General features: G+C 50.4%; 206 protein-coding genes, 4 tRNA genes, 1 other RNA gene, 6 pseudogenes and 1 riboswitch (1 of these 218 cut by a window edge). Of the genes and pseudogenes, 135 read left to right on the forward strand and 82 right to left on the reverse strand.

Going from position 1 to position 230,686, the window contains the following annotated elements; translation table 11 throughout:
• Window positions 1–23 precede the first annotated feature (23 nt).
• Window positions 24–1,001 (forward strand): glutathione S-transferase family protein, encoded by a 978-nt coding sequence (locus tag FCN78_RS04300; RefSeq protein ID WP_077456677.1) that lies wholly within the window; start codon window positions 24–26, stop codon window positions 999–1,001.
• Between the two features lie 56 nt (window positions 1,002–1,057).
• Here the strand turns inward: FCN78_RS04300 and FCN78_RS04305 are convergent.
• The 3 genes from FCN78_RS04305 to FCN78_RS04315 form a co-directional block, all read right to left on the reverse strand.
• Window positions 1,058–1,142 (reverse strand) — tRNA-Tyr (locus FCN78_RS04305).
• Between the two features lie 19 nt (window positions 1,143–1,161).
• A tRNA-Tyr gene (locus FCN78_RS04310) sits at window positions 1,162–1,246 on the reverse strand.
• 22 nt (window positions 1,247–1,268) lie between these two features.
• Window positions 1,269–1,353 (reverse strand) — tRNA-Tyr (locus FCN78_RS04315).
• A gap of 285 nt (window positions 1,354–1,638) precedes the next feature.
• Between FCN78_RS04315 and FCN78_RS04320 the strand changes: the two genes are divergently transcribed.
• Together FCN78_RS04320 and FCN78_RS04325 are read left to right on the forward strand one after the other, a co-directional pair.
• Window positions 1,639–2,760 carry an efflux RND transporter periplasmic adaptor subunit gene (locus FCN78_RS04320; RefSeq protein WP_077658839.1) on the forward strand — a complete coding sequence of 374 codons (1,122 nt, stop codon included), beginning with the start codon at window positions 1,639–1,641 and terminating at the stop codon, window positions 2,758–2,760.
• On the forward strand, window positions 2,760–5,909 hold the full coding sequence (locus tag FCN78_RS04325) for a multidrug efflux RND transporter permease subunit (RefSeq protein ID WP_077658840.1): 3,150 nt from the start codon (window positions 2,760–2,762) through the stop codon (window positions 5,907–5,909). The genes FCN78_RS04320 and FCN78_RS04325 overlap by 1 nt, the downstream gene beginning before the upstream one ends.
• Window positions 5,910–5,991: 82 nt before the next feature.
• Here the strand turns inward: FCN78_RS04325 and queC are convergent, their stop codons facing one another.
• Both queC and FCN78_RS04335 read right to left on the reverse strand, forming a co-directional pair.
• The gene (queC, locus tag FCN78_RS04330) at window positions 5,992–6,687 is read right to left on the reverse strand and encodes a 7-cyano-7-deazaguanine synthase QueC (RefSeq protein WP_077456673.1); all 696 of its coding nucleotides are present in this window, start codon (window positions 6,685–6,687) and stop codon (window positions 5,992–5,994) included.
• Between the two features lie 282 nt (window positions 6,688–6,969).
• On the reverse strand, window positions 6,970–7,404 hold the full coding sequence (locus FCN78_RS04335) for an acyl-CoA thioesterase (protein WP_235607542.1): 435 nt from the start codon (window positions 7,402–7,404) through the stop codon (window positions 6,970–6,972).
• Between the two features lie 243 nt (window positions 7,405–7,647).
• Here FCN78_RS04335 and dbpA point away from each other — a divergent pair, with 243 nt between their 5' ends.
• The 3 genes from dbpA to FCN78_RS04350 all read left to right on the forward strand — a co-directional run bounded on the left by dbpA (window position 7,648) and on the right by FCN78_RS04350 (window position 10,095).
• A complete protein-coding gene (gene dbpA / locus FCN78_RS04340; protein ID WP_077658886.1) occupies window positions 7,648–9,030 on the forward strand; it encodes an ATP-dependent RNA helicase DbpA in 1,383 nt (460 codons plus the stop codon).
• 39 nt (window positions 9,031–9,069) lie between these two features.
• Window positions 9,070–9,486: a nuclear transport factor 2 family protein gene (locus tag FCN78_RS04345; RefSeq protein ID WP_069361352.1), complete on the forward strand. Its 417-nt coding sequence runs from the start codon at window positions 9,070–9,072 to the stop codon at window positions 9,484–9,486.
• 111 nt (window positions 9,487–9,597) lie between these two features.
• Window positions 9,598–10,095 carry a DUF1003 domain-containing protein gene (locus FCN78_RS04350; protein WP_069361353.1) on the forward strand — a complete coding sequence of 166 codons (498 nt, stop codon included), beginning with the start codon at window positions 9,598–9,600 and terminating at the stop codon, window positions 10,093–10,095.
• 43 nt (window positions 10,096–10,138) lie between these two features.
• Here the strand turns inward: FCN78_RS04350 and FCN78_RS04355 are convergent, their stop codons facing one another.
• Entirely contained in the window at window positions 10,139–11,200 is a 1,062-nt protein-coding gene (locus tag FCN78_RS04355; protein ID WP_198935324.1) for a PLP-dependent cysteine synthase family protein, read from the reverse strand.
• A gap of 133 nt (window positions 11,201–11,333) precedes the next feature.
• Between FCN78_RS04355 and FCN78_RS04360 the strand changes: the two genes are divergently transcribed.
• From FCN78_RS04360 to FCN78_RS04370, 3 genes are read left to right on the forward strand one after another with little or no spacing between them, the layout of a single operon-like run.
• Entirely contained in the window at window positions 11,334–11,801 is a 468-nt protein-coding gene (locus FCN78_RS04360; RefSeq protein WP_046073854.1) for an Lrp/AsnC family transcriptional regulator, read from the forward strand.
• Between the two features lie 42 nt (window positions 11,802–11,843).
• Window positions 11,844–13,604, forward strand: a complete 1,761-nt coding sequence (locus tag FCN78_RS04365; protein WP_077456653.1) for an ABC transporter transmembrane domain-containing protein — start codon at window positions 11,844–11,846, stop codon at window positions 13,602–13,604.
• Window positions 13,597–15,357 (forward strand): ABC transporter transmembrane domain-containing protein, encoded by a 1,761-nt coding sequence (locus FCN78_RS04370; RefSeq protein ID WP_077658841.1) that lies wholly within the window; start codon window positions 13,597–13,599, stop codon window positions 15,355–15,357. Before FCN78_RS04365 ends, FCN78_RS04370 begins: the two co-directional genes overlap by 8 nt.
• 79 nt (window positions 15,358–15,436) lie before the next feature.
• Here FCN78_RS04370 and tesB read toward each other — a convergent pair whose 3' ends face one another.
• Window positions 15,437–16,300, reverse strand: coding sequence for an acyl-CoA thioesterase II (gene tesB, locus FCN78_RS04375; protein WP_077658887.1), 864 nt, complete (start codon window positions 16,298–16,300; stop codon window positions 15,437–15,439).
• 99 nt (window positions 16,301–16,399) lie between these two features.
• On the opposite strand from tesB, the gene FCN78_RS04380 reads away from it, so the two are divergent.
• The 6 genes from FCN78_RS04380 to FCN78_RS04405 all read left to right on the forward strand — a co-directional run bounded on the left by FCN78_RS04380 (window position 16,400) and on the right by FCN78_RS04405 (window position 20,902).
• On the forward strand, window positions 16,400–16,819 hold the full coding sequence (locus FCN78_RS04380) for a YbaY family lipoprotein (RefSeq protein WP_069361358.1): 420 nt from the start codon (window positions 16,400–16,402) through the stop codon (window positions 16,817–16,819).
• A 39-nt stretch (window positions 16,820–16,858) separates the two neighbouring features.
• A complete protein-coding gene (locus tag FCN78_RS04385) occupies window positions 16,859–17,590 on the forward strand; it encodes a VP0952 family biofilm-associated protein (RefSeq protein ID WP_077658842.1) in 732 nt (243 codons plus the stop codon).
• Between the two features lie 122 nt (window positions 17,591–17,712).
• Window positions 17,713–17,809: signal recognition particle sRNA small type (ffs, locus tag FCN78_RS04390), an RNA gene on the forward strand.
• A gap of 197 nt (window positions 17,810–18,006) precedes the next feature.
• Entirely contained in the window at window positions 18,007–19,401 is a 1,395-nt protein-coding gene (locus FCN78_RS04395) for an ATP-binding protein (protein WP_158012078.1), read from the forward strand.
• Entirely contained in the window at window positions 19,398–20,042 is a 645-nt protein-coding gene (locus tag FCN78_RS04400; protein WP_069361360.1) for a response regulator transcription factor, read from the forward strand. The genes FCN78_RS04395 and FCN78_RS04400 overlap by 4 nt, the downstream gene beginning before the upstream one ends.
• Window positions 20,043–20,077: 35 nt before the next feature.
• Window positions 20,078–20,902: a DUF2861 family protein gene (locus tag FCN78_RS04405; protein ID WP_077599306.1), complete on the forward strand. Its 825-nt coding sequence runs from the start codon at window positions 20,078–20,080 to the stop codon at window positions 20,900–20,902.
• A 56-nt stretch (window positions 20,903–20,958) separates the two neighbouring features.
• Here the strand turns inward: FCN78_RS04405 and FCN78_RS04410 are convergent, their stop codons facing one another.
• The 4 genes and pseudogenes from FCN78_RS04410 to FCN78_RS16130 form a co-directional block, all read right to left on the reverse strand.
• Entirely contained in the window at window positions 20,959–21,435 is a 477-nt protein-coding gene (locus tag FCN78_RS04410; protein ID WP_077486604.1) for a Dps family protein, read from the reverse strand.
• Window positions 21,436–21,591: 156 nt separating this feature from the next.
• A complete protein-coding gene (locus FCN78_RS04415; protein ID WP_077658844.1) occupies window positions 21,592–22,983 on the reverse strand; it encodes an HD-GYP domain-containing protein in 1,392 nt (463 codons plus the stop codon).
• 54 nt (window positions 22,984–23,037) lie between these two features.
• Entirely contained in the window at window positions 23,038–23,571 is a 534-nt protein-coding gene (locus FCN78_RS16125; protein WP_255377317.1) for a methyl-accepting chemotaxis protein, read from the reverse strand.
• Window positions 23,566–24,333, reverse strand: a pseudogene (locus FCN78_RS16130) (PAS domain-containing protein); the annotation flags it as partial. The pseudogene FCN78_RS16130 and the gene FCN78_RS16125, both read right to left, overlap by 6 nt.
• Before the next feature lie 422 nt (window positions 24,334–24,755).
• On the opposite strand from FCN78_RS16130, the gene FCN78_RS04425 reads away from it, so the two are divergent.
• The 9 genes from FCN78_RS04425 to choV all read left to right on the forward strand — a co-directional run bounded on the left by FCN78_RS04425 (window position 24,756) and on the right by choV (window position 35,274).
• Complete coding sequence (locus FCN78_RS04425; protein WP_046073610.1) at window positions 24,756–25,319, forward strand: GbsR/MarR family transcriptional regulator; 564 nt, start codon at window positions 24,756–24,758, stop codon at window positions 25,317–25,319.
• 18 nt (window positions 25,320–25,337) lie between these two features.
• Window positions 25,338–26,681 (forward strand): cytochrome ubiquinol oxidase subunit I, encoded by a 1,344-nt coding sequence (locus tag FCN78_RS04430; protein WP_077658846.1) that lies wholly within the window; start codon window positions 25,338–25,340, stop codon window positions 26,679–26,681.
• Window positions 26,678–27,676: a cytochrome d ubiquinol oxidase subunit II gene (gene cydB / locus FCN78_RS04435; RefSeq protein ID WP_069361366.1), complete on the forward strand. Its 999-nt coding sequence runs from the start codon at window positions 26,678–26,680 to the stop codon at window positions 27,674–27,676. Before FCN78_RS04430 ends, cydB begins: the two co-directional genes overlap by 4 nt.
• 646 nt (window positions 27,677–28,322) lie before the next feature.
• A complete protein-coding gene (gene betI, locus FCN78_RS04440) occupies window positions 28,323–28,925 on the forward strand; it encodes a transcriptional regulator BetI (protein ID WP_069361367.1) in 603 nt (200 codons plus the stop codon).
• A 54-nt stretch (window positions 28,926–28,979) separates the two neighbouring features.
• Complete coding sequence (betB, locus tag FCN78_RS04445) at window positions 28,980–30,440, forward strand: betaine-aldehyde dehydrogenase (RefSeq protein ID WP_077658847.1); 1,461 nt, start codon at window positions 28,980–28,982, stop codon at window positions 30,438–30,440.
• Window positions 30,441–30,460: 20 nt separating this feature from the next.
• Entirely contained in the window at window positions 30,461–32,185 is a 1,725-nt protein-coding gene (gene betA / locus FCN78_RS04450) for a choline dehydrogenase (RefSeq protein ID WP_069361369.1), read from the forward strand.
• 19 nt (window positions 32,186–32,204) lie between these two features.
• The gene (locus FCN78_RS04455) at window positions 32,205–33,164 is read left to right on the forward strand and encodes a choline ABC transporter substrate-binding protein (protein WP_077456639.1); all 960 of its coding nucleotides are present in this window, start codon (window positions 32,205–32,207) and stop codon (window positions 33,162–33,164) included.
• Between the two features lie 54 nt (window positions 33,165–33,218).
• Complete coding sequence (gene choW / locus FCN78_RS04460) at window positions 33,219–34,061, forward strand: choline ABC transporter permease subunit (protein ID WP_069361371.1); 843 nt, start codon at window positions 33,219–33,221, stop codon at window positions 34,059–34,061.
• A 10-nt stretch (window positions 34,062–34,071) separates the two neighbouring features.
• Window positions 34,072–35,274: a choline ABC transporter ATP-binding protein gene (gene choV / locus FCN78_RS04465; protein WP_077599308.1), complete on the forward strand. Its 1,203-nt coding sequence runs from the start codon at window positions 34,072–34,074 to the stop codon at window positions 35,272–35,274.
• Between the two features lie 143 nt (window positions 35,275–35,417).
• On the opposite strand, the gene FCN78_RS04470 is transcribed toward choV, so the two are convergent.
• Window positions 35,418–35,912, reverse strand: a complete 495-nt coding sequence (locus tag FCN78_RS04470) for a fasciclin domain-containing protein (RefSeq protein ID WP_069361373.1) — start codon at window positions 35,910–35,912, stop codon at window positions 35,418–35,420.
• Window positions 35,913–36,326: 414 nt separating this feature from the next.
• On the opposite strand from FCN78_RS04470, the gene FCN78_RS04475 reads away from it, so the two are divergent.
• The gene (locus tag FCN78_RS04475; protein ID WP_069361374.1) at window positions 36,327–36,632 is read left to right on the forward strand and encodes a hypothetical protein; all 306 of its coding nucleotides are present in this window, start codon (window positions 36,327–36,329) and stop codon (window positions 36,630–36,632) included.
• Window positions 36,633–36,720: 88 nt separating this feature from the next.
• On the opposite strand, the gene yjjG is transcribed toward FCN78_RS04475, so the two are convergent.
• Both yjjG and FCN78_RS04485 read right to left on the reverse strand, forming a co-directional pair.
• Entirely contained in the window at window positions 36,721–37,398 is a 678-nt protein-coding gene (gene yjjG, locus FCN78_RS04480) for a pyrimidine 5'-nucleotidase (protein ID WP_069361375.1), read from the reverse strand.
• A 130-nt stretch (window positions 37,399–37,528) separates the two neighbouring features.
• Window positions 37,529–38,752 (reverse strand): NupC/NupG family nucleoside CNT transporter, encoded by a 1,224-nt coding sequence (locus FCN78_RS04485; RefSeq protein WP_069361376.1) that lies wholly within the window; start codon window positions 38,750–38,752, stop codon window positions 37,529–37,531.
• 547 nt (window positions 38,753–39,299) lie between these two features.
• Here FCN78_RS04485 and FCN78_RS04490 point away from each other — a divergent pair.
• The 5 genes from FCN78_RS04490 to FCN78_RS04510 all read left to right on the forward strand — a co-directional run bounded on the left by FCN78_RS04490 (window position 39,300) and on the right by FCN78_RS04510 (window position 45,994).
• The gene (locus FCN78_RS04490; RefSeq protein WP_198534552.1) at window positions 39,300–40,913 is read left to right on the forward strand and encodes a BCCT family transporter; all 1,614 of its coding nucleotides are present in this window, start codon (window positions 39,300–39,302) and stop codon (window positions 40,911–40,913) included.
• A gap of 345 nt (window positions 40,914–41,258) precedes the next feature.
• Window positions 41,259–42,875: a BCCT family transporter gene (locus FCN78_RS04495; protein ID WP_235607549.1), complete on the forward strand. Its 1,617-nt coding sequence runs from the start codon at window positions 41,259–41,261 to the stop codon at window positions 42,873–42,875.
• Between the two features lie 161 nt (window positions 42,876–43,036).
• Window positions 43,037–44,914: a DUF294 nucleotidyltransferase-like domain-containing protein gene (locus FCN78_RS04500; protein ID WP_069361379.1), complete on the forward strand. Its 1,878-nt coding sequence runs from the start codon at window positions 43,037–43,039 to the stop codon at window positions 44,912–44,914.
• Window positions 44,915–44,923: 9 nt separating this feature from the next.
• The gene (locus FCN78_RS04505; RefSeq protein WP_069361380.1) at window positions 44,924–45,655 is read left to right on the forward strand and encodes a 3'-5' exonuclease; all 732 of its coding nucleotides are present in this window, start codon (window positions 44,924–44,926) and stop codon (window positions 45,653–45,655) included.
• 135 nt (window positions 45,656–45,790) lie between these two features.
• On the forward strand, window positions 45,791–45,994 hold the full coding sequence (locus tag FCN78_RS04510; RefSeq protein ID WP_069361381.1) for a hypothetical protein: 204 nt from the start codon (window positions 45,791–45,793) through the stop codon (window positions 45,992–45,994).
• A 96-nt stretch (window positions 45,995–46,090) separates the two neighbouring features.
• Here FCN78_RS04510 and FCN78_RS04515 read toward each other — a convergent pair whose 3' ends face one another.
• From FCN78_RS04515 to dinG, 6 genes are all read right to left on the reverse strand, one after another.
• Window positions 46,091–47,521, reverse strand: a complete 1,431-nt coding sequence (locus FCN78_RS04515; RefSeq protein ID WP_069361494.1) for an alanine/glycine:cation symporter family protein — start codon at window positions 47,519–47,521, stop codon at window positions 46,091–46,093.
• A 581-nt stretch (window positions 47,522–48,102) separates the two neighbouring features.
• Window positions 48,103–48,285: a DUF2496 domain-containing protein gene (locus tag FCN78_RS04520; protein ID WP_069361382.1), complete on the reverse strand. Its 183-nt coding sequence runs from the start codon at window positions 48,283–48,285 to the stop codon at window positions 48,103–48,105.
• Window positions 48,282–49,208 carry a histone deacetylase family protein gene (locus FCN78_RS04525; protein WP_069361383.1) on the reverse strand — a complete coding sequence of 309 codons (927 nt, stop codon included), beginning with the start codon at window positions 49,206–49,208 and terminating at the stop codon, window positions 48,282–48,284. Before FCN78_RS04525 ends, FCN78_RS04520 begins: the two co-directional genes overlap by 4 nt.
• Before the next feature lie 14 nt (window positions 49,209–49,222).
• Window positions 49,223–49,774 carry a primosomal replication protein gene (locus tag FCN78_RS04530; RefSeq protein WP_235607543.1) on the reverse strand — a complete coding sequence of 184 codons (552 nt, stop codon included), beginning with the start codon at window positions 49,772–49,774 and terminating at the stop codon, window positions 49,223–49,225.
• Between the two features lie 24 nt (window positions 49,775–49,798).
• Window positions 49,799–50,572, reverse strand: coding sequence for a sulfite exporter TauE/SafE family protein (locus FCN78_RS04535; RefSeq protein ID WP_077456629.1), 774 nt, complete (start codon window positions 50,570–50,572; stop codon window positions 49,799–49,801).
• Window positions 50,573–50,586: 14 nt separating this feature from the next.
• Window positions 50,587–52,659 (reverse strand): ATP-dependent DNA helicase DinG, encoded by a 2,073-nt coding sequence (dinG, locus tag FCN78_RS04540; protein WP_069361496.1) that lies wholly within the window; start codon window positions 52,657–52,659, stop codon window positions 50,587–50,589.
• A gap of 538 nt (window positions 52,660–53,197) precedes the next feature.
• On the opposite strand from dinG, the gene FCN78_RS04545 reads away from it, so the two are divergent.
• Both FCN78_RS04545 and FCN78_RS04550 read left to right on the forward strand, forming a co-directional pair.
• Window positions 53,198–54,181 carry a porin gene (locus tag FCN78_RS04545; protein WP_069361385.1) on the forward strand — a complete coding sequence of 328 codons (984 nt, stop codon included), beginning with the start codon at window positions 53,198–53,200 and terminating at the stop codon, window positions 54,179–54,181.
• An 88-nt stretch (window positions 54,182–54,269) separates the two neighbouring features.
• Window positions 54,270–54,917, forward strand: a complete 648-nt coding sequence (locus tag FCN78_RS04550; RefSeq protein WP_069361386.1) for a YccT family protein — start codon at window positions 54,270–54,272, stop codon at window positions 54,915–54,917.
• Between the two features lie 133 nt (window positions 54,918–55,050).
• On the opposite strand, the gene FCN78_RS04555 is transcribed toward FCN78_RS04550, so the two are convergent.
• Entirely contained in the window at window positions 55,051–55,434 is a 384-nt protein-coding gene (locus FCN78_RS04555; RefSeq protein WP_069361387.1) for a hypothetical protein, read from the reverse strand.
• Between the two features lie 423 nt (window positions 55,435–55,857).
• On the opposite strand from FCN78_RS04555, the gene FCN78_RS04565 reads away from it, so the two are divergent.
• From FCN78_RS04565 to FCN78_RS04605, 9 genes are all read left to right on the forward strand, one after another.
• Window positions 55,858–56,265: a YbaN family protein gene (locus tag FCN78_RS04565; protein WP_069361388.1), complete on the forward strand. Its 408-nt coding sequence runs from the start codon at window positions 55,858–55,860 to the stop codon at window positions 56,263–56,265.
• 37 nt (window positions 56,266–56,302) lie between these two features.
• Window positions 56,303–56,848, forward strand: a complete 546-nt coding sequence (apt, locus tag FCN78_RS04570) for an adenine phosphoribosyltransferase (RefSeq protein ID WP_069361497.1) — start codon at window positions 56,303–56,305, stop codon at window positions 56,846–56,848.
• Between the two features lie 57 nt (window positions 56,849–56,905).
• The gene (gene dnaX / locus FCN78_RS04575; protein ID WP_077658848.1) at window positions 56,906–59,068 is read left to right on the forward strand and encodes a DNA polymerase III subunit gamma/tau; all 2,163 of its coding nucleotides are present in this window, start codon (window positions 56,906–56,908) and stop codon (window positions 59,066–59,068) included.
• Window positions 59,069–59,092: 24 nt separating this feature from the next.
• On the forward strand, window positions 59,093–59,422 hold the full coding sequence (locus FCN78_RS04580; protein WP_021022483.1) for a YbaB/EbfC family nucleoid-associated protein: 330 nt from the start codon (window positions 59,093–59,095) through the stop codon (window positions 59,420–59,422).
• A gap of 3 nt (window positions 59,423–59,425) precedes the next feature.
• Window positions 59,426–60,034, forward strand: coding sequence for a recombination mediator RecR (gene recR, locus FCN78_RS04585; protein WP_069361390.1), 609 nt, complete (start codon window positions 59,426–59,428; stop codon window positions 60,032–60,034).
• A 357-nt stretch (window positions 60,035–60,391) separates the two neighbouring features.
• Window positions 60,392–62,287: a molecular chaperone HtpG gene (htpG, locus tag FCN78_RS04590; protein WP_069361391.1), complete on the forward strand. Its 1,896-nt coding sequence runs from the start codon at window positions 60,392–60,394 to the stop codon at window positions 62,285–62,287.
• A 157-nt stretch (window positions 62,288–62,444) separates the two neighbouring features.
• On the forward strand, window positions 62,445–63,089 hold the full coding sequence (gene adk / locus FCN78_RS04595; protein ID WP_069361392.1) for an adenylate kinase: 645 nt from the start codon (window positions 62,445–62,447) through the stop codon (window positions 63,087–63,089).
• 210 nt (window positions 63,090–63,299) lie between these two features.
• Window positions 63,300–64,274: a ferrochelatase gene (gene hemH, locus FCN78_RS04600; protein ID WP_077456614.1), complete on the forward strand. Its 975-nt coding sequence runs from the start codon at window positions 63,300–63,302 to the stop codon at window positions 64,272–64,274.
• 89 nt (window positions 64,275–64,363) lie between these two features.
• Window positions 64,364–65,665 carry an inosine/guanosine kinase gene (locus FCN78_RS04605; RefSeq protein WP_069361394.1) on the forward strand — a complete coding sequence of 434 codons (1,302 nt, stop codon included), beginning with the start codon at window positions 64,364–64,366 and terminating at the stop codon, window positions 65,663–65,665.
• 74 nt (window positions 65,666–65,739) lie between these two features.
• Here the strand turns inward: FCN78_RS04605 and asnB are convergent, their stop codons facing one another.
• The 5 genes from asnB to nagB all read right to left on the reverse strand — a co-directional run bounded on the left by asnB (window position 65,740) and on the right by nagB (window position 72,821).
• Window positions 65,740–67,407 carry an asparagine synthase B gene (gene asnB / locus FCN78_RS04610; protein WP_069361395.1) on the reverse strand — a complete coding sequence of 556 codons (1,668 nt, stop codon included), beginning with the start codon at window positions 67,405–67,407 and terminating at the stop codon, window positions 65,740–65,742.
• 269 nt (window positions 67,408–67,676) lie between these two features.
• Window positions 67,677–69,257: a cation:proton antiporter family protein gene (locus tag FCN78_RS04615; RefSeq protein ID WP_077658849.1), complete on the reverse strand. Its 1,581-nt coding sequence runs from the start codon at window positions 69,255–69,257 to the stop codon at window positions 67,677–67,679.
• 393 nt (window positions 69,258–69,650) lie between these two features.
• Entirely contained in the window at window positions 69,651–70,865 is a 1,215-nt protein-coding gene (gene nagC / locus FCN78_RS04620; RefSeq protein WP_069361397.1) for a DNA-binding transcriptional regulator NagC, read from the reverse strand.
• Between the two features lie 7 nt (window positions 70,866–70,872).
• Window positions 70,873–72,009 carry an N-acetylglucosamine-6-phosphate deacetylase gene (gene nagA, locus FCN78_RS04625; RefSeq protein ID WP_077599322.1) on the reverse strand — a complete coding sequence of 379 codons (1,137 nt, stop codon included), beginning with the start codon at window positions 72,007–72,009 and terminating at the stop codon, window positions 70,873–70,875.
• Window positions 72,010–72,020: 11 nt separating this feature from the next.
• The gene (gene nagB, locus FCN78_RS04630; protein WP_069361399.1) at window positions 72,021–72,821 is read right to left on the reverse strand and encodes a glucosamine-6-phosphate deaminase; all 801 of its coding nucleotides are present in this window, start codon (window positions 72,819–72,821) and stop codon (window positions 72,021–72,023) included.
• Window positions 72,822–73,137: 316 nt separating this feature from the next.
• Between nagB and nagE the strand changes: the two genes are divergently transcribed.
• Both nagE and glnS read left to right on the forward strand, forming a co-directional pair.
• Window positions 73,138–74,646 (forward strand): N-acetylglucosamine-specific PTS transporter subunit IIBC, encoded by a 1,509-nt coding sequence (gene nagE, locus FCN78_RS04635; protein WP_069361498.1) that lies wholly within the window; start codon window positions 73,138–73,140, stop codon window positions 74,644–74,646.
• A 213-nt stretch (window positions 74,647–74,859) separates the two neighbouring features.
• Complete coding sequence (gene glnS, locus FCN78_RS04640) at window positions 74,860–76,527, forward strand: glutamine--tRNA ligase (RefSeq protein ID WP_069361400.1); 1,668 nt, start codon at window positions 74,860–74,862, stop codon at window positions 76,525–76,527.
• Between the two features lie 53 nt (window positions 76,528–76,580).
• On the opposite strand, the gene fcrX is transcribed toward glnS, so the two are convergent.
• On the reverse strand, window positions 76,581–77,027 hold the full coding sequence (fcrX, locus tag FCN78_RS04645; RefSeq protein WP_069361401.1) for a ferric iron uptake transcriptional regulator FcrX: 447 nt from the start codon (window positions 77,025–77,027) through the stop codon (window positions 76,581–76,583).
• A gap of 184 nt (window positions 77,028–77,211) precedes the next feature.
• On the opposite strand from fcrX, the gene FCN78_RS04650 reads away from it, so the two are divergent.
• Window positions 77,212–77,712, forward strand: a complete 501-nt coding sequence (locus tag FCN78_RS04650; RefSeq protein WP_077658850.1) for a DUF4442 domain-containing protein — start codon at window positions 77,212–77,214, stop codon at window positions 77,710–77,712.
• A 70-nt stretch (window positions 77,713–77,782) separates the two neighbouring features.
• On the opposite strand, the gene fldA is transcribed toward FCN78_RS04650, so the two are convergent.
• The 3 genes from fldA to FCN78_RS04665 all read right to left on the reverse strand — a co-directional run bounded on the left by fldA (window position 77,783) and on the right by FCN78_RS04665 (window position 79,477).
• The gene (gene fldA / locus FCN78_RS04655; RefSeq protein ID WP_046073566.1) at window positions 77,783–78,310 is read right to left on the reverse strand and encodes a flavodoxin FldA; all 528 of its coding nucleotides are present in this window, start codon (window positions 78,308–78,310) and stop codon (window positions 77,783–77,785) included.
• A 111-nt stretch (window positions 78,311–78,421) separates the two neighbouring features.
• Window positions 78,422–78,643, reverse strand: a complete 222-nt coding sequence (locus FCN78_RS04660) for a DUF2788 domain-containing protein (protein ID WP_021022467.1) — start codon at window positions 78,641–78,643, stop codon at window positions 78,422–78,424.
• A gap of 60 nt (window positions 78,644–78,703) precedes the next feature.
• Window positions 78,704–79,477, reverse strand: coding sequence for an alpha/beta fold hydrolase (locus tag FCN78_RS04665; RefSeq protein ID WP_077658851.1), 774 nt, complete (start codon window positions 79,475–79,477; stop codon window positions 78,704–78,706).
• 99 nt (window positions 79,478–79,576) lie between these two features.
• Between FCN78_RS04665 and seqA the strand changes: the two genes are divergently transcribed.
• Both seqA and pgm read left to right on the forward strand, forming a co-directional pair.
• Complete coding sequence (gene seqA / locus FCN78_RS04670; protein WP_077456598.1) at window positions 79,577–80,122, forward strand: replication initiation negative regulator SeqA; 546 nt, start codon at window positions 79,577–79,579, stop codon at window positions 80,120–80,122.
• Between the two features lie 28 nt (window positions 80,123–80,150).
• Entirely contained in the window at window positions 80,151–81,797 is a 1,647-nt protein-coding gene (gene pgm, locus FCN78_RS04675) for a phosphoglucomutase (alpha-D-glucose-1,6-bisphosphate-dependent) (RefSeq protein WP_077653093.1), read from the forward strand.
• Window positions 81,798–81,860: 63 nt separating this feature from the next.
• On the opposite strand, the gene FCN78_RS04680 is transcribed toward pgm, so the two are convergent.
• On the reverse strand, window positions 81,861–82,667 hold the full coding sequence (locus FCN78_RS04680) for a DUF1853 family protein (RefSeq protein WP_077658852.1): 807 nt from the start codon (window positions 82,665–82,667) through the stop codon (window positions 81,861–81,863).
• 140 nt (window positions 82,668–82,807) lie between these two features.
• Between FCN78_RS04680 and FCN78_RS04685 the strand changes: the two genes are divergently transcribed.
• Together FCN78_RS04685 and FCN78_RS04690 are read left to right on the forward strand one after the other, a co-directional pair.
• Window positions 82,808–83,011 (forward strand): DUF2517 family protein, encoded by a 204-nt coding sequence (locus FCN78_RS04685; protein WP_106407164.1) that lies wholly within the window; start codon window positions 82,808–82,810, stop codon window positions 83,009–83,011.
• 141 nt (window positions 83,012–83,152) lie between these two features.
• Window positions 83,153–83,911: a Nif3-like dinuclear metal center hexameric protein gene (locus FCN78_RS04690; RefSeq protein ID WP_069361407.1), complete on the forward strand. Its 759-nt coding sequence runs from the start codon at window positions 83,153–83,155 to the stop codon at window positions 83,909–83,911.
• A gap of 112 nt (window positions 83,912–84,023) precedes the next feature.
• Here the strand turns inward: FCN78_RS04690 and FCN78_RS04695 are convergent, their stop codons facing one another.
• A complete protein-coding gene (locus FCN78_RS04695) occupies window positions 84,024–85,313 on the reverse strand; it encodes a citrate synthase (protein ID WP_069361408.1) in 1,290 nt (429 codons plus the stop codon).
• A 399-nt stretch (window positions 85,314–85,712) separates the two neighbouring features.
• Between FCN78_RS04695 and sdhC the strand changes: the two genes are divergently transcribed.
• The 8 genes from sdhC to sucD all read left to right on the forward strand — a co-directional run bounded on the left by sdhC (window position 85,713) and on the right by sucD (window position 95,251).
• Window positions 85,713–86,105, forward strand: a complete 393-nt coding sequence (sdhC, locus tag FCN78_RS04700; RefSeq protein ID WP_069361409.1) for a succinate dehydrogenase cytochrome b556 subunit — start codon at window positions 85,713–85,715, stop codon at window positions 86,103–86,105.
• Window positions 86,099–86,449 carry a succinate dehydrogenase, hydrophobic membrane anchor protein gene (sdhD, locus tag FCN78_RS04705; protein WP_069361410.1) on the forward strand — a complete coding sequence of 117 codons (351 nt, stop codon included), beginning with the start codon at window positions 86,099–86,101 and terminating at the stop codon, window positions 86,447–86,449. The genes sdhC and sdhD overlap by 7 nt, the downstream gene beginning before the upstream one ends.
• Window positions 86,450–88,216, forward strand: coding sequence for a succinate dehydrogenase flavoprotein subunit (sdhA, locus tag FCN78_RS04710; RefSeq protein WP_069361411.1), 1,767 nt, complete (start codon window positions 86,450–86,452; stop codon window positions 88,214–88,216).
• A gap of 14 nt (window positions 88,217–88,230) precedes the next feature.
• Window positions 88,231–88,941: a succinate dehydrogenase iron-sulfur subunit gene (locus FCN78_RS04715; RefSeq protein WP_046073555.1), complete on the forward strand. Its 711-nt coding sequence runs from the start codon at window positions 88,231–88,233 to the stop codon at window positions 88,939–88,941.
• 115 nt (window positions 88,942–89,056) lie between these two features.
• On the forward strand, window positions 89,057–91,867 hold the full coding sequence (gene sucA / locus FCN78_RS04720; protein ID WP_077459477.1) for a 2-oxoglutarate dehydrogenase E1 component: 2,811 nt from the start codon (window positions 89,057–89,059) through the stop codon (window positions 91,865–91,867).
• 28 nt (window positions 91,868–91,895) lie between these two features.
• Window positions 91,896–93,104 carry a 2-oxoglutarate dehydrogenase complex dihydrolipoyllysine-residue succinyltransferase gene (gene odhB / locus FCN78_RS04725; RefSeq protein WP_077459478.1) on the forward strand — a complete coding sequence of 403 codons (1,209 nt, stop codon included), beginning with the start codon at window positions 91,896–91,898 and terminating at the stop codon, window positions 93,102–93,104.
• Between the two features lie 105 nt (window positions 93,105–93,209).
• Entirely contained in the window at window positions 93,210–94,376 is a 1,167-nt protein-coding gene (gene sucC / locus FCN78_RS04730; protein ID WP_069361414.1) for an ADP-forming succinate--CoA ligase subunit beta, read from the forward strand.
• A 2-nt stretch (window positions 94,377–94,378) separates the two neighbouring features.
• Window positions 94,379–95,251 carry a succinate--CoA ligase subunit alpha gene (sucD, locus tag FCN78_RS04735; protein ID WP_046073551.1) on the forward strand — a complete coding sequence of 291 codons (873 nt, stop codon included), beginning with the start codon at window positions 94,379–94,381 and terminating at the stop codon, window positions 95,249–95,251.
• A 70-nt stretch (window positions 95,252–95,321) separates the two neighbouring features.
• Here the strand turns inward: sucD and znuB are convergent, their stop codons facing one another.
• Together znuB and znuC are read right to left on the reverse strand one after the other, a co-directional pair.
• Entirely contained in the window at window positions 95,322–96,113 is a 792-nt protein-coding gene (gene znuB, locus FCN78_RS04740; RefSeq protein WP_077520186.1) for a zinc ABC transporter permease subunit ZnuB, read from the reverse strand.
• Complete coding sequence (gene znuC / locus FCN78_RS04745; protein ID WP_069361416.1) at window positions 96,106–96,870, reverse strand: zinc ABC transporter ATP-binding protein ZnuC; 765 nt, start codon at window positions 96,868–96,870, stop codon at window positions 96,106–96,108. The genes znuB and znuC overlap by 8 nt, the downstream gene beginning before the upstream one ends.
• 80 nt (window positions 96,871–96,950) lie before the next feature.
• Here znuC and znuA point away from each other — a divergent pair, with 80 nt between their 5' ends.
• From znuA to FCN78_RS04760, 3 genes are all read left to right on the forward strand, one after another.
• The gene (gene znuA, locus FCN78_RS04750) at window positions 96,951–97,844 is read left to right on the forward strand and encodes a zinc ABC transporter substrate-binding protein ZnuA (RefSeq protein ID WP_077658853.1); all 894 of its coding nucleotides are present in this window, start codon (window positions 96,951–96,953) and stop codon (window positions 97,842–97,844) included.
• On the forward strand, window positions 97,828–99,162 hold the full coding sequence (mepM, locus tag FCN78_RS04755) for a murein DD-endopeptidase MepM (RefSeq protein WP_069361418.1): 1,335 nt from the start codon (window positions 97,828–97,830) through the stop codon (window positions 99,160–99,162). The genes znuA and mepM overlap by 17 nt, the downstream gene beginning before the upstream one ends.
• Window positions 99,163–99,296: 134 nt before the next feature.
• The gene (locus FCN78_RS04760) at window positions 99,297–101,993 is read left to right on the forward strand and encodes an AraC family transcriptional regulator (protein ID WP_158014677.1); all 2,697 of its coding nucleotides are present in this window, start codon (window positions 99,297–99,299) and stop codon (window positions 101,991–101,993) included.
• A gap of 301 nt (window positions 101,994–102,294) precedes the next feature.
• On the opposite strand, the gene FCN78_RS04765 is transcribed toward FCN78_RS04760, so the two are convergent.
• Complete coding sequence (locus FCN78_RS04765; RefSeq protein WP_077658855.1) at window positions 102,295–102,723, reverse strand: HIT domain-containing protein; 429 nt, start codon at window positions 102,721–102,723, stop codon at window positions 102,295–102,297.
• Between the two features lie 165 nt (window positions 102,724–102,888).
• Between FCN78_RS04765 and FCN78_RS04770 the strand changes: the two genes are divergently transcribed.
• Window positions 102,889–103,494, forward strand: a complete 606-nt coding sequence (locus tag FCN78_RS04770; protein ID WP_077658856.1) for a DUF924 family protein — start codon at window positions 102,889–102,891, stop codon at window positions 103,492–103,494.
• Window positions 103,495–103,567: 73 nt separating this feature from the next.
• Here FCN78_RS04770 and argS read toward each other — a convergent pair whose 3' ends face one another.
• Together argS and purU are read right to left on the reverse strand one after the other, a co-directional pair.
• Complete coding sequence (argS, locus tag FCN78_RS04775; RefSeq protein ID WP_077658857.1) at window positions 103,568–105,298, reverse strand: arginine--tRNA ligase; 1,731 nt, start codon at window positions 105,296–105,298, stop codon at window positions 103,568–103,570.
• 447 nt (window positions 105,299–105,745) lie between these two features.
• Window positions 105,746–106,579 (reverse strand): formyltetrahydrofolate deformylase, encoded by an 834-nt coding sequence (gene purU, locus FCN78_RS04780; RefSeq protein WP_069361423.1) that lies wholly within the window; start codon window positions 106,577–106,579, stop codon window positions 105,746–105,748.
• Between the two features lie 159 nt (window positions 106,580–106,738).
• On the opposite strand from purU, the gene FCN78_RS04785 reads away from it, so the two are divergent.
• The 7 genes from FCN78_RS04785 to rnd all read left to right on the forward strand — a co-directional run bounded on the left by FCN78_RS04785 (window position 106,739) and on the right by rnd (window position 114,345).
• Entirely contained in the window at window positions 106,739–108,703 is a 1,965-nt protein-coding gene (locus tag FCN78_RS04785) for a DNA repair helicase YoaA (protein ID WP_077658858.1), read from the forward strand.
• Window positions 108,704–109,399 (forward strand): tRNA (adenosine(37)-N6)-threonylcarbamoyltransferase complex dimerization subunit type 1 TsaB, encoded by a 696-nt coding sequence (tsaB, locus tag FCN78_RS04790; RefSeq protein WP_077658859.1) that lies wholly within the window; start codon window positions 108,704–108,706, stop codon window positions 109,397–109,399.
• Between the two features lie 32 nt (window positions 109,400–109,431).
• Window positions 109,432–109,734, forward strand: coding sequence for a hypothetical protein (locus tag FCN78_RS04795; protein ID WP_077520180.1), 303 nt, complete (start codon window positions 109,432–109,434; stop codon window positions 109,732–109,734).
• A gap of 22 nt (window positions 109,735–109,756) precedes the next feature.
• On the forward strand, window positions 109,757–110,302 hold the full coding sequence (locus FCN78_RS04800) for a Slp family lipoprotein (protein WP_077520179.1): 546 nt from the start codon (window positions 109,757–109,759) through the stop codon (window positions 110,300–110,302).
• Between the two features lie 18 nt (window positions 110,303–110,320).
• On the forward strand, window positions 110,321–111,295 hold the full coding sequence (locus FCN78_RS04805; protein ID WP_235607544.1) for an alpha/beta fold hydrolase: 975 nt from the start codon (window positions 110,321–110,323) through the stop codon (window positions 111,293–111,295).
• A 121-nt stretch (window positions 111,296–111,416) separates the two neighbouring features.
• A complete protein-coding gene (gene fadD, locus FCN78_RS04810; protein WP_069361428.1) occupies window positions 111,417–113,108 on the forward strand; it encodes a long-chain-fatty-acid--CoA ligase FadD in 1,692 nt (563 codons plus the stop codon).
• Between the two features lie 85 nt (window positions 113,109–113,193).
• Window positions 113,194–114,345 (forward strand): ribonuclease D, encoded by a 1,152-nt coding sequence (rnd, locus tag FCN78_RS04815; RefSeq protein WP_077658889.1) that lies wholly within the window; start codon window positions 113,194–113,196, stop codon window positions 114,343–114,345.
• 56 nt (window positions 114,346–114,401) lie between these two features.
• Here rnd and minE read toward each other — a convergent pair whose 3' ends face one another.
• Genes minE through minC form a run of 3 tightly spaced genes read right to left on the reverse strand, consistent with a single transcriptional unit; the run spans window position 114,402 to window position 116,165 of the window.
• Complete coding sequence (gene minE, locus FCN78_RS04820; RefSeq protein WP_046073536.1) at window positions 114,402–114,671, reverse strand: cell division topological specificity factor MinE; 270 nt, start codon at window positions 114,669–114,671, stop codon at window positions 114,402–114,404.
• A 1-nt stretch (window position 114,672) separates the two neighbouring features.
• Entirely contained in the window at window positions 114,673–115,485 is an 813-nt protein-coding gene (gene minD / locus FCN78_RS04825; protein ID WP_069361429.1) for a septum site-determining protein MinD, read from the reverse strand.
• A 17-nt stretch (window positions 115,486–115,502) separates the two neighbouring features.
• Entirely contained in the window at window positions 115,503–116,165 is a 663-nt protein-coding gene (minC, locus tag FCN78_RS04830; protein ID WP_069361430.1) for a septum site-determining protein MinC, read from the reverse strand.
• A gap of 269 nt (window positions 116,166–116,434) precedes the next feature.
• Between minC and FCN78_RS04835 the strand changes: the two genes are divergently transcribed.
• Window positions 116,435–116,710 carry a YcgL domain-containing protein gene (locus FCN78_RS04835; protein WP_069361431.1) on the forward strand — a complete coding sequence of 92 codons (276 nt, stop codon included), beginning with the start codon at window positions 116,435–116,437 and terminating at the stop codon, window positions 116,708–116,710.
• 12 nt (window positions 116,711–116,722) lie between these two features.
• The gene (locus FCN78_RS04840; protein WP_077599333.1) at window positions 116,723–117,694 is read left to right on the forward strand and encodes a lytic murein transglycosylase; all 972 of its coding nucleotides are present in this window, start codon (window positions 116,723–116,725) and stop codon (window positions 117,692–117,694) included.
• A 51-nt stretch (window positions 117,695–117,745) separates the two neighbouring features.
• Here FCN78_RS04840 and FCN78_RS04845 read toward each other — a convergent pair whose 3' ends face one another.
• On the reverse strand, window positions 117,746–118,171 hold the full coding sequence (locus FCN78_RS04845; RefSeq protein WP_069361433.1) for an H-NS family histone-like protein: 426 nt from the start codon (window positions 118,169–118,171) through the stop codon (window positions 117,746–117,748).
• 271 nt (window positions 118,172–118,442) lie between these two features.
• Window positions 118,443–118,624: riboswitch (Lysine riboswitch) on the forward strand.
• 88 nt (window positions 118,625–118,712) lie between these two features.
• Here FCN78_RS04845 and FCN78_RS04850 point away from each other — a divergent pair.
• Both FCN78_RS04850 and FCN78_RS04855 read left to right on the forward strand, forming a co-directional pair.
• Window positions 118,713–120,296, forward strand: coding sequence for a Na+/H+ antiporter NhaC family protein (locus FCN78_RS04850; RefSeq protein WP_077658860.1), 1,584 nt, complete (start codon window positions 118,713–118,715; stop codon window positions 120,294–120,296).
• A gap of 110 nt (window positions 120,297–120,406) precedes the next feature.
• Window positions 120,407–120,988, forward strand: a complete 582-nt coding sequence (locus FCN78_RS04855) for a thymidine kinase (protein ID WP_046073529.1) — start codon at window positions 120,407–120,409, stop codon at window positions 120,986–120,988.
• Between the two features lie 77 nt (window positions 120,989–121,065).
• On the opposite strand, the gene cspD is transcribed toward FCN78_RS04855, so the two are convergent.
• Window positions 121,066–121,287, reverse strand: coding sequence for a cold shock domain-containing protein CspD (gene cspD / locus FCN78_RS04860; protein ID WP_046073528.1), 222 nt, complete (start codon window positions 121,285–121,287; stop codon window positions 121,066–121,068).
• Between the two features lie 808 nt (window positions 121,288–122,095).
• On the opposite strand from cspD, the gene clpS reads away from it, so the two are divergent.
• Together clpS and clpA are read left to right on the forward strand one after the other, a co-directional pair.
• The gene (gene clpS, locus FCN78_RS04865) at window positions 122,096–122,416 is read left to right on the forward strand and encodes an ATP-dependent Clp protease adapter ClpS (protein ID WP_069361435.1); all 321 of its coding nucleotides are present in this window, start codon (window positions 122,096–122,098) and stop codon (window positions 122,414–122,416) included.
• Window positions 122,417–122,461: 45 nt separating this feature from the next.
• Window positions 122,462–124,717 (forward strand): ATP-dependent Clp protease ATP-binding subunit ClpA, encoded by a 2,256-nt coding sequence (clpA, locus tag FCN78_RS04870; RefSeq protein ID WP_069361436.1) that lies wholly within the window; start codon window positions 122,462–122,464, stop codon window positions 124,715–124,717.
• A 61-nt stretch (window positions 124,718–124,778) separates the two neighbouring features.
• Here the strand turns inward: clpA and infA are convergent, their stop codons facing one another.
• The 7 genes from infA to ald all read right to left on the reverse strand — a co-directional run bounded on the left by infA (window position 124,779) and on the right by ald (window position 132,341).
• On the reverse strand, window positions 124,779–124,997 hold the full coding sequence (gene infA, locus FCN78_RS04875) for a translation initiation factor IF-1 (protein WP_021022425.1): 219 nt from the start codon (window positions 124,995–124,997) through the stop codon (window positions 124,779–124,781).
• 129 nt (window positions 124,998–125,126) lie between these two features.
• Complete coding sequence (locus FCN78_RS04880; protein ID WP_106407166.1) at window positions 125,127–125,852, reverse strand: arginyltransferase; 726 nt, start codon at window positions 125,850–125,852, stop codon at window positions 125,127–125,129.
• Entirely contained in the window at window positions 125,852–126,562 is a 711-nt protein-coding gene (gene aat, locus FCN78_RS04885) for a leucyl/phenylalanyl-tRNA--protein transferase (protein ID WP_077658861.1), read from the reverse strand. Before aat ends, FCN78_RS04880 begins: the two co-directional genes overlap by 1 nt.
• 14 nt (window positions 126,563–126,576) lie before the next feature.
• On the reverse strand, window positions 126,577–128,295 hold the full coding sequence (gene cydC, locus FCN78_RS04890; protein ID WP_077658862.1) for a heme ABC transporter ATP-binding protein/permease CydC: 1,719 nt from the start codon (window positions 128,293–128,295) through the stop codon (window positions 126,577–126,579).
• On the reverse strand, window positions 128,288–130,057 hold the full coding sequence (gene cydD, locus FCN78_RS04895; protein ID WP_077649044.1) for a heme ABC transporter permease/ATP-binding protein CydD: 1,770 nt from the start codon (window positions 130,055–130,057) through the stop codon (window positions 128,288–128,290). The genes cydC and cydD overlap by 8 nt, the downstream gene beginning before the upstream one ends.
• A gap of 77 nt (window positions 130,058–130,134) precedes the next feature.
• Window positions 130,135–131,097: a thioredoxin-disulfide reductase gene (gene trxB, locus FCN78_RS04900; protein WP_077599338.1), complete on the reverse strand. Its 963-nt coding sequence runs from the start codon at window positions 131,095–131,097 to the stop codon at window positions 130,135–130,137.
• Between the two features lie 119 nt (window positions 131,098–131,216).
• Complete coding sequence (gene ald, locus FCN78_RS04905) at window positions 131,217–132,341, reverse strand: alanine dehydrogenase (protein ID WP_069361442.1); 1,125 nt, start codon at window positions 132,339–132,341, stop codon at window positions 131,217–131,219.
• A gap of 166 nt (window positions 132,342–132,507) precedes the next feature.
• Between ald and lrp the strand changes: the two genes are divergently transcribed.
• From lrp to serS, 5 genes are all read left to right on the forward strand, one after another.
• Window positions 132,508–133,002, forward strand: coding sequence for a leucine-responsive transcriptional regulator Lrp (gene lrp, locus FCN78_RS04910; protein WP_046073519.1), 495 nt, complete (start codon window positions 132,508–132,510; stop codon window positions 133,000–133,002).
• 234 nt (window positions 133,003–133,236) lie between these two features.
• Entirely contained in the window at window positions 133,237–136,005 is a 2,769-nt protein-coding gene (locus tag FCN78_RS04915) for a DNA translocase FtsK (protein ID WP_077599370.1), read from the forward strand.
• Window positions 136,006–136,051: 46 nt separating this feature from the next.
• A complete protein-coding gene (gene lolA / locus FCN78_RS04920) occupies window positions 136,052–136,651 on the forward strand; it encodes an outer membrane lipoprotein periplasmic chaperone LolA (protein WP_077658891.1) in 600 nt (199 codons plus the stop codon).
• Window positions 136,652–136,662: 11 nt separating this feature from the next.
• A complete protein-coding gene (locus FCN78_RS04925; RefSeq protein WP_369801937.1) occupies window positions 136,663–137,985 on the forward strand; it encodes a replication-associated recombination protein A in 1,323 nt (440 codons plus the stop codon).
• Between the two features lie 73 nt (window positions 137,986–138,058).
• Window positions 138,059–139,345 (forward strand): serine--tRNA ligase, encoded by a 1,287-nt coding sequence (gene serS / locus FCN78_RS04930; protein WP_069361444.1) that lies wholly within the window; start codon window positions 138,059–138,061, stop codon window positions 139,343–139,345.
• A 60-nt stretch (window positions 139,346–139,405) separates the two neighbouring features.
• Here serS and FCN78_RS04935 read toward each other — a convergent pair whose 3' ends face one another.
• On the reverse strand, window positions 139,406–140,185 hold the full coding sequence (locus FCN78_RS04935) for a hypothetical protein (RefSeq protein WP_069361445.1): 780 nt from the start codon (window positions 140,183–140,185) through the stop codon (window positions 139,406–139,408).
• A gap of 242 nt (window positions 140,186–140,427) precedes the next feature.
• Complete coding sequence (metG, locus tag FCN78_RS04940) at window positions 140,428–142,464, reverse strand: methionine--tRNA ligase (protein WP_069361446.1); 2,037 nt, start codon at window positions 142,462–142,464, stop codon at window positions 140,428–140,430.
• A gap of 157 nt (window positions 142,465–142,621) precedes the next feature.
• Between metG and apbC the strand changes: the two genes are divergently transcribed.
• The 5 genes from apbC (at window position 142,622) to FCN78_RS04965 (ending at window position 148,621) form a co-directional block, all read left to right on the forward strand.
• Complete coding sequence (gene apbC, locus FCN78_RS04945; RefSeq protein ID WP_077658863.1) at window positions 142,622–143,740, forward strand: iron-sulfur cluster carrier protein ApbC; 1,119 nt, start codon at window positions 142,622–142,624, stop codon at window positions 143,738–143,740.
• A gap of 141 nt (window positions 143,741–143,881) precedes the next feature.
• A complete protein-coding gene (gene udk, locus FCN78_RS04950; protein ID WP_069361447.1) occupies window positions 143,882–144,526 on the forward strand; it encodes a uridine kinase in 645 nt (214 codons plus the stop codon).
• Window positions 144,527–144,643: 117 nt separating this feature from the next.
• Window positions 144,644–145,231 carry a dCTP deaminase gene (gene dcd / locus FCN78_RS04955; protein ID WP_077658864.1) on the forward strand — a complete coding sequence of 196 codons (588 nt, stop codon included), beginning with the start codon at window positions 144,644–144,646 and terminating at the stop codon, window positions 145,229–145,231.
• A gap of 122 nt (window positions 145,232–145,353) precedes the next feature.
• Complete coding sequence (locus FCN78_RS04960) at window positions 145,354–147,489, forward strand: AsmA family protein (protein WP_077658865.1); 2,136 nt, start codon at window positions 145,354–145,356, stop codon at window positions 147,487–147,489.
• 52 nt (window positions 147,490–147,541) lie between these two features.
• A complete protein-coding gene (locus FCN78_RS04965) occupies window positions 147,542–148,621 on the forward strand; it encodes a metal-dependent hydrolase (RefSeq protein WP_077658866.1) in 1,080 nt (359 codons plus the stop codon).
• A 47-nt stretch (window positions 148,622–148,668) separates the two neighbouring features.
• On the opposite strand, the gene cobO is transcribed toward FCN78_RS04965, so the two are convergent.
• Window positions 148,669–149,259, reverse strand: coding sequence for a cob(I)yrinic acid a,c-diamide adenosyltransferase (gene cobO / locus FCN78_RS04970; RefSeq protein WP_069361449.1), 591 nt, complete (start codon window positions 149,257–149,259; stop codon window positions 148,669–148,671).
• A 107-nt stretch (window positions 149,260–149,366) separates the two neighbouring features.
• On the opposite strand from cobO, the gene FCN78_RS04975 reads away from it, so the two are divergent.
• From FCN78_RS04975 to FCN78_RS04985, 3 genes are all read left to right on the forward strand, one after another.
• Window positions 149,367–150,113: a dienelactone hydrolase family protein gene (locus FCN78_RS04975; RefSeq protein ID WP_235607545.1), complete on the forward strand. Its 747-nt coding sequence runs from the start codon at window positions 149,367–149,369 to the stop codon at window positions 150,111–150,113.
• A gap of 19 nt (window positions 150,114–150,132) precedes the next feature.
• Window positions 150,133–150,435: a Dabb family protein gene (locus tag FCN78_RS04980; RefSeq protein ID WP_069361451.1), complete on the forward strand. Its 303-nt coding sequence runs from the start codon at window positions 150,133–150,135 to the stop codon at window positions 150,433–150,435.
• Window positions 150,436–150,539: 104 nt separating this feature from the next.
• Window positions 150,540–151,055, forward strand: coding sequence for a low molecular weight protein-tyrosine-phosphatase (locus FCN78_RS04985; protein WP_077658867.1), 516 nt, complete (start codon window positions 150,540–150,542; stop codon window positions 151,053–151,055).
• A gap of 74 nt (window positions 151,056–151,129) precedes the next feature.
• Here the strand turns inward: FCN78_RS04985 and FCN78_RS04990 are convergent, their stop codons facing one another.
• The gene (locus FCN78_RS04990) at window positions 151,130–151,888 is read right to left on the reverse strand and encodes a DNA repair protein (RefSeq protein ID WP_069361453.1); all 759 of its coding nucleotides are present in this window, start codon (window positions 151,886–151,888) and stop codon (window positions 151,130–151,132) included.
• Between the two features lie 367 nt (window positions 151,889–152,255).
• Between FCN78_RS04990 and cysB the strand changes: the two genes are divergently transcribed.
• From cysB to FCN78_RS05005, 3 genes are all read left to right on the forward strand, one after another.
• Complete coding sequence (cysB, locus tag FCN78_RS04995) at window positions 152,256–153,233, forward strand: HTH-type transcriptional regulator CysB (RefSeq protein WP_077658868.1); 978 nt, start codon at window positions 152,256–152,258, stop codon at window positions 153,231–153,233.
• Between the two features lie 73 nt (window positions 153,234–153,306).
• On the forward strand, window positions 153,307–154,533 hold the full coding sequence (locus tag FCN78_RS05000) for a methyltransferase (RefSeq protein ID WP_077658869.1): 1,227 nt from the start codon (window positions 153,307–153,309) through the stop codon (window positions 154,531–154,533).
• 112 nt (window positions 154,534–154,645) lie between these two features.
• Window positions 154,646–155,371: a sulfite exporter TauE/SafE family protein gene (locus FCN78_RS05005; protein WP_100297945.1), complete on the forward strand. Its 726-nt coding sequence runs from the start codon at window positions 154,646–154,648 to the stop codon at window positions 155,369–155,371.
• A gap of 68 nt (window positions 155,372–155,439) precedes the next feature.
• Here the strand turns inward: FCN78_RS05005 and tyrP are convergent, their stop codons facing one another.
• The gene (tyrP, locus tag FCN78_RS05010) at window positions 155,440–156,612 is read right to left on the reverse strand and encodes a tyrosine transporter TyrP (RefSeq protein WP_069361457.1); all 1,173 of its coding nucleotides are present in this window, start codon (window positions 156,610–156,612) and stop codon (window positions 155,440–155,442) included.
• 226 nt (window positions 156,613–156,838) lie between these two features.
• Between tyrP and FCN78_RS05015 the strand changes: the two genes are divergently transcribed.
• Window positions 156,839–158,092: a CinA family nicotinamide mononucleotide deamidase-related protein gene (locus FCN78_RS05015; RefSeq protein ID WP_235607546.1), complete on the forward strand. Its 1,254-nt coding sequence runs from the start codon at window positions 156,839–156,841 to the stop codon at window positions 158,090–158,092.
• Between the two features lie 36 nt (window positions 158,093–158,128).
• Here FCN78_RS05015 and yfaE read toward each other — a convergent pair whose 3' ends face one another.
• The 5 genes from yfaE to ubiG all read right to left on the reverse strand — a co-directional run bounded on the left by yfaE (window position 158,129) and on the right by ubiG (window position 163,678).
• On the reverse strand, window positions 158,129–158,419 hold the full coding sequence (gene yfaE, locus FCN78_RS05020) for a class I ribonucleotide reductase maintenance protein YfaE (protein ID WP_069361458.1): 291 nt from the start codon (window positions 158,417–158,419) through the stop codon (window positions 158,129–158,131).
• Window positions 158,416–159,549 (reverse strand): class Ia ribonucleoside-diphosphate reductase subunit beta, encoded by a 1,134-nt coding sequence (gene nrdB / locus FCN78_RS05025; protein ID WP_077458044.1) that lies wholly within the window; start codon window positions 159,547–159,549, stop codon window positions 158,416–158,418. The genes yfaE and nrdB overlap by 4 nt, the downstream gene beginning before the upstream one ends.
• A gap of 52 nt (window positions 159,550–159,601) precedes the next feature.
• Entirely contained in the window at window positions 159,602–161,890 is a 2,289-nt protein-coding gene (gene nrdA / locus FCN78_RS05030; RefSeq protein WP_069361460.1) for a class 1a ribonucleoside-diphosphate reductase subunit alpha, read from the reverse strand.
• Window positions 161,891–162,286: 396 nt separating this feature from the next.
• On the reverse strand, window positions 162,287–162,943 hold the full coding sequence (gph, locus tag FCN78_RS05035) for a phosphoglycolate phosphatase (RefSeq protein WP_077608784.1): 657 nt from the start codon (window positions 162,941–162,943) through the stop codon (window positions 162,287–162,289).
• 24 nt (window positions 162,944–162,967) lie between these two features.
• A complete protein-coding gene (gene ubiG, locus FCN78_RS05040) occupies window positions 162,968–163,678 on the reverse strand; it encodes a bifunctional 2-polyprenyl-6-hydroxyphenol methylase/3-demethylubiquinol 3-O-methyltransferase UbiG (protein WP_077658870.1) in 711 nt (236 codons plus the stop codon).
• Between the two features lie 626 nt (window positions 163,679–164,304).
• On the opposite strand from ubiG, the gene gyrA reads away from it, so the two are divergent.
• The 9 genes from gyrA to pyrF all read left to right on the forward strand — a co-directional run bounded on the left by gyrA (window position 164,305) and on the right by pyrF (window position 175,359).
• Window positions 164,305–166,980, forward strand: coding sequence for a DNA topoisomerase (ATP-hydrolyzing) subunit A (gyrA, locus tag FCN78_RS05045; protein ID WP_077658871.1), 2,676 nt, complete (start codon window positions 164,305–164,307; stop codon window positions 166,978–166,980).
• A 215-nt stretch (window positions 166,981–167,195) separates the two neighbouring features.
• On the forward strand, window positions 167,196–168,278 hold the full coding sequence (gene serC / locus FCN78_RS05050) for a 3-phosphoserine/phosphohydroxythreonine transaminase (protein ID WP_069361464.1): 1,083 nt from the start codon (window positions 167,196–167,198) through the stop codon (window positions 168,276–168,278).
• A gap of 245 nt (window positions 168,279–168,523) precedes the next feature.
• Window positions 168,524–169,810, forward strand: a complete 1,287-nt coding sequence (gene aroA, locus FCN78_RS05055; protein ID WP_069361465.1) for a 3-phosphoshikimate 1-carboxyvinyltransferase — start codon at window positions 168,524–168,526, stop codon at window positions 169,808–169,810.
• A gap of 200 nt (window positions 169,811–170,010) precedes the next feature.
• Window positions 170,011–170,694, forward strand: coding sequence for a (d)CMP kinase (gene cmk, locus FCN78_RS05060; RefSeq protein WP_069361466.1), 684 nt, complete (start codon window positions 170,011–170,013; stop codon window positions 170,692–170,694).
• Between the two features lie 102 nt (window positions 170,695–170,796).
• Window positions 170,797–172,467 (forward strand): 30S ribosomal protein S1, encoded by a 1,671-nt coding sequence (rpsA, locus tag FCN78_RS05065; protein WP_069361506.1) that lies wholly within the window; start codon window positions 170,797–170,799, stop codon window positions 172,465–172,467.
• Between the two features lie 72 nt (window positions 172,468–172,539).
• Window positions 172,540–172,824, forward strand: coding sequence for an integration host factor subunit beta (ihfB, locus tag FCN78_RS05070; protein ID WP_046073494.1), 285 nt, complete (start codon window positions 172,540–172,542; stop codon window positions 172,822–172,824).
• 288 nt (window positions 172,825–173,112) lie between these two features.
• A complete protein-coding gene (locus FCN78_RS05075; RefSeq protein WP_069361468.1) occupies window positions 173,113–173,400 on the forward strand; it encodes a LapA family protein in 288 nt (95 codons plus the stop codon).
• Window positions 173,401–173,403: 3 nt separating this feature from the next.
• The gene (gene lapB / locus FCN78_RS05080) at window positions 173,404–174,573 is read left to right on the forward strand and encodes a lipopolysaccharide assembly protein LapB (protein ID WP_069361469.1); all 1,170 of its coding nucleotides are present in this window, start codon (window positions 173,404–173,406) and stop codon (window positions 174,571–174,573) included.
• Window positions 174,574–174,660: 87 nt separating this feature from the next.
• Window positions 174,661–175,359: an orotidine-5'-phosphate decarboxylase gene (gene pyrF, locus FCN78_RS05085; RefSeq protein WP_077658872.1), complete on the forward strand. Its 699-nt coding sequence runs from the start codon at window positions 174,661–174,663 to the stop codon at window positions 175,357–175,359.
• A 63-nt stretch (window positions 175,360–175,422) separates the two neighbouring features.
• On the opposite strand, the gene FCN78_RS05090 is transcribed toward pyrF, so the two are convergent.
• From FCN78_RS05090 to pspF, 6 genes are all read right to left on the reverse strand, one after another.
• A complete protein-coding gene (locus FCN78_RS05090; RefSeq protein WP_077458058.1) occupies window positions 175,423–176,238 on the reverse strand; it encodes a peptide ABC transporter ATP-binding protein in 816 nt (271 codons plus the stop codon).
• A complete protein-coding gene (locus FCN78_RS05095; RefSeq protein ID WP_069361472.1) occupies window positions 176,222–177,229 on the reverse strand; it encodes a peptide ABC transporter ATP-binding protein in 1,008 nt (335 codons plus the stop codon). The genes FCN78_RS05090 and FCN78_RS05095 overlap by 17 nt, the downstream gene beginning before the upstream one ends.
• Entirely contained in the window at window positions 177,229–178,116 is an 888-nt protein-coding gene (gene sapC / locus FCN78_RS05100; protein WP_077658873.1) for a putrescine export ABC transporter permease SapC, read from the reverse strand. The genes FCN78_RS05095 and sapC overlap by 1 nt, the downstream gene beginning before the upstream one ends.
• Window positions 178,103–179,065, reverse strand: a complete 963-nt coding sequence (locus tag FCN78_RS05105; RefSeq protein ID WP_069361474.1) for an ABC transporter permease — start codon at window positions 179,063–179,065, stop codon at window positions 178,103–178,105. The genes sapC and FCN78_RS05105 overlap by 14 nt, the downstream gene beginning before the upstream one ends.
• 3 nt (window positions 179,066–179,068) lie before the next feature.
• Window positions 179,069–180,688: an ABC transporter substrate-binding protein SapA gene (sapA, locus tag FCN78_RS05110; RefSeq protein WP_077458060.1), complete on the reverse strand. Its 1,620-nt coding sequence runs from the start codon at window positions 180,686–180,688 to the stop codon at window positions 179,069–179,071.
• A 124-nt stretch (window positions 180,689–180,812) separates the two neighbouring features.
• Window positions 180,813–181,835: a phage shock protein operon transcriptional activator gene (gene pspF / locus FCN78_RS05115; RefSeq protein ID WP_077658874.1), complete on the reverse strand. Its 1,023-nt coding sequence runs from the start codon at window positions 181,833–181,835 to the stop codon at window positions 180,813–180,815.
• A gap of 209 nt (window positions 181,836–182,044) precedes the next feature.
• On the opposite strand from pspF, the gene pspA reads away from it, so the two are divergent.
• The 7 genes from pspA to FCN78_RS05150 all read left to right on the forward strand — a co-directional run bounded on the left by pspA (window position 182,045) and on the right by FCN78_RS05150 (window position 188,290).
• Window positions 182,045–182,713, forward strand: a complete 669-nt coding sequence (gene pspA / locus FCN78_RS05120; protein WP_077458064.1) for a phage shock protein PspA — start codon at window positions 182,045–182,047, stop codon at window positions 182,711–182,713.
• A gap of 21 nt (window positions 182,714–182,734) precedes the next feature.
• On the forward strand, window positions 182,735–182,965 hold the full coding sequence (gene pspB, locus FCN78_RS05125; RefSeq protein WP_046073483.1) for an envelope stress response membrane protein PspB: 231 nt from the start codon (window positions 182,735–182,737) through the stop codon (window positions 182,963–182,965).
• Window positions 182,962–183,351: an envelope stress response membrane protein PspC gene (pspC, locus tag FCN78_RS05130; RefSeq protein ID WP_077458066.1), complete on the forward strand. Its 390-nt coding sequence runs from the start codon at window positions 182,962–182,964 to the stop codon at window positions 183,349–183,351. Before pspB ends, pspC begins: the two co-directional genes overlap by 4 nt.
• 50 nt (window positions 183,352–183,401) lie before the next feature.
• Window positions 183,402–184,793, forward strand: a complete 1,392-nt coding sequence (locus tag FCN78_RS05135; protein WP_077485656.1) for a YcjX family GTP-binding protein — start codon at window positions 183,402–183,404, stop codon at window positions 184,791–184,793.
• A gap of 11 nt (window positions 184,794–184,804) precedes the next feature.
• Entirely contained in the window at window positions 184,805–185,824 is a 1,020-nt protein-coding gene (locus tag FCN78_RS05140; RefSeq protein WP_077658875.1) for a YcjF family protein, read from the forward strand.
• 320 nt (window positions 185,825–186,144) lie between these two features.
• Entirely contained in the window at window positions 186,145–187,686 is a 1,542-nt protein-coding gene (tyrR, locus tag FCN78_RS05145) for a transcriptional regulator TyrR (protein ID WP_137317898.1), read from the forward strand.
• Window positions 187,667–188,290, forward strand: a complete 624-nt coding sequence (locus tag FCN78_RS05150; protein ID WP_235607547.1) for a GNAT family N-acetyltransferase — start codon at window positions 187,667–187,669, stop codon at window positions 188,288–188,290. The genes tyrR and FCN78_RS05150 overlap by 20 nt, the downstream gene beginning before the upstream one ends.
• Window positions 188,291–188,393: 103 nt before the next feature.
• Here FCN78_RS05150 and pyk read toward each other — a convergent pair whose 3' ends face one another.
• Window positions 188,394–189,839, reverse strand: a complete 1,446-nt coding sequence (pyk, locus tag FCN78_RS05155; RefSeq protein ID WP_077485662.1) for a pyruvate kinase — start codon at window positions 189,837–189,839, stop codon at window positions 188,394–188,396.
• A gap of 158 nt (window positions 189,840–189,997) precedes the next feature.
• On the reverse strand, window positions 189,998–190,852 hold the full coding sequence (locus FCN78_RS05160) for a MurR/RpiR family transcriptional regulator (RefSeq protein ID WP_046073477.1): 855 nt from the start codon (window positions 190,850–190,852) through the stop codon (window positions 189,998–190,000).
• 330 nt (window positions 190,853–191,182) lie between these two features.
• Here FCN78_RS05160 and FCN78_RS05165 point away from each other — a divergent pair, with 330 nt between their 5' ends.
• The 5 genes from FCN78_RS05165 (at window position 191,183) to FCN78_RS05185 (ending at window position 197,509) form a co-directional block, all read left to right on the forward strand.
• A complete protein-coding gene (locus FCN78_RS05165; RefSeq protein WP_077658876.1) occupies window positions 191,183–192,037 on the forward strand; it encodes an NAD(P)H-binding protein in 855 nt (284 codons plus the stop codon).
• Window positions 192,038–192,710: 673 nt separating this feature from the next.
• Window positions 192,711–193,397, forward strand: a complete 687-nt coding sequence (psrA, locus tag FCN78_RS05170) for a TetR family transcriptional repressor PsrA (protein WP_077658878.1) — start codon at window positions 192,711–192,713, stop codon at window positions 193,395–193,397.
• A gap of 166 nt (window positions 193,398–193,563) precedes the next feature.
• Entirely contained in the window at window positions 193,564–195,864 is a 2,301-nt protein-coding gene (locus FCN78_RS05175; protein ID WP_077658879.1) for an acyl-CoA dehydrogenase, read from the forward strand.
• 212 nt (window positions 195,865–196,076) lie between these two features.
• Window positions 196,077–197,279, forward strand: a complete 1,203-nt coding sequence (fabV, locus tag FCN78_RS05180; protein ID WP_077658880.1) for an enoyl-ACP reductase FabV — start codon at window positions 196,077–196,079, stop codon at window positions 197,277–197,279.
• A 139-nt stretch (window positions 197,280–197,418) separates the two neighbouring features.
• Window positions 197,419–197,509 (forward strand) — tRNA-Ser (locus FCN78_RS05185).
• Window positions 197,510–197,701: 192 nt separating this feature from the next.
• Here FCN78_RS05185 and FCN78_RS05190 read toward each other — a convergent pair.
• Window positions 197,702–198,661: an integron integrase gene (locus FCN78_RS05190; protein WP_077658881.1), complete on the reverse strand. Its 960-nt coding sequence runs from the start codon at window positions 198,659–198,661 to the stop codon at window positions 197,702–197,704.
• A gap of 333 nt (window positions 198,662–198,994) precedes the next feature.
• Here FCN78_RS05190 and FCN78_RS05195 point away from each other — a divergent pair, with 333 nt between their 5' ends.
• The 3 genes from FCN78_RS05195 (at window position 198,995) to FCN78_RS15985 (ending at window position 200,629) form a co-directional block, all read left to right on the forward strand.
• Complete coding sequence (locus tag FCN78_RS05195) at window positions 198,995–199,363, forward strand: VOC family protein (RefSeq protein ID WP_069362635.1); 369 nt, start codon at window positions 198,995–198,997, stop codon at window positions 199,361–199,363.
• A gap of 156 nt (window positions 199,364–199,519) precedes the next feature.
• Window positions 199,520–200,278 (forward strand): restriction endonuclease, encoded by a 759-nt coding sequence (locus FCN78_RS05200; RefSeq protein ID WP_077659821.1) that lies wholly within the window; start codon window positions 199,520–199,522, stop codon window positions 200,276–200,278.
• 111 nt (window positions 200,279–200,389) lie between these two features.
• Complete coding sequence (locus FCN78_RS15985) at window positions 200,390–200,629, forward strand: hypothetical protein (protein ID WP_077651674.1); 240 nt, start codon at window positions 200,390–200,392, stop codon at window positions 200,627–200,629.
• A gap of 406 nt (window positions 200,630–201,035) precedes the next feature.
• Here the strand turns inward: FCN78_RS15985 and FCN78_RS05210 are convergent, their stop codons facing one another.
• Window positions 201,036–202,058, reverse strand: coding sequence for an IS110 family RNA-guided transposase (locus tag FCN78_RS05210; RefSeq protein WP_077674137.1), 1,023 nt, complete (start codon window positions 202,056–202,058; stop codon window positions 201,036–201,038).
• 114 nt (window positions 202,059–202,172) lie between these two features.
• Between FCN78_RS05210 and FCN78_RS05215 the strand changes: the two genes are divergently transcribed.
• From FCN78_RS05215 to FCN78_RS16135, 4 genes are all read left to right on the forward strand, one after another.
• On the forward strand, window positions 202,173–202,451 hold the full coding sequence (locus FCN78_RS05215) for a type II toxin-antitoxin system RelE/ParE family toxin (RefSeq protein WP_077522407.1): 279 nt from the start codon (window positions 202,173–202,175) through the stop codon (window positions 202,449–202,451).
• Between the two features lie 15 nt (window positions 202,452–202,466).
• Entirely contained in the window at window positions 202,467–202,751 is a 285-nt protein-coding gene (locus FCN78_RS05220) for a HigA family addiction module antitoxin (RefSeq protein ID WP_235607587.1), read from the forward strand.
• Window positions 202,752–202,847: 96 nt separating this feature from the next.
• Window positions 202,848–203,144 (forward strand): hypothetical protein, encoded by a 297-nt coding sequence (locus FCN78_RS05225; RefSeq protein ID WP_077659480.1) that lies wholly within the window; start codon window positions 202,848–202,850, stop codon window positions 203,142–203,144.
• 219 nt (window positions 203,145–203,363) lie between these two features.
• A complete protein-coding gene (locus tag FCN78_RS16135; protein WP_235607585.1) occupies window positions 203,364–203,636 on the forward strand; it encodes a BrnA antitoxin family protein in 273 nt (90 codons plus the stop codon).
• A gap of 106 nt (window positions 203,637–203,742) precedes the next feature.
• On the opposite strand, the pseudogene FCN78_RS05240 reads toward FCN78_RS16135, so the two are convergent.
• Window positions 203,743–203,946 (reverse strand): annotated as a pseudogene (locus FCN78_RS05240) (type II toxin-antitoxin system RelE/ParE family toxin); the annotation flags it as partial.
• A 233-nt stretch (window positions 203,947–204,179) separates the two neighbouring features.
• Between FCN78_RS05240 and FCN78_RS05245 the strand changes: the two are divergent.
• The 9 genes and pseudogenes from FCN78_RS05245 to FCN78_RS15990 form a co-directional block, all read left to right on the forward strand.
• Entirely contained in the window at window positions 204,180–205,049 is an 870-nt protein-coding gene (locus FCN78_RS05245) for a PhzF family phenazine biosynthesis protein (RefSeq protein ID WP_077522413.1), read from the forward strand.
• 134 nt (window positions 205,050–205,183) lie between these two features.
• Window positions 205,184–205,660, forward strand: a complete 477-nt coding sequence (locus FCN78_RS05250) for a GNAT family N-acetyltransferase (RefSeq protein ID WP_077659481.1) — start codon at window positions 205,184–205,186, stop codon at window positions 205,658–205,660.
• Window positions 205,661–205,751: 91 nt separating this feature from the next.
• A complete protein-coding gene (locus FCN78_RS05255) occupies window positions 205,752–206,165 on the forward strand; it encodes a hypothetical protein (protein WP_077659482.1) in 414 nt (137 codons plus the stop codon).
• A gap of 44 nt (window positions 206,166–206,209) precedes the next feature.
• A complete protein-coding gene (locus FCN78_RS05260) occupies window positions 206,210–206,896 on the forward strand; it encodes a GNAT family N-acetyltransferase (protein WP_077522418.1) in 687 nt (228 codons plus the stop codon).
• A gap of 152 nt (window positions 206,897–207,048) precedes the next feature.
• Window positions 207,049–207,387, forward strand: a complete 339-nt coding sequence (locus tag FCN78_RS05265; protein WP_077522556.1) for a hypothetical protein — start codon at window positions 207,049–207,051, stop codon at window positions 207,385–207,387.
• Between the two features lie 12 nt (window positions 207,388–207,399).
• Window positions 207,400–207,897, forward strand: coding sequence for an ASCH domain-containing protein (locus FCN78_RS05270; RefSeq protein WP_077522420.1), 498 nt, complete (start codon window positions 207,400–207,402; stop codon window positions 207,895–207,897).
• Window positions 207,894–208,289, forward strand: coding sequence for a GFA family protein (locus FCN78_RS05275; protein ID WP_069362625.1), 396 nt, complete (start codon window positions 207,894–207,896; stop codon window positions 208,287–208,289). Before FCN78_RS05270 ends, FCN78_RS05275 begins: the two co-directional genes overlap by 4 nt.
• 31 nt (window positions 208,290–208,320) lie before the next feature.
• A complete protein-coding gene (locus FCN78_RS05280; RefSeq protein ID WP_077659483.1) occupies window positions 208,321–209,061 on the forward strand; it encodes an SDR family NAD(P)-dependent oxidoreductase in 741 nt (246 codons plus the stop codon).
• Between the two features lie 46 nt (window positions 209,062–209,107).
• A pseudogene (locus FCN78_RS15990) lies at window positions 209,108–209,221 on the forward strand (Txe/YoeB family addiction module toxin); the annotation flags it as partial.
• Window positions 209,222–209,295: 74 nt separating this feature from the next.
• Here the strand turns inward: FCN78_RS15990 and FCN78_RS05290 are convergent.
• On the reverse strand, window positions 209,296–210,060 hold the full coding sequence (locus tag FCN78_RS05290) for a phytanoyl-CoA dioxygenase family protein (RefSeq protein ID WP_077659485.1): 765 nt from the start codon (window positions 210,058–210,060) through the stop codon (window positions 209,296–209,298).
• Between the two features lie 121 nt (window positions 210,061–210,181).
• Complete coding sequence (locus FCN78_RS05295; RefSeq protein ID WP_077659486.1) at window positions 210,182–211,657, reverse strand: sensor domain-containing diguanylate cyclase; 1,476 nt, start codon at window positions 211,655–211,657, stop codon at window positions 210,182–210,184.
• Between the two features lie 509 nt (window positions 211,658–212,166).
• Between FCN78_RS05295 and FCN78_RS05300 the strand changes: the two genes are divergently transcribed.
• From FCN78_RS05300 to FCN78_RS05315, 4 genes and pseudogenes are all read left to right on the forward strand, one after another.
• Window positions 212,167–213,957, forward strand: coding sequence for a sensor domain-containing diguanylate cyclase (locus FCN78_RS05300; protein ID WP_077659487.1), 1,791 nt, complete (start codon window positions 212,167–212,169; stop codon window positions 213,955–213,957).
• Between the two features lie 355 nt (window positions 213,958–214,312).
• Window positions 214,313–215,399 (forward strand): annotated as a pseudogene (locus tag FCN78_RS05305) (ISAs1 family transposase).
• A gap of 185 nt (window positions 215,400–215,584) precedes the next feature.
• A pseudogene (locus FCN78_RS05310) lies at window positions 215,585–215,830 on the forward strand (transposase); the annotation flags it as partial.
• A gap of 177 nt (window positions 215,831–216,007) precedes the next feature.
• A complete protein-coding gene (locus FCN78_RS05315; RefSeq protein ID WP_077458923.1) occupies window positions 216,008–216,403 on the forward strand; it encodes a DUF6232 family protein in 396 nt (131 codons plus the stop codon).
• A 79-nt stretch (window positions 216,404–216,482) separates the two neighbouring features.
• Here the strand turns inward: FCN78_RS05315 and yciA are convergent, their stop codons facing one another.
• The 3 genes from yciA to FCN78_RS05330 all read right to left on the reverse strand — a co-directional run bounded on the left by yciA (window position 216,483) and on the right by FCN78_RS05330 (window position 219,002).
• Window positions 216,483–216,881 (reverse strand): acyl-CoA thioester hydrolase YciA, encoded by a 399-nt coding sequence (gene yciA / locus FCN78_RS05320; RefSeq protein WP_077458922.1) that lies wholly within the window; start codon window positions 216,879–216,881, stop codon window positions 216,483–216,485.
• 92 nt (window positions 216,882–216,973) lie between these two features.
• Window positions 216,974–217,516, reverse strand: a complete 543-nt coding sequence (locus tag FCN78_RS05325) for a septation protein A (protein ID WP_077458921.1) — start codon at window positions 217,514–217,516, stop codon at window positions 216,974–216,976.
• A gap of 142 nt (window positions 217,517–217,658) precedes the next feature.
• The gene (locus FCN78_RS05330; RefSeq protein ID WP_069362619.1) at window positions 217,659–219,002 is read right to left on the reverse strand and encodes a sodium-dependent transporter; all 1,344 of its coding nucleotides are present in this window, start codon (window positions 219,000–219,002) and stop codon (window positions 217,659–217,661) included.
• A 517-nt stretch (window positions 219,003–219,519) separates the two neighbouring features.
• Between FCN78_RS05330 and cls the strand changes: the two genes are divergently transcribed.
• From cls to FCN78_RS05350, 4 genes are all read left to right on the forward strand, one after another.
• The gene (gene cls, locus FCN78_RS05335; protein ID WP_077659489.1) at window positions 219,520–220,980 is read left to right on the forward strand and encodes a cardiolipin synthase; all 1,461 of its coding nucleotides are present in this window, start codon (window positions 219,520–219,522) and stop codon (window positions 220,978–220,980) included.
• Between the two features lie 216 nt (window positions 220,981–221,196).
• A complete protein-coding gene (locus tag FCN78_RS05340; protein ID WP_069362617.1) occupies window positions 221,197–221,502 on the forward strand; it encodes a hypothetical protein in 306 nt (101 codons plus the stop codon).
• A gap of 363 nt (window positions 221,503–221,865) precedes the next feature.
• Window positions 221,866–222,402, forward strand: a complete 537-nt coding sequence (locus FCN78_RS05345) for a putative pterin-binding protein (RefSeq protein ID WP_077659490.1) — start codon at window positions 221,866–221,868, stop codon at window positions 222,400–222,402.
• Between the two features lie 10 nt (window positions 222,403–222,412).
• The gene (locus FCN78_RS05350) at window positions 222,413–223,669 is read left to right on the forward strand and encodes a diguanylate cyclase domain-containing protein (protein ID WP_077659491.1); all 1,257 of its coding nucleotides are present in this window, start codon (window positions 222,413–222,415) and stop codon (window positions 223,667–223,669) included.
• 76 nt (window positions 223,670–223,745) lie between these two features.
• On the opposite strand, the gene trpA is transcribed toward FCN78_RS05350, so the two are convergent.
• The 7 genes and pseudogenes from trpA to aroF form a co-directional block, all read right to left on the reverse strand.
• Window positions 223,746–224,564, reverse strand: a complete 819-nt coding sequence (trpA, locus tag FCN78_RS05355) for a tryptophan synthase subunit alpha (RefSeq protein WP_077659492.1) — start codon at window positions 224,562–224,564, stop codon at window positions 223,746–223,748.
• Complete coding sequence (gene trpB / locus FCN78_RS05360) at window positions 224,564–225,754, reverse strand: tryptophan synthase subunit beta (RefSeq protein ID WP_077485733.1); 1,191 nt, start codon at window positions 225,752–225,754, stop codon at window positions 224,564–224,566. Before trpB ends, trpA begins: the two co-directional genes overlap by 1 nt.
• 94 nt (window positions 225,755–225,848) lie before the next feature.
• Window positions 225,849–227,237, reverse strand: a complete 1,389-nt coding sequence (gene trpCF, locus FCN78_RS05365; RefSeq protein WP_077659493.1) for a bifunctional indole-3-glycerol-phosphate synthase TrpC/phosphoribosylanthranilate isomerase TrpF — start codon at window positions 227,235–227,237, stop codon at window positions 225,849–225,851.
• Window positions 227,234–228,174, reverse strand: a pseudogene (gene trpD, locus FCN78_RS05370) (anthranilate phosphoribosyltransferase). The gene trpCF and the pseudogene trpD overlap by 4 nt, the downstream one beginning before the upstream one ends.
• A 161-nt stretch (window positions 228,175–228,335) precedes the next feature.
• On the reverse strand, window positions 228,336–228,950 hold the full coding sequence (locus FCN78_RS05375) for an aminodeoxychorismate/anthranilate synthase component II (protein WP_077659495.1): 615 nt from the start codon (window positions 228,948–228,950) through the stop codon (window positions 228,336–228,338).
• Entirely contained in the window at window positions 228,947–230,551 is a 1,605-nt protein-coding gene (locus FCN78_RS05380; protein WP_077659496.1) for an anthranilate synthase component 1, read from the reverse strand. Before FCN78_RS05380 ends, FCN78_RS05375 begins: the two co-directional genes overlap by 4 nt.
• A protein-coding gene (aroF, locus tag FCN78_RS05385; RefSeq protein ID WP_077458909.1) for a 3-deoxy-7-phosphoheptulonate synthase crosses the window boundary here: on the reverse strand, window positions 230,548–230,686 show its end. It continues 875 nt past the right edge of the window; 139 of the gene's 1,014 nt are visible here — the last part of the coding sequence; its start codon lies off the right edge, out of view; it ends in the stop codon at window positions 230,548–230,550. The genes FCN78_RS05380 and aroF overlap by 4 nt, the downstream gene beginning before the upstream one ends.

Raw genomic sequence — 230,686 nt, forward strand, 5'->3', positions numbered from 1 at the left:
ATAGCGTAGAGAAAGGAGGACGTATGGGAAAACTGATAGACGGTATTTGGCATGATGTGTGGTATGACACCAAGTCTTCGGGAGGGCGATTTGTCCGTGAAGACGCGGGTTTTCGTCATTGGGTGACCGCCGATGGCCAAGCTGGACCCAGTGGCGATGCGGGCTTTAACGCTGAATCAGGCCGCTATCATCTGTATGTGTCTCTTGCTTGTCCGTGGGCGCATCGGACCCTGATTATGCGTCATTTAAAAGGGCTTGAGCCTCATATTGATGTCACTGTGGTGGCGCCTGAAATGTTAGAGCATGGCTGGACGTTTTCTGAGCCCGAGCCATTGTATGGGTTCCATTATGCTCATCAGCTCTATACCCACGCGAAGCCGGATTACACGGGGCGAGTCACCGTGCCGATTTTATGGGATAAGCAAACTCAGACCATTGTCAGTAATGAATCAGCCGATATCATTCGGATGTTTAATTCGGCGTTTAATGATATTACGGGTAATCATGACGATTATTACCCAGAAAACCTGCGTGCAGCGGTTGATCAGTGGAATGAATTTGTTTACCCCAACGTGAACAACGGCGTGTATAAATGTGGCTTTGCCACCGAACAAGCGGCTTATGAAGACGCCTTTGATCAGCTATTCAGTGCATTGACGGTATTGGACGACCATCTGAGTCGCAACCGCTATCTGGCCGGCAATCAGATCACAGAAGCAGACTGGCGGCTGTTCACAACGTTAATTCGCTTTGATCCTGTCTACGTAGGCCATTTCAAATGTAACAAGCAACGTATTGCCGATTACTGCAACTTGTTCTGTTATATGAAAGAGTTGTTTCAGGTGCCAGGCGTGGCCGAGACGGTCGATATGCATCATATCAAAACCCATTACTATTACAGTCACGGCAACATTAATCCGACACGCATTGTGCCTAAAGGGCCAGAGCAAGATTTGTGGTCGCCGCATGGGCGTGCATCAGTCAGCTCTCGTGGCAAGTGATTGAGCCGTTGACAAAAAACAACGAAAAAGGGCCAGCAGATGCTGGCCCTTAAAGATGGTGGTGGAGGAAGGATTCGAACCTTCGAAGGCTGAGCCGTCAGATTTACAGTCTGATCCCTTTGACCGCTCGGGAACTCCACCGGAGTCTTACTTTGTAAAGTGGTGGTGGAGGAAGGATTCGAACCTTCGAAGGCTGAGCCGTCAGATTTACAGTCTGATCCCTTTGACCGCTCGGGAACTCCACCACGGAGTCTTGCTTTGTAAAGTTGGTGGTGGAGGAAGGATTCGAACCTTCGAAGGCTGAGCCGTCAGATTTACAGTCTGATCCCTTTGACCGCTCGGGAACTCCACCACGCGATTGGGGCGAATCTTACCAAACCGATTGGAGCTGTAAAGGGTTTTCTTAACCTCAGGTTGCGGTTGGTGCTTTTTTCAACGTCTTGCGTCCAAAATCAGCAGTAAGCGTTGTTTTTATCGCTTTTTGAAACCTGCCTTCGTTTACATAGTCTGAGTGCTATGTGGCAAAATCTCGAATTTGGATGTAATAACGAGAAAAAACAACGTCTTTACAATTCTTTAAGGACAAAAAAAAGTAGATCAGTACACTGGTGCTATTCAAATAATAAGGTGTGATGTAATGAAAAAAGGGATGCTACTGGGCGCCGTGATGTTGGCCGGCGTTGCCTTCTGGCAGTGGGGAGGTATACAGCCCTCGAACGAGGAAGCCTCTGCGCCACCACCGGGTGCGCGATCTGTGGATGTGATGACTGCACAAGTGGAGACCAAATCGATTGCGCCGTCGCTGTCGTTGGTGGGTAACGTTAAAGCCCACCAACAGATTAATATCGAATCGGAAGTGTCGGCGCGCATTGAAACGGTGCACGTAAAACCGGGAGAAACGGTTGAAAAAGGGGCGCCTTTGGTGACATTTAATCGTGGCAAAGCCCAAGCAGCGGTACTGGAAGCGTCAGCTTATCTCAATGATGAGCAGCGCAAGCTAAAAGAGTACACCAAGCTGGCGCAGCGTGGTGCCTTAACGCAAACCGAGTTGGATGCACAGCAAGCCAGTGTCAATATCGCCAAGGCGCGTTTGCAATCGGCGCAATCTGATTTAGATGATCACCGTTTAATCGCGCCCTTTTCGGGTCGCATTGGTTTGTTTGATTTAAGTGTCGGTCAGCGCGTGGATGTGGGTGAAACCCTCTTTAGCCTCGATAATCTGTCGCGAATGAATTTGGATATTCAAGTCCCAGAGCAGTATTTCAGCCGCTTATATCCTGATATGCCCGTGGCAGTGACCTCTCAAGCTTGGCCGGACAAAACGTTTGACGGTGAGATTCAGGTCGTGGACTCGCGCATCAACCAAGACGCGTTATCTGTCGGTGTTCGCGTTGCGCTGGATAACCCGGAACGCCAATTACAGCCTGGTATGCTGATGGAGGCGAAACTGACCTTGCCTGAGCAGCAAGCGGTTATTGTCCCGGTGCAAGCCCTGCAATATTCCGGTACACGTCGCTATGTATTCCGTATTGATGACGAAGGCATTGCTCATCGCACTGAAATTACCCTCGGTGCGCGCATTGATAACCAAGTGGTGGTGAGTCAAGGGCTCGAATCGGGTCAAAACATCGTCGTACAAGGCCTGGTAAATATGCGCGATGGCGCACAAGTGTCGGTATTGAATGCGGAAGCGCCCAAAAACCAAGCTGATGACCAAAGCCGTGTCAGTGAGTCCGCGTCAGAGACGGAGGCAAGCTAATGTGGTTGTCTGATGTCTCGGTAAAACGGCCAGTGATGGCGATTGTGTTGAGTTTGCTGTTATGTGTTTTCGGGGCGGTTTCTTTCTCGACCTTATCAGTGCGTGAGATGCCGGATATTGATAGCCCAGTGGTGAGTATCTACACCGGCTATTCCGGCGCCTCGGCCAGTATTATGGAAAGCCAGGTTACACAGTTGATTGAAGATGAGCTGTCCGGGATAAGCGGCATTGATGAAATTACGTCAGTCAGTCGCAACGGCTCATCACGGATCACGGTAGAATTTAACCTCGATCATCCGCTGACCGAAGGCGTGAGTGACGTGCGCGATGCCGTGGCACGCGCACAAGGCGGACTACCTGATGATGCCAATGATCCGATTGTGTACAAAGACAACGGCACTGGTGAAGCGGCGGTATATATCAACTTGGCCTCGTCAGAAATGGATCGTAACCAGCTCACCGAATACGCCCAACGCACCTTGGAAGACAGATTTAGTCTGATCTCTGGGGTGAGTTCGGTCGATCTATACGGTGCGCTGTATAAAGTGATGTATGTCAAGCTGGATCCCACCCAAATGGCGGGGCACGGTGTCACTACCCAAGATATTCTCGATGCATTGCGTAGTGAGAATCTAGAGAGTCCCGGTGGACAGATTCGTAACGACGTGATGACCATGCCGGTGCGTAGCGACCGGTTATATCGTGATGCAGAAGACTTTAAACAACTGGTGGTGCGCACCACGGCCGATGGCACGGCGATTTACTTGTCGGATGTCGCGGAGGTGGCAATTGGCTCACGCAATGAAGATGCCACCTATAAAAACAACGGCATCAATAATTTAAGTTTGGCGCTGATCCCACAATCCGATGCCAATCCGCTTGATATTTCCGACCGCGCTCACAAGCTTGTCGATGAAATGCAGGCCTTCCTGCCCGAAGGCACGCGTCTGTGGGTCGATTACGATACTACGGTGTTTATTGAACGCTCGATTGAAGAGGTGTATAGCACCCTCTTTATCACAGGGGCGTTGGTGGTATTAGTGCTGTATATCTTTATCGGCCAAGCGCGCGCCACCTTGATCCCAGCCGTAACTGTGCCGGTGTCCTTGATATCTGCCTTTATTGTTGCTTCGGCGATGGGCTTTTCCATCAACCTGCTGACCTTAATGGCGTTGATCTTAGCGATTGGCCTGGTGGTGGATGATGCCATTGTGGTGGTCGAAAATATCTTCCACCACTTACAACAAGGCGATCCACCCTTGGTGGCCGCTTACCGTGGCGCACGGGAGGTGGGCTTTGCGGTGATCGCCACCACCGCGGTGTTGGTGATGGTGTTCCTCCCCATTACCTACATGGATGGCATGATTGGTAAGTTGTTCACCGAGTTTGCCGTGATGCTCGCCGTCACCGTGCTCTGTTCGTCCTTAATAGCGTTGACCCTCACGCCGGTGCTCGGCAGTAAATTGCTGCGCTTAAATGTAACATCCAGTCCTGTGAACCGTGCTATCACTCGTGGGTTTGATGTGCTTGAAGGCTACTACCGCCGTGCGTTGGGGCATGTACTGCGCTGGCGTTGGTTGGCACCTGTAGTGATCTTGCTCTGTATTGGCGGCAGTGGCGTGTTGATGCAGCACTTACCATCGCAATTAGTGCCACAAGAAGATCGTGGGGTGTTGCTGGCGTTTGTCCGTGGTGCGGAAGGCACCGCCTATAACCGCATGGTGGGCAACATTGAGCAAATTGAGCAGCGCTTGATGCCCTTAGTTGAAGCGGGCACTTTGAGTTCGGTGAGCTTGCAGACGCCAGCGTTTGGCGGTCGAGCGGGAGATCAAACGGGCTTTGTGATCATGCTATTGCCGGACTGGGATGAGCGCGATCGCTCCGCTCAAGATATCTTGGCGGAAGTCCGTCAGGTGTTAAATGGTGTGCCAGATGTGCAAGTGTTCCCGTTTGCGCCTGGCTTTGGTGGGGGGAGTTCAGAGCCCGTGCAGTTTGTACTCAGCGGCCCGGATTATCCTGAACTTCATCGCTGGGCAGAAAAATTGGGCGAAATGGGTCGCGAGGCGGGCATGATTGACAGCCCGGATTACGACTACAACCAAAACACCCCTGAGCTGGTGGTCAAGGTGGACCGTCGTCGCGCCTCTGAACTTGGGATTTCGGTGCGGGATGTTTCCGATACGTTAGAAGTGATGCTTGGTGGGCGAGCCCAGACTAGCTATGTGGATCGCGGTGAAGAGTACGATGTGTATGTGCGCGGCGATGAAAAGGCCTTTAGCAGTAAAGGCGATCTCAGTCGTATTTATATGCGCAGTCGTAGCGGTAAGTTGGTTTCGCTCGATGCGGTAACCACGGTGGAGGAAACAGCGTCCGCGCAGCGTTTAAGCCATACCAACAAGCAAAAATCGATCACCTTATCGGCGCATTTAGGCGAGGGAGTGACGCTGGGCCAAGCACTGGATTATCTGGATAGGGTCGCGGCTGAGAATCTACCGGCCGATATCTCGGTGGGCTATTCAGGGGAGTCGAAAGATTTTCGTGACAACCAAACCAGTGTGCTGGTGGTATTTGGTTTAGCGCTCTTGGTGTCGTACTTGGTGTTAGCGGCGCAATTTGAAAGCTTTATCAACCCCTTGGTGGTGATGTTGACGGTGCCCATGGGGATGCTGGGCGGCTTTTTAGGCCTGTGGTTGACCAACCAAGGGATCAATATTTACAGCCAAATTGGTCTGATTATGCTGATTGGGATGGTAACGAAAAACGGTATCTTGATCGTGGAGTTTGCCAACCAATTGCGTGACCGCGGCATTGCATTTGAAAAAGCGATTATCGATGCGTCAGTCCGTCGTTTGCGGCCGATTCTGATGACGGCGTTTACCACCTTGGCAGGGATGATACCACTGATCCTCTCCACCGGCGCGGGAGCGGAAAGTCGTATCGCGGTTGGGACAGTGATCTTCACCGGTATGGCCTTTGCGACCTTTGTTACCTTGCTGGTGATCCCAGCGATGTATCGTCTGCTCTCCATTCATACTCACTCGCCTGAGTATGTGGCGCAGCAATTGGATAAAGCGCTCGCGGTAGAAACTGTGCATCGGGCCAGTCATGGTGAGTTTGATACCCATCCGCATGATGAGCCGCACAAATAACGATGTGTTGACCCTCGACACAAAAACCGCCTCATTGCGAGGCGGTTTTTTATTGCTTGTCGCTGCCAGTGGATGCGCGCTGTTACGCGTTTTCGGCTTGTTTGCGTTGCAGTGCGGCTTGTACGTCCGTTTGATTGGCGAGGTAATCATCTAAGCCACGCTGACGCAAGTGGCAGGCTGGACACTCACCACAGCCAGTGCCTTTAATCCCGTTATAACAGGTTAGGGTGTGGTCGCGCACAAAATCGAGAGCGTGATACTGATCGGCCAGTGCCCAGGTCTCGGCTTTATTCAGCCACATCAGCGGCGTCACTAAGGCGAGTTGTCTGTCCATGCCGCGCTCAAGAGCTTGCTGCATTGATTGAATAAAATCGTTACGACAATCAGGGTAGCCCGAAAAGTCGGTTTCGCAGACACCGGTGATCACCGCCTCAGCGCCAATTTGATAGGCGTAGATACCCGCTAAAGTCAAAAACAAGATATTACGTCCCGGCACAAAGGAATTGGGCAGGCCGTTTTCGTTCAGCGCGTTGGAAACAGGAATATTGTCGCGTGTGAGCGAGCTAATCGCCAATTCATTGAGCAAACCAACATCCAATACCTTGTGCGCACTAACTTTGCGGTTTGCAGCAATCTCACGGGCAACATCAATTTCTTGTTTGTGGCGCTGGTTATAGTCGAAAGTGAGGCAGTGCACTTCGTCGTACTCTGCCTGCGCTTGAATCAAACAGGTGGTTGAATCCTGTCCTCCGCTAAATACCACAACGGCTTTTTTCATCGGTTTGTCCTTTGGCGGTGCTACTCACCCAGTGTTACACAGAGCACGGATGGTACCCCTGTGTGGTATCGACAGCAAGCCAGATGCGATGATCTGAGTGTTGCGTTATCACAAACAAAACCCCCTGTTCCTGTGAGCGTCAAGTGCTACAGTAACGGTATTTAGATGTCACGATTGATCGAGCGATGAAAGTAGAACGAGTAACTGATGCCAAGAAACAAATGTCCAAATGGCTCAGCGGCTGACTGCGCGTCAGGTAACGCGCAGTGTTCGTCTTTATGTTTACTGTTTCGCGACAAAGGCTTTTAACCCTTCGAGCGTCTCGACTGGGATAGGGCAGCTTTTACCGGTTTTAAAATCGCAATAGACAATCAAGGCCTCGCCCTCGGCCACACAGCGCTCTTGATTGTGACTGTAGATTTCATACTTCATCGCATAGCGCTTTTCTTGAATATCCTCGACCCAAGCGACGGTGGTGATGGTATCTGGATACACCAAAGGGGCGCGATAATCGCAGCGGGTTGAGGCGACCACGGGACCAACATTCAGCCGTTTGGCGAGATCGAACACTTCCAATTTTTCAAGCATCACCACACGCACATCTTCAAAATAGCGAAAGTACACGGTGTTATTGATGTGTTGCATGGCATCCATGTCGTTCCAGACAATCGCCTGCGTATGAGAGAGCGGGTAGTTTTCTACTGGGATATTAGCCACAAGACAATCCTCCTTAATTGTGTGCCTTGATTGCACACCAAGCCCAATGACAAGACAAGCTGCGCAGGTATAAATACGGAGCTTTGTCTAACAATGACGTAACAAAATACATAAGTCGACAAAGTGGTTATCAGGGTGTGTGGCGCTAATCGGTTAATGTGGCAGCAATCAGACTCTGGTATGATACGTCCCCTTTGGCCGTGCTTGGGCGCGGCATGATTTACTTTTGCTGTGGATACGACTTTGACTGATACCGCTTTTTCCTCGCTTGCGTTACCCGCTGATTTACTCGATAACTTAGCAACCTTGGGTTATACGCACATGACACCGATTCAGGCGCAGAGCTTACCGTCTGTGCTCAATGGCAAAGATATTATTGCCCAAGCAAAAACCGGCTCGGGGAAAACGGCGGCGTTTAGTCTGGGCGTGTTAGCCAAACTGAACGTGAAACGCTTTCGCGTGCAATCTTTGGTGCTGTGTCCAACCCGTGAGCTAGCCGAGCAAGTGGCGGTTGAGATGCGTAAGTTGGCGCGTGGTCGTCATAATGTCAAAGTGCTGACGCTGTGTGGCGGGGTATCGATTGGTCCACAAATTGGCTCACTGGAGCATGGTGCACACATTATTGTCGGCACTCCGGGGCGTGTGGATGATCATTTATGCAAGGGCACCTTGCGTCTCGATGACGTTGAGACTTTGGTGTTGGATGAAGCCGACCAGATGCTGGATATGGGCTTCCAAGAGACCTTGGATGCCATCATTGCGCGAGTTCCCGCTCATCGTCAAACCTTGTTATTTAGCGCTACCTTCCCGCGCTCGATCAATGCGATTGCTCAGCGAGTGCTGAGCCACCCTGTCTCCGTTAAAGTGGATGAGGTGCAAACGCAAAGTACAATCTCGCAGCACGTCTATAAAGTCGATGACAATAAGCAGCGTTATCAAGCGTTAAAGCTACTTTTATTGCACTTTCAGCCGCAAAGCTGCGTGGTGTTCTGTACGACCAAAGCCCAAACACAACAAGTTTGCGATAACCTAGAAGATGATGGTTTTAGCGCTGTTGCCTTGCATGGTGATATTGAACAGCGTGGCCGTGAGCGCACCTTAGTAAAATTTGCCAACAAAAGTGCGTCCGTGCTGGTAGCCACTGATGTGGCCGCGCGAGGCTTAGATATTGATGACATGGATATGGTGATCAACTATCAGCTCGCCCACGATCCGCAAACTCACGTGCACCGCGTCGGCCGTACCGGTCGCGCTGGCAAAAAAGGAGTAGCGTGTTCGCTATATAACGATGCCGAGCACTATAAGCTGGCGATGATTGGCGATCAGTATGACCGCGATTTTCTCCCTGAAGCCCTGCCGTCGCAACATTTGCTCGACACCGTGCCCTATCAGCCTGAGATGGCAACCTTGATGATTGACTCAGGTAAAAAACAAAAAGTACGCGCGGGTGATATTTTGGGCGCGCTGACCGGTCAAGCGGGCATTGACGGTAAGCAGGTGGGTAAAATCAATGTGCTCGATAATGTGGCGTTTATTGCTGTGTCCCAATCTTGCGTTAAAGCTGCATTGCGTAAGCTCAATGATGGAAAAGTGAAAGGCCGCACCATCCGCGCCCGCCGGATTTAGTTTGTAAGAACGCATCAAAGACATAACCAAGGAATAAGCATGACGAACAAGGATGTTGTTCTCGCGTTTTGGGAAGCCATGCAACGAAATGACTTCTCAAAAGCGAGTGAGTACTTCAGTGATGACTATCAATGCTTCTGGCCTCAGTCAGGAGAATTGATCGTTGGGCGCGATGACTTTGTCGCACTAAACACGGCCTATCCTGCAAATGGTCTTTGGACATTCTCCGTTTACTCTTGTATCGCTGAAGGCGATAGGGTGGTGACAGATGTTGGAGTGACTGATGGTGTCGTAAACGATCGAGTCATTACTTTTCATACACTGAAGGCTGGCCGTATCACGTATCAACAAGAGTTTTGGCCTGACGACATGCCAGCACCTGAATGGCGATCCAATTGGGTGAGGCGTGTTGGCAATGGTCTGAATCTTTCTAAGCACGGATCGCAATCGCGATAAGAAGGGCATCACTTGCGGAGTCCCTACGTTAGTCTACTCTATTTCAATTGCTTAATGATTAGAGCTGCATAGTACCTTGTTAGTAATGTGCACGTTGACATGGAGTCACAGATGAAAAAATATTTTGAGAACTTAGCCAAAGCTTTGCTCGGCCAGCCATTTGGTAGCCTTAGTTCGGGAGAACAAAAAGTTATTGAAAGCATTGCCAATAACACGGCAGTGTCTGAGAACGTCAACAAGTCCTTCCACGAAAGTTTGACCACTGGGCAAATGGTGGCGGACAAAATTGCCTCATTTGGTGGCTCTTGGTCATTTATCGGGCTTTTCTTCGCATTCATCATTGGCTGGATTGTCGTGAATACGGTTTGGTTAGTGGGAGACGCGTCATTCGATCCCTATCCCTTTATTTTGCTGAACCTTGGGTTATCCAGTCTGGCGGCTTTCCAAGCGCCGATCATCATGATGTCGCAAAACCGCCAAGCGGCAAAAGACAGGATGGAGCAAAAAGCTACCTACGAAATCAATCTAAAACTCGAGCTTGAACTAATGCGCCTGCACGACAAATTTGATGCCTTGCAGGCCGATGTCCGTCGAGGCGAGCGAGAATAATTCACTCGCCTTTTCGTGAAACCCAGTTAGAGACGATGGCGCGTTACCCCAACACCGTCTGCAAATCATGGGTCGCTTGGTCGAGATCCCCAATGTGCTCGCGTACCCAATCAGGGTTGTAATAGGTGTCTAGGTAGCGCTCGCCGCTGTCACACAGCAAGGTGACAATAGAGCCTTTCTCGCCTTTAGCGCGCATTTCATTGGCCAGCATCAAGACGCCGTACAGGTTGGTACCGGTGGACGCGCCGGCTTTGCGGCCAAGCTGGCTTTCTAGCCAGTGAATGGTGGCGATACTGTGAGTGTCCGGCACTGTGGTCATTCTATCAATCACGCCGGGAATAAAGCTGGGCTCGACACGTGGCCGTCCAATCCCTTCAATGCGGCTGCTTTTATCGGTGGTCAGTGCGCTGTCGCCGGTGAGGTAGTAATCGTGAAACACCGAGTGCTCAGCATCGGCCACCATCAGCTGAGTCGGTTGGCAGCGATAACGAATGTAGCGGCCAATGGTCGCTGAGGTGCCACCGGTGCCCGGGCTCATCACAATCCAGCGAGGGATAGGGAAGCGCTCGTACTGCATTTGATCAAATATGCGGTTGGCGATGTTGTTATTGCTACGCCAGTCCGTCGCGCGCTCGGCATAGGTAAACTGGTCCATGTAATGGCCATTGAGCTCCTTAGCAAGGCGACGAGACTCGGCATAGATCTGATCTGACCGCTCGACAAAGTGCGCTTCACCGCCATAAAAACGGATTTGCTCAATCTTCTTACACGCGGTGTTTTTGGGCACCACGGCAATAAAACGTAAGCCAAGCAGACGGGCAAAATACGCTTCAGAAATGGCGGTGCTGCCCGATGAGCTTTCAATGATGGTAGTGTGCTCATCAATCCAGCCATTACATAAGCCGTACAAAAACAAAGAACGCGCCAAGCGGTGCTTCAAACTACCGGTTGGATGGGTGCTCTCGTCTTTCAGATAGATATCAATGTCCGTAAAGCTAGGGAGATCGAGCTTAATTAAATGGGTATCTGCAGAGCGTTTAAAGTCGGCTTCAATCAGGCGAATCGCGTTACCGACCCAAGTATGGCAAGGCTGTGGGGTTGTCATCATGCGTCTCCGAATGCGTCATTAGCACCAGTTTACGCAAAGCATGGGATAAAAACCTTGCTATTTTTGCTCTATAATGCCTGCATAAGAGAAAAACAAACTCCAAAGTAATGCTTAATGGAAATATTTTTTTATGACTATCACTTTAGATGAGATAGATCGCACTTTACTCGCGGCGCTGCAGGAAGATGCCAACTGGTCTGTGGCTGCGTTGGCCGAACGGGTGAATTTAACCACCACCCCCTGTTGGAAGCGACTGAAACGGCTGGAATCACAAGGGGTGATCCGCGGGCGGGTGGCGTTGCTTGACCCCGAAACCGTTGGCCTCGCATTTACCGCTTTCGTTCACATTAAAACCAATGATCACAGTGAGCAGTGGTACAAAACCTTTACGGAAGTGGTGACCGAGTTCCCTGAGGTGATGGAATTCTACCGCATGGCAGGCGAGTATGATTACATGATGAAGGTGCAGGTGGCTGATATGACTCGATTTGATCATTTTTATAAAAAGCTGGTCAATTCTGTGCCAAGTCTGAATAATGTGACATCAACATTCGCCATGGAAGCGCTTAAGTACACCACCGCCTTACCGATCCGATAGGTCGTTGTGATGATAAAAAGGCGGGGATAAAAAGGAGACCTCATGAAGGTGTTTTGGCAGTTAGGCTGGTTTTTTAAACGTGAATGGCGTCGTTATCTCGGCGCCATGATTATTTTAGTATTTGTCTCTGTCTTCGAGCTGATCCCGCCGATGGCCGTGGGCCATGTGGTTGATGGCGTGGTCGCGGGCGAGATTTCCACTGAGCTACTAATGTGGCTACTGGCAGGCATGCTGGCCATTTGGGTAGTGGTATATCTGCTACGCATTGTGTGGCGAGTATGGCTATTTGGTGCCGCGGCTGAGCTGGGTACTGTGCTGCGCAACCGGCTTTATGATCATTTTACCCGCCAATCCCCGCATTTTTTCCGTCGCTATCCGAGTGGCGATATCATGGCGCGTTCCACCAATGATGTGAAAGCAGTGGTAATGACGGCCGGTGAAGGGGTCCTGACTGCCGGGGATTCCATTATCACAGGCGTTGCTGTGCTCATTGTGATGGTAAGCCAAATTAGCTGGCAGCTTACACTCTTAGCCCTGTTACCGATGCCGGTGATGGCGGTGCTGGTCAATCGCTTTGGCCGTCGTTTGCACCATACCTTTACCGAATCGCAAGCGGCGTTTTCTGAGCTGTCAGAGGTGAGTCAGTCCTCACTGTCAGCAGTGCGTATGGTGCGCGCATTCGGCTTAGAGCAGCACCAGATGAATCAGTTTAATCAAGTTGCCGATCGTACTGGGGAGAAAAACCTCGCGGTGGCGCGGGTTGATGCGCTGTTTTCGCCGGTGATCCAAGGCACCATTGGTGCTTCGTTTTTCCTGACCGTGTCTGGCGGCGGCTACATGGTCGCTACTGGTGAGATTTCGCTTGGGGATCTTACCGCATTTACCTTGTATCAAGGCTTGATGATTTGGCCGATGCTCGCGGTGGCGTGGCTGTTTAATATCATTGAGCGTGGGCGTGCGGCTTGGACGCGGATTGATGCGTTGCTGCAAGAGCAGCCAGACATTGTTGGTGGTGACACGCCGCTGCCAGACACCATGCAGCCGTTGACGCTGGCGATTGAGCAGTTTAAGTGGCAACCGGATGACAGTTTTGCGCTTAAAGATATCCATGTGACGCTTCCGCCCGGGGCCATGCTGGGGATTGCCGGCCCAGTCGGCAGTGGTAAATCCACCTTGTTGCAATTGCTGCTTCATCTGACCCAGCTTGAAAAGGGCGATATTCGCTATGGTGATGTGTCGATAGCGGAGGCTGACTTGTCGTCATGGCGACAACGTTTCGCGGTGGTGACGCAAACACCATTTTTGTTTTCTCGATCGATTGCGGAAAACATCGCTCTTGGTCGTCCGGATGCAACTCAAGCGGAAATCGAACAGGCGGCGACACTTGCCTGCATTGATGAAGACATCCGTCAGCTGCCGCACGGGTATCAAACCGCGGTGGGTGAAAAAGGGATCACCTTATCTGGTGGTCAAAAGCAGCGTATTTCGATTGCTCGCGCTTTATTGGTGGAAGCGGAGTGTTTGATTTTGGATGATGCCTTGTCGGCGGTTGATGGTGACACCGAGCATCGCATTTTGCAGAACCTGCAACAGCATCAGCACACCCGTACCACGATTGTGATAGCCCACCGCTTATCGGCACTGGAAAACGCCGATGAAATTGTGGTGCTCAGTCATGGGCAAATCCGAGAGCGTGGCCAGCATCGCCAATTGATTCAACAGCCAGGATGGTATCAAGAAATGCACCAATATCAGCAGCTGGAAGCGGCATTGGAAGCCGATGAGGAGCCGCGCCATGACTAAGCGAGAGATCTTACTTCGATTGCTAAGCTACATGCGCCGCGACAGGCGTCAATTTGTGATTGCCACGATTTTCTTGCTGGTGGCGGCGGTGGCAGAGGTAACGGGTCCTTATTTGGTGCAAATCTTTCTCGATAACTATGTCGCCAAAGACCATTATCCGGCGATGATCATGTGGGCACTGGCGGTGGGTTATATCGTATCGACCATTGTCTCCGCCGGCTTTCAGTATCAGTACGAGCTGCGTTTTAACACCATGGCGGTGGCCATCATTCAACGCATTCGCAAAGCGGTGTTCGCCAATGTGATTAAACAGCCTTTGTCAGCCTTTGACTATGTGCCGATGGGGCGGATTGTATCGCGTTTGACCAATGACACCGAGTCGTTGAAAGAGCTGTATGTGTCGGTGCTTTCAACCTTTTTACGCAACATCGCGCTGATTGGGGTGATGCTGGTGGCAATGCTGATGCTCAGTGTGCAACTGACAATGGTGGTGCTGGTGCTACTGCCGTGTGTGGTGCTGGTGATGGCGCGCTATCAAAAACGCTCAGCGCCTGCGTATCGTCGAGCGCGAGACCGGCTAGCAGACATCAACGGGGTGATGAACGAATCTGTGCTTGGCATGAATTTGATCCAGCTAATGCAGCAAGAGCGGGCGTTCTCCTCGCGATTCAGTGATATGACCGCGGATCACTTGGATGCCATGGTCACCATTCAGCGCCTTAACGGGATCTATCTCCGCCCTTTAATTGATTTATTGGCGGGGGCCGCCTTGCTGTCTTTGGTGGCTATCTTCGGTTTTAGCGGCACGGCAGTGATTGGGGTGGGGGTGCTGTACGCCTTTTTAAGCTATTTGGGGCGGATCACCGAGCCATTGATTGAAATGATGCAGCAACTGTCACTGCTTCAGCAGGCAATTTCGGCCGGTGAGCGGCTTTTCGAAATGATGGATACGCCGCCTGAGCAATATGGTCATGACACCACGCCGATCCCTGATGGGGCCATTGCACTGCAGAATGTGTCGTTTTCCTATGATGGTGAAACACCGGTGTTGTCAGACGTCAATGTAGACGTCCCTGCCGGCGGCTTTCTGGCGTTGGTCGGGCACACGGGCAGCGGCAAATCAACCTTGGCGTCGTTACTGATGGGGTTTTATCGCGCAGGCGAGGGGACGCTGACGCTGGGCGGGTTACCGATCGAAAGCTTGAGTCATCAAAGCTTGCGTGACGGCGTTGCCATGGTGCAACAAGACCCACACATGTTGACGGGGAGTTTGCGAGAAAACATCGCGCTGGGACAGACGCTGGACGATGAAAAAATTTGGCATGCACTCGAGCAAGTGGCGTTGGCAGATTACGTGAAAGGATTGCCAGCGGGGCTGGATACCTTACTTGGTGAGGGCGGAATGACCTTTTCTGCCGGTCAGCGCCAGCTGTTAGCTCTGGCGCGGGTGTTGGTGCGTCAGCCTAAAATTCTGATCCTTGATGAAGCCACCGCCAATATTGATTCCGGCACCGAAGAGCTTGTGCAACAAGCGCTGAACAGGTTACGCCAACAGATGACAGTGGTGGTGATTGCGCACCGCTTATCGACCATTGCCGAGGCCGATAACATCCTCGTCTTGCATCGTGGACGCGTGATTGAGCAAGGGCGTCATCAAAGCCTGCTGCGTCAGCAAGGCCGCTACTGGCAGATGTATCAACTCCAGCAAGCCAGCGCGCATTTAGCTGCATTAGAGGAAGAGGCGCAGGTGTAGCGGCTCAGTCATGAGTGAAGCAATCAAAAAGGGGCGCAATGCCCCTATTTTGTGTCGCTCACGCTCGAGACGTTGATGGTTAGGAGAGTTTACGCATCAAGCCTTCTTGGGTGGCTGAGGCGATAAGATCGCCTTGCTGATTGAAAAGTTCGCCGCGTACAAAGCCACGCGCGCCACTGGCGGAGGGGCTTTCAATCGCAAACAACAGCCATTCATCCATTCTAAACGGGCGGTGGAACCACATGGAGTGATCAATAGTGGCCACTTTCATGCCCGGCGTAAGCAGCGTCACTGCATGAGGCTGCAAGGCCGTGACCAAAAAGCCCCAATCGGCAGCATAGCCGAGTAAATACTGATGGACATGAAAATCGTCCCCCACTTCGCCATTGGCGCGAATCCACAGATATTGCTTAGCGGGCGCGGTGTGGGGCTTGAGTGGGTTGATCACCGTGGCTGGTCGCACTTCGATCGGCTTGTCGCCCCCAAACGCTTTTACCACATTTGGCGGTAGCTTGTGGGCAATATCATTGACAAGCGATTGCTCAGAGCGCAAGGTCTCGGGCGCTGGCACGTCTGCTGGCATGGTGTTTTGATGCTCAAAGCTTTCTTCCTCCTCTTGATAAGAGGCAGTGAGATAGAAAATCGGTTTTCCGTACTGGACGGCTTTTATTCGCCGGGTACTGAAACTTTTTCCGTCTCTAAGTATCTCAACATCGTAGATGATCGGCTGCTCAGGGTCGCCTGGGCGTAGAAAATAACTGTGGAATGAATGCAAAAAGCGATCGGGCTCTACGGAGGTTTTCGCGGCAGACAACGCTTGTCCAATCACTTGCCCGCCATACACTTGGGGCAGTCCAAGGTTTTCACTCTGGCCGCGGTAAAGGCCGGTGTCTAATCGCTCAAGCTGCAGCAGTTGTAAGAGTTCTTTTAGTGGTTGGCTCATAAGTCCTTGATTCATGCTATGCTTCCATTGTTATTGTTCAAGCTATCATAACCTTAGTGTTTTTGCCGCATTTGAACGTGCTTCAGTGAGGATTCTTTAATGAAGAAACTAACGTTTCTATTGTTCGCCTTATTCACTGCTTTGGTGTTTACTGCTTGTTCTGGAAATAGCCAACCTAATGATTTAGCGACTGTTTCTGGCAGTTTGGTGTATCGCGAACGTCTTGCGTTGCCGGAAAATGCCAGTGTGACGGTGCGGCTGGTAGAAATCAAAAATATGGATGCCCCAGGCAAAGTAATCAGTCGCCAGTCTTTTGTGACAGAAGGGCAGCAAACGCCTTTGCATTTTTCCCTCAACTACGATCCAGGCCAAATCACGGCGACGCACGATTATGTGATCACCGCCCAGATCGATGTGAGTGATCGGCCTCTATTTATTACCAATACGGTCAATAAAGTGATCACGGATACGAATCACACCTATGATCCAACGCTAACACTGGTGCGCGCGGGGCATTGATCGCTACACTGGTAAGAGATACCCGCACAAGGAGTGTGCATGCGAATCTCACTGTTCCTCTGGCCAGCGTTGGTGCTATCGGTTATCGCTGTTGCGGGGATAAGTGCCACGTCTTCTCTTAATAGTCTAGCGATTGCCGCGTCTGCTTTATTCTTTTTCTATCCAGATAAAGTCGCGAGTTGGTGCCTAGCGCTAGCGATGGCGATTTTTGCCTTTACCTTGCCACATCTACCTGCGCTGTTAGCCGCGAGCACGCTATTGCTTTTACCGGCTTTGTCTCTCTGGTTCAATCCCGACCGACACCCACACGTCAAGCTATTACTCGGTGCGGTGATGGTAGCCATGTTTGCGGGGATGATGGCTTTGCAATCTGAAGCGAAATTGGGTGGCTCACCGACTACGCTCGCGCTGCAAACGCTAGCACTCATGGGGTTATGGCTAGCGATCAGATATTGGCCAGGTTACCAGCCGCCTCATCGCGGGGCCTGGTTGTTACTGCCTGTATTAGTGGCGGTGAGTGGCTGGCCTGCTGCGTTATGGAGTGCGACAACGGTGATGGTCATTTGGTTGTTACAGTGGGTGGGGTTCACACCGCAATTTGCTCGTTCTCGTCACCTTGCCTTGCATCTTATCCCGAGTATGCCGTTTTTGGTGATTACGTGGCTTACTCCTGGACAACTCACGCTGTCGCTATTGGTCGCGTGGGCCACCATGCTTGCAGCGATTTGGGTTGGTGAGTATTTGCTATTGGAAGAGCCGGACGATCAGTAGGAAAATTGCCTAGAAGATAAACAGTTAACGAATGAGGCCATCAATCCTCCTTGCATTGCATCCAGCCTTGCCACATAATGCCCCGCAGTTAAGCAAGCTTAACGACATATCGATGGAGGCCTCCTTGGTTCTCCCGCAACACTATCTTGTGTACTGGGTCAGGTCCGGAAGGAAGCAGCCCGCGCTTGGGACGTGTGTGCCGGGATGTAGCTGGGGAGGTCTCCGCCCTTTCTGCCTCTCGTAAAACGTTCTCACTTCCTCCATTGACTCTCTATCTTTATTGACTGTGTGACACAGCCACTTTCTAACCAGCTACAATGTTGACACTCGGGTGACACAGCTTTTAATTGCTTAACTATGATCTCATCATTAGCACTTGTTGCGTCAGTGTGAGGATCCAAAAGGGTGGCAAAGTGGTGTTTCGAGCGTTAGCAGCGTTACTGTTGGCTTTACTCAGCAGCCAAACGGCGGCCAGTGAGCTGCACACGCAACTGAAAGGGTTTTATGATAAGGCCTGGCAAACGGGCACCTTGATGGTTGCACAACCCGCATTAAATGCCTATCCACAGGCTTTATTGGTCAGTCAGTCGCAGTACCCTGATTTCGAGGAGGTTGATTGGCAGGACTTAAACGCGCTACACCAAGTGGTGCAAACGTGCCAGCCGACTCCCAGTATCGTGTCCCCCCTTTTGTTAGCCGCCCAGCGTTTTGAGTTGGCTTTGTGTCGTGATGAGCCTTTACCCATTGAGTGGTTTGAGCAAAACCCGCTACTCCATCCTGCCGGTGGAAGTTATGCGGAGCGCTATGTATCAGCGCGTGGTATCACCACGCCGTCACCCGAACTGGTACAACGTTTTACGTTAGCCAACGAAGAGCACCCTTTACATGCTGCACTGAACGCTCTCAGCCAGGCAGGCCGAGATGCGTTACTCAGTGGTTACCGCGCGTATTTGGATGGCGGACGTCTGTGGCTTAACGGCGAAGAAGGGTGGAAGGCGCTATCTCATGAACAATGGGCGCCAATTGCTGAGCAATATCGTTTGAGTTTATCGACCAATACGACGGGTTGTGATTACCGTTATGGCAATATTTGTAATCAACTCCACCCGGCGTACCGTGGCGTGATGATTGCGGTGTTGGTAGCGGTTTTTTGTGCGCTGATATTGGGTTTAGCGCGTAGCCTGTACGATCGATACCAGCAGCGCCGTGAGCGCCAATTTATTCTCCAGTTGCTGACGCACGAGTTAAGAACACCGATTGCTAGTCTCGGCATGACGGTGGAAATGTTGCGCAGCCAGTTCGATTCGCTTGAACCCAGCACGCAAGATGTGCTGTGGCGATTACTGGCGGATCATCAACGCTTAAGTCAGCTGACAGAGACCAGTAAGGGCTATTTAAGTACCGATAAACGCGAACAATTTAAATTACAAACGGCGTCATTATCGGAGTGGCTGGATAATATTTGCGATTGTTTAGAGGTTGATTACACCCTCGAGCAAGATAAAACACTGACGTTGCCTTTCTACTGGTTATCTATCTGCTTGAAAAACCTGATTCAAAATGCCCATCATCATGGCGGTGATCAAATTTGGCTTCGTGTATGCGTGGATAAGCGTGTACGTGTTTGTGTGTATGATAACGGAGTTTTTCCATCCTGGTGGCAAAGGCTGTGGCGGCGATATAAGTCGTCATCGTCAGAAAGAAATATGGGGATTGGATTGTTTTTAGTGGCGCGTTTAATGCGTCAAATGGGGGGTAAGCTAGTGATCAAACGCCATCCAACCTGCTGTATCCTGGAGTTGCCGCAATGAACCACCTATTGTTGATTGAAGATGACACCTTATTAGGGGAAGGCTTACGCCAGTTTCTGGTACAGCAAGGCTTTGAATGCACCTGGCTGACTGAGAGTCATAAGGTGGCTAAGCATTGGTTTCATGCTGATTTGGTGATTTTAGACCGCCAGCTCGCCGATGGCGATAGTTTGGCGCATTTGCCCCATTGGCTGTCTTTAAAAGCAGTGCCAGTGATCGTATTGACAGCTAAAATTGAGGTTGAGCAACGGGTTGAAGGCTTAATGGCCGGCGCCAAAGATTATGTGGTTAAACCTTTTTCACATCAGGAGCTTTTGGCGCGCATCTATGCCCAATTAAGGCCGTTAGGAGAAAGCCAACTCGTATACGGGCAGATCAAGGTTGAACCTGGCTCCCGTCATGTGTATTGGCAAGACCAGGATGTGACCCTCAAGCCTAAAGAGTTTGATTTATTGTTATTACTGTTACAAAACCAAGGGCGGGTTTTTCATCGCGAAGAGTTGCTCAATAAAATATGGGGATATCAGGCGTTTCCTACCACGCGCACGGTCGACAATCATGTATTGCGGCTACGACAAAAATTGCCCGGTTTAGCGATAGAAACGCACCGTGGTGTCGGGTATCGATTGGTGGTGCTGTGAACCGGTGTGGCTATCTCTTACTCGTGGCAGTGTGCATGGTTTGTAGCTTCAGCGTCCGCGCTGAGCAAGCTTGGCTGCCAAAAACACCGATGCAGGAAACCTATCAGGCACTCCTCGCAGATAGGCCCAAGGTGGCGTGGCAAGAGCTTATTTTTGCGCTATCGCAGCAGCAAATACCGACTGAGCGTTGGGCGAAGATAAAGTACGCGATCATCAATCAAACCGATTGTGGCCAACAGTTAACCGAGCCCAACGGTAAGGGGATCCCTCAAGGGCTTACTATTTCTTTTGTACGTCGGGCGGGCGCGTCGAGTCTTGGCTATGAAATCAAGCTCTCTGCCGAGCAGGTCGAGCGTGATACCTTGCTAACCCTCACTGATCCTACTGGGCAAACGGTGCTCAATGAGATCTTGAACGCGAAAAGTGGGTATCAAGAAATAGAATCAGGCCAGCTATTTACCCAGATTACACCGGGGATCTATGAGTTAAGAATGGGCGGCCAGCACTATAGCTTGGTGGTATATGGTTTGCCTCGTCGACCTTGGGTCAAACTGATTGGTCACCCTGAACAACAGCTCGCGGTCGATGTGCCCGATACGCCTATAAGTTGTTCACCCGCCGCAGCACACTGGCTGTGGCTTGATGATGCCTATCGCTGGATCGAACAAACGCCGATTTATTTGTCCGGCCGCGCAGATAACTCCTACGCGCCAACCAAGATAAAATTGCCCACCTCATCACTTGTTAATGCTGAGCATTTAAGCGTCACTGTCAGCCATTTTGAGTATCAAGGTGCCATTAAAGTCAACTATGTTGAGCGATTAGCGTTGCCGCTGCCGCGATCAGAGAATAAGAAATGAACCATAAAAAAAGCCCGCATTCACGCGGACTTTTGCTGAATCTTATTGATTGATGATTAGTTGAGGTAAGCGTTTAGCATCCACATCAGTTTTTCTTGTTCGCGGATGTAGTCGCTCATCAGTGCAGATGTCCCTTCGTCACCCGCATCACCGGCAAGGTTCATGATATCGCGTTGTAGGCCAATCAGAACACTAAAGCCTTCGACTAATGCACGGACACCAGCTTGACCATTTGCTTCGGGTGCATGCTCTTTAATTTCACTGACCTTCAGGTACTCGCTGAAGCGATGCTCGGCGGTGCCACCGATGGTGAGAATGCGCTCAGCGACTTCATCAATCTTGGTTTGAAGATCGGTATAAATCTCTTCAAATTTGGTATGCAACTCGAAAAAGTCGTTGCCTTTGATGTTCCAGTGAAAACCACGCACATTGGTGTATAGCACTTGGTAGTTCGCCAATAGCGTATCCAAACGCGCGCCTAGATCTTCGGCTTTGCTGCTGTCTAGTCCAATCAATGCTGCTTGCTTACTCATTTAATGCCTCCTTAGTGGCAAATCAATGTGTTCGACCCTTCGCTTTATCGCGAGTGCCAAGCACTGGAAACGGTTCGTTCCAAACAATGTGGATAGAGTAACTACCCGATATAAAAAAAGAAAATGGAGTTAACCTATATACGCGATAGGTGTGACCTATGATGTGATCGAGGTATCGTCATGAATAATAAAATGCTCCGGCAGGCGCTCGAGGCCAGCCATTAGCGCTTGTAAACATTGCGCGTCGATGGCTGTGCCTGTCTCTTCTTTCATGATAGAGAGGGCTTTGTTCATCGGAATCGGGCCACGATAGGGGCGCTCGGCAGTGATGGCATCGAAAATATCAGCGGTGGTAATAATGCGAGTGAGCAAAGAGATCTCATCGCTTTTGATCCCCTCAGGGTACCCAGTACCATCGAGCTTTTCGTGATGGGCGCTGGCGAACTTGGCAAGGTGATCGAATTGGTGGATTTTCGATAAGATGGTTTTACTCAGTGCGGCATGGCGTTTAACATGCTCCCATTCCTCGTCATCCAATTTTCCCGGTTTATCAAGCACATCATTGCTTACGCCGAGCTTGCCAATATCGTGCAGTAACGCGCCACGCTTTAGCCATTTTTTTTCCTGTTCACTGATGCCAAGCTCATCAGCAATTAAGCTGGCGTAAACGGCCACGCGCTCGCTGTGACCGGAGGTGAAAGGGCTTTTGGCATCAACAATGCGCCCGAAAGCCGCTGCAATGTCATCCAAGTAGTCATCATCGACCCAAATACTTGTGTCAGCCGGCGTCATCGACAGCACGTCTTTTTTTAACGCGGGGCTGTCCAGTTGCTGCCAAAACTGCGGCTCGCGCGCTATCTGTAAAAAGGTATCGACCAGCGTTGGATCAAACCAGGTGCCGCGACGGTTTTTTAGCTCGCGGAGTGCGGCGTCGACACCGGACTCGGTTCGGAATACATCAATCACTTGCGTCATCAATGCAATCCGTGAAAACAAGGGGATCTGGTCGGCCTTTAACTGGTCGGGACGTCCACCGCCATCATAGTGTTCATCCAATGCATAAATGGCTTCAGCCACGCGCTCGTTAAACCGAAGATCTCGCGCCACATCGGCACCGCGGGTGCAGCGGGTTTCAATCAGCTCTTGCGCATACATATCTCCGTTGCGGATGATATCGAGTGTGGTCGAGAGCTTTTGCATGAAGCCTTGCTTTACCCCAGTGTTTTTTAAGACGAAGTTGAGTACGCTGGACAAGCTACCGTCCACTACTTTGTAGCTTTGTTTAAACGCTAAATCATTGGTGAGGTAAAGCTCACAGATCCGTGCCGCATTGCTGCTGCAGCCCGCATCCTTTAGCAGCAGGGTATAGAAAAGATCATGACGTTGTTGCTCGTCGAGCGCTAAGGCGTCAGCGAGTTTCATTCCTAACCACGTGCAGCGCATACAATGTTCGGGAGGTTGCCCCTCCGTCATATCCAACGCGGTACTTAACGCCAGAATAAGCTCCGATAATTGCAACTGTGTCGCGCTGCAGGCTTGGGTGTGCATCTTGTTTTCTTATCCTTTGTGCTCATGGTTACCGGGTGATGATAAGATCGACGGTTATTGTGTCAGCCGGCGAACGGTAGCGGACACTTCTTCCGCGCCGGCATGAATGTCACTCATCACGGTGTCGGCAGCGGTGACTTTTTCTTGTCCTATGGTCGATTGCTCGGTCACTCTTTCCATTGCCTCACTCACGCCTTTGATCAGTTGTTGGTTTTCATCGACAACATCGGCAATTTCGGTGGTCGAGTGACTAGTGCGTTGCGACAGGCCGCGTACTTCATCGGCGACCACGGCAAAGCCTCGCCCTTGGTCGCCCGCGCGTGCGGCTTCTATTGCCGCATTTAGCGCTAGAAGGTTCGTTTGCTCTGCGATTTGCTTAATGGTGGTGACGATGTTTTCGATACTTTGTGCGTGCTCACTCAATTGTGCGACTTGATTGGTGGCCTCGACGGCTTGATCGTTCACACTCTGCGACAGCTTTACGGCCTCTTGTAACAAGGCACTGCCGTTTTCACTGTGGCGGAGTGTTTGTTCGGAAGAGGCTTGCGCGAGTTCTGCCGCCTGATTGACTGCCTGGTTTTGTTTCACCGTATCGGTGATGGCAGTAGCGAACTTGATTACCCGATGAACGTTTCCCTTCGCATCAAAAACGGGATTATAGGTGGCTTCTAACCAGACTTCGTTACCATATTTATCGCGGCGCAAATATTGCCCAGAAGTGAATTGTCCGCGTGCTAAATTCGCCCAAAAATCAGGGTTCTCATCGTAAAAGTCCTGATCACAGAACATACGGTGATGTTGGCCTTTGATCTCGTGGTCTTGATAGCCCACTGCAGCGAGAAAGTTATCGTTGGCACGAATTATGGTGCCATCGGGCTCGAATTCAATCACCGCCAATGAGCGGTTAATCGCTGCTAATATGGCCTCTTGTCGGCGGGCGTCTTGATACTGTTGCGTCACATCAGCCGCTAATTTGCGAATGCTGACGACTTTGCCGTTGGCATCTTTAATGGGGACATAGGTCGCTTCCATCCAAATCTCGGCGCCGGATTGATGTCGCCGACGAAACACCCCTTTTTGTGCCTTTCCTTGCGCGAGTGACTGCCAAAACTGCTGGTAACTTGGGGCTTGACTGGTCTCGTCAAAGCACACCGCACGGTGATGTTGGCCGATGACTTGATCGGCGGTGTAGCCGATAATATTGAGCAACTTGTCATTCACATCGGTAATGATGCCATCAGGTGTAAAGGTGATGGTGGCAATATGTGCTTTGATAGCATCGAGCTCTGCTTGGAGCGCGGCTTTTTCTGCTCGGCAGGTGTCCAGCTCTCGCTGCGCTTTTTTGAACATGACAGCAAACTTCCTTTTGTTTAGGTGTTTATGTTAGCGGCGAATCTTGTTTCATCGTTATAAGGAGGCGCACCGTGATAAGTGTAGGCGATAATGACACTCCTAATGTGATCTTGTCCCTAAATACATTGTGGTTGCCAGTATAAAAAGCCATTTGTGTTGAGAAACTCGATGATTATAAAACTCTCAATTGTGTATCTGTTTGTGTGTTTGCCCTTTCTTTTCCGTCCGTGGGTACGTAACCTGTGTGACTTCGATCATGTTTAATTATAGCTTAATGTAACGTATTCATAACCTCTCTTCACCTTTGCTTACAACTTTGCTTTTCTATTTTCAATAATTTCTGAAATTTCCAAATTTTCATTGATCCTCCACAAAGAAACTCCGTATTATCCCACAGAAGCACTGTGAGGGAGATCAAGATGGAGCTGTCACAAGAACTACGTAATGTGGTGATGCACTTTGGTGAAATGGGAAGTCGTTGGGGCTTTAATCGTTCGGTGGGCGAAATGTTGGCACTGATTGTGTTGAGCGAGCATCCACTGAGCGCAGACGACATTGTGTCGGCGCTCAACATTTCTCGTGGCAATGTCAGTATGGCAACCAAAGAGCTGCAAGGCTGGCACTTGATCCGTTCGCAGCGCACCCCCGGGGATAGAAAGGACTACTTTGTGCCCAATGGCACTATCTGGGAGTTGGCGCAGCAAGTTCTCGCCGAAAGGAAGAAGCGGGAAGTTGACCCTACTTTATCCATGCTGCGCTCACACTTTATGCGGAGTGAAGACGACGCAGAGAGTCACTCGGTTAAGCAGTTGCACGAAATCCACGATCTCCTAGAGCTGTTTAACCACTGGTTTGACGATGTGCAGCAAATGAAACCTGAACATCTAAAAAACTTGATGAAGCTGGGTAGCAGTGTCGGCAAGCTTCTTGAGCTATCCGGCAAGCTGTTTCACAGCAAGTCCAACGAAGAATCGGGTAGTTAACCTCCTGAGGGTAATGTCATGTTAGATACATTAATGTTGTCGCGGATCCAATTTGCGGCCAACATCAGCTTTCACATCTTGTTTCCCACCATCACAATCGCGCTTGGGTGGATGCTGGTGTTTTTCAAGTTCCGGCACAACCGTACCGGTGAGCAAATCTGGTTGGATACCTATTACTTCTGGGTAAAAGTGTTCGCGCTCACCTTTGCGCTAGGGGTGGTGTCTGGGATCACCATGAGTTTCCAGTTCGGCACCAATTGGCCTGGCTTTATGGAAAAGGTCGGTAATATTGCCGGGCCTCTGTTGGGCTATGAGGTGATGACCGCCTTTTTTATGGAGGCGACCTTCCTTGGCATTATGCTGTTTGGTAAAAATCGTGTGCCCAATTGGGTACATACGCTAGCGACGTTGCTGGTGGCGATTGGTACCACCATTTCGGCGTTCTGGATTTTGGTGCTGAACAGCTGGATGCATACACCCACTGGTTTTGAAATTATCGATGGTGTGGTGCACCCAACCAGTTGGTTCGAGGTGATTTTTAATCCGTCGATGCCGTATCGTTTAAGCCATATGTTGCTAGCGTCTGGCCTCACGGCGTCTTTCTTAATTGCCGGTATTTCTGCCTACCAAAAGCTAAAATCGCCTAAGTCAGGTGTGTCAGATAAACCATTAAAAGTGGGGATCACGGCTGCTGCCATCCTTATTCCGTTGCAAATTTTTGTCGGTGATATGCACGGCCTCAATACCCTTGAGCATCAGCCACAGAAAATTGCGGCCATGGAAGGGGTCTGGGAAACCGAGCAAGGTGCGCCTTTGCTGCTGTTTGCGGTACCCAATGAAGAAACCCGTTCCAACGACTTTGAAGTTGGGATCCCGAATCTAGCGAGCTTGATTTTGACCCACCAACTCGACGGCGAGATTAAAGGGTTGGAAAGCTTTGACTATCATCCGCCGGTCAAGCCGCTGTTCTTTGGTTTCCGAGTCATGGTTGGCGTCGGTGTGTTGATGTTGGCGGTTAGCTGGTTCACCGCGTATCGCGTGTGGCGTAACCAGCCGATGCCCAAATGGCACTTAATCGGCTTGGTGGCGATGACCTTCTCAGGCTGGGTCGCTACGCTTTCTGGCTGGTATGTGACGGAGATTGGTCGTCAGCCTTGGCTGGTACAGGGGGTGCTTAAAACCGCCGATGCCGTCACGCGAGTCGCCAGCTCGAACGTGGGGATTAGCTTAACCATTTACCTGACGCTCTACGCGGTGCTAATGGTGGCGTATATCCGCACCCTGTTCTTTTTGGCGAAAAAACGCCTGCCTGAATACCAATCAGACAATCACGCTCAGCCTGAGAAAGAGGTATCCGCATGAGTATAACGCCGTATTTACCTGAAATTTATCTATTGCTATTTGGTTTTTCGGTCTTTATGTATGCCGTGCTTGACGGCTATGACCTCGGCGTCGGTATGCTGTTACCGCGCTGCAATCAGGCACAGCGTGACCGTATGATTGCGTCGATTGGCCCTTTTTGGGATGCCAACGAAACCTGGCTGGTGTTGGCGGTAGGCTTGCTGTTGATTGCCTTCCCCGCGGCACATAGCATGATTTTGACCGAGTTGTATTTGCCCACTTCCGTGATGTTGGCGGGGCTTATCTTGCGTGGTGTCTCATTTGATTTTCGTGCCAAGGTGAGGCCAGAGCGTAAAGACCTCTGGGACCGCTGCTTTAAAGCGGGCTCGTTTATTGCGTCGATGACGCAAGGCTACATGATTGGTCGTTACGTGTTGGCCTTTGATGAGAGCACAGGATCATATTTGTTTGCGCTATTAAGCGGCCTTTGTGTGACCGCGGCGTACATCTATATTGGCGGTACCTGGCTGGTAATGAAAACCGAGGGCGATTTACAAAAACGGGCGGCGAAATGGTCACGTCGTGGCGGCTGGCTGGCGGCATTGGGGGTGTTAGCCATCAGTGTCGTTAACCCTTTAGTCAGTGAGACAGTGGCGGAGCGTTGGTTTGGCTTCCCGGAAATTTTATTACTCGCGCCCGTTCCATTGGTTTGCCTTGCCATCATGCTGCTTGTTGATCGCTACCTACGCCACGTACCGGTCGAAAACGATGTGGGATACCAGTTCCCGTTCATTGGTGCGATTTTCCTATTCGCATTGAGTTTCTTTGGTCTCGCGTATAGCTTTTTCCCCGATATCATTCCCGGGGTAATGACAGCGAAAGAAGCGGCCAGCGCGCCGGGGACCTTGTTGATTGTGGGCTATGGTGCCATGTTTGTCTTGCCGATGATCTTTTTGTATACCCTGTTTGTGTATCGTGTCTTCTCTGGGAAAGCGACTGAGCTAAACTACGAGTAACCGACCCTAAATAGCAAACGAGGCGCTCAGGCTTTTTGACAGGCCTGAGCGCTTTTTTATTCCTTCCTGATTGCACGTCTAAAATGCGCTTTATTAAGCGGTGCTAAGATTGCCCGTTATCGTTTTATCCATCACTCTGTGCGGCTACAAACATTGTCACCCTAAACATTTACCGAGTTAACCATTACATCTCGTTTGTTTGTGGTGCGTTTGGTTTGGGCTTCTTCTTTTGGTCATCGACTATGGCCATTGTCTTTTTTTGTCTAATGTCGCTAATTTGCAGCCATTTGGCGCAAATGTACGTTTTTAAGCGAACATTGTTCGCGATGTGGCTTGATCAATGACCGGCTGTGGTCGAGGTAATGAGTTACTTTTCTTCTTTATACCCCTTATTAAAGCCAACACTTACTGTCGGCGAAGGCGAATTTTTGCGCAAATTGCTCACAAATAGTGCTATCAGTACAAAGTATTAGGTGTGTAATCAGTCAGGGTAAAATTGACCTAAATCATTGTTTTGTCTTTATCTTGCTGTTTTTGGGTGGGGGTGAGTGTAGCAAATTGGTTAAAAATAATGTTTGAGATCTAAAGATTAGCGTGTAAGATTATCTTTAACTAATCGTTCAATTAAAAACGAATGGGAGACGAAATGCCTAAGGTAGGGATGCCGGAAGTAAGAAAACCGCAGCTTGTTAAAGCCACCATGACGGTGATTGGTCGAGTGGGGCTGCATGCGGCAAGTATTTCTCTGATTAGTAAGGAAGCCGGCGTATCGACAGGCATTATCAACCACTATTTCGGTGGTAAGCATGGCTTGCTGGAAGAGACGATGCGCGTGGTATTGCGTGAGCTTTCAGCGACTGTGATCGACGCATTGAGAGAAATTCCGCGTCATCACCACCAGGCGCGTATTAACGCGATTATCAATGCCAACTTTGAAGGTTTTCAGGCCAAATCTGATGTGGTTAAAACCTGGTTGGCGTTCTGGTCTTATGCCATGCATGACAATGAGTTACACCGTTTACAACGTGTGAACGAGAAGCGCTTGCTGTCGCATTTGCGCATTGAACTTCGCGCACTATTGCCAGAAGAGCAGGCGGCGATGGTGGCTCAGGGGATTGCAGCATTGATTGATGGTATCTGGTTGCGTGGTGCATTGAACCCTAAAGGTATTGATGCCAACAACGCGCGAACCATCATCAATGACTACTTGGATAAGCAACTGACCTTTTATGGTCGTCCTCAGGGCTAAGCCTCGGTAGCACCTTACATGCACACTCGAACAGAAAAGAATTCAGGATTAATCATGAATGCGAAAACGCTTTTTATTAATGGTCAGCTTACTTCCGCAACAAGCGGCGAACAGTTTGCAACGGTAAACCCAGCAACGGGCGAGACACTGGCGCAAATCGATCAAGCCTCGGCAGATGATGTGCAAGCGGCGGTTGATGCGGCTAAGCAAGGTTTTGCGGTCTGGTCACGCATGACAGCTATGGAGCGTAGCCGTATTTTGCTTAAAGCGGTTGCGTTGTTACGTGAGCGTAATGATGAGCTAGCCAAATTGGAAGTACTGGATACCGGCAAACCGATACAAGAAGCGGTAGAAGTTGACGTGGTGACGGGTGCGGATGCGATTGAATATTTCGCTAACTTGGTACCATCAATGCAGGGTGAGCAGCAGCCGCTTTCTGACAACCAATTTTTCTACACCCGTCGTGAGCCACTTGGCGTATGTGCAGGCATTGGTGCATGGAACTATCCGATTCAAATTGCCATGTGGAAGTCAGCACCTGCCTTGGCCGCCGGTAATGCCATGGTTTTCAAACCGTCTGAAGAAACGCCGCTGACCGCCCTGAAACTGGCAGAGATCTTTGCTGAAGCGGGTATGCCTGCCGGCGTATTTAATGTGGTTCAAGGTGATTATCGTGTGGGTCAAATGCTGACGGCACATCCTGAGATTGCCAAAGTCTCTTTCACCGGTGAAGTGGGCACGGGCAAAACCGTGATGGGCGATGCCGCGAAGACCCTGAAATCAGTCACTATGGAGCTAGGCGGTAAATCGCCATGTATCGTGTTTGATGATGCCGATCTGGATAACGCGGTATCCGCAACCATGGTCGCGAACTTCTATACCCAAGGCGAAGTGTGTACACACGGCACCCGTGTATTTGTTCACGACAGCATTTACGACGCCTTTGTTGAGCAACTGAAAGCGCGTACAGAAAAGCTCGTTATCGGTGACCCAACCGATATGAACACCCAGGTCGGTGCGCTGATCTCGACCGAACACCTTAATAAAGTGATGACGGCGATTGAAACGGCAAAAGCAAGCGGTGCAACCTTGCTGACCGGTGGTTACCGCGTCACTGAGAACGGCCTCGATAAAGGTAACTTTGTGGCCCCCACCATTTTCACTGACTGTGACGACAGCATGGCGCATGTTCGTGACGAGATCTTTGGTCCTGTGATGTCGGTGCTGCGTTTCTCTGACGAGGAAGAAGTAGTAGCACGTGCTAACAACACGCACTACGGCCTAGCGGCTGGTGTCTTCACCCAAAACCTATCGCGTGCGCATCGCATTATTCATCAACTCGAAGCGGGTATTTGTTGGGTCAATACTTGGGGCGACTCACCCGCCGAGATGCCTGTCGGTGGTTATAAGCACTCAGGGGTAGGGCGTGAAAACGGTGTCGAAACCCTCACGCATTATACCCAAACCAAGAGTGTGTTAATCGAGCTTGGCGACTTCGCCAGCCCTTACGCCTAATTTCTAACGGAGCGACCAATATGTCACAACGCTACGATTATATTATCGTCGGCGCGGGTTCGGCCGGCTGCGCATTGGCTGATCGGCTGACCGAGTCAGGCCAACATCAAGTGTTATTGCTGGAAGCCGGCGGTACCGATAAGAGCATTTTTATTCAGATGCCAACGGCGCTATCGATTCCGATGAATACCAAGCGCTACGCTTGGCAGTTTGAATCCTTGCCTGAGCCAGGCCTTGATGGCCGCCAACTGCATTGCCCGCGTGGCAAGGTGCTGGGTGGAAGCTCATCGATTAATGGCATGGTGTATGTCCGTGGTCACGCATGTGACTTTGAAGAGTGGGTTGAGCACGGTGCTAATGGCTGGGATTACGCAAGTTGTTTGCCGTACTTTAAGCGCGCGGAAACCTGGTCTGGCGGAGCCGATACCTATCGTGGCGGTCATGGCCCGGTGGGCACATGTAACGGTAACGACATGAAATTAAACCCGCTCTATCAAGCCTTTATTGATGCGGGTGTCGAAGCGGGCTACCCAGAAACCAAAGATTATAACGGTTATCAGCAAGAGGGCTTTGGCCCTATGCATATGACCGTCGATAAAGGCGTGCGTGCGTCTACGTCAAACGCTTATCTGCGCCGCGCACTGAAGCGTAGCAACCTGACCTTGAAAAAAGGCGTGGTCACACGCCGCATCCTGTTGGAAGGCAAGCGCGCGGTGGGCGTGGAATTTGAAAAAGGCGGCAACATCGAGCATGTGATGGCCGACAAAGAAGTCATTTCCAGTGCGGGTTCAGTGGGCTCCCCACAGCTACTACAGCTATCAGGGATTGGTTCGCGAGATGTGCTCGAGAAAGCCGGCGTAGACGTCAAGCATGAGCTGCCGGGTGTAGGCGAAAACCTGCAAGATCACCTCGAAGTCTACTTTCAGTTCCACTGTCAGCAGCCTATTACGCTTAACAGCAAGTTAGGTCTTATCAGCAAAGGCAAGATTGGTACCGAGTGGATTTTGACGCGTAAAGGCTTGGGGGCGACCAACCACTTTGAGTCATGTGCCTTTATTCGTTCTCGCGAAGGGTTGAAGTGGCCGAACGTCCAGTATCACTTCTTGCCAGCTGCAATGCGTTATGACGGCAAAGCCGCGTTTGCTGGCCATGGTTTCCAGGTGCACGTCGGCCCGAACAAACCAGAGAGCCGCGGCCATGTAAGGATCAAATCCGCTGATCCGCACGATAAGCCGTCAATCTTATTTAACTACATTACCACCGAGCAAGATCGCCAAGACTGGCGTGACACCATTCGTTTGACCCGTGAAATCATGGCGCAAAACGCGATGGATGCATTCCGCGGCGATGAAATTCAGCCAGGCAATGATGTTCAGTCTGATGAAGCGATTGACCGTTGGGTGAAAGATAACGTGGAAAGCGCGTATCACCCCTCGTGTACTTGCAAGATGGGTGCCGATGATGACGCACTGGCCGTGCTTGATGAGCAGTGCCGTGTACGCGGAATTCAAGGGCTGCGTGTGGTGGACTCGTCTGTCTTCCCAACCATCCCTAACGGCAACCTGAATGCCCCAACCATCATGGTAGCGGAGCGCGCCGCTGACATGATCCTTGAAAAGCCACTCTTGCCTGCCGAGCAGGTGCCAGTATGGATTGCGGCTGAGTGGCAGCACAAGCAACGCAATCAAAACGCGCAGAGTGATGATGCCACCGTCGGTGAGCACACACTAGAAACTAATCAGTAAGCATTACAAGGAAACTAAGATGTCAATGAATAAACGTAAAACCAGCAAAACTCTGATGACCGCAGTGGGTTTGAGCTCAATGGTCGCCTTTAGCGCCGCGGCTAATCAGTGTGAGACAGTCCGTTTTTCGGATATCGGTTGGACAGACGTGACCTCAACGACTGCCATCACTACTGAAGTGCTGAAAGGCATGGGTTACGAGACACAAACCGATCTATTGTCTTTGCCGGTAACCTTCTCATCACTTGCGTCGGGCGACATCGACGTATTCCTCGGTAACTGGATGCCTACGCAAACAGGCGATATCAAAAAGTATCTTGACGATGGCTCGATCGACAGCGTTCGCGCCAACTTAACAGGTGCCAAATATACGCTCGCCGTGCCTAAGTATGTTTACGATGCAGGTGTTACTAGCGTCGCAGATATCGCGAAATACGCTGACAAGTTCGACTCACGCATTTATGGCATTGAGCCAGGTAACGACGGTAACCGCCAGATTCAAAAAATGATCGATACCGATGATTTCAATCTGGGTGATTTCCGTCTCATCGAATCCAGTGAAGCGGGCATGGTGTCTCAGGTGTCTCGTGCCGTGCGTCGTGACAAGTGGGTTGCCTTCCTAGGCTGGGCCCCGCACCCAATGAACAGCAACTTTGATATGAAATACCTATCGGGTGCGGACGAGTACTTTGGTCCGAACTATGGCGGTGCCACGGTTCATACCAACGTACGTAGCGGCTATGTCGAGCAGTGCTCCAACGTCGGTCAAATGCTCGAACAACTTGAGTTCAGCCTCAAGATGGAAAACGAAATGATGGGCAAAATCCTCAATGACGGTGAAAAGCCTCAGGCTGCAGCACGCGAATGGTTGCGTAACAACCCAAGTGTGTTGAACAAGTGGCTGAATGGCGTGACTACCGTTGATGGTGAGAACGCGGTTGAAGCAGTCACTGAATATCTAAACAAGACTGAAGCGTAAATAAAAAAGTGTAGAAGGAGAGGGCGGTGTTAACGCCGCCCCTAAGGTTTTATTGTGAATATTATTACAGATAACAAGATCCCACTCGGTCAATGGATGGAAAATGGCGTTGACTGGCTAACCATGAACGCCGCCGGCTTTTTTGATGCGATCTCAATTGGCTTAGATACGACCATCACACTATTAGTCGACATTTTTAAATGGATGCCAGCAGCAGGGCCGATCCTCATGACAGCCGCCTTAGCATGGTACCTGCAGCGTCGAATCTCCATCGTGATCTTTGTTGTGAGTGCGCTCTTGTTGATCCTCAACCTGGGCTACTGGCAAGAGATGCTGGAAACCTTTGTTCTGGTATTTGCCGCGACAACGATTTCCGTATTAATTGGCATACCGCTTGGGATAATGGCCGCGCATCGGCCCTTGGTGTACACCATTATGCGGCCCTTATTGGACTTGATGCAGACGGTGCCACCATTTGTGTATTTGATCCCAACCTTGGTGTTGTTCGGTTTGGGCATTGTCCCAGGTCTTATTTCTACCATCATTTTTGCCATCGCGGCGCCGATTCGTTTGACGTATCTTGGCATCACCCGCGTACCGGAAGAGTTGGTAGAGGCGGGACGCGCCTTTGGTGCTAACCGTATGAAATTATTGTTTAAAGTGGAGTTGCCTGCGGCGCTACCTAGCATTATGACCGGTGTCACCCAGTGTATTATGTTGTCACTATCGATGGTGGTTATCGCGGCGTTGGTCGGTGCTGACGGCTTAGGTAAACCAGTGGTTCGTGCACTGAATACCGTTAACATTTCTCAAGGTTTTGAAGCGGGTCTGGCGATTGTATTGGTAGCCATCATTCTTGACCGCCTGTGTAAAGCACCAAATCAAGGCAACGAATAAGGGGGAAACCATGGACGCAATCGCAATTAAAAATTTAGACGTGGTGTTTGGCGACAATGTTAAGCCAGCACTGGACCTGCTTGATAACGGATTAAGCCGCTCAGAGATTATCGAGAAAACCGGTCAAGTCGTGGGCGTGGACAATGTTTCACTCAATGTGAAAGAAGGTGAAATCTGCGTCTTGATGGGCCTATCGGGCTCAGGTAAATCGAGTCTACTGCGCGCGGTGAATGGATTGAACCCCATCAGCCGCGGTAGCCTTGAACTCCGTGATGACAACAGAATGGTCGACATGGCAACGGTTGATTCGCAAACCCTTCGCCACCTTCGCACTAACCGTGCGTCTATGGTGTTCCAAAAGTTTGCGCTTATGCCTTGGCTGACAGTGGTTGATAACGTCGCCTTTGGCCTGGAAATGAAAGGTATCAGCAAGAAAGAACGTCGTAGACAAGCGCTGGAAAAACTAGAAATGGTCGGGTTGGACGATTGGGCTTATCAATACCCGCATGAGCTGTCGGGTGGTATGCAGCAGCGCGTTGGCTTGGCTCGTGCGTTCGCGATGGACAGTGATATTCTGCTGATGGATGAACCTTTCTCGGCATTGGATCCACTGATCCGTGCGCAGCTGCAAGACGAGTTGCTAGAGCTGCAGAAAAAGCTCAATAAAACGATTTTGTTTGTGAGCCATGACTTGGACGAGGCACTAAAAATTGGTAACAACATTGCCATTATGGAATCGGGCCAGCTTATTCAACATGGTAAGCCTGAAGACATTGTGCTGCGTCCCGAGACCGATTACGTGCGTGACTTTGTGGCTCATACCAATCCACTAAATGTGTTGAAAGGGCGGTCGATGATGAAGTCTGTTGACGACTTACCACATGTCGACAGCCGTTGGAAAGTGTGTGAGCAGCGTGATATTTGGGTTACCGCAGAGCAGGGTGGTCGCTTGTCAGCTGCGGCTGGCTCACAACCCTTGCGTGTCGTTGAATGGCAAAAAGACGTTCAAGATCTGTCACAAGTTGGAGACGACACCATAGTGGTTGCCTCGCCTGACATTGAAATGCGTGATGCGATTGAAATTCGCTACCACACTGTTAAACCGGTGTTACTCATCGAAGAAGGAAAACTGGTTGGCACCTTATCTGACCATGACTTCTACCACGCGCTGTTGGGTAAGTTTCAACAAAAGTGCACGGATAAAGCGGCGTAAAATCCGCTGCATGCGTCGTCACTAGACGGATGAATAAAACAGCCTACTCGCGGAGTAGGCTGTTTTTTTACGTCCTTATCTATCCTTGCTGTCTCGCCCATATTGCTTCACAAGCGCCCTTTGAACGCGAGACGAATAAGGTGCTAGGGCATTATCACGGTATCAATCACATGGATAACGCCGTTAGTGGTCATGATATCGGGCTTGATGACGGTGGCGTTATCGACTTTTACATCCCCGTACGATGTTTTAATCATCACGTCGCTGCCTTGCACTGTGGTCGCGGAAGACATTCCCATTACTTGCTCAGCCGTTACTTTTCCTGGAACGACATGGTAGGTCAGGATATCGGTGAGCTTGCCTTTGTTTTCCGGCTTGAGTAACGATTCTACCGTGCCGTCAGGTAACTTGTTAAAGGCTGCGTTAGTGGGGGCAAAGACGGTAAATGGGCCTTCTCCTTTCAAAGTATCAACCAGATCCGCTGCCTTTACGGCTGCCACCAAGGTTGAAAAGTCGTCATTTTTCATCGCCGTATCAACAATGTCATGCTCGCCTTTATGGTGGGCAGCAACGGCGCTTCCCATTCCAACCAGCAATGTCGCAGTGATAGCTAATGTCGAGATCGTGCGTGTTAACATCATTGTTCTCCCTTTTGCGTTCGTTTCCCCACCCAATAAGTTGCCTTATTGCAACCCTTGGTGACGACTTGGGAAGGATCACTTTGTTGCAAGGGTGAAAACGAGGATGGGAGTGAAGTCGATCACTGGACAGAAAAATATTCCCCATCTTCCCCTTTTCTACGCCGAATAACTGCCGCCGTCTTGTGAAATTTTTCGAACGAGTTATTCATATTATTGTGATTGTCGTCACGGTATTTCAGGCGTAATCTCACTCTCGTTCCAAGGCAATAACGCAACGGCGATATTGAACCGTGCTAGCACCTTGATGACTCTCTGAAACCAGGTTTTAGAAATGGAGACATTGAGGTGACAAATCGCCGGCACAATTTGCGTTTAATAGCCGTCAACCCATTACGAAAGAGGAAACAAACCATGAAAAAATTGGCTGCAATCTTTGCCCTAGCGTTCGCTTCAACGTCTGTGATGGCGGGTGGTCTGAACCTCAATGTAGACCCTGCAGAAGGGGGCGCTTGGGTAACGGTCACTGAACAAGGTCAAGCGGTAAAAGGCGCTAAAGTCGCCAGCGAATCGGGTCTGGATGCGAAGGTAACGGATGAGTCTGGTCGTGTATTTATCCATGCCCAAAACCAAAACAGCCGCTCAATCAACTTTGTCGCTAGCACCGACCAAGGTGAGCGCGCAGAGCAAGCTGCATTCATCAAAGGTGACCACAGCTAAGCGACGCGCGATGGCGTTTAGGCCGCTATGGACAATGGCGGCGCTGATAAAAGAGAGCATGATTGCTCTCTTTTTTTTGGATCCATGTTTAGGTCGGCAGTAGCCAGTTCTTTAATTGATGCAAGGAGCTAACTTGGTGTGTCGGCGCAATATCTTCAGGCACGGGCGTGTTATCAGCGTTTAGCCAGCATGTATCAATGCCCGCTTGCATCCCGCCAAGGACGTCGGAATGTGGGTTATCACCCACCATCAATATTTTTTCTTTCGGCGGGCGGCCCATTTTTTCAAACGCATGTTCAAAAATACGTGGATCAGGCTTAGCGATACCGACCTGTTCGGAAATAACCAACGTAGAAATCGCATCCTTCAACCCTGTTTTTTCTAAACGAATATCTTGCAAAGCCGTAAATCCGTTAGTAATGATGCCAATATGGGCATGTGGGGAAATGGCGTCGATCAGTTCCCGTGCCCCTGGCAATGGTTCACAGATGTCTGCCATGGCATCTAAAAAGCCTTGGTTTAAGGTGGAAGGGGCGACGTTTAAGTGCTTTCCCCAGTAAGTAAAGCGTTCGGTCTGTAGAGTCTGGGCGTCAATTTCGCCATTTTGATACTGTATCCACAGTGGTTTATTGCGTGCGGAGTACTCGGCAAACGCCTGATGATCAAAATCGACATCATAATGTGAGAATAGACGTTGTAGGCCAGAGAAGGCATCAAAGTGAAACAAGGTCTCGTCGGCATCGAATAAAACCCATGGGTATCGCATGTTATTACATCTCTTTACGTAAAGTTAACTAAGTGTAACAGAGTGCCAATGCGGTTTTCGAGTCTATTTTTTTACTCACCGTCCATGGTGAGAAACAGTGTGCGTGGTCGCGAGCGAATACGCTGTGTCGTTACAGGGAAAGATAGAGGCCAGCGAGCGTCGCACTCATCAGGTTGGCTAGCGTCGCCGCGAGAATGGCTCGCATACCGAGTTTAGCAATGTCGCCACGGCGTTCGGGTACGATACCGCCTAGGCCTCCCATCAACATGGCAATGGACGTCAAGTTGGCAAAACCACACAGTGCAAATGTCACGATAGCTTGACTGTGAGCGGATAACTGGCCTTTTAGGTTCATAAAATCAGCAAACGCAACAAACTCGTTCACGGCGATTTTTTTACCAATCAAGGTGCCTGCGGTCATGGCTTCTTGCCAAGGGATACCAATTAACCAAGCGACGGGCGCGAACAGGTAACCAAATAACCACTCAAGGCTTAGCTGAGGCACGTGTACCATCGGACCAAGCTTACCTAAGCCACCATTGATAAGCGCAATCATGCTGATCACAGCCAATAAGCTGGCACCCACCGCCATGGCGATTTGTAAGCCACTTAATGCGCCTTGCGTGCCGGCATCAATCAGGTTGACTGGCTTATCCTGTGCGTCCTCTACTGATTGATGTTGCGCTTGGCTCATCGGCGTTTCGGTTTGTGGCACCATGATTTTGGCCATCATGAGTCCTGCCGGTGCCGACATAAACGCCGCTGCAATGAGGTACTTCATTTCCACACCGAGCCCGGCATAGCCGACCATAGTGCCGCCAGCCACTGAGGCGAGCCCGCCCACCATGACAGCAAAAAGCTCTGAGCGTGTCATGGCAGCAAGAAAAGGACGAACGACCAGCGGCGCTTCAACAGAGCCAACAAAAATATTGGCGGTAGCAGACATAGATTCTGTACGCGATGTGCCGAGTACACGTCGTAGTAGTCCACCAATCAGGCGAATGATCCATGTCATGACGCCAATGTGGTACAGCACGGCGATCAGGGCAGAGAAAAAAACGATGGTGGGTAATACATTAAAGGCAAATATAAAACCGAGTTTGAATGTAGCGAGATCGCCAAAGAGGAATTCTGCACCAATGTCACCAAAGCTGATGATCGCAGAGACGGTTTCAGATGCATTGGCTAAAATACGCTGGCCCAGGGGAACCGAGATGATAAAGCCAGCAAAGACGATTTGTATTAGGAATGCACCGCCAACGGTGCGCCAGTTAATCGCGGCGCGATTTTCAGAAAAAACCATCGCGACAAGAAAGAGGACGCTAATCCCCAAAAGGCCAATGCCAAACTGCATGATGTTGCTCCGCAAACGTTAAACTTAGGATGGAAAACGATTGCGGCGGTATTGTACGTGGTTTTACAGATGTGACAAGAGTCACTTTGTTTGAGTTATGTTTGCATTTTGTTGCAATGAAGGGGGATGTGATATGAGAAAGCGCGATGACCAAGCGTGAAGACTGTCATGCTCGCGATATTTGCTTCGCAATGGTGGAAAATACGACTATGATTTTAAAAGGGTCTTAGGGATTCTCAAGCCTATTAACTAAATTGTTTATTGTTCTGAAATAAAGAGTTCAAATAACTGGGAAGGCCAGTAAAATCGGGACATGGAGGGAAGTTAGAATTAGGTGGTTGGTCAGAAAGTAAACATTTGGTTAGGGGCCTAATTAAATTTTTTCTCAGATGTGGTAATGTAGCGGATTGTGTGGTGAAAGCTGGTCTTTTATTGCTGATAAAGATGGCTTGAACGGCAATAAATAATGGGCGCACCACCAACACTCACAGGCTTCCGAATAAACGGACTAAGGAGTTAACTCGTGAGCGATAAAAGCCATGAAGATATGATGACACCAGACGGGAAGGTTAACCCGATCGATACTGACTATCAGGTCGGTCAGGATAACGTGGCACTGAAACTCGGCCCGTTTGGTTTTGATATTCACAACCGAGTATTTATGGTCTCAGGGCTGGCTATTTTGGCCTTCATTTTTGTCACCCTGGCCTTTCAAAACCAAATTGGTCCTGTTTTTGGGGATCTACGTGGATGGCTAACTTCAAACCTAGACTGGTTCTTCCTTTCAGCAGGAAACATTTTTGTCATTGCCTGTCTAGTTCTGATTGCGTCTCCACTGGGTAAAGTGAGGCTCGGTGGTACCGAAGCGAAGCCTGACTACGGCTACGGCGGCTGGTTTGCGATGCTTTTCGCTGCTGGTATGGGTATTGGTCTGATGTTCTACGGGGTATCAGAGCCATTGACGCATTTCCAAACGGCGCTAGGTGGGACATCCGTGGGGGCTGATGGCCTTCGCACTGACTGGGCGCCTTTAGGGGCTGCTGCCGGCGATACAGAGGCGGCGCGCCGCTTAGGTATGTCTGCCACCATTTTCCACTGGGGCTTGCACCCATGGGCGATTTACGCAGTATTGGCGTTAGGCCTGGCACTGTTTGCGTATAACAAAGGCTTGCCTTTGACCATGCGTTCTGTGTTCTACCCACTGTTCGGTGAGCGTGTTTGGGGCTGGACGGGCCACGTGATTGACATTTTGGCAATCATCGCGACCTTGTTTGGTCTTGCGACATCGCTCGGCTTAGGGGCCTCACAGGCATCGGCGGGTCTTCACTATCTGTTTGATACACCGCTAGGTGATACCACAGAAGTGTTATTGGTAATGGGTATCACAGGGGCAGCGATTCTTTCGGTTGTTGCTGGTGTTGATAAAGGGGTCAAGCGCCTGTCTGAAATCAACATGATACTTGCGCTATTACTGCTGATCTTCGTGATTGCCGTAGGTCCAACCATCGCTATCCTGACAGGCTTCTTTGGTAACTTGGGCGCGTATCTGCAAAACTTGCCTGCGCTGTCAATGCCATTTGGCCGTGAAGATGCCAACTTTACCCAAGGCTGGACATCCTTCTATTGGGCGTGGTGGATTTCTTGGTCCCCATTCGTCGGTATGTTTATTGCGCGCGTATCGCGTGGCCGTACCGTGCGTGAATTCATCACTTGTGTGTTGATTATCCCATCAGCTGCATGTGTGTTGTGGATGACGGCCTTTGGCGGCACCGCAATTGGTCAGTTCGTCAATGAAGGCTATACAGCCGTCGTAGATGCAGAGCTGTCACTGAAACTGTTTGCGATGCTAGATGATCTGCCACTGGCAGCGATCACATCCTTTATCGGCATTATCCTGGTCATGGTGTTCTTTATCACCTCGTCTGACTCAGGGTCATTGGTTATCGACACCATTTCTGCCGGTGGTAAAGTGAACGTGCCTGTACCACAACGTGTGTTCTGGGCATCTTTCGAGGGCTTGGTCGCCGTTGCGCTGATCCTTGGTGGGGGCTTGGTCGCCCTACAAGCAATGGCGGTCTCGACAGGCTTCCCATTCACCATTGTGTTGCTGATTGCTACCGTGTCTCTGTTTAAAGGTTTGGCCTCAGAGCCGCGTGCTTAATTAGCAAAACATCGGTAATCATCGTCGATGACGAAAGAGGCAGCGCACTACGCGCTGCCTCTTTTTTTATTCCCCTCTTTCTTATCAGACCTTTTCTGCCGCTAATGTCTATTCCCCTGATATGAAGAGTCGTGAAGTGGTTAATCCTTGACCAAGCTCGCCAAGCCTTTATTCACCTCTTTAGCTTGTGTGATATTCTTGCTGACTTTTCTGTCATTGTGTCTTTTTGTGGGCTGACGTATACCTCGATATCGAGTGTCACCCAGACAGCGTTCAGCAACAATGGCAGGTTGCCGAGTAGACGGAGTAAGGAGTTTACGTGTGAGCGATAAAAGCCATGAAGATATGATGACGCCAGACGGTCAGGTGAATCCGATCGATACTGACTACCAAGTGGGTCAGGATAACGTCGCTCTAAAAGTGGGCCCGTTTGGTTTTGATATTCATAACCGTGTATTTATGGTCTCAGGGCTGGCGATCATGGCCTTCGTCTTTGTGACCTTGGCCTTTCAAGACAAAATGGGGCCGATTTTTGGTGATTTACGTGCTTGGTTAACGGCAAATCTCGATTGGTTTTTCCTCTCGACAGGTAATGTTTTCGTCATTGCTTGCTTAGTATTGATTGTCTCGCCGTTAGGTAAAGTGAGGCTGGGTGGCACAGAAGCCAAGCCGGATTTTGGCTATGGTGGCTGGTTCGCGATGCTTTTCGCCGCGGGTATGGGCATTGGTCTCATGTTCTATGGTGTGTCAGAGCCGCTGACACATTTTCAAACCGCGCTCGATGGCACATCGACAAATGCCAATGGTGTTCGGACTGACTGGGCACCGTTAGGCGGTGCCGCGGGGGATACAGACGCGGCTCGTCGCTTAGGGATGTCAGCGACTATTTTTCACTGGGGACTGCATCCTTGGGCGATCTACGCGGTGCTGGCGCTTGGCCTTGCCCTGTTTGCGTATAACAAAGGGTTGCCGCTGACTATCCGCTCGGTATTCTATCCCTTGTTCGGTGAACGCGTTTGGGGCTGGACGGGGCATGTGATTGATGTGCTCGCGATTGTTGCGACCTTGTTTGGCCTCGCGACCTCTTTAGGTATCGGCGCGTCACAGGCTTCGGGTGGATTGCATTATTTGTTTGATACGCCATTAGGGGCAACGACTGAAGTCATCTTGGTAGTGTTGATCACCGCAATGGCGATTTTCTCAGTGGTCGCCGGCGTCGACAAAGGGGTAAAGCGCCTATCCGAGCTTAACCTTATCCTGGCGTTCTTATTGCTGCTGTTTGTGATTGCGGTTGGCCCAACGCTCGCGATTCTGACCGGCTTCTTTGGCAATCTTGGTGCTTATTTAGAAAACTTGCCAGCATTGGCGATGCCATTTGGTCGTGACGATGCCAACTTTACTCAAGGTTGGACATCCTTCTATTGGGCATGGTGGATCTCTTGGTCACCATTTGTCGGGATGTTTATCGCGCGGGTGTCGCGTGGCCGAACCGTGCGTGAATTCATTACCTGTGTGTTGTTGATCCCATCCGCGGCGAGTGTACTTTGGATGACGTCATTTGGGGGGACGGCAATTGACCAGTTTGTTAACGAAGGGTACACCGCCGTTGTCGATGCCGAGCTTTCTTTAACGCTGTTTGCAATGCTTGAAGGCCTGCCGCTCGCGACGATTACCTCGTTCATTGGTATTATTCTGGTCATTGTCTTCTTCGTCACGTCATCCGACTCAGGCTCTTTGGTACTTGATACGATTTCGGCGGGCGGAAAAATGGATGTACCGGTCTCACAACGGGTATTCTGGGCATCATTCGAGGGCTTGGTTGCGGTGGCGCTGATCCTTGGTGGGGGCTTGGTCGCCCTACAAGCGATGGCCGTCTCAACAGGCTTCCCATTCGCGGTGGTGCTGCTGGTTGCGACTGTCTCTTTGTTTAAAGGCTTGGCTTCGGAGCCACGCGCAAAATAAAGAGGTGTGCTAACTGTTTGATTGTTAGCTAAGATAGGAAAGGCAGGCCGTCGGGGCTGCCTTTTTTATTATCCGGCGAGCGCTTGAGCTGTGCCGCTCGCGAAAGAACGGACGCCCCGATCTGGGCGTCCTTCAATAAAATGCAGGTTTAGGTGAGCATTATGGAAGCTGAACAGATTGAAATCGCGACATTTCTTGCGCAGTACGCGCCGTTTGACGCGATGCCGGAAGAGGTGGTGGCTGAGGTGGCAACCAGCATTGAAATCAGTTACTACCGCGCAGGTACCGATATTTTTGCTTACGGCGATGAAATTCACGATTTGGCCATTTTGCGTAGTGGTGCCGTTGAGCTATTTCGCCGTAATGGCACCTTATACAACCGTATTTCAGAAGGCGATATCTTTGGTCAAATGGGCCTTTTGATGAATAACCGTGTCCGGATGCCTGCCAAAGCGATCGAAGATACGCTGATCTATTTCATCCCTGAAGCGATGTTTAACCGTTTGTTTGACGACTTTGAGCATTTCGCTGACTTCGTTGAGGTAGAAGACCGAACTCGGTTACGCCAAGCGGTATCGAGTCATAATGAAGCCAACGACTTGACCACCTCCAAGGTCAAAAAACTGATTATTCGCGATCCGGTAATGATTTCAAGTACCGACTCGGTTCAGCATGCCGCTCAGGTGATGTCCCAAGAGACAGTCTCCTCTATTCTGGTGATGGGCGATGAGCCTGACCCTGACACGGGGTTCAAGCCTGTATTAGGGATCATTACTGATCGTGACCTACGTAATCGGGTGTTAGCGGAAGGCTTGCCTTATGAGACGCCAGTGCAAGAAATTATGTCACCACAGCTGATCACGCTTGACCACAATGCGTATATCTTTGAGGCAATGCTGACCATCTTGCGCTCAAACCTCCATCATGTGCCCGTGCTCCAACACGGTAAGCCGATTGGTGTGGTTGCCCTGTCTGATATTGCGCGCTATGAGTCGCAAAACAGCTTGTTTTTGGTGGCGAGTATTTTCCGCCAGCAATCTGTGGATGATTTGGTGATCCTGTCTCAACAGGTGAAAGATTGCTTTGTCCGTATGGTCAACGAAGACGCGAATTCACACATGATAGGCTCTGCGCTGTCGGTGATTGGCCGTAGTTTCAAGCAACGTTTGCTTGAGCTTGCCGAGGAAGAGCTCGGTGAGCCTCCCGTACCGTATTGCTTTTTAGCCATGGGCTCGATGGCGCGCGACGAGCAACTGATTGTTACCGACCAAGATAACGCCATTATTTTGGACGATAGTTATGAGCACAGTGAGCACAATGCCTATTTTGAAGCCTTGTCTAAACGTGTCTCTGATGGTCTTAATGCCTGCGGGTATACGTATTGCACTGGCAATATTATGGCGACCAACCCTGAATGGCGAAAAACGCTGAAAGAGTGGGAGCAATGCTTTGCTGATTGGATTGATAATCCCAGTCCGCGCTCGCTGCTTGACAGCAATATCTTTTTTGACCTTGATGGCGTGCATGGCCGCACTAACTGGGCAGAGCAACTTAAAGCCTTTATTGGTCGTCGGGCTCGTCGCAACAACCGCTTCTTGGCGGCGATGGCACGCAATGCGCTCAATCGCACACCGCCACTGGGCTTTTTCAAAGACTTTGTGATGGAGCAAGACGGGCGTCATAACAATTCCATTAACTTGAAGCGTCGCGGTACTGCGCCCTTGGCCGATCTGATTCGGGTGCATTCATTGGCGATCGACTCACGCTCGCAAAACTCTTTTGAGCGCTTGGACGATATTATCGAGTCTGGGATCTTGCCGAAAGGTCGCGGGCCAGACTTACGTGATGCCATGGAGTTTATTTCTATGGTACGTATCCGACATCAAGCACTGGATATTGAGGCTGGGCGTGAGCCGGACAACAACATCGAGCCAGAGAACCTATCTGACTTTGAACGTCGAAACTTAAAAGATGCATTTCAGATCTTAAGCAACGCGCAGAAGTTCTTGAAATTCCGTTATCAGCCGAATCGGTCTTAAGGGGAGGGTATGCTTCATTTCGATTTGAGAAAAAAAGAGGATGCCGACCACGTTGACTGGCGTGCCATGTTGGAAACCAAACGTGAAACGGTTCAGCACGAGACCTTGCAAGCGTTTTATCAGCAAGGCTGGGTATCGCCTGATACCTCTGTCTCTCAGGTGTCTTTTGTAGCGTTAGACTTTGAAACCACAGGACTTGATAGCCAGCAAGATGCCATCGTCAGTATTGGCTTGGTGCCCTTTACCCTGAATCGTATTCGTTGTCAGCATGCGCAACATTGGATTGTTAACCCTAATCGGCCGTTGGCAGAGTCGTCGATTGTGATTCATGGCATCACCCACTCGGATATCGTGAATGCCCCTGACTTTTCGCATGTGATTGAGCCCTTACTGAGTGCGTTGGCCGGCTCCGTCGTCGTCGTTCACTACCGCCGTATTGAGCGGGAGTTTCTCGACCGCGCGTTCAAACAGCGTTTGGGGGAGGGGATTATTTTCCCAATGGTCGATACCATGGAGTTAGAAGCGCGCAAACACAGAAGTGGTAAACGCAGTTTCATGGATTGGATTGCACGCCGCCCGCCTGAGTCGATTCGTTTAGCCGACAGTCGTCATCGTTATCACTTGCCCTTTTATCAAAGCCACCATGCGCTGACGGATGCAATGGCTACCGCTGAATTGCTGCAAGCGCAAATTGCTCATGACTTTTCACCGGACACGCCCATCAGTGAACTATGGCGCTAACCATGGGAACGGTCCTCGCGACTAAAGTAGAGGCTCTCGTGGCGAGACAATGAACCCTTCGCTGATGGTTTTCGTAGTGGCTCTCACGGCGTATAATCAACGTGCTACAAGTCAGTGACGAAAGTGAGAGGAAAAATGACATTGATCCATGCGGTTGAAGGGTTGGCGTTCGGTCTCGGTGTGCTATTGCTGTCATCGTCCATTGGCTTTGCGTATTGGGGGATCACCTTAAAGCCAGAAGAGGCAGAGGACATGACGGCGCGTAAGATTGAATTAGGTTTTTATGCGGGCGCGTGTTTTGTCTTCACCCTGCTGATTGGTTATTGGTTGAGTGTGTAACGCCGCAGCGTCTATGGGTGAGAATCTCGATTTCATTCAGTGAGTAACAAAAAACCACCGATGACTCGGTGGTTTTTTCGTATACCCCGCAAGGAATTACCAAACGTCTTTATCGATTTGTTTATCCAATTTCGGGAACTTAGTGCGATCAAAGGTGGGTTTTTTGCCCGCACGGCGCTGATCTTCGTAGTCTTTCATCAGCGCAAACGCAACACCCGATAAGAGCGCGATAGCCACCAAGTTGATCACCGCCATCATGCCCATCGACAAGTCCGCAAAGCTCCAAATCAGTGGTAGATCCATCACCGCGCCGATTAATACCATCGCGAGCACGGCGATACGGTAGAGTAAAATGGCTTTCCGGCACTTGAATATATACTCGATGTTTGACTCACCATAAGAATAGTTGGCAATGATCGAGGTAAAGGCAAACAGCAGAATCGCAATGGCAATAAAGGCCGCGCCCCAGTCACCCACTTGGCTAACTAATGCTTCTTGGGTAAGCGCAATACCCGTAAGGCCGCTATTTGGCTCAAGCATACCGGAGATCAAGATGATCGATGCCGTCGCGGTACAGATAACGATGGTGTCGACAAAAACCCCCAGCATCTGCACATAGCCTTGCGCCGCTGGGTGATTGGGTTTAGTGGTTGCGGTAGCGGCCGCATTCGGTGCCGAACCCATACCTGCTTCGTTGGAGAACAAACCACGCTTGATACCGTGCATCATCGCTTGCGCGATCGCATAACCCATTGCACCACCAGCCGCTTGTTCAAGCCCGAGCGCGCTCTTAACAATGGTTGAGATTACCGCAGGCAGTTGTTCGATATTCATACCGACCACGATAAGCGCGACCAGCAAATACGCCAGTGCCATGAACGGCACGATCAGCTCGGCCACACGCGCAACCGAACGCATACCGCCAAAAATCACAGGCGCGGTCACTAAGGCAAGGCCGATGCCAACCGCTAAGGCATCAAAGCCAAACGCGGTATTCATTGCTGCGGCAATCGAGTTGGACTGGACACCGTTAAACGCCAAACCAAAGGCGATAATCAGACAGATAGCAAACGCAATGCCTAACCAGCGCTGACCTAAGCCTTTTTCGATATAGTAAGCAGGGCCACCGCGAAAGGTCTTGTCGTTGTGATTCACTTTGTACGCTTGCGCCAAAGTAGATTCGACAAAGCTAGTTGCCATACCGACCAATGCCGTCAGCCACATCCAGAATATCGCACCAGGGCCACCCAGATAGAGCGCCACGGCCACACCGGCCATGTTTCCGGTACCGACGCGCGCCGCCAAACTGGTACTAAAGGCTTGGAAAGAAGAGATACCACCTGACGCGCCATCGCGGCTGTTGGCCATCAGTTTGAACATGTGGCCAAAGTTACGGAATTGAATAAAGCCAGATCGCACGGTGAAGTACAAACCTAAGCCAATCAAAAGATAAATGAGTACGCTGCCCCAAAGGAGGCCGTTACCTGTATCGACTATGGACACAAATAGATTTTTAAGTTGTTCCATCATTAAACTCTGTTTTGTCTGTTGGGAGACGCCTTGCTCTTTCGCGACGAGAACTTATTGTTCATGGTGAGAGAGCGAGGGTCGACAACCACTGTCCATGTGAGATCTCTGCCGTCCATGCAGGTGAGCAACGAAACGCGCAGTAGCACCAAAATGTCTGGCTGCTATGACGCGTGATGTTGGATCTGCAACAGCATTTTGAATCCATGCTCGGCTGTTGCCAGAGTGCACCGTTAACCGCGATATTGATGTCTTAGCACAGCAATACACTAGGTGGAGCACGCCGGATAATACCGACATTTATGAGACAAAACACTAGATGTTTGTTGATCTGTTGGTTTTTTGAGCGGTGCTAGGTGTCAATAACAGTCCTAAAAATTGTAATCAAAATGTAATGGAATTGACGCTAATTACTTGATGTTAAAGCAGTCATCTCAACGCCTTCGCATATTATCCGGTATTTTTTGACTCAATATTGGTTGCATGCGCGCTGAACGAAATGTGATCAATGCCTCATATTTTCTCTGCGCGCTCTTACTGATTCCCCAGCTACACTGCTCGAACGGATAGATAAAGATGACTTATTCACTGGATGACGCAGCTTTTTTAGTCAGCAAATCATGCTTAACCATATCGATCGCGGAGAGCGCTGTGTCGGTATCAATCGCATGGCTTTCAAGCAAGTAAATAAGATCGACCGCGAGCTTGACGTCGTCGGGCGCCTCTTCGAGTGCTGTTGACGAGGAAGAATGTGAGTCGGTCATGATGCCTCCAGGCTGGCGGAAAAGTCGGGAAAGTGAGTGATAGCGGCTTGGATGAGTTGTTCGTGCAGTGGGATCAGCTGCTCATGGGTGTCATGATAACCTCCTCCAATGACAGCAGCGACCGGTATCTGGTGGGCGGCACACCGTGATAACACGCCTGCATCGCGTTGAAAAATCCCCTCAGTGGTAAGCGACAAATACCCCAACGCATCGTCTGTATGCACGTCGACCCCCGCATCATAGATCACCATGTCGGGGCGATGCTGAGCTAGTGCAAGGTCGAGTAAAGGTAAAAAGGCATCAAGGTAGTCGCTATCCTGGGTGCCAATCGGGAGGGGTAAATCAAGCGTTGATGCTGGTTTCCGCGAGGGAAAATTTTTCTCACAGTGGACGGAAAAGGTCACAATATCTGGATGTGAGGAGGCCAGTGCGGCCGTGCCGTCACCGTGGTGAACATCGCAATCGACGATCATCACCGTTTCTATACCTGGCTGTGTGAGAGCATGACGCGCGGCAATCATTAGATCGTTAAATAAGCAAAAGCCACTGCCAAAATCATAGTGGGCGTGATGATAGCCGCCAGTAAGGTGAATCGCCAGACCCGTGCGCAATGCCTGATCTACCGTTAAGGTGGTGCCGCCCAGAGAGGTTAAACTGCGCTTTATGAGCGACTCACTCCAAGGAAACCCAATACGACGCATTTTTACCAAAGGCAAGCTGCCTTCGAGTAATTGGCTTACATAGGCGGGGTCATGGACCGCATCAATGATCTCTCTTTGCGCGGTGGTGGGCTGACAAAACGCAACCGGTAATGCAAGTGCTTGCAAGCGCTCAAAGAGCAGACGGTACTTTTGCAGAGGATAACGGTGACCCTCGGGAAGCGGGAAATCAGAGTAAATGGGATGGTATATCAGTGGTAGCACATTCGCTCCTTACGTTATCGCTTTTCCCGGTAAGTAATGGTGGTTTCAATACGCTCTCGGGCTTTGGTGCATCGTGCTAGACGCTGCTCGAGCGCGAGAACCTGTTTTTGGTATTGTTGTCGCACAGCCGGACTGGAAGCCATCTCAACACTGGCGTTGGCATCACGGAGTTTGTCGGCGAGACGCCTTTCCCAGTCTTGGTGTTTGGCCAAGTCTTGATAAAGTTCACCGATTGACTGTCGCCGTGGCCCACGCCGCGCTTGTTCTTGCTTACGTAAAGGTTGGGTGGCAAGCTCACGTTGCAGTGCAGTGATTTGCGCCAACAAGGTTTCGCAAATATGGGTCGCGCGCGCATCCGTTAGCACGCCTTGTTGATGGTCGCGGCGCATCACCGCCAATAAGCCTTGCGCTTCATTAACACAAGGCGTTAACAGCTTGCCTTTGCAGTGAAAAAGTGGCGTGGCAAATAAAGGGGCTTTGGCTTCGCCGCGACGCCGATCGACCTCTGCCGCTTGAACAGCGAGTTGGTCTAAATGTTGAGCCATGGCATCGATTTGCGCTTTCATGGTGTTGTTCTCTTTTATTGAGGGCTAAAACCACGCATCAACGGCAAGTTTGCCCGCTAGAATAACCACCGCAGTGATAAAAATGGGGCGAATAAAACGGCTACCAAAGCGGATAGCCGAATGTGCGCCAATAAAGGCACCCAGCATAAGACACGCGCCCATGGTTAAGCCCAGTGCCCAGCTCACATGGCCTAATAGTGCGAACGCCACCAGTGAGGTGAAGTTGCTGGTAAAGTTCATCGCTTTTGCCAACCCAGAGGATAGCAATATATTCATCCGATAGAGCGACATGGTGGAAACCGTCCAAAACGCGCCGGTTCCCGGGCCGGCTACCCCGTCGTAAAAGCCAAGTGATAAACCTTGACTCCATTGTTTTATTGGCAACTTCGGGCAACGTGCGGGTAACTGGTTGTTATCACCCTTTGGGTGTGGGTGCCAAATGGTATACACCGCGGCCACCAATACCACGATTGGTATGGCTTTTTCGAGCCACTCGGTGCTTAACACGTCCACCAGCAGGGTGCCGGCCGTGGCGCCAATTAAAGTGCCCCAAAAAGCATGTTGCCAAAACGAGGGAGAAAATAGGCGCTTTTTATAATAAGTGAAGGCAGCGGTGCTTGAGGCAAAGGTCGCGGCCAGCTTATTGGTGCCTAACGCAACATGCGGCGGCAGGCCTAGCGATAACAGGGCAGGCACCGTGAGCATACCGCCGCCGCCAGCCACCGCATCAATAAATCCAGCGACAAACGCAGTCAGCCCCAGAATAACTAAAGTAGAGAGGTCAATCAGTTCCAGCATGTTAACTCATCAGTTTAAGATTCGATCACGCGCTTAAAGGGCGGCAGCGAGTCGAGTAAAGATTGGCCATATCTGCGGGTGATAATGCGCCGGTCAAGGAGCACTACTTTACCAGAGTCCTCTTCTTTGCGCAGTAGTCGCCCCACGGATTGCACCAGCTTTTTACTGGCTTCTGGCACGGCAATTTGTAAAAACGGATTGCCACCACAGCGCTCGATATATTCAGCGTGTGCTTCTTCAACCGGCGACGTCGGCACGGCAAAGGGGATTTTAGTAATAATAAGGTTGGTCAATAAGTTACCCGGTAAATCTAAACCTTCGGAAAAGCTGCCGGTGCCAAAAATGATGCTGGTTTTATCATTATTAACGGCTTGTTGATGCGCTTTGAGTAACGCGGTACGCGACTGGTTTCCTTGGCAAAGCAGCTGCCAGCCCCGTTGCTTACAGGTACGTTCAATCGCTTGTGTCACTTGCTTCATCTGCCAATAGGAGGCAAAGAGCACCAAAGAGGCACGTTCGCCTTCTAGGTGCTCAAGTATTTTATCGTTTAATGCCTCTGTAAAGGCACTGGCTTGCGGCTCACAAGGCATCGTCGGGATCACCAAGCGCGCTTTATTGGCGTAATCAAAGGGTGAGGGTAAGGCTAAATAACGCGAGCCGTCGGTTTCGCTCAAACCAACCTGACGGCAGAAATAGCTAAACCGATTTAGAGCACGCAAAGTAGCGGAAAAAAGGCCCACTCCAGCGGCGCGAGACCAGAGCATTTGATCTAGGCGCCAACCGACTTCTAAGGGAGAGACATGCACCCAAAGATCGCCTTCGCGCTCGCGACACGCTTGCACCCAACGTGCCAAGGGGGCGCCTTTCTCCGAATTAGGTTGAGCCATCAAGGTCCACACCTTTTCTAGGTTTTCTAACCGTTGCAGGAAAAACGCGGTTTCCGCGAGCGCCGGATCGGCGAGTTTTGCCGAAATGTCATTTTCTTTCAGACGCTCATTGATCAAATCATGAATTTTTCCCAATGCTTGATGGGCTTTTTTGCTCGCCGTTTTAAGCTGCTCACTGGGTGCAATCAGGGCTTCGGGCAGTTCACCGTCGGCAAAGCGATAACAACCGTCGTCGTTGAGCGACAGTTGGCTGAGCATGTTTTTTGCTTCGCGCAACCCTGGGATCAGGGTTTGAATCGCGTCTAGCAAGCTGTCCACAAACCGATGTGCACGCTTGATATCCGCGGTGTTCCCCAACTTAGTCGTCGCTTGATTGAGCTTTTCCAGCCAGCTGACCACACCCAACAGGCTGGCACTGGCGGCCGAAAAGTCTCGCGCCACCGTGGGCAAGTGGTGCGCCTCATCAATCATATACAGGCATTGTTCTGGTTCGGGCAAGATCACGCCGCCGCCGAGCTCTAAATCGGCCAGCAGTAGGCTATGATTCACCACCACCACATCCGCTTTATCCATCGCTTCGCGTGCTCTAGCAAACGGGCAACCACGGTGGGCGGGTAAACCTGCATGGCAAGTGTGTTTATCAGAGGCGATGGCTTGCCAAAGATGATCAGCAATGGGCTTTGGCCAGCTGTCTCTGTCACCATCCCACTTGCCCCGACTCAGCGCTTCGTAAAGATCATTCAGCAACAATTGTTCGCTACGCTTGGGTTTTTGGGTAAATAGCGCGCCTTGAATGCTCTCGGTATCTGCCACTGCACTTAGCTTGTGTGCACAGCAATAGCGTTGGCGCCCCTTGGCCAAGATAAAATCAAACGGCTTGGGACAGATGCGATGAAAAAACGGGATATCTTTATTGGCAAGCTGCTCTTGCAACGCTACGGTCGCGGTGGAAATGACCACTTTTTTATTGTTGTTGAGTGCAAATGGGATCGCACCCATCAGATAGGCCATCGACTTACCGACCCCAGTGCCTGCTTCTGCCACTAATAATCGGCGTTTCGGCTCGTAATCACCGGCCAGAGTTTTCGCGAGCTCTGCCACTAAATAGTTTTGGGCTTTACGGGGAATAAAGTGGGGAAGTTGATCTTGTAGCGTTTGGTAGCACGCGCGAATGTCTGATTTTACGGCAGGGCTGAGCATCAACAGGTCCGAGTTGCAAAGGTTGGCGGCCAGTATAACACGAGGCAAAAACGTGAAAACGATCGCGAACTGCAAGATTTCCTTACAGATATGAGATCTTAGTCACGAATTTAATTTGAACCATTCTTCGCTATCTTGCTGATCTGCCGTTTTATTAACAAAACGCCTGATTTAAGCGACTGATTAGTTTTTTATTCTGAAAGATGATTTTTTTATTGGTGTTTTTGGTGGTTTATATTGCCTTTGTTTGTTGTTTATTTTCATCAAAAGGCGAATTATGAGTCAGATAAACTGTGATCTCAGTTCATAAAACATTGCTATGTTTTTGTTTTTAAGTGGTTTTTTTCTAGGTTGTAATGCGCTTCCGGCGAGTTGACAGAACCACAAATGTTCTGCACGATTAGCCACGAAGTTTCAGTGAACTGGCATTTTGTGCTTCGCAGCGTTTTTGCTGCCGGTAATAGAGTGACAGTCACCATAAAACAGAGTTCCAAGAAGGAACTCATAATGACTAAATAGAAAAGGCAGTGGATTAACCATGAAAAAGACTATTCTAGCAATGGCAGTGCCAGCTCTGCTGGCTGCTGGCTCAGCATCAGCAAGCATCAACCTGTATGACGCAGAAGGCGTTAAAGTCGATTTGTCTGGTGCAGCTGAAGTTCAGTACATGCAAGAAATTGGTAATGACAAAGACGGTATGTGGCGCCTAGACGATGGCGATATCGCTGTTAACACCGAAGTCGCAATCTCGCCAAAAATGAGTGCGCTAGCGGGTATGTCGTTTGAGTTTGAAGACGAGTCTACTGATGCTGGTTCAAATAGTGGCGTAGAAAACAAAGAGCTGTTCGTTGGTTTTAAAGGTGACACTTTCGGCCAAGTTACTTTCGGTCGTCAATATCTCCTAAGTGATGATATTGGTATCACCAAAGATTATGAGCTTTCAATTTCATCTTTTGACGGCACTGAAGCAACTCACGGTGCGCAAGTGGCTAAGTACGTCTACGACAACGGCACAGTGTATGGCGGTATTTCTACGCGTCAAGACAGCGATGGCAATGATGATGGAAGCGCAGAACTGTCTATCATCGATGCGCGTTTAGGCTACCGTGTAGCTGACTTCGATATGCGTGGCTATTACTACAAAGCTGATGACGTTGGTGCAGATAAACCAGCTTCAAGCACAGATGTAACAGCGTATCAGTTTGAAGTTGAGTATGCAGGTATTGAAAATGTAGGCTTGGCAGCTTCTTATGGTAATGGCGAAGCTGAAAGAGTTGTAGGTGGTGCGGAAGTCGCTGATACTGATTATTTCTCTTTGGCTGCTGATTACACCATGGGCAATACTACCTTCGCTGCAGGCTGGGACCGCCAAGATCCAAAAGAGGGTGATAATGTCAACGGTTATTACGCTAACGTGACATATGCTCTGCACAGCAACGCTAAAGTATACGCAGAAATCGGCGATACTAACGCAGACAATTCAGACCTAGGCTACGTAGCAGGTATGGAAGTTAAGTTCTAATTGAGCTTACACCATCCTTGCTAAATGTAGCATTGGTTACAAAAGCCGCCTTAGGGCGGCTTTTTTATTATCACGGTTTGGAGTAGAGATGAAAAAAGTAGTAGGTATGGGCTTGGTGCTAAGCACTCTCATAGCATCGAGTGTGGTTAATGCGGCAGAAATTACTTCAGCACGTAACATTGAGTTTGCGGTGGTTGATGGCAAGGAAATTAGTTTTGAAAACTGGGCGCCGCAGCAGACGATTGAGCTAGATAACGGTACCCACCAATTAGTGATGCGCTTTGACGGCGAAGTGAAACGCGGCAGTAAAGAGGTGATCTTTACCTCCCGCCCGTATCTGTTTGAGCTTGAGGTCGATGGCCGCAATGCCACCATCAATATTGACTCGAAATTGCGGGTAAAAAGCCAAGCGACCAGCTATTTTGACGGCAACCCGCAATGGCAAGCCGAGTTCGATAACGGTGACGTGATGCCGTTAGATGCCGTCGAGTTAAAAGGTGATGGCTTTGCTGCCTATGCCGATATGGAAGCGCTGGTGGCGGAGTATAACCGTGCCAACGGGATTATTATCGACAAAGGTGAAAGCAAGAACCTCAACGATGTATTGGTCGAGGTGGACGATCAAGGTCAAGCTTCAATTAAGGGTGATGCACTCTCTCAGTTGAAGCTTTGGTATACCAAAGCCAGTGACCAAGAGCGTAAGTCGTTCCGTCGTTGGATTATTGACCAAGATTAAGCGCCTAGTGTGATGGATGGCCACTAGTTCCACGCGCTTGACAGCTTTAAACAGTCAATAAAAAACGCGCCCAGCTGATGCGGGGCGCGTTCCGTTTAAGCCACGATGAGACAAGCGAAAGTCAGCCTCGCGATCACACGGTTTTACGTTCTCCCGCTGTGGCTTGGCGAGTGGCTGGATCGTGATGATAATAATTCGACGCACGGCACTGCGGGCAGCGCTGCTCGGCAGCGTCTTTCATTAAATCATCCAGTGGAATGTCACTTTCACAATCGGCACACAAGCCATAAATCTCCAAATCCATGGCACATAAAGCCGCATCGACTTTTTCTAAACGTTCACCGAGACATCGGATGGCGCCAGGTACCCCTTGGCTTTCTTTAATCAGATCCGAAATGGTGAGGTTTTCGCAATGCTTGTCCCAGTCTTCACGCAATCGCGTGGTTAGTGTTGCTACTAGCTCAGTGCGTTCGCGGTTAAGTTCACGCCCCAGCTGAGCAAGGGTTGTTGTATCCATGGTCAGTTCGCTTGATTGGCTAAAATGACGTTTATCATGACGCAGTCACACAAGTTGTTACCCTGATGTAAATCAAGGATTCAGTTAAAACCTTACAAATCGTCCGTTTTTAGCGCTGTTGACCTGAGCTATAGTAGCCGCTCACTGTTGTTATGCTGTTGTGAGTGAAGTAACAAAATGGAACACGATTTTAAAGAGCCTTATAACGTTAAGTACTTCATCGGCTTTTTGCTGGTATTGCTAATCCCGACCTTACCTGCCAGTCTCACCTGGCTTGGCATTATTTTTGGCGGCTAATCACCGCCTTGTTCACTTACCGCACCGTATTCCTGATCCGCCATCCTGTACCTCCATCGTCTCTGCCACTACACTTAGCGTGAGTAAACAAGCGCAACCATCGCGAATCGAGAGGTAATAGAGACTATGCAGCAAGCACCGACAGCCGCATGGCGTTGGTTATGGAACGGATTAGGGTGGTTATGGGTCGCGCTGGGGGCGGCAGGCGCCTTTTTGCCGGTACTCCCGACCACGCCGTTTTTGCTGCTCGCCAGTGGTTGCTTTATGCGAGGCTCTCCTCGTATCGCTAACTGGCTCCATGCCCACCCCACGTTTGGACCGATATTGACCGATTGGTACCAAAAGCGCGCGATTAGTCGCAAAGTAAAACGACGCGCGACCGTCATGATAGTGGCAAGTTTCAGTTTCTCCATTTATATCGTCGGGGCGATGTGGCTGAAAGCGTTACTGATTACCTGCCTAATTGTGCTCTTATGCTGGTTTCTCCGCCTACCTGAAACGGAATCTGTTGCTGGCTCGGCCGAAAATTCATAACATGGCGGTTTGCGTTTTTTATCGGCGAGAATTGGCCATGAGCACCGACAGCTTGAATGTCATCAAACAAAGTATTCAAACCATCCCAGATTACCCCAAACCTGGCATCTTATTTCGCGATGTCACCAGCTTAATGGAAGACCCTGCTGCCTACCAAGCGACAATTGACGCCTTGGTGGCACAATATCGCGATCATGGATTTACCAAGGTGATTGGTACCGAGTCACGTGGCTTTTTATTCGGTGCGCCTCTGGCGCTTGCGCTAGGGCTCCCGTTTGTGCCAGTTCGCAAACCTGGCAAATTGCCACGCGCGGTGATCAGCGAAAACTACCAGCTGGAATACGGTGAAGATACCCTGGAAATCCATCGTGATGCGATTGGTGAGGGGGATAAAGTGCTGGTGATTGATGATCTACTGGCGACAGGCGGCACTATAGAAGCCACCGTGAAGTTGGTGCGCCGTTTAGGTGGCACCGTAGAACACGCTGGCTTTGTGATAAGCTTGCCGGATATCGGCGGGGAAGAAAAACTGGCCGCGCTTGGGATCAACGTTTATAGCTTGTGCGAATTTGCCGGTCATTAATGCCAGGCTATGTGCAGGGTCTCGCGTTAGCCATAAGCATACAGGAAGCGAATTGACATGAGCTACCAAGTTCTCGCACGTAAGTGGCGACCCCATAATTTTGAGTCTGTTGCTGGTCAAAGTCATGTGCTCACGGCCTTGGCCAATGCGTTGGATCATGACCGCTTGCACCACGCATACTTGTTTAGTGGTACTCGCGGTGTGGGTAAAACCACTATTGCGCGTATTTTTGCCAAAGGGCTTAATTGTGAGCAGGGCGTGTCGTCATCGCCATGTGGACAGTGCGCAACCTGCCGTGAGATCGACGAGGGCCGGTACGTTGACTTGCTGGAGATTGATGCCGCTTCTCGTACCAAGGTAGAAGACACGCGAGAGCTGCTCGATAACGTCCAGTACAAGCCTGCACGTGGCCGTTATAAGGTGTACCTGATTGATGAGGTACACATGCTGTCGCGCCACAGCTTTAATGCATTGTTAAAAACGTTAGAAGAGCCGCCCGAATACGTGAAGTTTTTGCTGGCGACCACGGATCCACAAAAGCTACCGGTCACCATTTTATCGCGTTGCTTGCAGTTTCATTTAAAGCATTTTGACGCCAGTCAGATCCAAACGCAGCTAGAGCATATTCTTGATCAAGAAGGTGTCGAGGCAGAGTCACGTGCGTTAATGCTATTGTCACGGGCGGCGGAAGGCAGTATGCGCGACGCCTTGAGCTTGACTGATCAGGCGATTGCGCTGGGAAATGGCCAAATTAGCACCCAAGCAGTGGCAGAGATGCTAGGGACACTGAGTACCGATAACGCACTCTTACTCCTTGAAGCCTTGGCGAACCATGATGCGGTCGAGTTGATGAACATGCTGACGCAGATTGCGCACGTCGGGGTGGAATGGGATGGCTTACTCAAAGAGTTAGCCAGTCAGCTTCACCATGTGGCGTTGGCTCAAGCACTGCCTCAGACGCATGATGACGACAGTGGTGAGCAAGCACGGATCCACGCCTTGGCCTCGCGACTTGCGCCACAAGATGTGCAGCTGTGTTACCAAATGGCACTGCAAGGACGGCAAGACCTGCCTTACGCCCCTGATGGGCGGGCGGGATTAGAAATGGTCTTGCTGCGTATGTTGGCGTTTCAGCCGGTCAAAACCGTGCCGTATGAACCGGCTACCATATCGGTGCCGACACATGATCCCGCTTCTGTGTCACAGCAGCCGACAAAAAAAGATCCTTCGCAAGCGCTGAATGCATTAAAAGCGCAGGTCTCATCGGCCAGTGTGGCGTCGCCAAACCAAGTGCCACCAAGCCATGCGCCTCAGCAGCCGATGGCAAAGACTGGCGCGGAGGAGCCCAGCATAGATGCGTCCGGCAGTGGGGCACGTGACGCGAGTGTCGTCGAGCAAAGCCAACCGGTGGTCGAAGACTCGGTGCCGGATGCAGCGTCCGCGAGTGAGCCATCTGCCTCTTCGCCTGCCTCTAGCCTTATCCAGGCGCGTAATCAGCTGCGTAGTCGTATGAAACGTCAAGCTGATAAAACGGGAGATGGGGTAAAAAAGACGGGACGGACACCGGCCAAGACTGATGCGTTATCTGTGCTCGATCGCGTAGCGACGGCGGCAGAGAGTGCATCGCCTGTGTCCGCCCCGGCGCATCAAACGGGCAATTCGACGTCAGCCCCCCAGCAGACATCGCATGGAAATACGATGTCGTCAGAGCCTTATCAATGGCGTCCTACCCAGACTGTGTCACAATCGCCTGAGGTCGTACCAACCCTGACCCCTAAGTCGATAAAGCAGGCGCTAGAGCATGAAAAAACGCCTGCCATGCGTGACAAACTGGTGGAGGAAACCAATGCGCAAGATCCTTGGTGTGCACTGGCAGACAGCTTGGACGTAGAGCGATTGGTCAAGCAAATGGCACTCAACGCGGCCATGTCCCAGCAAGGTGAGCAGGTACAGCTTATCTTACGCCCGGATCAATCGCACTTGAATACCGAAAAAGCCCAGCAGCAATTAACTCAGGCCTTGACGACGGCATTGGGTGCCCCCATAACCTTAGAGGTACAGCTCGGGGAATCGGGAATCACACCGTTAGAGCGGCGAGAGCAGCTCTATCAACAAAAATTAGCGCAGGCGACACACAGCCTGCATAATGATCCGAATGTCACTTTTATGCTTCAACGCTTTGCGGCGGAGTTAGAGGAAGACAGCATTCGACCAATTTAAGACACCTAACCAAGAGAGAGAATTATGTTTGGTAAAGGCGGCATGGGTAACATGATGAAGCAGGCGCAGCAAATGCAAGAGCGCATGCAGAAAGTACAAGAAGAAATTGCCAGCATGGAAGTGACAGGCGAAGCGGGCGCAGGCATGGTGAAAGTCACCATGACAGGCAGCCACAGCATCCGTCGTGTCGACATCGACGATAGCTTGATGGAAGATGATAAAGACATGCTGGAAGACTTGATCGCGGCCGCATTCAACGATGCTGCCCGTCGTGTTGAGGAGCAGCAAAAAGAGAAAATGGCGGACGTGACAGGCGGTATGCAGTTACCACCAGGCATGAAAATGCCATTTTAATCTATGCGCACCAGCCAGTTACTTGAACAACTGATGGACTCGCTGCGTTGTTTGCCCGGGGTGGGCCCTAAATCAGCGCAGCGGATGGCCTACCACCTATTGCAACGAAATCGCCAAGGTGGACTGGCTCTCGCGCAAGCACTGAGCACGGCAATGACAGACATTGGCCACTGCAGCCAATGTCGAACCTTTACCGAGCAAGACGTGTGTGCGATTTGCGATAACCCGAAACGCCAAGAAACCGGGTTGATCTGTGTGGTTGAAAGCCCGGCAGACATTTCGGCCGTCGAGGCGACTGGGCAGTACGCTGGGCGCTATTTTGTCTTGATGGGGCATCTGTCACCGCTTGATGGCATTGGTCCGGCAGACATTGGCCTTGATGTGCTAGAAAAGCGTTTGCAGCACGAACCGATTCAAGAGCTTATTTTGGCGACCAATCCAACGGTGGAAGGCGAGGCGACGGCGCAATACATCGCTGAGCTTTGCCAAGAGCACCAAGTGGGTGCCAGCCGTATCGCACATGGCGTGCCCATGGGCGGCGAGCTTGAACTGGTCGACGGTACGACACTGTCTCATTCGATTATCGGTCGCCAGCAGTTGAAATATCGCTAGAAGCGCCTGCCGTGCCCAAGAGACCGCACCTACCGGTTGTGACATTGTCTTCCTCCGCGAGGGGCCGAAAGACAATGTGGCAACACCAACCGTCAAAGCAGCGATGTCAATCACGCTACTGACTTGCAAAGCCTAGCCTCTGGTTAGGCTTTTCTTTTTCTATGGTTTATAGCCTCAGCCTGTGTGATATACCTCGAGTGTCGGCAACTTAACACTAACTGGCTTATATTTGACCACTTAGGCCTTGAAAGCGTGGTACCGGATCCCTATATCCAAGGAGACTGAGTAACGAATTCATTGAAACGTGGGCATCGAGTCCACGTCGCCATTAATCCTCATAGTGTTAGGTAGATTGACATGAGCGTGAAAACCCCAGAAAAACATCAGTTTGGTTCTGATACTTCCAAATTGCTGCAGTTGATGATCCACTCTCTCTACTCAAACAAAGAGATTTTCCTGCGAGAGCTGGTGTCAAACGCGTCAGATGCTGCTGACAAGCTGCGCTTTAAAGCATTGTCCGCGCCAGAGCTTTATGAAAGCGACGGTGACCTGCGCGTTCGTCTTTCCTTTGATAGTGATGCCGGTACGTTAACTGTCTCAGACAATGGTATTGGTATGAGCCGTGATGACGTCATCGCTAACCTCGGTACCATTGCCAAATCTGGCACAGAAGAGTTTCTTAAACAGCTTAACGAAGATCAAAGCAAAGACTCGAACCTGATTGGCCAATTCGGGGTCGGTTTTTACTCTGCCTTTATTGTCGCTGACAAGGTAACCGTGTGCACTCGCGCGGCGGGTCTTGCGGCCGACGAGGCAGTGCAGTGGGAGTCAACCGGTGAAGGTGAGTATACCCTAGAGCCTATCAGCAAAGCAGAGCGTGGCACTGAAATTACGCTGCATCTTAAAGACGACGAGAAAGAATTCCTCAATGATTGGCGTCTCCGTGAGGTGATCGGTAAATACTCCGACCATATCGGTATACCGGTAGAAATGTGGACGCAAGAGAAAGACGAGGAAGGTAACGAGACGGGCGAAGGTAAGTGGGAACAAGTCAACAAAGCGCAAGCGCTTTGGACCCGTGCTAAGTCAGATATCTCGGCAGACGAATACAAAGAGTTCTATAAACATGTGTCCCATGACTTCGCCGAACCGCTGACCTGGAGCCATAACCGCGTCGAAGGTAAAAACGACTACACCAGCTTGTTGTATATCCCGTCCAAAGCCCCATGGGATCTTTACAACCGCGAGCACAAACATGGACTGAAACTCTATGTACAACGCGTCTTTATCATGGATGATGCGTCACAGTTCATGCCAAGCTACTTGCGCTTTGTCCGTGGTTTGATTGACTCTAACGATTTACCACTTAACGTCTCGCGTGAAATTCTGCAAGACAACAAGATCACGCAGTCACTGCGTGGTGCATGTACCAAGCGTGTGTTGTCGATGCTAGAAAAACTGGCTAAAAACGATGCGGAGAAGTATCAGACGTTTTGGCGTGAATTTGGCTTGGTGATGAAAGAAGGGCCAGCGGAAGATTTCAGCAATAAAGAAAAAATTGCTGGCTTGCTGCGCTTTGCCTCAACGCATGAAGACAGCGCTGAGCAGACCGTCTCCTTGGCCGACTACGTGTCGCGCATGAAAGAAGAGCAAGACAAGATCTACTATATCACCGCGGATAGCTACAATGCGGCCAAGCACAGCCCGCACTTGGAGCAGTTTAAAGCCAAAGGCATCGAAGTTATCTTGATGTATGACCGCATCGATGAGTGGTTGATGAGCTACCTGACCGAGTTTGATGGTAAGTCGTTCCAGGCAATCACCAAGGCAGACCTCGATCTGAGCCAATTCGATGATGAAGAAGCAAAAGCAGAGCGTGAAGAAACCGAAAAAGCCTTTGCGTCTGTGATTGAGCGAGTAAAATCGCACCTAGGTGAGCGTGTTAAAGATGTGCGTACCACCTTTAAGCTCTCTGGCACACCGGCGGTGGTAGTGACCGATCAGTTTGAGATGGGCACGCAAATGGCGAAGCTTCTTGAGGCGGCTGGTCAGCAAGCGCCTGATGTGAAGTACATCTTTGAACTGAACCCAGAGCACGATCTGGTTAAGCGCATGGCGGATGAGAGCGATGAGCAAAAATTCGGTACCTGGGTAGAAATGCTGCTGGGTCAAGCGATGCTGGCAGAGAAAGGCAGCATGGACGATCCGTCAGACTTCTTGGCCTCGGTCAACCAGCTTCTGACTAAGGTATAATCGACAGGCGATTGTCGAGACCACATACTGAATGACTATCGAACAAGCCCGGCCGGATTGCCGGGCTTGATAGCGTTTAGTTAAGCGTGTATGTTTCGTGTCTTTGCGAATATAGACGCAGTTTAACGAAACCTAAATAATCATAAAGGGGATCACTATGCGCATCATTCTGTTGGGTGCACCGGGCGCGGGTAAAGGGACGCAAGCGCAGTTCATCATGGAAAAATACGGGATTCCGCAGATTTCTACGGGTGACATGCTGCGCGCCGCGATTAAAGCGGGCACTGAGCTTGGTTTAAAAGCCAAAGCGGTTATTGATGCTGGCGAATTGGTGTCTGATGACATCATTCTTGGCTTGGTTAAAGAGCGTATCTCGCAAGATGATTGTGCCAACGGCTTCTTGCTAGATGGGTTCCCACGCACCATTCCTCAAGCTGATGGACTGAAAGAGATCGGTGTTGCGATCGATTACGTACTCGAATTCGACGTTCCGGATGACGTAATTGTTGAGCGTATGAGTGGTCGCCGTGCTCACCTTGCTTCAGGCCGTACTTATCACGTTGTTTACAACCCACCGAAAGTGGAAGGAAAAGACGACGTGACTGGCGAGGAGCTAGTGGTACGTGATGACGATAAAGAAGAGACAGTGCGCGCACGGTTGAATGTGTATCATAACCAAACCGCACCTCTGATTGCTTACTACAAAAAAGAAGCGGATGCTGGTAACACTCAGTTTGTGACCTTCGATGGTACACAAGCCGTGGAGCAGGTGAGCGTAGAGATCCAAAAGGTACTCGGCTAAACCCGGCTCAAGGTGTCGCGCGTTTACGTGCTGACACAGGTTGTCATCGGTATTGCTGATAGTAGAAACCGGAGCTGACGATTAGTCGCTCCGGTTTTTTTGTGGCAAGCTACGCGTCATTCTCCAAACAATTTAATCAGATACGTTAAATTGGAAAGGTACAACAAAAATACTGGGCTCGTGGCCGAGCCAAAGCCAAGGACAACAAACATGACCGAAAAGCATAACCAAGTTGGCGTACTTCTGGTCAACCTGGGAACCCCAGATGCGCCTACTTCTTCTTCTGTAAAGCGCTTTTTATCTGAATTTCTGCATGATCATCGGGTGGTCGATTTAACGCGTTGGTTGTGGTGCCCACTGCTGCATGGTGTGATTCTCCCGGTACGCTCTCCCAAGGTGGCTAAGCTCTATCAAAGTGTTTGGATGGACGAGGGCTCACCGCTGATGGTGTATGCCACACGCCAGCGTGATGCCTTAGCCAACAAGTCGGGATTACCCGTTGCCCTAGGAATGACCTATGGTTCCCCGTCGATTACGGATGGTATAGAGAAACTGCAGCAACAAGGCTGTGAAAAGGTCATGGTTTTGCCCTTGTATCCGCAATACTCTGCGACCACCACCGCCGCGGTATTTGATAAAGTTGCCAAATCCCTCAAAGGACGCCCCTTGCTGCCTGAGCTTCGCTTTGTGCATCACTATCACGATCATCCAGCATATCAATCCGCATTGGCAGACTCCGTGCAGCGACACTGGGATAAGCATGGCAAGGGCGATCTCTTACTGTGTTCATACCATGGGATCCCGCAACGCTTTGCCGATAACGGCGATCCGTACCCGCAACACTGTGAACAAACCACAGCATTGTTGCAGGCGGAACTCGGGCTCCCCGATCAGGCGATCATGATGAGCTACCAATCGCGTTTTGGGCGTGAAGAATGGCTTAAGCCTTACACGGATAAAACCTTGGAAGCGCTGCCCGCGAAAGGGGTTAAAACCCTCGATATCATGACGCCAGCCTTTTCTTCTGACTGTTTGGAAACCTTGGAAGAAATTGCTGGCGAGTGTCGGGATATCTTTCTAGAAGCGGGTGGCGAAGCCTTTCGTTTTATCCCATGCTTAAACGATGATGAGGCGCATATTGAGTTAATGGCGACGCTGGTGGCAGAGCATACCCAAGGGTGGTAGACAGATAAAATTCGTTTCTCCAACGCTATGCAGGCGCAAATTCTGTGGTAGAATTCGCGCCTCCCTTCCATTAGCTAGTTACACGAACCATGAAATTTCCAGGACAACGTAAGTCTAAACACTACTTTCCGGTTCATGCCCGGGATCCTTTGCTTAACCCTGCCAGTGAGCGTGGCTTTAAACGCCCTCATGTGATTGGCATTGACCAAACCTTGGTGGATATAGAAGCAAAAGTGAGTGATGACTTCCTGGAGCGCTATGGTTTGAGCAAAGGCCACTCGTTAGTGATTGACGATGAACGGGCTGAAGCCTTGTATCAAGAGCTCAAAGACAACAATTTGGTGACGCATGAATTTGCGGGCGGCACCATTGGTAATACCTTACATAACTATTCCGCCTTGGCTGATGATCAATCCATTCTGCTTGGCGTGATGAGTCAGGATATTCGCATTGGTAGCTACTCTTATCGCTATTTATGCAATACATCCAGCCGCATGGATCTCAACTATCTGCAACCTGTCCAAGGCCCGATTGGCCGTTGTTACGCGCTGATTGGCGATTGCGGTGAGCGTACCTTTGCTATCAACGAAGGTTTAATGAACCAGCTCCGTCCTGAGTCGATTCCTGAACATATCTTTGAGCATGCGTCAGCCTTAGTCCTGACAGCCTATCTGGTACGTTGCAAGGACGGTGATCCGATGCCGGACGCGACCATGCGTGCCATCGAGTATGCCAAAAAGCATAACGTGCCTGTAGTGATGACGCTGGGCACCAAGTATGTGATTGAACAAAATCCACAATGGTGGCGTGATTTTCTGGCTGAACACGTCAGTGTGGTGGCGATGAACGAAGATGAGGGCGAAGCGCTCACGGGTGAAAGTGATCCTCTGCTCGCGGCCGACGCCGCCTTACAATGGGTGGATATGGTGCTTTGCACCGCCGGCCCGATTGGCTTGTACATGGCGGGTTATAGTGAAGATAAAGCCAAACGCGAAACCTCACTGCCTTTATTACCCGGCGCCATTCCCGAGTTCAATATGTATGAGTTTAGCCGCCCAATGATCAAAGCCGATTGCGAAAATCCGATCAAAATTTATTCGCACATTGCGCCATACATGGGTGGACCAGAACGGATCAAAAACACCAATGGTGCGGGTGACGGTGCGCTGTCGGCGTTGCTGCACGATATGTCAGCGAATCGTTACCACCGTGATAACGTGCCTAATTCGAGCAAACATCAGTACCCATTTTTGACTTACTCTTCGTTTTCTCAGGTGTGCAAATACGCTAACCGTGTTAGCTATGAGGTGCTGGCGCAGCACTCTCCGCGCTTGTCACGTGGCTTGCCGGAGCGCGAAGATAGCTTGGAAGAGGCTTACTGGGAACGTTAATCTCATTGCCCTAAACGATAAAAAAACCGCCAATTGCTGTTGGCGGTTTTTTATTATTGGTCGTGAGGGGGGGCTTATTGATACGCTTTTTCGTGTACGTTGCGGACCGCACGACCTGATGGATCAGCTTGGTTTTTGAACGATTCATCCCATTCAATCGCTTTAGCACTGGAGCAGGCGATCGACGGGCCACCAGGAACACACTTCGCGGCATCTTCCAGAGGGAAGAGTTCGGCGAAAATTTCACGATACATATACGCTTCTTTGGTCGTCGGCGTGTTGTATGGGAAACGGAACGCGGCGGTTGCTAACTGTTGATCGCTGACTTTTTCATCGGCAATGGCTTTTAAGGTGTCAATCCAGCCGTAACCGACCCCATCGCTAAACTGCTCTTTTTGACGCCATGCCACCGACTCTGGTAACAGATCCCCGAAGCACTCACGAATAATGTGTTTTTCCATTTTGCCGTCACCGCACATTTTATCGTCTGGCTTGATTTGCATCGCTACTTCCAAAAACTCTTTATCCAAGAAGGGCACACGCGCTTCAACGCCCCAGGCGGCCATCGATTTGTTTGCGCGGGCGCAATCAAACATGTTGAGCGCAAGCAGCTTGCGAACGGTTTCCTCGTGGAATTCTTGAGCGTTAGGCGCTTTGTGGAAATATAAGTAGCCGCCAAACACCTCATCGGCGCCTTCTCCTGAGAGCACCATTTTGATCCCCATCGCACGGATTTTACGTGACATCAGATACATAGGCGTTGATGCTCGGATAGTGGTCACATCATAGGTCTCGATGTGATACACCACGTCGCGGATGGCATCCAAGCCTTCTTGAATGCTGTAGGTAAACTCGTGGTGAACGGTGCCAAGGTGATCAGCGACCTCTTTGGCAGCCTTCAAATCCGGCGCCCCTTCCAGGCCGATAGCAAACGAGTGCAAACGTGGCCACCATGCTTGGCTTTGGTCGTCATCCTCGATGCGGTTGGCGGCATACTGTTTGGTCACTGCGGAAATCACCGATGAGTCCAACCCGCCGGACAGCAATACACCATAAGGCACATCCGTCATCAATTGGCGATGAACTGCTTTCTCTAGGGCTTCTTTGAGTGCCGCCTTATCCGTGGTGCTGTTTTTTACGCCATCGTATTCCATCCATGCGCGTTTGTAATAGCGGACGGGCTCGCCTTGCTTGCTCCATAAAAAGTGACCCGGAGGGAACTCACTAATGGTTTTACAAATAGGGGCTAGCGCCTTCATCTCAGACGCGACGTAATAGTTGCCGTGCTCATCGTGGCCATGATAAAGCGGGATAATGCCAATATGATCACGACCAATTAAATACGCATCTTGCTCCTCATCATACAAAATAAAGGCAAAGATACCGTTGAGGTAATCGAGTAACTCTGGGCCTTTCTCTTGATATAGGGCGAGAATAATTTCGCAGTCAGACTCGGTTTGAAACGGGTAGTCGGGGGCAAACTCAGCGCGGAGCTCTTTGTGATTGTAGATCTCACCGTTGACTGCGAGGGCTTGAGTTTGGTTTTGGTTATAAAGTGGTTGTGCCCCACTGTTAAGATCGACAATCGCAAGGCGCTCATGGACGAGAATCGCTTTTTCAGACGAATAAATCCCTGACCAGTCTGGGCCACGGTGACGCATGGTCTTCGACATTTTTAACGCGACTTCCCGCAATTGTTGCGAGTCGGTTTTGATGTCAAGCGCTCCAAAAATTGAACACATAATCTTCCTCTCTGTTTATGTTATGCGGTGTTTGTCGCCGTGTTATGCCCCGATAAAGGGCGACTGGCGGCGACTTGTTAACCACACTTTGCCCTGTGGCAGAGAAAGATACAAGGAGATAAAACAAATTCGTTATCTAAAATCGCCTTATAGTGAATGAAATTTAATAAAAGATAAATATATCGAATTAAATTTAAAAAATGGTGCAGTTTTTATACAAAAACGCACAAGCATCGAGGCTTGTGCGTGTGTCGTGTCGCCATGGGGCGCTAGCTATCCGGGTGAGAGAAGCGGTCTCTTACGTGTCGTGCGAAGCCGCTGCCCGCCTCTTGGTAGATATTAAAGGCTTCATCCACGCCAAGTGCTTTAAGTTGATCAAGCTCGTCTTTGTACTTAGCAATGGCGGCAACCTTGCCATTAAATCCCGTTTGCCGAATTTGCTCGAGCGCCAGTGTATTGGCATGGCTATGAGGCATGGCGAGCAGAATGAGCGAGATATTGCCATCAGACACCGCCCGCGACCAAAAGTCGGGGTCGGTTGCATCGCCTAAAATGACACGTCGTCCTTCTTGCTGATGACGCGTCACCGAGTCTTCTCGTGTGTCAATCCCCACAATCGGTTGGTGGTGTGTGGTGGCAAGTTCGTCGTAGGCACCTGAGCCAATGCGTCCCATCCCGAGTACCAATATATTGGCATCACCGAGATTGATTTGTTGATCACTGGGGTGAAGCTTGTCGGGGGCACGTTCAGGCAGCCAACGTGACGCCCACCCATACAGCTGGTTACTAAAGGTATTGAGGGGAGCGGAAAAGGCAAAACTGAGTGATACCGCAATGGCGATGGAAACCAGGATCGGGCCGGGCATCAGTCCTGTTTTATACGCCAAGCCACCCACTATAAGTCCAAACTCGCTGAAGTTGAATAAGGTGAGCGTGGTGAATAAGGCCGTACGAACGCGATATCGAAAGCCGCTGACGATCCAGTAGTAGAGTACGCCCTTGATGGGCAGTAATAACATCAAGATCAGTGCAAAACTAAAGCTCTGCCAGGTAGGCTGCTCGGATAAGCCAATGTTGAGGAAAAAGCAAACCAGAAACAGCTCTTTCATATTAAACAGTGATTTGGCCATTTCGGATGCACGTGGGTGACTGGCAAGCAGCATACCGAGAATAAGCGCGCCCAAGTCGGGCTTTATGCCGACGGCCTCAAACAGCCCCGCACCAGCTACAAGGGCCAGGAACACGGCATAAAGAACCAAGATTTCACCGTGACCTGCCTTGTCCAAAAGCTTACCCAATAGCGGTTTTAGCAGAGGTAAACCAAAGAGGAGGAGGGCGGACAGTTCGGGGGTTTTGCCCGATGTAGTGGTGAGGAAAATCACGGCAAAGATATCTTGCATGATCAGCATACCGATGGCCAAGGTGCCATAGGTGGCATTCAGCTCCCCTTTTTCTTGCAGCGCTTTGATGGCAAAGACGGTGCTAGAAAATGAAAGCGCGAAGCCAAGCAGCAGCATCTCAGATAGACTCATGCCTGACAGCATAGGAATGCTCAGTGCTTTAAGGCCCATTAGCGCGAGGGTAAAAAAGGCGGTTGTCAGGACATTATGGGCCGTGGCCCCAAACCAGATTTCTTTGGCAAGCAAGGTTTTGACATCAAGCTTTAAGCCGATAGTAAACAGCAGCAAGGTGACACCCAGATCGGCCAACTGCGTGATCACCGGTGTCGACTGGTAGCCCATGGCATGCAGGACAAAGCCCGCGATAAGAAAGCCAACCAATGGCGGGAGATGACAGCGCATTAATGCATAGCCACTGATAAATGCGGCGGAAATAAAAACCAGTTCCATATCTTGTACTTATTCTAAAGTTGAGTGAGACAAGGCGTTGTCGCTAACGTGGCTATAATGTACACGTTTTGTGGTCAGTATGTGAATGTAAAATCAGGAAGCGTGAGAACCGACAGCATAGTGACAGTGGCGGTGAAGCGCCGATCGACGAAAGCTTCCAGCCTTTTGCTGCATGGGTGACATAAACAGATTGACTTAAAAAAGGTGACTCAAGACAGGGTGCTGACTGAGTGATTAGAGGCGTGATGCAATAGGCGGGATGGAAAAAGAGGGGAGTGCTCGACTCCCAGTGAGTATGCCGGTGTATCAGCGAGGCTTTATGCGTACGCTCATCGCAGGTAGATAAAGCCTGACTGGTGTCAGCCAGGCAATTTCGGCTTTCTGACTAACGCCTTACTCTTCTAGCAACTCTTGTAGGAGCTCACCGTTAAGCATTGCGCGTTTAACCAAGGAAAACGCGGCCATTGTCGGCTGAGCCTCTAGGTCGGCGCTAACAATCGCCAGCTTTTCGTGGAAACTTGGCAATGATTGATTCTCGACACAGCGCTCAATGGCAGGGAAGACCACACTTTTTGCTGCAGTAATCTTGCCCGCAATGACCACCAGCTGTGGGTTAAATAGATTGACGGTCATCGCGATCGCTTTACCCAGATGATTACCGACTTTCACCAATACTTGGCGCGCCAACTCATCACCTTGTTCTGCGGCTTGGCAAATCGCTTCGATAGTCAGACTTTGATCATAACTGAGGCTACTGGGATGCCCTTGTGCAAGCAGCTGTTGCGCGTGTTCAATGATCGCTTCGTTCGACGCCACGGTTTCTAAGCAGCCAAAGTTGCCACACTGACACTTTTTACCCAGTGGATCGATCTGTACATGACCAAGTTCACCCACATTCCGGTTCTGGCCAAGAAAAATTTGCCCATTGACGATGATCCCCGCGCCAGTACCATGATGCACACTGACTAGCATAGAGTCGTAATAGTCTTGGCTCGCCCCAAAGTAGTGCTCCGCTAATGCTTGTCCGCGGATATCGTTGCCAACGAAAGCCTGCACACCAAATTCTTCGCGCAAGGTATCAGCAAGCGCAAGTTGTTTAATATTGATGTTGGGCATGTATTCGACCACCCCTGAATCAGGGTCAACCAGGCCAGGCATCACTACGGATATCGCAATCAGTTCTCGGAGTGCGTGTTGGTGCGTTTCCAAAAACTGACTAACGATATGAATCAAGCCTTGAACAAGCTCGTCTTGATCATGGTACTGGAAGGTTTCGCCGTGTTCAGCCAACGAGGCACCACTTAAGTCATACAAAGACAACTCAATAAAGTGACGACCCAGTCGTACCGCAAGGGTATGAAAGGGCGCACACTCGGTGGTGAGAGAAATGGCACGACGTCCGCCTGTCGATGCTTGTTGTGCCACTTCTTTAATCAGACCTCTTTCTAACAGTTGGCGGGTAATTTTGGTCACACTTGCCGGCGCCAATCGGCTTACATCGGCAATTTGTATGCGTGAAATAGGCCCTTGTTGATCAATTAATCGATAAACGGCAGCTCCGTTAAGTTGCTTTACAAGATCGACATTCCCGATTTTTCCGCCAGTCATAGGTGTCCTAGCTTTGTAGATATTGTCCGTTTACGATCGTCGCTTGAACGTTGATTGCTCGGTCGAAAATGGCAAGATTCGCAACTTTCCCCGGACGAATGCTGCCATAGTGTTGTTCGATACCGATTGCGCGAGCGGGATAGAGCGTAGCCATCCGCAAAGCTTCATCCAAGGCGATCCCTACATGCTCAACACTGTTATAAATCGCTTGATCCATCGTCAGAGCCGAGCCGCCAAGCGTGCCATTTTCATCAACACACTTACCGTCACGGTAATATACTTTCTTACCTACAAAAATAAAGTGATCCATGTCGGCTCCTGCTGGTGCAACCGCATCCGTAACCAACACTAATTTCTCACCTTTTACTTTATGTGCGAGACGAATGTTAGGGTATGAAACGTGAAAGCCGTCAGCAATCACGCCAGTGTAAACATCCGGTGTATCGTAGATAGCACCGACGACGCCTGGCTCACGGCCTGATATAGAGGTCATCGCGTTAAACAGGTGCGTGGCAAAGGAAATGCCATGGGTAAAGCCTTGCTTAGCTTGTGCGTAAGTGGCATTGGTATGGCCAGCAGAAACCACGATACCAGCTTGCTTAAGGGCTTGAATATGTGACGCAGGTGCCAATTCAGGCGCGAGGGTGACTTTAGCAATCACATCCGCATTGTCGCACAAGTAGTTGATCATCTGATCGTTGCTTGGACGAATATAGTCAGCACTGTGTATCCCCTTTTTTTCGATATTCAAATAAGGGCCTTCAAGGTGTAACCCCAGCGCCTGATGGGGGTGCTGTTGTTGGTACGTCCGCATGGCGCTGATGGCGGCTTGCATATCGGCATCAGAGCTAGTGATCAGAGTGGGGAGAAAATTGGTGCAACCTGACTTAAGGTTAGCCTGATGCATGGTCGCGATGGTGTCAGGCGTAATGGCATCATTAAACATCACCCCGCCACAGCCATTAAGCTGAAGGTCAATGAAGCCTGGGCTGACTAATGCACCGTTGAGCGCACGCGTGGCAATATTATTGGGTAGGGCGTCTTGTCGACAGACGGCGTCAATCAGGCCTTCTCGAATCACGATGGCATGATCATCCAACACCTCATGGCCGGTAAAAATCCGGCAGTGAGTTAACGCATACATGCTTCAATTCCTTATAAATGGTGTATATTTTGGGCTTCAAGCTCTTGAAAATACTTCACAGTTTTTACTTTTAGTTCTGCTGTTGAAGGCGCATCACACACAATCATCGCTTTTGGGTGCAGTTGTAGCGCTGATACTGTCCATAAGTGGTTCACTGAGCCTTCCACCGCGGCCTCAAGTGCCTGGGCTTTATTGTGTCCTGTCACCAAGATCATGACTTCTTCTGCATCTAATAAGGTGCCGACACCAATAGTGAGCGCATGCTTAGGTACTTGATTGATATCATTATCAAAAAAGCGAGAGTTTGCCACACGGGTATCCTCGGTCAAGGTTTTGATCCGTGTTCTTGAGGCTAATGATGACGCAGGTTCATTAAACGCAATATGACCATCGTTACCTACACCACCCATAAAGAGATGGATTTTGCCGTATGCCTTGATTTTTTCTTCATAGCGTTGGCACTCGACATCGACATCGGTCGCATTGCCATCAAGCAAGTTGATGTTTTTTTCCTGAATATCAATATGGTTAAAAAAGTTTTGGTACATAAAGGTACGATAGGCTTGTGGGTGATCAGCAGGGATCCCACAGTATTCGTCCATATTAAAGGTCACCACGTGCTTGAAGCTGACTTCACCTTGCTGGTGGAGTTTTATGAGTTGCTTATAGGTGTTGAGTGGCGTCCCCCCCGTGGGTAAGCCCAGAACAAAGGGGTTATCGGCAGTCGGCGAAAACGTGTTGATGGTATCAACGATATAGCGAGCCGACCATAGGCCGACTTGTTGGCTGGTTTGTAAAGGAATGAGTCGCATGGGTCACCTCGTTCTATCAATGCGCAGTTCGTGGCCATAGCATAACGGATATGCTTATTTATTTTCATCATAAAATAAGTTTTATGATCAGGCTAACAATTTTCTCTGTATATGGGGTGGTTTGGTGATGATTCTCACAAATAACGCGGGTTTAATTTGCGAGGCGAATTTATTGACATAAACTGCAATTGACTAACATTGCTTTACAAAAGAAGTGATTTAACAAAAGTCCTTGGGCAAGCGTCCAAGTTAGATGTCTAACCGCGTAGCGAGCGCTAGCGTGGTGGACACAGAAAAATATAAAGGGGGAACGACGGTGAATATTCTTGGTTATGCACAACGTATAGGTCGTGCGCTGATGGTACCGGTTGCGGTATTGCCAGCAGCTGCGATCTTAATGGGGGTCGGCTACTGGCTTGACCCAACTGGATGGGGTGGAAACAACGCCTTAGCTGCTTTCTTGATTAAATCAGGGGCAGCGATTATCGACAATATGTCAGTGTTATTTGCCATTGGTGTGGCGTATGGCATGTCAAAAGATAAAGATGGCGCCGCCGCTCTGGCAGGGTTTGTGGGCTTTATGGTTATCACTACACTGTGTGCGCCTGGTGCGGTGAGTCAAATTGGCTTGGTCGATATTTCAGTCGGCAACAATGAGCTTGCTTTTAGCAAAATCAACAACCAGTTTATCGGTATCTTGATCGGCGTGGTGTCCGCTGAGCTGTATAACCGCTACAGCGGGGTTGAATTGCCAAAAGCGTTGGCGTTCTTTAGCGGCAAGCGTTTGGTGCCGATCTTGGTCTCAGTGGTGGCGATCATCATCTCATTTGTATTGATGTTTGTCTGGCCTGTTCTTTTTGGTGGCTTGGTTCACTTTGGCGAAAGCATCACCAATCTGGGTGCGGCGGGTGCCGGTGTGTATGGCTTCTTTAACCGCCTACTTATCCCTGTTGGTCTGCACCACGCGCTTAACGCCGTGTTCTGGTTCGATACCGTCGGTATTAACGACTTGGGCCGCTTCTGGATGGGAGCACAAGGCCTTGAAACAGGCGAAGCGATTAAAGGGACTACAGGCATGTACATGGCAGGTTTCTTCCCCGTCATGATGTTTGGTCTTCCAGGTGCTGCACTTGCAATTTATCATACTGCGCGTCCTGAGAATAAAGCGCGTGTTGCGTCTATCATGATTGCCGCTGGCTTTGCGTCTTTCTTTACTGGGGTGACTGAGCCGCTCGAATTCTCATTCTTGTTTGTCGCACCTTTGTTGTTTGTGTTGCATGCGCTGTTAACGGGTATTTCACTGTTCATCGCCGCCACTTTCGACTGGACGGCAGGCTTCGGCTTCTCGGCAGGGTTAGTTGACTTGGTGTTGTCATCGAAAAACCCGGTGGCTAACCAGTGGTACATGCTACCTATTTTGGGCCTTGTGTTCTTTGCGCTCTACTACGTGTCATTCCGTGCCGCGATTTCAGCCTTGAACCTGAAAACGCCAGGCCGAGAAGATGACGCAGTAGAAAGTGCACCGGCGAGCGCCAATACGGGTGAAGCGAGCGATAATCGCGAACTGGCACGTAAGTACCTTAAAGCCCTTGGTGGTCATCAAAACCTCACATCAATTGATGCTTGTATTACCCGTCTGCGTCTGTCGGTTGCCGACCGCGAGGTGGTTGATGAAGCGAAATTGAAAGCGATTGGGGCGATGGGGGTCGTCAAGCTTGGCGAGAATAACTTGCAGGTCATTCTTGGCCCCCTAGCAGAAATCATTGCCGGTGAACTGAAACAAATCCCAGAAGATGAAGATTTGTCAAAAGTCGCGCTGCCTTAAATGGGGTACAGCACCACAATAATCTGAACAACGCGCCCAGCTAACAGCTGGGCGCTTTTTTAGGTGCGCTGTCACCATTTTCGAGCAAAAAAGTAACAAATAGGCCTGCACCGCGATGACAATGACAACAACGGGTTGAGTCGCAGCGCGGAATAGGAGATCATAGTGCCTATGTAGCTTTAAAATTCGCATTTTTGATACGAGGTAACCTTGATGAGTGATGCTGAAGCTCGTCCCACCAACTTTATTCGCCAAATCATTGATAAAGACTTGGCGGAAGGGAAACACACAGCGGTCGTGACACGTTTCCCGCCTGAGCCGAATGGCTATTTGCACATCGGCCATGCCAAATCAATTTGTTTGAACTTCGGGATCGCACAAGACTATCAGGGTGAATGTAACCTGCGTTTTGATGATACCAATCCAGAAAAAGAAAACGTGGAATACGTTGAATCTATCAAGCGTGACGTCCAATGGTTGGGCTTTGACTGGGCAGGAGAGGTGCGTTACTCCTCAAACTATTTTGACAAGCTTTATGGCTACGCGGTTGAGCTGATTGAAAAAGGGTTGGCATACGTTGAAGAGCTGACGCCCGACGAGATCAGAGAGTATCGTGGCACATTGACCGAGCCGGGCAAGCACAGCCCTTATCGTGAACGCTCGGTTGAAGAGAATTTGGCACTGTTTGAAAAAATGCGAGCGGGTGAGTTTGCCGAAGGTAAGGCCTGTTTGCGTGCTAAAATCGATATGGCGTCCCCCTTTATGGTGATGCGGGATCCGGTTTTATACCGTGTTCGTTTTGCGCATCATCATCAGACTGGCGACAAGTGGTGCATTTATCCAATGTACGACTTTACCCATTGCATTTCAGATGCACTGGAAGGGATCACGCATTCTCTATGTACCCTCGAATTTCAAGATAACCGACGCCTATACGATTGGGTATTGGAAAACATCACTATCGACTGTACGCCGCACCAATATGAGTTCAGCCGCTTGAATCTCGAGTATACCGTGATGTCTAAACGTAAGCTGAACCAACTGGTGGAGGAGCAGTTAGTAAACGGTTGGGATGACCCGCGTATGCTGACTATTTCAGGCTTGCGTCGTCGGGGTTACACGCCTGCCTCCATTCGTGAGTTTTGTCAGCGTATTGGTGTGACTAAGCAAGATAACACCATTGAAATGAGTGCGCTTGAATCTTGCGTGCGTGATGACTTAAACGAAAATGCACCACGCGCCATGGCGGTGCTCGATCCCATTAAACTGGTGATTGAAAACAAAGCCGATGACGTGGAGTGGCTTGATGCACCCAACCATCCCAATCAGCCAGAGATGGGGACGCGCCAGGTGCCATTTTCGCGCGAGATCTGGATTGAGCGAGAAGACTTCCGTGAATCAGCCAACAAGAAGTACAAGCGACTGGTACTGGAGAAGGAAGTACGTTTGCGCAATGCCTACGTGGTAAAAGCGGAGCGTTGTGAAAAAGACGATGAGGGCAATATTACCACTGTATATTGCAGCTATGATCCAGACACCCTCGGTAAAGATCCTGCCGATGGGCGAAAAGTGAAAGGCGTGATCCATTGGGTTTCTGCGGCTGAGGCGTTACCCGCTGAATTCCGTTTGTATGACCGCTTATTTACGGTGCCAAATCCGGCCAGCGCGGACAACTTCGCGGAAACCATTAATCCTGAGTCGTTACAGGTACAGCATGGCTTTGTCGAGCCAAGCATGCAAAATGCGCCTGTCGAAAAGGGCTATCAGTTTGAGCGTACAGGCTATTTTTGTGTAGATAATAAAGATAGCCGTAAGGATGCGCTTGTCTTCAACCGGACGGTGAGCTTGCGTGATACCTGGGCGAAGATAGAAGGTAAATAATAAAAAGCCGGCGTGATTATCACGCCGGCTTTTTTAAGACACATATTACTGATTTAGTCAGCGTTGTGAATGGATGGATCGGCTTTGCAGTCACCTTCCTGACAGTGGCCATACAAATACAAACTATGATTTGTTAGTTGCACATTAAAGCGCGCGGCGATTTCTTTCTGACGCTCTTCAATCAAATCATCAGAAAATTCAATCACTTTACCGCAGTCAAGGCAGACCAGATGGTCATGATGATGCTGGGTCGCCAGTTCAAATACGGACTTGCCGCCTTCAAAGTGGTGACGCGTGACAATGCCTGCATCATCAAATTGGTTCAGTACGCGGTACACGGTCGCTAGGCCAATTTCTTCACCTAGATCGATTAATTTCTTATACAGGTCTTCGGCACTGATGTGCTGGCAATCTGGCTGTTGCAGCACTTCTAGGATCTTGAGCCGTGGAAGGGTGACTTTGAGCCCAGCTTGCTTCAACGCCTGGTTATTGTCTGACATGTGTATCTACCTGTTTTCTGCCTGAGTTAAGACAGTTGGATTAGCAAGGAAAATATCTTATAAGCCTATCAAAATTGCACTGCTCTCGCTACTCTCGACATGCGTTCTCAGGGGGAAAATTGATCATTTGTGGTTGCATCAATGTTTACTAGATGTAAATATTATCTGGTTAGACCAGATAAGGATGTCAACTTACATGTATCGTTTCTACAAACCACGTATTGTTAAGTGGGCACTTAACAGCTGGCCACCTTTTTGGGGCGCAGGGATCCATATTGATGCCATCAGCCAGGATTTTAAACGTGTCAATATGCGCTTGAAACTCCGCTGGTGGAATAAAAATGCTAACCGTACCCAATATGGCGGTAGCATCTTCTCCTTGACTGATCCTGTCTATGCGCTGATGTTAATGGGCATTCTCGGTCCTCAGTACCATGTGTGGGACAAGCAAGCTGATATCAATTTTATTAAGCCGGGAACCACGGACTTGTACGCAGATTTTGTGATCAGCGATGCGGTGTTAACCGATATCCAACAACAAGCAGGACAGGGCGATAAGGTGTTGCCAGAGTTCGTGGTACATGTGAAAGATGCAAATGGTGACGTGGTCGCGGAAGTAAAGCGCACCCTATACGTGAGGAAGAAACGTCAGTATCGAGATGCAGCCAGCAAACAAGCTGCATGACCGACCCGTTTGCGTTGAATTAGACAAAAAACGCCAAGGTTGAGCATCCTTGGCGTTTGATAAGCAAAACTTAGTCTTCAAGCTCTGCTAAACACATTTCTTCATAAACTTGTTTTACCCACTTGCTTACACGCTCGTCGGTCAGTTCAGGTTGGCGATCTTCATCCACACACAAGCCGACAAAGTGGTTGTCATCAACCAACGCTTGCGACGCTTCAAATTCATACCCTTCAGTTGGCCAGTGACCAATGATGGTAGCGCCTTTCGCTTCAATGATATCGCGGACGGTGCCCATGGCATCACAGAAGTATTCTGCGTAATCTTCCTGGTCGCCACAGCCGAAAATAGCCACGAGTTTTGTTGAGAAGTCAATTTGCTCTAACTCTGGGAAAAAGTCATCCCAGTCGCACTGCGCTTCACCGTAATACCATGTCGGAATACCGATCAGCAGCAAATCGAAGTTATCAATATCTTCTTTGCTGCTTTTTGCGATATCCTGCACGTGAACCATTTGTTTGCCTAACTGCTTTTGAATGGTTTTTGCAATTGCTTCCGTGTTTCCCGTGTCACTACCAAAGAAGAGACCTACACTCGCCATATAAAAAACACCCGTTTTGTCAGTGGGTTGCTGTTTGCAACTAACTCGAATTAAAGAAAAAGCGTCGCTTTTTCAAACCTATATGATTAACCAGTGACTTCAGTGCTAGGGTTAGCCGATGCCGACCCCCTCCCAAACCAACTGAATCACACCTTTTACGATAAAGCCGACACAGCCTAGTGTGAGCACAAACCAGACGATCCGTCGGCCGAATACTGGCACATTGCCCTCACGTAGCACGTCTTTAATTGCCATGCCGATAAAAAAGAAAATCGCGGCGAAGACGAGATCTAGACCTATTTTCTCGAGCAATTGAAAGTGCTCGTAAAGCATGCGTGCCTCCATTGAGCACCGACTTATGCGGCGCAATATATCACAAGGGTCACTTAACTGTTAACGCTCGCTCGGCATTAAAAAACGTTCGATGACGTTGGCAACCACCGCTGGCTTTTCAGCATGTAGCCAGTGACCCGTGCCTGCCACCATATGTGCTTTTGAATGCGGAAACTGAGCGGTAATGGCCTCACGGTGGTCTGGCAGAATGTATTCAGAGTTCTGCCCTTTGACAAACAGAGTGGGGCCTGCATATTGGCCAAAATCTGTCCACCCCATGATGTCACGATAGCCGTGATAAAGATTATCAATATTGAAGCGCCAGGCGTAGTGACCGTGATCGGTTTTATAGAGTGATTTCAATAAAAATTGGCTTACACCTGGATTTTCAATCGTTTCATTCATCATGGTTTGCGCTTGTTGGCGGCTTTCCAGTGTCACCCTTTGCGTCTGATGCAATGCCTTGAACACGTTGTCATGGCGGTTAACTTGATAATCGACTGGGGCAATATCCATCACCACCAGTTGTTCGACGCGCTCTGGGAAGCGCTGAGCGACGGCCATCGCCACTTTGCCACCCATTGAATGGCCAACGATAATGGCTGACTCAAGCTGTTGTGCATCCATCCACGCGACCACGGCATCGGACTGGCTTCGATAATTCGTGTCCTGTGTATGATAGGAGCGACCATGGTTAGGTAGATCAATTTGATAGACACAAAAATGCTCGGATAGTGTCTTGGCGAGCCCGCCTAAATTGTCGAGATCACCAAATAAACCGTGGATCAATACAAGCGGTGAGCCCTCACCGCGAGACTTTCCGTTTAATAACACGTTGCTTTTCTCTCAGATTACTGGCTTTAACGTAGAGTATACCTATCTATCTCTGTATAATCGCCCCGTTAAACGATAAACAGGACGCGATGAAAAACAATGAAGACGATAGAGGTTGACGACGATCTATACCGGTATATTGCCAGCCAAACTCAGCATATTGGCGAAAGCGCATCAGACATCCTGCGTCGCTTACTGCTGTCGGACTCGGCACCGCAGCCCACTCAGGCTGCGCCGACGACGCCCTCTCGTTCTAGCGGTATTGTTGTCAGTAAAGATGCTGGGCGCAGTGCGTCCGTCGATCGTGTCAAAGCGATGCGAACGTTATTGATTTCAGATGAGTTTGCGGCCCAAGAACGAGCGATTGGGCGTTTCATGCTGATCCTCACCACCTTATACCGTGTTGACCAACAAGGATTCGCAGATGGTATGGCGCTAAAAGGGCGTACCCGTCTGTATTTTGCCGATAATCCACAAACTTTATTAGAAAGCGGCAAAACCACCAAACCCAAGCAGATTCCAGAAACACCTTTTTGGGTCATCACCAACACGAATACTGGCCGTAAGCGTCAGATGGTGGAGCAGCTTATGGAAAAAATGCAGTTCCCGAGTGATTTGACTGAGAAGGTTGTGAACGCGATTTAATCTATGCCACTCATGGGAGAAGAGAATTATGGCAGTGCATCCTCAAGCCGGACAGCGCGCGAACCCGCAAGATTTGTGTGATATTCCGGCGCTTGTGACGCGTTTTTTCCAGACTCAACCACGTCCAGGTCATCCGTCGCAACGTGTTGCGTTTGGGACGTCAGGCCACCGTGGAAGCGCGTTGAACACCACATTTAATCGCGACCATATTCTCGCGATTGCACAAGCAATTTGTGATGAGCGCAGCGCGCGCGGTATTTCTGGCCCTGTCTTTGTAGGAAAAGACACTCATGCGCTTTCCGAGCCCGCCTTCGGTGCCGTGGTTGAAGTATTAACGGCCAATCAGGTACAGGTTATTGCGCAAGCCGAGCAGGGCTATACGCCAACGCCGGGCATTTCTCAACAAATTCTGGCTTATAACCGTGATCATGCTGAGCAAGCGGATGGGATTGTGATCACCCCTTCACACAATCCGCCGCAAGATGGTGGCATCAAGTATAATCCACCTCATGGTGGCCCAGCAGAAGGCGCTATCACAAAATCGATTGAAGCACGCGCCAACGACTATATTGATGCTGGCTTAGAAGGCGTTCAACGATTGGCTATCGACGAAGCACGGGCAAGCGCTTACTACCAGGAGCAAGACTTAGTGACGCCTTATGTCGCAGGGCTGGAGCATGTCGTTGATATCAAGGCCATTCAGGCGGCAGGATTAAAACTTGCCGTCGACCCTTTGGGGGGAGCCGGGATCCGCTATTGGCAGCAAATTGCCGCGCATTATCAACTCGATATTACCCTGATTAATGATCATGTCGACCCAACCTTTGGCTTTATGCCTCGCGATGGTGATGGCGTGATTCGTATGGATTGCTCTTCAGCATACGCCATGGCTGGACTCCTAGCGTACAAGGACGATTATGATTTGGCATTTGGTAATGATCCAGATTTCGATCGCCATGGCATTGTGACTCCGGCTGGCTTGATGAATCCTAACCACTATTTAGCGGTGTGCATCGATTATTTATTCCGTCACCGTCCGCAGTGGTCAGCCGATTTAGGCGTGGGTAAGACCCTGGTGTCCAGTGCGATCATTGATAAGGTGGTTGGCGATCTCGCCCGTCCGCTGGTTGAAGTGCCCGTCGGCTTTAAATGGTTTGTGCCTGGCTTGAGTGAAGGAACGCTTGGCTTTGGCGGAGAAGAAAGTGCTGGCGCCTCATTCTTAACCTTTGATGGGCAGCCATGGTCAACGGATAAAGATGGTATCATTCTTTGCTTACTGGCGGCAGAAATTCTGGCGGTAACAGGACTTACACCGCAGGCGTACTATCAGAAACTCGCCGGCAAGCATGGCGATCCAGCCTATAACCGATTACAAGCGGTTGCCAATGCAGCGCAAAAGCAGGTGCTCAGTCAGCTCAACCCCGATATGGTGACGGCAGAGACCTTAGCTGGTGATCCCATTACCGCCAAACTGACGCATGCGCCGGGCAATGGCGCTGCTATTGGCGGTTTGAAAGTGGTCACAGAATTTGGCTGGTTCGCAGCGCGCCCCTCCGGGACAGAAGATATTTACAAAATCTACTGTGAAAGCTTTAAAGGCAATGATCACTTACGTCTCATCGAGCAAGAAGCGCAACAAATTGTTGATCGTGTGTTCAATGAGCAAGGTGTTTAGCGAGCCGCTTCTGTGTTTCGCGGCGAGCAAAACGACGCGCACTGGCAAAGTGCGCGTTTTTTATTAGCGAGAGGGCTGTGGCGGCATATTGGCGGGCCAGTCATTTGGCACCACGAACCAAGGTGTGAGTGAGTCGTCTAATAAGTGACAGGTTCGAGAGAGCCCCTTAAGTGAAGCTCGCTCTAGCTTGGGTAGATCCGCAAAGGCGGGCAGTGATAGCCATTGATCGCGGGCTAGTACGGCAAATTCCCTGTCTGTTGGTAATGCTTCTGGCCAACACCACCACCCACCAATGCTGTCATGATTGATGGGTAGCCAGTCTGGTAGGGGCTGCTCGCCATGATGATAATGGCGATACAACCTTCCTTGCACCATCAGACGCTTTTTACTCGGCTGCCAGTATGGGTATTGCTGGCAAAAGCTTGGGTGACTCGAAAGCGCCAATTGATGGTCAAGCATTCGCGCCACTTTGATATCGAGCGCATCCTTGGCATTGGGGCCTAACCAACGGTTTTCATACGCGAGGTAGAATTTTACCGCTACCTCCCAGTGCTCTAATTGACCCTGATAGTTGACTAAAAAGTCGATGGCACCTTGCGTCTTGCCGCCTTCATTAATCTGTATTTCCTCAGCTTCTAGTACCAAATGAGGGTGACAATCAATGAGCTGACTGAGCAACCATTGATAATAAAAGCCGATACGCTTTGGTCCCGTATAGGGCGTGGGAGATGGCAGTAATGGGGGTTGCCAAAGGTGATGAGGCACAACTGGGAAGCGCTTATCGTTGAGCAGTGAGAGCTGATTTTGTACCCAGCTAAAATCGGCGTTAATTTGGGCTTGGTTACTAAATAAGGGATAGGTGTCACTCATGATGTAATTTTATTACCTTGTTAAGAGACTGTTAAAGCTAAAACGGTGGTTTCTGGGTAAAAAATCACCATTAATGTAGTAAAAAAACAAAACGGGTGGTACACTATGCTCATATTTGCAAACTGGTCAGATGAGTGAGGATGATTATGTATACACCGTTCGATAAAACCCGTGTTGTGTTACGCCGCTGTGCGGTCGTGATCGCGGGCATCACTTGCCTGCCAACACTGATTGCGCCGCCAATGGCATCGCGTATATATAGCCATTTACACCAAGTCTGGCTTAAAGACAGTACCAAGCCTGTTTGGTTGGCTGAATCGGAAAAAGCCGGCGGGTTTTTCTAGTCCGTCACTGATGAGTGGCCATATAACCGCGGAACAAATTCGTGATATTCAGTCAGCGGTGAGACACGGTCTCACCGCTTTTTTTATGTTTGCTTGTCAGGTTACACTGTTGCCATTGTCTCGCAAGTGAATGTGAATGCTATGAATAATTTTGAACTGGAAGCATTGATCAACGCCGAACTAAAACCGGATAGCATTAAAGACTACAGCCCGAATGGTCTACAAGTGCAAGGGCGTGATGAGATAAAAACAATCGTCACCGGGGTGACGGCCTGCCAAGATTTGATTGACGCAGCGATTGAGCAGAACGCGGATGCCATCTTGGTGCACCATGGTTACTTCTGGCGCGGCGAACCACAGCAAATTCGCGGCATGAAGTACCAACGGATCAAGAAGTTGATTGAATACGGTATCAATCTTTACGGTTATCACTTACCGTTGGATATTCACCCGACGCTGGGTAACAACGCGCAACTTGCCAAGCGTTTAGGCATTGAACTGCTTGGGGGACTGGAGCCTGACAATCCTGTCTCGATTCCTGTTTATGGAAAGCTTTCAACCCCCATGACGTTGGCACAGTTTGAGCAACAAGTGGCCACGGTGCTTAACCGAGCGCCCCTTGTGATTGACGGTGGCCAACAAACGCGGATTGAAACCGTCGGTCTGTGTACCGGTGGCGCGCAAGATTTTATCGACTTGGCGGCTTCACAAGGGATGGATGCGTATCTGTCGGGTGAGATTTCTGAGCGCACGACCTTTTCGGCGCGCGAGCAGGGTGTGCATTACATCGCGGCAGGGCATCATGCGACCGAGCGTTATGGCGTGAAAGCGCTAGGGGAGTGGATTGCTCAGCAGCATGGTTTGAATGTGCACTTTATTGATATCGACAATCCAGCATGACGCCTAGGCATTGAGGCTAAGTGCGATAAAAGGTAGACGCAGCCATGTGATAAACTGCCGATGATAAACAAAAAGCCGCCTGTTGGCGGCTTTGTTGTATGACATTCGCGCCTTAACTGCGCTTATCCATTGGGGTAAATTCGCGCTGCGTATACCCAGTGTAAAGCTGACGCGGACGCCCAATTCGCTTGTGCGGGTCGGTATGCATCTCATTCCAGTGGGCAATCCAGCCTATGGTACGAGACATCGCGAAGATCACCGTAAACATCGATGTAGGGATCCCGATTGCTTTCAGGATAATGCCTGAATAGAAATCAACGTTCGGGTAGAGTTTCTTATCGATAAAGTAATCATCTGACAATGCGATGCGTTCCAGCTCCATCGCTACATCTAGTAGTGGATCCTGAATTTGCAACTCGTTAAGCACCTCATGGCAGGCTTCACGCATCACAGTTGCGCGTGGGTCATAGTTCTTGTAAACGCGATGACCAAAGCCCATCAGACGGAACGGATCGTCTTTGTCTTTCGCGCGAGCAATATACTCAGGAATGTTATCCACATGCCCAATTTGCTCAAACATGCGCAAGCACGCTTCGTTGGCACCACCGTGTGCCGGCCCCCATAACGAGGCGATCCCAGCCGCAATACAAGCAAATGGGTTAGCCCCTGAAGAGCCTGCCAGACGTACCGTTGACGTTGATGCGTTTTGTTCGTGATCGGCATGCAGGGTAAAGATCTTATCCATTGCGCGCGCGACCACTGGGTTGACTTCATATTCCTCGCACGGGGTGGCGAACATCATATGAAGGAAGTTTTCCGCGTAATCGAGGTCATTACGTGGGTAGATAAATGGCTGTCCGATTGAGTATTTGTAACACATCGCAGCCAGTGTCGGCATTTTTGACAACAGACGGAACGCCGTGATCTCACGGTGCTGGTCGTTATTGATGTCGAGAGAATCGTGATAGAACGCGGCCAGTGCACCTACAACCCCGACCATAACGGCCATTGGGTGAGCGTCACGGCGGAAGCCGTGGAAGAAGCTCGCAATTTGCTCATGCACCATGGTGTGGCGCACGATCATTGAGCGAAACTCATTATATTGCTTCGTTGTAGGGACTTCACCGTAGAGCAGGATATAACAGACTTCTAAATAATCAGCGTTATTGGCAAGTTGATCTATCGGGTAACCGCGGTGCAGCAATACGCCAGCGGCGCCATCGATGTAGGTGATCTGCGAGTCGCATGACCCCGTTGCGACAAAACCAGGATCAAAGGTGAAATAGCCTTCGTTTACCAGCTTGCGCACATCAATGACTTCTGGACCGACGGTGCCCTCGATAATCGGCAGTTCGATTGGTGCTTTCCCTTCAATGTGTAGGGTAGCTTTCTTCTCTGCCATAACAATCTCCTTTGTTATTTTATAATCCCATCCAGGATACGGACTCGACCGTTGTACCGATCGGCCCCAATGATGTCAATTTTTAACCTATCGATGTGTGCGTCAGTTAATAACTTATTTGCAATGCGCGTTAAATATCTGTTGTGAGATTCCGGTCAATTTTGTACGTTTGTAATTGTCTGTTACGCCACGTATACTTTTCCGAGGTCTCTGGGCAAATCAGTATCCTAGAGCGTTTAGGGACTCAAACACCTTTCCTAAATGACGTGATCCATTCGCCAAGAATTGCAGTTATAAGCAATAAGGTACATGAAGCGCGTTACGCAGATGTTGCAGGTCTTACGCTTTGAGTACTGAGGTTCAGAGAGTGTAATAACTATAAATGCTCAATGGAGCTGAGTGGGCAATATCGTGAAAGAAAGAAAGTCAAGACCCGTAAACCTCGACCTCCAGACGATTCGTTTTCCGATAACAGCGATTGCGTCTATATTGCATCGAGTGGCAGGTGTCATCACCTTTGTCTCGATCGCCATCCTCCTATGGCTGCTTAGCCTGTCTCTCTCTTCTCCTGATGGATTTCAATCCGCTGCTGCCATTGTCGATAGCTTTTTCGTCAAATTGATCCTCTGGGGCATTTTGACGGCGCTGGCTTATCACATTGTCGGTGGGATCCGTCATTTGATCCAAGACATGGGTTATTTTGAAGAACTGGAGTCTGGCGTGCAAAGTGCGCAGGTTGCATTTGTTATCACTGGCGTGTTGTCTGTGTTGGCGGGGGTTTTAGTATGGTAACGAAAAACATCTCATCGGTCGGGCGCAATGGCGTGCACGACTATGTGCTGATTCGCGCCACTGCGATTCTCATCACACTTTACACACTTTATATGGTCGGTTTTGCCGTTTTTGGCCCTGAGATTACGTATGCCTCATGGACAGCGTTTTTCGGCCAGACCAGTACCAAAGTCTTTACCATGTTAGCCCTGGTCTCCGTGCTGATTCACGGCTGGATCGGAATGTGGCAAGTATTGACTGACTATATTAAGCCAGCCTTGCTGCGTGGCATGTTGCAACTTGGCGTTGTGGCCGTGCTACTGATCTACGTTTTTGCCGGTTTCTTTGTATTGTGGGGTGTGTAAGTGAGTATTCCAGTTCGCGAATTTGACGCAATTGTCATTGGCGCAGGCGGCGCAGGTATGCGCGCCGCACTGCAAATATCAGAGCAGGGCCTAACCTGTGCACTGTTATCTAAAGTGTTTCCAACCCGCTCTCACACCGTGTCGGCGCAGGGTGGTATTACGGTAGCACTGGGTAACTCCCACAAAGATAACTGGCAGTGGCACATGTACGACACGGTAAAAGGGTCAGACTACATTGGTGACCAAGACGCCATTGAGTACATGTGTAAGACGGGCCCGCAATCAGTGATTGAGCTAGAGAAGATGGGGTTACCTTTTTCTCGGTTTGAGAATGGGTCCATTTATCAGCGTCCGTTTGGTGGCCAGTCTAAAGAGTTTGGTGGCGAGCAAGCTGCACGCACCGCGGCGGCAGCTGACCGAACCGGGCACGCACTGCTGCACACCTTGTATCAGCAAAACATTAAAAACAAGACCACCATCTTCTCTGAATGGTATGCGCTTGATTTGGTGAAAAACCAAGACGGTGTGATTGTTGGTGCGACCGCCATGTGTATGGAAACGGGCGAGATTTGCTACTTTAAGTCCAAGGCAACGGTGCTGGCGACAGGGGGAGCAGGTCGTATCTATCAGTCAACCACCAATGCCCACATTAATACTGGTGATGGCGTAGGGATGGCGCTGCGCGCAGGCGTGCCCATGCAAGACATGGAAATGTGGCAATTCCACCCAACCGGCATTGCAGGCGCGGGTGTATTGGTGACAGAAGGTTGCCGCGGTGAAGGCGGTTACTTGCTCAATAAAGATGGCGAGCGTTTTATGGAACGTTATGCGCCTAATGTTAAAGATCTCGCAGGTCGTGACGTTGTGGCGCGCTCGATGATGATCGAAATTCGAGAAGGGCGTGGTTGTGATGGGCCATGGGGACCGCACCTGAAGCTCAAGCTGGATCACTTGGGCAAAGACGTGCTTGAGTCTCGTCTTCCTGGCATTCTCGACTTGTCTCGCACCTTTGCGCATGTTGATCCTATCAAAGAGCCGATTCCGGTAATCCCAACCTGTCATTACATGATGGGAGGTATTCCAACGCAGGTGTCTGGTCAAGCGATCAAACAAGACCCGCTCGGCAATGACATTGAAGTACAAGGTTTGTTTGCCTGTGGTGAGATTGCCAGCGTGTCTGTGCATGGTGCGAACCGCTTGGGCGGCAACTCACTGCTGGACTTGGTTGTCTTTGGCCGCGCGACCGGCCTTCATCTCGGGGAGACACTCGCCGCACAAGTAGAAGCGCGCGATGCGAGTGAGTCAGACATCGAGGCGTCCCTGGCGCGTGTTAATCGTTGGAATAGCACTCAACAGGGTGAAGATCCGGTTGAGATCCGCAAAGACTTGCAAGCTTGTATGCAAGAAAACTTCTCCGTGTTCCGAGAAGGCGAGGCCATGGAAAAAGGGCTGAAAGAGCTGAAGGAAATTCGTGAGCGACTCAAGTCGGCGCGTCTTGATGACACGTCAACCGAGTTCAACACGCAGCGCGTCGAATGTTTGGAGCTGGAGAATTTGATGGAAACCGCGTACTCAACAGCGGTGTCAGCCCATTATCGTACTGAAAGCCGTGGCGCACATGCGCGTTTCGATTATCAAGATCGCGATGATGAGAACTGGCTATGCCACTCCATCTATAACCCAGAAACCGAAGCTATGTCGAAGCGCGACGTCAATATGGCGCCAGTGCACCGTGAGGCTTTCCCACCGAAAGTCCGCAGTTACTAAGGGGGTCGAGAACGATGAATGTTAAGTTTTCTATCTATCGCTACAACCCAGATGTGGACAATGCGCCATACATGAAAGACTACACGCTGGATGTGCCTGAAGGGTCTGACATGATGCTGCTGGATGCGCTCATCCAGCTGAAAGAGCAAGATCCTACGTTGGCTTTCCGCCGCTCGTGCCGAGAAGGTGTCTGTGGCTCTGACGGCGTCAATATGAACGGTAAAAATGGCCTCGCGTGTATCACGCCGCTGTCGTCACTGATGGACAAGTCGGAAATCGTGATTCGCCCGCTACCTGGTCTACCGGTCGTGCGTGATCTCATCATTGATATGGGACAGTTCTATGAGAACTATGAGCGCGTCAAACCTTATCTGATGAACGATGAAACGCCACCGTCGCGAGAGAACTTGCAAGCGCCGGAAGATCGCGCTGAATTAGACGGTTTGTATGAGTGCATCATGTGTGCCTGTTGTAGTACCGCCTGCCCTTCATTTTGGTGGAACCCTGACAAGTTTGTCGGGCCAGCGGGCTTGCTTGCTGCGTACCGCTGGTTGGCGGATAGCCGTGATACAGCAACCGAAGAGCGGTTATCTGATCTAGACGACGCTTTTAGTGTCTTCCGTTGCCACGGGATCATGAACTGTGTCAGTGTATGTCCGAAGGGGCTGAACCCAACGAAGGCAATTGGGCATATCAAGTCTATGCTGATTCAGCGCGGCGTTTAAAACGCACAACCAATAACGTAGATAAAAAATGCCCCGTCCTTGGACGGGGCTTAATAACAGGTAACCCGGCCTCAGACCGGTGTTTGGATAAATAACTAGTGGTTAAGGGATAACAATGCAAAATGGCGTGATGAAGGCTTGGATAGAGTCTTCTCATTTGGCTGGCGCCAATGCAACGTACGTAGAAGATCTCTACGAAATGTACCTCAGTGACCCGGAGTTAGTTGATCAAGAATGGAGAGCGGTCTTCGACCAGCTACCAGTGGTGAGTGACACCGCGGTAGAACAACCCCACTCTCGTGTTCGTGATTACTTTCGACGCTTAGCTACCGATACATCGCGTGCAAGTGCTTCAGTCAATGATCCAGACGTAGACGCGAAACAAGTTAAAGTTCTCCAACTGATTAATGCTTTCCGTTTCCGCGGCCACCAACAGGCCAGCCTAGATCCTCTCGGACTATGGAAACGTAAACCTGTACCAGATCTGTCGCCTGCTTTTCACTCTCTTAATGAGCAGGACTTCAACGAAACCTTCAACGTCGGCTCATTTGCGATTGGTAAAGACAATATGCAATTGGGTGAGCTGTATGATGCACTTGAAAAGACCTATTGTGGGTCGATCGGTGCAGAATACATGCACATTACCGATACCGAAGAAAAGCGCTGGATCCAAGGTCGCCTGGAGTCTGTGGTTGGACAGCCGCAGTTTACCGAGCAAGAGAAACTGACCTTTTTGGAAGAGCTCACCGCAGCTGAAGGCCTCGAACGTTATCTGGGGGCCAAATTCCCCGGCGCTAAGCGGTTCTCTCTTGAGGGCGGTGATTCGCTGATCCCGATGCTGAAAGAGCTGATTCGCCACGCAGGTAGCGAGGGCGCACGAGAAGTCGTGGTCGGTATGGCTCACCGTGGCCGTCTCAACGTGCTGGTGAATGTGCTAGGCAAAAAGCCCTCTGAGTTGTTCGACGAGTTCGCGGGTAAGCAAGACGATACCTGGGGCACGGGCGATGTGAAGTATCACCAGGGCTTTTCATCTGACTTCGCGACACCGGGCGGTGATGTGCACCTTGCCTTGGCGTTTAACCCTTCACACCTTGAAATTGTCAATCCAGTGGTGATGGGGTCTGTGCGTGCTCGTCAAGACCGATTAGAAGACAATACTGGGTCGAGTGTCCTCCCGATCACCATCCACGGTGATGCGTCTATTGCTGGGCAAGGGGTGGTACAAGAGACCTTCAACATGTCGCAAGCGCGAGGCTTCCAAGTTGGCGGCACCGTGCGCATCGTGGTCAATAACCAAATTGGGTTTACCACGTCGAATCCGGCTGATTCACGCTCGACGCAATACTGTACAGATATCGCTAAGATGGTGCAGGCGCCTATTTTCCACGTCAATGCCGACGATCCCGAAGCGGTGGCTTTTGTCTCGCGCTTGGCACTCGATTTTCGCAATGAGTTTAAGCGTGATGTGGTCATTGATTTGGTTTGTTACCGTCGCCACGGCCACAACGAAGCGGATGAGCCCAATGCGACTCAGCCGATGATGTACCAAAAGATCAAAAAGCATCCCACTCCGCGTAAGCTGTATGCTGATGTATTGGATCAACAAGGTGTCGCTAACCTCGAAAAAGCCACGGAGATGATCAATGAGTATCGTGATCTTCTCGACAGTGGTGAGTGCGTGGTGAAAGAGTGGCGACCCATGGTGTTGCATTCTGTCGACTGGACGCCTTATCTAGGCCACGATTGGACGGTAGAGTGGGCCAATAAGTTCGATGCTAAGCGCCTGAAAGAGCTGGGCCATCGTATTTGCCAACTGCCAGACAGTCATAAGCTCCATAGCCGAGTCGCCAAGCTCTACAAAGATCGCAAAGCGATGGTAGAAGGTGAAAAGATGGTTGATTGGGGGATGGCTGAGACCCTTGCTTATGCCACCTTGGTTGATGACGGCAAACGTATCCGGATTACGGGTCAAGACTCAGGCCGTGGTACCTTCTTCCACCGTCATGCGGTGCTTCATAATCAAGAAGATGGCAGCACGTATTTGCCACTTGCGAATATCCATGACAAACAAGGGCCATTCGAGATCTTCGACTCCGTGTTATCGGAAGAAGCGGTACTGGCGTTTGAGTACGGTTACGCAACGGCAGAGCCAGGCGGTTTAACCGTGTGGGAAGCGCAGTTTGGTGATTTCGGCAATGGTGCGCAAGTAGTGATTGACCAGTTCATCAGCTCTGGTGAACAAAAATGGCGCCGTATGTGTGGCCTGACCATGCTGCTTCCTCATGGCTATGAAGGGCAGGGACCTGAGCACTCGTCAGCACGTTTGGAGCGTTACTTGCAACTGTGTGCTGAGCAAAACATGCAAGTCGTTGTGCCATCGAGCCCCGCGCAGGTCTACCATATGTTGCGTCGGCAAGTGGTGCGCCCCATGCGTCGTCCTTTGATCGTGATGTCACCCAAATCACTGTTACGTCACCCACTGTGTGTGTCTAACTTGGAAGATCTGACCGAGGGTGACTTCATGCCTGCCATTGGCGAGATGGATGACCTTGAGCCAAGCAAAGTGAAACGCGTGGTGATGTGCTCGGGCAAAGTCTATTATGATTTGCTACAAGCACGCCGAGAGCAAGAGATTGATGATGTTGCCATTATCCGTATTGAGCAGCTTTATCCATTCCCTCTAGAAGCGGTAAAAAATGCGATTGCGCCTTATAGCAATGCGAAAGACTTTGTATGGTGTCAAGAAGAGCCACAAAACCAAGGGGCGTGGTACAGCAGCCAGCACAACTTCCGTGCAGCCTTACCCAAAGATGCCACGTTAACCTATGCCGGACGCTCGGCATCGGCATCACCTGCGGTAGGTTATATGTCTGTACACCAGAAACAACAAAAAGCGTTAGTTCAAGACGCTCTGACCCTAAAGTAAGAACTAGAACATTAAGGATAAATACGATATGACAATCGACATTCTGGTTCCCGATTTACCCGAATCTGTGGCTGACGCAACCATTGCCACATGGCACAAACAGCCAGGTGACTCGGTAACCCGTGACGAAGTACTGGTTGATATTGAAACAGATAAGGTCGTGCTGGAAGTGCCTGCCCCTGCTGATGGGGTGTTGGAGTCCATCATTGAAGATGAAGGGTCAACCGTATTAGCGAAACAGGCCATCGCTAAGATCAAAGAAGGTGCCGTCGCAGGTGAGCCAACCAAAGACGTTCCTGCACAATCAGAGTCTTCACCTGACAAGCGCCATACGGCTTCTCTTGAGGAGGAGACGAACGACGCGTTAAGTCCCGCGGTACGTCGTTTGCTCGGGGAGCATGATCTCTCAGCAGACGCAGTGAAAGGCACAGGCGTGGGTGGACGCATTACGCGAGAAGATGTTGAAGCACACCTTAAGAGCCAGCCAGAGCAGGGTGAGCAAAAAGCACAAAGCCAAGACGTGCCACCTGTGGCGGAACGCGGCGAAAAGCGTGTGCCAATGACGCGTCTGCGTAAGCGTGTCGCTGAGCGCTTGTTAGAAGCGAAAAACAGTACCGCGATGCTCACCACGTTCAACGAAGTGAACATGAAGCCAATCATGGACCTGCGTAAGCAATACCGTGACAGCTTCGAAGAGCGTCACGATATTCGCCTCGGCTTTATGTCTTTCTATGTCAAAGCGGTGGTAGAGGCCTTGAAGCGTTACCCAGAAGTCAACGCGTCCATCGATGGTGATGATATCGTTTATCATAACTATTTTGATGTCAGCATGGCGGTATCTACACCACGTGGCTTGGTCACACCAGTGCTGCGCGATTGCGACAAGCTGGGCTTTGCGGATATTGAAAAGGGCATCCGCGATTTGGCGATTAAAGGCCGTGATGGCAAGCTCACCGTTGATGAACTGACAGGCGGTAACTTCACCCTCACTAATGGCGGTGTGTTTGGCTCATTAATGTCAACGCCGATCATTAACCCTCCTCAAGCAGCCATTCTTGGCATGCACAAGATCCAAGACCGCCCGATGGCGGTGGATGGCAAGGTCGAAATCTTGCCGATGATGTACCTCGCGCTTTCTTATGATCACCGTTTGATTGACGGTCGTGAATCGGTAGGCTTCTTGGTGACCATCAAAGAACTTCTAGAAGACCCAACACGTCTGCTTCTGGACGTTTAATGGCGTTTCCCCGTGTTGGCGGGGACGTCATTTTGAGGGGGCGGAGGTCCCCTCACTTGGAAAGCAAAAAGACACAATAATGGACACTAACACGGATAGAACATCATGAATCTGCACGAATATCAGTCAAAGCAGCTGTTCGCTGAATATGGTCTACCAGTTTCAGAGGGCTATGCTTGCGATACTCCACAAGAAGCTGCCGAAGCAGCCGATAAAATTGGCGGAAACAAATGGGTAGTAAAATGCCAAGTCCACGCCGGTGGCCGTGGTAAAGCGGGTGGCGTAAAACTGGCCAACTCCAAAGAAGAAATCCGCGAATTTGCGCAACAATGGCTAGGTAAAAACCTGGTGACCTTTCAAACCGACGAAAACGGTCAACCCGTAAGCAAAATTTTGGTTGAGTCATGCACCGATATTGCCAAAGAGCTTTATCTGGGTGCGGTTGTCGATCGCGGCTCTCGTCGTGTTGTCTTTATGGCATCGACTGAAGGCGGTGTTGAAATCGAGAAGGTGGCGGAAGAAACTCCTGAGCTAATCCATAAAGCATCGATCGATCCGCTCGTGGGTCCTCAGCCATACCAGGGCCGTCAACTGGCGTTTAAATTGGGCCTAGAAGGTGAACAAATTAAGCAGTTTACCAAAATCTTTGTGGGTATCGGCCAGCTATTTTTGGATAAAGATATCGCATTGGTTGAGGTTAACCCTCTGGTTATTACTGACCAAGGTAACTTGCACTGCTTGGATGCGAAATTGGCCATTGATAGCAACGCTGTTTATCGCCAGCCAAAGGTACGTGCAATGCACGACCCGAGCCAAGATGATGAGCGAGAGGCCCACGCCGCACAGTGGGAGCTTAACTATGTTGCGCTCGACGGCAACATTGGCTGCATGGTTAACGGCGCGGGCTTGGCCATGGGCACCATGGACATTGTTAATTTACACGGTGGCAGCCCAGCTAACTTCCTCGATGTGGGTGGTGGCGCGACCAAAGAGCGTGTAACAGAAGCGTTTAAAATCATTCTGTCTGACAGCAACGTCAAGGCTGTCTTGGTAAATATCTTCGGCGGTATTGTGCGCTGCGATCTTATCGCAGATGGCATCATTGGTGCGGTCGAAGAAGTTGGCGTTAAAGTTCCTGTGGTGGTTCGCCTCGAGGGAAATAATGCTGATGTCGGTGCCAAGAAACTGGCCGATAGTGGTTTGAATATCATTGCGGCAACATCGCTAACCGAAGCCGCTCAAAAAGTCGTTGCTGCCGCGGAGGGTAAATAACAATGTCAGTGCTGATTAATAAAGATACCAAGGTGATCTGCCAAGGTTTTACAGGTGGACAAGGTACGTTTCATTCAGAGCAAGCGATTGAGTATGGAACACAAATGGTCGGCGGTGTATCACCGGGTAAAGGCGGTACGACACACCTAGGTTTGCCTGTGTTTAACACGGTGGCCGATGCGGTCGAGGCGACAGGTGCGACCGCATCAGTGATTTATGTCCCTGCCCCTTTCTGTAAAGACGCGATCCTAGAAGCGATCGATGCCGGTATCGAGCTGATTGTATGTATTACCGAAGGTATCCCAACGCTGGATATGCTGGAAGTAAAAGTGAAGCTAGATCAAGCAGGCGTGCGGATGATTGGCCCTAACTGTCCAGGTGTGATCACCCCGGATGAGTCTAAGATCGGCATTATGCCAGGCCACATTCATCAGTCTGGCAAAGTGGGTATTGTGTCACGCTCAGGGACATTGACCTATGAAGCCGTCAAACAAACCACTGACGAAGGCTTTGGCCAGTCTACCTGTGTCGGCATTGGTGGGGACCCTATCCCAGGCTCAAACTTTATCGACATTTTAGAAATGTTTGAAAAGGATCCGGCGACCGAGGCGATCGTGATGATCGGTGAGATTGGCGGGACAGCAGAAGAGGAAGCGGCGGCTTACATTAAGGCCAATGTGACCAAGCCCGTTGTGGCTTATATTGCTGGGGTAACGGCACCTCCAGGTAAGCGCATGGGTCATGCGGGAGCAATTATTTCTGGTGGTAAAGGAACCGCAGACGATAAATTTGCTGCCCTTGAAGCAGCGGGCGTTACGACGGTTAAAAGCCTGGCTGATATTGGTAAAGCATTGCGCGAAAAAACAAGCTGGTAAGCCAGACAAGGTAATCGCATCAATTAAAGCCGCTCTGATGAGCGGCTTTGTTATGCAATCAACTTTGTTGTCATGAGCTTGAACGACTGGGTAGTAGTTGAGCCAACATAAAGACACTGGCTGCTGCAACCACCACAGACGGGCCTGCAGGCGTGTCATAAAACCAAGAGCCTGCCATGCCTAGCATCACCGCAGCCATCCCAATGAGACTAGCAAACGAGGCCATTTGCTCTGGGGTTGACGCGATGCGCCGTGCCGTTGCCGCCGGGATGATTAACATGGAGGTAATAATCAATGCCCCGACAAATTTCATCGCCAGCGCAATCACCAAGCCAATGAGTAGCATCAATAATAGCCGCAGCTTTTCTACCGCAATACCTTCTACCTTGGCAAGCTCTTCGCTGACGGTCATCGATAGCAGTTGCTCCCAGTAATAGGCCAACACACCCAATGTTAGGCAGGCACCGATCGCTAACCATGTAAGATCAGCAAACGAGACCGCCAACAGGTCGCCAAACAAATAAGCCATGAGATCGACGCGCATATTGTCTAAAAAACTCACCGAGACCAGTCCCAGTGACAGGGCACTGTGAGCCAATATACCGAGCAAGGTATCAGTAGAGACCAGATGTTGGCGCTGTAGTCCCACCAATAAAACCGCTAGGAGTAAACAGGTGATCACGAGTGCGAGGTTTAAGTCGATTTGTAGTAAAAAGCCTAACGCTAACCCGAGCAGTGAGGCGTGAGCGAGGGTATCGCCAAAGTAGGCCATCCGCCGCCAGACCACAAATGAGCCCAAAGGGCCGGCAATGGCGGCGATCAATAAGCCGCCCATGATAGGGGCAAGTAAGAACTCAATCATGATGATGCTCTTGGTGTTCGCAGCTTACAGGTTGCCCTGCAAGATCATGTTTATGATGATGGTGGTGGTGGTAGAGCGCAAGTTGTTCACTGGTTTGGCGACCAAACATTGCCACATAAGATGGGTGCTGCGAGATAGCATCGGGCTCACCGGAGCAGCAGACATGATGCTGCAAACAAATCACTTCATCGGTTTTAGCCATGACTAAATGCAAGTCATGTGAGACCATGAGTACTGCGCACCCAAGGCTATCGCGCAACTGGCTAATCAGGCTATACATCTCCAACTGACCACTGACATCAACCCCTTGTACTGGTTCATCTAACACGAGCACATCAGGGTGCTTTAAAATCGCGCGGGCGAGCAGTACGCGTTGGGTTTCACCGCCAGAGAGGGTATGCATATTCGCATATTGCAAGGATTCGGCATTGACTGTTTGTAGCGCGTGGCTAATCTGCGCATTGGTATAGCGTGTGCCTAGACGAATAAAGCGATCAACCGTGAGTGGCAGGGTTTGATTCAACTGCAACTTCTGAGGCACATAACCGATTTTTACGTCTCGGGCTATCTGTACTTTGCCAGCGCTCGGCTTAACTAAACCGATCAGTGCTTTAACAAGCGTTGATTTTCCTGCGCCATTGGGGCCAATTAGCGTGGTAATTTGCCCACGCTTTAGTTGCATTGAAACCTTGTCCAGCACATGGCGGCCATTGAAGGTCACCGTCACCGCATCGAGCGAGACTAGCGAGTCAGTCATAGTGAAAAAAGCATTGTGAATTAGAATTGTTATATTATAACATTTATCGCCAGTGAGAAAACATAAGAATGAGAGGAAAGATGACTGCGCGTATTATTGGGGTATTTATTGCACTACTACTGGCATTGCCTGCGCAAGCCACGTCGGTAATGACATCGATTAAGCCTTTACAGCTGGTCGCGGCAGGGCTTGTGACACAAGACGATACCGTCGATGTGTTGTTGCCGCCGGGGGCATCACCGCATAGCTATGCCCTAAAGCCATCGGACATACGCGGTTTAAACCAAGCGGATGTGACGGTTTGGGTGGGACCCGAGCTAGAGCTTTTTCTGTCTAAATTGTTGGAAGATAAACCCTCGGTATTGACCTTGACGCAGGTCGAGAATATGCCTTTGCGCCATTTTGATGGCGGGCACCATCATCATGGTCACGATCATGGTGAGCACAATATTGACCCGCACCTTTGGTTGGGACCAAAAACGACCCGAGTCGCGGCGCAAGCCATTACAGACGCACTGATTGAGGCCGCGCCTGATAAAGCAGAGCAATATCAGGCCAACCTGACTCGCTTTAATGAACAGCTTGATCAAACCGTTGCCGATATTCAGCAAGATCTCGCCAGCCGTATTCAATCAGGGTATTTTGTCTTCCATGATGCCTATGGTTACTTTGAGGATGCTTTTGGCCTCGAAAAAACAGGCCATTTTACGGTTGATCCCAGTCAAAAGCCTGGGGCGAAAACCCTGGTGACGATTCGCCGAGGTTTGCTTAATCATGACGCGACCTGTATCTTCACTGAGCCGCAGTTTAATCCCGCACTGATTGATGCTGTGACACGACACAATGACGTCAATGTGCTTGCCTTGGATCCATTGGCGACATCCATTCCGGTAGCGCCTGATAGCTATCAGGTGTTTTTAAAAGATTTAGGAAATCGTTTCACACGTTGTTTAAAGCATGAAACTACTGACTAACTGGCTCGCTGTGACAGCCAGACTGCCTCGCCAGCACAAGCTGGCTCTTGCTTCATTATCTCTTTTGGTTGGTGCTGCCCTGGTGTGGCAGCCCCACCCGTTTTCTCCCAAAGAACGGCAATCACTGCCGGCGGTCAATCAACGCCAAGAGCCGGCGACAGTGGATCACAGTGAACCGATTGAGCAAAGCATGGATGCGAACGATCCTGCTTTGAGTGTGCCTGAAGACGCACTCGAGCAAGACATCACATCTGAGGCGCCCCGTGTTCATCACCACACCGTCGCGGCAGGGGATACACTCGGCGAGATCTTCTCACAGTATGGTCTGTCTATCGGTCAGCTCTACCAAATGCTGGATGTGAACGATAAAGCTGGCGATATTCGCCGTGGCCAAAAAATGGAATGGCAAGTTGACGAGGAAGGTCAACTGTTGACGTTCACCGTTTATCAATCGATTAAATATCGTGACGACTACCAGTTCGGACAAGGTACCGTTGACTATCAGCGTTTGGAAACCAAAGGCGAGTTTGAAAGTGTGACCTTGATTGGACGGGTGAACAGTAGCTTTTATCAGCAGGCGCGCCAATCGGGACTCACGCCTAATCAGATTCAAAATCTGGTCTCGGCGCTACAGTGGCGGTTTGACTTCGGACGTCAATCGCGTCGCGGCGACCAGTTTGCGGTACAAGTAAACAGAGAGTTTATTGACAATAAACCCGTGTCATCGGGTAAGGTCACGGCCATGCTCTACAAGTCGGGCGGTCGAGACATTTTTGTCTATCGTCATCATGATGGACGCTTTTATGATCAGCAAGGGCAGAGTCTGGATCGCGCGCTCCGTCGTTATCCCACCGCAAAGCGCTATCGTATTAGCTCATCGTTCAACCCACATCGTAAACACCCGATCACCGGGCGTATTTCACCGCATAATGGCACTGACTTCGCGACGCCAGTCGGTACCTCAGTATTGGCCGCCGGTGATGGTGTTGTCGTTAAAGCACGCAAACATCGGTTAGCGGGGAATTACGTGGTGATCAAACACGGGCGTGAGTATTCTACCCGATACTTACATTTAAACCGGATTTTAGTGAAGCCGGGCGATCATGTGTCGATGGGGCAGAGAATTGGTTTGAGTGGTAATACCGGTCGCTCAACGGGGCCCCATCTTCATTTCGAATTGCTCAAATATGGCCACCCAGTCAATGCGATGAAGGTGCCGCTGCCTGAAGCGCATCCGGTTCCTAATGACGAGCGTAGGGCGTTTCAGCGTCAAGCTAAACGTACCCATCAGGCGTTGGCGCAGCGATTAAATGGGTAATGAGTGTCAATTATGTGAGGCCTAGCTCACATTTAGGGTTGCAGGGTTTTATTTAGAGGCAGGTCGCACGACACTACGTCACTGAATCCTGCAACCTGTCTCTCTTCTCGTACATGAAACGCCAATGTCTCTGTTTGTTATGGCTGGCTCTCATCTTTCCTTGCCTACCTTTGCAGGCGCATGATGCGTTGCTCTCATCGTTTCAGTCATACGGCGGTCTTAATGGCCTCGGTGATGTCCGTGATGTGGCGGTGCAGTCATCTGGCGGTATGTGGCTGCTGGATAGCCAAGGACGCATTTATTTTTTTGATGGCCATCAGCGTCATCCACTCAACGATGCCCTTACCTTGCCTGATGAAAAGATACTGACCATTGCGTATGCTCACCAGGCGCTTTGGATGGCAGGGAGAGAACATGTTTATCGTTTCCAGCCAAGTACCAATACGCTTACCGCTTTCCCATTGCCCGATGCCGTTGCCCAGACGCGCACTGATCATGCGCCTCACCCCCGCCAATCGCCACGACTGGCGACGATCAATAATACGCTATGGCACATTCAAAGCGGCCAGATAAGCGTCTATCAACGGGAAGATAAGGCATTTCACGTGTGGCGAACGGGTCCGTGGCGTGCCAATAATGTGTGGTTCACGGCGGGCCATCGACTGTTTGCGGTCGGGACAAGCTTATATCAACTCAGCGACGGGGGAATACGCCAACTGACACGTTTTTCTACGCCGATTACAGCGATCACGGCGAAACAAGACAGAGCATGGGTCAGTACCGAAAAGCGTGTTTATCTGCTGGCATTGTCGGGCAATCAAGTACAAGCCCAGCACGTGCTGAATACACGTGGGAACTACCATAGAATGACGGTCGGCTCGGGCGGGTTGTGGGCCGCCAATCATAACGGGTTATTTCGACTTTCCCTCGATGGCGTCGCGACGCCGGCTTGGCAGCCAGGCGATCAGCGGATTGCTGGCCAAAGCATCACTTTTTTATGGGCAGATTTTGAGGGGGGGATCTGGTTTTCAACCGATCAGGCGACACGTTACCGTGCACCAGGGCAACGTTGGATCACTCATCAACACCGCGTCTTCCCCAGCGTGTTTACTCATGGTTTTATGGCGCAAAGTAACCCTTGGGCGCTAGAGGGGGACAGTTGGCGCGATTTAAGTGGGTATCGCACTCTACCGTCGCCCTCGGTCGTACCAAGCGACAAATACCTCAGTGCTACCCGAGACGCTCAGCGCCTTTGGTGGTCAACACCGTCAGGTACGCAAGGGATTAATACGCTAACAGGGGCAAGCATCGTCATCCCCGATCGGTTGGCAACCCTGCCTGCTGAGCATTTGTATACTGATGCCGAGGGCACAATCTGGTTATCGGTTGACGATCAGGTGATGCGCTACTGGCCGGACACAAAGACGTTAGTCAGTTATGGCACACGATGGCAGCCTCATCACGCGGGTAAGGTGTTAGGCTTTTATGATGATGGCCGCGGCAATGTTTGGATCCGTGATCAGCATGGGTTAACACGGTATCGAGAGGGGCAGTTTAAGTCGGTCCCCTTGGCAAAAGACCGGCTACCTGTGCAGGATATGTATACCGACGAACGAGGTCGTTTATGGCTCACCAGTGCCCATGGCTTATACCAATACGATCCTAGCGCGCCAGACGCCGCGTCATTGGTTTACTTGTCACTACCCGGTGAGCGATTCCACTGTGTCACGGGTAACCGCGATGGCATATGGGCCTACAGTAACCAAGCATTGGTACACATTGCTCCGCGAGGGTTTGTGCGCACATTTCGTCTCCCCTCTGAGGCGGAAAAAGTAGCCTGTTACGCGACCCAAGCCCATCAGCTCACGCTGCTGGCAGGGGATTATACCTACCAGGTAGATACTGACCAATTGGCGTTTTCTTTGCGTAAACCGCCAAACGTCGTGATTGGCGCTGTTTGGCAGCAACGTAAGCGTTGGCGTATTGGCCCTCGACAGCAAACGGCGGTGACATTACTCGAGCAAAGCCCCGCCTATCTCGCGTGGGGGAGTTGGCCACCAGAACGACAAGTGACACGCGTACATTATCAGCTCGTGCCTTATCAGCACGCTGGGCAGCCAATGGCTGATAAACTGGCTGCTTGGCAGCAAACCGGTAGTGATACGATTTCCTTGGCCAATATGGTGGGCGGGCACTATCAATTACGTATTGCTATCCCGCGTGATGGCGCCTCCCATACTGTGTTAGACATCTCTGTCTCTCTGCCTCTATTGCCTCACATTATCAATGGCATGGTCCTGGCCTGCTTTGTGAGTGTGGTGCTTGCGGCTGTCATCTTAGCCTTGAGACAACGTCACTTGTCGGCGGTGCACATAGACACATCGAGCGTGCCCACATCTGGGTCGCGGGATGACATCTCAGCTGCCACATATCCTCTTGGATGTGAATCGCCCTCATCACTGGCACTGGATTCAGGCCAAGCCAATCAGCAATGGACCGCCGAGTTTGAGAATGTTATCGCGGCTAGGTACCAAGATCCTGACTTTTCAATGGCTCAGATAGCTGGCGCGTTAGCGATGTCAGAGCGTAATTTGCAACGTAAGTGTCGACAGTATTTTGGTGTGACAGTGACCGCTTATGTGACGCAGAAACGGCTGAGTGATGCCGCTACGCGCTTGCAGCATGGCCATGCCGTGGCGGATGTGGCTGAAGCGTGTGGCTATCGCGATCCGGCCTACTTTAGCCAACGGTTTAAAAGCTATTTTGGTGTCAGTCCCTCGCATTATCGACGCGCGACGACTGATGTGACCGTGGCAGATATCGATGACTAGCGCCGGTGTGAAACCTCAGGTAACGAAATACGTGTAAAAGAAAACGTGGCATAACCGGGGAGCCATGCCACGGGTGTCAACGACACCTTCGCTTGCTGCCGAGGGCGGGGAACCGCCCTGGTAAAAAAGGGGCTGGTCAGATGTGTACTCCCTTAACCAGTGGCGTCAATATACCCTAATGTGAGCTGATATTGCTATGACGAAACCGCCAATCTTATTTTGACAGATCTTCGGATAACCTATTTATAAACAATTACTTATGCCGTTTTATTTTGGTTTTGACGAAAATAACGAAGTGCACTTACGCCTTGATGACTAATCCACTGGCGGCGAGGGTCTCTCTCAGCTGGTCGATGAGGGGCTGGGCTTGTTCACGAGGACGATGCCCCACTTTTAGGTGGCCCCAAATCGGATTTGGCCATACCGGATCCGTTTTAAACCGAGCAACATGATGGAGATGGAGCTGGGGAACCAGGTTGCCAATCGCGGCGATATTGAGCTTGTCAGGGTAAAATAAACGCTCAAGACAGCGCGCGACTATGGCCGACTCTTGCCACAGCGATTGCTGCTCAGTATCGTCAAGGTGGTGAATTTCTTCGATGTCCGGCTTACGTGGGATCAGCAAGAGCCATGGACCAATATCGGCATGCGCAAGGCGTAACTGACAAAGAGGGAAATCACCGACATACGCGCTATCGGCGGCTAATCGTGAGTGGAGAACAAAGGACATATAAACTCCTGATTGCAATGCGAGTGCTTAGCTTACATCACAACTTGCTTTTGGGTCACAAACTCCTCACCGAATAGGCGGATTCGCCTCATAAGAAACAAAAAGCAAGTACGCTTAACACAATGTTGAAAGCTAAATGTGTCGACGAATGCGAGAGGAGGTGGCATGCACTATCAAGACGTCCTAGCTTTTTGGTTTGGCGACGAGCGTAGTGAGTCGGTTCCTTCGTCCGCCGCGCAGGCACGATGGTTTGGCGGTCGCCAAGACGTTGATGATGCGATTCGCGAGCGGTTCCAATCTTGGGTCAGTGCCGCTGGCGCGGGCGCATTAAATGACTGGGCCCAGATCCCTGAGGGGCGTTTGGCATTGATTATTCTGCTCGATCAATTCCCGCGAAACTTATATCGCGGGTTGGCAGCCGCCTATCGATATGATGCCTTGGCGTTGGCGTTATGTAAGGCAGGGCTGGCGAAAGGCGACGACCAAGCCTTAACGCCGCTTCAGCGGGTGTTCTTCTATCTCCCCTTAGAGCATGCCGAAGAAGAAACAGACCAAGAAGAAGCATTGTTTCGGTTTGATCAGCTGCGTCAGCAAGTGAGTGGGGAGGCAACGGCTTGGTACCAACAATGTTTTGATTATGCACACCAACATTACGACATCATTGCCACCTTTGGTCGATTTCCTCATCGCAATGCGGTGATGGGACGGTTATCGACCCCCGAGGAACGATTATGGCTTAGCGAAACGGATCAGCATTTTGGTCAGGGATAAAAAAGCGCCCACTTGCAATAAGTGGGCGCAGCGCTTCTGTGCTTATCCGAACAACACAGATAAGCCAACCTGGTTACATGCGCTCAAGCGTGTCGATCCCCAACAGATCTAAGCCTTGCTTGATGGTCTTGGCCGTCAATGCCGCCATTCTGAGGCGGCTTTGGCGAGTGTCCCCTTCAGAAAGCAAGATAGGGCACGCTTCGTAGAAGCTGGAGAATAAACCAGCCAGCTCAAACAGATAGCTACACATCAGATGAGGTTGACCCTCGCGCGCCACCGATTTAACCGCTTCTTCAAACTGAAGCAGTTTGGCGACCAGCGCTTTTTCTTTCTCATGCTCAATCAGCATTTCACCGTCGAGCGCATCACGGTCAACCCCAGACTTGGCAAAGACTGACGCCACACGGGTATAGGCATACTGCATATAAGGGGCGGTGTTGCCCTCGAAGGCCAGCATGTGATCCCAGTCGAAGATATAGTCCGTGGTACGATGCTTTGACAGATCGGCATATTTGACGGCTGCCATCGCCACCGTGGTTGAGATATCGCGCTGCGTCTCAGCATCCATCTCAGGATTTTTCTCAGCGATTAGCGCTTTAGCACGTGTTTCTGCTTCATCGAGTAAGTCAGCAAGACGAACGGTGCCACCTGAGCGTGTCTTAAAGGGTTTACCGTCTTTGCCGAGCATCATGCCAAAAGCGTGGTGCTCAAGGCTGACCGAGTCCGGCACATAGCCAGCTTTGCGTACGATGGTCCACGCTTGCATCAGGTGCTGGTGCTGGCGTGAGTCAATAAAGTAGAGCACACGGTCGGCATTGAACTGCTCGTAGCGATATTTAGCGCAAGCAATATCCGTGGTGGTATACAAATAGCCACCATCACGTTTTTGGATGATCACACCCATTGGCTCGCCGTCTTTGTTTTTGTACTCGTCGAGGAAGACAACTTGCGCGCCATCGTCTTCTACGGCAATCCCTTTGGCTTTTAAGTCTTCAACAATACCGGGCAGCATATCGTTATACAGACTTTCACCCATCACGTCTTTATTGCTCAATGAGACATTCAGGCGATCATAGTTACGTTGGTTTTGCTCCAACGTCACTTTCACCAGTTTTTCCCACTTTTCTTTGCAATAGGCATCGCCGCGCTGCAGGCGAACCACGTAGTCGCGCGCTGTTGCAGCAAAGGCGTCATCTTCATCGTAACGGGCTTTGGATTCACGGTAGAAATTTTCGATATCGCCAAGTTCCATGGAAATATCGTCACCGCGTGACTCGTGTAATTCTAAGTTGGCAATGAGCATGCCGAACTGGGTTCCCCAGTCACCTAGGTGGTTGGCGCGGGTGACGTTGTGACCCAAAAACTCCAGTGTGCGTACGACAGCATCACCAATAATGGTGGAGCGAAGGTGGCCAACATGCATTTCTTTCGCCACGTTGGGGGCTGAATAGTCCACCACAATGTTTTGTATGTCTTGTTTGTCGACACCGAGGCGTGCGTCCGACAGGGCGGCATCCGCTTGCTTTGCCAGCCACTGATCATTCAAAAAGATATTGATAAAGCCAGGACCAGCGATTTCTGTTTTACTCGCCACATCACCTAAATCGAGGGCGTCCAACACTTTCTGGGCAAATTCACGGGGATTTGTACCGAGCTTTTTGGCTGCGCCCATCACACCATTGGCTTGATAGTCACCAAATTGTGGCTTCGCAGACTGACGCACTGCCGCTGGCGTGCCCTCAGGCGCACCCGCCGCAACCATCGCGGCAGACACTTTTTCGTTAAGAAGACTTTGAATATTCACTTGCTTACCTTTACTACTAGCCGGGCTGATTATGAATGACCCGTTTTGTGGGCTTCCAGCTTATTAATACAAGAATCCGCCAACACTGCACTGCCACGTAACCAAGCGTGCAAACACAGTGTTGGCGGGATGCTGTATTGTTGCGAACCATGACGTCAATCGACGCGGATTATCCCTAATGATACCCATAAAACAGCAGGCATTGGCAATAGTTATTCAACACCATCCTTGATATCTTTCGCGACTGGAAGACAACGAGCACCTTAAAACCTTGAGAGGTCACTGTGCATGATGCCAGCAATTGGACATCCCTGATGCGAGATCAAGCAGCTTTTACAGATAAAATCAATCAGTTGCTAGAAGTACTGGCCTTTCATCCTTAGCACTCGCGCCAATCATTACCAGCGAAGCCAGTGCTTAAGCACTGGCTCAACCAATGTTGTCGTTTTACAAGATCACGGTTTTATTGCCATGGACAAACACACGGTCCTCGGTGACAGACTCGATGGCCTGACTCAATACGCTCTTTTCTACATCTCGACCCGCTTTGGCCATATCTTGTGCGCTAAAGCTGTGATCAACATGAATCACGTCTTGGCCAATAATCGGTCCCTCATCTAAATCATTAGTGACAAAATGCGCCGTCGCGCCAATGATTTTAACCCCACGCTCGAACGCTTGGTGGTAGGGACGGGCCCCGATAAACGCAGGCAAAAAGCTGTGATGGATATTGATGATGCGATGCGGATACTGAGCGACAAAGTCAGGCGTCAGAACTCGCATGTATTTCGCGAGAATAATGTAGTCAGGCTGATGGGATTGAATCGCTTTGAGCATGGCTTGCTCGTGCTCTTCACGGCTCAGACCTTCATGGCTGACATAATGAAAAGGAATATCAAAGCGCTCAGTCAGATGTTGTAGTTTGTCGTAATTACCCACCACTGCGGCAATATCAATCTCGAGCGAGCCATCATAAGCTTTCATTAGAATGTCGCCGAGGCAGTGGGATTCTTTGGTGACCATGATGACGACGCGTTTGCGGCGCGAGCTAATCAGCTGGCGCTGGCTGCCAGGCGGTAGCGCATGGTCAAGGTCGAGAAGCAGGGTGTGATCGTTAAAAATCCCCTCTAGCTCAGTGCGCATATAAAACTGCCCAGTGACATTATCAACATACTCTCGGTTGTGAATAATGTTGAGCTGATGTTTATAGCAAATGTTGGTGATGGTCGCGATGAGCCCTTGGGCGTCAGGACAGTCCGTGAGAAGTGTTTTTCGTTCCATGTTGGTCGTGTACTGCTGATGACTAAACCCTCGGTTGTACCCTGTCTCAGCCGCAAGGTCAAAGTGATTTTACGATGCGCCAGCGGTTTCTCTGGGGAGTGGTTTCATCCCGAAGAGGGGTTTGGCATAATGGCGGCTTTCCCCCTGTGTATTTATACAATGATCCGTAAGGTTTTCTCAGACACCGGTGCGCTGTCTAAAGCGATTGATGGTTTTGTGCCTCGCCAGCCGCAAACAGATATGGCGATTGCTGTTGATACGGCCATTCGTGACCAAGGCCAGCTCGTGGTGGAAGCGGGCACAGGAACCGGGAAAACCTATGCCTATCTGGCTCCTGTTTTATTAAGTGGTAAAAAGGCCATCATCAGCACTGGCTCGAAAAATCTGCAAGAGCAGCTTTACCACCGTGATTTACCGCTGATGACGTCAGCCTTGGGCTACACAGGGACGACCGCCTTATTGAAAGGTCGCGTTAATTACCTGTGTCCAGAGCGACTCGAGCGACAAATTAGTGAGTGCCACCGCCCCGACAGCGAGCCTGGGCAATTGAGTCAGCTGGTTAAAATTCGTGAGTGGTCGTCCCATACCGAGTCGGGGGATCTAAGTGAATGTGACGCACTGGCTGAAGACAGCCCCCTGATCCCTGTGGTGACGTCCACCAATGACAATTGCCTTGGTAAAGATTGCCCGAGCTACGAAGATTGCTACGTGGTCAAAGCGCGGCGTCGTGCGATGGATGCCGACGTGGTGGTGGTTAACCATCACCTCTTTTTGGCTGATGTGGCCATCAAAGAGACGGGGTTTGGCGAGCTGATCCCAGAAGCAGACGTGATGGTGTTTGATGAAGCGCACCAGCTGCCCGATATCGCCAGTCAGTATTTTGGTCAATCGCTATCTAGTCGACAATTGCAAGATGTTGCCAAAGACATTCATATCGCCTATCGCACTGAGCTACGGGATACGCGTCAACTGGAAAAAGTCGCTGATCGCCTTTCGCAAGCGGCGATGGATATGCGCTTGGTGATGGGCGAGCCCGGATATCGAGGTAATTGGCGTGAACTTCAGGCTTCGCCCAGCGTAGAGAAAGAGTTGGTACGATTGGCTGACGCGCTCGAACTTGCCCATGACGTGGTAAAACTATCACTCGGCCGAAGTCAATTGCTTGACGCTGCGTTTGATCGGATTACCTTATTTAAAGCGCGGCTTGCACGCTTAAAAGATACCTCAATCACCGGATACTCCTATTGGTACGAATGTACGCGGCATCACTTTAGCCTTAATATCACGCCCTTGTCGGTGGCGGATCGTTTTCGTGAGCAAATGGCCGAACAGGGGGGCGCTTGGATTTTTACCTCCGCAACCTTGGCTGTTGAAGGGGACTTTGCGCACTTTAACCACCGCCTAGGGATTGACGCTAAGCAGCAAATGACGCTGGAAAGCCCCTTTGATTATCCCAATCAGGCGAGGCTTTGCGTGCCCCGACACGTGCCGGAAACCAATAGTTTTCGTCGAGCCAACAAACTGGCCGCATTATTGGGACCGGTTATCGAACGTAACCAAGGGCGTTGCTTTTTCCTATGCACGTCGCATCAAATGGTACGAGAGCTATCAGCCCTGTTTCGTGAGCAGCTGTCATTGCCCGTCCTCATGCAAGGAGAGATGCCCAAGCAGCGCCTATTGAAAGAATATTTGTCGTTGGGCAATGCTTTGCTGGTGGCGACGGGCGCCTTTTGGGAGGGCATTGATGTGCGTGGGCAAGCGCTTAGTTGTGTGATCATCGATAAACTCCCGTTTGCCTCCCCCGATGATCCTTTATTAAAAGCACGAATAGAAGATTGTAAATTGCAAGGGGGCGATCCCTTTGCTCAGGTACAGATCCCCGAAGCGGTGATCACCCTAAAACAAGGGGTGGGGCGTCTTATTCGGGATCAACAAGATTTTGGTGCACTGGTTATTTGTGACAACCGATTGGTGACCCGCGCATACGGCGCAACCTTTTTGCGCAGTTTGCCGGCGATCCCTCGCACGCGGGACTTACACCACATCGACGATTTTTTGTCGGGCAGTGACACCAACAGCAACATAATGAACTCGTATTCATTCGATCAACCGATAGAGGGTTAAATGACGCTACGAATACTGGCCGTAGATACGGCGACCGAAAACTGCTCTGTCGCACTGTGCTGTGATGACCAGATTATCACGCGCAGCGAAATTGCACCGCGTGAGCATACCAACAAGATCCTTCCCATGGTTGATGAAGTATTGGCAGAAGCGGGGGTTGAACTGGCGCAGTTAGATGCGCTGGCGTTTGGCCGCGGGCCAGGAAGCTTCACCGGTGTGCGTATTGGCATTGGTATTGCACAAGGTTTAGCGTTTGGGGCGGATGTACCCATGATTGGTGTCTCAACATTGGCGGCGATGGCAGCACAAAGCTATCGGCTACACAACGCGACCCAAGTACTGGCGGCGATTGATGCGCGTATGAGTGAACTCTATGTCGGCCAATATCGGCGGACTGACACTGGCGCATGGCAGTGTGTCGGTGAAGAGAGGGTCGTCGCCCCGGAAGCACTCACCCCTGACTGTACTGAGGGAGTGTGGACATTGGCAGGAACCGGTTGGGCAGCCTATCCTGATCTAGCCTCTCGCTTGGCATTGCAGACGGCGTCGTCAGAGGTGTTATACCCCCAAGCACAAGATATGCTGGAGATTGCTAAGCATGCGTATCATGCGGGAGACATGGTCGCAGCGGAACTTGCTAGCCCCACATATCTGCGGGACAAAGTCACTTGGAAAAAGTTACCCGGGCGCGAATAACCCCCATGAGGCCGGCAGCATAGGACGTGAATATGGTATCGATTAACGGTGTATCCTCCCCACAGACAAACCGGCCTAACCACCCCCAGCGCACAGGCAAAAAGCCGCAAACCACGCGCAAGCAAACGCCCAAGACGACACAGGTGGCTAAGGCGGTGCGCCAAGGTGTCGATCCCGCCGCGATTGCGCAAGCCGAGCAGGCGAAGCAAGAGTACGTGCAATATGATTTGCCGGACGGTCGCGGCCGTCAAGCGATGGCTTCCTATTTCGCGGTGTTAAATCAAGCCAGGCGAGAGGAACTGATCAACTTAGTGGGCGTCGATATCTATGTATGATGTGGCGTGAAAGGAGCCTGATATGAAATCTTACTTGTTTGCCTTATGCGGCGTGCTATTACTGAGTGGCTGTACCAGTTTGCCTGAGTCATTAAAAGGCCGGATGGACCAGCCCGTGACCGAATACCCGGTGGTCGCGAAAATGACCCAAGCAAATCAAGGAGAAGAGGTACGCCTTGGGGGCTTGATTGTCGGGGTGAATAATCGTGAGCAGGACTCCGTGGTTGAAATCGTGGCCTTGCCCACGTCGACAGCGGGTCGGCCTGATATCGATGCCTCTTCACTGGGGCGCTTCAAAGCGATTTTTACTGGCTTTATTGAACCGGCTGATTATGCCAAAGGCCGGCCAATAACGGTGTTGGGCGACTTTCAGGGCCGTCAGGCGGGAAAGGTGGGGGATTATTCCTATGATTACCCCGTGCTTAAGGTAAAAGGGCATCAGCTTTGGGATATTGAACAGCATGTGGTTGATGATGACAGACCTTATTGCTATGGCTTGTACTGCTCCCGAGTGCGCATTGGCGTTGGCACGGGACGGGTGCAAAGCGTGATTAGTTTACCTTATTAGCCCTCAAATGGGATCGTGATGATGACACCGCCATTGACGGAGACATTCGAGGCATTATTGGCGTCTGATCCGGCAGCACTCGGGTTATCGTCTGGCTTAACGCCGACCTCGATGCGACTTAATGATGTGACAGTGGCCGCGGCAACACGCCCGGCGACCGGCTTAGCGCCAACATTGGTTTTTTTACATGGTTGGCAAGACAACCTGGCGAGTTTTCATTCGCTGATCCCCATGCTGGCCCAAGACTACGGGTTACTGATGTTTGATTGGCCTGGGCATGGTTTGTCTGAGCATAAAGCCGGGGATTATCATTACCCGTTTTTCGATTATCTCGACAGTTTGCATCAAATCCTTCACCAGACACCTTGTTCGCAATCGGAGAATTCGCAATCGGAGCAAACAGGGCCCGTCATATTGGTGGGGCATTCATTGGGAGGCCTAGTGGCCAGCTGTTATGCAGCCAGCTTTCCAGCATCAATCGCGGGGGTTATCTCGATAGAAGCATTGGGGCCTATTGTTGAGCCTGAACATAAAATCACCGAACGCATGGCGAAAAGTCTTAATCAGCGCTTAAATTCAGTGCAAAAAACACCACGTCTCTTTGATTCTGCGATGAAGGCGCTACAATTGCGCGCATCCATTAATAAAGTCGCCGGTCAGTTATTGATGCCACTGGTTGCTCGCGGGATTGAGACATGCAGCCATGGTGTGCGTTGGCGTCATGATCCCAAACTTGGTGGTGAGCCCCTGTATCGCATGGCGCCCGGCCATGGAGAGTCGATTATTCGAGCGATTGAATGCCCTGTGCTGGCGATTCGCGCGACAGATGGGTATCCTGCGCTTCGCTCTGCCGATGCCGCGCAACGAGCCACGTGGTTTAAGCAATTGACACTCATTGAGATCCCCGGGACACACCATTGTCACCTTCAGCAACCGCAACAAACTGTGTCGTTAATAACGGATTTTGTGACCAAAATTCAAACGCGCACTTAAAATGCTCGTGTAAAAATAATGTTAACGCTATGGTGGGCAGGTTAAACACCTGTTTGAATTATGCCTCGCGTCGATCGAAGCAGGCAAAATAGCCTGCAAGTTAACACATAGGAGAAAGCCAGTGGAAAAGGTATGGCTTAATCGTTACCCGTCGGACGTGCCGGCGGAAATAGATCCAGATGCCCATCGCTCTCTGGTCGAGATGTTTGAACATTCTGTCCAGCAGTACGCGGATCAAACTGCCTTCATGAATATGGGGCAGGTCATGACATTTCGTAAACTGGAAGAGCGCAGCCGTGCGTTTGCTGCCTATCTACAAAACGAGCTGAAACTGAAAAAAGGCGATCGCGTTGCCATTATGATGCCAAACTTGCTGCAATATCCGATTGCCTTGTTTGGTATTTTACGAGCCGGTTGTGTGGCCGTGAACGTGAACCCGTTATACACCCCTCGTGAGCTTGAGCACCAATTAACGGATGCCGGAGCAAAAGCGATCGTGATTGTGAGTAACTTTGCTCACACGCTAGAGAAAGTGGTCGACAATACGCCGGTTAAACATGTGGTACTGACCAGTTTGGGCGAACAGTTGCCACGTGCCAAAGGGACTCTGGTTAACTTCGTGGTCAAATACGTCAAAAAAATGGTGCCTAAGTATCATTTGCCGCATGCCACCTCCATGCGCCAAGCGCTGCGCCGAGGCCGACGTATGCAATATGTGAAGCCTTTTTTGAAAGGCGAAGACATTGCGTTTTTACAATATACCGGTGGCACCACGGGGTTGGCGAAAGGCGCCGTACTCACTCACAGAAATATGCTGGCTAACGTTTATCAAGCTAAAGGGACGTATCAGCCGGTACTTAATGCAGGTGAGGAGTTGGTGGTCACCGCATTGCCGCTTTATCACGTCTTCGCGCTCACGGTGAATTGCCTATTGTTTATTGAAATGGGTGGGCAAAATCTACTGATCACCAATCCACGCGATATTCCAGGTTTTGTCAAAGAGCTACAAAAGTACCCGTTTACAGCCATCACAGGTGTGAACACGCTGTTTAATGCGCTGCTCCATAACGAAGACTTCCATGAGTTGGACTTTTCTAACTTGCGCTTGACCGTTGGTGGTGGCATGGCCGTGCAAAGGGCGGTTGCGGAAAATTGGAAAAAGCTGACTGGCAAGCATCTGCTTGAAGGATACGGGTTAACGGAATGTTCGCCACTGGTAGCGGCCTATCCTTATGATTTACGTGACTACAACGGCTCCATTGGATTGCCCGTGCCATCGACCGAGGTGCGCATCGTCGATGATCAGGGTGACGATGTGGCGGACAACCAGCCGGGTGAGTTGTTAGTGCGTGGCCCGCAAGTGATGCAAGGGTATTGGAATCGTCCAGAGGCGACACGAGAAAGCATCGACGAACAAGGTTGGTTAGCCACTGGTGATGTGGTGCAGTTCGATGATGATGGTTTCTTGCATATTGTCGATCGCAAAAAGGACATGATCCTTGTCTCTGGTTTTAATGTGTATCCCAATGAAGTGGAAGATGTCGTTGCGTTGCATGACAAGGTGCTAGAAGTTGCCGCCATTGGCCAGCCAGATGAGAATTCTGGGGAAGTGGTTAAAATTTGTGTGGTCAAAAAAGATCCGTCGCTTACGCGAGATGATCTTGTGGCGCACTGTCGCAAACACCTCACTGGATACAAGGTGCCACGGGTGGTGGAATTTAGAGATGAACTGCCTAAAACCAATGTGGGTAAAATTCTGCGTCGAGAGCTACGCGATGAACCACAAGCCACCGAGCAAAAAGCGTCAGCTTAATGCGAACCGATCCAGAAAAGGGTAAACTGTCGATAACGAATCACGAAATGCCGGCCTCGCCGGCATTTTCTTTATGGGCTTTTTTGTGAACTATCAACAAATCACCACCGATCAACAGCTGGTCGATATCTGCGCACACTTCCGTGACCAAGCCGTTGTGATGCTTGATACCGAGTTTGTCCGTACGCGTACCTTTTATGCACGACTGGGGCTGGTTCAGATTTATGATGGCGAGCAACTGGTGCTGGTTGACCCGCTAGCCATTGATGATCTTTCCCCGTTATGGGCGCTGTTGACTGACACCCAGGTCACCAAGGTGTTACATGCGAGTAGCGAAGACTTAGAGGTTTTTCAGCACTACGCGGGCGTATTGCCAACTCCCATGATAGACACCCAAATCGTCGCCGCTTTTTTAGGTCATGGCGTCTCCGAGGGCTTCGCAAGCTTAGTGGAGCGTTATGTCGGCGTGAGCTTAGATAAAGGAGAATCGCGCACTGATTGGTGTGCGCGTCCCTTAACCGAAAAGCAACAACAGTATGCGGCCGCTGATGTCTATTACTTGCTGCCGCTTTATCAAGCGCTGACGCAAGCCCTATCCGATACGCAGTGGCATGACGCCATGGTAGAAGAGTGTGGTCTGTTGTGCCGTAAAAAGCAGTGGGTAAAGCCGGATGAAGCGGCTTATCTCGATATTAAGTATGCGTGGCAGCTTAAGCCTCAACAGTTAGCGGTATTGCAAACCCTTGCCAAGTGGCGAGCAAAGGAAGCGCGTCGCCGGAATATGGCTCTTAATTTTATCGTTAAAGAGCAAAACCTCTGGAAAATGGCGCGTTATGGTATTCGTACCGTTGAGCAAATGAACGAGCATGGGTTCGACAAATTTGAAGTACGCTATCATGCGCAAACCTTGATAAAGTTGGCCACCCAAGCGGATAAAACCCCGTTAGCCAAATGCCCGCCGGCCATCACACGTTTAGTTGATGAACCCGGGTATAAGTCGGTGATTAAAGCGATGAAGGAGCAGGTGCAAGCCGAGGCCGATAGATCAGGCTTAGCGCCTGAGTTTATTGGCTCCAAAAAGCAGCTTAATCAATTGATGACTTGGGTATGGCGAGAGGAGTGTCAAGAAGATAAACGCCCTGACTTAGCCTCGGGGTGGCGCTTTCGATTAGTGGGAGAAACATTGCTGACGATGATCCCTAACGCCCCAGGGGCATCGTCATCATCTCGCGCATAAACAAAAGCGGTGGCCTTGAGCCACCGCTTTCTGTATTCGCCCGTTGTGATTGAGAGCTAGCTCTCTTTTCCCTCTTCGGGCAAGGTGACGTTCAGCTCCAAGACGGACAGATCATCATCGCCTTGTTCGAGGCTGACAGACACCTGGTCCGGTGCGATATCCACGTATTTTCGGATCACATCTAGAATATCTTGCTTGAGCTGGGGCAAATAAGTCGGCGCAGGACTATCCGCACTGCGACGCTCGGCAACAATGATTTGTAAACGCTCTTTGGCAATATTGGCCGACTTTTTCTTTGATGGGCGGAAGAATTCAAGCAGTGCCACATTAGCCTCCGAATAAGCGTTTTAGGAAACCTTTGCGCTCTTCCTCAATAAAGCGGAAGGGACGCTCTTCACCCAGCAGGCGCGCAATAGCATCTTCATAGGCTTGGCCGGCATCAGACTCTTGATCCAGTACCACTGGCTCACCTTTGTTAGAAGCGTGCAATACAGACTGACTTTCAGGGATGACCCCTAACAGTGGAATACGCAGGATATCTTCTACATCCTCAACACTGAGCATTTCACCGTTGGTCACACGCGCGGGGTTATAGCGAGTGAGTAATAAGTGATGTTTTACCGGATCCTCGCCGTTTTCTGCGCGGCGTGACTTAGAATCGAGAATACCAAGAATACGATCAGAGTCGCGCACGGATGACACTTCTGGATTGGTGGTCACAATCGCTTCGTCAGCAAAATACAGCGCCATTAATGCGCCGGCTTCAATGCCTGCGGGTGAATCACAAATAATGTATTCAAAGCCAAGTTCATCCATGTCTTTTAAAACGCGCTCGACACCTTCTTTCGTTAACGCATCTTTGTCGCGCGTCTGAGAGGCGGGCAGAATAAACAAATTTTCTACGCGTTTGTCTTTAATGAGTGCTTGATGCAGATTGGCTTCGCCGTTAATGACGTTAACAAAATCGTAGACCACGCGGCGCTCACAGCCCATCACCAAATCGAGGTTACGTAGGCCAATATCAAAATCAACCACGGCGGTTTTTTTGCCTGTCATGGCCAACCCGGTCGCCAATGCCGCACTCGATGTTGTTTTACCAACACCGCCTTTACCGGAGGTAATTACAATGATTCGTGCCATTCCTCTTCCTTATTCTCTTATAGCGTGAGGGGGTCAATGTGTAAGCTTTCTTGATTAAGCGAGACCATAGAAGGCCGCTCTATATGTTCTGATGGAATTTTATCACTGAGCCAATAGCTTCCTGCTACGGACAATAATTCTGACTGAAGGTTCTGACAATAAATACGCGCTTGTTTTTGTCCACTTGCACCGGCAATGGCTCGGCCACGCAAAACGCCATAGATATGGATACTGCCATCGGCAATCACTTCCGCGCCGGCACTCACATGATTGAGGATCACCAGGTCGGCGTTTTTTGCATAGATTTGCTGACCTGAACGCACAGGGGCGGTGACCACTTTTGCAGGCGGCTGAATCGGATCGGCAACTCGGGATTGCTTGCTCGACTTGAGCACGGCTAATTGCGCATCCAGCGCAAGCTCACGCGTATCATTGTGGGTGACGCCGGTCAGCCCAACGAGAATCATGCCTGTGGCTTGTAAGCATTGCTTTAAGGCACCGATATCAGGGCATTGTGATAGACGGCTAATGTCAGCGACAACAGGAGCGCCTTGAAAAAAGGCCGGTGCTTGGGTGACTTTCTCTGTCAAAACATTGGCAGCGGCAGCAAAATTATCGTCAACGAGGTGGAGGACGGAAAGGGTAAAGGTTGAGCCTTTCAACTCCGGTTGTTTGAGCATGTTATTCGATCCCGGTTTTGTCATTTAAACACGAGTCAGACGCGCATTATCAGACGTTGGATAGCATGGTATATTCACAGCGCCAATGCGGCAAGCAGGGTTTGCCGTTGATGCGGCATTTCTCCCTTTAATGGTGTTTTTTTAACATTTGAATGAGAAATGGCAGCAGAAACGTGTTTTGACACACTTTGCTGCAAAGCTTAACAAACCTTTACCCCAAGATGACAATCTATCGCCTGTAATATGGCACGCTCATGAGGACTTTTGAGATGTATTGCGCAATTTATCGTAGTAAAAAGAAAGAAGGCACCTATCTTTATCTTGCAGAGAAAGATAAATTTGATGATGTGCCCGAGGCACTCATGAATAGCTTTGGGCAGCCCGAATTTGCCATGATGATCAACTTAGACAAGCGCGATAAACTGGCAGCAGTTGACATCAATAAGGTTAAACAAAGCCTGCAAAGTGATGGCTTTTTTGTGCAATTGCCCCCGCCACCTGACGCGGCATTGCAGGCCATTCGTAATAAAAACGAAAAACTGTAAAAAAGGATGACTATGCGCAAAGGTATGATTTCAGCCTCTATCGCGGCGGCACTCTTGGTGAGCCCTGTGATGGCCAAGCCCGGATTCGAGCAGTATGTGACCACCTTAAAAGCCGAAGCACGTGAGGCGGGCATCAGTGATGCGTTACTTGAGCGTGCCTTTAAGGACGTTGAATACCATGAGCGTGCAGTCAGCTCCGATCGAAATCAACCTGAGCGACGTCTCACGCTGGATGAGTATATTCCGCGTGCTGTGCCTGATTGGAAAGTCGCTCAAGCGAAACAACTGTATCGTGAACATTATGACACTTTGAAAGCCATTGGTGAGCAGTACCAGGTTCAGCCGCGTTTTATTGTGGCTTTATGGGGTGTAGAAAGTAATTTTGGCAAACTTCAGGGTAGTTATAATGTCATTGAAGCCTTATCAACATTAGCCTTTGATGGCCGTCGTGAGGCTTTTTTTCGCAAAGAGACCATGGCCGCACTGACGATATTAGAGCAAGGGCACATTGCGCCTGAAGCGATGAAAGGCTCTTGGGCTGGGGCGATGGGTCAATGCCAGTTCATGCCGAGTTCGTTTATTAACTATGCGGTCGATGGAAACCAAGATGGCAAAAAAGATATTTGGCAAACGGAAGCTGATGTCTTTGCGTCTGCTGCAAATTACTTAAAAAAAGCGGGATGGGATGATACCTACACGTGGGGACGGCAGGTCCAGATCCCTGAAGGCATCGATCGTACTTTGCTTGGCACCAACAGTGAGAAAGCACACTCATTGAGTGAGTGGCAGACGCGTGGGGTACGGCGAATGAATGGTCAGGCGTTACCGGCCGTCGATATCAACGCTTGGTTGATTCAGCCTGATGATGGTAAAGGCAGGGCTTATCTTGTTTATAATAACTACCAGAGCTTATTGAAATGGAATCGCTCGCACTACTTTGCGTTAGCGGTGAGCCATTTGGCGGACAGAATTAAATTTGGTTAAGGGATAAAAAAAAGAGGCTGAGCGCCTCTTTTTTTATGTGGGAATATGGACTTAGGCTTCCTGACCTGGGATGAGGAAGTCTTCCTGCTTGGCCGCGCCGCTTTCAATCGCTTCGCGAATCACTTTAGGCATACGGCCTTGGCCCGTCCAGGTTTTTTGTGAGCCATCTTCGCCCGTATATTGATATTTTGCTGGACGTGTTGCGCGTTTACCCGATGCTTTACTCTTCGAAGCACCACCTAACAATGCCACGATTTCTTCTGGGCCAATACCGTCGGCTTCTAACATAGCACGGTATTTTTCTAACTTCTCTAAACGTTCTTTTTCTTTTGCCTCGGCTTGACGGTCAAGCTCTTTACGCTCTTCAACAACCGTTTGAAGTTTTTCTAATGCTTCATTAAGTTGTTCGGTTGACATTTCTTTGGCAAGTGCGCGCAAGCTACGCAAATTGAGTAAGGCTTTCATTGCATCAGACATTATTGGTTCCTATTTGATTTATATGTTAATTGAAAGAATGATAGCAGTATAATTGAAATATACAATATGGCCTATATTAATACGTCATATTGCGCATTAATTGCAAGTTAACTGCAAATTTGACTTTAATTCTATTGTCTTTTTGAAGCGAATGTCTAAAAAAATAGAAGATGAGACGTATTTTATTGGTATCGCGTAAGCTGGGGTTTAATCGATGCTTTTTCAACCATAAAGAGTTGCGATGGTAAGCACGTTGTGTAGAATGCACCACGCTTAACGTAGAGGTGCGTTGTTTATCAGTCGTGCGCAAGAGGGTGATTCCGATGAGAGTGCATAAAAGGAAGCAACGCCGAAGCCAATCAGGTCATCACACCGATTGAGCTGGGGCTGTTACCGAATAGGGGCAGCACTGCCATAGTACTTGGAAATACACTATGGAGCGCTACTGTATGTAGGAGGCAAGCTGTTTGCCGTGTGATACCACGCCTTACCGTCTTCATTTCTGCAGTAGATCTCCAACCACCTGGTTGACACTGAGATCATGAATTTAACAGATTTTTCTTCATCCGCTTTATCACTGCTTCCCCCTTTATTGGCTCTGGGCCTCGCGATTGCTACACGACGGGTTTTATTGTCCTTGGGTATGGGAATCGTACTGGGTACGGTATTACTGACCGATTTTTCTATCCTCTCTTCCGGACAGTACCTGCTTGAGGTGATTACTGGGCTATTTATCGCTGATGGAGGCTTAAATAGTTGGAACTTAAGTATTCTCGCGTTTCTTATTTTACTTGGGATGATCACCGCGCTTCTGTCTCTTTCTGGAGGTACCCGCGCGTTTGCCAATTGGGCGCAAAGCCGGATCAAGAGTAAACGTGGGGCGAAACTGCTCGCGGCGTTTCTCGGCGTATTTATCTTTGTTGATGATTATTTCAACAGCTTAGCGGTGGGGGCCGTCTCTCGCCCCGTCACAGACAGGTTTCACGTCTCTCGAGCGAAACTGGCTTACATTCTTGATTCCACGGCCGCCCCCATGTGTGTGATCACGCCGGCATCAAGCTGGGGGGCTTATATCATTACCGTGATTGGCTCTATTTTGGTGGCACATGGCGTCACAGATTACACGGCGCTAGGGGCATTTGTCACCATGATCCCAATGAACTTTTATGCCATTTTTGCCTTGCTGTTAGTGTTTGCGGTGGTTTGGTTTCAACTGGATATTGGCCCGATGCGTCAGTTTGAATATCAGGCGAAAAAAGGCAGCCGACTGGGCGATGAAAGTGAAAACTGCGCTGATATTTGCGACGACCTCGGGATTGAGGAAAGTGATAAAGGCAGCGTGGCTGATTTGGTCGCTCCCATTATTGTACTCGTCGTGGCGACGGTGGGTGCAATGTTATATACCGGCGGGTTGGCATTGGCAGCCGAAGATCAATCCTTTTCTCTGCTCGGGGCGTTTGAAAATACCGATGTCGGGATGTCATTGCTATGGGGTGGACTCGCGGGTTTAGCCGTATCCTTGGTGATGACAGCGAAACAAGGTATAGCGGTATCAGATATTGCGAAAACCCTTTGGGTGGGCGCAAAGTCTATGTTTGGCGCTATCCTCATTCTGTTATTTGCTTGGTCGATTGGTCATATTATTGGCGACCTACAAACAGGTCAATATTTGTCGTCCTTAGTGGAGGGGAACTTACCGGCGCAACTCTTGCCTGTAGTGCTCTTCTTGTTGGCGGCAGTGATGGCCTTTGCCACAGGGACGTCGTGGGGGACGTTCGGTATTATGCTTCCTATCGCGGGCGATCTTGCCGCGGCGACAGACATTGCACTGATGCTACCTATGCTCTCAGCAGTATTGGCAGGGGCGGTATTTGGCGATCATTGCTCACCGATTTCTGATACCACTATCTTGTCTTCAACAGGGGCACGGTGTGGACATATTGACCACGTCGCGACTCAGCTCCCTTATGCCATTGGTGGGGCGACTGTCTCAACCGTCGGCTTCGTGGTGTTAGGCTTTACCGCGTCACTTTTCTGGTCATTGGTGGCGTCCGTGTTTGCGTTCGTTGCACTATGTGCTGGGTTAATGTGGCTTAAAAAGCGCCCGTGTAAATTGATGGGTTAATAATCTAGCCCCGTCGTCTTGGCGGGGCTTTTCTTTTTCTGCTAGTGCGGTAGCATGCCTGTTTATTTAATCCAGCTCGCCCACAATGGGCATTACGTGTAGAGACAGTTATGGCTCAGTTATACTTTTATTATTCGGCAATGAACGCGGGTAAGTCGACCACCTTGTTACAATCGGCCTTTAACTACCAAGAGCGCGGTATGCAGCCTCTACTTTTTACCGCCGCGATTGATAACCGCTATGGGGTTGGAAAAATCAGTTCGCGAATTGGCTTAGAAGCTGATGCTCACCTGTATGACAATCAAACGTCGCTGTTCGAGCACGTCGCGACCATCTTGGCGCAAGAGAAAGTTGACTGTTTATTGATTGATGAGAGCCAATTTTTAACCAAACAGCAAGTGCTCGAGTTGACTGATGTGGTGGATAAGCTGCGGATCCCCGTATTGTGCTACGGATTAAGAACAGATTTTCGTGGTGAGCTGTTTGAAGGGTCACAATACTTGCTGGCGTGGGCCGATAAGCTCGTTGAACTGAAAACCGTGTGTCATTGTGGGCGTAAAGCGAGTCGAGTCATTCGCCAGGATAGCGAAGGCAATGCCATTGCCGATGGTGATCAGGTGGTGATTGGAGGCAATGAACGGTATGTCTCTGTGTGTCGCCGACATTACAAACAGATGCTCGGCTTACTCTAGACAGGATTGAGTGCGGTAAAGAACAACAAAGGCGAGCCGTAAGCTCGCCTTTTCTATTTGGCCGACCGGATTCAGCGCTATTTCGCCGCTTCTTGATCGACTGGCACAATTTCACTGGCATGGTAGCCTTTGGGTCCTTCCTGAACCTCATAGTTGACGGTTTGTCCCGCCTTTAATGTCTTATATCCGTCCATCTGGATGGTAGAGTAGTGGGCAAACACATCGCCTTCCCCTTCTACCGGACAAATAAAGCCAAATCCTTTTGCATTGTTAAACCATTTTACTGTACCAGTTTCCATGCGACACATCCTTCTTGCATCAAACTTTGCATACCTGTGATAAACGCGTTCATTTCACCTCGTCAATTTGACCAGCGCGGTACTGTCGCACCCTCGCCCGTGCCAATAAACAGAAGTGATATGGTGAGTTTATCGACCACATGTTTCACTTTAGTAGATACTTTTAGGCAGTCAAGTGTGGGGTATAACTTATAACAGTAATGTAATATCAAATCGAAAAAGTGTGAGGAAGTGGCAATTATTCATTCAGAAACAGACATCTTAGTTGCATAGTTTTTTAGGGTTTTCTCCGGATGTTTTCGCTATTAAAAAAGTGTGATTGCAGTGATAGATACGCGATAACAGGCCGTAACTATTACTTTTTATTCTAATAACTGGCTCTTTTCCCCCTTAAGTGTATGGATTAGTGTGAGCGCTATTGGCATGATTCACGCAGTCTGCCTGCTTAAAAATGAAAATGAAGTGAATATTCTCGAGTCGAGAGAGGTGTGTGTCTATGCTCACCTATCACGCTTGATGCGATCCGCTAACTGGCTTGTCGTTAGTCGGTATGCCTTAATTTTTATGCATTCTAGTGCAGGCACGAATGGTAGGTTTTTGTCGTACTCAGTGAACGAAATTCTGCGCGAGAGACTAGTGTGTAATACGGTGATTAACAATTGCTCAGGCAAACGATGTTCGCAATGAAAAGGTTGCTGGAATACAATCTGTGGCTTAACTTTAAGTATAGGTGGACGGGAAACGTGGATGGCAGTAGTGCCCCGCCACATCTTTTACCGAGACACCCTAACAATGCATTGAATGAGTTATGAGTAATTGGAACCAGTGGGGTTTGCCTGACGCGGAGGCCGAAGCGTCAGAAAAAACAAAGTTGCAACCACCATCAATGTACAAGGTGGTGCTAAATAATGATGACTACACTCCGATGGAGTTTGTGATCGATGTGCTCCAGACGTTTTTTGCCATGGATGTGGACAAAGCGACGCAAGTCATGCTGACGGTGCACTATGAAGGAAAAGCGGTCTGTGGCGTATTTACCGCCGAGGTTGCTGAAACGAAAGTGGCACAGGTAATGATGTATGCCAAAGAGCATGGCCATCCGCTACTGTGCACGATGGAGAAAGCTTAGCCGGCTCCATCACGCTTTAGCGCGGTTTTTGAGGGAGGTGCCTTTATGCTTAACAAAGAACTTGAAGCCAGTTTGAATGGCGCGTTTGCACGAGCGCGTGAAAAACGCCACGAATTCATGACGGTGGAGCACCTGCTTCTCGCGTTGATCGATAATGCGGCCGCGCACGATGCGCTGGTCGCGTGCCGTGCAGATTTGGAGGCGCTGCGCAAAGAACTTGATGCGTTTATTGAGCAAACCACACCGCTAATCCCTGCGGACGATGAGTCGCGAGAGACGCAGCCAACGCTGAGTTTCCAGCGCGTACTCCAACGAGCTGTTTTTCATGTGCAGTCATCCGGTCGTAGCGAAGTAAGCGGTGCGAACGTATTGGTGGCGATCTTTAGCGAACAAGAATCCCACGCCGCTTATCTGCTTAAAAAGAACGACGTGAGTCGCCTTGACGTGGTCAACTATATCTCTCATGGCACCACGAAAGATGAAGGCGACGATCTACCCAGTAGTGACATGGGGGCTGATGAGGCTGGTGCGGAGCCGGGTGAAGATCGTTTGGAGAACTTCGCAACCAACCTCAATCAGCTCGCACGTGTTGGCGGTATTGATCCACTAATCGGTCGTGATAAAGAGCTTGAACGCACCATCCAGGTATTGTGTCGCCGTCGCAAGAATAACCCCCTGTTGGTTGGCGAAGCCGGGGTCGGTAAAACAGCGATTGCGGAAGGACTCGCGTGGCGCATTGTTGAAGGGCAAGTGCCAGATGTGATCAAAGATTGCGTGATTTATTCGCTCGATATTGGCTCTTTACTCGCGGGCACCAAATACCGTGGCGACTTTGAAAAGCGCTTTAAATCGATCTTAAAGCAACTCGAAAAAGAGGATCACGCGGTACTCTTTATCGATGAGATCCACACCATCATTGGCGCTGGTGCGGCGAGTGGTGGCCAAGTCGATGCCGCAAACTTGATTAAGCCGCTATTGAGTAGCGGAAAGTTACGCTGTATTGGCTCGACGACCTACCAAGAGTATGGTTCTATCTTCGAAAAAGAGCGGGCACTGGCGCGCCGTTTTCAGAAAATCGATGTGATTGAGCCCTCTATTGATGACACCACCAAGATTTTGATGGGTCTGAAGCCGAAATATGAGGCTCACCACGAAGTGCGTTACACCAACAAGGCGATTCGTGCCGCGGTCGAGCTGTCGGCAAAATACATTAATGAGCGTCATTTGCCAGATAAAGCGATCGATGTGATCGATGAGGCGGGGGCGCGGTGCCGGATGGCGCCAGCCAGCAAACGCAAGAAGACGGTCAATGTCCCTGACGTTGAGAGTATGATTGCGAAAATGGCCCGTATTCCTGAGAAGTCGCTCTCGTCGTCCGATAAAGACGTGCTGCAATCACTGGATGACAAGCTCAAAATGCTGGTGTTTGGTCAAGATACTGCCATCACGGCGCTGTCTGAAGCGATCAAGCTGAGCCGCGCAGGCTTGGGCGATGAGAACAAACCGGTCGGCTCGTTCTTGTTTGCCGGACCTACCGGGGTTGGTAAAACCGAGGTCACGGTACAATTGGCTCGCGCCATGGGCATTGAGCTGCAGCGCTTTGATATGTCGGAGTACATGGAGCGTCACACAGTGAGTCGCTTGATTGGCGCGCCCCCAGGTTATGTGGGGTACGATCAGGGTGGGTTGCTGACTGATGCGGTGATTAAACACCCATACAGTGTGGTGCTGCTTGATGAAATCGAGAAAGCGCACCCAGACGTGTTTAACTTGCTCTTGCAAGTAATGGACAATGGCACTCTGACTGACAATAACGGGCGCAAAGCCGATTTCCGAAATGTCATCTTGGTGATGACCACTAACGCCGGCGTCGCCGAGACGGTGCGTAAGTCTATTGGCTTGATTCAGCAAGATCACAGTCATGATGCGATGTCGGAAATTAAAAAGGTGTTCTCGCCAGAGTTCCGTAACCGCTTGGACAACATCATTTGGTTTAACCACTTGGACGAACAGGTTATCTTGCAAGTGGTAGATAAGTTCATTGTTGAGCTACAAGCCCAACTGGACGCCAAAGGGGTGTCGCTTGAGGTGACGTCAGAGGCTAAGCGCTGGCTAGCGGAAGAAGGCTATGACAAGGCAATGGGCGCACGGCCGATGGGACGTGTTATCCAAGATAACTTGAAAAAGCCACTGGCTAACGAGCTGCTGTTTGGCTGTCTGGTTAACGGGGGGACAGTTCGTGTGGTATTGAAAGATAACCGATTGGACTTCCAATTCAGTGATCAAATGGAGCCGGCTTAATCGGTTCGAGAAAAAGCAAAACCCGGCATCGCTGCCGGGTTTTTTGATCGCGTTCGGAGGATTAACGCGAACGGAAAACGATGCGACCTTTGGACAAATCGTAAGGGGTCATTTCAACCGTGACTTTGTCGCCGGTCAGGATGCGGATGTAGTGCTTACGCATCTTGCCTGAAATGTGGGCAGTCACCACGTGACCGTTTTCTAGTTCTACGCGGAACATAGTATTAGGCAACGTATCGAGTACGGTGCCTTGCATTTCAATTACGTCTTCTTTTGCCATTGAATCCTCTTAGGCCTCTTCTGGTAGCCAATTTTTTGACCGACAGATAATGCCTCTATTCTGAAAGTCTGTAAAGTTCGGGTGCGAATTTTACCCTGTTGGGGCGCTCCTTGCTAGAAAAAATAGCCACTATTGTGGAATAACCGGCCAGGAAAACGCCCGCCATTGCTGGTTGATAAAGCGTTGATGTGGATAATAGTCTGCTTTGTAGCGCATTGCTGAGCAGGCATCGATTTGATAGCCCAAATAGAGCCAAGGTAATTCGAGTGAGTTCGCCAGTTGTAGTTGTGCTTGAATACTGACGCGTCCGAGTGAGAAGCGGTGCTCTGGCTCGAAAAACGTATAAAGTGCACTTAACCCGTCGTCGACGACATCAGTTACGGCGATGGCAACCAGCGTGAGTTGGTGATGATCGCGTTGATACAAATGGATAAAGCGCGGGGATAACCAGTCACTACCGATAAAGTCGAGAAACGCTTGACGCTTGGCTGGATACATATTGCCATCGGCATGGCGAGCGGCGATATACCGTTGAAAGAGCGCAAACCAGTTAGCATCAAGCTGATCACGCACTTTAACCTCCAAGCGATTGAGCTGGCTGCGATGACGCTTTTGGCTTTTTGAGGGTTGATATTGGTTCACATCAATCCGAATCGCTTGGCAAGCCTGACATTGTGGGCAGTGCGGCCGGTAAATAAGGTTGCCACTACGACGAAAGCCAGCCGCTAATAGAGCGGCATATTTCTCGGGCGTGTGGTAATCCGCCGACATTACCACCGCCAGTTGCTCTTGCTGATCAGGCAAGTATTGGCAAGATGCTGCAGGCGTGACGCCAACTTGGATTCCCACACTCATTATGCTCTCCAATCTGCGATCTGCTGCGGTTGGCTGCTCTGGATAATGGGCTGGTCACGGTGTGCTTGCAACGCGGTGATAAACGCGTCTCGGGTCCAAGGTTTGGCACCCAAAGAGGCTAAATGTGGCGTCATCATTTGGCAGTCAATATAACGGCCACCCTGCTGCGCAAAATATTGACTGAATTGCCAAAGTGCAAATTTAGAGGCATTGGTGGCTTTGGAAAACATGGATTCACCACAGAATACGCGGCCCACGCAGACACCGTAAAGCCCGCCGACAAGCTTTGCGCCGTCCCACACCTCGACACTGTGAGCATCCCCTTGCTGATGAAGCTGGCAGTAGGCAACTTGCATCTCATCGGTAATCCAGGTCTGCTCAGGCCCACGAATGGCCGCACAGGTAGCAATCACCGTCTCGAATGCGCGATTGAGCGTGATGGTATACGCAGACTTTTTGGCGGCTTTACGCAAACTGCGACTGGCATGAAAATCAGCGGGCTGAATCACAGCCCGTTCACTTGGCGACCACCACAATAAAGGATCATCTTCGCCAAACCAGGGGAAAATACCACTGCGATAAGCCGACATTAGCCGCGCAGGTGATAGCTCTCCCCCAATGGCGAGCAGGCCATCGGGGTGAGAGAGCGCTTCGCTCACGGGCGGAAAGCGAAAGTCATCTTGCGCTAAAGGCGGTAAAAAAAGGGTCATATCACACGCTCTCGTTACAAGCGGTTCATGAGTTGCGCATAGCGACCGTTACGTGCCAGCAAGTCTTGATGTGTGCCTTGCTCAATAATGCGGCCAGCATCCATTAAACACACAGTGTCCATATGTGCCAAACCAGCCAATCGATGGGTAATGATCACCACGGTTTTATCCTGACAATGGTCTTGCAGTAAGGATAGGATCTCCGCCTCGGTTTGCACATCTAGGCCTTCGGTTGGCTCATCAAGTAACATAATCGGCGCAGGGTGCAAGAGGCCACGAGCAATCCCCAAGCGGCGGCGCTCGCCGCCTGAAAGCTGTCGTCCGCCATCGCCCAGCCACGCATCGAGTCCTTGACCCTCTAACAGTCCACCCAAGCCAACGCGCAGCAAGACAGTGGCGAGGGCATCGTCTGATGCCTCTGGGCAAGCCAGGGTGAGGTTGTCGCGCAGTGTGCCATTGAACAGATCAACACTTTGCGTCACCACAGACATGGCGTCACGCAGCGCGGTTTCTTGCCATTGCGAGAGCGGCACCTCATCAAGGGTGATTTGACCTTGCGTGGGATCCCACGCACGGGTAAGCAAGCTCAATAAGGTTGATTTGCCACATCCCGTTCTTCCTAACAGGGCGAGTGTTTGTCCTGGTGTGATGCGAAGAGAGATGTTTGAAACCGCGTCTTGTGCTGCGCCTGGGTATTGGTAACTGACATTATCAAAGCTAATATCGCCGACAGCGGGGCCAGTATGTCCTTGTGAGGGGAAGGGGACACTGGGCGCGCGCTCCGTGATCGCATTCAGTCGTTTCGCGGCGGTAAGCGTTTTGCCGAGGTATTGGAAGGCGGCAGTGATCGGCATCATCAACTCAAAACTGGCCATGGTCGTAAAGGCCACCATAGCAATCAGGGGGCCAGGCCTATGATCACCGACACCATCTGCCGCCAGCCAAATCATCGCCACCAGTGTTAGCCCTGTGGCTGCGACGAGCACAGCATTGGCTAATCCGGTGATGCGCGCCATATTGGCTTGTGCGTGCAGCATGGCTTGCTCGCTGTCATCGATGCGGGCGCGATAGCGGTCACGTGCGCCAAATAAAGCCAGCTCGGCGTGGCCTTGTAACCAATCAAGCAATGCGATGCGCGTGGCTGCATTTTGTTCCAACTGTGCACGGCCTTGATCATTACCCAAGCGATAAAAAAGGATCGGCAGCCCAATCAGTAACCCGAGCAAGATCAGTCCAAGCGCCATGCCAAGCATTGGGTCAAACCAACCCAGGAAGAAACTTACCGCCAGGATGCCCACGATACCAACCACCATCGGGCTGACTAGGCGCAGATAAACGTGGTCCATGGCATCGACATCGGCGACCATGCGATTAAGTAAGTCGCCATCACGCATATTCAGCCCTTGACCAGGAACTAATGGGGCGAGTTTACGAAAAAATGATACGCGTAAATCGGCCAATAGTTTGAAGGTGGCATTGTGGCTGACCACACGTTCAGCCCAACGGCCGAAGGTACGACCAATGGAAAAGCCACGCACACCGGCGGCGGGCAGCATGTAATTAAAGGTGGCAAGGCTCGCCAGGCCGGCGACAGCCGCAGCGGCAATAAACCAACCGGAGAGGGTGAGTAGGCCAATGGCGGCAAACAAGGTAGCAAACGCCAGCACCATACCTAGACTCAAACCGAACCAGTGGCGCTTATAGAGGCGGAGATAGGGCAGTAGTTCACGCATCGAGATTTCTCCTATCGGCGGAAGCCAGCATCTCAGCCAGCGGGCCGGTTTCAGCGAGAGTATGATAGGGGCCTTGTTGTACTAACTTTCCGTCCATCATCACCCAGACTTGGTCACTGTGGGTGAGCGAGTCTAAACGGTGCGACACCTGGACACAGGTTTTGGCTTGGGTTGCCGCACTCAAGGTTTCTAGCACGCGGTTTTCGCTATGTGCGTCTAGGCTTGCGGTTGGCTCATCCAGTACCCAGAGCGCACCATCTTGTAATAGCGCTCGCGCGACCGCAATACGCTGAGCTTGACCCACTGATAACCCGCCATTTCGGTCACCGACAGGATGCGCCAAGCCATCGGTCAGCCGCATCACGAACTCATCCACGTACGCTTGGGTCATCACTTGGTTGATGGTCTCAGGCGTTGCCTCAGGGTTAGCGAGGGCGATATTGTCGCGAATACTGCCATGGAACAGTTGTGGGTTTTGCCCGACCCAGCTTATCGACTGACGCCAATGCGTTAAATCAAGTTCACTGCGTTCATAGCCATTAATGGTGAGGCTACCACGGTAGGGCAGAAAACCAAGCAGAGCGTTAAGAAGGCTAGATTTGCCCGCGCCACTGACGCCAACAAGCGCAACCTGTTCACCGGGTTGGATAGAAAAGCACATTGGCCCTGCCAATACGTGACCGTCGGGACTGAGTACCTCCAGGTCGTGCGCGATGATAGTAACGGTGGATAAATCAGGCGTGGCTTCACCTTGGGTGCCGGTATCTGGCTGGGCATCGAGAAATTCCACGATCGACTCGGCCGCCCCAATTGCTTGTGCCTTAGCGTGATAAAAGGTGCCGAGATCGCGCAATGGCTGATAAAACTCGGGGGCCAGCACTAAGACGAATAAACCGGTAAACAGCGAAATAGAGGCACCATAGTGACCAAAATCAAGCTCACCAATAAAGCTAAACCCAAAATAGACGGCGACAACGGCAATGGAAATGGCGGTGAAAAATTCCAGCACGGCCGATGATAAAAAGGCCAGGCGCAGCACTTCCATTGTTCGTTGGCGAAATGTGTGTGATGCGAGATGAAGCTGCTCGGCCTCCGCCTCAACGCGATTAAACAGCTTGAGAGTGGGCAGTCCACGTAAGCGGTCGTAGAAGTAACCGGATAAACGTTGCAGTGCCTTAAAGTTTTTCCGGTTGGCATCAGCGGCTTTAATGCCAACTAAGGCCATGAAAAAGGGGACCAGCGGCGCGGTGACTAAAAAGATCACGCCCGACGCCCAATTGATTGGGAAAACGGCAACCAAGATCACCAAGGGGATCAGCACGGCGATGGCCATTTGCGGCAAATAACGGGCAAAAAAGTCTTGTAACTCCTCTACTTGCTCTAAAATCAGGCTCGCCCAGCTACCTGCTGGGCGTCCTTGAATGCTCACCGGCCCCAACGCCTCGAGGCGATTCAGGATTAAATGACGAATATGTTGGCGAATCACTTCACCACAGCGGTAGCCCGTTTGCTCTTTGGCCCAGCTGCATGCTGCACGTGCTAATACGACGCCAGCTAACGCCAGAAAACTGGGGAGTAGGGTGAATTTATCCGTTTGTTCAATAATCAATTGGTGCAGCAGGTGGGCGAGAAGTGCTGCTTGGGCAATCAAAAGCACACCGGAGAGGAGTGCAATACTAATCGTCGCAACTAACCAGGGTTTGGCTAACGAGCTCTGCGACTTGAGCCATTGGGTTAGCGCCCGCTGTTTAGATTTATCCATATCGTCTTATTGTTTTATGAGAGCCTACAAATAGGCTGGGCAGGCCACCGAATGGCGGCCTGCATGAGAGCGTGGGCTTACTGATTATTCGCCAGAGCGTCGAGATAGCGCTCGGCATCTAATGCGGCCATACAGCCGGTGCCTGCAGAGGTTATCGCTTGGCGATAAACATGATCCATCACATCACCGGCAGCAAACACACCTTCAACGCTGGTTTGAGTGGCATTGCCATTGAGGCCCGACTCGACCTTGATGTAGCCATTTTCCATCTCTAATTGACCCGCAAAAATATCGGTATTAGGTTTATGGCCAATTGCAACAAACACACCCATCACATCCAGTGTTTCGGTTTCATCACTTTGGGTGTCTTTCAAGCGTGCTTGGGTCACACCCATTTCATCGCCTAGTACTTCATCGAGCACGCGATTAGTGTGTAGCACGATATTACCGTTCTTCACTTTATCCATCATGCGGTCAACGAGGATTTTCTCGGCACGGAAGGTGTCGCGACGATGAACAACATGCACTTCTGAGGCAATATTTGATAGGTACAAGGCCTCTTCGACCGCGGTGTTACCACCCCCGATCACCGCGACTTTTTGGTTGCGATAGAAAAACCCATCACAGGTGGCGCAGGCTGAGACACCGCGTCCTTTAAAGGCTTCTTCAGATGGAAGGCCAAGATATTGCGCAGAGGCACCGGTAGAGATAACCAATGCATCACAGCTGAACTCACCATTATCGCCTTTTAAGCGGAACGGACGAGAGGATAAGTCCACTTCGTTAATGTGATCAAAGATAATCTCAGTCTCGAACTTTTCCGCATGGGCTTTCATACGATCCATCAAGGCCGGCCCTGTCAGTCCCTCAGGATCGCCAGGCCAGTTTTCAACATCCGTGGTGGTGGTCAGCTGGCCACCTTGTTGCATTCCGGTCACCATCACGGGGTTTAAGTTAGCGCGCGCGGCGTAAACAGCGGCGGTATAGCCAGCCGGGCCTGAACCCAGGATCAACAGGTTCGCATGCTTAATGTTACTCATTCACGTCTCCGAGCAGGAAAAGAGGTTCGTTTTTTGAATGGACTGATTGTAGGTAAATTAGAAAGGTAAAGAAAGGGCACCGTGATGGTGCCCTCGATTTCTATGATTGGTGTGGCCGATTAATGCGCGGCCTTTAGCGCGTCCATGGCATCAACATACGGCAACTCAAAGCCTTCTGCGACCTCTTTGATGGTCACTTGACCGCCAATCACATTCAGACCGTTGCGTAGGTGCGCATCTTCTACCAAGGCATCGCGATAGCCTTTATTCGCCAGTTTGACGATATAAGGCAGTGTGGCGTTGTTCAATGCGACGGTAGACGTGCGGGCCACCGCGCCAGGCATGTTGGCGACACAGTAGTGAACGACATCATCGACGATATAGGTGGGATCCGCATGAGTGGTCGCGTGTGAGGTCGCGAAACAGCCGCCTTGATCAATAGCCACATCCACAACCGCTGCGCCGGGCTTCATACGTTTAATGTGGTCTTCGTTAACCAGTTTGGGGGCGGCCGCACCTGGGATCAGTACCGCACCGACAACCAGATCGGCGTTCAATACGTGCTGCTCTAGGGTTTCTTCTGTGGAGTAGACCACTTTGGCACGTCCTTGGAACTCTTCATCGAGGCGACGTAAGGTATCGACATTTTTGTCGAGAATCGTGACGTCAGCACGCAGACCAACGGCCATACGAGCGGCGTTCGAGCCGACAACACCACCGCCGAGTACCACGATTTTCGCAGGCTCAACCCCGGGCACACCGCTGAGCAACATGCCCGAACCGCCGTGTGATTTTTCTAGCGCTTGTGCACCTGCTTGAATAGACATGCGGCCAGCGACCTCAGACATAGGCGCAAGGAGTGGCAATCGACCTTTAGAATCTGTTACCGTTTCGTAGGCAATACAGATGGCTTTACTTTTAATTAAGTCTTCTGTTTGCGGAAAATCTGGTGCAAGATGCAAATAGGTGAACAAAATCTGTCCTTCGCGGAGCATCGCACGCTCAACGGCTTGTGGCTCTTTTACCTTGACGATCATTTCTGCTTTCGCAAAAACGTCAGCAGCAGTGGGAAGGATAGACGCGCCGGCGGCTTTATAGTCGTCGTCAGAGAAACCAATACCATTACCTGCGTTGGTCTCGATGTAAACAGAGTGGCCGTGAGAAATAAGCTCGCGAACACTCGCGGGTACCATACCAACGCGGTACTCATGGTTTTTGATTTCTTTTGGAACGCCAATGATCATGCTGTCACCTCGTGTTTATTCAGTGTTATCGGCTGGCTTTTTATTGATATTGTCAATTTTCAGGCTAGTATAAAGGCAATAAACCAGTATTTGATGCTAAAGATCATTTAGATGTTATTTAATTTGGTATATCTTTTTGCAAGGAAGTAACAAGGTGGAATAAAAAATGGTAGATACCAAAAAAAAGCCCTCCAAGGAATTGGACCGCATTGACCGCAACATCCTGAACGAGCTTCAAAAGGATGGGCGAGTCTCTAACGTTGAGTTATCAAAACGTGTTGGTCTTTCTCCTACCCCCTGTCTAGAACGTGTACGACGTCTTGAGCGTCAAGGTTATATCCTTGGCTATACAGCACTGCTTAACCCCCAGTATTTGGATGCATCACTGTTGGTGTTTGTCGAAATCACACTCAACCGCGGTGCGCCTGATGTGTTCGAGCAATTTAATAAAGCCGTGCAAACGCTTGAGGATATTCAAGAGTGCTCGTTGGTGTCAGGGGATTTTGACTACCTGCTTAAAACACGAGTAGCGGATATGTCAGCTTATCGCAAGTTATTGGGTGAAACCTTGCTGCGTTTACCCGGTGTGAATGACACTCGCACGTATGTGGTGATGGAAGAGGTGAAACAGAGTAATCATCTGGTTATCCATACCCGTTAGCCAGGTGATAAAATGGGGTGCGACGCACCACTTGTCGAGACTGAAGCCGAGCGTCATGCTCGGCTTATTTTTTGTGCGGATAGCACAAGATTGTGTGATATCTCGGTAAAGATTTGGCGTAGGCAGGCATCATGCCTGCCCTCACGGCATGAATGTGATAAAGTCAGGGCAACATAAGCAAGCCTCAGAGTAGGATGAGGAATGCGGTTCACGAACAGTATTAAACAGGTGATGATGGAGTTTTCTTTACGTCGGGAGCCCAAAGCGGCTCGTGCTAAAGCGCGTTTAGATGGCGTTCAGCGATTAAAAGAGTGTGGGTTTATTTTGGTACTCGCGGCAGCCGTGTTCACCATGGTCGCCCTATTGTCTTTTAATCCGGCCGACCCATCCTGGTCGCAAACCGCTTGGCATGGTGATGTCCACAATGCAGCAGGTGCCATGGGCGCGTGGCTCGCCGATAGTCTCTTCTTTTCGTTTGGTATCTTAGCGTATCCGCTGCCACCAGCGGCGATTCTCGGGGGGTGGGTGTTCTTGCGTCGCCGCAGCGACGATGAACCCATCAATTATACCATTATCGGCGCGCGTATCTTGGGACTGTTTATCCTGTTTTTAACCAGCTGTTCGTTGGCCGATTTGAATTTTGACGATTTTTGGCATTTTTCCTCTGGTGGTGTAATGGGGGATGTCACCAACAGTTTGGCGCTGCCGCTATTTAACGTATTAGGGACGACCTTGGTGATGCTGTTTGGCTGGGCGGCCGGCTTTACGCTCTTTACAGGCATTTCTTGGTTGACCATTGTTGATAATCTCGGTGCCATGACACTAAAAGGCGTCACCTGGGCGGTCAATCGGATTCGCGGTGACGCGCCTACCGAGTTAGGCGTTCCAGACACCGACACACAGAGCACCGCAGCCAATGCGTCTGAGCCGATGGAACTTAGTGACCTACGCCGCCTGACGCCGTCAGCGCCGGAGAAGGCGGAGAATTCCGCCAACGATGAGCAGGCACAGAACAAGGCAGCGTCGCCTATTATCTTTGGTGGACAAGCGCGTTCGGCAACAGACTCGGATGTTGCCGATGATCAGGGCGCTACCGATAGCGATGATGCGCAACCCGAGGAACCCTCATTGGGGCAGTGGCACCTTGCTATCGAGCACGAGGAGGAGCATGAAGAAGCTGCGCCTGTATTGTCTTCGCGCGTTGAGGTGGACACGCCACATCTTGATACTGGAACTGCTCCCTCTATTGAAACGGGCGAAGAGACACCATCTGATGATCTGCACAGTGCACCAATCGCACCGAGTCAGCATCACGCCGACACAACTTATGGCAATCAAGATGGGCTGTCCGAGCTTGAGCGTGCAGAACAAGCGAGCAGTGGCGCGGATGAGGATGACGACCCGTTTCAGGAAACCATTCGCCAAGCGCAAAAAAATCAGCAGCAGGCGGCTGGACTGGATCATCCGTTCCTAGTCAAAGATGAGCCGGATTTACCCACGCCGAAAGAACCTTTCCCGACCCTCGATCTGCTTGACCCCGCTCGCCATACCGCAGAGCAGGCGACGCGTGAAGAGCTCGAGAAGATTGCTCGCCTGGTCGAAGCACGACTGGAAGACTTTAAAGTTCAGGCGCGCGTAGTGGGCGTATATCCAGGCCCGGTGATCACCCGTTTTGAGCTCGATCTTGCGCCTGGGGTTAAAGTTTCACGCATTTCTGGCTTATCTAAAGACTTGGCGCGTGCTTTGTCGACCACGGCAGTGCGTGTGGTCGAAGTGATACCAGGAAAACCCTACATTGGCCTTGAGCTGCCTAATGAGCACCGGGAGACGGTGTTTATGTCGGAAGTGATTGGTAGTGAGCGGTTTAAGAACAGCCACTCGCCGATTTCGGTGGTGCTGGGGAATGATATCGCGGGTGAGGCGATTATCACTGATTTGGGTAAAGCGCCACACATGCTGGTGGCGGGTACCACAGGCTCGGGTAAGTCGGTGGGCGTCAACGTGATGCTGGTAAGTATGTTGTATAAAGCCTCACCGGAAGATGTGCGCTTTATCATGATCGATCCGAAAATGCTCGAGCTTTCGGTATACGAGGGGATCCCACACCTGTTGACTGAGGTGGTGACTGACATGAAAGATGCGGGGAATGCTCTGCGTTGGTGTGTGGGTGAGATGGAACGTCGTTACAAGCTGATGTCGGCGCTTGGAGTACGGAACCTAAAAGGCTTTAACGAAAAAGTAAAAGCCGCGGAAGCCGCGAATAACCCCATTCCCGATCCGCTTTGGAAGCCAGGTGACTCGATGGATGAGTCAGCGCCTAAGCTGGAAAAGCTACCTTATATTGTGGTGGTCGTGGATGAATTCTCCGATCTGATGATGGTGGTGGGCAAAAAAGTGGAAGAGTTGATCGCGCGACTAGCACAAAAAGCGCGGGCAGCTGGGATTCATCTAGTGCTTGCCACCCAGCGTCCATCAGTGGATGTGATTACAGGCTTAATCAAAGCCAACATTCCAACGCGGATGGCGTTTACGGTGTCTACTAAGACAGATTCACGCACTATCCTCGACCAAGGGGGAGCAGAGTCGTTACTGGGGATGGGTGATATGCTGTTTATGCCTAATGGCTCCAACCACCCCATCCGTGTACATGGCGCTTTTGTCAGTGATGAAGAGGTTCATCGCGTGGTGAACAACTGGAAAGCACGTGGTAAGCCACAGTACCTAGACGAAATAACCAAAGGGGAGCAAGGCTCTGATAGCTTGTTGCCGGGTGAAGCGCCCTCAGGCGGAGAGGGTGAGGAGCTGGACCAGCTTTTTGACCAAGTGGTTGAATTTGTCACCGAAAGCCGCCGAGGCTCTGTCTCTGGCGTCCAGCGCCGGTTTAAAATTGGCTACAACCGGGCGGCGCGGATTGTGGAACAACTGGAAGCACATGGTGTCGTAAGCTCACCAGGCCATAACGGTAATCGCGAAGTTATCGCGCCACCACCACCCAAAGATTGATCGAATGGAAGGTTTCATGACTCGACTCTCTGCTATCCGCCACCTAATGGTGGTGATATCGCTATTTTTTGCATTATCGGTGCAGGCGAAAACGCCGGCGCAACAACACCTGATGGAACGCTTGAGTCAGGTTGACGCATTCAGTGCGCAGTTTTCGCAAACAGTGCACAGCCCAGAAGGAGAGGTGATTCATCAAGCAAAAGGACGGCTCGCCATTGAGCGGCCAAATTTGTTTAACTGGACCACAACCTCACCCGACGAAACTATCATGATTTCCGATGGCGAGACGCTCTGGTACTACAGCCCCTTTGTTGAGCAAGTGACGGCGATGTGGCTGGAGGATGCCACGGCACAGACGCCGTTTGTATTGCTAACGCGCAATCAGCCCAGTGATTGGCAGGCGTATCAAATCACCCAAGAGGCTGACACCTTTACCTTAACGCCAAATACCACAGGCACGATTGGCGAATTTGAGGTCACGGTGAAGCCGGATGGTACCTTGAACGGTTTTACCGTGGTTGAGCAAGATGGGCAACAGAGCCAGTTTACGCTGAGCCAGTTTAGTCGACAAACACCGGCGTCGGACCTGTTTTCGTTTACGCCACCCGACTCAGTGATGGTCGACGATCAGCGCCAACCAAGATAATTGCCTCGGAGGTGACTGTGGCGACCTTACCGCTTGACTTTGCAGACGATTTTCGCCCACTGGCCGCACGTATGCGGCCACTCACGCTTGACCAGTACATCGGGCAGCGCCATCTGCTCGCCGAGGGTAAACCGCTTCGCCGGGCGATTGAGTCGGGCTCCCTCCATTCGATGATTTTCTGGGGGCCTCCGGGGACCGGTAAAACCACGCTCGCCGATATTGCCGCGCGCCAAGCCAACGCAGAGCTGGAACAGATCTCGGCCGTGACATCTGGCGTCAAAGAGATCCGAGAGGCGATTGGGCGCGCAGAGCAAAACAAGCAAGCCGGCATTCGTACTGTTTTGTTTGTCGATGAAGTGCACCGCTTTAACAAAAGCCAGCAAGATGCGTTTTTACCCCATGTGGAAGCGGGGACGGTGACGTTTATTGGTGCCACCACGGAAAACCCCTCATTTGAGCTTAATAACGCTCTGCTATCGCGCGCCCGTGTGTACCGTTTAACCAGCCTTGATGAGAGCGATTTGGAAGCGGTGATTGATCAAGCACTCGCCGACGCGCAGCGAGGGCTCGGTAAGCAGTCTTTGGCCTTTGATAACGGCGTGAAAGCAGCATTAACGGCAGCATGCAGTGGTGATGCACGTATGGCATTAAACCTATTGGAAATGTTGGCAGACATGGCCGATGGCCAAATCACGATGTCGATGCTGAAAGACGTGGCCGGTGAAAAAGTGGCGCAATTCGATAAACAAGGTGATGCGTGGTATGACTTGATTTCTGCGTTTCACAAATCGGTACGTGGCTCGAGCCCCGACGGAGCATTGTATTGGTACGCACGGATTGTCAGTGCAGGGGGCGATCCGCTCTATGTCGCCAGGCGACTACTTGCGATCGCTTCAGAGGATGTCGGTAATGCCGATCCGCGCGCGATGCAGGTCGCGCTTAACGCCTGGGACTGCTTTACCCGCGTGGGGCCTGCAGAGGGTGAGCGCGCCATTGCTCAAGCCGCGGTGTATTTGGCCAGTGCGCCTAAAAGCAACGCGGTTTATACCGCGTGGAAACAAGCCTTGCGTGATGCCAAAGACACCGCTAATGCGCCTGTTCCTATGCACCTTCGTAATGCACCAACGGCATTGATGGAGCAAATGGGACACGGAGACGGCTATCGCTATGCCCACGATGAACCTAATGCCTATGCCGCGGGAGAGCGCTATCTCCCCCCGGAGCTTGGCGAGGCGCGTTACTATCAGCCCGTCAATCGTGGGCTAGAAATTAAAATCGCCGAAAAGCTCGCCTTTCTCGCAGAGCAGGATATAAAAAGCCCGCAAAAGCGCTAGGCAAGTTTACCCTTTTTGGGTAAGGTTTAACTTCGTCAATTTACAGTCAATAACCCGAAAGCACAGGATTAGCATGCTGGATTCCAAATTACTTCGAACTGAGCTGGAACAAACCGCTCAACAACTCGCTCGTCGTGGCTTTACGCTTGATGTTGACGCTATGCGTGAACTCGAGGAACAACGTAAATCCCTGCAAATTCGCACCGAACAACTGCAAGCAGAGCGTAATTCCCGATCGAAGTCCATTGGCCAGGCTAAAGCAAAGGGTGAAGACATCGCACCATTGCTCGAAGAAGTGGCAAACCTGGGTGATGAATTGGATGCGGCGAAAACAGAGCTCGCGGCGCTCCAGCAAAAAGTGAATGATGTCGTGATGGGCGTGCCTAACTTACCGGCCGAAGAAGTACCCAGTGGTAAAGACGAGTCTGAAAACCAGGAAATTTCGCGCTGGGGCGAGCCCCGTCAATTTGAGTTCGAGGTTAAAGATCACGTCGACCTCGGCGAACTCACCGGTGGTCTTGATTTTGCCAGTGCGGTGAAACTGTCAGGCTCTCGCTTTATCGTGATGAAAGGGCAAATGGCGCGTATGCATCGTGCGCTCACGCAATTTATGCTCGACTTGCACACCAACGAGCACGGTTACACCGAAATGTACGTACCGTATCTGGTTAATGCGGACAGCCTCTATGGCACCGGTCAGCTGCCTAAATTTGGTGAAGATTTGTTCCATACCCAGCCGGCGACGGAAGAAGGGATTGGCATGTCGTTGATCCCAACCGCGGAAGTGCCGCTGACCAACATGGTACGTGATGAAATCATCGATGAAGCGGATCTTCCGCTGTGCATGACCGCACACACCCCTTGCTTCCGCTCAGAAGCAGGTTCATACGGGCGTGATACGCGCGGCCTTATCCGTATGCACCAGTTCGATAAAGTTGAGTTGGTGAAGGTGGTTAAGCCAGAAGACTCAATGGAAGCACTGGAGTCATTGACTGCGGATGCAGAAAAAGTATTGCAGTTGCTGAACCTGCCATATCGTAAGATGTTGCTCTGCACCGGCGACATGGGCTTTGGTGCGGCGAAAACCTACGATCTAGAAGTCTGGTTGCCCGCGCAAAACACTTATCGTGAGATTTCATCGTGCTCAAACACCATGGACTTCCAAGCTCGCCGTATGCAGGCACGTTTCCGTCGTAAAGGTGAGAAAAAACCTGAACTGTTGCACACCTTGAATGGTTCGGGCTTGGCGGTAGGCCGTACCTTGGTGGCTATTTTGGAAAACTACCAACAAGCGGATGGCCGTATTGAGATCCCTGAAGCACTTCGCCCTTATATGGGCGGGCAAACCCATATTGGGTAAGTGTCATCATGTTGCTATCAAGCCGGCCTTGCGCCGGCTTTTTAATGGCTTAGAGGTTGATCATTGATGGTGTGAGTCATTGATGGGAGAAAGCGTATTGAAAATATCATCCTTTGGTGCAGGAAAGCGCGCGAGCAGCGTCGCTAGAAAGGTATCGAGGGCATCAAGCATCACGGCGTTGACTTGCTGTGCCACCGCCAGACGGTGCGTGAGTGACAAGCTATGTACATCATCAAGCTGGGAGATAACCTGATTAACCTTATCGCTGAATGCCTCATCCAATTCAAGGTCGCGTAGCTGTACTAAGCGCTTGGTGAGTATTTGTTGTTGTAAACTGAGAGACTGATGTGCATTGGGCGTTGCGTTCTCCAATTGTATTGACGCGTAGGAAAAACGTTGGCGAGCCTGCAGCAGTTCTAACACCGCATACCAAATTTGTTGGTAAGCCGCGAGGGTGTGGTCTTCACCATAGGCAATCAACACTGGCGGGATGGCTTCATCCACCAAGTAAGCGAGGTGTTGCAATGCGCGGTTTTTCATCTTGGCCTGGGTCACATCATCGTATTGTGGCAAGGCGTGAAGGTGATGGAAAAAAAGCCGATACATTGGCTTTTGCGTATGCGGCGCCAAGTGATGTAACTGGCGTGTTTGATCCAGCAATCGATGATAGTCATGCGGATCGACGCGCGGTTGGGTCGCGAGGTAGCGAGCATGCTGAAGTAATGCACGTAACTCATGCAGTTGATGTAATCGCCAATCCGGGCGTTGACGATACACGATAACCGCCACCACGCTAGCAATCCCGAGTGCTAAAATCCCTATCATGACTAACCACCCCATATGCTCTCCTTGCTATGGCTCGCGTGTCTCTCTGAAGGAGCATGAAGCATGCCAAAACTGAGAGATTAATCACGCCTTGTATGGCCTTGATCGGGGTCTGATGGTGGGCATTTTACGCACCGTGTTAGGGAGTGATTGCCCTCTTGTAGTGCAGGGCGCGGAGAATTGGCACCTATTGGACAAAAAAAGAGCCCGGCTGGGCTCTTTATTCTCTGCTTGTGCAAATTGACGAGGCAGGGAGATTACATGACACGCATACCTGGCTGGGCCCCCTCATGAGGCTCTAGGATCCAAATCTCTTTCCCACCAGGGCCGGCCGCTAAAATCATGCCTTCTGACATGCCAAACTTCATCTTACGGGGTTTTAGATTGGCGACCATCACAGTGTGCTTGCCCACCAGATCTTCCGGTTTGTAGGCCGATTTGATCCCAGCGAAAACCTGACGTGTTTCACCGCCAATATCGAGCTTGAATTTGAGCAGTTTATCTGCTTTTGGCACGGCTTCGCACTCAAGGATCTTGGCAACACGGAGATCCACTTTAGCAAAGTCACCAAATTCAATTTCATCCGCGAGGGGGTCATCAGCCAAAGGCCCTTGCGCTTTGGCTTTTTCCGCCTCTTCGGTCGCAACATCTTCTTTGCTATCAGCAATCATGGCATCGACGGCTTTCGGATCAATCCGGTTAAATAGCGCCTTGAACTTGGTGATCTGATGGCCAGTGAGTGGAGTGGCAATGCTTTCCCACGTGAGGGTGTCGTTTAAAAAGCCTTCCGCCCGTTCGGCCAGTTTTGGCATCACGGGTTTTAGATAAGTCATCAACACTCGGAATAAGTTAATACCCACTGAGCAAATAGCCTGTAGCTCAGCCTCTTTCCCTTCCTCTTTGGCGATGACCCAAGGGGCTTTCTCATCGACGTACTGGTTGGCCTTATCGGCCAGCGCAATGATCTCACGAATGGCGCGATTGAATTCACGGGCCTCATAGAGCTCGCCAATGTGCTCGGCTTTATCGATAAAGGATTGATATAGCTCAGGCTCAGAGCAAACGGTTGATAGCTGACCGTCAAAGCGTTTGCTGATGAAACCCGCGTTGCGAGAGGCTAAGTTGACCACTTTGTTGACAATGTCGGTATTCACGCGCTGGATGAAGTCATCCAAGCTTAAATCGAGATCATCAATACGGCTGTTGAGTTTGGCGGCGTAGTAGTAACGCAGGCACTCAGGGTCAAGGTGTTTTAAGTAAGTGCTTGCTTTAATGAATGTCCCTTTCGACTTGGACATTTTCGCGCCATTGACGGTGACATAACCGTGCACAAAGACGTTGTTTGGCTTGCGGAAACCGGCACCGTCGAGCATGGCGGGCCAGAACAAACTATGGAAATAAACAATGTCTTTGCCAATAAAGTGATAAAGCTCGGCATCGCTGTTGGCTTTCCAATACTCATCAAAGTCGATGTCGCCGCGCTTGTCACAGTAGTTTTTAAATGACCCCATATAACCAATCGGCGCATCGAGCCAAACGTAGAAAAACTTGCCAGGCTGATCAGGGATCTCGAAACCAAAGTAGGGCGCATCGCGGGAAATATCCCACTGCTGCAGGCCGGTTTCAAACCACTCATTCATCTTGTTAGCAATCTCACTTTGCAGTGAGCCGGATTTCGTCCACTCATTGAGCATTTGTTCAAATTGTGGCAAATCGAAGAAGAAGTGCTCAGAGTCACGCATCACGGGCGTCGCGCCGCTCACCGCTGAACGAGGGTTAATCAGCTCTGCCGGGGTATAGGTTTCACCACAGTTATCACAGTTGTCACCGTACTGATCGTCGGCGTGACATTTTGGACACTCGCCTTTGACAAAGCGATCCGGCAAGAACATTTCTTTCTCTGGATCAAACAGTTGAGAAATAGTACGACTGGTGATGTAACCGTTATCGCGTAGCTGGGTATAGATAAACGAGGCGAGTTCGCGGTTTTCATCACTGTGGGTGCTGTGATAATTATCGAAGCTGATATCAAAGCCATCAAAGTCGGCTTGGTGCTCTTGTTGCACGCCAGCGATCATGGCTTCTGGCTCGACACCCATTTGCTGTGCTTTCAACATAATGGGGGTACCGTGGGCATCGTCGGCACAAATAAAGTGAGTCGTGTTGCCACGTAGGCGCTGATAGCGCACCCATACATCTGCTTGAATATGCTCGAGCATGTGGCCCAAATGAATCGAGCCGTTCGCATAAGGCAGCGCACAGGTCACCAGAATTTTCCGTGGGGTTGCAGCCATAATCTTGTTTGTTCGCTCTTATGATATGAATGGAATGATTGCGGAAATCTTACCTGATACGATATGCCTTGCCTAGTGCAGGCCGTGAGTGAGGCGGTTTATCCGTTAAACGTTGCCAATCCGGCCTAATATATTTTAATCAATGGGATGGTGATGCATGTTATTTGGTTCTAAAAAGAAAAAAGCACAAAAACAAAAAGAAGACACGGCCGCCCCGCTGACCAATGTGGACGACGCAGTGAGTCTATTGAATCAGTTTTCACACTCGCGCTTGGTGGAGCAGTGGGCAAGCCAACCACAGTGGGTGAGCGCGAGTGGAGACGGCTTTAAGGTGACATTCCCATTTGCAGCGGCGTCAGTGATGCAGGCGCTCGATGAGTGGCTCAGTGCCCAGTCGACGTCATTGGCGCAGCAGTTTCAACTGACACAGAGAGTGGCGCCGATAAAAAGTGGTGACAAAGCGCCCGTCAAAGGGGTGAAAAACCTGTTAGTGGTGAGTTCGGCCAAAGGCGGCGTGGGTAAATCGACGACGGCGGTCAATTTGGCACTGGCCCTGCACGCCGAAGGGGCATCGGTGGGCATTGTCGATGCGGATGTGTATGGTCCATCGCTGCCGATAATGCTCGGCGCTAAAGACAGCGAGCCACAAACTCATGATGGCAAACTGATGGAGCCTGTGAGGAGTCATGGCATTGCCTCTAATTCAATTGGTTACCTGGTGCCCGCCGATAACGCCACCGTGTGGCGTGGGCCGATGGCATCGAAAGCCTTTGCTCAATTGATCAATGAAACCCGCTGGCCTGAACTTGATTATTTGGTGGTTGATATGCCGCCAGGCACGGGCGACATTCAGCTTAGTTTGGCGCAACAGTTTCCGGTGACGGGGGCGATGGTGGTCACCACACCACAGGATCTCGCACTGGCTGATGCGATTAAAGGCGTGGCGATGTTTGAGAAAGTACAGGTGCCGGTTCTCGGGGTAATAGAAAACATGAGCTACCATATTTGTTCGCAATGCGGCCATCATGAAGCGATTTTCGGTACCGGTGGTGCGGCGAAAATGGCCCGTGAACAGGGTGTGCCGGTCTTGGCACAAGTACCGCTTCATGTCGCCATTCGTGAGGACATAGACGCAGGCACACCGAGTATGGTGGCGCGCCCCGACAGTGAGCACGCTGCGGTTTATCGCCAAATGGCAGCCACCGTCGCCAGTCAGCTTTACTGGCAAGGGGAAACGCGCCCTGAACAAATAAGCGTACAAACGGTGTCGCCCTGATTGAGCAACGGGCAGCTGTAGCAGGCTTAAAGCGACGGATGCGTCAGGGAAGCGTGATTTTCTCTGGCGCCAGCGGCTTCAACTCCCTATAATCAGGCGGTTTATGTAGATTCCGCCAAGCTTCCTCTGGGTATTCATATTATGAGTGACAACAACCACCAATGCGTTATTATCGGCATAGCAGGTGCCTCTGCTTCCGGTAAAAGCCTGATCGCTAGCACGATTTATAAGGAATTAAAGGAAAAAGTCGGCGATCATCAAATCGGCGTGATCACGGAAGACAGATATTACCGCGATCAAAGCCATCTCAGCATGGAAGAGCGCGTACAAACCAACTATGACCATCCACAAGCGCTAGACCATAACTTGCTTTGCGAGCACCTAGAAAGCCTCGCGGCCGGTCAGTCTGTCGATGTGCCTGTGTACAGCTACTCAGAGCATACCCGTATGGATGAAACCACCACCATGACGCCCAAAAAGGTGATCATTTTGGAAGGGATCCTGTTACTGACCGACCCACGTCTACGCAATCTTATCCATGCCAGCGTCTTTATGGATACCCCCCTTGATATTTGCTTGTTGCGTCGCATGAAACGTGATGTGGCTGAACGCGGCCGCACCATGGACTCTGTGATGGAGCAATATCAGAAGACGGTCCGCCCTATGTTTATGCAGTTTATTGAGCCGTCAAAGCAATATGCCGACATTATCGTGCCACGCGGGGGGAAAAACCGCATTGCGATTGATGTATTAAAAGCGCATATCGCGCGATTACTGAAAGCCTGATTGACGTATGATGGCTTAACGGATCACCACTCCCTGCTTTTGTATGCAGAGGACAACGAGCTAAGTGAATGCGGTGCGCAGTGTATCGCTCCATCTATTAACCGTGAGGACTATCCGATGCGACTATGCGACAGGCATATCAAAGAACACCTTGATGATGGCCGCATCAAAATTGAGCCGCGTCCGGCAGAGGCGTCGATTTCTGGTGTGACGGCGGATGTGACGTTGGGCAATCAATTCCGTGTTTTTAATGATCACGGCGCGGCATTTATCGATCTATCTGGCCCGAAAGAAGAGGTTAATGCCCAGCTTGAACGTGTGATGAGTGATGAAATTGAGATTGCTGAGGGTGAGGCATTTTATCTTCACCCAGGCCAGCTCGCGCTCGCTGTCACGCATGAAGCGGTGACCCTACCGGACGATATCGTCGGCTGGCTTGATGGCCGTTCGTCGTTAGCACGTTTAGGGCTGATGGTGCATGTGACCGCGCACCGGATTGACCCGGGCTGGTCGGGCCGTATTGTCCTCGAGTTCTATAACAATGGTCGTTTGCCTTTGGCGCTACGACCCGGTATGCCGATTGGTGCGTTAAGTTTTGAGCCTATGTCGGGCGCGGCTGATAAGCCGTATAACAAACGCGACAACGCAAAATACAAAAATCAGCAAGGGGCCGTCGCCTCTCGCATTAGCCAAGACAAGGTTTAACGATTGCAATGCGCCTACGGGCGCATTTTTTCTAACGGGGAACCCGATCGTGAAATCATGCTCGATAAGGCGAGTATCTCTCGCGCGTGGTATCGCCTGTTACGCACAAGGAGCATCTTGCAATGATAAAAAAAATCGCCCTTACTCTTGTTGTTTTGGTGGTGGTTGTCATCGGTGGCATCGCCGCTGTGCTCACGACTATTAACCCTAACCAGTTTAAGCCATTGTTGGTCGAGCAAGTTAAAAAGCAGACAGGCTATGACATGGTCATCGGTGGCGACATTGCTTGGCAGTTTTGGCCAAGTTTGGGGTTTTCAGTCGAGGACGTCGCGATAAAAAACCGCCCCGGCTTTGATGAACCCGATCTGATGCGCTTATCTCAAGCTCGCCTGTCTGTCGATGTGTTGCCTTTGATGTCGCAAACCTTGCAGGTCGGCGAAATAATATTGCAAGACCCTCATGTGTTTATTCAAACCCTGAGTAACGGGGAGAGCAACCTCACCACGACATCACAGGCCGCAGCGCCTCAAACAGAGCCGACACCAGAATCAGACTCATCCTCTGAGACGACGAGCACCGAGGCAAAGACGTGGAATGTATCGTTACAAGGGCTCAGTGTGGCTAACGCGAGTGTGGTCGTCAAAGATGATCAAGCGGGCACCATGACGGCGCTGCGCGATGTGGATCTTAAGGTGGGCAATCTGGCGACGGATGTGTGGACGCCGTTGTCACTATCGTTGCGCGGCGAGCAAAATGACGCCCGCTTTGCGGTGGAAGGTCAAGGCGAGTTGAAATTGGCCAGTGACGTGATACAAAGCCAGTTGCGCAAACTGGCGTTGACGCTTTCGGCAGAGCAAGGTGATATGGCGATTGAACAAGCCAATATTACCCTTGATAGTTTTTCTCTGGGCGAGACAGCGAAATTAGGCTTCAATGTGAATGCGCAAACGGCTGACATCGACATTGAAAGCTCAGGTAAAGCCCAGGTGACTATCGCAAAAACGCAAGATAAGGTCACTGTTCAGGGGTTAGACATGCTCACGACACTGTCCGGCGAGCCTATTCCCCACCAGTCTCTGAGCCAAGCGCTAGCCGCGGATATTGTGTTTGACATCAACCAGCAAACGGTGACGGTCAGTGAATTGACCAGCCGGTTGAACGACGATGATGTTGTGGTGGATGGCAAAGTGGCGGTCAAGTTGACTGAGATCCCCCAAGTGCGCTTTGCGTTGAATACCAACCATATCAACCTCGATACGCTGCTACCGACAGACGCAGCACCTAGTCAGTCCGCCAATGCAAGTGAGTCGGGCGCTAATGCACCATCCAGCTCCAACAAACAAGCTGCGCCCCTGAGCAAAGAAGAGCCTGATCTGAGTGTGTTGAAGACGCTAGATATTGCCGGCTCATTGGCGATGAAAGGGCTGACCGTGAGTAATGTTACCTTGGGAAAAACGCGTGCGACAGTTGCCATCGACCGTGGCAAGGTCGACGTGTCCGAGCTGACCACACAAGCCTATGAAGGCAGCGTGGTTGTGCAAGGGATGCTAGATGCCACACAAACCCCTGCGCGCTATCAGGTGAGTAAAAGAGCGCGTGGGATCCAAGTGCTTCCTTTACTGGAAGATGCCGCTGAGGTGGACTTATTAGAAGGTAAGGGGAACCTTGATATCAATGTACAGGGCAAAGGCTTGTCACCGTATGCATTACGTCAAGCGATTCAAGGCAGTGTCGCTATTTTCTTCGAAGATGGCGCGATAAATGGCATTAACTTGGCGCAGATGCTCAGAGAGGCGAAAGCAACCCTAAAAGGCGAGTCGGCAGCGGCCGCCAAAGAAGTACGTAAAACGGACTTTAGCGCACTCACGGCAAGTTTTACCCTAGGTAACGGCATGGCACGCACCACCGACTTACTGTTGGAAGCGCCGGCGCTTCGGGTACGTAGTGACGGACAAACCGATCTGCTGAAAGAGACACTCGATTTTGACGTCTATACCTCGGTGGTCGAGACCAGTAAAGGCCAGGGCGGTAAAGATATTGATGAACTGCGTGATGTGACCATCCCAGTGACGGTAGCTGGTACTTGGCAATCGCCGAGCTATAAATTAGATATTAAGCAGTTACTCAGCAGTAATAAAGCGTTAGAAGAGAAAGCACGCAAAGAGGCGCAACGGGGGCTGAAAAAGCTACTGGGTGATAAAGCGGATGACGATAAGGTCAAAGAGACGGCAGATAAACTCCTTAATTTATTTCAGTGATCGGCGCATCACTCATCAGGCTATCTAATGCAAAGTCATTAAAGGACGCTTTATGGATTCTGTCACGCAAGCCGCGTTAGGCGCGACGGTCGCGGGCTTGGTTGCGGGTAAACGCTGCTCACCGAAAGTGCTGCTGGCGGGCGCGGCCTTGGGGACCTTACCGGATCTGGATGTATTGATTGATTATGGCGATCCGGTGGCGAACACTGTGAATCACCGAGGTTTCAGCCACTCGCTGTTCGTACTGCCTTGGGTTGGCGCGCTCATTGCTTGGTGCTGGTGGCGCTGGCAGCGTCAGTGGCCACTGTGGCAATTGATGGTGCTGGTCATCGCGGTGCTTGTCACCCATCCATTGCTTGATGCCATGACGGTATATGGCACCAAGCTATTCTGGCCGCTTGATGTGCCATCAGTAGCGGTAGCGAGTTTATTTATTATCGATCCCCTGTATACGTTGCCCCTACTGGTTGCGCTCATCAGCGCGCTGGTATGGCGCCATCTTGGGGCCAGGATGTGTGGTGTTGGGTTGATGGTCTCGAGTCTTTATTTGGCCAGTTCTGTGTATCAGCTCCATCAAATAGAAAACCGGGTTGCCGAGCAAACACAAGGAACCTTGCTGGAAGGCCAGCCGTTGATCATTATGCCAACGCCGTTTAACACTTTACTGTGGCGTGTGGTCGTCAGTGGCGAAGATCAATACTGGGAGGGGCTGGCCTCACGACTTGATGCCAACCCGTCAATTGATTGGGTCACGCAGCCTCTGGGAGAGTGGCCGCTGGCAAACTCTGATACCCTCAGTGCTCTGCGGACGTTTTCGCGTAATTTCATTCGCTTTGAAAACCGAAACGGGCAGCAGGTCGTCACCGACTTACGCTTCGGGGTGGCCGCCTATCAGCCGTTTCAGTTTTTACTGGCAGAGCAAAAGATGAATGGGGAGTGGGCGCCGGTCGCGCCTCAACAACTCGAGCCTGACCCTTTGCCTGAGACCGCGCTCCCCGCGTTGTGGCAACGCTTGTTGGGCGATCAGTCCATCGATGCCAAACTCTGTCGGCAATCGTGTCAAGCGAATGATACGTCTGTTGATACGCTATCCTCTACAGCGTTACCGACCAGCGGCACCTCAAAGCAATGAGCGTGCCTCTGCACGCTCATTATTGTCTTGTAGGCTCTCGATAACGCCTACCAGTCAATACCCTGGCGAGCTTTAACACCCGCATCAAAGGCGTGTTTAACATTACGAACCTCAGACACGGTATCCGCCATTTCAACGAGACGACGATGCGCACCGCGACCCGTGATTAACACCGATTGCTCACTGGGGCGTTGGCTAATCGTAGCGATGACATCGTCCAGGTCAATATAGCCATAGGTGATCATATAGGTGATTTCGTCCAGGACGACCAAATCGTAACCAGGATCGCTGAGCATGGTTTTGCATGCTGACCAGATTTTTTGTGCGGCTTGGGTGTCGGCCGTTTTATCTTGGGTATCCCAGGTAAACCCTGTACTCATCACATGAAAGTCCACGCCATGCTGACTGAGTAAGTCTCGCTCACCGCATGCCCAGGTTCCCTTGATATACTGCGCCACCCCGCATTTGAAGCCATGGCCTGCGGCGCGTGCGACGGTGCCAAACGCGGAGGTGGATTTGCCTTTGCCGTTGCCAGTAATAATAAGAAATAGCCCTTTTTCTTGTTGTGCGGCGTCAATCCGAGCATCGACTTTTTCTTTCAGTTTTTGCTGGCGCTGTTGATGACTGTGTTCTGACATGTGATTTCCAACCTTTGGTTAACTTAGGTCTATAGTAAAGGGACGATAGGGTGGATGCCACCCATGACATTCTGGCCACAAACCGACGGCCCCAGCCAAAGGACGCTATGATGATAAAAGGAACGCACGCTCTTATTGCTTTGTTGGCTCTATGTTCGCTGCCTGCTGTGGCGGGTAAACAGATAGATTATCAGTTAGACGGGGAGGCATTTTCCGGCTACCTAGCTATCCCTGCCTCTTTTGAGAAAGGCAGTGTGGTGATTATTCATGACTGGGATGGGCTAACGGACTACGAACGTCAACGCGCGGATATGCTGGCAAACTTGGGCTATCGTACGTTTGCATTAGACATGTTTGGCGCCGGGAATCGACCGACCAGCCTAGAGGCGAAGAAAGCGGCGACTGGTTCACTGTATGAAGACAGAGTGCGGATGCGCGAACTGATTGAAGCAGGGATGAGTGCCGCGCAATCGCAAGGTGTGACGCAGCCAGTAGTGGCTGGCTATTGTTTCGGTGGTACGGTGACATTAGAGCTTGCACGCAATCCAGGCAATATGCCTGTCAGTGGCTACGCGAGTTTTCATGGCGGTTTGGGCACGCCAGATGGCCAAGGCTATTCAGAGGACATTGCGCCACTGTTTATTGCTCATGGTGGGGCGGATAAAGCGGTGCCCATGGCAGATTTTGCGACCTTTATACAAACGCTAGAGCAGGCGGGTGTCGATTACTGGTCGCAAGTGTACGGTGGGGCGCCGCATGCGTTTACCGTATTTGGCTCGGAGAGGTACCGTGAAAAAGCTGATAAAAAGTCCTGGCAGGCGTTTAAAACGTTTTTGACGGATCGGATGGAATAGTGACACGAGGAGAAAAGAAATGATTCGTCATGTATTGCTTGTTCGTTTTACCGCTAACGCGCGCGATGATCAGATCCAAGCATTGAAAGATAAATTTGAATCAATGCCTAGTGTCATTGATGGCGTTGGGTCGGTCGAATGGGGAGAAAACAACAGCCCAGAAGATAAAGACCAAGGTTACACGCATGTGATTGTGATGACGTTTCGTGATGGTGCTGCGCGGGAGCGCTATTTACCGCATCCTGAGCATGAAGCTCTAAAAGCGATATTTCGTCCTATCCTGGAAGACATTATCGTTGTGGATTATTCCGTGCCTGCATAGGCGCTGATAGACGGCCCTATCACCGAGTATTACCTGCCTCACTATAGGCAGCGTTTATCCTTACTGGTAAGCTGAAAGCCTAGCCATAAGGAGGTTTAACGCTGATGACAACGGATAATCAAAGGCCCAGTGTTTTGGTGGTGTGCTTGGGCAACATCTGTCGTTCGCCCACCGCTGAAGCCGTATTACGTGCTCGCGCACAGGCGCGAGGCTTGGCAGTCGATATTGATTCAGCGGGCACGGCAGGTTATCACCAGGGTAATCCGCCTGATACACGTAGCCAAGCGGCGGGGCAGGCGAGAGGCTACTCGTTTGAAGGTATTCGCGCGCGCCAGGTTGGCCCAGCTGACTTTGGCTGTCATGACATGATTCTGGCAGCCGATGAGAGCAACCTGGCTGACTTGCAAGCGCAATGCCCACCCGAGCACCAAGGCAAACTGACTTTATTTCTCCACTGGGGGGAGCATACCGATGGGCCGATCCCCGACCCTTATTATGGTGGCCCGGACGGCTTTGAGCGGGTGTTAGACTTGCTTGAACAAGCGGCAGATGGGGTGCTGGATCATATTGAAGCGCATCTTTTGCCACGCTCGTTGAGAGAGTCCGCGTCTAGGGGATGAGCGCAAGAGCAGGAGAAGAATAAACAAACGGCGCGTATCAACGCGCCGTTTGTTTTAAGCCTACGTAAGCTGATTTACCATTTCTTTTTCGGCGCAAACAACTCGTCCAGATCACTTCTTTCTTCTTCTTGTTCCGACTGAAGTTTCTCATGGCCCGTATTCAGTGTTTGGGTGATATCACTATGCATTTGCTCTAAATGCTTTTTCATCTCTTGCGAGTAATCATCGGTTTTGGGCGAGACCACATCAATCGCTTTTTTCAATAACTGCTGAGCGGTGCCCATTTGCCCTTTTTGCTTGGCGTCATTGGCACGCTTAATTACGTTCTCAATATTGATTTTAAGCTGCATCTGCTCCAAGCGCGCGTTCTCAGCCACAAACGCCTGTGTTGCCAGTCGTCCCTTTGAATGCTCCGCTTTCACCACCGAGCGCAGACGTTTTACTAACTTGAGCATCGAAATCGCTTGTCGATCGTTATCTGGCACTTTAAAAGAGGTGGACTCGCGGTTTGAATAGCTTTGTTTGATTTGATCGATTTGCGCTTGAGTGGCACTAATACGTTGCTTGATGGATTTATCGGAATCATCAATCTCGTACATGGCTTTCAAGGAATCTAGGATCTTCTTATTCAAGCAAACCAACAAGGTCCCGCTATAAGGCAGGTTATGTGCATTACCAATAAGCTCTTCGGTGGCGTCAATCACTGCAATGTGCTTTGCCATCTCTTGGCGCTTGTGAGATTCAATTTGCTTACGTTGTTGAGCCAATATGTTGTAGCCGACAATCAGGCCGAGCAATATGACACAAAGGCCAGCTATCAAGGCAATATTCATAATTCAGCGTCGATGTTCCTTGTAATAAACTCAACGGGTTAAGATACACGATCTCAACCGACAGAGATAGCATCAATCAAGGATGGAGGCAGTATGAGTGATCCGCCTCTAACTCTGCACATAACATCCGATTCGCATGCGCTGCTAATAGTGTGGCCCATAATCGTGCACTTGGCGATAAACGTATCGGAATAATCAAATTTTAGCGGTCGAGTCATATCACGTTTGTTCACCAAGTTGCTTAGTGAATGTGCAATCGCTAACGTTTATATAACCAAAGCCTATTAAATAGTCTAATTTGGGTATATAAATAATCTATCAGAACCCAATGCTGTCACTTAACCCATGAGGCTCGCGCGTCTGCACTATGAAACTACAACAGCTTAGATATATCGTTGAGGTCGTCAACCACAACCTAAATGTGTCTGCGACCGCAGAGAGTTTGTATACCTCTCAGCCTGGGATCAGTAAACAAGTTCGATTACTAGAAGACGAACTCGGCGTGCAAATATTTGAGCGCAGTGGCAAACACCTGACCCAAGTTACCCCTGCTGGTGAGGCCATTGTGGAAATCTCTCAAAGCATCTTGTCTCGGGTTGAAAGCATTAAAGCGGTGGCGAGTGAACATACGCACCCAGAAATGGGAAACCTCAATATTTCCACCACCCACACACAAGCCCGTTATGCACTACCGGATGTGATTCAAGCCTTTACCAAGCGGTACCCGAAAGTCTCTTTGCATATGCATCAGGGGACGCCAACGCAGATCTCCAGCTCGGTCGCCAAAGGCACATCAGACTTTGCTATCGCGACCGAAGCTTTCCACCTCTATGAAGACTTGGTCATGCTGCCGTGTTACCACTGGAATCGTTCGATTATTGTCACGCCTGATCACCCGCTGGCACAGAAAAAAGACAATATTACCATCGAGGACTTAGCGGCCTATTCGCTCGTGACGTATGTCTTTGGTTTTACCGGGCGCTCAGAGTTGGATGAGGCGTTCCACCGGGCTAATCTCACCCCCAAGATTGTATTTACCGCTACAGACGCGGACGTGATCAAAACCTATGTGAAGTTGGGGCTAGGGGTGGGGGTTATTGCCAGTATGGCGATGGATAGCCAAGCTGATTCAGATCTCGTCGCCATTGACGCCAGCCATATTTTTGGTGCCAGCACGACCAAAATTGGGTTTCGTAAAGGCACCTTCCTTCGCAGCTATATGTATGACTTTATTGAACGCTTTGCCCCACACCTGACGCGCAATGTGATAGATCAAGCGGTGGCTCTACGTTCAAACGAAGAAATTGATGCCATGTTTAAGGACATTCCGCTGCCAATTCGTTAAACTGCACGAGTATGACAAGGCTGCGTCAAGCAGCCTTTTTTGATCACGCTTTATTCAAGTCTTGATAGCCGCCATGTCTTCCGTCTCTTTTCAGCAACAGTTCAAGCAATTAACCCAACTTCTTACCCAGTTCCAATGGTTATGGCAACCAATGCCAATGGCACATAGACGTTTACCATGGCAGGAAGAAGACGCATTATGCGCTTGGCTGGCAAGCTTGGACTATTCCCAGGTTACAGCGCTAAAGGCCGCACCTGACGCCGTGATTACCCAGCTGTCGAGTTGGTGGCCTGCGTTGGCGTCATTGACCGAACTCACCGCTGTGCCTAAGGCGAGTACGACCAAGCTGGGGGTGGATCCGCGGTTGGCGGTAGGGGTCCCGGGAAGAAAGTGGGCGCAAATCGAGGCATACATCGGTGCAGTTCCCACTCACGGGGAGACGGTACGTTACCTTGAGTGGTGTGCCGGAAAAGGGTATCTCGGGCGTGCCATGTCATCGGTGACCGCTAAGCCGGTTGAGAGTATTGAATGGCAAAAGGCGCTTTGCGATCAAGGACAAGCGTTTGCGCTGCGCAACGCCCTCGCGATGCGATTTTATCCCTTAGATGCCATGGGCGCGGAGGCTGCCGCTGTGATGGCCGGTTGTGACCACGGGTTAGCGTTACATGCCTGCGGCGACTTGCATGTACAACTCCTGCAAAAAGCGGTGACGTGTGGCATGTCGCGCCTATCCGTCTCGCCGTGTTGCTATCACCTTATTCGTGAGGAAACTTATCAGCCGCTCTCGGATGTCGCGCAGGGAACGGGAATACGGTTGAAAAAAGCCGACCTTAAACTTGCCGTCCAAGAATCGGTGACCGGCGGACAGCGCGTCCGTCGCCAACGGGAACAGGAAGTTATTTATCGCTTAGGTTTTGATGAATGGCAGCGGGACTGGCAAAACCAAGATCAATACTTGCCATTACCGGCACTGAAAAAATCACAACTTCACCAAGGGTTTGCTGCATTTTGTCGCTGGGGGGCGGCACAAAAAGGGCTTACGTTCCCCGCGAACTTCGATGCGGATGGCTATTTGCGCCGTGGAGAAGCCCGTTTTGCCATCCTCGAACAAATCAACGTCGTTAAGAGTGCTTTTCGCCGAGCAATGGAAATATGGCTGGTGTTGGATAGGGTGTTATACCTTGAGCAACATGGGTACTCGGTGAGTCTGATACAGTTTTGTGAGCGTGAATTGACGCCACGCAACCTGTTGATTCATGCCGAAAAGAACAACGTGCCCAGCAGGCCAGCACACCTTTGACGTGTTACGCCTGGTGGACAAGTGTCGATCAGGCGATTACCCGTAAAAGCTCGCTCAAGACTGGGTAAATCGTTACACTCGGGTTACCTATCTTTACCTGAAGTTACTTTTTATGCCTGATATCGGCGTCTCCATGGCGGTGGCCATGATCTTGGGGCTTGGCTGTTTTGTGCAAAGCTTGGTTGGGTTTGGCATGGCGATTGTGGCCGCGCCACTGTTGCTGATGATTGATCCCAAACTGGTCCCGACCACCATTTCTATGGTAGGGCTGACATTAGCGAGTATTAATGCTTGGCAATATCGGCATCAACTCTCATTTCGTGATCTTAGTTGGGCTTACTTAGGCCGTGTGCCGGGGACTGCTGTCGCTGGGGGCGTGATGTTAGTCGTCACAACACAAATGCTGGAAATTATCATCGGGGCAGCCGTCTTAATCGCAGTATTGGCGAGTGTGATGCGCTTTGACATTGCCCCTAATCGACGAAACTTTTTTGTCGCCGGTTTTACCTCTGGAGTGATGGGCACCACCACCAGTATTGGTGGCCCGCCAATGGCTCTTGTATTGCAACATGCGGATGTCAATAAGATGCGCGCATGCTTGGCGGGGTACTTTGCGATTAGCTGCATCTTGTCTTTGATCGCCTTAAGCGCCACGGACTTTCTGACATGGTGGCACTTAAAGCAAGCGGCATTTGCGGTGCCTGCCGTACTGGTGGCGACATGGCTTGCTTATCGCGTCGCACCAAAGGTGAAACCGCAGCTCGTCCGTCGGGCAATGTTGCTACTCTGTACCTTAGCTGGAGTCAGTACGCTGGTACGCGGCTTGATGGGTGGCTAGAAAAAATAAAAAAATGACGCCCAGTCAGTGGGGCGTCATTGAATCATTGGATGGTTAGCGAGCGATGATCAGCCAATAAACTGTGCCACTACAACGCTTATGCCTCCCACCATTGCCAAGCTAAGGCCAAGGTTCCCACCAATCACCTGATAATGCTCATCCGTTGAGACGGTTTGACGTGCTTTACGCACCATCAGCACAGGTAACACCACCGCAAGAATCACCAGAGCGATCGCCGCGTAACCTAACGCTGTGATAAATCCTTGAGGGTAGAAAAGTGCGAATACCAAAGGCGGTAAGTAGGTAATAGCGGCGGTTTGCAAGCGGCCACGTATGCTATCTTGGCGGTTAAAACTGTCCGAGATAAAGTCAAACAAGCCTAAACTGACACCAAGAAATGACGTCGCTAAGGCTAAATCAGCAAATAGCGAAATGCTGGAGGCGATATAATCTTGCTGCACCACCGATTGGATGATGGCAACAAACTGAGACAGCTCGCCGTTTTGAACCAAGGTAGATTGTGCAACGGTGCCTAAGCTCGCGACTTGCCAGAAAATATAGAGGGCAAGTGGCAAGGTGGAGCCGACGATCATCACTTTGCGTAGGGAAGGGAGATCTATCCCGACATAACGCACAATCGAGGGGATACTGCCGTGGAAGCCAAAAGAGGTGAAAATAACGGGCAATGCAGCGACCAAGAGCCCTTTTTCGACTGGCATCTCTACGAGGTTAATACTGGATACGTGTGGAGTGAGTAAGGTTAACGCTAAAATCAGGAATAAGACTTTAACGGTAAATAAACCACGGTTGATTAAATCCACTTTACTCGTCCCTAGCGTCACCACTAAGCCAAACACGAGGGTGAACAATACCGCACCGGCCGCTGGCGGTAGCTCGATTGCTGACCACTGGGCCAGCTTCTCATTAAGCTGGCTCCCACCGCCCGCAATGTAGGCGGCGCATAGGGAATAGAACAAGAACAACATGGCGAATGAGGCAAGCCACTTCCCCTTATCCCCTAAAAACTGTTTGGCCAGACTGTGTAGTGTGGCATCCGCGTCAGCGTACTGATGGACTTCTAGCATTAATAGCGCGGTATAGGTCATCAACGCCCACATCGCCCCCATTAATGCCATCGACGCTCCAAATCCAATACCGGCAGAGGCAAGCGGTAGAGCAAGCATACCTGCGCCAATCGTGGTCCCTGCGATAATCAGCGAACTTCCTAGTACTTTATTCATATTATGTTTAACCAGTGTTAATAAAAAGTTAATTGTTGTGTTCGCACAAAAGATAACGTGAATTTATGCGCATTGTGCACTGTCTATGCAGATAAAAAAACGGATGCGTGTAATGCTAAAGGTACGACTCAGTAAAGTAAAGTGTACGGTTAGGCTGGGGTAGTGAATCGAGCGGTCTAATGTCATAATCAAAGACGAATCACGGTGACCAATAAGGAGCGGCAGGGTGGAAAACCAACAACATCAAGCACCAATGCCACAAATCGCGATGCTTTCTACCGGAGAGGAAGTGTTGCTGGGAGATATCACGGATACCAATGCAGCATGGCTATCAAGGACGTTATTTGAGAACGGGCTAACAATGTCTCGTCGCGTGACCATTGGAGATGACCTTGATGATATGGCGATCGAGCTGGTTCGATTATCACAGACAGAGCAAGTGGTCATTGTGAACGGAGGACTGGGACCGACCACAGACGATCTCACCACGGCGGCGATGGCATCGGCGATGGGGGTGGAGCTGACACTGAACGAAGCGTGGCTCGATGAGCTGAAACAGCGGTTTGAGCGACACGGCCGGCCGATGGCACAAAGCAACCTTAAGCAAGCGATGTTACCTGACGGCGCGCGCTTAATTGAGAACCCGAAAGGAACAGCGTGTGGTTTTCACTGTGAACTCAATGGGTGTCATTTTTATTTTACGCCTGGAGTGCCCTCTGAGTTTTTCGACATGGTTGAGCGCCAAATCCTTCCTGAGTTGTTACATGTTTACGCAGCAAAAGCGCGATCTTGTTACCGTTTGTTTACATTTGGCTTGTCAGAGTCCGGGATCAGTGACGTGATGGCATCATTAGTGCTTCCTGACGATGTGTCATTGGGCTATCGCTCGAGTTTGCCTTTTATTGAGGTGAAACTGTTTATTGATGCAGACCATGATGAAAAAGACCCCCTCCTTGAGGCATTGCAACAGCGGCTTGCTGATTACGTGGTGTCATACAATGAGCCGATGGCTTCAGCATTAGCGTTTGACGTTAAACGTCACGGTATGGCGTTGAAAGTCGCCGAGCAATTCACCGGTGGCTGGCTATCAAGCTTACTCAATGGCCAAGCGGCTCACTTGGTTGAACAAGGCTGGGTAATGTCGAACGCGCATGTGCCGGAGCAAGCGGTGGCTAATCCTTTGGCGGCATCACTGGCGATGGCCAGTGCGACGATCAGCCCCGACCAAAAGCAAATTGGCCTTGCCTGTGGCCCGGAACTGCACGGACAAATTTGTGTGGCTATCTCCACACCAGAGGGCGAGTGGGGGCAGCGATTAAGCTTTAAACGGCAACTGTCTCACGACGATGCGCGCTGTTACATCTCTACGGTGTTATTAGATATGTTAAGGCGCTACTTAAGTGGGTATACGGTGATTGCCGATTATGCTTCACTGACACGACATGACGATATTTACATTGATGCAGACAGCATAGAATAGAAGGTCGGCAAGAGAACGGAAGGCGAGGCGATTGTATTACGCCTCGTTCACTTGTTTTTTGATGTCAGCGGGTTGGTAGTCGAACGCGATGGACACATCCGTCTGCGGCGCACTTTGACAAGCGAGGATTTCGCCTGGCATTACAAACGCCATACTTTCTCCCTGCGTGACAGACCCTTGATTAAGCTTACAGCGGCAGGCGCCACACATGCCATTTCGGCATTGATATTCAGGCTGAATACCGGCGTCTTCTAACTGCTCCAGCAAGTTTTGGTGGGTGTTGCCACCCACCATTATGCCGTTCACTTCGATGGTGATACGGGTCATAGCTCGAAGTCGCCAAAGTCTTCGACGCTGACTTCGTTATCGATCTGACCGACCAGATACGAGCTAATTTCGGCTTCCTGTGGTGCCACTTGAACATTGTCCGAGGACAGCCAAGCGTTAATCCAAGGAATCGGGTTTTGTGTCGCATTGTCATAGGCAGGCGCTAAGCCCACCGCAGACATACGCAGATTGGTAATGTACTCGACGTACTGACACAGGATATCTTTGTTCAGACCGATCATCGAGCCATCACGGAACAGATACTCGGCCCAATCTTTTTCTTGTTCAGCGGCTTTTTTGAACAAGTCAAAGCACTCTTGCTCGCATTCTTTAGCAATCTCAGCCATCTCAGGATCGTCTTGACCACTACGTAGAATGTTGAGCATGTGCTGCGTCCCGGTCAGATGCAGTGCCTCGTCACGGGCAATAAACTTGATGATCTTAGCATTCCCTTCCATCAGTTCGCGCTCGGCAAAGGCAAAGGAGCATGCAAAACTGACATAGAAGCGAATGGCTTCAAGCGCATTGACCGACATCAGGCACAAATACAGCTGACGCTTGAGCGCGCGTAAGCTCACCGTGACCGTTTGCCCATTAATGGAATGTGTCCCTTCACCCAGCTGGTGGTAGTAGTTACTTAGCTGAATCAGGTCATCATAATACTGGGCAATGTCTTCTGCGCGCTTTTGAATGTGCTCATTCATCACGATGTCATCAAACACAATCGCCGGATCAGCCACAATATTACGAATAATGTGGGTATAAGAGCGAGAGTGAATGGTTTCAGAGAAGCTCCAGGTTTCAATCCAGGTTTCTAGCTCTGGAATAGAAACCAGCGGGAGTAGCGCGACGTTAGGGCTGCGACCTTGGATAGAGTCCAGCAAGGTTTGATACTTCAAGTTACTGATGAAAATATGCTTTTCATGTTCAGGTAGCTTGTTGTAATCAATACGATCGCTCGATACGTCCACCTCTTCTGGGCGCCAAAAGAACGACAACTGCTTTTCGATCAGTTTTTCAAAAATTTCATATTTTTGCTGATCGTAGCGGGCAACATTAACGGACTGGCCCAAGAACATGGGTTCTTTGAGCGGGTCATTGTTGATTTTAGAAAACGTACTGTAAGCCATGAATCTTATAAACCTCTAGAAAAGGGCCCAGGGGCCCCTTTGCATGTGTGTGTTAGATCTTACATGCACCGCCGGCACAATCATCTTCAGCCGCCTGCGCCGCGGTTGATTCCGACTGACCATCGCTCGCGCCATCACGGGTATTGTGATAGTACAGGGTTTTCACCCCCAGTTTGTACGCGGTGAGCAAATCTTTAAGCAGCTGGTTCATAGGAACTTTACCGCTTGCATGTCGGCTCGGATCATAATTGGTGTTGGCAGAAATCGCTTGGTCAACGAATTTTTGCATGATACCGACTAGCTGTAAGTAACCTTCATTGCTGCCAATGTTCCAGAGCAGTTCGTAATTATCTTTATACTTGTGATACTCAGGTACCACTTGTTTGAGAATGCCATCTTTGGAGGCTTTCACTGAGACAAAACCACGTGGTGGCTCAATGCCATTGGTGGCATTTGAAATTTGTGACGACGTTTCTGACGGCATTAAAGCGGTCAGTGTTGAGTTACGTAAACCATGGGTTTGGATATCCTTGCGCAAGGTTTCCCAATCCAGATGTAATGGCTCATCACAAATCGCATCCAAGTCTTTCTTGTAGGTATCGATAGGGAGGATACCTTGTGAATAAGTGGTTTCGTTAAACGCAGGACACGCGCCTTTTTCTTTCGCCAGCTCCACGGACGCACGCAATAAGTGATATTGAATCGCTTCGAAAGTGCGGTGGGTGAGGCCATTCGCACTGCCATCTGAATAACGTACACCGTGCTTAGCGAGGTGATAGGCAAAGTTAATCACACCCACACCCAGGGTACGACGGTTCATGGTCGCTTTGCGCGCGGCAGGTAACGGATAATCTTGATAATCCAATAACGCGTCAAGGGCACGAATGGTTAAGTCGGCCAACTCACCCAGCTCGTCGAGTGATTCAAGCGCACCCAGGTTAAAGGCGGACAGCGTACACAGTGCAATCTCACCGTTCTCATCTTCAACATTGTTCAGTGGCTTGGTCGGTAGCGCGATTTCTAAGCACAGGTTCGACTGGCGAATTGGGGCCACCGATGCATCAAACGGACTATGGGTATTACAATGGTCAACGTTTTGAACATAGATACGGCCGGTTGAGGCGCGCTCTTGCATCATCAGTGAGAACAGGTCGACCGCTTTTACCGTCTCGCGTTGGATAGTGTCGTCCGCTTCATACTGGGTATACAGACGTTCGAATTCATCCTGATCTTCGAAAAAGGCGTCGTACAAGCCAGGCACATCTGACGGAGAGAACAAGGAAATGTTGCCACCTTTAAGCAGGCGGGTATACATCAACTTGTTGATTTGAACCCCGTAATCCATGTGGCGCACACGGTTTTCTTCCACACCACGGTTGTTTTTCAATACCAGCAGTGATTCCACTTCGCGGTGCCAAATTGGATAAAATAAGGTCGCTGCGCCACCACGAACACCGCCTTGCGAGCAGCATTTCACCGCGGTTTGGAAATACTTATAGAACGGAATACAACCAGTATGGAAGGCTTCACCGCCACGGATTGGGCTACCCAACGCGCGAATACGGCCTGCGTTAATACCAATACCTGCGCGTTGCGATACATAGCGAACAATCGCGCTGGATGTGGCATTGATAGAATCTAAGCTGTCGTCACACTCAATCAGCACACAAGAGCTAAATTGACGTGTAGGCGTACGTACCCCAGACATAATCGGTGTTGGCAGTGAGATCTTAAACTGCGAGGCAGCATCATAAAAACGACGAATGTAGTCCAAACGTGTTTCTTTCGGGTATGACGCAAACAAGCAGGCAGCGACCATCATGTACAAAAACTGTGCGCTTTCGTAAATCTCACCGGTCACTCGGTTTTGCACTAGGTATTTCCCTTCCAGCTGCTTCACCGCGGCGTATGAGAAGTTCATATCGCGCCAGTGATCGAGGTAACTGTCTAGGGTATCAAGCTCTTCTTCGCTGTAGTCTTCCAAGATATGCTGATCATACTTGCCTTTCTCGACCATGTTTTTGACATGATCAACCAGCTTAGGGGGCTCGAACTGGCCATAGGCTTTTTTACGTAGGTGGAAGACAGCCAAGCGAGCTGCAAGATATTGATAATCCGGGCTCTCTTCGGAAATCAGATCGGCGGCAGCTTTGATGATTGTCTCGTGAATATCTTCCGTGCGCATGCCATCGTAAAACTGGATGTGAGAGCGCATCTCAACCAGAGAAACAGAAACGTTTGAGAGGCCTTCGGCAGCCCAAGTCACTACGCGATGGATTTTATCGAGGTTTAAGTTTTCTTTGCGTCCATCACGCTTTAATACGGTAATTTCTTGGTTCATTTGTATGCTTTCCCAATATTCCCTTGCCAAACTGCTCTTTTTCGCAAGTTTTTATAAAATGCTGATGATTTTTTGGTCGGCCTCTGTGCGGACATCTCGTCGCTAATACACTATATATAGGGGGCGATGTCCGGGTCGATTACAAGATAGTGATATAACCCGCTTTTTGCAAGCCAGTCTTTGATGGGGTGGGTGTGGATATCTTGGGGATGTTATATCTAAAGTTAGTAATCACCAACCTAGTGACGCAAGTCCGACAAGATTAGTGAAAATTTCAATCACTGAAAGGCAAAAATTGGCAATAAAAAAAATTTATTTTGGTTGATCTTGGCGATGATCAGTGATCGTTTTTAACTGATTGAAAAGACAGCAAACCCCACAAAATGTGGGGTGTGACTAGGATCCAAGAATGGCGCTAAGCTGATCCGGCCTGGCGAAAATATGATCTGCTTTCCAATTATGAACTAAGGCTTGATCGCCGGTGTAACCCCATCCTGCGACTGCTGCTCCCATATTCGCCGCGCGCGCCGCTAATATATCGTTTTCAATGTCTCCGACATACAGCCCTTGTTGTGGCACACAATTAAGGCTTTTTGCTGCTTCGAGCAAAGGCATAGGGTGTGGTTTGGCGTGGGCATAGGTATCGGCGCCAACGATGACCCTGGCCTCTTGCAGGCGAGGGAAAAAGGCGAGTAATTGATGCGTAAGCGCTTCGGGCTTATTGGTCACAATGCCCCAGGGGATGCGCAACTGATCCAGTTTGTCGAGCAGGGTGTCTATGCCAGCGTAAAGCTGGGTGCCATGGCATATCGCATCACCATAGTGATGAAGAAAACGCGCACGGAGGGCGACAGGGTCCTGATGTTGTGCTTGTTCGCCAAATCCAGCGCTCAACAGACCGCGCGCGCCGAAACTTGTATGGGTATAAATTTGCTCGCGTGTTAACGGAGGCAAGTCAAACTCGGCGAGGACGCGGTTGGCGGCCTCACCCATGTCGGGGGCGGTGTCAAGCAATGTGCCATCTAAATCAAAGAGAATGGTCGATGGGGTCATGCTGGCAAGCTCCTTATCAGTCGACTAGGGCGCGACGGTGTGAACCAGGTAATTCACATCGACATTGGCGTTGGAGAGTTTGTAGGTATCAAACACCGGGTTGTAGTGAAGCCCTATCATGTCTTTGGCCGTTAGCGGGGTGCCATCAATCATGTTCATCAGCTCTGAGGGGCGAATAAACTTATGGTGCTCATGCGTGCCTTTTGGCACCAATTTAAGCACATGTTCTGCCCCTAGAATTGCGAACAGCCAAGATTTGGTATTGCGGTTCAGTGTCGAGAAAAAGACATGACCACCGGGTTTTACCATCTGTGCACAGGCGTGAATCACGGAGGCGGGTTCAGGCACGTGTTCGAGCATTTCCATACAGGTGACAACGTCGTATTGCTGCGCATAGCTGCTGGCATGCTCTTCAGCGGTCGATTGGATATACTGCACATCGACACCTGCTTCAAGGGCATGGAGGCGCGCGACCGTTAAGGGCTCTTTGCCCATATCCAAGCCAGTGACCTCAGCGCCTTCTTGCGCCATGCTCTCCGCTAAGATACCGCCGCCACATCCGACATCAAGTACGGTTTTGCCGAATAATCCGCCTGCTTTGTCCAAGACATAATCGAGGCGTAATGGGTTGATCTGGTGCAAAGGTTTAAATTCACCTTCTCGATCCCACCAGCGCGAGGCCATGTCCTCGAATTTTTGAATTTCCGCCGGATCGACATTGGGTACTTGGCTCATAACTGCAGCTTCCTTATCGGTTTTGCTGCATTATAACGAAATCCAACGCGATAAAAAGAAGCCGTGCTTCTTGCGGGGCAGTGGGTGATATGACGGGGGATAGACAGCCTGAATCGGGGGCAAGGTGCACAGGTAGAGAAATAGCACGGCGGCCAGCCACCGCCGTGCAGAGAGCACGGCATTACGCCGCGGTTAAAATGGCGCTGATGGCTATTATGCCAGCCAAAAGGTATTTGCCTGCTATGAGACAGGCACCAATCGCGTTAACGATACGAGTGAGCATCATGCCTCCTCTATGTACCAGGTTGACCAACGTTAGGTCGGTCAGACACGTCACACCTAAGTATGGTTGATATTTCTCTGCCTGCTAAAAAAGTGATCGTGTGCTCAAGTTAAAGGGATCATTCCTTTTTCGCGCTCAGACACCTTGTGGGCTTTTCTAGTAAAAAAATTATAGTTAGCTTCGCAAGTGGTGGCTTTTTGTCCGTGTAGACGCGCTCAGAGCGTCTGCTAACGAGATCCGTGATACATCTTAGCCATATTCGCGTGTCTCCACAGAGGGTTTGTGTTATTCTCCGTGGTCACGTATTTGAATACGCAAACATTATTTGAGGGATGTTGGCTCCATGAGCGATCTTGCTAAAGAGATCACGCCAGTCAATATCGAAGAGGAGCTGAAAAGCTCGTATCTCGACTATGCAATGTCCGTCATTGTTGGCCGAGCTCTTCCTGACGTGCGTGATGGCCTAAAGCCAGTACACCGCCGCGTATTATTCGCGATGAACGTACTTGGCAACGACTGGAACAAGCCATATAAGAAATCGGCCCGTGTGGTCGGCGATGTAATCGGTAAATATCACCCCCATGGTGATAGTGCGGTATACGACACTATTGTGCGCATGGCACAGTCGTTCTCACTGCGCTACATGTTGGTAGATGGCCAAGGTAACTTCGGCTCTATCGACGGTGATTCAGCCGCGGCAATGCGTTATACCGAAGTGCGTATGGCGAAAATTGCCCATGAGCTGCTTGCCGATCTCGACAAAGAAACCGTGGATTATGTGCCGAACTATGATGGTACTGAGCAAATCCCGGACGTATTGCCAACGCGTGTCCCCAACCTGCTGGTTAACGGCGGCTCCGGGATTGCGGTCGGGATGGCAACCAACATCCCACCTCACAACTTAACCGAAGTCGTTAACGGGTGTCTGGCGTATATCGATAATGAAGATATCACTATTGATGAGCTGATGGAGCACATTCCAGGCCCAGACTTCCCGACAGCGGCAATGATTAATGGTCGCAAAGGGATTGAAGACGCGTATAAAACCGGGCGTGGCAAAATCTACTTGCGTGCCAAGGCGGATATCGAAACTGACAAAAATGGTAAAGAGACCATTGTTGTCAATGAAATCCCCTATCAAGTCAACAAAGCGCGTTTGATTGAAAAGATTGCCGAGCTGGTTAAAGACAAAAAAATTGACGGCATTTCCGCGCTGCGTGATGAGTCCGATAAAGAGGGCATGCGGATTGTTATTGAGTGTCGGCGCGATGCGGTGGCTGAGGTCGTACTGAACAACCTCTACGCGCAAACCCAATTACAGACGTCATTCGGCATGAATATGGTGGCGCTGGATAATAACCAGCCGAAGCTCTTTAACCTTAAAGGGATGCTTGAGTGCTTTGTTAACCACCGCCGTGAAGTGGTCACACGTCGTACCGTGTATGAGTTGCGTAAAGCGCGCGACCGTGCCCACATCCTCGAAGGCTTAGCGGTTGCGCTGGCTAATATCGATGAAGTGATTGAGCTCATTCGTCAAGCGCCCACCCCTGCTGTGGCCAAGCAAGAGCTACAAGATCAAGGTTGGGGACTTGGGGGCGTATCCGCCATGCTGGAAGCCGTGGGCGGTGAAAACGCCCGTCCAGAATGGCTGGCGCCAGAATTTGGTGCCCGTGATGATGGCTCGTACTATCTGACCGAGCAGCAAGCACAAGCGATCCTTGATTTACGTCTGCACAAGCTGACTGGGCTTGAGCACGAAAAGATTTTAGACGAATACAAAGGTTTGCTGGAACAAATTGCGGAGCTGCTGCATATCTTGGCCAGTACCGAGCGCTTGATGGAAGTGATCCGTGAAGAGCTTGAAGCGGTGCGTGATGGTTTTGGCGACAAACGTCTGACCGAAATCACCGCAGCGAGTGCCGACATTGATATTGAAGATCTTATCAATGAAGAAGACGTGGTGGTGACCTGGTCACACGACGGTTATGTTAAGTATCAGTCTCTGAGCGATTATGACGCGCAGCGCCGTGGTGGTAAGGGGAAATCAGCGACGCGAATGAAAGATGAAGACTTCATTGAGCGACTGCTGGTTGCTAACACCCATGACACGATTCTGTGCTTCTCAACGCGCGGCCGCATGTACTGGCTGAAAGTGTATCAGCTGCCCCATGCATCGCGTAACGCGCGTGGTAAACCGATTGTGAATTTACTGCCGCTGGAAGACGATGAGCGTATTACCACGATTTTGCCAGTGCGTGAGTATGAAGAAGACAAATACGTTTTTATGGCCACAGCGCATGGCACGGTGAAGAAAACGCCACTGACTGACTTTAGCCGTCCACGTAGTGCCGGGATCATTGCCGTGAACTTGCGTGAGGGCGATAGCCTGATTGGTGCTCAGCTCACTGACGATAGCAGTGAAGTCATGCTGTTCTCGCAATTCGGTAAAGTGGTGCGTTTCCTGGCATCCAATGACACCGTTCGGGCGATGGGTCGTACTGCCGCGGGGGTACGAGGCATTCAATTGGCTGAAAACGATCAGGTCGTCTCTTTGATTGTGCCGCAAGAGAATGCGGAAATCTTGACCGTGACCGAGAATGGCTTTGGTAAGCGTACGGCGTTGGCAGAATACCCCACCAAGAGTCGTGCGACCAAAGGGGTGGTTTCGATCAAAGTGTCTGAGCGTAACGGCGATGTTGTCAGTGCTATCCAAGTCTGTGAAGGCGATGAGCTGATGATGATCACTAATGCGGGGACCCTAGTCCGTACTCGCGCAGAAGAGGTGAGCCAAGTAGGGCGTAACACCCAAGGTGTACGCTTGATTCGCGTCAGTGATGACGAGAAAGTGGTGGGCCTGCAGCGCATCGAGGAACCAGATGAAGAGGAGATGGAAGCGCTGGCTAATGAAGCCGGGACAACCACTCAGTCTGACGGTGGCAAAGCATCAGCGCCTATCAATGATGGCGAACGCGATGATAATGATCAGTCGCCTGCGTCTGATGATGATCAAGACGCGTAAGTCGTCGCTGAGATAACGTCTTAAGGGTGCAGTGAACTGCACCCTTTTTTATTGCCTATTAACAGGAGTGATGGCGGAAATTGTGTTCGGATCGGCGTTGGCGCTTTCAAATTGTTCGCGAAACGTGTTAAATCAATCACACGCCTTTTAAAACAGAGAAACCCTTGCGGCGTTCGGCGCCGCAAGTGACAAATAAGCAGGAGCCCCTCCCCAACATGGATAAGGTATATAATTTTTCCGCAGGCCCCGCGATGTTGCCACGCGAGGTGATGCTAAAAGCGCAAAAAGAATTGATGAACTGGCAAGACTTTGGTACCTCGGTGATGGAAGTGTCGCATCGCAGCCAAGCATTCTTAGCCCTTGCCCGTCAGTCAGAGCAAGATTTGCGTGAACTCCTAGTGATTCCTGACAACTACCATATTCTTTTTTGTCAGGGAGGCGCGCGTGCGCAATTCGCCGCGGTGCCCATGAATCTGATGGGGAGCCACACCATCGCCGATTATGTCGATGGCGGCTACTGGGCCGAAAGTGCGGTCAAAGAAGCCAAACGCTATTGCACGCCCAATGTTATCAATGTTCGCCGCGAGCGAGAGGGCAAGCGCGCTATCTCGCCGGCCAAAGACTGGCTACTGAGTGATGATGCGGCGTATGTCCATTTCTGCCCTAACGAAACCATTGATGGTATCGAAATCAATGATTTGCCTGAAACCCATAAACCCATTGTCGCGGACATGTCGTCAACCATCCTGTCACGTCCGATTGATGTGTCGAAATATGGGGTGATTTACGCTGGCGCGCAAAAGAACATTGGTCCTGCCGGGCTGACCTTGGTGATTGTGCGTGATGATTTACTCGGTTTAGCCAAAGACGTCTTGCCTAGTGTGCTTAATTATCAAGTGTTAGCCGAGAAAGACTCGATGTTTAACACGCCACCGACCTTTGCTTGGTATCTGGCCGCCGAAGTCTTTAAATGGCTAAAAAAACAAGGCGGGATCGAAGCGATTTATGCGCGCAATCAACAAAAAGCAGCCCTGCTTTACCAAGCGATTGATCAATCGAGCTTATATCGTAATGACATTCACCAAGACAATCGTTCCTTGATGAATGTGCCGTTTCAGTTGGCGAACAGCGACCTGGATGAGACTTTCCTTGCTGAAGCAACGGAACAGGGCTTACAGGCGCTGAAAGGCCACAGAGATGTGGGCGGCATGCGTGCATCTATCTACAACGCCATGCCCCTTGAGGGCGTTCAAGCCTTGGTCGACTTTATGGCCAAGTTCGAGAAAAAATACGGCTAGTAAAGGGGCGTGACAGTCAAGCTAGACTGCCGCGTTAAGATGCCACAGGGTGACCTTCCCAAATCATTGGCGCTTGTGGCCATCTCTTGGCGTTATCTGCCAATGGCTCGAGCACAAAACCAAGCCGCTTCTCTACGGGGAAGCGGTTTTTTATTTGGGAGGCGAGGATGACAAAAATAATAATTGTGAGGTAACCGGTATTTTGGTTACTCTGGGGGCACTAAGCATCACGGATATAAACCAGAATGGAGCAACTGACACTTTCCCCGATTTCTCATGTTAACGGCCAAATTAATCTTCCCGGCTCTAAAAGTGTGTCTAACCGCGCGCTATTGCTTGCCGCGTTAGCCTCAGGCACCACCCGATTAACCAATTTACTGGATAGTGACGACGTGCGGCATATGCTCAATGCATTTACTGCGTTGGGGGTTGACTATCAATTGTCCAGCGATCGCACCGAATGTGTGGTGCAAGGACTGGGACAACCGTTTAATACCGCTGAGGCGACCACGCTGTTTCTCGGCAATGCGGGAACGGCGATGCGACCATTAACGGCTGCATTGTGCCTAGGTGAGGGGGATGTCACCCTGACAGGTGAACCGAGAATGAAAGAGCGCCCGATTGGCCATCTTGTTGACGCCCTGAATGCGATTGGTGCTGATATCCACTATCTTGAGACTGAAGGCTATCCGCCACTACGTATCCATGGCACTGGCTTGGCGGGTGGCGACGTTAGCATTGATGGTAGCATCTCCAGTCAGTTTCTCACCGCATTACTGATGGCCGCGCCATTTGCGGAGCAAGAGACCCGGATCACCATTAAAGGGGATCTGGTCTCTAAACCTTATATCGATATTACCCTAGCCATCATGGCGCAATTTGGTGTTGAGGTACAAAATGATCAATACCAAGCGTTTGTGATCCCTGCCGGGCAGTGTTATCAATCGCCAGGCCATTTTATGGTAGAGGGCGATGCATCATCAGCCTCGTATTTTCTTGCCGCAGCCGCAATCAAAGGCGGAGAAGTGAAAGTCACGGGTATTGGGCGTCATAGCGTACAAGGCGACATTCAGTTTGCCGACGCACTCGCGGCGATGGGGGCTGAGATCGAGTGGGGAGAGGATTATGTGCTTGCCCGTCGACAAACACTTAAAGGCGTCGACATGGACTTTAATCATATTCCTGATGCCGCGATGACTATTGGTGTGGCCGCTTTATTTGCCGAGGGACCGACGTGGATCCGCAACGTGTACAATTGGCGGGTCAAAGAAACCGATCGTCTGTACGCAATGGCTACCGAGCTTAAAAAGGTAGGTGCTGTGGTTGAAGAGGGCGAAGACTATCTGTACGTCGAGCCACCAACGCAGTTGCAACATGCGGCCATCGACACCTATGACGATCACCGAATGGCAATGTGCTTCTCGCTAGTAGCGTTAAGTGACACGCCCGTCACTATCAACGACCCAGGCTGCACCTCAAAAACCTTCCCGGATTATTTCGAGAAGCTCGCGGCAATCAGCATTGCGGAATAATCATACTGCAACTCATTGCTGCTGATATCGACGCAGCAGCAATGATTTCCTGCCGGATTTCTTCTATACTATGCGCCGATTTATCGATGGGCTTGTTGGGCAAACGGTGTGTTTGTCGCATGACGATATGCTAGGCGTCAAACCCGTTTTAAGCCGCAAGCGACGCGAATCGAGTAAAGTTGACGAACGTGGAGAGATTTATGCCGACACAGGCGCCTGTGATTACAGTAGATGGCCCAAGTGGTGCAGGAAAAGGAACCTTATGTATGCGGTTGGCGGAGACACTAGGCTGGCATTTGCTAGACTCTGGCGCCATCTACCGTGTTTTGGCATTAGCGGCGATTCATCATGACGTAGATACCGCATCAGAAGACGCGCTGGTACCGTTGGCGGCGAACCTAGACGTCCAATTTATCGCTGAGGGTGAACTGGTGAAGGTGATCCTCGAAGGGGAAGATGTGTCTGGTGCCTTACGCACTGAACAAGTGGGCAACCAAGCATCAAAAGTCGCGGCCCTCCCGCGTGTTCGCGAGGCATTGTTGCGCCGTCAGCGTGCGTTTGTCGGCGAGCCAGGTTTGATTGCTGATGGCCGTGATATGGGCACCGTGGTCTTTCCGCAAGCCGAGGCGAAAATCTTCCTGGATGCTAGCGCAGAAGAACGCGCGCGCCGGCGCCAGCATCAGTTGCAAGGCAAGGGGGTTAATGTTACCTTTGACCGCCTTTTAAGCGAAATTCAAGAGCGTGATGATCGTGACCGCAATCGAGCGGTGGCGCCATTGCGTCCCGCGTCAGATGCATTAGTGCTAGACTCAACGTCGCTATCAATCGACGAAGTGATTGCACAAGCACTGGCGTTTATTGAAAGCAAATTATCGGCTGCATAAGCAGTCTATAACCGTTAGCTGCAAGGATGATAGCTAACATATTTAACAACCCCATGCGGTAGGATACCCGTGGACGTTTATCAAATTGAAGATTTAAATATAATGACTGAATCTTTTGCTCAACTCTTTGAAGAGTCTCTAAAAGAAATCGAAACTCGCCCAGGTTCTATTGTTAAGGGTACTGTTGTTGCTATCGAGAACGGTTTCGTTCTGGTTGACGCAGGCCTGAAATCTGAATCGTCTATTCCAGCTGACCAATTCAAGAACGCTGCTGGCGAACTTGAAATTGAAATCGGCGGTGAAGTCGATGTAGCCCTGGACGCAGTGGAAGATGGTTTCGGTGAAACTCAGCTTTCTCGTGAGAAAGCGAAGCGTCACGAAGCTTGGATCCAGCTAGAGAAAGCGTACGAAGAAGCTGAAACCGTTAACGGTGTTATTAACGGTAAAGTGAAAGGTGGTTTCACCGTAGAACTGAACGGCATCCGTGCGTTCCTACCGGGTTCACTGGTTGACGTTCGTCCAGTACGTGATACTTCTCACCTGGAAGGCAAAGAGCTCGAGTTCAAAGTAATCAAGCTTGACCAGAAGCGCAACAACGTTGTGGTTTCTCGTCGTGCGGTTATCGAGTCAGAAAACAGCGTTGAGCGTGACGAGCTGCTAGCTTCTCTGCAAGAAGGCATGGAAGTTAAAGGTATCGTTAAGAACCTGACTGACTACGGTGCGTTCGTTGATCTTGGCGGCGTTGACGGCCTGCTTCACATCACTGACATGGCGTGGAAGCGCGTTAAGCACCCATCAGAAATCGTTAATGTTGGTGACGAAATCAACGTTAAGGTTCTGAAGTTTGACCGTGAGCGTACTCGCGTATCGCTTGGCCTGAAACAACTGGGTGAAGATCCATGGGTAGCTATTGCTAACCGTTACCCAGAAGGTCACAAGCTGACTGGCCGTGTAACCAACCTAACTGACTACGGCTGCTTCGTTGAAATCGAAGAAGGCGTTGAAGGTCTGGTACACGTGTCTGAAATGGACTGGACCAACAAGAACATCCACCCATCTAAAGTGGTTAACGTGGGTGACGAAGTTGAAGTCATGGTTCTGGACATCGACGAAGAGCGTCGTCGTATCAGCCTTGGTCTGAAACAGTGTAAAGCCAACCCATGGCAGCAATTCGCTGAAACTCAGAACAAAGGCGATCGTGTAACTGGTAAGATCAAGTCAATCACTGACTTCGGTATCTTCATCGGTCTAGACGGCGGCATCGACGGTCTGGTTCACTTGTCTGACATTTCTTGGAACGTGGCTGGCGAAGAAGCCGTTCGCGAATACAAGAAAGGCGACGAGATCTCAGCAGTGGTTCTTCAGGTTGACGCCGAGCGTGAGCGTATCTCACTGGGCATCAAGCAGATGGAAGAAGACCCATTCAACAACTACCTGGCGGCGAACAAGAAAGGTGCTATCGTTAACGGTACGGTAACGGCTGTTGACGCGAAAGGCGCAACTGTTGAGCTTGCAGAAGGTGTTGAAGGTTATCTGCGTGCTTCTGAAGCCGCGCGTGACCGTGTTGAAGACGCGACACAAGTCCTTTCAGTTGGCGACAGCGTTGAAGCGAAGTTCACCGGCGTTGACCGTAAGAACCGCGTTCTGAACCTGTCTGTTCGTCTGAAAGACGAAGCTGACGAGCAAGAAGCGATGGCTAGCCTGAACAAATCTGATGAAGGCGCTATCGGTAATGCTATGGCTGACGCGTTTAAAGCAGCGAAGAGCGAATAATGTATAAGTTGAGGGGGAAATTTTCCCCCTCTGCATTTATACTGTTGAGAAACATACTAAAGCGGGGTGTCTATGACCAAATCTGAGTTAATTGAAAGGCTCTGTAGTCAGCAAGCCCATCTGTCTGCTAAGCAGGTAGAGGATGCTATCAAGGAAATCCTTGAGCATATGGCGACCACACTTGAAAGCGGTGATCGGATCGAAATCCGTGGTTTTGGTAGTTTCTCACTGCATTATCGCGCGCCTCGTGTGGGGCGTAATCCGAAAACAGGGGAAAAAGTGGAGCTTGACGGTAAATACGTCCCGCACTTCAAACCTGGTAAGGAGCTTCGTGATCGCGTTAACATCTATGGTTAAGCGATAGACGCTGGAAAAAACGGCATGCTGTAGGTATGCCGTTTTTTTATGCCTATCGATCATAGCTTGCGTGGCGAATTTCCTGCATAATCATACCTTCTGTGTAAGATCTTGTACCCACAGCTAAAACCTTGCCACTTGCCATCATGCAAGTGGACAGCACGAGCCAAGGGTGTATTAGTAACGTTTTGTTGTATCAAGCAAACGTTCACAGTGACAAGTGCCTCGCATCTTGTCGTTCTGCCATAATTGAAGAGGCACTAGGCCTTTCGCAATGAGGGAATACTTGTGAAAATACTCGGCATTCTGTTTCTGGTGTTATGTTTTCTGATCACTTTGGCGCTGGGAGCGCAAAACCAAGATGTGGTCAACTTTAACTACTTAATTGCCCAAGGGGAATTTCGTCTTTCTGTGATCTTGGGTATCGTCTTTGTCATGGGTTTTGGCATTGGCTGGTTAATCTGCGGTGCGTTATACCTAAAAGCGAGAGTGACCGCTCGAAGACTGCGTAAGCAGGTGGATAAGCAACGCAAAGAACTTGATAAATTGCGCACGGACCCGCTTAAGGAACAATAATTCATGCTAGAGCTGTTGTTTCTGTTGCTCCCCATTGCGGCCGGTTACGGCTGGTATATGGGTAACAGGAATGCTCGTCATCGACGGCAAGAACAGTCACATCACTTGTCTCGTCAGTATGTGGCGGGGCTCAATCTGCTGCTGTCTGAACAATCAGATAAAGCAGTCGATCTGTTTATCGAGCTACTCCAGGTCGACAATGAGACCATTGATACCCACCTTGCCCTCGGCAATCTGTTTCGCTCTCGGGGCGAAGTCGATCGCGCGATTCGCATCCACCAGAACCTGATTGCTCGCCCTAATCTGACGCTTGATCAACGCAACCTCGCCATGCAACAGCTGGCCAAAGATTACATGGTCGCCGGGTTTTTTGATCGCGCAGAAAAGATATTTTCCGAGCTGGTGGATGAGCCAGATTATCAAGAGTTTGCCCTTCAGCAGTTGTTGGCTATCTTTCAGCAAACCCGAGAGTGGGAAAACGCGATTGATACCGCGAGCAAACTGGTCAAGATGGGCAAGCACAAGTTACGTAAAGACATTGCCCATTTTCATTGTGAGCTGGCGATGCAACAACTCGCTGAGGGCGATGAACACAAGGCACGGCAATGCTTTCGCCGCGCCCTGTCGTATGATAAGAGCTGTGTGCGTGCCAGTTTGAAGCTGGCCAAGCTTGATATCCAGCATGAAGACTACAAAGGGGCGATCAAGCAGCTGGAGAACATCCTTGAGCAGGATGCGGACTTTGTCAGTGAAGCGCTACCTTTGCTGGCGGAGAGCTACCGTGCATTAGGGCGTGAAATGCATCTGGTCCGATTTTTAAAAGAGTGTATTGAAAAGAACGCTGGGGTCAGCGCAGAGCTGATGCTGTCAGAAGTGATTGGCAACAATGAAAATATCGCGATGGCGCAAAGTTTTCTCACTCGCCAGCTTACTCGCAATCCGACCATGCGCGGTTTCCATAAGTTGATGGAATACCATGTCGACCAAGCCGAAGAGGGCCGCGCGAAAACCAGTTTGAACACGCTGAAAGACTTGGTCGCCGAACAGATGAAGGTGAAACCGCATTATCGTTGTCGAAAATGCGGCTTCTCCACTCACGCGCTTTACTGGCAATGCCCGTCCTGCAAAAGCTGGGGGGCAATCAAGCCAATCCGGGGGCTTGATGGTGAATAAGGGCGATGCATTGGCATCGCCGTTTTTTTATCTATCGCGCGGGAATCACCGCTTAGCTGAACACTATATAAGGAACAAGGAGACAACATGCACGACCCAAAAGTCATCGTGGCACTCGATTACGCAGACATGAATCAAGCACTGGCCTTTGTGGATAAGATAGAGCCGGGCTCATGTCGCTTAAAAGTGGGCAAAGAAATGTTCACCTTATTTGGGCCGGCATTAGTTAAACAGCTGCACGCGGGGGGACACGAGGTATTTCTCGATCTAAAATTCCACGACATCCCCAATACGTGTGCACGTGCGGTGTCGGCGGCGGCTGAGTTAGGGGTCTGGATGGTCAACGTCCACGCCTCTGGTGGCGAGCGAATGATGGTTGCGGCACGTGAAGCCCTCGCCCCCTATGGCGGCAATCGCCCCTGGTTGATTGGCGTGACCGTACTGACCAGCATGACAGCAAACGATTTAGCTGACAGTGGCCTTCATACGTCACCGCAAGCACAGGTGCAGCGCTTAGCGGGGTTAACCAAGCAGGCAGGGCTTGATGGGGTGGTGTGCTCTGCGCATGAAGCCAGTCTATTGAAGGCTGAATGTGGAGATGGGTTTAAGGTGATCACTCCGGGGATCCGTCCCGCCGGCAGTGACCAAGGTGACCAACGCCGAGTGATGACGCCAAAAGAAGCGGTGCAAGCGGGCTCTGATTATCTTGTGATCGGTCGGCCAGTAACGCAGGCAGCCGATCCTGCTGCTGTGCTGGCAGCGATCAACCAAACGTTAACTGGCTAAGCGATTAGGATCATAGATAAATGGCAATAAAAAGAGCGGCTAATAATGCCGCTCTTGGTCAGGCTATGGCCGTGCGCCAGCTGATTTACGCGAACGCCGGTCTAAGACAGGTGCGGTAAAATGACTATCAATCAGCCTTTGCGTCAAGCCGTGTTGCGGGTTGGCAAAAATGTCTGCGGTATTGCCTGATTCCACCACGTTCCCTTTTTGCATCACCATCAATTTGTCAGTGACGTGTTTAATCACCCCCATATGCTGAGACACATACACGTAAGACAGTCCCATCTCATCTTGTAACTCCAACAACAAGTTGATGATTTGCGAGCGCATGGACATATCCAAGCCATTTAAGGCTTCATCAGCGATAATGACACTGGGTTGCAGAATTAAGGCTCTCGCAAGCGATACCCGTTGCTTTTGGCCGGTGGCCAGCATTTGCGGATAAAAGTAGGCGTGCTCGGGTAACAAGCCCACACGCAATAGCGTGTTCTTAATGCGTTTGCCGCGCTCTTGCGGGGTCATGTTGGTGTTTCGTCGCAAGGGGCCTTCTAAGATTTGCCCGATCTGATTGCGTGGGTTGAGCGAGGTGTTCGGATCTTGGAAGATCATCCGAATCAATTTACATCGGGTTTGGTAATCTTTGTAACGCAGCGTCTCGCCATTAACTCGGATTTGCCCTGCCGTCGGCTCGATAACACCCGCAATCATGCGTGCTAGAGTTGATTTTCCTGAGCCATTTTCGCCCACAAAGGCAATGGTTTCCCCCACATCCAATGAAAAAGACACAGGCTTAACCGCATGAGTGACACGCTTTCTCAACCACCCAGTCCGGTGATGATAATCTTTGGTGAGCCCATCTATTTCAAGAAGAGCGGCCATGCTTGTTCTCCATGTTGAGTGGGAAATGACAGGCAAATTTATGGTTTTTCACTTTTTGCGTATGTGGGGTTTCCACACATTTACGCTGCGCATACGGGCAACGTGGCCCCAGTCGACAACCGATGGGCAAATGCTGTAGTGGCGGTATTGAGCCAGGCAAGGTCTCTAGCTTGCTCTTGTGGGGGATGTCGCGACTAAAATCAGGCATCGTCCGCAATAAGGCATCGGTATAGGGGTGGTGCGGCGTCGTCAAAATTTGCTCGCGGTTACCCGATTCCACTGACTGGCCACAATACATCACGGTGATCCTATCAGCCCAACGCGTCACCAAGGTCAGGTCATGACTAATCAGCAAAATGGTGGTGTTGGAGAGCTGATTGGTGCGACTCAGTAAACGAAATATCTGCGCCTGAGTAATGGGATCTAACTCGTTGGTCGGTTCATCGGCAATCAATAGGCGAGGGCGGTTGGCAATCGCCATCGCAATCATCACCTTTTGACACTCGCCATCGGTCAGCTCGTACGGGTAGCTTTCCATGACTCGCTTGTGATCCTTGATGCCCACTTTATGCAGCAAGGCAATCGAATGTTGTTTTCGCCAATTCAAACGCTGCCACCAACTGCCTGAGAATGAAGCGGGCGGAATCGCCTCTTCAAGCTGATGCCCCACCACTTCGGAAGGGTCAAGACAGGTAGAGGGCTCTTGGAAAATCATCGCAATGTCTTTGCCGACCACATGGCGACGTTCGCGCGCGGGCAGTTCTAATAGGTCGATATTACCCAAGCGTAATCGGTCGGCGGTCACATGCCATTGATCCTTAGTGACGCCGCAAATGGCTTTAGCCACTAAGCTTTTGCCCGATCCGGATTCACCCACCAAGCCACGAATTTCACCATCATTGATGGTTAAACTCATACGATCGACGGCTTTCACCATGCCTTGTGGGGTTTCTATTTCTATGGTCAGGTGTCGAATATCAAGTAACGGCATTATTCAGTTCCTGCGTTGATGGCTTGGCTGACGCCTTCACCGACAAGGTTAACAACCAACACACTGAACGCAATCGCCATTCCAGGCAAAGTGACTGTCCAAGGCGCAGTGAAAATCAGCTCGACAGAATCCCCTAACATAGCGCCCCATTCAGGCGCGGGCGGCTGTGCCCCAAGACCTAAAAAGCCGAGTGCCGCCACATCAAGAATGGCGACAGAAATCGCGCGGGTAATTTCGGTACTCAGCACAGTGACGATATTGGGCAAAATCGAGTGATAAAGGAGATAAAAATCATTGGCCCCATCTAAGCGCGCGGCAATGATATAGTCTTTCCCTATTTCATCATGCACCGCGGTATACACGGCGCGAATGATACGTGGGATCAGTGATAGCCAAATAGCGAGTAATACTTGGGTTTCTCCCACACCTAAAAACGCCACCACGATAATGGCCAACAATAATGATGGAATAGAAAGGATGCTATCTAGGATATGGTTTAATACACTCGACTTGAGTCCCTTGGTCATCCCAGCCAGTACGCCAATCGCCACACCGACCAGCGACGCGGCCAATGCGGTGATCAGCGCATAGCCAAAGGTGAGTCGAGAGCCCGCAATCAGGCGCGAGAGCATATCGCGGCTCAGATCATCGGTCCCTAAAAAGTACTCAATTTGCCCTGATTGCACCCAAGAGGGCGCCATCAGTAAGTGGCCTGTTTGATGCTGCGGGCTCCACGGGGCGAGTAGGGGGGCAAATAAGGTAACAAGGATGAGCCCAACCAGGCACCAAAAACCAATCACCGCAAGCTTGTTGCGACGAAACGCATTCCAGGTGCGCTCGAATTGGGTCGGGATATGCTGTTCAACGTACACACTATTTGAGGGCATACCATTTTTTCCTTACCAGCGGGTTCATAAAGGCCCCCAATACATCCGAGATGATATTAATCAGTAATACAAACCCACCAATGACCAAGACGCCGCCTTGTACTGACACATAATCTTTAGCGATGAGCGTATCGAGTAGCCAGCGCCCAATCCCAGGCCAGTTAAAGACTGACTCGACGATGATCACAAAGGTCACCATAGTGGAAACCAGTAAACCAAAATTAGGGATGATCGGTGGAATGGCGTTTTTCATCCCGTGACGAAGCACGATTTCCGTTTTTGATAGCCCCTTGGTCGCGGCGGCTTTGATGTAATTCTGTCGCATCACATAGGCCATAGAGTCGCGTACCATTTTAATGATCTCGGTGGTCGGGACCACGGCAAGCGTTAGGGTCGGTAACACCAGGTGGCGGACAATATCTGTTGCGGCCTTGCCTTGTAGCGGTAAGTCTGACAGCCACAAATCCACCAGCGCGAAGCCGGAAATATGCGGGATTTCATACAAAAGGTTATAGCGCCCAGACACCGGAAACCACTGTAAGTCGAGCGAGAAAACCATGATAAAGAGGATAGCCAACCAGAATGTAGGGATGGAGAACACCACCAGAGCAAACGAAGAAATCACTTTATCGGCTGGCCCTTGGCTACGAATGCCAGCCAGCGTGCCCAGTGGCACGCCCACAATCAAGCTAATAAAGAGCGCGGCAAAGCATAGCTCTAAGGTCGCGGGTGCGACGTGCGCCAGTGTCTCGACAACCGGTGAGCCATTGGCGGCTAAGCCGAGGTCGCCATCAAGCAGTTGGCGAATGTAGTAGATCCAGCCTATCCAGTAATCAAATTGGTGCCAATTTGAATGGGGTGCCAGCAACATAATGTTATAGGCGACCAAAGTGAGGATCACTAGGGTGATTAAAAATAAGTTGAGGCGTCGTAACGTATAAATCAACATCGGTTAGCGCTCCCGCGACACATCGGCGAAACTGTCGGCCCCAAAGGGCGTCATTGTCAGTCCGGTTAGGCTGGCGTCACGCACTTGATGCTGAATGCCGTGGGCCAGGGGGATGACAGGCATGCGACGGTCAAGGATAGTTTGAGCTTCCTGATATAACGCCTTGCGCTTGGCTATCTTGTCCGTGGCAATCGCCTGATTTAGCGTTTGGTCAAAAAAGCGGTTACACCAGTTAGAGATGTTCCAGCCCGTAAACTTCGCGTTGCAGGTGAGCAAAGGGCGTAAAAACGTATCAGGATCGCCATTATCGGCGACCCATCCCGTTAATACCATATCGTGGCTGTCATCACCTTGGCGAATGGACGTGCGATTGACGGTTTTCTCCGGGATAATATCGACGTCGATACCAATTTCTCCCAAGTCCGCTTGGATTAATTCCGCGGTTTTACGTGGGCTGGGGTTAAACGCCGTGGGTTTAAGCGGCACGGTTAAATCGACACTGAAACCATGACGATAGCCTGCTTTGGCAAGTAATGCCGCGGCCAGCTTGGGATCATACTGGGTTTTTCGATTAGGATCATAGGCCCATGACATGGGTGGCAGTAAGCTGGTGGCCGGCGCGCCAGTGCCATAATAGACCGAACTGAGCAGCGCCCCTCGGTCAATCGCTAGGTTAATCGCTTGACGTACTGCCACTTCCGATAACGCAGGGTGGCGGGTATTGAGCGCAATAAAGGCCACATTCATCCCTGTTTGCGACGATAAACTGAAGCGCTCATCACCGACAACCACGGGAAGCTGGCTCGCAACGGGCGAGGCGAGCACATCACACTCGCCGGTCAGCATTTTTGCAAGCGTCCCTGTGCCGCGCGTGGAAACATCAAACACCACCTGTTCCATCGGCGCAGGGCCTTGCCAGTACTGCCAATGGCGGCGCAGTCGAATAAGCTCGCGTGGCTGGTACTCCGCCAGCGCGAAAGGGCCGGTACCAACCGGATAGGTATCGAGCTTCTCTGGCGTGCCCGCCTCCAGCAATTGGTTGGCATACTCTTTTGAAAGGATCACTGAAAAGTTGGTAGCCAAGGTGGAGAGAAAAGAGACATCGGGCCGAGAGAGGGTAAATTGCACGCGGTAGGTGTCGAGCGCTTTAACGCTGGTCACCAAGCCGGCAAAGTTCATGCTATCAAACCACGGATACTGACCACCGGAAATGTGATGAAAAGGATGGCGTGGGTTAATAAGGCGACGAAAGGAAAACACCACATCGTCGGCGTTGAGGTACCGCGAAGGGGTAAACTGAACACTGCGATGAAACGCGACGCCACGACGCAGAGAGAAGGTGTAGGTTTTACCATCATCACTCACCTGCCAGCTTTTTGCTAGCATCGCCTCGGGTTGATACGTCTCGGGATTGAGTCGCAGCAGACGGTCATAAAGCTGACTCGACAAGGTATCAGCCGTGAGGCCGCCATCGGTCAACTGAGGGTTAAAGGTGTTCGGCTGGCCAGGGCCACAAAACACAAAGCCACGATTGTCGGCCGCACGTTGATCGCTGGCAGCGTCACAACCTGCAAGGAGCAGACCACTCACCCCCAGGATCAAAAACTGGAAAAAAACGCGCATAAACCAAGTGAAATCAGCTATCAAAGTAAACCCCGTAATCTACCACCGAAACGGCTTTACCACCAAGCAAAGTAGGGGCTATCTGGTGTTTCTTTGCATTGGGGGTGTATCTGTGTCCGTACACTCAGCGCATCGGGTCATGCACGTCGTGTTGCCCCACGTTATGTTTTCGCAGCAGCCCCCTAAATTGATGGTAGCTTAGGCCAAGTAACTGCGCGGCCTTTCTCTGATGATAGTTGGCTTGCGACAGCGCCGCTGTGACCAAATCGCGTTCTTGCGTGGTTTGCCATTGACGGAGGTCGAGTGGCAGAGGGGGCAGTGAGTCGGCTTTGGTGGTGGAAGTGGCCGCAGTGACCGCAGAATGAGCCCGCTGCCAAGGCGGTGAAAAAGGGTCTAAACAAATCGTGTCGATGGGCGTGTTGGGATCATTATGACGGGAGAGGGCACGCTCGACGGCATTTTTTAATTCACGCACATTGCCTGGCCACGTATGCGTTAACAATTGAGACTTAGCGTGCTCGGAAAAGCCGGCAAATAACGCGTAGCCAAGCTCAACGGCCATTTTCATCGCAAAGTGCTCAGCCAATAACAAAATATCTTGCTGACGCTCGCGAAGTGGCGGGAGGTGAATGACATCAAACGCCAGCCGATCAAGCAAGTCGGGTCGAAAGCGGTTCTCATGTGCCAATCCAGGTAAGTCTTCATTAGTGGCACAGATAAGGCGCACATCGGCACGCAGGGGAGAGACACCACCTACCCGCTCATACTCGCCATATTCAATCACCCGCAGCAGCTTTTCCTGCACGCCCAATGGTGCGGTGGCGATCTCGTCCAAAAACAAGGTGCCGCCTTCCGCCCGCTCAAAGCGTCCCGCATGTCGGCCTTTGGCGCTGGTAAAGGCGCCGGCTTCGTGGCCGAATAACTCGGAGTCGATCAATCCTTCGCTGAGTGCGGCGCAATTTAAACTCACTAATGGTTGCGACCAGCGTGCTGAGAGATAATGAAGACGCTGTGCAATCAACTCTTTCCCGGTTCCGCGCTCACCCATAATCAGCACTGGACGGTTAAGCGGTGCCAGTTGGCTGACATGATCCAACACGGCGAGAAAACGATCCGATTCACCCAATAAATTGTCTTGTTCACGCATGGCGACTTTTACCAAATAGTGGTTTTCTTCATCATGGCCTTTTTAGTGGGGTAACGCAATTCTTTTTAACTTATTGAAAATAAACGCCTTAAAAGTTGGCATGGGATTTGAATTCTATTGGATGTGTCAGAGCCGAGTACCACGGGTTAACGCGCCATTGGCCTTAACTCTCTGGCTCATCAATGAGGAAGCGTATTAAGGAGTTTATGATGGGAATTTTTTCGCGTTTTGCTGATATTGTGAATGCTAACGTCAACGCCTTGTTAGACAAGGCAGAAGATCCACAAAAAATGATCCGTTTGATCATTCAAGAAATGGAGGACACCCTCGTTGAAGTGCGTACCTCGTCGGCAAAAGCGCTAGCCGATAAAAAAGAAGTGGCGCGTAAAATTGAAAATATCGAGCGTCAGATCCAAGAGTGGCAGGACAAAGCCTCACTCGCATTGCAAAAAGATCGTGAAGACCTGGCTCGTGCGGCATTGATTGAGAAGCAGAAAGCGCATGATGTTAAAGTTGCGTTGGATGAGGAGCTGACGCTGATTAACGAAAGCGTAGAGAAGCTTGCTGGCGAAATTGCGGCACTAGAAACCAAGTTAAGCGAGACACGCGCACGTCAGCAATCACTGACAATTCGTCGTGAAACCGCGGGTAATCGTCGCGATGTGCGCCGTCACCTTGGCAGTGGCCGCGCCGATGAAGCGATGGCAAAATTTGAACAATATGAGCGCCGTATTGACGAACTAGAAGCAGAAGCGGACAGTTATCAAGTCGGCCAGGGCAAAGGCCTAGAAGACGAGTTCGCTGACTTACAAGCGCAGGATGAGATTGAAAAAGAGCTGGCGTCTTTAAAAGCCAAAATGAAAAACAACCAATCGTAACCGATACCACAAGGAGCGGACATGTCATCATTATTTCTCGGTTTCCCACTGGCGATTTTTCTGCTGTTTGTCGCCCCGCTGTGGTTATTTCTGCATTACCGCAGTAAGCGTCAAGTGGCGCAAGGCCTGAGTGGGCAAGATTACGAGACACTGCAACAGCTGGCGCAACGTGCCGAAAAGCTGCAGGCGCGGGTTGATAACCTAGAACGTTTATTGGATGCAGAAGCCCCTCACTGGAGGCAACGCGCATGAATAGTACCTTGTATAGAGATCCAGAAAATGGCCGCATCGCTGGGGTGTGCGCCGGGCTTGCCAATCACTTTGGCATGGAAACTTGGTTAGTGCGCATCCTCACTGTCTCGGCGTTTTTACTCGGTTTTGGGTTCTTTGTGGTGGTCGCTTATATCGCGGCGGTACTGATCCTGGATAAAAAGCCGCCAGAGGTCAGGCAAGAGCCGAGTGCCGCGCAACAAGAGCATCAAGTGAAGCAAAAACCTTGGCAGTCAGGAAAATCGGCGAGCCAATTGATTGCTGATCTCGACCGTGAGTTTAGCCAAATGGAAGATAAGGTGACGCACATGGAAGCCTATGTGACCTCTTCGACCTTTAACGTCGACCAAGCCTTCAAACAACTCTAACCTCGCTGCCCTGTTTGGGCAGCTTGGCCAATTAGGAGCCATATCAACCTATGCCATCAGTGAAAAGGCGTGTGAAGCAGTGGGTGAGCCGTGGGGCTGACCGTCATGTTCGCCTCGCGGTAACCGGTCTTTCTCGCGCGGGTAAAACCGCCTTTATTACCTCTCTTATCAATCAATTGACGCATTTGGGCACCGAGCCCAACTTACCGCTGATGTCATTGGTGCAACAGGGGCGGGGGCTGGGTGCACGTCGAGAGCCCCACCCGCACATGCATCTGCCCGCGTTTGATTACGACAGTGCCATGCAGGCGCTTCATCAAACCCCACCGGTATGGCCGTCACCGACACGTGATGTCAGTGAAGTACGCCTCGCGGTGCGCTATCGCCCCCAGTCGGCAGCACTGAGGGCAATCAATGAAATGGCCACGCTATACGTGGATATTGTCGATTATCCGGGGGAGTGGCTGCTTGATTTGCCCTTGTTAAGCCAAAGCTACTCGCAATGGTCGGCCAAACAAGCAGGGCTACTCACTGGTCGCCGCGGCGAGCTGGCGGCCACCTGGACAACCAAAGCGGCGGCGCTTGATCCATTTGCCCCGGCGGATGAAAAAATGCTGGCGGACATTGCCGAAGACTACACCGCGTTTTTGCATCAGTGTAAAGCGCACGGAGGCTTGCACTGGGTGCAGCCAGGTCGATTTGTGCTGCCAGGTGAACTAGCGGGCGCGCCTGTGGTGCAGTTCTTCCCATGGGTGGGGAAACAGGACGAGCAAGCGTTGGCCAAAGCCGGGAAAGACTCCAACTACGGTGTGCTAAAAGCGCGCTACGACTATTATTGTGAGCACGTGGTTGCTAATTTTTATCGCGAGCATTTTGCCAAAATAGACCGGCAAGTGATCCTGGTGGATACCTTGCAGCCCCTGAATGCCGGCCCCGCGGCGTTTCATGATATGCGTCTTGCCGTTGAGCAGCTGATGCAAAGCTTTAAATATGGCAAATCAGGGTTGATGAAACGACTGTTTTCACCACGGATTGACAAGGTGTTGTTTGCGGCCACTAAAGCCGATCATGTGACCCCCGATCAACACCCGAACATGGTGAGCTTATTACAACAAATCGTTCATCAGGCGTGGCAGCAAGCCGCGTTCGAGGGCATTGATATGCGTTGCCAAAGTGTTGCCGCGATTGAAGCCACCACACCCGGTTATGTCTCGGTAAAAGGCGAAAACCAGCGCGCGCTAAAAGGCTTTCTTGCCGACAATTCGCCAGTCACCTTATACCCGGGTGATGTGCCAGCGCAGTTACCTGAAGAGACATTCTGGCAAGCTCAAGGATTTGATTTTCCCTCTTTCCGCCCTCAGCAAGCCCCCCTGGATGCGCCGTTACCGCACATTCGTATGGATAAGGCATTGGATTACTTGCTGGGCGATAAATTTCGATAAGTGAGAGCGCGATGACGCAATACAAGCCAAAGCAAACTTTTGCACAGGATGTGGATGTAGAACACGACACGGAAAGTCGAATTCAACAAGGCATACAGTTCCAATCGGAAACCGATTTTACCCCTGCACCGAGTGAAGAGTGGGATGCGGAACTTGAAGCGACCCTAACGCCAACACCACGTAGACGTCGCCGCGTATGGCCGTTTTTGCTATTAGTGACCGTATTACTCGCGGTGTGGCAATCAGCGGACAGCGTCTATCAAAGTTGGCTGGCGCGAGATTGGTTGAACCTGGGTTGGCAAGGCCTGCTGATCGCGCTTGCCACCACTGGACTGGTGATGCTAGGCAAAGAGTGGCGGGCGATGCGCCGCTTGGTGGAGCGTGAAGCGGTACGAGAACAAGCAGAAGAGCTGCTAAGCAGTGATACGGTGGGGCAAGGAGAGCGGTTTTGTCAGCAACTGGCCGAGCAAACCGGGCAGGCGCAAACGGCCGCCTTTGCCAACTGGCAGCAGCAACTGGCGGCCACACATAATGACAGTGAAATTCTGAGCCTCTATGAGCAGCAAGTGCTCAGCGCACAAGATAAAGCGGCGCGTGCTTTGGTCACCAAGCACGCGCAAGAAGCCGCACTCATGGTGGCGGTCAGCCCGTTGGCGGTAGCGGATATGTTGCTGGTGGCGTGGCGTAATTTTTACTTGATGACGCGTATCGCCCAGATCTACGGGATCCAACTGGGCGTTAAAGCGCGTTTTCGTTTACTGAAAATGGTGCTCACCAACATGGCGCTGGCGGGTGCCAGTGAGGCGATGACCGATGTGGGCTTTGATGTGCTGTCGGTGAATATCGCGGGTCGCGTATCAGGCCGGGTGGCGCAGGGGCTCGGTATTGGCCTGCTCACCGCGCGGTTAGGGCTAAAAACCATGACATTGATGCGGCCACTGCCTTGGCATGGTCAAGCCGCGCCCAGCCTGTCGCAGCTTCGTCGTGAGTTAATCAAGCGACTGGCGGGCAAGCGTCAACAAAATGCGTGATAATGCACCCCGAGAAGATGGCTGGGAGGCAAGCTCACCAGCCACGCTCGTATTCATAGAATAATCAGTGAGTTAATTGCGTGTTTTCTGTGCTACAAACGTGACGGCGTAAGGCAAAAATCGTATCAGGGCTTGACTGTTCCCCCTAACCCGCTCAAACTCCGCTTCAGTGTCAACTTATCCTGACAGCTAATGCAGCGCAGGCAGCCACGACGATGAGTGCTTCAGTAACCCGTTGAAGCGGGCAGAGTTTTAAGTATGCATCGCCACAAGGCTTGCTGCCGGTATTGGGTATCACTGTCAAGTCACAGGAATCCATTATGAGACTGAAAGTCTGTTGTGAAGATAGGATCGGGCTTACCCGCGAACTCCTCGATATTCTGGTGCGCCGCGACATCGACCTGCGGGGGATTGAAATTGACCAGGTCGGGATCATATACCTCAATTGTCCGGAAATTGAATTCGACGCCTTTAGCCAGTTGATGTCAGAAATTCGACTGATTTCTGGGGTCACCGACGTACGCAAAGTACAGTTTTTACCGGCTGAGCGCGAGCACAAAGAGTTGCGAACGTTAGTTGAAAGCCTGACCGATCCTGTGGTGTCGATTAACCTCGATGGCTACATTGATATGGCCAACAAGGCGGCGCAAGACTTGATTGGCTCGAGTGAACACCAACTTATCGATGAACATGCCAACAGCGTGTTTCCCGACTTTCAGTTTGCCCACTGGCTGGAAAAAGAAGAAGCCAGTCAAAGCTGTCGGATGGTGGTGATGGCCGGACTCGACTTCCTCATGGAAGTGATGCCAGTGCACATCAATGACGAAAGTGAGCAGCCTGTATTGGTGAGTGCGGTGGTGCAGCTTAAGCAGGTGGCGATGAATAACACCTCGCAAACCGTGTTCCGTACCCCGAGCGATCATGGGTTTGATCATCTTGTGGGTCAATCAAACAAGTTTAAGCAGCTCATTGGCCAAGCGAAAAAACTGGCGATGTTGGATGCACCACTGTTAGTACAAGGCGAAACCGGTACAGGTAAAGAAATGATAGCGCGTGCCTGCCACCGTCACTCCTTGCGCGCGGATAAACCTTTCCTACTCGTTAACTGTGTGTCTATGCCAGATAACGCCGCTGAAACCGAATTGTTTGGCATGGCGGCCGCCGAAGAAGGCGGTAGCGCCAAAAAAGGCATTTTAGAGCAAGCGGATGGTGGCACCGTATTCTTGTACGAAGTCGGCGAAATGAGCCGCCACCTGCAAGTAAAACTGTTGCGCTTTATGCAAGACGGGACCTTCCGTCGTGTCGGCGAAGAACGCGAGATGCAGGTGGATGTGCGCGTTATTTGTTCGACTCAGAAAAACTTGCCCGAGCTGGTGGCGGCCCATCAGTTCCGTGAAGATCTCTTCTATCGCCTCAATGTGTTATCGCTAACCGTGCCACCACTTAGAGAGCGAACGGCCGATGTGATGCCGCTGGCAGAGCTGTTCGTCAAACAATTTGCTGCCGACTTGGGGCAATCTAAGCCGCGCATCGACGAAGCCTTGGCTGATTATCTGACACATTATGCGTGGCCCGGGAATATCCGCCAGTTACGCAATGTACTGCTTCATGCGATGACGCAAATTGATGCAGAAGTGATGACGATCGATGACGTCCAACTGCCAGAAATTGAAAACACCCAGTTTATGAGTGAAGAATCGATGGATGGCTCATTGGATGAAATCATGAAGCGTTACGAGTCGGGGATTTTGCATAACCTGTATCGAAGCTACCCTTCAACGCGCAAGCTGGCCAAGCGATTGGATGTCTCGCACACCGCGATCGCTAACAAACTGCGCGACTATGGGATTGGTAAAAAGTAAGCCGATGCAGGAAGCCAGTATGTATCAGTCGTCGATTAACCACTTCCCGCGTTTGTCCGTTGATGAGCTGCGCATTGATGCCATCAGCCATGAAGACGTGACCCGGGTGGTGCAGTACTTTCAGCGCAACCGTGATTTCCTCGCGCCTTGGGAGCCTGAACGTGCGGCGGGCTTTTATACTGAGCAGGGGTGGAAGCGACGCGTGCTACAGTTGATGGAGTTACAAAAGCATCAGCTGGCGTATTACTTTTTGATTGCCAAGCAAGACTCGCCTCAAGTGTTGGGGGTGATTTCGTATACCAGTGTGATGCAATACCCGTCTTATTCGTGCACCGTGGGTTATTCGCTTGATGAAGCGGCACAAGGACAAGGGATCATGCGTCGGGCGCTTGCCGCGACGAATCAGTGGCTGTTTGATAACGTTCATATCCATCGTGTGTGTGCGTCCTACATGCCATGTAACCAGCGTAGTGCCAAGGTATTGGAGGCGGTCGGCTTTGAACATGAGGGCCGAGCGCGCGACTATTTGTTGATTAATGGCCAATGGGAAGATCATATCTTAATGGCGCATATCAACCCGCACTGGCGACCTAAACCAGATTGACTCGCGAGGGTCTCATTGGGGCATCAGCGGATTCCAACGACAAACATAAAAGGCGACCCAGCTAGGTCGCCTTTTGCTTTTTCAGTGTGCGCTTATCCGCGAGTTATTTCACTGTCAGCACACGCATGGTGTTGGTAGAGCCAATCACTTCCATTTGGTCGCCTTGGGTCATGATCACCTGATCGCCTTCGGCCAAAAAGCCACCTTCTTTCAAGGTTTGCAGGGCGCGCTCCGCCACTTGCAGGCCGGCACCGCTGTCGCTGTCAAAATACACCGGCGTCACACCACGATAGAGGGCGGCACGGTTAAGCGTGTGTTCATGACGCGATAGGGCAAAAATGGGCTTACCGGAAGAGATGCGCGACATCATCAAGGCCGTGCGGCCAGACTCGGTCAGTGACACCATGGCTTTCACCCCTTGCATATGGTTCGCCGCATACATGGTGGCCATAGAGACCGTTTCTTCTTGGCTATCAAACTGACGATCGAGACGATGGTTGGAGATATTGACCGACGGCATCTTCTCAGCCCCGATACAGACCTCGGCCATTGAGCGTACCGTTTCCAGTGGGTACTGGCCTGCGGCGGTTTCTGCCGATAGCATCACTGCATCCGTACCATCCAGCACCGCATTGGCCACATCCATCACCTCCGCGCGAGTAGGCATGGGGGCGGAAATCATTGATTCCATCATCTGGGTGGCGGTGATCACCAAACGGTTCATGCTGCGGGCGCGGCGAATGAGTTGCTTTTGTACCCCAACCAACTCTGGATCACCAATTTCGACACCCAGATCGCCGCGCGCGACCATCACCACGTCAGACGCTTCAATAATGTCATCAATGCTCTCATCGCTGATCACGGTTTCGGCGCGTTCGACTTTGGCCACCAAACGCGCGTCCAAGCCAGCATCGCGCGCCAACGAGCGGGCATAGTGCATATCTTGGCCGTTGCGCGGGAAGGAGATCGCTAAGAAGTCGACGCCGATTTTGGCGGCAGTGAGAATGTCTTGCTTGTCTTTTTCGGTCAACGCAGGGGCAGACAGACCACCGCCTTTTTTGTTGATCCCTTTGTTGTTAGAGAGCTTACCGCCTACCGTGACCTCGGTGTGTACCTTGGCCCCTTCAACCGCCAATACCTTGAGCTGTACGCGACCATCATCGAGCAGCAGAATATCGCCATTGGTAACGTCCTGGGGCAGGGCTTTATAGTCAAGGCCGACCGCGTCTTGGTCGCCCATGCCAGGCGAAAGCTCGCCATCCAAGGTGAATTTATCGCCTACCGCCAGGGTGATGGCACCCTCTTTAAAGGTAGACACCCGGATTTTAGGGCCTTGTAAATCACCCAAAATACCCACGTGACGGCCAAGCTTCGCGGCAATCGCGCGCACTTGATCGGCGCGTTTAATATGGTCTTCCGCACTGCCGTGAGAGAAGTTAAGGCGAACGACGTTAGCACCGGCGGCAATAATCGATTCCAATACACTGTCTTTGTCGGTGGCAGGGCCGAGTGTGGTAACAATCTTCGTTCTTCTCAGTTTTGCAGACATGATTAACTCCTATATACAGGATGATGTTTTAAGGGATAAAGCAGAAAGGGCAACATCACCGCCAAGTCGTGGATTCGACGAGGTGCTGACACCAGTGTAGCGCATTAAAAACGTCGAATAGATGACACAAAAAAGGAGTGCCACCGCACTCCTCTTAGTTAGGTCAGGGATTCTTTATGAAAGCGTGAATCGCGAATGGCTTCTTTGACACGCTTCAAGTTATCTCTAAATCCAGGCCCGCGGCGAAGCGTAAAACCAGTGGCCAGCACATCGATCACCGTCATTTGCACGACCCGGCTGGCCATCGGCATGTATTCGTCGGTGTCTTCTGGCACGTCGAGCTGGATGGTGTGCGAACACACTTTATCTAGCGGCGAGTCGCGCTGGGTGATGCCAATGACGGTGGCACCGTTCTCGCGCGCTAAGTTAGCCACATCGACCAAACTCTTGGTACGCCCGGTGTGTGAAATCATCACCACCACATCGCCGTCATTACAGTTAATGCAGCTCATTCGTTGCATCACGATGTCGTTAAAGCACACCACCGGAATGTTAAAACGGAAGAACTTGTTTTGCGCGTCATGCGCCACTGACGCTGAGGCGCCCAGGCCGAAAAAGGCGATTTTTTTCGCTTGGGTCAGCATATCGACTGCGCGGTTAATTTGGTGCGTGTCGATGCTGTTTTTTGCCACATCCAAACAGGCCATGGTTGACTCAAAAATCTTCGCCGTGTAAGCATCTGCGCCATCGTTTTCTTCAACGTTGCGGTTCACATACGGGGTGCCATTGGCCAAGCTTTGCGCGAGGTGAAGTTTAAAGTCTGGGAAGCCTTTGGTGTCGAGGCGACGACAGAAACGGTTAACCGTTGGCTCGCTCACATCAGCCATCTTTGCCAACGTCGCAATACTCGAGTGAATAGCGGTTTGAGGGGAGGCGACAATGATTTCAGCAACTTTTCTTTCAGATTTGCTGAAGTTTTCAAGATTTTTTTGTATTTTTTCCAGAGTATTCATCTGAGTTACCGCTTACGTTCAAGACCAAAGTTAAAAATTGTCGCTCGGTGAGAGCGAGCTTCAATGAAGTGTTAAGTGTGTCATTCACCACGGCTTTTGACTGCCGCTTAGTAACAGATAGTCTATCGTCTCGCGGATTGTAATGACATTATTATGACTATCTGAGCATAAAAACTTTGTCACCATTCACGCTTTTAGTTATTTCCTTACATAATTAAGGAATATATTTACAGCGTGAAATAAATAAACGGTCAAAAATCAGTCGAAATGAATAGTGTGAACCATTACATTGAAAAATAATTACGTAATCCAAGGTGATAAGGAGCGCGTGTGTCAGGATTGAAAGTTGGAATTTGTGGATGTGGTTGGTTGGGCCAACCACTGGCGTCACACCTACTTGGCGCTGGACACCACGTGGTGGGGACCAAGCGCCAACCCGCGTCGGCGCAAGCACTGAGCGAGACGCTGGCGACCACTGTTGTGCCGTTTGATGTGATGGCGCCGGATTATCAATCAGCGGCGGCATTGCTCGAGGCGGATATCGTGGTGATCAATATCGCGGCAGGGCGTCGTCACGCCGACTTTGATGCATACCGCGATGCTATGTGCGCGTTTATCGACCGCCTAGCCCAAGCAGGCGTTGCGCATGTGCTCTTTATCAGCACCACGTCTGTATATGGGGCGCTTCAGGGACAGGTAACAGAGCAAACCGCGACAGCTGCCACTACGGCGTCAGGTAAAGCACACGAACATATCGAAGCGCATCTGCGCGAAACGTATGGAGAGAAAGGAACCGTCATGCGGCTCGCGGGGTTGATTGGCGGTGAGCGTCACCCTTCAACCATGTTGGCGGGTCGACAAGGCTTATCAGGTGGCAATGAGCCGGTGAACTTGATTCACCGCAGCGATGTGATCGCTGCGATCAGTGCGATTATTCATCAGCGTCAATGGGGTCATACCTTTCATCTGTGCGCGGAACTGCACCCATCAAAAAGTGTTTACTATGGCTGGGCGGCGCGCGAGATGGGGTTACAGCCGCCTGAATATCAGCCAAGTACAGGTGATGGTAAATGGATTGATGCCTCGCAGACGCTGGCGCAATTGGGGCTGAACTTACGCTATGCCTCACCGTATCAAATGATCGCCGACGGTCAGGTGACTTCAGACGACCCGGCCCCAAAATAAAAAAAGCCCACACAAGGTGGGCAAAAATAAAGGTAGAGACAAACAAACTCTAAAGTAAGTAGAAAAAGCAGCAGCAGGTCGGAAAGAAAGAGGAATCACGCTCCCTCACTACTGAGGGGAATAAGGCATTTCTTACCGATGCACCCATTAGGACTGGGCGATGACCAAGAAGTTCCTGATGATTTAAAAAAGTCGATAAATCTTGTCGATTGGCGACAGTTTCGTGATTTTAATCACAATAAAAACGGATTTCTGCACGCGATCTCTTCCGTAACCGCGCATAAAAAAGCCCACAAGCAAACGGCGAGTGGGCATAGAAGAAAAGTCTTCTAGAAAAAGCAGTGGCACAAGGTGTGACTGCCAGAAATGCGCATAGGTTCCCACTTTTGTACAAAAAAAGCGCAGTGATGGCTGGGGTAGTGCCTGAACGGGCTGCTTAACCATTTTTATTCAACGCATTACATAGTCAGCCAAGCACGAAAACCCTCCATCTTTATTTACCAAACAATATACGGTCATGCAGCAAACGCGGGTGTGAAGCCACCTGGCCGCGGTCTCGAAGAAATCACTCAATAATGTGATGTTACTCATGCGATGCGTGTGTGTTTCAGGGTTGTTAAAAGGCATGTCTGCGTATAAAGTTAAACAAGCGTTTAATACAGGTGAATGAACAATGGTAGGACGAGGCGACACCAAAGCAAAAATTCTGGATGCCGCGGAGCAGCTCTTCGCCGAGCACGGGTTTAAAGAAACGTCGTTACGTACGATTACCAGCAAGGCTGGCGTCAACCTTGCCTCAGTGAACTATCACTTTGGCGACAAAAAATCACTCGTGCGTGCAGTGCTCGGACGCTACCTCGAAGCGTTTATGCCAGCGCTCGGTGAACAGCTGCAAGCGCTCTTAGTGCGACCAGAGTGCACGATGGAGCAAGTATTCTCATGTGCAAAGCAGCCAGTGCTTGCGCTTGATGCGTATCGACCACATGGCGCAGCCACCTTTATGCAATTGATTGGCCGTGGTTACACCGATGTACAAGGGCATTTACGTTGGTTTATCACCACCCGTTACGAACACGTGCTGTCGCTGTTTAACCAAGCGGTACGCAAAGCTAACCCTGAACTGACGTCAGAGGCGGTATTTTGGCATTTACACTTCACCCTCGGGGCGGCGATTTTCACCATGGCGTCTAGCGAAGCGTTGCGTGATATTGCCGAAAACGATTTTGGTCGGACCCTCGATACCGAAGCGATCGTTGACCGCTTAATTCCGTATCTAGCAGCAGGGATGAACGCCAAGCCGGCGGCAATGGCACAACAGGGGCAAGTGCTCGCCTTCGCGACGGAGTCACAAGCGGAGTAGGGCAAGCAAAACACATCAAGTGAGGATGCGGTGCGTCCCGCTTATTTGAACCACTCAGCGCAGCGACAGGTATATCACGGTGCGTGAGGGGCAATGTAAAAACCCGTTCTGGTCGCACAATAACAGTAAAAAGAGTGCAACCATGATCAACAAAAGGACCTGAATCATGAGCTCTCAAACTTCATTACGTCGCTCACTGGTGAGTGATAAAGCGTTTACTTTCTTCAAAAAAGTGCTGCCACCGTTATCCGCCACTGAGCGTGAAGCGATGGAAGCCGGCAGTGTGTGGTGGGACGGTGAACTCTTCTCCGGATCGCCAAACTGGAAGACGTTGCACCAGTATGGTAAGCCAACACTCACAGCGGAAGAGCAATCGTTTATCGACAACCAGCTAGAAACCCTCCTGGCGATGTTGGATGATTTTAAAATTGTCCAAGAGCAAAAAGATCTGCCGGAAGAAGTCTGGGATTATCTGAAAAAAGAGCGCTTTTTCTCGCTGATCATTCCCAAAGAATACGGTGGCCTCGCGTTCTCGGCGCTGGCCAACTCCACCATTGTATCGCGCATTGCCACCCGTAGCTTAAGCGCAGCGGTGACCGTGATGGTGCCTAACTCACTGGGGCCGGGTGAACTGTTGACCCATTATGGTACCCAAGACCAGCGTGACTATTGGCTGCCACGCTTGGCCGATGGCCGTGAAGTGCCGTGCTTTGGCTTAACTGGCCCAGAAGCCGGATCCGATGCTGGCAGTATTCCAGACCACGGCGTGGTATGCATGGGTGAGCACAATGGTGAACAAGTGCTGGGGATCCGCTTAAGCTGGAACAAACGCTACATTACACTCGCGCCCGTAGCGACCGTGGTGGGCTTGGCGTTTAAACTGGGTGATCCAGACGGCCTGCTGGGGGACAAAAAAGACCTCGGCATCACCTGTGCCTTGGTTCCGGCAGACCACCCAGGCGTTGAAATTGGCGATCGTCACAACCCGCTCAACATGGCATTTATGAATGGCACCACCAAGGGCGAGGATGTCTTTATCCCGATTGATTGGGTCATCGGCGGTAAAGATTACGCAGGCCGTGGTTGGCGCATGCTGGTGGAGTGTCTCTCTGCTGGGCGGGGGATTTCGTTGCCCGCTCTGGGGACGGCGGTAGGGCATCTCGCCACCCGTACCACAGGCGCTTATAGTTATGTGCGTAAACAGTTTGGTATGCACATTGGCCGCTTTGAAGGGGTGGCAGAAGCCTTGGGCCGCATGAGCGGGTTGAACTACTTAATTGAATCAACCCGCACCCTCACCACCACCGCGCTTGATCAGGGAGAAAAACCGGCAATCATCACCGCGATTTCCAAATACCACATGACCGAAATTGCGCGCACCATCTTGAATGATTCGATGGACGTGCACGCGGGTCGTGCGATTCAGTTAGGGCCACTTAACTACATCGGCCATCATTACTTTGGTATTCCGGTGGCCATCACCGTGGAAGGCGCGAACATTCTTACCCGCAACCTCATGATCTTTGGTCAGGGGGCGACCCGTTGTCACCCTTACGTGCTCGAAGAGATGGAAGCGGCGGCGAACCCAGACCAAGAGGCCGGCGCCCAAGCGTTTGATAAATTACTGTTCAAACACATTGGCCATGCCACCAAAAACAGCGTGATGGGGCTGGTCAACGCGCTGACCGGATCACTGACCAACCGCGCACCGGTGAGTGGCGAGACGGCCAAATACTATCGTCACCTTACCCGCATGAGTCGTGCACTGGCGGTGACCACTGATGTGGCGATGTTGTCACTGGGCGGTGAGCTGAAACGCCGAGAAATGCTATCCGCGCGTCTGGGGGACGTTCTGAGCCATCTGTATATGGCGTCGGCGACGTTGAAGCGTTATGAAGATGAGGGCCGTCCGAGCCAAGATCTGCCGATGGTGCACTATGCGCTGCAATATTGCCTAGCCCAGTGTGCCAAAGCGTTTGATGGGGCCTTTAATAACTTCCCTGCCAAAGGGGTGGGCCGCAGCCTACGTGTGCTATTGTTCCCGCTCGGCATGCACTACAAAATGCCCTCTGACAAGCTGCTTAATCAGATTGCCGAGCAGTTAATGACACCGAGCGCAGAGCGCGACCGTTGGACGCACTTATGCTATGTGGGCGACAAAGCCGACGATCCGGTGGCGGTGATGGAGCGTGCGTTTACTGCGATGTGGGCGTGTCGTGACACCGAAAAAGCCCTGATCAAAGCGGTGAAAGCCAAGCAGATTGATGGCAAAGCCAGCTTGGCGGATCGCTCGCAACAAGCGGTTGAGCAAAACCTCATCACCGCTGATGCGCGTGACAAACTGCTAGAGGCTGATGCACTGCGTGCTTATGCGGTGCAAGTGGATGACTTTAAAGCCGAATGGTTTACCTCTAGCCAGTTAGAAGGCGGTGCCATTGCCAAGCCCAATCCAAGCAAAGCGGCATAAAGGTCGCGAACTTGCGCCAAAAAGCGTCTGCACCTCGCAGGCGCTTTTTTATTGGCGCTGACACTTGGGGCCACAATGCTGAGATCTTGCCCACTATTCTTGCCTGCAACACCTCCAACCACTGGGTATTTTTGCCCTTTTTCCGTAAAAGGGGATGCATAGGCAGGCGTTAGTATTTATCCTTAGCCTCAATTTTGTGAGGGACGTTGAATATGATCATCAAACCTAAAATTCGTGGATTTATCTGTACGACGACACATCCCGTTGGTTGTGAAGCCAACGTAAAAGAGCAAATTGACTACACCAAAGCGCAAGGCCCGATTGCCAATGCGCCTAAGCGTGTACTGGTTGTGGGTGCCTCCAGCGGCTATGGCTTGTCCTCACGCATTGCGGCAGCCTTTGGTGGCGGCGCTGCAACCATTGGCGTGTTCTTTGAAAAACCCGGCACCGAGAAAAAGCCTGGCACCGCAGGCTGGTACAACTCAGCCGCGTTCGACAAATTTGCCAAGCAAGAAGGCCTGTATTCAAAAAGCCTGAACGGCGATGCCTTCTCGCATGAGGCCAAGCAAAAAACGATTGATTTGATCAAGCAAGACTTGGGTCAAATCGACATGGTGGTGTACTCGCTAGCTTCGCCAGTGCGTAAGCTACCTGACAGTGGTGAGCTGGTGCGTTCGTCACTCAAACCTATCGGAGAGACCTACACCTCAACCGCGGTAGACACCAACAAAGATGAAATCATCGAAGCCAGTGTTGAACCGGCCACCGAGCAAGAGATTCAAGATACCGTTACCGTGATGGGCGGCGAAGACTGGGAGCTTTGGATCAACGCTCTTAATGACGCCGGTGTCCTTGCTGAAGGCTGTAAAACTGTCGCTTACAGCTACATTGGTACAGAGCTTACCTGGCCAATCTACTGGGAAGGCGCGCTAGGTAAAGCGAAAATGGACTTAGACCGTGCTGCCAACGCGCTAAACCAAACGCTTTCAGCTAAAGGCGGTAGCGCCAACGTGGCGGTACTCAAAAGCGTGGTCACCCAAGCCAGCTCAGCGATCCCGGTGATGCCGCTTTATATCGCCATGGTATTCACGAAAATGCGCGAAGAAGGCGTCCATGAAGGCTGCATGGAGCAAATCTATCGCATGTTTACTCAGCGCCTCTATCAAGCCGATGGCAGCGATCCAGAGGTAGATAGCGAGCGTCGCTTGCGTTTAGATGACCTAGAGCTGCGCGAAGACATTCAGCAGCACTGTCGCGATCTGTGGCCACAGATCACCACAGAGAACCTCACCGAGCTGACTGACTATAAAGAATACAAAGCCGAGTTCTTGAAGCTATTTGGCTTTGGCGTTGAAGGCGTAGACTACGACGCAGACGTGAGCCCGGTAGTGGAATTTGATGTCGAAAACATCTAAAACCGCTTAGCAAACTCCCAAAAGAGGTCAGCCAAACACTGGCCTCTTTTTTATTGGCTGAAAGCTAACCAAACGCACCCTAAATAATGGTTTTTTACTTTACAAGCCAACCCCAACCCAATAATATACGCCGCGTTCCGGAGAGATGGCTGAGTGGTTGAAAGCACCGGTCTTGAAAACCGGCAAGGGTTAATAGCCCTTCTAGGGTTCGAATCCCTATCTCTCCGCCACATATAGAAAAGCCGCTGCTCAGTCAGCGGCTTTTTTGCGTTTATACTCCCAAAAATTTCTAAATTCTGACCCCGCCAACATTTTAGACCCCTTTGCCTAAACACATTGCCCAGCGCCTGATAACCTAGCCCACAAAAATTGCCCTGTAAGGCCTTTTGGACGCCGCAAACCAAAGGGCGGTAGCGTGGGTATTAAAGCAAATCCATTGGGCTTGTTGTGCCCGCAAATTGCTGACCAATCACATGGGTATAGATCTGCGTGGTAGAGAGGTCGGTATGGCCCAATAAGGTTTGAATGGTGCGAATATCGTAACCCGCCAAAAGCATCTGCGTGGCAAAGCTATGGCGAAACGTATGACAGGTAACGTGCTTATGGGTGACACCGGCCCTTTGCACGGCTCGATTCAAGGCTTTACGCACATTGGAATCATGCAGATGATGTCGGCAGAGCTTATTAGACACTGGGTGGTGGCAATAATTGTAAGAGGGAAAAATAAACATCCATCCTGTCTTGCGGTACGCATTGGGGTATTTTCTATCCAGCGCGTAAGGCATGGAGGGTCCGATACCTTTTTGATTGTCGCTTTGCTGAATGTCGACAGCTCTTTCACATAATGTATGTAACTCACCGGCTAATTGATTAGGCAGCAAGGTGGTGCGTGATTTTCCACCTTTGCCATTATGAACAGTGATCGCGTTATGATTAAAATCCAAATCCTTGATGCGTAGCCTCAAGCACTCATTGATGCGTAGGCCACTGCCGTACATAAGCCCACAAATCAGCTTATCTCTTGCGCCAAGGTAGGCAAAAATTCTGGCAACTTCCTCTTTACTGAGCACAATTGGAATTCGCGGCGATTTTTTGGATGGACTAAACGCAATCTTACCTAGCGGCTGGTCTAAAAACTGGTTGTATAGAAAGGCCAGTGCATTAAGTGCAACCTTTTGCGTATTCGGTGAAATTTGTTGCGCATTGGCCAAATAAGACAGAAACGTTTTTACATCCTCATCACTGAGCTCTGTCGGATGTTGCTTATGATGGAAAAGGATAAATCGGCGCACCCAATATAGGTAACTCTTCTCAGTTTTGATCGCATAGCCTCGCCGCCTGAGCTCGTGCTGAAGGCTTGCCATAAACGGGCTTTTGCTCATGATCCTTTCCCTCCATCTAAGACTGTTTATTCATACAGCTTATTGGTAGAGAAAGCCAAATAGTGTGCACACTTTTTCGAGACACATTCACATTATCGCCGAAAGATAAATTATTAGTGCAATATAATCAGAGGGTTACAAGTTATCCTTTGAGGATAATGCGAACGCCTTGTCCGGGATAGGCGGCGTGCACACTTTCGCAGACAAGGTGATTGCTTCAAGCGGTAAAAATGTGTTTAATTATAATTAGTTAGTTAAAAAATGACGCGTATAACGGTTTTGACAAATCGAGCACGCGCACTAATACAATGTTAGGGCGCAAGGAGTAAAGTGATGATTAGTCACATAGATCATATTGTCCTTACAGTTTCCGACATAGAAAAATCAGTAGATTTTTACAAGCGGGTTTTGTGCATGGATGAAGTCACTTTTTCCAACGGTCGGAAAGCTGTAACGTTTGGAAATCAGAAAATTAACTTTCAGCTTCTGGGTCAAGAACCACGAAATATAGCCAATGTGGGTTCAGGTGATATTTGCTTAATTACTGATTGGTCATTGGCTTCAGTGATAGAGCATTTGGTCAAAGAAAATGTCAAGATCATTGAGGGACCCGTAGAAAAATCAGGAGCTGTTGGTTCAATCCAATCGGTCTATTTTTTGGATCTTGATAAGAATTTAATCGAAGTCAGCGTATACCAATAGGTTCTGCGCCCTAACAATAAAATTTAAGGGTGATTCACAACGCTAATCGCTCTCACTTCAAGCAAGTTTAGTGTTTATGGCACAATGCATTAGGCAGGTGGTTAGCGTTGTTCACACCTTAATTTGGCGTTAGCTTCATAAGGAGACAAAACCTCAGTGTGGAAATTCTCAGGAACCATTAGCTATACCTGCGATACCTGTGGAGATACTGGAGAATTTCCAATTGACGATTTTTCTATCGAATGTTTCGGTGGGTCAGAGCGTCAGATGGGGGCTGAAAATCTTTATGAAATCTTGTATGAATTTGATTGCCCTGAATGCAGTTCATCAATTTCATTGCATTTTGAAGCATCTGAATATCCGATAGAGTTCTTGAATTTTGTATTAAATAAAACAGCAGGCGCTCAAACCACTGGTGAACCGGAAATGGAACACCTCCGCGAAATATATAGTGCGGAAGATTTATTCCATTTGCATGAGTCAATTTCAGAACTTATTTCGGCGTTGAAGCAAAGCCAATACCTGCTAGATGAAGTAACTACGAGACAATTTGAAGAAATCGTAGCAGAGGTATTTAGGTCAAAAGGATTTGAAGTTGACCTCACCAAAAGAACACGTGATGGTGGGAAAGACATTATCGCTGTTCACACTGACGGAATTGGGATTAAGAACAAATATTTTGTTGAATGCAAGCGCTACGCCGAATCGAATAAGATCAGTGTAGATGTTGTTCGCACTCTGTATGGCGTTATGAATACAATGGACGGTCCAAACAAGGCAATCATTGTAACTACGTCTACTTTTACCGATGATGCGAGAAAATTTGTCAAACAAGAGGCAAGAAGTAGCTGGGATTTGGCGCTAGTCGATAGAATCCAGTTATTGGATTGGTTGGATGGCTATAAAGAAAGCTAACAATGCCGTTAACTCGGACGCATTTTCCGTTCGCTGCGCTAACTACAAATGCGCCGGTTACGGCTGGCGTTAGTTGCTAGGTGAAAAATTAGGTTGTTGGAGATAATCAAGTTGGTTCAAATATACGGCGCTGAAGAGACCAAAGCGTTCTGTTGTAATTGCAAAAAGGTGACGCTTCATAAGTATGAAAGCTTCTCTAAATCTAATGAAGCCACGGCAAAAGAAGTTAAGGGTTTCTTTTCTGGCTTATTTGCAGCAATAGCGAATGCTTTAATGGAGGGTGAGCATTCAGGTGATTACAAGTGCAAAGTCTGCGGTACAAACTTACATACACCAGACTACCTAGATTAAGGTTGTAGATCTCGGCAGGTGGTAAGTTTCACAACTAACAATAAAATTTAAGGGTGATTCACAACGCTAATCGCTCTCACTTCAAGCAAGTTTATTGTTTATGGCACAATGCTTTAGGTAGGTGGTTAGCGTTGTTCACACCTTAATTTGGCTACATGGATTCCCCCGTTCGTCAAGCATCCGCGAAGCGTATTGAGTTTGGTTTGGACTGCCGCTCTACATTCGGCCTTTTACTGACTCACGTCATGGCCCTGATGACATTGCGCGGTTGCAGTGCCTAATTCGTTAGAAGGCATCAAGGTGCCCGCCGCATTAACAGGCTCTCTGCAAATGGTCTTCACCGATACTCATCAACTTGCGTGTGCAATGACCCGGTTGGTGTATTTCTCCTTACGACAGCGACGAGTTAGGCCGCGTAGTCTTGATAATCCGTTTGATGGTGCAATAACGCCCACACAATGCGTGCATTTTTGGCCGCGAGAGCGACAATGGCGCGATTCATGCCACGTCGCTCAAGGACATTTCGCCCCCAGACACTGAGCCTATCTTGCTTATCGCCTAGGTTCGTGATGACGGCTCTCGCACCATGCACTAAGAGCGTTCTGAGGTATTTATCTCCTCGTTTACTAATACGACCCAATCGCGGTTTTCCTCCGGTTGAGTACTGTTTGGGCACTAATCCAAGCCAAGCAGCAAAGTCTCTACCGGAATCAAACTGCTCGCCTTTTCCGATAGTGGCGATAATCGCCGTTGCTGTTTGTGGGCCAATGCCGCGAACATTAAGAATACGCTGGGCATTAGGACTGGCCTTGGTAACCATATCGAAACACTGCTCGGTATCGGCGATACGCTGATTAAGTGTTTGTAGGTGGTCAAAGCAATCTGCCACGACGGCACGAGCGATATCAGGCAGGCCATTTTCTGCTGCCTCGAGAATGAGTGGTACTTCTCTGTGAATGGCGGCTCGTCCCGTTGGAATAATAATGCCGAACTCTGCCAGTAATGCACGAATACGATTAATGAGGGCGGTACGTTCATTGACCCAATGCTCACGTACACGATGAGTCGCGAGAATCGCTTGGCGTTCGGGTGACTTAACAGGAATAAACCGGCTATTTGGACGCTGAACAGCGTCACAAATGGCAACGGCATCGTTCAGGTCATTTTTTCCTTTTGTGCGATAAGGACCGACATACTTTGCGGCCATGATACGGGTATCGTGACCGAGCTTGTTGAATTCTCTGGCCCAATAATGTGCCCCACTGCAGGCCTCAATACCTATACACATCGTAGGCATATTTGCTAATGTAGCCAGTAATTTAGCGCGTGAAACAGATTTATGGAGAATGACTTTTCCGTGGTCATCCACCGCGTGAAGAGAAAAGTGGTGCTTGGCGAGATCAACGCCACAAAAGAATTGAGTAGACATGGTTATCTCCGGTATTAAAGGCCGCACCTAAGTGTGGCAGATCTTCAAGAGGGGGAATCCATGTCATTCGTTATGCACATTGACACCTGATGCGTTACAGGTTACAACAAGGAGATGATTCGAAGCTTTAAACACAAGGGCTTGGCGAAATTCTTCAAGTCCGGCAGCACTGCAGGGATCCAAACCGCTCATGCAAAGAGGCTTCGGCTTATTCTCGGTAGGCTCAATGCGGCTTCCGGCGCCAAAGATATGGATTTGCCGGGCCTAAGGCTCCACGAACTTTCCGGCAACCGGTCGGGAATCTGGGCTGTGACGGTAAGGGGTAACTGGCGCGTCACGTTCCGGTTTGAGGATGGAGATGCCGAGGTAGTGAATGACCAAGATTGTCATTGAGGTAACCCTATGTTGATGCACAACCCTCCCCATCCCGGTGAAGTCATACGAGAGCTTTGCCTAGACCCCCTTGGCCTATCTGTTACAGCAGCTGCGGAGGCGCTCGGGGTGAGCCGGAAAACGTTAAGCGCCGTTTTGAATGGCAAAGCCGGTGTTAGTCCGGAAATGGCTATTAGGCTTTCTATTGCTTTTAATACCTCATCGGAGAGCTGGCTAACGCAGCAGTCCCAATATGAACTGTCGCATGCTGAGCAACACCGTAAAGACCTTAGGGTCAAGAAGCTTGTTGCAGCGCAGTAGAGCACATAACCAAGCCATTAAATGCGTTTCCTTCTGTCGCCAGACCTCGTTTCACTCGGCTGTTTATGGCAGACGTTAGCACCAAAAAGTTCAGATATGGCAAAGGTTAAGAAAAAGCTCACTCCGGCTCAAAAGAGAGCAAAGAAAGCCGCGAAAGCAGAGCGGCAAAGGAGGTACCAGTGGGTTTTTATGAATGGCAAGCAAGTCAGAATAAAGCGGCCACCAACCGCGGATGGTATTCCTGCAGACCAGTTCATTGAAGAAAATGCTGATCCGATCTGGCTCCATCAGAATGAGATGTGGGAGCAGATGCCGGTTGAAGACGCTCTTTCTGATCCTGAGCCGTCTACCGAATTAGATGCAACAGAAGACGAGGACAGAATACCATTTTGACTTTAGCCACAGGTGTTCAGTTTGAGCAGTGCCAATTGGGCGTTAGCGGTCTCTGAGTCGACACCTTGATAATACCTACAATGTAATGCATGAGTCGTCTTATCTTTGACTGGAATCCCCGCATGGATGCCGCTAATCGCAAGAAGCACAAAATCTCGTTCGACGAGGCCAAAACCGCCTTTACAGACGAGTTCGACCGTTTGATAGCAGACCATTCTGATGAGAGGACCGGTTCATAGTGCTAGGAACGAGCATCCATTCTCGCTTGCTGGTGGTGTGCCACTGCTTGATCATTACGATTTTTCTGAGTCCGTTAAGAATCCACACGCCAAGAAGCTCAAGAAGCAGGTTACGATCCGGCTGGATGAGGATACTGTCGCGTATTTCAAAAACTTGGCCGAGAAAAAAGACCTTCCGTATCAGAGCCTCATTAATCTCTACTTACGCGACTGCGCACAGTCACATAAAGACCTAAATATTGAGTGGGAATAAACTGTTAACAAACGGCTGGTGTCGGAAAGGAAAAAGCTCCGGCCAAAAAAACGGACTCTACTTTTGCCTGCCGCAGAGCCGGGCGTTAGTTCCCCAGAGAAAGCAATTAACCCGCAGGGAATTTTTGTTTCTGGTGGAGCACACGCATCACTCGGATGATATCGTCATCAGCCCAGTAAGAGATAATCATCGAAATCTCAGGGGTAATGAGTAACCGTCCGCGGATGCCCTCTTGCTACACACTCATCAGCGGTTGTTCAAGCAAGTTTTCTACTTTTGCGTCAATGAGACTGTCAGTTTTTTCGTAAGCGGGTAGAAATACCCGCTTACTATTAGTCTGTCTGATGGGGAGGATTTGTCAGGGATTGAGGAAACGCTGAAGCGCTTTGATCTGATAGTAGAGTATCAATCGGTGTATGGGGAAAGGGCAAAGCTTGATACCCGTACAGAGAAACCCATTGTTAACCAGTAGGTGAAATCTACCGGTCCTCAGCTGCGCTTCGCACCAGCGGCTTACCTTGGCGTTATACGGAGAAATTGAGATTGAAGAACGTTGAAGCTATTTTAGTTAGTTCCTTTACTGCGAATGGAATGGGTGGAAACCCTGCGGGTGTAGTGCTTGACGCCGATTATTTGTCGAACGAAGAAAAATTACAAATAGCACAAGTTGTTGGTTATTCGGAAACAGCATTTGTATCTCAGGATAATGAAGCTGATTTTGAGGTGTCCTTTTTTACCGTAACAGGTGAAGTTGACTTTTGTGGACACGCAACATTAGCTGCATTTTCAACAATGTATCAAGACGGAATCATAAGTGAGGGTAAATACCTTCAAAGGACTAAAGCAGGTTTACTTATCGTCACCATAGAGACAAACGGTCTTGTAGTTATGGATCAGAAGCTACCAGAATACCGTGCACAGTTCAGTTATGAATTTATCTCGGAGTTAGTCGGGTTAGACTCGAAAGTCCTTGAGTCGACACGGTTGCCGGTACAGGTTGTTTCAACAGGTTTACCCGATATTATTGTCCCTGTCCCATATGGGTATCTCGATAAAATTCAAGTGAATAAAAATCTAACCATTAACTTTTGTAAAAGGCATGAAGTAATTGGTATTCATGCTTTTGAGTTATGTGACAAAACAAGCATGGTTACAGCAAGTTGTCGTAACTTTGCTCCACTTTTTGGTATTTCCGAGGAATCAGCGACGGGGAGTGCGAGTGGTGCATTAGCGTGTTACCTAACTAAACACCTTCCTAATACACATTCGAATAGTTTTGTTTTCGAACAAGGTCGGGCAATGAAGTGTATTTCAAAAATTACCGCGTCTGTAGATTCAAACGAGCAAGGTATTATTAAGGTCAGAGTTGGTGGTTTCGCTCATAGAATTGGACGACGGGAAATCTCCGTATGAAAAACGTTTCAAGAGACACAGCGAACGCGTAGCATTTTTACTATGCATTGGGTTTAGTGGCTAAGATGGTATGCGTAAGCTTTGGTGTTGCGTGCCTCACACCTTACCAAGCCGCTATAAGATTAAGGAGAAAAATGAAGCCTGATTTACACGGAAGTAGAATTGTTTTGAGGTCAATTCAAACGAATGATTCGGATGATCTGTTTGAAATTTATGGTGATATTCAAACAATGGAATTTGCCTCAGATCCAGTTTTTACATCGAAAGATATGATAGCTCAGATGCTAGAAAGCGTGGTCCGACTGGAGAAATCAGGTGAATCGTTGGAATGGGCGGTAATGGAGAAAGTGACAAAAAAAGTTATTGGAACCTGCGGCTTACATAGCTTTAGTGATAACGGTGACTCCTGTGAGGTCGGATGCTTACTAAATTCATCGTACTGGCGACAAGGGTATATGTCGGAAGCTCTTAGCTTATTATTTTATCATGTTAGATCTTTGGGCATTAAAGAATTGTATGCAGATATTGATGAGGGTAACTGTCGGTCTCAGGCTTTGTTTAACAAGCTAGATTTTAAAGCTAAAAATGGGCAGTTTCAGCGCTTGCTGTGAGGCATCGTATAATAACCAGTTGTAGACGACGCCAGCAAGCCGGAGCGGCTGAAATGAGCATTTTCTATGTCAGGGAAGATCGAGAGATTAAATGAAAATTAAGCATTTATCTGTTAATTCATGCCGACCGAAGCGTAGCTCGGAGATTTTAGCTGAGCTGACAAATGGTGAGGCTAAAGCATTTCCTTCAAAGACGATGACTGGTGCATGGATGTGTGTTTGGAGCGAGAGTGATAACGAACTAATAGAGTTCATTCCAGTGCAGTATAAATTGACGTTCGGCGACTTAGCTGCAATTTATGAAGAGCAAGGTAAAAAGCAAAACTTTCATGCTTCTCACTTTATGCTCGAAGCAAACAAAACGGTAGATGAGTTAGTTGCGATAGCAGAGAAATATCAATTAACTCATCGAGTTATAAAACACTTTGGTGGTCCTTTGTATGAGGTTTGGCTTGAGGATAGTCTGCTAGTTGAATTTTGCTCTGCCGAAACTTCAAAACTTTAGTGTCGTGTAGCCGGCACTTTTGACTAAGTATGGAGTATTAAGCGATGGATAGCATTGATAAATCTTGGCTTGCGCGTTTGGGCGTGAATCATATTGAAAGCAATTATATTTTCACTGGCTGCGACTATTATAAACGAGGCGGTGAAGAGGATTTAGCGTTTCTGTATGCGTCTGATAACCTGACACTGGTCAGCTGCAATGAAGACGTTCGCACAGATCTAGAAAAATCTAAGCTGCGATCACTACATGACTATATCGACGATGTGAACTCTCAAGCGTTTGAGGTCTGTATTGATGATATTGACTATTATCTATCAGGTCATATTTGTGACGCGAAATCAAAGGTAGAGATTGATCAGCTAACGCTGGAAGCCCATCGGGAGCACATCGAACAATTTAGCACAAGGTTTGATGAGGAAGAATTATTTAAAGCGGATTTTAGTCTGGACTCAGACTATTTCTATATGGCATATCTAGAAGGGCAGCCTGTTGGGATCATTGCGTCATATTGTGGCGTCGAGCCCTTTGAATCGCTGTCTATCTTGGTGACACCAAGCTATCGTCAGCGTGGTGTCGGCAAGGCACTGATTTCAAGGTGGGTTAAAGAGGTTGAAAAGAGGGGACGTGTCGCCCGATATCGTGCCAACCGGGAAAATATTGCCTCTCGACGCCTTTGCGAGTCGTTAGGCTTTGTTGCTCACAGTCATATTCAAATACTGGCAGAACTATGAGTAGCGGCAACGACCCAATACGCATTGGTGGAGTTATCGCAATATGATAAGTGGGAGAGGCGTTTGTGGTTGATGTTCATGGAGATTGAATGTTGTCTTTAGAATCCTCCACTGAGATTGTTGATGATTCATTTTTAAGGGCGTTTTTGAGTATGACTAATTGGCTACGGGCTTTACTCGTGTTTGGGGCTTTGGCGGTCTCTTCTTCGTCGATGGCGCAGTCGCTGCCAGAAGGAGCGATCCAAGAAGGATCGCTAGCTAATCAAAAATTGATCCAAGATGCGATGGCAGGGGTGCTGGTTACGGTGGCATCTCAAGGCTGTGAGCAGCCGGAGGAATTTGTGCCTTATGTGCGCGAAATGCCGTCAGGCGAGATAGGTACAAGGGTTTGGCGGGAGCTATGGATTGTCGAAGGCTGTGATGACACCTACCCGATAAAACTTCGCTTTCAGGAGTCGGGAGCTGGCGCCGCGAATTGGATAATTGAATAAACAAGGACGCTTATGAATACAGAACAACAGGCATTTTTAAACGCCTACCTTGCCACCTTAAGTGACGCAGAACGTCAGGCCGTGCCTGAAACGATTGCCGAGTACTTTTGCGCGGATGAATACAATGCTAACGAATGCGCCCGTTTGATTGATCAAGGCATAAAACGCGCATCGTGCAGCTTAAAAGCTTGCTACGAGATAGAAAACGAACCTTACCCGCAAGTAGGGCGTTTAACCGTGGTGCTAAACTGGGCGCAGCAGCCGGTTTGCATTATCAAGGTGACTGAAGTTAGCGAGTGCCCGTTTGATCAAGTGACTGCTGAATTCGCCGCGGCGGAAGGTGAAGGCGATAAGAGTTATGCGTGGTGGCGGCAGGCGCATCTGGCATTTTTTGAGCAAGAGGGGCAGGCACTCGGCGTGCCGTTTACAACTCAATCTCCTTTGGTATTAGAGCGTTTTAAGAAAGTCTATCCACTCGATAATCATGAAACTGAGCAGGTAAGCGCATGATAAAACAAGTCGGTCAAACGCCCATCCAACCCGAACATTTGGCGCGCTGCCACTGCGGAGCGGTTGTGTTAGCCCTTACGTTACCCAATGGCATTGAAAAACCCAGACGTTGCGATTGCTCGATGTGTCGACGCCGCGGCGCCATTGTTGGCTCAGTCAAGCTTGCACAATTGCGTGTCGTTGCTGGCAGTGAACAACTCAGTGTCTATTCCTTTAATACCCACACGGCTAAGCACTACTTCTGCTCACGCTGTGGCATTTACACCCATCACCAACGTCGCTCCAATCCGAGTGAGTTTGGGTTCAATATTGCCTGCTTAGATGGCGTCAATCCGTTTGAGTTGGAGAATATTCCCGTGATGGATGGGGTTCATCATCCAGCAGATCGTTAACATGTCGCGTACATCGTTTTGAGGAGCGGTTATGACGAAATTAGCATTTGTGTCGGGAGGGTCGAAAGGAATCGGTTTAGGCTGTGTTATGCGGCTAGTTGAGGCAGGTTATAAAGTGATCACGTGCTCGCGCAACAAAGACGTGTGGCAGGCCGCTGTTACTGAATACCCTGCACTTAAAGCTGTTGATTATCAACAAGCTAATTTAGCCGATCAGGCTTCGCTAGAGCAGCTTTTCCGCTATATCCGCGAGCAATATAGCCAATTAGATATTGCAATCAATAATGCCTCACCGGCGTTAGGATCGGGTGGTCTTTATCATCAAGTTGATATGTTTGCGTTGAAAGAAACGTTAAATAATGACTTCTGGGGGCACGCCCAATGCTTGCAGTATCAAATTAAGTTAATGGAGACAGGTGGTGCCATTGTCAATGTCAGCTCAATCAATGGTTTGCGACCAACGCCAAATGCAGCGATGTACAGTGCGGCAAAGCATGCCCTAGAAGGGCTAACACAATCCGTCGCGCTAGAGGCAATCAGAAATAATATCCGTATTAACGCTGTGGCGCCGGGGGTAACGTGGACACCAAGATGGGACGAGCGACAGACTCATCAACCGACCATAAAACTCGATGTTGAAGAGCAAGTGCCTGCCAAGCGGTTTGCACGCGTGGAGGAGGTTGTTGATGCCATTGAATTTTTGCTCTCGGATAAAGCCAGTTATATCGTCGGCCATACGCTCGTCGTTGATGGTGGCCTCTCTTTGGCATAAGCCACCATCTAGGGTTAAGCGAATAACCACTAGACATGTTCTGGCACTAAAAGAAAATCTGACAGGCTTTTGGTCGCGGCGTATTGATGATACCAATCGGCTGGTTTACGCCGTGGATGACACGTCTATTACGATCCTGTCTTGCCGATATCACTATTAGTTACCTAGCGCCTGCGGTGTACAATGGCACAATGGTTGAGGCGTCATGCTCACCACCCTCAATAAAAGTCACGCCTACAACGCCTCTGGATAGTGCGTTTTCAGTAACTCTTCGACCACCGCCAGGTTCTGTCCGAGTTTTCTCAGTGCCAGCAGGCGCGTTTTGCTAAATTTGGCATCTTTAGGCACCAAGCGCATGATGTAGGCGGCGCGTTTTCCTTGGTAGACGTCCTCTGATTTATGGAAAAAAGCGTTACAAAAAAGCAGCGCATCACCTGCATCCAACGCAGGGGTCACTTTGCCCTTCTCCATATAGTCATACTCTTGCTGGGTGATTTGAAATGGCGGGTGCTCGGGCACCGACGGGTCGGCAATGCGCACCAGTGAGTGCAATTGATTGGCTTCGCGGATTAGCGATAGGCGCACCGCGCCTTCTTCCATCACGATAGATAACTGACCTGAGCCAGCTTCTTTCACTGGCGTCAGCGGGATCCATACCGTGAGCATATCTTCCGGCCGCTCCATAAAGCCAATTGAGTCAAAATCAGTATGGAAAGGAAAGCCTTGATCCTCAGGCGTTTTCTCCAAATATAAGTCGGCCAAAATGCGATAGTCTGGCAGCAGTGCCTCAATAGTGTCAGCGATGTTGAGATCTGGGTCGCGGAAGACCATGGGTCCATAGATCGCCTTTGTGTAGATGTCGGCATACCAAGTTTGCCCATTGGGCATGGCGTCGAGTTTGGCAGCAAGAGCCGTTTGTGTCTCTGGGCTCAGTACGCCACGGACGACTTTGCCGTGATGAGGAGAGAGGTTGTCGAGAAAGTCCGGGCGAGCTGGCATAGAAGCTCCTTGAGGGGGATATAAAACCTAGAGTGTTACCTGTAGTTTAGCAAATCACCGTCGTCACTGAATAACGGCTGTGGGTGAGGTCAGTGTACTGACCGAAAAAGCCCCTGCAAGATTAAGCGTAACTGACCACCCGATTGCGCCCAGAGAGTTTGGCGTTATATAAAGCGTCATCGGCATGCTGGTAGAGGTACTTAGCATCGAGCATGGCGGCGTCGAACTCCGCACAGCCAATTGACACGGACACGCGGATAGCGGGGGAATAGTCGAGAATCGAGTGGTGATCATAAATTGCTTCGCATAGCTGAGAGCCGTAGTGTTGCGCCGCTTGTTGGTCGGTATTAGGCAACAGACAAGCGAACTCTTCCCCACCAATACGATAAATGTTGCTATGCAGAGGAAGGTGCGCTTCGAGCAAAGACGCGAAAGCTTCGAGGACTTGGTCGCCAACGATATGGCCGTAATTATCGTTGATGCGTTTAAAATGGTCGATATCAATAATAAGCAGGGATAGGGGTTGATGTCGGTAACGGGCTTTGTCGCCAAAGCGAGCAAGGTCGCTGGCAAACTGACGACGATTGTATAGTTGTGTGAGCGGATCGGTCGCGGCTTGGCGCATTAATGCTTGTTCTTCCGCCTTTCGCTGACTGATATCCCACATTACACCGGCGACCACACCTTGAGGCTTATTTTTGGGATCGTGATTGGTAGTGATTTCTACCCACGTATATTCGCCATTGTCGCGTTGAACCTGCAAGTCCATTTTTAGCTCGTTGCCAGCGGGAGATAAAAAGTGGCGCACCCGTGAGAAAAACGCTCGACGATACCGAGGATGAATGCGGCGCAGCCAGTGCCGGCTGGTGTAAGTGCGAGAGTCACGAATGCTGCTAATGCTACTGTCGCCGATGATCTCTGACGAGCACCAGCAGATACCGCGTTGTACATCCACTTGCCAAGTGCTGCAGTGGGTATTGTCTTTAATGATGTCTATTTGGCGTTGTTTAGAAAACAGCTCGTTTTTTAGCACAGTGCTAGCGATCAGATGTCCCGTCGCGCGCAGCAAAGTCACATCGCTTTCTGACCACTGTTGTTCTCGCTCGCAATCATCAAACCCCAGCGTTCCCCACCATTTATTATCGACAATGATGGGGATGGTTAACATCGATAAAATGCGCTGTTGTGTTAAGTAGCGTTTGAGCCAAGACGAGGGTAACTGATCAGTAATGACCGCTTGGTATTCGCCCCGCTGTCGGCTTTCTATCAGCTCACGGTATTCGGGGTGCGCGAGGCTAGATCTGAAATGATTAAAATGAGGGAGGCGAATTTGCGCGTACTTTTTCTCGTTTGCCCATTCGAAGACATAATCCTGCAAAATATCGGTATTGCTGATCCCCAATACTTGAAACACCCACACACGACTGACTTGCGTCACCGCGCCAATTTCCGCGAGCAAGTGATTAATATTGGCAAGTCTGTCATCCCCACTGACCAGCATGTCTGCACCGCGTAGCACGGCCGATAGCAGATCGACGTTTAGCTCAGAGAGCTGGTGTCTATCAAGTTCAGGTTGGATCCCGGTTAGGATGGTCATGCCGATAGTCCATTATCTACAAAGTCACCACTGTCTTGAGCGTAGCAGGCGTGTGTATAAATAGTTAACACGGAACGTATTAAGTGTTCAGTGTTGTGGGTCACGTTTGCGTTTAGTCGTGCTCGCCCTGTTAGTAAAAATAGACATAATAATCGCCACAGTGGAATGAGTGCTACGCCAGTGTGAGTGAATAATGCTGTTTTGTGATCACAGACACCCGCAAAAACTATGCTAGTCTTGACAGAACCGCCCCGTATAGTGTGAGAAAATGATAAATAGACCTGCCCAAAGGGTAGATTTGGTGATTGGGTTAGCCTATGATTATTCAATCCACGCTAGGGTTAGGGCGCGGTCAGGCTTAGATATTGCGGGAAATTAAAAGTGGTTATTGTTGTGAGGCAAGTAATAACGTTTGCGAAAAAACGATACTTAGATCACGGAATGAAAAATAACTAAATACTGTCGTATTATAATACAATACTTAAATTATTGGTAAAAAGATTGAACTGATGCTGGAAAATGTTTCAATTAACAAGAAATTACCTGCGGTGATGATTTTTTTTGCATTGATATCAATGATCGTGGCCGGCGTTGTTTCTTATATAAACATTAAAGTTAATGTTGAAGATATTATAAAAAATAACATGCTTTCTCTTTTGCAGTCGAGAAAGTCTAGCCTGACTAATTATTTTTCCTCTCTAGAGGATGAAGTGTTGTTTCATGGTCAGAGTCCTTTAGTAAGAGAAGCACTAGAAAAATTTTCACAGTCTTTTGATAGCATACCAAATGATAGGGAAGAATATCTAAAGAAAGTCTACATAAGGAATAACCCATTCTCATCAGGGCAGAGAGACCACTTCCTTTCACCAGACGATGGTAGTGTTTATAGCGAAAAACACCAGCATTACCATCCTATCTTTTTAAACCTTGTTCGTTCAAACACCTACTATGACATGTTTTTAGTTGATACGGATGGTCATTTGGTGTACACGGTACAAAAAGATGAAGACTATGCAACAAATCTAATCCATGGCCCATGGAAAGACTCCTCTCTTTCAAAGCTTTTTAGTAAAATAAATGATGAAAGAAAGCCTGGTGAAATATACTATTCAGATATTGATTTTTATGAGCCCAGTAATAACATACCCTCGAGTTTCATAGGGATCCCTGTTTTTGATGGCAGTGTTAATTATATGGGCGCGTTAATCTTTCAGCTTCCTATTGAACCTATAAATAAAATTATGCAAGTGACGGCGGGAATGGGAGCCACTGGCGAAACCTATTTAGTCGGCTCTGATTTGTTAATGCGAAGTAACTCCAGATTTTTAGATCACAATAATATACTGAAGACTAGAGTGGACACTGTGCCATCAAGAGATGGTCTACAAGGTTCATCAGGAACAGGGTTATTTACCGATTACCGAGGGCGACGTGTGTACTCCGCTTATGCATCTATCTCTTTCAAAGGCATTAAGTGGGTGATGATTGCCGAGGTCGATCAAGATGAGGTATTCCAGCCTGTATCGGAAATGAGTCAAATATTCCTGTTTACTAATCTTATCGTTTTTGTATTTGTTGTTTTTTCAGGGTATTTATTAGGTGTTAGTATTTCAAACCCGATAAGGACAATGACAAGTACAATGCTACGGCTAGCAAAAAATGACCTCTCGACTAACGTTTATATTAGTCAGCGTGAGGATGAGGTTGGCCAAATGGCGAAAGCACTTGTTGTATTTAAGAATAATGCTGAGAAGCGAGAAGAGTTAAAGTCTCAGTTAGAACATTTGGCTAACCATGATAACTTGACAGGAATGGCCACTCGTGATTTCGCGATGAAAAAATTGGAGATTATAACTCAAGCATCAAAAGAAAAAGGTAATTATGTTGCTGTCGTTTTTGTTGATCTAGATAACTTTAAAAAAGTGAATGATAGCTTTGGGCATCAGACAGGGGATCGGCTTTTGTGCGACATAGCTAAGACGTTAACGGAGTCAGTCAGACAAACTGATGTTGTGGCGAGAGTTGGTGGAGATGAGTTCTTGCTTTTATTAGCCAACATGCCTGATTACAATGCTATTAAACTACTAGTCGACGAAGTGATGTCATCAGTAAAAACGATGCTGTCTCACACTGACAAATCCAGCTTTGTATCGTTAAGCGTTGGTGTTTCTGTCTTTCCAAATGATGATAAAAGTATAAACGGGCTGGTGGCGAAATCTGACAAAGCGATGTATCGAGCTAAAAGCAATGGAAAAAATCACTACTGTTTTTGGAATGAGCAAGATGATATCGATGAATAGGACTAAAATATCGTCTATGTACATATTATGGAGGATACGCTGATCCCTTTTTTTTGATATTCAAAGGCATTGTTCTTAAAAAGATTGGTTGGCAATCACGTCATAGTGGAACGTAGCCTTAGGGTTACGTTCGCCGATATAAATATTCCATTGCCATCAAGTCCTCCTCTGCCCTAAGAGGGAAGCTATTAATATAGGTATAAAGCGCTGCTACTGCTCGCGTTGTTATTCTGTTGGTCTCTATTGATTCCAGGGCGAGATCGCGAACGTTTTTTGACCAAAACAGGATCGGTTTGACGATCACCTCTGGCTGTGATCATATAGGCCGATTCTAAAATAGTTCGGGATAGATACCGTGGATATCGATACATTTAAAGACTACTTCAGCGCCGTTGATGATAACCGCCAGAGTGCCAAGATAACCTACCCGCTTTTCGACCTGCTCTTTGCTTCATTGTCCGCGGTGATTGCGGGGTCGAAAGGATGGTACGGGATTCGAGAATACATCCTAGGGCACCATGAGTGGTTTAAGCGTAACGGTATGTTTAAAGACGGTATTCCTGCCGACGATACCATCGCTCGTGCCATCTCTTCGATTGAATGAAAGCTGTCCATCAAATGACGGATGGTCAGGTGGTCGCGTCGATGGTAAAACGCTGAAAGGCTCTTACAACCGTGAAGATAGAAGCAGTACGATCCACATGGTCAGTGCGTATGCTAGTGAAAATCATCTGGTGCTTGGCCAGCTTAAGACAGAAGAAAAAAGCAATGAAATCAGTGCGATTCCCGAGTTAATTCGCCTACTCGATTTACGCGGTGCGCTGGTCACCATCGATGCCATGGCCTGCCAAACGACGATTACCAAGACGATTCTTGAGCAGGGTGGCGATTACTTATTAGCGGTGAAACAAAACCAGGGCAAGTTAGCGAACGCGATCACTGCGGCATTCAGTGAGCAACGTCGAACCTTCAATGACGATGTCGAGTTTGAATATGGTCACGGTCGTATTGAATCACGTCAGTGTTATGTGCTTGATAAAGCGTGTTTATCAGGCGACTTTACCCGTTGGCCATCACTACAAAGCCTTATCATGGTTGAGTCTCTGCGTGTTGAAAAAGGGCGTCCGATGTCGCTGGAGTATCGTTACTATATCAGCTCAAAATCACTGACTGCCGATGAGGCAAGCCGTGCTATCCGCTCGCATTGGGGCATTGAAGCCATGCACTGGGTATTGGATGTCAACATGGGTGAAGACGCCTGTCAAATTTATAAAGACAATGGGGCCGCGAACTTTGCCTGTCTGCGACACATGGCCTCAAACATGGTGCGGGCTGAGCCGACCAAGATCAGCTTGGTGGCCAAACAGAAGCGCTGTCTCATGAATCCCAGCTTCTTAGAGAAAGTTTTAGCCGCAGGCATACCGACGATGGTTGAAAAGTGAACACTCATGCGCTCGCCCTGCTATTGATTCCGGAAGACTTGCTGTCTGCTCTACGAGAGCCAATCTCTAATACGTCTCCATTGGCGGATTAGAGAAGCAACAAATACGAATAAATCACTTGCCTCAGTATTGGGTGGCTTGATGTAAGATTGTCGTACCTAGGTGATTCCATCTCGCTCAAACAGATAGACCGCGCCGCTATCCAAGGCTGGCACTGCAACACGCATCATGGCAAACGAGTCAGAGGCTTTACGTTTACCGATGGCGCTATAGAAACAGCGCTGACGGTTAAAGGTATTTTCAAGCTTCCTTTTCGCGCCTTGCAAGGCTTTCTCGACTCGATATTTGGTCGGATGGACGTACTGCTAAAATCGCTGTCATCCAGTTGTATCAGCAAACAGGAGAAGACGGTTGAGGTTAACCACTGTCTTGAGCGTAGCAAGCATATGTATAAATAGTTAACACGGAACGTATTAAGTCAGTGTTGTGGGTCACGTTTGCGTTTAGTCGTGCTCGCCCTGTTAGTAAAAATAGACATAATAATCGCCACAGTGGAATGAACCTTGTGACAGTGTGACTGGCTCACACACCTTGATATGGAAATAAGCATGAGAAAGTCAGTGGTAATAAAACAAACCCCAACCCGTTTATGTGTGAATGATGACTGTTACGCGATGCACAATATTGTTGATGCCAGCGTTGAAGAACTCACGTGGAAAGATCACCTGCTGAGGATGTTAGGGCTAGGAATACTAAGCGCGAGCTTTTTATTTTTTATGTTGGTCGGTGAGCTGCCTTACGCGGAGTACTTACCTGCCGTGGGCTTTGTTGCAGGTGCGTTGTTAGCTTTGCTGACTAGCGCAAAATACGTGCTACGCATTGAATATAGCCACCAGGATGACACGGGCGTGCAGTGGCTGACCATCGCCAAAAGTGGGAAGAAAACAGATAAATTGCTTTTTGATCAGCACGTCGCGCAATTAAAGCGGCTGTTAACCTCATAGCCACACCGGTGGTGATGTTTATCGAGCGGATACACGAAGGGCCTGCAATTTAACAGGCCCTTTTTACTTGTTGATCGCGTTATTTATTGATGGCGCGAGGGCGGCCGTTTTCATCAATCGCAACATAATTAAAGGTCGCATGGCTCACTTTGCTGCGATCGCCTATCTCATCATGGCTAACGGGCTTAACCCAGACCTCAAGCTCAATAGTGATCGAGGTATTGCCGATACGTTGACACGTCCCATAGCAGCAGACTACATCGCCAACACTGACGGGCGATTTAAACGTAATGTCGTTGACTGACACAGTAACGACACGTCCACCAGAGATCTCTTTGGCGAGGATCGCGCCAGCTAAATCGAGCTGGGACATGATCCAGCCGCCAAAAATATCGCCATTGGCGTTGGTGTCGGCGGGCATGGCTAATGTACGAAGCAGCAGTTGGCCGCGGGGGCAGTTGTTTTTGTTGTCAGGCATGGCTCTCTTCACATCTTATTCAAAAGGGGCTAGCCCCTTTTTTCAGGATAAGATTAGAATTGTGACCGCTAACACAGCATTTGGGCAAGTTTTTATTGGTCTGAGTTGCTCTCTTTGGGTAGGTGGCGGTAGATATACACCCCAGTTGCAATCATAAACAGGAAGGTCAGGATCAAGGTGCCGAAGACCTTAAAGTTCACCCAGGCATCAAGCGGCATGCTGTAAGCGACATAAATATTTACCCCGGCTAAAAGCGAAAAGAATCCGATCCAGGCCCAGTTAATGGTGCGCCACACGCGTTCTGGCAGTGTGATCTCTTTGCTGAGCATATTCTTGATCAGCGGTTTACCCATCGCCTCGGACACCGCCAAGCCAATGGCAAACAAGGCATACACGATAGTTACCTTCCACTTGATGAAGTTATCATCGTGAAAAAATAGCGTCATGCCGCCAAAGATGGCGACCAAAACGGCAGTGATGATTTGCATCTTTTCCACGCGTTTATACAAGGCCCAAACCAGTACAACTTGCACCAGGGTGGCGATGATCAGTGCCCCTGTTGCTATATAGATATCGTAAAATTTGTATAAGGCAAAAAAGATAATCAGAGGAATAAAATCAATTAGTTGTTTCATAACGCCGCCGCGTGACTAGGTGTATTTAAGCTAAGTATGTACGCAGTGTACCCAAATGCGCAGGGAGGAGAAACGACAAGGCGGTGAGAGGCCAAATCACAAGGTAGGCGCCTTGGCAGGGGATGCCAAGGCGCGTTGAGGATTAAATCCAATCCCAGCCGAATACCAGTAGCATCAGTATCGGGCAGATAACGCGAACGTAGCCTGGCCAGATTTTCCAAAACCAGGTTTCGCCAAGCTCAGGGCTACCTTGCACCAGCTCTTTCAAGATTTCGTTGCGGTGCCATAGCCAGCCTGCAACCAGAGCAAACAGCAGGCCCAGGATAGGCTGTGCGTACTCGGTGGTGACGGTAACCACTAAACCAAACAGATCGCCAAAGTTGTAAACAATCACTGCCGAGGCAATGGTGATAAGGCCGCCAATCCACCATACCGCTTTCTCTCGTGATTGACGGAATTCCTCGGTTGCACAAGCCACTGGGACTTCTAGCAATGAGATGGCTGAAGTGAGGGCGGCAATGACCATCAGCAGGAAGAAGGCAAAACCGATAAAGATGCCCGCTGTTCCCATGGTGTCGAACATGGCAGGCAAGACGCTGAACACCAGTGTATCACTGCTGAGGAGCGCGCCTGCCTCGCTGTAAATCGCCACACCATTATGTTGGGCAACAAACATCGCCGGCATGATCAACAGCCCGGCAATAAAGGCGATGCCGGTATCCAGCAATGCGACTTGTGCAGCGGTTTTAGGGATGTTGGCGGTCTTGGACAAATACGAGCCGTACACCATCATCACACACACACCCAGCGAGAGTGAGAAAAACGCTTGCCCCATGGCACTCACGACCAATCCCGGCGAGAGGTGCGACATATCTGGGATCAGGTACATCTTAAGCCCTTCCATCGCGCCGGGCTGGAACAAGATGTAAATCACCATGATCACGAACAGTAAAAAGAGGACGGGCATTAAACGTGAAGACCAACGCTCGATCCCGTTAGCAATACCATTACGGACCACCAGAATCGTTGGCACCATAAAGCACAGCATCAATGCGAGGTTACGGGTTTCGCTAAACGACTCTAACCAGGCGGCTGCATCGGTAAAGCCTGTTAATGCAAGCAAGGGTGAGACCATATAGCCCACCAACCAACCGGCCACGATGGTGTAAAAGCTTAAAATGCCAGTCGCGCCGAGTAAGCCGACTAACCCAAGTAACCGACCAATCCATTTTTGTCCGCCGGATACCGCTGACAGTGAGCGAACGGGGTTGGCATTGCCATAGCGTCCAATAGTGAGTTCTGCTATTAAAAGGGGATACGCGAGGACAAAGACCATCAGCAAATAAATAAACAGAAAAACGGCGCCGCCGTTTGAGGCTGTTTGCGTGGGGAAGCCCCAAATGTTGCCGAGCCCAATGGCTGAGCCAGCAGCCGCCAAAATAAACCCTAATCGGGATGAAAATTGTGCGCGTTGTGTGTTTGCCATACCTACTCGATATTGTATTCGATAATTGATTGATTTTTATGGGCGCATACTCAGTTGCGCCCGTCAGATGCTTGCTCAGTGTGTAAACTAATAATTACACATTGAAGCAAGTCATTCCCTCTATAAAGACTCGTCAGTAAACCAGTTTATGCGTAAAATTTGAAGATCATGCCGTATGTAATACCACCGTATGGCTGTATTTCCCCACATTCTCTCTCCGCGTGAATACTTCTTGGTCGTTAGTAAGGGCAATCCGCTGCCTTTAGTGAGTATCACAGTGGCTTTCTCTACTGCAATTATTGATTTAACACATTGTTAACATTGCTGCTTTGGGTCACGTTAACATGCATTATCTGATGTATTTAGCATCATTTTGGTGTGTTAGCTGTCACGATTTTTCCGCCGCTTGTCTTTTTCTAAAGACAAATCATGGCTTGCACCGATTGGCAAGCTAGGCAGAATAGAGAAGGCGAGAGAACAGGCTTTCGTCAGTTATTATTAAGGTGTGCAATTAGGCATGGAAAAAGTCTACGAGATCGTGACCTTACTGTTGCTGTTGGTCTACTGGTTAACCATTGCGGGGGTGACAGTCCGCGTGGTATTCAAGCGTCGCGCGCTGGGTGTATCGATCGCTTGGTTAATGATTATTTATATCCTCCCGATCGTGGGGGTGATTGCCTATCTGCTCTTTGGTGAGCTGAACCTCGGTAAAACACGTGCAATGCGCGCGAAAGCGATGTTTGAGCCATATCGTCAATGGCTGCTCAGTTTGCAGGCGTGCCCGGCACATCGTCCTCAGCACATTAGCGAGCAGTCTCACCATGTTAATCGCCTTTGCCACGCCCGAATTGGTGTACCGGAGCTCACCGGCAATCAGCTGGCGTTGCAGACCGAGCCCGCTGATATTCTGAAGTCAATAGCACTTGATATTCGTCAGGCGCAGAAAAGCGTCGATATGGTGTTTTATATCTGGTATCCAGGGGGCCATGCTGACGAGGTCGCGCAGGCGGCGTGTGATGCCGCCAAACGTGGGATCCCCGTGCGTATCATGCTGGACTCTGCCGGGAGCAAGGTTTTTTTCCGCAGTGAATGGCCACATGCGATGCGTGAAGCTGGGGTAGAGCTGATTGAAGCCCTTGCGGTAAATCCGTTTCGGATGTTTTTTCGTCGCCTCGATATTCGCCAACACCGCAAGATAGCAATCATTGATAATCATATTGCGTACACGGGCTCGATGAACATGGTGGATCCGCGTTTTTTCAAACAAGACGCGGGAGTTGGGCAATGGGTGGACGTGATGGTGCGAGTCTCGGGCCCCACGGTGCCCGTTTTAAGTAGTGTGTTTGCATGGGATTGGGAGGTGGAAACTGGGCTACGCGACTTGCCGTCATCGCCAGAGTGTTTGCTGATTGAAGATCACCAACACGCCAATCACGCGGTGCAAGCGATTCCGTCTGGACCTGGCTTGCCAGAAGGGATGATTCAACAAGTGCTGACTCTGGCTATCCATCAAGCAGAGAAGAGCATTGTGATCACCACCCCGTATTTGGTGCCAAGTGAAGGGCTGATGGTGAGCTTACAAACAGCCGCGCAGCGTGGGGTGTCAGTCACTCTGATTATTCCCGAGAAAAATGACTCCTTGATGGTGGAGTGGGCGAGCCGCTCGTTTTTTGAGGATTTAATGTCAGCAGGGATAGAAATCTACCGTTTCGGGGGCGGCTTATTGCATACCAAGTCTGTGCTGGTGGATGAGCAGTACTGCCTCGTGGGCACGGTGAACCTCGATATGCGCAGCCTATGGCTTAATTTTGAGCTAACACTGACTGTCGACGATCCCGAGTTTTGTGCGAGCATTCATGCGCTACACCGCCATTATCTGGCGCAATCGACCCGCATTAGTGCTGAAGCCTGGCAACAAAGACCCGTTTATCATAAGCCGATCGAGCAGTTCTTTTACATGTTTAGCCCGCTGTTGTAAGGGGGCTGATTTGTTGGGCGATACGCGATGACACCGGCGGGCTAACCCATTTACCGTATGCAGTATTATTGCATAAGTATATGTATTTGCATGGAGTGATGCCACAAGAGTGTAACCATCTATGATCTTACGCAATACGGAGCGGGATAGTCAGTCATCCCTGCTGGTGAAGCACTATAATAGGGAGTGCCCCAAGTCGAGTGAGAGGAGGCTGACATGTCTATCCATTCACGGAGTTACACCTTAAACACTACTCCCGCGCGTCAAGCGCATGTGCGGGTGATCCCCAATGGCAATGTGATGGTTCACATTGCCGACGAGGAAAGCCCCCACCTCGCTGAATTTGATGAAGTGACGTTTCAGCGCAAAGGCAAAATCACCCAGTTGCTGGCTGAGCATATTGAGCCCGGCAAACATGATAATTGGGCGTTACCTTTGAACCATGGCGATGCCAACGAGCTCGCGACATTGATTGACCAAGCGCAAGAAGAGTTTGAGATATTAATGCGTGATCTAAGCTAATCGAGGCTAACGCGCGCCTGGCGAATACGTCAACGGAGCTAACATCCTGACCCACCCGTGTATTAACGGGTGGGTCTTTTTTTATCTTTATGCCGTGAGGCCTGATAGCGCTCACTTCCTTTTGTCTCAATTGTGCGAATTGTCAATAAACCCTCTCGTTAGGACTGTTCAATATGCATCCTCTTGAAGCACACTAGTCGCAAGTCCGCCACACGCGTGGCGAGATGCTGACAGGTGGCTCATTCTGAGCGCGCAATACGCCTAGCCAGGGTGTGTTTGATACACAACCCAAACCTGTTTGTTGAGTGGTGACGGTTGAGCGGTAGCAGATGTAAACAACCGTAGAGACGTAAATGGTGAGCGATGAACATGCAATCATGCCCAGCCTATATAACGGTATTTTGCGCGTCGACACGCGCGCTCATTCCCTATCTTGTGGCGCTATTTGTCTGTGTGCTCGCAGTAGACCGCGCACAAGCATCACTGCGCCTTCCTTTGTCGCTGACCCTCACGGTGGGCGATGCGGAGCGCATCACCTTTGATCGTCAACAATTAGATAAATTGCCCCACACCGATATCCGTACACACACGCCTTTTACCGCTGGATTGCAAACCTTTCGGGGCGTCAAACTATCAACAGTGCTTGAAGCCGCTAATGTCTCGCACTATCAAGCGTTGACGCTTCATGCAATGAACCACTATCAGGCACGTTTACCGCGGGATGTGGTAACACGCTACCAACCTATTATTGCGTTTGAGCGCAATGGTAAACCGATGACCATTCGGACATTAGGACCGCTTTGGTTGATTTACCCTTTGGATGATTACCCGCAACTGCAATCCGATCGCTTTTACGAGACGATGGTTTGGCAGTTAACAGACATTGAAGTTGAGCCTTGAGGAAGCATGAATGATGAGAAGTAAGCAACTGAAGATCATGCCCGTTAAGCGCTTGATGTTGGTCGGCTGTATCGCCTTACTGGCAGTCGGCGTTGTGGTGACCACACACAAGATAACGAGTTTATCCGATCGGTTGACGAGCAGCCAAAGCAAGCTTGTCTGGTATATGCTGAGCTTGAGCAATGAATACGATGCCTTATTAACGATGCTAAAACGTTATCAAGGTGGCGAGAGCAGTTTTGATCACGTGGCGGTGCAGCATGAGATCTTGTGGAGCCGCTTTCCGGTCACGATCAATATGGCGAGTAAACAAACCGCATCAAAGACCAACCCTCGCGCATTGCTTAAGACGATATATAGCGAACTTAGGGCGAGCGAAGCTAGCTTTTATGCCTTACGCTTTTCTACCCATAATATTGATGACGTGATGGCGCACTATCGCCAACAACAGCAACAGCTAGAAAACTACTTTGCGCGGACACTGGCGGTGCCAGACAGTGGTTATCGAGAACACACGCGGCTGCTTAATCAACTGGGGCAGCTGACCACTGTGATGACGTTGGGGATGATAGCGGTTGGGGCGACGGTTCTGCTACTGATCGCCCATGACGCCAAACGTTATTACAAACTCGCCCGAGAAGATCAACTAACTGGGTTGAATAATCGACATTGGTTGTTTGATGCCTTGAACCACCGTTTTGCGACCTCGACAGAAGGGGTGGCCATTTTAGTGATCGACTTAGACGGGTTTAAGGCGATAAACGATACGCATGGCCATGATGTGGGCGATGTGTTTTTGCGCACACTGGCAAAGCGCTTTGCCGATGAACTGCCTCGTAATGCGGTTATCGCACGATTAGGCGGGGATGAATTTGCAGCGATCATTCCTTATCAAGAGGCAAATACGCCTGGTGAGATAGCGACGACACTGGTCAACATTGCTCAGCGACAATCGGTATTGCTTGGCCATCGGTGCAAAGTGTCAGCCAGTATTGGCTTGGCATTCGGGCAAAATAATATCGGAGGTGAAAGGCTACTAAGGTATGCCGATATGGCGATGTATGCGGCAAAACATGGTGGTAAAAACCAATATCGTGTTTACCACGACGCGATGCAAGCATCGACCCAGCGATTACACAGCCGTAGTGCGCGTCGGCCGGCACTCGAGAGTGATGGCACGAGTGACACACAGCCTGATAAAGGTGATGCGTTTAAGGTTTCTCTCTCGGCGATACGCCATTTCAATAAACCTGATGCGCGTGAATGACGCTATTGCGAGAGACGATAGGTGGGTGGTGTAAAGCGGGCAGGTGATCCTGCCCGCTTTAGTGACGGGCCCGGTTTTATTGCTGCGTCGCCGTTTTCATTTCGCGGACAAACTGAGTGAGCGCATGGAGCATTGTAGGCACATCATGTTGATGCTGCTCGATGATCTTCACCACCGCCGAGCCAGAGATGGCGCCTGCCGCCCCGGCGCTGATCGCCGCTTTGACTTGCTCAGGGGTTGAGATACCAAAGCCAAGTAGCGGGCGCGGTGCCTCATGATGATGCAAGGTGCCGAGCAGGTGTTCAACCGGCGCCCCTGCTTTAGCCTCTGCCCCTGTGACCCCGGCGCGCGATACCAGATAGGTATAGCCACGACCCAGCTCCGCCACTTGGGCTAAGGTTGCATCGTCTGCGTTAGGTGGGGCAATAAAAATCGGATCAATGCCCTGCGCCAAGGCGTGTTCACGAAATGGTGCAGATTCAGCAATCGGCACATCTGCCACCAGTACCGAATCGACGCCGACATCCGCACAGCGAGTATAAAAGGCCTCAATGCCACGGGCGTAGACTAAGTTGGCGTACATCAGCAGCCCAATCGGCACGTGAGGGTGTTTTTCGCGTATCACTGCCAATATCTCAAAACAGGTATCGGGTGTGGTCCCTGCTTTCCGTGCTCGGATAGTGGCATCTTGAATCGTGGGGCCGTCGGCCAATGGGTCGGAAAAAGGCATGCCAAGCTCCAGCGCATCGGCGCCGCCTTCAACCAATGCATCGATCACGGCGAGTGATTGCTCTGGGTTTGGATCCCCTAAGGTGACAAAAGGAACAAAGGAGCCTTGCTGTTTGGCATCCAGGTTTGCGAACATTGCTTGATATCGAGTAGACGGTGCCACCATTACAGCTCTCCTTTGCCTTCTAGAATGTCATATACAGTGAAGATATCTTTATCACCACGTCCGGATAGATTCACCACTAAAAGCTGCTCTTTGTCCGGCTCCGCCGCCATCATCTTTTGTGCATGGGCAATGGCATGGGCCGACTCCAGCGCGGGAATAATGCCTTCGTTGCGCGCGAGAGATTGAAACGCTTCCAAGGCTTCATCGTCGGTGACCGCCGGATATTCGCCACGACCAGTGGCGTTAAGGTGCGCATGCTGTGGCCCCACAGACGGGAAGTCTAACCCCGCAGACACTGAATACGACTCTTCCACTTGACCATATTCATCTTGCATCAATGGCGATTTCATCCCGAAGAAAATACCGGGCTTGCCGTGCTTTAAGGGCGCGCCGTGTTGATCAGTATCGAGGCCTTTGCCCGCCGGTTCCACACCAATTAAACGCACGTCTTTGTCATCGATAAAGTCAGCAAACATACCAATGGCGTTAGAGCCGCCACCCACACAGGCGATCACCGCATCCGGCAATCGGCCTTCTACCTGCTGAATTTGCGCACGGGTTTCCTCACCAATAATGCGTTGAAACTCGCGCACAATGGTCGGGAAGGGGTGCGGGCCCGCCGCAGTGCCGAGCAAATAGTGGGCGGTATCATAGTTGGCTGACCAGTCGCGCATCGCTTCGTTACATGCATCTTTTAACGTCGCGGAGCCCGCATGGACGGGGATCACGGTCGCGCCCATCAGCTTCATCCGAAACACATTAGGACTTTGGCGTTCTACGTCTTTGGCCCCCATGTAGATGCGGCATTTCAATCCCAGTAGCGCACACGCCAGCGCGGTCGCCACACCGTGTTGGCCGGCTCCGGTTTCAGCAATGATTTCTGATTTGCCCATCCGCTGGGCAAGCATGGCTTGGCCCAGTACTTGGTTGGTTTTGTGCGCCCCACCGTGCAGCAAGTCTTCCCGCTTAAGATACAGCTTGGTGTTCGTCCCCTTGGTGAGGTTACGGCAAAGCGTCAACGCGGTAGGTCGTCCGGCATATTCTTGCAGCAGGCGAATAAAATCGTCTTTAAAAGTGGGATCCTCTTGGGCATCAATAAACGCCTGTTCGAGCTGATCCAGCGCAGGCACCAGAATTTGGGGCACGTACTGACCACCAAATTCGCCAAAATACGGGTTAAGCTTGCTCATAATTATCCTTTTACGTCTTTAACTGGGGGCCGAGATACGTTGCCTGTCTTAGCGACATCTATCCTCTCAGCCAAATCGACCATCTCTTGGTAAATCAATAGCGGCGAAGGGCGCGGAACGCCGCGTTTAACTTGTTGGCATCTTTCACGCCGGGCGCATGCTCAACGCCGGAGTTAAAATCCAGCCCGAGGCAGCCTTGTTCAGCCGCTTTGGCCGCATTCTCGGGGGTGAGCCCGCCGGCAATCATGACTTTGTCTTTGGCGGTTTTAGGGATCAGATGCCAATCAAAGGTTTTGCCCGTGCCGCCAGATTGCTGGCCGACTCGGCTGTCGATGAGGTGGCGGTCAGCATTCACGCCGTCTAAAGCCGGTGCGACATCAGAGACACCGTGTGCTTTCCAAATTTCACAGTGCTCAGGAAGCTTCTCACGCAATGCTTGTAGATACGCCGCGTCTTCATCGCCATGCAGTTGCACCGCATGAAGGCTGAGCTGTTGTGCGTACTCAGCCACGGTGTCTAGCGCATGATTTTGGAACACGCCCACATAGCAAAGCGGTGCGCCTTGTTGTACGCGCTCGGCCACGGCGGCCGTGACGGCACGCGGGGAGTGCTCAACAAAAATGAGTCCGCCGTAGACTGCGCCTGCATGATAGGCGGCGAGGGCATCGTCGGCGGTGGTGAGTCCACAGACTTTATTCTCTCCTAAGATCACTTTACGTAGCGCGAGGGTAAGATCGGGCTCTGCCATTAATGCACTGCCGATCAAAAAGCCATCCGCGTGGTGAGCAAGATCACGTACATGACGGTGGTTATGAATGCCACTTTCTGAAATCACGAGCGCTTTTTCGCCCACTTGTGGTGCGAAGCGTTTGGTGCGATCGCGATCGATGCTTAAATCACGCAGATTCCGGTTGTTAATCCCAATCACCACCGCCCCTAAGGCATTGGCACGGGCTAGCTCGTCCTCGGTGCTCACTTCGGTAAGCACGCCCAGCTTTTGCGACTCGGCTAAATCGGCCAGTTCGCGGTATTCGGCATCGTCGAGCACTGACAGCATCAATAAGATCGCGTCGGCTTGATAATGACGCGCGAGGTAAACCTGATAAGGGTCGATAATAAAATCTTTGCAAAGCACAGGTGCATCGACTTGTGCGCGCACGATAGGCAAGAAGTCAAAACTGCCCTGAAAGTGGTCTTCGTCCGTCAGCACCGAAACGGCAGCGGCAAAGGGTTGATAGGCGCGGGCAATACTCGCCGGATCGAAATCTTCTCGGATCAGGCCTTTCGAGGGCGAGGCTTTTTTGCACTCCAAGATAAACTGTGAGCCCGGTGCAGACAGCGCAGCACGAAAATCGCGATCACTGAGCGTCAGCTGGTCGATAAAGCTATCCAGCGGCTGAGAGCGCTTGCGCGCGGCCACCCAGCGTTTTTTGTCATCAACAATGCGGCCTAAAATAGTGTCGTTGAGGGCTGACGTGGTCATACTGCGCTCCTTTGTGCTAACGCTTGCATGATGGTGTAAGGCTTGCCCGACGCCATCACGTCCAAGGCCTGTTGTGTGTTTGCTTTCAAGTCTTCTTGTTCGAATAAGCGTAGCAATAGTGCCACATTGACGGCCACCGCGGCTTGCTGGGCGTCGGTGCCTTTACCTTGCAAAATCGCGCTGATCATTGCGCGGTTTTGCTCCGGCGTGCCCCCGGCAATGCTGTCCAGCGGGTATTGGGATACACCAAAGTCGCTGGGGTTAAGGTGTAATGCTCAATTTGGGTCGGGGTGATTTCTGCCACCGTCGTGGGGCCGTGGATAGCCACTTCATCCAGACCGTCACCATGAACCACGGCCGCGCGCGTCATATTGAGGTTTTGCATGGTTTGTGCAATCGGCGCAACTAAGGCTTGGTCGTACACGCCCATCAGCTCAATGCTAGGTTTTGCTGGGTTAATTAACGGCCCAAGCAGATTAAAGATGGTGCGGGTTTTCATCGCTTGGCGCACGGGCATCGCATGTCGTACGCCGGTGTGGTATTGCGGTGCGAACAAAAAGCAAACGCCCAGATTATCCAAGGCCTCGCGGGCGTGGTCGGCAGGCATCGCTAAATCAATGCCAAAGGCGGCGAGTAAATCCGACGAGCCCGATTTGCTCGATACCCCGCGGTTGCCGTGTTTGGCCACTTTCACGCCACAGGCGGCGGCGACAAAGGCGGCCGTGGTTGAAATATTAATGGTGTTCGCGCCATCGCCTCCCGTGCCAACGATATCGGCAAACGGATAACTGGGGCGGGGGAAAGGTTCGGCGTTGTCAGTCAGTGCTTTTGCCGCGCCCGCGATTTCTTCAGGCGTTTCCCCTTTAATCTTCAATGCGGTTAATGTAGCCGCTAATCGTGCTGGCTCGAGTTCGCCCTGAATGATCGCACTAAACAGCTGCTCGCTTTGCGCTTGGCTGAGTGACTGTTGTTGGTAGAGCGTTTCTAGTAGTTGATCCATCACTGTACTTAACCTCGGTATTTGTCTGTTCTAGCCCCGTGCTTATCTGGCACGTGTTGTTGTTAGCGCTGATGTTGTTGTTAGCGCTGATGTTCTTGTTAGCGATAATAATAGCCACTGGCCCAATCGATGGTGTGGGTGAGCAGGGCGGCGCCTTGTGCGGTCAAAATAGACTCTGGATGAAATTGATAACCGACCACGTAGTCGGTATTGCTCACCACCGCCATCACTTTTTGATCGTCGCCATCCAAGGTCGTGGCGATCACATCCAAGCTGGCAGGCACATTAGTCGCCACCAGCGAGTGGTAACGGGCCACGGTGAGCGGGGATGCCAATGGGCCAAATACCGCATGCTGTTGGTGATGCATGGCCGAGGCCTTGCCGTGCATGATGGTGCCAGCACCGGCGACTGTGCCGCCGTAGACTTCGACGATCGCTTGCTGACCTAGGCAAATCCCCAGCATCGGCACTTGGCCACGCAGCCTCTCAATCAACGCGGGCATACAGCCGGCATCGGCAGGCGCACCTGGGCCGGGCGAGAGCACCAGTAGCGGCTGGGGCAGGGTACGAATATGACGAACAATCGCCTCGGCCTCTAAATGATTGCGGAACACCGTGACCGGGTAACCGAGTGCGCGAAATTGATCCACCAAGTTATAGGTAAAGGAGTCCATGTTATCGAGCAGCACGATGTCCATTGACGGGGTACTCATGATTGGCCTCCTTGGTGGGCGGTTTGAATCGCATGGATCACCGCTTGTGCTTTGCCGCGGGTTTCGTCCGCCTCGGCTTGTGGGTCAGAATCAAACACCACACCCGCACCGGCTTGTACGGTGGCAAGGCCGTTTTCAACGTAGGCAGAGCGGATCACAATGCAGGTATCCATCTCACCTGATCCGGTAAAGTAGCCCACGGCCCCGCCATAACTGCCACGACGGCACTGTTCGGTGTCACGGATGAGCTGCATCGCGCGAAGCTTGGGCGCACCAGTGAGCGTGCCCATATTCATACAGGCTTGGTATGCATGCAGCGCGTCTAAATCAGGTTTCAGCTGACCCACCACCCGAGAAACTAAATGCATCACGTGGCTGTAGCGATCGACTTTGAGCAAGTCAGCGACATGGCGGCTGCTGGGGGTGCTAATTCTCGCCACATCGTTGCGGGCCAAATCGACCAACATCATGTGCTCGGCGTTTTCTTTTTCATCATTGCGCAGCTCAAGCTCAATGCGGCTATCCAAGTCGTGATCAATATCGCCTTGGGCATTTTTCCCGCGTCGGCGTGTACCCGCGATGGGATAAATCTCAACCTGATTAGTTGCTTGAGTATATTTAAGGGCGCTTTCTGGCGATGCGCCAAACAAGCTAAATTGGCTATCGCGCAGATAAAACATATACGGGCTAGGGTTGCCACGCTTCAGCGCTCGATAAGCATTGAGCGATGAGGGACACGCGAGGGTAAAGCGGCGCGATGGCACCACTTGAAACACATCTCCGGCAATCACGTGCTTTTTCAAAGCCTCAACTTGCTGACAAAAGTCTGAATCGGAGACAGAAACCGCGACGCTGTGATCGGTGACAACGGGCGCTTCTGGAAGTGGCGCAGGCGATAAGCAGGCTTCTTTGATGCTTTGCAAACGACGCGATAAATCCACATAGTGGGCGCGGGCGTTATCACCCCCAAATAAGGTGCCTTGTAAGCGCGCTTGGCGATGCTGGTGGTCAATCACCAGCAAGCTTTCTGCAACATAAAAAAGGTAGTCGGGGCAGTGCTCGGTGCCCTCCACCGCTGGCAGGGTTTCAGTGCTGGCCACCAAATCATAGGCAAAAAGGCCACCGATAAAGAGCGCATCGTCAGGCTGGTTATCCAACGCGATACTTTGTTTGATGACACGCAGGGCATCAAACACCGACGCTTGGCGCAGACGGGCGTCTTCATCCAATAGCGCGCCATTGTCGTTGGGATGGCGGAACGTCAACGTCAGGGCGGGGAAGTCTCCATCGTTGGCCTGCGCTACCTCACAGGCGAGGGCTTTTAGCGCTGCGCTCTGGGCAATGCTCTCCAGCAAATGACTGCCATTATGGGTGAGCGCTTGTAAGGTCACGCGCTGCCCGCGGCACTCAATGCGGACGGCGGCATCGATCAGCATCAGGCTTTTAAGGTTACGTTTGGAGTCAATCTCTGCCGACTCCAACAGCATGCTATAAGGCTTATCTTGGCACACGGCGGCATACAACTCGGTCGGGTCGGCCACATAAGGCACCGAGAGTTGGAGCGTATCAAGCTCGCCATGTTGAGGATCATGAGTGTTCACAGCTTTCTCCCTGCCGCTTGCACAAAGGGGGTAAGTTCTTGCATTAGCTGCGCGAACATATCGCCGGTTAGGGCTTGGTGACCGTCTGACAGTGCTTCGCTTGGGTTTAAGTGGCTCTCCACAATGATGCCATCC

This window comes from Salinivibrio kushneri (genome assembly GCF_005280275.1).
Classification (GTDB): Bacteria; Pseudomonadota; Gammaproteobacteria; order Enterobacterales; family Vibrionaceae; genus Salinivibrio; species Salinivibrio kushneri.

What these genes read in the sequence shown, in the direction of transcription:
- FCN78_RS04300 (WP_077456677.1), top strand. Translation starts at nt 24, where the DNA reads ATGGGAAAACTGATAGACGGTATTTGGCATGATGTGTGGTATGACACC.
- FCN78_RS04320 (WP_077658839.1), top strand. Translation starts at nt 1,639, where the DNA reads ATGAAAAAAGGGATGCTACTGGGCGCCGTGATGTTGGCCGGCGTTGCC.
- FCN78_RS04325 (WP_077658840.1), top strand. Translation starts at nt 2,760, where the DNA reads ATGTGGTTGTCTGATGTCTCGGTAAAACGGCCAGTGATGGCGATTGTG.
- queC (WP_077456673.1), bottom strand. Translation starts at nt 6,687, where the DNA reads ATGAAAAAAGCCGTTGTGGTATTTAGCGGAGGACAGGATTCAACCACC.
- FCN78_RS04345 (WP_069361352.1), top strand. Translation starts at nt 9,070, where the DNA reads ATGACGAACAAGGATGTTGTTCTCGCGTTTTGGGAAGCCATGCAACGA.
- FCN78_RS04350 (WP_069361353.1), top strand. Translation starts at nt 9,598, where the DNA reads ATGAAAAAATATTTTGAGAACTTAGCCAAAGCTTTGCTCGGCCAGCCA.
- FCN78_RS04355 (WP_198935324.1), bottom strand. Translation starts at nt 11,200, where the DNA reads ATGACAACCCCACAGCCTTGCCATACTTGGGTCGGTAACGCGATTCGC.
- FCN78_RS04360 (WP_046073854.1), top strand. Translation starts at nt 11,334, where the DNA reads ATGACTATCACTTTAGATGAGATAGATCGCACTTTACTCGCGGCGCTG.
- FCN78_RS04365 (WP_077456653.1), top strand. Translation starts at nt 11,844, where the DNA reads ATGAAGGTGTTTTGGCAGTTAGGCTGGTTTTTTAAACGTGAATGGCGT.
- FCN78_RS04370 (WP_077658841.1), top strand. Translation starts at nt 13,597, where the DNA reads ATGACTAAGCGAGAGATCTTACTTCGATTGCTAAGCTACATGCGCCGC.
- tesB (WP_077658887.1), bottom strand. Translation starts at nt 16,300, where the DNA reads ATGAGCCAACCACTAAAAGAACTCTTACAACTGCTGCAGCTTGAGCGA.
- FCN78_RS04380 (WP_069361358.1), top strand. Translation starts at nt 16,400, where the DNA reads ATGAAGAAACTAACGTTTCTATTGTTCGCCTTATTCACTGCTTTGGTG.
- FCN78_RS04385 (WP_077658842.1), top strand. Translation starts at nt 16,859, where the DNA reads ATGCGAATCTCACTGTTCCTCTGGCCAGCGTTGGTGCTATCGGTTATC.
- FCN78_RS04400 (WP_069361360.1), top strand. Translation starts at nt 19,398, where the DNA reads ATGAACCACCTATTGTTGATTGAAGATGACACCTTATTAGGGGAAGGC.
- FCN78_RS04405 (WP_077599306.1), top strand. Translation starts at nt 20,078, where the DNA reads ATGGTTTGTAGCTTCAGCGTCCGCGCTGAGCAAGCTTGGCTGCCAAAA.
- FCN78_RS04410 (WP_077486604.1), bottom strand. Translation starts at nt 21,435, where the DNA reads ATGAGTAAGCAAGCAGCATTGATTGGACTAGACAGCAGCAAAGCCGAA.
- FCN78_RS04415 (WP_077658844.1), bottom strand. Translation starts at nt 22,983, where the DNA reads ATGCACACCCAAGCCTGCAGCGCGACACAGTTGCAATTATCGGAGCTT.
- FCN78_RS04425 (WP_046073610.1), top strand. Translation starts at nt 24,756, where the DNA reads ATGGAGCTGTCACAAGAACTACGTAATGTGGTGATGCACTTTGGTGAA.
- FCN78_RS04430 (WP_077658846.1), top strand. Translation starts at nt 25,338, where the DNA reads ATGTTAGATACATTAATGTTGTCGCGGATCCAATTTGCGGCCAACATC.
- cydB (WP_069361366.1), top strand. Translation starts at nt 26,678, where the DNA reads ATGAGTATAACGCCGTATTTACCTGAAATTTATCTATTGCTATTTGGT.
- betI (WP_069361367.1), top strand. Translation starts at nt 28,323, where the DNA reads ATGCCTAAGGTAGGGATGCCGGAAGTAAGAAAACCGCAGCTTGTTAAA.
- betB (WP_077658847.1), top strand. Translation starts at nt 28,980, where the DNA reads ATGAATGCGAAAACGCTTTTTATTAATGGTCAGCTTACTTCCGCAACA.
- betA (WP_069361369.1), top strand. Translation starts at nt 30,461, where the DNA reads ATGTCACAACGCTACGATTATATTATCGTCGGCGCGGGTTCGGCCGGC.
- FCN78_RS04455 (WP_077456639.1), top strand. Translation starts at nt 32,205, where the DNA reads ATGTCAATGAATAAACGTAAAACCAGCAAAACTCTGATGACCGCAGTG.
- choV (WP_077599308.1), top strand. Translation starts at nt 34,072, where the DNA reads ATGGACGCAATCGCAATTAAAAATTTAGACGTGGTGTTTGGCGACAAT.
- FCN78_RS04470 (WP_069361373.1), bottom strand. Translation starts at nt 35,912, where the DNA reads ATGTTAACACGCACGATCTCGACATTAGCTATCACTGCGACATTGCTG.
- FCN78_RS04475 (WP_069361374.1), top strand. Translation starts at nt 36,327, where the DNA reads ATGAAAAAATTGGCTGCAATCTTTGCCCTAGCGTTCGCTTCAACGTCT.
- yjjG (WP_069361375.1), bottom strand. Translation starts at nt 37,398, where the DNA reads ATGCGATACCCATGGGTTTTATTCGATGCCGACGAGACCTTGTTTCAC.
- FCN78_RS04485 (WP_069361376.1), bottom strand. Translation starts at nt 38,752, where the DNA reads ATGCAGTTTGGCATTGGCCTTTTGGGGATTAGCGTCCTCTTTCTTGTC.
- FCN78_RS04490 (WP_198534552.1), top strand. Translation starts at nt 39,300, where the DNA reads ATGATGACACCAGACGGGAAGGTTAACCCGATCGATACTGACTATCAG.
- FCN78_RS04495 (WP_235607549.1), top strand. Translation starts at nt 41,259, where the DNA reads ATGATGACGCCAGACGGTCAGGTGAATCCGATCGATACTGACTACCAA.
- FCN78_RS04500 (WP_069361379.1), top strand. Translation starts at nt 43,037, where the DNA reads ATGGAAGCTGAACAGATTGAAATCGCGACATTTCTTGCGCAGTACGCG.
- FCN78_RS04505 (WP_069361380.1), top strand. Translation starts at nt 44,924, where the DNA reads ATGCTTCATTTCGATTTGAGAAAAAAAGAGGATGCCGACCACGTTGAC.
- FCN78_RS04510 (WP_069361381.1), top strand. Translation starts at nt 45,791, where the DNA reads ATGACATTGATCCATGCGGTTGAAGGGTTGGCGTTCGGTCTCGGTGTG.
- FCN78_RS04515 (WP_069361494.1), bottom strand. Translation starts at nt 47,521, where the DNA reads ATGGAACAACTTAAAAATCTATTTGTGTCCATAGTCGATACAGGTAAC.
- FCN78_RS04520 (WP_069361382.1), bottom strand. Translation starts at nt 48,285, where the DNA reads ATGACCGACTCACATTCTTCCTCGTCAACAGCACTCGAAGAGGCGCCC.
- FCN78_RS04530 (WP_235607543.1), bottom strand. Translation starts at nt 49,774, where the DNA reads ATGAAAGCGCAAATCGATGCCATGGCTCAACATTTAGACCAACTCGCT.
- FCN78_RS04535 (WP_077456629.1), bottom strand. Translation starts at nt 50,572, where the DNA reads ATGCTGGAACTGATTGACCTCTCTACTTTAGTTATTCTGGGGCTGACT.
- dinG (WP_069361496.1), bottom strand. Translation starts at nt 52,659, where the DNA reads ATGCTCAGCCCTGCCGTAAAATCAGACATTCGCGCGTGCTACCAAACG.
- FCN78_RS04545 (WP_069361385.1), top strand. Translation starts at nt 53,198, where the DNA reads ATGAAAAAGACTATTCTAGCAATGGCAGTGCCAGCTCTGCTGGCTGCT.
- FCN78_RS04550 (WP_069361386.1), top strand. Translation starts at nt 54,270, where the DNA reads ATGAAAAAAGTAGTAGGTATGGGCTTGGTGCTAAGCACTCTCATAGCA.
- FCN78_RS04555 (WP_069361387.1), bottom strand. Translation starts at nt 55,434, where the DNA reads ATGGATACAACAACCCTTGCTCAGCTGGGGCGTGAACTTAACCGCGAA.
- FCN78_RS04565 (WP_069361388.1), top strand. Translation starts at nt 55,858, where the DNA reads ATGCAGCAAGCACCGACAGCCGCATGGCGTTGGTTATGGAACGGATTA.
- apt (WP_069361497.1), top strand. Translation starts at nt 56,303, where the DNA reads ATGAGCACCGACAGCTTGAATGTCATCAAACAAAGTATTCAAACCATC.
- dnaX (WP_077658848.1), top strand. Translation starts at nt 56,906, where the DNA reads ATGAGCTACCAAGTTCTCGCACGTAAGTGGCGACCCCATAATTTTGAG.
- FCN78_RS04580 (WP_021022483.1), top strand. Translation starts at nt 59,093, where the DNA reads ATGTTTGGTAAAGGCGGCATGGGTAACATGATGAAGCAGGCGCAGCAA.
- recR (WP_069361390.1), top strand. Translation starts at nt 59,426, where the DNA reads ATGCGCACCAGCCAGTTACTTGAACAACTGATGGACTCGCTGCGTTGT.
- htpG (WP_069361391.1), top strand. Translation starts at nt 60,392, where the DNA reads ATGAGCGTGAAAACCCCAGAAAAACATCAGTTTGGTTCTGATACTTCC.
- adk (WP_069361392.1), top strand. Translation starts at nt 62,445, where the DNA reads ATGCGCATCATTCTGTTGGGTGCACCGGGCGCGGGTAAAGGGACGCAA.
- hemH (WP_077456614.1), top strand. Translation starts at nt 63,300, where the DNA reads ATGACCGAAAAGCATAACCAAGTTGGCGTACTTCTGGTCAACCTGGGA.
- FCN78_RS04605 (WP_069361394.1), top strand. Translation starts at nt 64,364, where the DNA reads ATGAAATTTCCAGGACAACGTAAGTCTAAACACTACTTTCCGGTTCAT.
- asnB (WP_069361395.1), bottom strand. Translation starts at nt 67,407, where the DNA reads ATGTGTTCAATTTTTGGAGCGCTTGACATCAAAACCGACTCGCAACAA.
- FCN78_RS04615 (WP_077658849.1), bottom strand. Translation starts at nt 69,257, where the DNA reads ATGGAACTGGTTTTTATTTCCGCCGCATTTATCAGTGGCTATGCATTA.
- nagC (WP_069361397.1), bottom strand. Translation starts at nt 70,865, where the DNA reads ATGACTGGCGGAAAAATCGGGAATGTCGATCTTGTAAAGCAACTTAAC.
- nagA (WP_077599322.1), bottom strand. Translation starts at nt 72,009, where the DNA reads ATGTATGCGTTAACTCACTGCCGGATTTTTACCGGCCATGAGGTGTTG.
- nagB (WP_069361399.1), bottom strand. Translation starts at nt 72,821, where the DNA reads ATGCGACTCATTCCTTTACAAACCAGCCAACAAGTCGGCCTATGGTCG.
- glnS (WP_069361400.1), top strand. Translation starts at nt 74,860, where the DNA reads ATGAGTGATGCTGAAGCTCGTCCCACCAACTTTATTCGCCAAATCATT.
- fcrX (WP_069361401.1), bottom strand. Translation starts at nt 77,027, where the DNA reads ATGTCAGACAATAACCAGGCGTTGAAGCAAGCTGGGCTCAAAGTCACC.
- FCN78_RS04650 (WP_077658850.1), top strand. Translation starts at nt 77,212, where the DNA reads ATGTCAACTTACATGTATCGTTTCTACAAACCACGTATTGTTAAGTGG.
- fldA (WP_046073566.1), bottom strand. Translation starts at nt 78,310, where the DNA reads ATGGCGAGTGTAGGTCTCTTCTTTGGTAGTGACACGGGAAACACGGAA.
- FCN78_RS04660 (WP_021022467.1), bottom strand. Translation starts at nt 78,643, where the DNA reads ATGCTTTACGAGCACTTTCAATTGCTCGAGAAAATAGGTCTAGATCTC.
- seqA (WP_077456598.1), top strand. Translation starts at nt 79,577, where the DNA reads ATGAAGACGATAGAGGTTGACGACGATCTATACCGGTATATTGCCAGC.
- pgm (WP_077653093.1), top strand. Translation starts at nt 80,151, where the DNA reads ATGGCAGTGCATCCTCAAGCCGGACAGCGCGCGAACCCGCAAGATTTG.
- FCN78_RS04680 (WP_077658852.1), bottom strand. Translation starts at nt 82,667, where the DNA reads ATGAGTGACACCTATCCCTTATTTAGTAACCAAGCCCAAATTAACGCC.
- FCN78_RS04685 (WP_106407164.1), top strand. Translation starts at nt 82,808, where the DNA reads ATGATTATGTATACACCGTTCGATAAAACCCGTGTTGTGTTACGCCGC.
- FCN78_RS04690 (WP_069361407.1), top strand. Translation starts at nt 83,153, where the DNA reads ATGAATAATTTTGAACTGGAAGCATTGATCAACGCCGAACTAAAACCG.
- FCN78_RS04695 (WP_069361408.1), bottom strand. Translation starts at nt 85,313, where the DNA reads ATGGCAGAGAAGAAAGCTACCCTACACATTGAAGGGAAAGCACCAATC.
- sdhD (WP_069361410.1), top strand. Translation starts at nt 86,099, where the DNA reads ATGGTAACGAAAAACATCTCATCGGTCGGGCGCAATGGCGTGCACGAC.
- FCN78_RS04715 (WP_046073555.1), top strand. Translation starts at nt 88,231, where the DNA reads ATGAATGTTAAGTTTTCTATCTATCGCTACAACCCAGATGTGGACAAT.
- sucA (WP_077459477.1), top strand. Translation starts at nt 89,057, where the DNA reads ATGCAAAATGGCGTGATGAAGGCTTGGATAGAGTCTTCTCATTTGGCT.
- odhB (WP_077459478.1), top strand. Translation starts at nt 91,896, where the DNA reads ATGACAATCGACATTCTGGTTCCCGATTTACCCGAATCTGTGGCTGAC.
- sucC (WP_069361414.1), top strand. Translation starts at nt 93,210, where the DNA reads ATGAATCTGCACGAATATCAGTCAAAGCAGCTGTTCGCTGAATATGGT.
- sucD (WP_046073551.1), top strand. Translation starts at nt 94,379, where the DNA reads ATGTCAGTGCTGATTAATAAAGATACCAAGGTGATCTGCCAAGGTTTT.
- znuB (WP_077520186.1), bottom strand. Translation starts at nt 96,113, where the DNA reads ATGATTGAGTTCTTACTTGCCCCTATCATGGGCGGCTTATTGATCGCC.
- znuC (WP_069361416.1), bottom strand. Translation starts at nt 96,870, where the DNA reads ATGACTGACTCGCTAGTCTCGCTCGATGCGGTGACGGTGACCTTCAAT.
- znuA (WP_077658853.1), top strand. Translation starts at nt 96,951, where the DNA reads ATGACTGCGCGTATTATTGGGGTATTTATTGCACTACTACTGGCATTG.
- mepM (WP_069361418.1), top strand. Translation starts at nt 97,828, where the DNA reads ATGAAACTACTGACTAACTGGCTCGCTGTGACAGCCAGACTGCCTCGC.
- FCN78_RS04765 (WP_077658855.1), bottom strand. Translation starts at nt 102,723, where the DNA reads ATGTCCTTTGTTCTCCACTCACGATTAGCCGCCGATAGCGCGTATGTC.
- FCN78_RS04770 (WP_077658856.1), top strand. Translation starts at nt 102,889, where the DNA reads ATGCACTATCAAGACGTCCTAGCTTTTTGGTTTGGCGACGAGCGTAGT.
- purU (WP_069361423.1), bottom strand. Translation starts at nt 106,579, where the DNA reads ATGGAACGAAAAACACTTCTCACGGACTGTCCTGACGCCCAAGGGCTC.
- FCN78_RS04785 (WP_077658858.1), top strand. Translation starts at nt 106,739, where the DNA reads ATGATCCGTAAGGTTTTCTCAGACACCGGTGCGCTGTCTAAAGCGATT.
- tsaB (WP_077658859.1), top strand. Translation starts at nt 108,704, where the DNA reads ATGACGCTACGAATACTGGCCGTAGATACGGCGACCGAAAACTGCTCT.
- FCN78_RS04795 (WP_077520180.1), top strand. Translation starts at nt 109,432, where the DNA reads ATGGTATCGATTAACGGTGTATCCTCCCCACAGACAAACCGGCCTAAC.
- FCN78_RS04800 (WP_077520179.1), top strand. Translation starts at nt 109,757, where the DNA reads ATGAAATCTTACTTGTTTGCCTTATGCGGCGTGCTATTACTGAGTGGC.
- FCN78_RS04805 (WP_235607544.1), top strand. Translation starts at nt 110,321, where the DNA reads ATGATGACACCGCCATTGACGGAGACATTCGAGGCATTATTGGCGTCT.
- minD (WP_069361429.1), bottom strand. Translation starts at nt 115,485, where the DNA reads ATGGCACGAATCATTGTAATTACCTCCGGTAAAGGCGGTGTTGGTAAA.
- minC (WP_069361430.1), bottom strand. Translation starts at nt 116,165, where the DNA reads ATGCTCAAACAACCGGAGTTGAAAGGCTCAACCTTTACCCTTTCCGTC.
- FCN78_RS04835 (WP_069361431.1), top strand. Translation starts at nt 116,435, where the DNA reads ATGTATTGCGCAATTTATCGTAGTAAAAAGAAAGAAGGCACCTATCTT.
- FCN78_RS04840 (WP_077599333.1), top strand. Translation starts at nt 116,723, where the DNA reads ATGCGCAAAGGTATGATTTCAGCCTCTATCGCGGCGGCACTCTTGGTG.
- FCN78_RS04845 (WP_069361433.1), bottom strand. Translation starts at nt 118,171, where the DNA reads ATGTCTGATGCAATGAAAGCCTTACTCAATTTGCGTAGCTTGCGCGCA.
- FCN78_RS04850 (WP_077658860.1), top strand. Translation starts at nt 118,713, where the DNA reads ATGAATTTAACAGATTTTTCTTCATCCGCTTTATCACTGCTTCCCCCT.
- FCN78_RS04855 (WP_046073529.1), top strand. Translation starts at nt 120,407, where the DNA reads ATGGCTCAGTTATACTTTTATTATTCGGCAATGAACGCGGGTAAGTCG.
- cspD (WP_046073528.1), bottom strand. Translation starts at nt 121,287, where the DNA reads ATGGAAACTGGTACAGTAAAATGGTTTAACAATGCAAAAGGATTTGGC.
- clpS (WP_069361435.1), top strand. Translation starts at nt 122,096, where the DNA reads ATGAGTAATTGGAACCAGTGGGGTTTGCCTGACGCGGAGGCCGAAGCG.
- clpA (WP_069361436.1), top strand. Translation starts at nt 122,462, where the DNA reads ATGCTTAACAAAGAACTTGAAGCCAGTTTGAATGGCGCGTTTGCACGA.
- infA (WP_021022425.1), bottom strand. Translation starts at nt 124,997, where the DNA reads ATGGCAAAAGAAGACGTAATTGAAATGCAAGGCACCGTACTCGATACG.
- FCN78_RS04880 (WP_106407166.1), bottom strand. Translation starts at nt 125,852, where the DNA reads ATGAGTGTGGGAATCCAAGTTGGCGTCACGCCTGCAGCATCTTGCCAA.
- aat (WP_077658861.1), bottom strand. Translation starts at nt 126,562, where the DNA reads ATGACCCTTTTTTTACCGCCTTTAGCGCAAGATGACTTTCGCTTTCCG.
- cydC (WP_077658862.1), bottom strand. Translation starts at nt 128,295, where the DNA reads ATGCGTGAACTACTGCCCTATCTCCGCCTCTATAAGCGCCACTGGTTC.
- cydD (WP_077649044.1), bottom strand. Translation starts at nt 130,057, where the DNA reads ATGGATAAATCTAAACAGCGGGCGCTAACCCAATGGCTCAAGTCGCAG.
- trxB (WP_077599338.1), bottom strand. Translation starts at nt 131,097, where the DNA reads ATGAGTAACATTAAGCATGCGAACCTGTTGATCCTGGGTTCAGGCCCG.
- ald (WP_069361442.1), bottom strand. Translation starts at nt 132,341, where the DNA reads ATGATCATTGGCGTTCCAAAAGAAATCAAAAACCATGAGTACCGCGTT.
- lrp (WP_046073519.1), top strand. Translation starts at nt 132,508, where the DNA reads ATGGTAGATACCAAAAAAAAGCCCTCCAAGGAATTGGACCGCATTGAC.
- FCN78_RS04915 (WP_077599370.1), top strand. Translation starts at nt 133,237, where the DNA reads ATGGAGTTTTCTTTACGTCGGGAGCCCAAAGCGGCTCGTGCTAAAGCG.
- lolA (WP_077658891.1), top strand. Translation starts at nt 136,052, where the DNA reads ATGGTGGTGATATCGCTATTTTTTGCATTATCGGTGCAGGCGAAAACG.
- serS (WP_069361444.1), top strand. Translation starts at nt 138,059, where the DNA reads ATGCTGGATTCCAAATTACTTCGAACTGAGCTGGAACAAACCGCTCAA.
- FCN78_RS04935 (WP_069361445.1), bottom strand. Translation starts at nt 140,185, where the DNA reads ATGGGGTGGTTAGTCATGATAGGGATTTTAGCACTCGGGATTGCTAGC.
- metG (WP_069361446.1), bottom strand. Translation starts at nt 142,464, where the DNA reads ATGGCTGCAACCCCACGGAAAATTCTGGTGACCTGTGCGCTGCCTTAT.
- apbC (WP_077658863.1), top strand. Translation starts at nt 142,622, where the DNA reads ATGTTATTTGGTTCTAAAAAGAAAAAAGCACAAAAACAAAAAGAAGAC.
- udk (WP_069361447.1), top strand. Translation starts at nt 143,882, where the DNA reads ATGAGTGACAACAACCACCAATGCGTTATTATCGGCATAGCAGGTGCC.
- dcd (WP_077658864.1), top strand. Translation starts at nt 144,644, where the DNA reads ATGCGACTATGCGACAGGCATATCAAAGAACACCTTGATGATGGCCGC.
- FCN78_RS04960 (WP_077658865.1), top strand. Translation starts at nt 145,354, where the DNA reads ATGATAAAAAAAATCGCCCTTACTCTTGTTGTTTTGGTGGTGGTTGTC.
- FCN78_RS04965 (WP_077658866.1), top strand. Translation starts at nt 147,542, where the DNA reads ATGGATTCTGTCACGCAAGCCGCGTTAGGCGCGACGGTCGCGGGCTTG.
- cobO (WP_069361449.1), bottom strand. Translation starts at nt 149,259, where the DNA reads ATGTCAGAACACAGTCATCAACAGCGCCAGCAAAAACTGAAAGAAAAA.
- FCN78_RS04975 (WP_235607545.1), top strand. Translation starts at nt 149,367, where the DNA reads ATGATGATAAAAGGAACGCACGCTCTTATTGCTTTGTTGGCTCTATGT.
- FCN78_RS04980 (WP_069361451.1), top strand. Translation starts at nt 150,133, where the DNA reads ATGATTCGTCATGTATTGCTTGTTCGTTTTACCGCTAACGCGCGCGAT.
- FCN78_RS04985 (WP_077658867.1), top strand. Translation starts at nt 150,540, where the DNA reads ATGACAACGGATAATCAAAGGCCCAGTGTTTTGGTGGTGTGCTTGGGC.
- FCN78_RS04990 (WP_069361453.1), bottom strand. Translation starts at nt 151,888, where the DNA reads ATGAATATTGCCTTGATAGCTGGCCTTTGTGTCATATTGCTCGGCCTG.
- cysB (WP_077658868.1), top strand. Translation starts at nt 152,256, where the DNA reads ATGAAACTACAACAGCTTAGATATATCGTTGAGGTCGTCAACCACAAC.
- FCN78_RS05000 (WP_077658869.1), top strand. Translation starts at nt 153,307, where the DNA reads ATGTCTTCCGTCTCTTTTCAGCAACAGTTCAAGCAATTAACCCAACTT.
- FCN78_RS05005 (WP_100297945.1), top strand. Translation starts at nt 154,646, where the DNA reads ATGCCTGATATCGGCGTCTCCATGGCGGTGGCCATGATCTTGGGGCTT.
- tyrP (WP_069361457.1), bottom strand. Translation starts at nt 156,612, where the DNA reads ATGAATAAAGTACTAGGAAGTTCGCTGATTATCGCAGGGACCACGATT.
- yfaE (WP_069361458.1), bottom strand. Translation starts at nt 158,419, where the DNA reads ATGACCCGTATCACCATCGAAGTGAACGGCATAATGGTGGGTGGCAAC.
- nrdB (WP_077458044.1), bottom strand. Translation starts at nt 159,549, where the DNA reads ATGGCTTACAGTACGTTTTCTAAAATCAACAATGACCCGCTCAAAGAA.
- nrdA (WP_069361460.1), bottom strand. Translation starts at nt 161,890, where the DNA reads ATGAACCAAGAAATTACCGTATTAAAGCGTGATGGACGCAAAGAAAAC.
- gph (WP_077608784.1), bottom strand. Translation starts at nt 162,943, where the DNA reads ATGACCCCATCGACCATTCTCTTTGATTTAGATGGCACATTGCTTGAC.
- ubiG (WP_077658870.1), bottom strand. Translation starts at nt 163,678, where the DNA reads ATGAGCCAAGTACCCAATGTCGATCCGGCGGAAATTCAAAAATTCGAG.
- gyrA (WP_077658871.1), top strand. Translation starts at nt 164,305, where the DNA reads ATGAGCGATCTTGCTAAAGAGATCACGCCAGTCAATATCGAAGAGGAG.
- serC (WP_069361464.1), top strand. Translation starts at nt 167,196, where the DNA reads ATGGATAAGGTATATAATTTTTCCGCAGGCCCCGCGATGTTGCCACGC.
- aroA (WP_069361465.1), top strand. Translation starts at nt 168,524, where the DNA reads ATGGAGCAACTGACACTTTCCCCGATTTCTCATGTTAACGGCCAAATT.
- cmk (WP_069361466.1), top strand. Translation starts at nt 170,011, where the DNA reads ATGCCGACACAGGCGCCTGTGATTACAGTAGATGGCCCAAGTGGTGCA.
- rpsA (WP_069361506.1), top strand. Translation starts at nt 170,797, where the DNA reads ATGACTGAATCTTTTGCTCAACTCTTTGAAGAGTCTCTAAAAGAAATC.
- ihfB (WP_046073494.1), top strand. Translation starts at nt 172,540, where the DNA reads ATGACCAAATCTGAGTTAATTGAAAGGCTCTGTAGTCAGCAAGCCCAT.
- lapB (WP_069361469.1), top strand. Translation starts at nt 173,404, where the DNA reads ATGCTAGAGCTGTTGTTTCTGTTGCTCCCCATTGCGGCCGGTTACGGC.
- pyrF (WP_077658872.1), top strand. Translation starts at nt 174,661, where the DNA reads ATGCACGACCCAAAAGTCATCGTGGCACTCGATTACGCAGACATGAAT.
- FCN78_RS05090 (WP_077458058.1), bottom strand. Translation starts at nt 176,238, where the DNA reads ATGGCCGCTCTTCTTGAAATAGATGGGCTCACCAAAGATTATCATCAC.
- FCN78_RS05095 (WP_069361472.1), bottom strand. Translation starts at nt 177,229, where the DNA reads ATGCCGTTACTTGATATTCGACACCTGACCATAGAAATAGAAACCCCA.
- sapC (WP_077658873.1), bottom strand. Translation starts at nt 178,116, where the DNA reads ATGCCCTCAAATAGTGTGTACGTTGAACAGCATATCCCGACCCAATTC.
- FCN78_RS05105 (WP_069361474.1), bottom strand. Translation starts at nt 179,065, where the DNA reads ATGTTGATTTATACGTTACGACGCCTCAACTTATTTTTAATCACCCTA.
- sapA (WP_077458060.1), bottom strand. Translation starts at nt 180,688, where the DNA reads ATGCGCGTTTTTTTCCAGTTTTTGATCCTGGGGGTGAGTGGTCTGCTC.
- pspF (WP_077658874.1), bottom strand. Translation starts at nt 181,835, where the DNA reads ATGCGTGAACAAGACAATTTATTGGGTGAATCGGATCGTTTTCTCGCC.
- pspA (WP_077458064.1), top strand. Translation starts at nt 182,045, where the DNA reads ATGGGAATTTTTTCGCGTTTTGCTGATATTGTGAATGCTAACGTCAAC.
- pspB (WP_046073483.1), top strand. Translation starts at nt 182,735, where the DNA reads ATGTCATCATTATTTCTCGGTTTCCCACTGGCGATTTTTCTGCTGTTT.
- pspC (WP_077458066.1), top strand. Translation starts at nt 182,962, where the DNA reads ATGAATAGTACCTTGTATAGAGATCCAGAAAATGGCCGCATCGCTGGG.
- FCN78_RS05135 (WP_077485656.1), top strand. Translation starts at nt 183,402, where the DNA reads ATGCCATCAGTGAAAAGGCGTGTGAAGCAGTGGGTGAGCCGTGGGGCT.
- FCN78_RS05140 (WP_077658875.1), top strand. Translation starts at nt 184,805, where the DNA reads ATGACGCAATACAAGCCAAAGCAAACTTTTGCACAGGATGTGGATGTA.
- tyrR (WP_137317898.1), top strand. Translation starts at nt 186,145, where the DNA reads ATGAGACTGAAAGTCTGTTGTGAAGATAGGATCGGGCTTACCCGCGAA.
- FCN78_RS05150 (WP_235607547.1), top strand. Translation starts at nt 187,667, where the DNA reads ATGGGATTGGTAAAAAGTAAGCCGATGCAGGAAGCCAGTATGTATCAG.
- pyk (WP_077485662.1), bottom strand. Translation starts at nt 189,839, where the DNA reads ATGTCTGCAAAACTGAGAAGAACGAAGATTGTTACCACACTCGGCCCT.
- FCN78_RS05160 (WP_046073477.1), bottom strand. Translation starts at nt 190,852, where the DNA reads ATGAATACTCTGGAAAAAATACAAAAAAATCTTGAAAACTTCAGCAAA.
- psrA (WP_077658878.1), top strand. Translation starts at nt 192,711, where the DNA reads ATGGTAGGACGAGGCGACACCAAAGCAAAAATTCTGGATGCCGCGGAG.
- FCN78_RS05175 (WP_077658879.1), top strand. Translation starts at nt 193,564, where the DNA reads ATGAGCTCTCAAACTTCATTACGTCGCTCACTGGTGAGTGATAAAGCG.
- fabV (WP_077658880.1), top strand. Translation starts at nt 196,077, where the DNA reads ATGATCATCAAACCTAAAATTCGTGGATTTATCTGTACGACGACACAT.
- FCN78_RS05190 (WP_077658881.1), bottom strand. Translation starts at nt 198,661, where the DNA reads ATGAGCAAAAGCCCGTTTATGGCAAGCCTTCAGCACGAGCTCAGGCGG.
- FCN78_RS05195 (WP_069362635.1), top strand. Translation starts at nt 198,995, where the DNA reads ATGATTAGTCACATAGATCATATTGTCCTTACAGTTTCCGACATAGAA.
- FCN78_RS05210 (WP_077674137.1), bottom strand. Translation starts at nt 202,058, where the DNA reads ATGTCTACTCAATTCTTTTGTGGCGTTGATCTCGCCAAGCACCACTTT.
- FCN78_RS05215 (WP_077522407.1), top strand. Translation starts at nt 202,173, where the DNA reads ATGATTCGAAGCTTTAAACACAAGGGCTTGGCGAAATTCTTCAAGTCC.
- FCN78_RS05220 (WP_235607587.1), top strand. Translation starts at nt 202,467, where the DNA reads ATGCACAACCCTCCCCATCCCGGTGAAGTCATACGAGAGCTTTGCCTA.
- FCN78_RS05225 (WP_077659480.1), top strand. Translation starts at nt 202,848, where the DNA reads ATGGCAAAGGTTAAGAAAAAGCTCACTCCGGCTCAAAAGAGAGCAAAG.
- FCN78_RS16135 (WP_235607585.1), top strand. Translation starts at nt 203,364, where the DNA reads ATGAGAGGACCGGTTCATAGTGCTAGGAACGAGCATCCATTCTCGCTT.
- FCN78_RS05250 (WP_077659481.1), top strand. Translation starts at nt 205,184, where the DNA reads ATGAAGCCTGATTTACACGGAAGTAGAATTGTTTTGAGGTCAATTCAA.
- FCN78_RS05255 (WP_077659482.1), top strand. Translation starts at nt 205,752, where the DNA reads ATGAAAATTAAGCATTTATCTGTTAATTCATGCCGACCGAAGCGTAGC.
- FCN78_RS05260 (WP_077522418.1), top strand. Translation starts at nt 206,210, where the DNA reads ATGGATAGCATTGATAAATCTTGGCTTGCGCGTTTGGGCGTGAATCAT.
- FCN78_RS05265 (WP_077522556.1), top strand. Translation starts at nt 207,049, where the DNA reads ATGACTAATTGGCTACGGGCTTTACTCGTGTTTGGGGCTTTGGCGGTC.
- FCN78_RS05270 (WP_077522420.1), top strand. Translation starts at nt 207,400, where the DNA reads ATGAATACAGAACAACAGGCATTTTTAAACGCCTACCTTGCCACCTTA.
- FCN78_RS05275 (WP_069362625.1), top strand. Translation starts at nt 207,894, where the DNA reads ATGATAAAACAAGTCGGTCAAACGCCCATCCAACCCGAACATTTGGCG.
- FCN78_RS05280 (WP_077659483.1), top strand. Translation starts at nt 208,321, where the DNA reads ATGACGAAATTAGCATTTGTGTCGGGAGGGTCGAAAGGAATCGGTTTA.
- FCN78_RS05290 (WP_077659485.1), bottom strand. Translation starts at nt 210,060, where the DNA reads ATGCCAGCTCGCCCGGACTTTCTCGACAACCTCTCTCCTCATCACGGC.
- FCN78_RS05295 (WP_077659486.1), bottom strand. Translation starts at nt 211,657, where the DNA reads ATGACCATCCTAACCGGGATCCAACCTGAACTTGATAGACACCAGCTC.
- FCN78_RS05300 (WP_077659487.1), top strand. Translation starts at nt 212,167, where the DNA reads ATGCTGGAAAATGTTTCAATTAACAAGAAATTACCTGCGGTGATGATT.
- FCN78_RS05315 (WP_077458923.1), top strand. Translation starts at nt 216,008, where the DNA reads ATGAGAAAGTCAGTGGTAATAAAACAAACCCCAACCCGTTTATGTGTG.
- yciA (WP_077458922.1), bottom strand. Translation starts at nt 216,881, where the DNA reads ATGCCTGACAACAAAAACAACTGCCCCCGCGGCCAACTGCTGCTTCGT.
- FCN78_RS05325 (WP_077458921.1), bottom strand. Translation starts at nt 217,516, where the DNA reads ATGAAACAACTAATTGATTTTATTCCTCTGATTATCTTTTTTGCCTTA.
- FCN78_RS05330 (WP_069362619.1), bottom strand. Translation starts at nt 219,002, where the DNA reads ATGGCAAACACACAACGCGCACAATTTTCATCCCGATTAGGGTTTATT.
- cls (WP_077659489.1), top strand. Translation starts at nt 219,520, where the DNA reads ATGGAAAAAGTCTACGAGATCGTGACCTTACTGTTGCTGTTGGTCTAC.
- FCN78_RS05340 (WP_069362617.1), top strand. Translation starts at nt 221,197, where the DNA reads ATGTCTATCCATTCACGGAGTTACACCTTAAACACTACTCCCGCGCGT.
- FCN78_RS05345 (WP_077659490.1), top strand. Translation starts at nt 221,866, where the DNA reads ATGAACATGCAATCATGCCCAGCCTATATAACGGTATTTTGCGCGTCG.
- FCN78_RS05350 (WP_077659491.1), top strand. Translation starts at nt 222,413, where the DNA reads ATGATGAGAAGTAAGCAACTGAAGATCATGCCCGTTAAGCGCTTGATG.
- trpA (WP_077659492.1), bottom strand. Translation starts at nt 224,564, where the DNA reads ATGGTGGCACCGTCTACTCGATATCAAGCAATGTTCGCAAACCTGGAT.
- trpB (WP_077485733.1), bottom strand. Translation starts at nt 225,754, where the DNA reads ATGAGCAAGCTTAACCCGTATTTTGGCGAATTTGGTGGTCAGTACGTG.
- trpCF (WP_077659493.1), bottom strand. Translation starts at nt 227,237, where the DNA reads ATGACCACGTCAGCCCTCAACGACACTATTTTAGGCCGCATTGTTGAT.
- FCN78_RS05375 (WP_077659495.1), bottom strand. Translation starts at nt 228,950, where the DNA reads ATGAGTACCCCGTCAATGGACATCGTGCTGCTCGATAACATGGACTCC.